General features: G+C 41.3%; 154 protein-coding genes, 7 tRNA genes and 3 pseudogenes (1 of these 164 only partly in view). 64 read left to right on the forward strand and 100 right to left on the reverse strand.

Annotation, left to right across the window (positions count from 1 at the left end; genetic code table 11):
• The 4 genes from F909_RS14495 to dxs form a co-directional block, all read right to left on the reverse strand.
• Nucleotides 1-91: the 5' end (the start) of an ABC transporter ATP-binding protein gene (locus F909_RS14495; RefSeq protein ID WP_005147185.1), read on the reverse strand. The gene continues 728 nt to the left of window position 1, outside the view; the window shows 91 of its 819 coding nt (coding positions 1-91); its start codon is at nt 89-91; the stop codon falls past the left edge of the window.
• 416 nt (nt 92-507) lie between these two features.
• A complete protein-coding gene (locus tag F909_RS14490) occupies nt 508-2,430 on the reverse strand; it encodes a DEAD/DEAH box helicase (RefSeq protein WP_005147186.1) in 1,923 nt (640 codons plus the stop codon).
• A gap of 849 nt (nt 2,431-3,279) precedes the next feature.
• Nucleotides 3,280-4,110: an inositol monophosphatase family protein gene (locus F909_RS14480; protein WP_005147188.1), complete on the reverse strand. Its 831-nt coding sequence runs from the start codon at nt 4,108-4,110 to the stop codon at nt 3,280-3,282.
• Between the two features lie 133 nt (nt 4,111-4,243).
• A complete protein-coding gene (gene dxs, locus F909_RS14475; RefSeq protein ID WP_005147189.1) occupies nt 4,244-6,151 on the reverse strand; it encodes a 1-deoxy-D-xylulose-5-phosphate synthase in 1,908 nt (635 codons plus the stop codon).
• Nucleotides 6,152-6,457: 306 nt separating this feature from the next.
• Here dxs and ribA point away from each other — a divergent pair, with 306 nt between their 5' ends.
• The gene (gene ribA, locus F909_RS14470; protein ID WP_005147191.1) at nt 6,458-7,060 is read left to right on the forward strand and encodes a GTP cyclohydrolase II; all 603 of its coding nucleotides are present in this window, start codon (nt 6,458-6,460) and stop codon (nt 7,058-7,060) included.
• Between the two features lie 130 nt (nt 7,061-7,190).
• Nucleotides 7,191-8,132, forward strand: a complete 942-nt coding sequence (hemF, locus tag F909_RS14465) for an oxygen-dependent coproporphyrinogen oxidase (protein ID WP_005147193.1) — start codon at nt 7,191-7,193, stop codon at nt 8,130-8,132.
• A 53-nt stretch (nt 8,133-8,185) separates the two neighbouring features.
• Here the strand turns inward: hemF and F909_RS14460 are convergent, their stop codons facing one another.
• Entirely contained in the window at nt 8,186-8,767 is a 582-nt protein-coding gene (locus F909_RS14460; RefSeq protein WP_005147196.1) for a histidine phosphatase family protein, read from the reverse strand.
• Between the two features lie 151 nt (nt 8,768-8,918).
• On the opposite strand from F909_RS14460, the gene aroE reads away from it, so the two are divergent.
• Nucleotides 8,919-9,707 carry a shikimate dehydrogenase gene (gene aroE, locus F909_RS14455; protein ID WP_005147199.1) on the forward strand — a complete coding sequence of 263 codons (789 nt, stop codon included), beginning with the start codon at nt 8,919-8,921 and terminating at the stop codon, nt 9,705-9,707.
• A gap of 63 nt (nt 9,708-9,770) precedes the next feature.
• Here the strand turns inward: aroE and F909_RS14450 are convergent, their stop codons facing one another.
• Nucleotides 9,771-12,086 carry a hypothetical protein gene (locus F909_RS14450; RefSeq protein ID WP_005147202.1) on the reverse strand — a complete coding sequence of 772 codons (2,316 nt, stop codon included), beginning with the start codon at nt 12,084-12,086 and terminating at the stop codon, nt 9,771-9,773.
• A 239-nt stretch (nt 12,087-12,325) separates the two neighbouring features.
• Here F909_RS14450 and F909_RS14445 point away from each other — a divergent pair, with 239 nt between their 5' ends.
• The gene (locus F909_RS14445; protein WP_005147204.1) at nt 12,326-14,149 is read left to right on the forward strand and encodes an acyl-CoA dehydrogenase C-terminal domain-containing protein; all 1,824 of its coding nucleotides are present in this window, start codon (nt 12,326-12,328) and stop codon (nt 14,147-14,149) included.
• Between the two features lie 53 nt (nt 14,150-14,202).
• Here the strand turns inward: F909_RS14445 and F909_RS14440 are convergent, their stop codons facing one another.
• Nucleotides 14,203-14,877: a hypothetical protein gene (locus F909_RS14440; RefSeq protein WP_005147205.1), complete on the reverse strand. Its 675-nt coding sequence runs from the start codon at nt 14,875-14,877 to the stop codon at nt 14,203-14,205.
• A 344-nt stretch (nt 14,878-15,221) separates the two neighbouring features.
• Here F909_RS14440 and F909_RS14435 point away from each other — a divergent pair, with 344 nt between their 5' ends.
• The gene (locus F909_RS14435) at nt 15,222-15,491 is read left to right on the forward strand and encodes a PspC domain-containing protein (RefSeq protein ID WP_005147207.1); all 270 of its coding nucleotides are present in this window, start codon (nt 15,222-15,224) and stop codon (nt 15,489-15,491) included.
• A gap of 67 nt (nt 15,492-15,558) precedes the next feature.
• Here F909_RS14435 and F909_RS14430 read toward each other — a convergent pair whose 3' ends face one another.
• The 4 genes from F909_RS14430 to F909_RS14415 all read right to left on the reverse strand — a co-directional run bounded on the left by F909_RS14430 (nt 15,559) and on the right by F909_RS14415 (nt 19,381).
• Nucleotides 15,559-16,665 carry an HPP family protein gene (locus F909_RS14430; RefSeq protein WP_005147209.1) on the reverse strand — a complete coding sequence of 369 codons (1,107 nt, stop codon included), beginning with the start codon at nt 16,663-16,665 and terminating at the stop codon, nt 15,559-15,561.
• A 111-nt stretch (nt 16,666-16,776) separates the two neighbouring features.
• Complete coding sequence (locus F909_RS14425; protein WP_005147211.1) at nt 16,777-17,193, reverse strand: lysozyme inhibitor LprI family protein; 417 nt, start codon at nt 17,191-17,193, stop codon at nt 16,777-16,779.
• 128 nt (nt 17,194-17,321) lie between these two features.
• Nucleotides 17,322-18,116: a TIGR03915 family putative DNA repair protein gene (locus tag F909_RS14420; protein WP_005147215.1), complete on the reverse strand. Its 795-nt coding sequence runs from the start codon at nt 18,114-18,116 to the stop codon at nt 17,322-17,324.
• 2 nt (nt 18,117-18,118) lie between these two features.
• Nucleotides 18,119-19,381, reverse strand: a complete 1,263-nt coding sequence (locus F909_RS14415; protein WP_005147223.1) for a putative DNA modification/repair radical SAM protein — start codon at nt 19,379-19,381, stop codon at nt 18,119-18,121.
• Nucleotides 19,382-19,674: 293 nt separating this feature from the next.
• Between F909_RS14415 and glyQ the strand changes: the two genes are divergently transcribed.
• The 4 genes from glyQ to F909_RS14395 all read left to right on the forward strand — a co-directional run bounded on the left by glyQ (nt 19,675) and on the right by F909_RS14395 (nt 23,967).
• Entirely contained in the window at nt 19,675-20,664 is a 990-nt protein-coding gene (gene glyQ, locus F909_RS14410) for a glycine--tRNA ligase subunit alpha (protein ID WP_004775941.1), read from the forward strand.
• Nucleotides 20,664-22,733: a glycine--tRNA ligase subunit beta gene (gene glyS / locus F909_RS14405; RefSeq protein ID WP_005147225.1), complete on the forward strand. Its 2,070-nt coding sequence runs from the start codon at nt 20,664-20,666 to the stop codon at nt 22,731-22,733. The genes glyQ and glyS overlap by 1 nt, the downstream gene beginning before the upstream one ends.
• Nucleotides 22,734-22,908: 175 nt before the next feature.
• Nucleotides 22,909-23,334, forward strand: coding sequence for a hypothetical protein (locus F909_RS14400; RefSeq protein WP_005147226.1), 426 nt, complete (start codon nt 22,909-22,911; stop codon nt 23,332-23,334).
• Nucleotides 23,335-23,556: 222 nt separating this feature from the next.
• Nucleotides 23,557-23,967, forward strand: coding sequence for a hypothetical protein (locus F909_RS14395; protein ID WP_005147227.1), 411 nt, complete (start codon nt 23,557-23,559; stop codon nt 23,965-23,967).
• Nucleotides 23,968-24,059: 92 nt separating this feature from the next.
• Here F909_RS14395 and F909_RS14390 read toward each other — a convergent pair whose 3' ends face one another.
• Both F909_RS14390 and F909_RS14385 read right to left on the reverse strand, forming a co-directional pair.
• Nucleotides 24,060-25,415 carry a S8 family serine peptidase gene (locus F909_RS14390; protein WP_005147228.1) on the reverse strand — a complete coding sequence of 452 codons (1,356 nt, stop codon included), beginning with the start codon at nt 25,413-25,415 and terminating at the stop codon, nt 24,060-24,062.
• A gap of 76 nt (nt 25,416-25,491) precedes the next feature.
• Nucleotides 25,492-25,803 (reverse strand): hypothetical protein, encoded by a 312-nt coding sequence (locus F909_RS14385; RefSeq protein WP_005147229.1) that lies wholly within the window; start codon nt 25,801-25,803, stop codon nt 25,492-25,494.
• A 617-nt stretch (nt 25,804-26,420) separates the two neighbouring features.
• Here F909_RS14385 and F909_RS14380 point away from each other — a divergent pair.
• Entirely contained in the window at nt 26,421-27,035 is a 615-nt protein-coding gene (locus F909_RS14380; protein WP_005147230.1) for a hypothetical protein, read from the forward strand.
• 306 nt (nt 27,036-27,341) lie between these two features.
• Here F909_RS14380 and F909_RS14375 read toward each other — a convergent pair whose 3' ends face one another.
• From F909_RS14375 to F909_RS14365, 3 genes are all read right to left on the reverse strand, one after another.
• Nucleotides 27,342-28,694: a S8 family serine peptidase gene (locus F909_RS14375; RefSeq protein ID WP_005147231.1), complete on the reverse strand. Its 1,353-nt coding sequence runs from the start codon at nt 28,692-28,694 to the stop codon at nt 27,342-27,344.
• A gap of 90 nt (nt 28,695-28,784) precedes the next feature.
• Complete coding sequence (locus tag F909_RS14370) at nt 28,785-29,081, reverse strand: hypothetical protein (protein ID WP_005147232.1); 297 nt, start codon at nt 29,079-29,081, stop codon at nt 28,785-28,787.
• 574 nt (nt 29,082-29,655) lie between these two features.
• The gene (locus F909_RS14365) at nt 29,656-30,927 is read right to left on the reverse strand and encodes a hypothetical protein (protein WP_005147233.1); all 1,272 of its coding nucleotides are present in this window, start codon (nt 30,925-30,927) and stop codon (nt 29,656-29,658) included.
• A 121-nt stretch (nt 30,928-31,048) separates the two neighbouring features.
• Here F909_RS14365 and F909_RS14360 point away from each other — a divergent pair, with 121 nt between their 5' ends.
• Together F909_RS14360 and F909_RS14355 are read left to right on the forward strand one after the other, a co-directional pair.
• Nucleotides 31,049-31,828: a class I SAM-dependent methyltransferase gene (locus F909_RS14360; RefSeq protein ID WP_005147234.1), complete on the forward strand. Its 780-nt coding sequence runs from the start codon at nt 31,049-31,051 to the stop codon at nt 31,826-31,828.
• Nucleotides 31,829-31,846: 18 nt separating this feature from the next.
• Entirely contained in the window at nt 31,847-32,419 is a 573-nt protein-coding gene (locus F909_RS14355; protein WP_005147235.1) for a hypothetical protein, read from the forward strand.
• A 60-nt stretch (nt 32,420-32,479) separates the two neighbouring features.
• On the opposite strand, the gene F909_RS14350 is transcribed toward F909_RS14355, so the two are convergent.
• A complete protein-coding gene (locus F909_RS14350; protein WP_005147237.1) occupies nt 32,480-33,043 on the reverse strand; it encodes a hypothetical protein in 564 nt (187 codons plus the stop codon).
• 169 nt (nt 33,044-33,212) lie between these two features.
• On the opposite strand from F909_RS14350, the gene F909_RS14345 reads away from it, so the two are divergent.
• Complete coding sequence (locus F909_RS14345) at nt 33,213-33,848, forward strand: class I SAM-dependent methyltransferase (protein WP_005147239.1); 636 nt, start codon at nt 33,213-33,215, stop codon at nt 33,846-33,848.
• Here the strand turns inward: F909_RS14345 and F909_RS14340 are convergent.
• Complete coding sequence (locus F909_RS14340; RefSeq protein ID WP_005147241.1) at nt 33,842-34,312, reverse strand: Holliday junction resolvase-like protein; 471 nt, start codon at nt 34,310-34,312, stop codon at nt 33,842-33,844. The two genes, F909_RS14345 and F909_RS14340, sit on opposite strands and share 7 nt — an antisense overlap.
• Nucleotides 34,313-34,443: 131 nt before the next feature.
• Here F909_RS14340 and F909_RS14335 point away from each other — a divergent pair, with 131 nt between their 5' ends.
• The 4 genes from F909_RS14335 (at nt 34,444) to yccS (ending at nt 39,405) form a co-directional block, all read left to right on the forward strand.
• Nucleotides 34,444-35,088, forward strand: a complete 645-nt coding sequence (locus tag F909_RS14335; RefSeq protein ID WP_005147243.1) for a ParA family protein — start codon at nt 34,444-34,446, stop codon at nt 35,086-35,088.
• A 123-nt stretch (nt 35,089-35,211) separates the two neighbouring features.
• On the forward strand, nt 35,212-36,306 hold the full coding sequence (locus F909_RS14330) for an AI-2E family transporter (RefSeq protein WP_005147245.1): 1,095 nt from the start codon (nt 35,212-35,214) through the stop codon (nt 36,304-36,306).
• Nucleotides 36,307-36,414: 108 nt separating this feature from the next.
• Entirely contained in the window at nt 36,415-36,996 is a 582-nt protein-coding gene (gene sodC, locus F909_RS14325; RefSeq protein ID WP_005147247.1) for a superoxide dismutase family protein, read from the forward strand.
• 258 nt (nt 36,997-37,254) lie between these two features.
• Nucleotides 37,255-39,405: a YccS family putative transporter gene (gene yccS / locus F909_RS14320; protein ID WP_032877772.1), complete on the forward strand. Its 2,151-nt coding sequence runs from the start codon at nt 37,255-37,257 to the stop codon at nt 39,403-39,405.
• Nucleotides 39,406-39,425: 20 nt separating this feature from the next.
• Here the strand turns inward: yccS and F909_RS14315 are convergent, their stop codons facing one another.
• Together F909_RS14315 and F909_RS14310 are read right to left on the reverse strand one after the other, a co-directional pair.
• The gene (locus F909_RS14315) at nt 39,426-40,661 is read right to left on the reverse strand and encodes a chloramphenicol efflux MFS transporter CraA (RefSeq protein WP_416202064.1); all 1,236 of its coding nucleotides are present in this window, start codon (nt 40,659-40,661) and stop codon (nt 39,426-39,428) included.
• 356 nt (nt 40,662-41,017) lie between these two features.
• On the reverse strand, nt 41,018-41,389 hold the full coding sequence (locus F909_RS14310) for a hypothetical protein (RefSeq protein WP_005147254.1): 372 nt from the start codon (nt 41,387-41,389) through the stop codon (nt 41,018-41,020).
• A gap of 181 nt (nt 41,390-41,570) precedes the next feature.
• On the opposite strand from F909_RS14310, the gene F909_RS14305 reads away from it, so the two are divergent.
• From F909_RS14305 to F909_RS14295, 3 genes are all read left to right on the forward strand, one after another.
• A complete protein-coding gene (locus tag F909_RS14305; protein WP_005147260.1) occupies nt 41,571-42,446 on the forward strand; it encodes a DUF4349 domain-containing protein in 876 nt (291 codons plus the stop codon).
• A 112-nt stretch (nt 42,447-42,558) separates the two neighbouring features.
• Nucleotides 42,559-43,146 (forward strand): NAD(P)H-dependent oxidoreductase, encoded by a 588-nt coding sequence (locus F909_RS14300; protein WP_005147262.1) that lies wholly within the window; start codon nt 42,559-42,561, stop codon nt 43,144-43,146.
• Nucleotides 43,147-43,159: 13 nt separating this feature from the next.
• Entirely contained in the window at nt 43,160-43,474 is a 315-nt protein-coding gene (locus F909_RS14295) for a putative quinol monooxygenase (RefSeq protein WP_005147264.1), read from the forward strand.
• 75 nt (nt 43,475-43,549) lie between these two features.
• On the opposite strand, the pseudogene F909_RS0120180 reads toward F909_RS14295, so the two are convergent.
• A pseudogene (locus F909_RS0120180) lies at nt 43,550-44,315 on the reverse strand (DNA polymerase beta superfamily protein).
• Nucleotides 44,316-44,445: 130 nt separating this feature from the next.
• Here F909_RS0120180 and F909_RS14290 point away from each other — a divergent pair.
• Nucleotides 44,446-45,234 carry a hypothetical protein gene (locus F909_RS14290; protein ID WP_005147271.1) on the forward strand — a complete coding sequence of 263 codons (789 nt, stop codon included), beginning with the start codon at nt 44,446-44,448 and terminating at the stop codon, nt 45,232-45,234.
• A gap of 13 nt (nt 45,235-45,247) precedes the next feature.
• Here the strand turns inward: F909_RS14290 and F909_RS14285 are convergent, their stop codons facing one another.
• Together F909_RS14285 and F909_RS14280 are read right to left on the reverse strand one after the other, a co-directional pair.
• Entirely contained in the window at nt 45,248-45,565 is a 318-nt protein-coding gene (locus tag F909_RS14285; protein ID WP_005147273.1) for a hypothetical protein, read from the reverse strand.
• Nucleotides 45,566-45,637: 72 nt separating this feature from the next.
• On the reverse strand, nt 45,638-47,047 hold the full coding sequence (locus F909_RS14280; RefSeq protein ID WP_005147274.1) for an FAD-binding oxidoreductase: 1,410 nt from the start codon (nt 47,045-47,047) through the stop codon (nt 45,638-45,640).
• A 347-nt stretch (nt 47,048-47,394) separates the two neighbouring features.
• Here F909_RS14280 and serA point away from each other — a divergent pair, with 347 nt between their 5' ends.
• The 4 genes from serA (at nt 47,395) to F909_RS14260 (ending at nt 51,005) form a co-directional block, all read left to right on the forward strand.
• Nucleotides 47,395-48,627 (forward strand): phosphoglycerate dehydrogenase, encoded by a 1,233-nt coding sequence (gene serA, locus F909_RS14275; protein ID WP_004803998.1) that lies wholly within the window; start codon nt 47,395-47,397, stop codon nt 48,625-48,627.
• A 103-nt stretch (nt 48,628-48,730) separates the two neighbouring features.
• Nucleotides 48,731-49,612 carry an EamA family transporter gene (locus F909_RS14270; RefSeq protein ID WP_032877702.1) on the forward strand — a complete coding sequence of 294 codons (882 nt, stop codon included), beginning with the start codon at nt 48,731-48,733 and terminating at the stop codon, nt 49,610-49,612.
• A 22-nt stretch (nt 49,613-49,634) separates the two neighbouring features.
• Nucleotides 49,635-50,105 carry a GNAT family N-acetyltransferase gene (locus tag F909_RS14265; protein WP_005147277.1) on the forward strand — a complete coding sequence of 157 codons (471 nt, stop codon included), beginning with the start codon at nt 49,635-49,637 and terminating at the stop codon, nt 50,103-50,105.
• 42 nt (nt 50,106-50,147) lie between these two features.
• On the forward strand, nt 50,148-51,005 hold the full coding sequence (locus F909_RS14260; RefSeq protein WP_005147279.1) for an EamA family transporter: 858 nt from the start codon (nt 50,148-50,150) through the stop codon (nt 51,003-51,005).
• A gap of 17 nt (nt 51,006-51,022) precedes the next feature.
• Here the strand turns inward: F909_RS14260 and F909_RS14255 are convergent, their stop codons facing one another.
• From F909_RS14255 to ispH, 20 genes are all read right to left on the reverse strand, one after another.
• Nucleotides 51,023-51,790, reverse strand: coding sequence for a sulfite exporter TauE/SafE family protein (locus tag F909_RS14255; RefSeq protein WP_005147281.1), 768 nt, complete (start codon nt 51,788-51,790; stop codon nt 51,023-51,025).
• 11 nt (nt 51,791-51,801) lie between these two features.
• Entirely contained in the window at nt 51,802-52,695 is an 894-nt protein-coding gene (gene truB, locus F909_RS14250; protein WP_005147282.1) for a tRNA pseudouridine(55) synthase TruB, read from the reverse strand.
• 137 nt (nt 52,696-52,832) lie between these two features.
• Nucleotides 52,833-53,204, reverse strand: coding sequence for a 50S ribosomal protein L19 (gene rplS, locus F909_RS14245; protein ID WP_004803988.1), 372 nt, complete (start codon nt 53,202-53,204; stop codon nt 52,833-52,835).
• Nucleotides 53,205-53,398: 194 nt separating this feature from the next.
• The gene (trmD, locus tag F909_RS14240; RefSeq protein WP_005147283.1) at nt 53,399-54,139 is read right to left on the reverse strand and encodes a tRNA (guanosine(37)-N1)-methyltransferase TrmD; all 741 of its coding nucleotides are present in this window, start codon (nt 54,137-54,139) and stop codon (nt 53,399-53,401) included.
• A 45-nt stretch (nt 54,140-54,184) separates the two neighbouring features.
• On the reverse strand, nt 54,185-54,733 hold the full coding sequence (rimM, locus tag F909_RS14235) for a ribosome maturation factor RimM (RefSeq protein ID WP_004803983.1): 549 nt from the start codon (nt 54,731-54,733) through the stop codon (nt 54,185-54,187).
• 16 nt (nt 54,734-54,749) lie between these two features.
• Entirely contained in the window at nt 54,750-55,007 is a 258-nt protein-coding gene (gene rpsP, locus F909_RS14230) for a 30S ribosomal protein S16 (protein WP_004660208.1), read from the reverse strand.
• 163 nt (nt 55,008-55,170) lie between these two features.
• Nucleotides 55,171-55,605, reverse strand: a complete 435-nt coding sequence (locus tag F909_RS14225; protein WP_241286228.1) for a type IV pilin protein — start codon at nt 55,603-55,605, stop codon at nt 55,171-55,173.
• Nucleotides 55,606-55,735: 130 nt separating this feature from the next.
• Nucleotides 55,736-60,241, reverse strand: a complete 4,506-nt coding sequence (locus F909_RS14220) for a pilus assembly protein (protein WP_005147285.1) — start codon at nt 60,239-60,241, stop codon at nt 55,736-55,738.
• 12 nt (nt 60,242-60,253) lie between these two features.
• Nucleotides 60,254-61,006: a pilus assembly PilX family protein gene (locus F909_RS14215; RefSeq protein ID WP_005147286.1), complete on the reverse strand. Its 753-nt coding sequence runs from the start codon at nt 61,004-61,006 to the stop codon at nt 60,254-60,256.
• Complete coding sequence (locus F909_RS14210; protein ID WP_005147287.1) at nt 61,003-62,028, reverse strand: PilW family protein; 1,026 nt, start codon at nt 62,026-62,028, stop codon at nt 61,003-61,005. Before F909_RS14210 ends, F909_RS14215 begins: the two co-directional genes overlap by 4 nt.
• 1 nt (nt 62,029) lies before the next feature.
• The gene (pilV, locus tag F909_RS14205) at nt 62,030-62,518 is read right to left on the reverse strand and encodes a type IV pilus modification protein PilV (RefSeq protein ID WP_005147290.1); all 489 of its coding nucleotides are present in this window, start codon (nt 62,516-62,518) and stop codon (nt 62,030-62,032) included.
• Nucleotides 62,515-63,105: a GspH/FimT family pseudopilin gene (locus tag F909_RS14200; RefSeq protein ID WP_005147292.1), complete on the reverse strand. Its 591-nt coding sequence runs from the start codon at nt 63,103-63,105 to the stop codon at nt 62,515-62,517. The genes pilV (F909_RS14205) and F909_RS14200 overlap by 4 nt, the downstream gene beginning before the upstream one ends.
• 374 nt (nt 63,106-63,479) lie before the next feature.
• Nucleotides 63,480-63,941 (reverse strand): type IV pilin protein, encoded by a 462-nt coding sequence (locus F909_RS14195; RefSeq protein WP_032877704.1) that lies wholly within the window; start codon nt 63,939-63,941, stop codon nt 63,480-63,482.
• Nucleotides 63,935-64,441: a type IV pilin protein gene (locus F909_RS14190; protein ID WP_005147296.1), complete on the reverse strand. Its 507-nt coding sequence runs from the start codon at nt 64,439-64,441 to the stop codon at nt 63,935-63,937. Before F909_RS14190 ends, F909_RS14195 begins: the two co-directional genes overlap by 7 nt.
• 9 nt (nt 64,442-64,450) lie before the next feature.
• The gene (locus tag F909_RS14185) at nt 64,451-68,368 is read right to left on the reverse strand and encodes a pilus assembly protein (protein WP_081401908.1); all 3,918 of its coding nucleotides are present in this window, start codon (nt 68,366-68,368) and stop codon (nt 64,451-64,453) included.
• 20 nt (nt 68,369-68,388) lie between these two features.
• On the reverse strand, nt 68,389-69,174 hold the full coding sequence (locus tag F909_RS14180) for a pilus assembly PilX family protein (RefSeq protein WP_005147298.1): 786 nt from the start codon (nt 69,172-69,174) through the stop codon (nt 68,389-68,391).
• Nucleotides 69,171-70,229, reverse strand: a complete 1,059-nt coding sequence (locus tag F909_RS14175) for a PilW family protein (protein WP_005147299.1) — start codon at nt 70,227-70,229, stop codon at nt 69,171-69,173. The genes F909_RS14180 and F909_RS14175 overlap by 4 nt, the downstream gene beginning before the upstream one ends.
• On the reverse strand, nt 70,230-70,733 hold the full coding sequence (gene pilV / locus F909_RS14170; RefSeq protein WP_005147300.1) for a type IV pilus modification protein PilV: 504 nt from the start codon (nt 70,731-70,733) through the stop codon (nt 70,230-70,232).
• A complete protein-coding gene (locus tag F909_RS14165) occupies nt 70,733-71,221 on the reverse strand; it encodes a pilus assembly FimT family protein (RefSeq protein ID WP_005147301.1) in 489 nt (162 codons plus the stop codon). The genes pilV (F909_RS14170) and F909_RS14165 overlap by 1 nt, the downstream gene beginning before the upstream one ends.
• A 140-nt stretch (nt 71,222-71,361) precedes the next feature.
• Complete coding sequence (ispH, locus tag F909_RS14160; protein ID WP_005147304.1) at nt 71,362-72,312, reverse strand: 4-hydroxy-3-methylbut-2-enyl diphosphate reductase; 951 nt, start codon at nt 72,310-72,312, stop codon at nt 71,362-71,364.
• Nucleotides 72,313-72,415: 103 nt separating this feature from the next.
• On the opposite strand from ispH, the gene gmk reads away from it, so the two are divergent.
• The 6 genes from gmk to bfr all read left to right on the forward strand — a co-directional run bounded on the left by gmk (nt 72,416) and on the right by bfr (nt 77,527).
• A complete protein-coding gene (gene gmk / locus F909_RS14155; RefSeq protein ID WP_005147306.1) occupies nt 72,416-73,039 on the forward strand; it encodes a guanylate kinase in 624 nt (207 codons plus the stop codon).
• Between the two features lie 69 nt (nt 73,040-73,108).
• Nucleotides 73,109-73,387 carry a DNA-directed RNA polymerase subunit omega gene (rpoZ, locus tag F909_RS14150; RefSeq protein ID WP_004657467.1) on the forward strand — a complete coding sequence of 93 codons (279 nt, stop codon included), beginning with the start codon at nt 73,109-73,111 and terminating at the stop codon, nt 73,385-73,387.
• A gap of 299 nt (nt 73,388-73,686) precedes the next feature.
• Entirely contained in the window at nt 73,687-75,804 is a 2,118-nt protein-coding gene (locus F909_RS14145; protein ID WP_005147308.1) for a RelA/SpoT family protein, read from the forward strand.
• Between the two features lie 165 nt (nt 75,805-75,969).
• Nucleotides 75,970-76,350 carry a RidA family protein gene (locus F909_RS14140; protein ID WP_005147310.1) on the forward strand — a complete coding sequence of 127 codons (381 nt, stop codon included), beginning with the start codon at nt 75,970-75,972 and terminating at the stop codon, nt 76,348-76,350.
• A gap of 219 nt (nt 76,351-76,569) precedes the next feature.
• Nucleotides 76,570-76,764: a bacterioferritin-associated ferredoxin gene (locus tag F909_RS14135; protein WP_004776027.1), complete on the forward strand. Its 195-nt coding sequence runs from the start codon at nt 76,570-76,572 to the stop codon at nt 76,762-76,764.
• A gap of 298 nt (nt 76,765-77,062) precedes the next feature.
• Nucleotides 77,063-77,527 carry a heteropolymeric bacterioferritin subunit Bfr gene (gene bfr, locus F909_RS14130; protein WP_005147312.1) on the forward strand — a complete coding sequence of 155 codons (465 nt, stop codon included), beginning with the start codon at nt 77,063-77,065 and terminating at the stop codon, nt 77,525-77,527.
• A gap of 62 nt (nt 77,528-77,589) precedes the next feature.
• Here the strand turns inward: bfr and F909_RS14125 are convergent, their stop codons facing one another.
• From F909_RS14125 to F909_RS14040, 18 genes are all read right to left on the reverse strand, one after another.
• On the reverse strand, nt 77,590-79,230 hold the full coding sequence (locus tag F909_RS14125) for a PglL family O-oligosaccharyltransferase (protein ID WP_005147314.1): 1,641 nt from the start codon (nt 79,228-79,230) through the stop codon (nt 77,590-77,592).
• A gap of 82 nt (nt 79,231-79,312) precedes the next feature.
• Nucleotides 79,313-80,050, reverse strand: a complete 738-nt coding sequence (tfpZ, locus tag F909_RS14120) for a TfpX/TfpZ family type IV pilin accessory protein (protein ID WP_005147315.1) — start codon at nt 80,048-80,050, stop codon at nt 79,313-79,315.
• A gap of 44 nt (nt 80,051-80,094) precedes the next feature.
• On the reverse strand, nt 80,095-80,625 hold the full coding sequence (locus F909_RS14115) for a pilin (RefSeq protein WP_005147316.1): 531 nt from the start codon (nt 80,623-80,625) through the stop codon (nt 80,095-80,097).
• 197 nt (nt 80,626-80,822) lie between these two features.
• Nucleotides 80,823-81,353, reverse strand: a complete 531-nt coding sequence (locus F909_RS14110; RefSeq protein ID WP_171067277.1) for a pilin — start codon at nt 81,351-81,353, stop codon at nt 80,823-80,825.
• 429 nt (nt 81,354-81,782) lie between these two features.
• On the reverse strand, nt 81,783-82,343 hold the full coding sequence (locus F909_RS14105; protein WP_005147318.1) for a TPM domain-containing protein: 561 nt from the start codon (nt 82,341-82,343) through the stop codon (nt 81,783-81,785).
• Nucleotides 82,337-83,407: a TPM domain-containing protein gene (locus F909_RS14100; protein ID WP_005147320.1), complete on the reverse strand. Its 1,071-nt coding sequence runs from the start codon at nt 83,405-83,407 to the stop codon at nt 82,337-82,339. Before F909_RS14100 ends, F909_RS14105 begins: the two co-directional genes overlap by 7 nt.
• 36 nt (nt 83,408-83,443) lie before the next feature.
• Nucleotides 83,444-84,034, reverse strand: coding sequence for a LemA family protein (locus F909_RS14095; RefSeq protein ID WP_005147322.1), 591 nt, complete (start codon nt 84,032-84,034; stop codon nt 83,444-83,446).
• A gap of 173 nt (nt 84,035-84,207) precedes the next feature.
• Nucleotides 84,208-85,098 carry a metal-dependent hydrolase gene (locus tag F909_RS14090; RefSeq protein WP_005147324.1) on the reverse strand — a complete coding sequence of 297 codons (891 nt, stop codon included), beginning with the start codon at nt 85,096-85,098 and terminating at the stop codon, nt 84,208-84,210.
• 227 nt (nt 85,099-85,325) lie between these two features.
• Nucleotides 85,326-86,747, reverse strand: a complete 1,422-nt coding sequence (locus tag F909_RS14085; protein ID WP_005147326.1) for a glutamate synthase subunit beta — start codon at nt 86,745-86,747, stop codon at nt 85,326-85,328.
• A 71-nt stretch (nt 86,748-86,818) separates the two neighbouring features.
• Nucleotides 86,819-91,297 carry a glutamate synthase large subunit gene (gltB, locus tag F909_RS14080; protein ID WP_171067269.1) on the reverse strand — a complete coding sequence of 1,493 codons (4,479 nt, stop codon included), beginning with the start codon at nt 91,295-91,297 and terminating at the stop codon, nt 86,819-86,821.
• A gap of 462 nt (nt 91,298-91,759) precedes the next feature.
• Complete coding sequence (locus F909_RS14075; RefSeq protein ID WP_005147330.1) at nt 91,760-92,623, reverse strand: hypothetical protein; 864 nt, start codon at nt 92,621-92,623, stop codon at nt 91,760-91,762.
• 19 nt (nt 92,624-92,642) lie between these two features.
• Nucleotides 92,643-93,725 carry a 3-dehydroquinate synthase gene (aroB, locus tag F909_RS14070; RefSeq protein ID WP_005147332.1) on the reverse strand — a complete coding sequence of 361 codons (1,083 nt, stop codon included), beginning with the start codon at nt 93,723-93,725 and terminating at the stop codon, nt 92,643-92,645.
• A gap of 24 nt (nt 93,726-93,749) precedes the next feature.
• A complete protein-coding gene (gene aroK / locus F909_RS21510) occupies nt 93,750-94,307 on the reverse strand; it encodes a shikimate kinase AroK (RefSeq protein WP_005147334.1) in 558 nt (185 codons plus the stop codon).
• A gap of 19 nt (nt 94,308-94,326) precedes the next feature.
• The gene (pilQ, locus tag F909_RS14060; protein WP_171067279.1) at nt 94,327-96,462 is read right to left on the reverse strand and encodes a type IV pilus secretin PilQ; all 2,136 of its coding nucleotides are present in this window, start codon (nt 96,460-96,462) and stop codon (nt 94,327-94,329) included.
• 61 nt (nt 96,463-96,523) lie between these two features.
• The gene (locus F909_RS14055) at nt 96,524-97,051 is read right to left on the reverse strand and encodes a pilus assembly protein PilP (protein ID WP_005147339.1); all 528 of its coding nucleotides are present in this window, start codon (nt 97,049-97,051) and stop codon (nt 96,524-96,526) included.
• A gap of 2 nt (nt 97,052-97,053) precedes the next feature.
• Complete coding sequence (locus tag F909_RS14050; RefSeq protein WP_005147342.1) at nt 97,054-97,788, reverse strand: type IV pilus inner membrane component PilO; 735 nt, start codon at nt 97,786-97,788, stop codon at nt 97,054-97,056.
• Nucleotides 97,785-98,441: a PilN domain-containing protein gene (locus F909_RS14045; RefSeq protein WP_005147344.1), complete on the reverse strand. Its 657-nt coding sequence runs from the start codon at nt 98,439-98,441 to the stop codon at nt 97,785-97,787. The genes F909_RS14050 and F909_RS14045 overlap by 4 nt, the downstream gene beginning before the upstream one ends.
• Nucleotides 98,441-99,499: a pilus assembly protein PilM gene (locus F909_RS14040; protein ID WP_005147345.1), complete on the reverse strand. Its 1,059-nt coding sequence runs from the start codon at nt 99,497-99,499 to the stop codon at nt 98,441-98,443. The genes F909_RS14045 and F909_RS14040 overlap by 1 nt, the downstream gene beginning before the upstream one ends.
• 162 nt (nt 99,500-99,661) lie before the next feature.
• Here F909_RS14040 and ponA point away from each other — a divergent pair, with 162 nt between their 5' ends.
• Complete coding sequence (gene ponA / locus F909_RS14035; RefSeq protein ID WP_032877709.1) at nt 99,662-102,262, forward strand: penicillin-binding protein PBP1a; 2,601 nt, start codon at nt 99,662-99,664, stop codon at nt 102,260-102,262.
• A 15-nt stretch (nt 102,263-102,277) separates the two neighbouring features.
• Here ponA and F909_RS14030 read toward each other — a convergent pair whose 3' ends face one another.
• The 8 genes from F909_RS14030 to F909_RS13995 form a co-directional block, all read right to left on the reverse strand.
• Nucleotides 102,278-103,096 carry a putative RNA methyltransferase gene (locus F909_RS14030; protein ID WP_005147347.1) on the reverse strand — a complete coding sequence of 273 codons (819 nt, stop codon included), beginning with the start codon at nt 103,094-103,096 and terminating at the stop codon, nt 102,278-102,280.
• Nucleotides 103,097-103,155: 59 nt separating this feature from the next.
• Nucleotides 103,156-104,274 carry a phospho-N-acetylmuramoyl-pentapeptide-transferase gene (gene mraY / locus F909_RS14025; RefSeq protein ID WP_005147352.1) on the reverse strand — a complete coding sequence of 373 codons (1,119 nt, stop codon included), beginning with the start codon at nt 104,272-104,274 and terminating at the stop codon, nt 103,156-103,158.
• Nucleotides 104,275-105,672 (reverse strand): UDP-N-acetylmuramoyl-tripeptide--D-alanyl-D-alanine ligase, encoded by a 1,398-nt coding sequence (locus F909_RS14020; protein ID WP_005147360.1) that lies wholly within the window; start codon nt 105,670-105,672, stop codon nt 104,275-104,277.
• 22 nt (nt 105,673-105,694) lie between these two features.
• Nucleotides 105,695-107,194, reverse strand: coding sequence for a UDP-N-acetylmuramoyl-L-alanyl-D-glutamate--2,6-diaminopimelate ligase (locus F909_RS14015; RefSeq protein ID WP_005147361.1), 1,500 nt, complete (start codon nt 107,192-107,194; stop codon nt 105,695-105,697).
• Between the two features lie 7 nt (nt 107,195-107,201).
• Entirely contained in the window at nt 107,202-109,031 is a 1,830-nt protein-coding gene (gene ftsI, locus F909_RS14010; RefSeq protein WP_005147362.1) for a penicillin-binding protein PBP3, read from the reverse strand.
• A 10-nt stretch (nt 109,032-109,041) separates the two neighbouring features.
• On the reverse strand, nt 109,042-109,380 hold the full coding sequence (locus tag F909_RS14005) for a cell division protein FtsL (protein ID WP_005147367.1): 339 nt from the start codon (nt 109,378-109,380) through the stop codon (nt 109,042-109,044).
• Nucleotides 109,381-109,382: 2 nt separating this feature from the next.
• A complete protein-coding gene (rsmH, locus tag F909_RS14000) occupies nt 109,383-110,303 on the reverse strand; it encodes a 16S rRNA (cytosine(1402)-N(4))-methyltransferase RsmH (RefSeq protein ID WP_005147368.1) in 921 nt (306 codons plus the stop codon).
• Nucleotides 110,304-110,500: 197 nt separating this feature from the next.
• Complete coding sequence (locus tag F909_RS13995) at nt 110,501-111,496, reverse strand: sulfate ABC transporter substrate-binding protein (RefSeq protein WP_005147370.1); 996 nt, start codon at nt 111,494-111,496, stop codon at nt 110,501-110,503.
• Nucleotides 111,497-111,906: 410 nt separating this feature from the next.
• Between F909_RS13995 and F909_RS13990 the strand changes: the two genes are divergently transcribed.
• From F909_RS13990 to F909_RS13960, 7 genes are all read left to right on the forward strand, one after another.
• Nucleotides 111,907-112,212, forward strand: coding sequence for a hypothetical protein (locus tag F909_RS13990; RefSeq protein ID WP_005147371.1), 306 nt, complete (start codon nt 111,907-111,909; stop codon nt 112,210-112,212).
• A gap of 108 nt (nt 112,213-112,320) precedes the next feature.
• A complete protein-coding gene (gene gltX, locus F909_RS13985) occupies nt 112,321-113,829 on the forward strand; it encodes a glutamate--tRNA ligase (protein WP_005147380.1) in 1,509 nt (502 codons plus the stop codon).
• Nucleotides 113,830-113,888: 59 nt separating this feature from the next.
• Nucleotides 113,889-113,964 (forward strand) — tRNA-Ala (locus F909_RS13980).
• Between the two features lie 24 nt (nt 113,965-113,988).
• A tRNA-Glu gene (locus F909_RS13975) sits at nt 113,989-114,064 on the forward strand.
• 112 nt (nt 114,065-114,176) lie between these two features.
• The gene (locus F909_RS13970; RefSeq protein ID WP_005147382.1) at nt 114,177-115,583 is read left to right on the forward strand and encodes an amino acid permease; all 1,407 of its coding nucleotides are present in this window, start codon (nt 114,177-114,179) and stop codon (nt 115,581-115,583) included.
• 213 nt (nt 115,584-115,796) lie between these two features.
• A tRNA-Glu gene (locus tag F909_RS13965) sits at nt 115,797-115,872 on the forward strand.
• A gap of 105 nt (nt 115,873-115,977) precedes the next feature.
• A tRNA-Glu gene (locus tag F909_RS13960) sits at nt 115,978-116,053 on the forward strand.
• A gap of 43 nt (nt 116,054-116,096) precedes the next feature.
• Here F909_RS13960 and F909_RS13955 read toward each other — a convergent pair.
• Together F909_RS13955 and F909_RS13950 are read right to left on the reverse strand one after the other, a co-directional pair.
• Entirely contained in the window at nt 116,097-117,032 is a 936-nt protein-coding gene (locus F909_RS13955; protein ID WP_005147387.1) for a hypothetical protein, read from the reverse strand.
• 140 nt (nt 117,033-117,172) lie between these two features.
• Entirely contained in the window at nt 117,173-118,822 is a 1,650-nt protein-coding gene (locus F909_RS13950) for a hypothetical protein (RefSeq protein ID WP_005147391.1), read from the reverse strand.
• 230 nt (nt 118,823-119,052) lie between these two features.
• On the opposite strand from F909_RS13950, the gene F909_RS13945 reads away from it, so the two are divergent.
• Nucleotides 119,053-119,391, forward strand: coding sequence for a hypothetical protein (locus tag F909_RS13945; protein ID WP_005147394.1), 339 nt, complete (start codon nt 119,053-119,055; stop codon nt 119,389-119,391).
• Between the two features lie 33 nt (nt 119,392-119,424).
• Here F909_RS13945 and F909_RS13940 read toward each other — a convergent pair whose 3' ends face one another.
• The 5 genes from F909_RS13940 to F909_RS13920 form a co-directional block, all read right to left on the reverse strand.
• Complete coding sequence (locus tag F909_RS13940; protein ID WP_005147397.1) at nt 119,425-120,369, reverse strand: cation diffusion facilitator family transporter; 945 nt, start codon at nt 120,367-120,369, stop codon at nt 119,425-119,427.
• Nucleotides 120,370-120,502: 133 nt separating this feature from the next.
• Nucleotides 120,503-123,670, reverse strand: coding sequence for an efflux RND transporter permease subunit (locus tag F909_RS13935; RefSeq protein WP_005147398.1), 3,168 nt, complete (start codon nt 123,668-123,670; stop codon nt 120,503-120,505).
• Entirely contained in the window at nt 123,660-124,895 is a 1,236-nt protein-coding gene (locus F909_RS13930; RefSeq protein ID WP_005147399.1) for an efflux RND transporter periplasmic adaptor subunit, read from the reverse strand. Before F909_RS13930 ends, F909_RS13935 begins: the two co-directional genes overlap by 11 nt.
• Nucleotides 124,895-126,316: a TolC family protein gene (locus tag F909_RS13925; protein WP_005147401.1), complete on the reverse strand. Its 1,422-nt coding sequence runs from the start codon at nt 126,314-126,316 to the stop codon at nt 124,895-124,897. Before F909_RS13925 ends, F909_RS13930 begins: the two co-directional genes overlap by 1 nt.
• Nucleotides 126,317-126,369: 53 nt before the next feature.
• On the reverse strand, nt 126,370-126,768 hold the full coding sequence (locus F909_RS13920; RefSeq protein ID WP_212749610.1) for a cation efflux protein, CzcI-like: 399 nt from the start codon (nt 126,766-126,768) through the stop codon (nt 126,370-126,372).
• Nucleotides 126,769-126,921: 153 nt separating this feature from the next.
• On the opposite strand from F909_RS13920, the gene F909_RS13915 reads away from it, so the two are divergent.
• Nucleotides 126,922-127,614: a YidX family protein gene (locus F909_RS13915; RefSeq protein ID WP_005147403.1), complete on the forward strand. Its 693-nt coding sequence runs from the start codon at nt 126,922-126,924 to the stop codon at nt 127,612-127,614.
• Between the two features lie 105 nt (nt 127,615-127,719).
• On the opposite strand, the gene ettA is transcribed toward F909_RS13915, so the two are convergent.
• Nucleotides 127,720-129,381, reverse strand: a complete 1,662-nt coding sequence (ettA, locus tag F909_RS13910; RefSeq protein ID WP_004803860.1) for an energy-dependent translational throttle protein EttA — start codon at nt 129,379-129,381, stop codon at nt 127,720-127,722.
• Between the two features lie 298 nt (nt 129,382-129,679).
• On the opposite strand from ettA, the gene F909_RS13905 reads away from it, so the two are divergent.
• Nucleotides 129,680-130,957, forward strand: a complete 1,278-nt coding sequence (locus F909_RS13905; RefSeq protein WP_005147404.1) for an O-acetylhomoserine aminocarboxypropyltransferase/cysteine synthase family protein — start codon at nt 129,680-129,682, stop codon at nt 130,955-130,957.
• A 249-nt stretch (nt 130,958-131,206) separates the two neighbouring features.
• The gene (locus F909_RS13900; RefSeq protein WP_004803857.1) at nt 131,207-132,094 is read left to right on the forward strand and encodes an SDR family NAD(P)-dependent oxidoreductase; all 888 of its coding nucleotides are present in this window, start codon (nt 131,207-131,209) and stop codon (nt 132,092-132,094) included.
• A 64-nt stretch (nt 132,095-132,158) separates the two neighbouring features.
• Here the strand turns inward: F909_RS13900 and F909_RS13895 are convergent, their stop codons facing one another.
• Nucleotides 132,159-133,256, reverse strand: a complete 1,098-nt coding sequence (locus F909_RS13895) for an SDR family oxidoreductase (protein WP_005147406.1) — start codon at nt 133,254-133,256, stop codon at nt 132,159-132,161.
• Between the two features lie 104 nt (nt 133,257-133,360).
• On the opposite strand from F909_RS13895, the gene F909_RS13890 reads away from it, so the two are divergent.
• Both F909_RS13890 and F909_RS13885 read left to right on the forward strand, forming a co-directional pair.
• On the forward strand, nt 133,361-133,738 hold the full coding sequence (locus F909_RS13890) for a MerR family transcriptional regulator (RefSeq protein WP_005147409.1): 378 nt from the start codon (nt 133,361-133,363) through the stop codon (nt 133,736-133,738).
• Between the two features lie 212 nt (nt 133,739-133,950).
• Complete coding sequence (locus F909_RS13885) at nt 133,951-135,243, forward strand: MFS transporter (protein ID WP_005147414.1); 1,293 nt, start codon at nt 133,951-133,953, stop codon at nt 135,241-135,243.
• 51 nt (nt 135,244-135,294) lie between these two features.
• Here the strand turns inward: F909_RS13885 and F909_RS13880 are convergent, their stop codons facing one another.
• Nucleotides 135,295-136,071, reverse strand: a complete 777-nt coding sequence (locus F909_RS13880) for an HD domain-containing protein (protein ID WP_005147416.1) — start codon at nt 136,069-136,071, stop codon at nt 135,295-135,297.
• Between the two features lie 352 nt (nt 136,072-136,423).
• Between F909_RS13880 and F909_RS13875 the strand changes: the two genes are divergently transcribed.
• Nucleotides 136,424-137,731 (forward strand): CitMHS family transporter, encoded by a 1,308-nt coding sequence (locus tag F909_RS13875; protein WP_005147419.1) that lies wholly within the window; start codon nt 136,424-136,426, stop codon nt 137,729-137,731.
• 228 nt (nt 137,732-137,959) lie between these two features.
• On the opposite strand, the gene F909_RS13870 is transcribed toward F909_RS13875, so the two are convergent.
• The 4 genes from F909_RS13870 to F909_RS13855 all read right to left on the reverse strand — a co-directional run bounded on the left by F909_RS13870 (nt 137,960) and on the right by F909_RS13855 (nt 142,515).
• Complete coding sequence (locus F909_RS13870; protein ID WP_005147421.1) at nt 137,960-138,277, reverse strand: AzlD domain-containing protein; 318 nt, start codon at nt 138,275-138,277, stop codon at nt 137,960-137,962.
• Complete coding sequence (locus F909_RS13865) at nt 138,274-138,987, reverse strand: AzlC family ABC transporter permease (RefSeq protein ID WP_032877776.1); 714 nt, start codon at nt 138,985-138,987, stop codon at nt 138,274-138,276. Before F909_RS13865 ends, F909_RS13870 begins: the two co-directional genes overlap by 4 nt.
• Nucleotides 138,988-139,064: 77 nt before the next feature.
• A complete protein-coding gene (locus F909_RS13860) occupies nt 139,065-139,895 on the reverse strand; it encodes an AraC family transcriptional regulator (protein ID WP_005147424.1) in 831 nt (276 codons plus the stop codon).
• A gap of 265 nt (nt 139,896-140,160) precedes the next feature.
• On the reverse strand, nt 140,161-142,515 hold the full coding sequence (locus tag F909_RS13855; RefSeq protein WP_005147425.1) for a Tex family protein: 2,355 nt from the start codon (nt 142,513-142,515) through the stop codon (nt 140,161-140,163).
• A 339-nt stretch (nt 142,516-142,854) separates the two neighbouring features.
• Here F909_RS13855 and ompR point away from each other — a divergent pair, with 339 nt between their 5' ends.
• The 3 genes from ompR to F909_RS13840 all read left to right on the forward strand — a co-directional run bounded on the left by ompR (nt 142,855) and on the right by F909_RS13840 (nt 146,901).
• Nucleotides 142,855-143,619 carry an osmolarity response regulator transcription factor OmpR gene (gene ompR, locus F909_RS13850; protein WP_004657337.1) on the forward strand — a complete coding sequence of 255 codons (765 nt, stop codon included), beginning with the start codon at nt 142,855-142,857 and terminating at the stop codon, nt 143,617-143,619.
• Nucleotides 143,620-143,636: 17 nt separating this feature from the next.
• Nucleotides 143,637-145,091: an ATP-binding protein gene (locus F909_RS13845; RefSeq protein ID WP_005147426.1), complete on the forward strand. Its 1,455-nt coding sequence runs from the start codon at nt 143,637-143,639 to the stop codon at nt 145,089-145,091.
• A gap of 295 nt (nt 145,092-145,386) precedes the next feature.
• Nucleotides 145,387-146,901 carry an acetyl-CoA hydrolase/transferase family protein gene (locus F909_RS13840; protein ID WP_005147428.1) on the forward strand — a complete coding sequence of 505 codons (1,515 nt, stop codon included), beginning with the start codon at nt 145,387-145,389 and terminating at the stop codon, nt 146,899-146,901.
• Between the two features lie 53 nt (nt 146,902-146,954).
• Here the strand turns inward: F909_RS13840 and F909_RS13835 are convergent, their stop codons facing one another.
• From F909_RS13835 to F909_RS13820, 4 genes are all read right to left on the reverse strand, one after another.
• Complete coding sequence (locus F909_RS13835; protein WP_005147432.1) at nt 146,955-147,692, reverse strand: class I SAM-dependent methyltransferase; 738 nt, start codon at nt 147,690-147,692, stop codon at nt 146,955-146,957.
• 96 nt (nt 147,693-147,788) lie between these two features.
• A tRNA-Phe gene (locus F909_RS13830) sits at nt 147,789-147,864 on the reverse strand.
• Nucleotides 147,865-148,004: 140 nt separating this feature from the next.
• Nucleotides 148,005-148,080, reverse strand: a tRNA-Phe gene (locus tag F909_RS13825).
• 100 nt (nt 148,081-148,180) lie between these two features.
• Nucleotides 148,181-148,558 carry a GNAT family N-acetyltransferase gene (locus tag F909_RS13820; protein ID WP_005147436.1) on the reverse strand — a complete coding sequence of 126 codons (378 nt, stop codon included), beginning with the start codon at nt 148,556-148,558 and terminating at the stop codon, nt 148,181-148,183.
• 104 nt (nt 148,559-148,662) lie between these two features.
• Here F909_RS13820 and hisB point away from each other — a divergent pair, with 104 nt between their 5' ends.
• From hisB to F909_RS20755, 6 genes and pseudogenes are all read left to right on the forward strand, one after another.
• Nucleotides 148,663-149,256: an imidazoleglycerol-phosphate dehydratase HisB gene (hisB, locus tag F909_RS13815; protein ID WP_004803817.1), complete on the forward strand. Its 594-nt coding sequence runs from the start codon at nt 148,663-148,665 to the stop codon at nt 149,254-149,256.
• On the forward strand, nt 149,256-149,873 hold the full coding sequence (hisH, locus tag F909_RS13810; protein ID WP_005147438.1) for an imidazole glycerol phosphate synthase subunit HisH: 618 nt from the start codon (nt 149,256-149,258) through the stop codon (nt 149,871-149,873). Before hisB ends, hisH begins: the two co-directional genes overlap by 1 nt.
• Before the next feature lie 156 nt (nt 149,874-150,029).
• Complete coding sequence (locus tag F909_RS13805; RefSeq protein WP_005147442.1) at nt 150,030-150,575, forward strand: DUF805 domain-containing protein; 546 nt, start codon at nt 150,030-150,032, stop codon at nt 150,573-150,575.
• An 87-nt stretch (nt 150,576-150,662) separates the two neighbouring features.
• Nucleotides 150,663-151,331: a 3'-5' exonuclease gene (locus F909_RS13800; RefSeq protein WP_005147444.1), complete on the forward strand. Its 669-nt coding sequence runs from the start codon at nt 150,663-150,665 to the stop codon at nt 151,329-151,331.
• Nucleotides 151,332-151,415: 84 nt separating this feature from the next.
• A complete protein-coding gene (hisA, locus tag F909_RS13795; RefSeq protein ID WP_004803807.1) occupies nt 151,416-152,147 on the forward strand; it encodes a 1-(5-phosphoribosyl)-5-[(5-phosphoribosylamino)methylideneamino]imidazole-4-carboxamide isomerase in 732 nt (243 codons plus the stop codon).
• A 52-nt stretch (nt 152,148-152,199) separates the two neighbouring features.
• A pseudogene (locus F909_RS20755) lies at nt 152,200-152,391 on the forward strand (sodium-independent anion transporter); the annotation flags it as partial.
• Between the two features lie 64 nt (nt 152,392-152,455).
• Here F909_RS20755 and F909_RS13790 read toward each other — a convergent pair.
• Nucleotides 152,456-153,007: a helix-turn-helix domain-containing protein gene (locus F909_RS13790; protein WP_005147448.1), complete on the reverse strand. Its 552-nt coding sequence runs from the start codon at nt 153,005-153,007 to the stop codon at nt 152,456-152,458.
• Between the two features lie 90 nt (nt 153,008-153,097).
• On the opposite strand from F909_RS13790, the gene F909_RS13785 reads away from it, so the two are divergent.
• Entirely contained in the window at nt 153,098-154,012 is a 915-nt protein-coding gene (locus F909_RS13785) for a DMT family transporter (protein WP_005147449.1), read from the forward strand.
• A 58-nt stretch (nt 154,013-154,070) separates the two neighbouring features.
• On the opposite strand, the gene F909_RS13780 is transcribed toward F909_RS13785, so the two are convergent.
• Together F909_RS13780 and F909_RS13775 are read right to left on the reverse strand one after the other, a co-directional pair.
• On the reverse strand, nt 154,071-155,330 hold the full coding sequence (locus F909_RS13780) for an acyl-CoA dehydrogenase family protein (RefSeq protein ID WP_005147451.1): 1,260 nt from the start codon (nt 155,328-155,330) through the stop codon (nt 154,071-154,073).
• Between the two features lie 13 nt (nt 155,331-155,343).
• The gene (locus F909_RS13775; RefSeq protein ID WP_005147452.1) at nt 155,344-156,594 is read right to left on the reverse strand and encodes an SfnB family sulfur acquisition oxidoreductase; all 1,251 of its coding nucleotides are present in this window, start codon (nt 156,592-156,594) and stop codon (nt 155,344-155,346) included.
• Between the two features lie 354 nt (nt 156,595-156,948).
• Between F909_RS13775 and F909_RS13770 the strand changes: the two genes are divergently transcribed.
• Nucleotides 156,949-158,349 (forward strand): LLM class flavin-dependent oxidoreductase, encoded by a 1,401-nt coding sequence (locus F909_RS13770; protein WP_005147453.1) that lies wholly within the window; start codon nt 156,949-156,951, stop codon nt 158,347-158,349.
• A gap of 26 nt (nt 158,350-158,375) precedes the next feature.
• Here the strand turns inward: F909_RS13770 and F909_RS13765 are convergent, their stop codons facing one another.
• From F909_RS13765 to F909_RS13755, 3 genes are read right to left on the reverse strand one after another with little or no spacing between them, the layout of a single operon-like run.
• Nucleotides 158,376-158,771 (reverse strand): DUF4870 family protein, encoded by a 396-nt coding sequence (locus F909_RS13765; RefSeq protein ID WP_005147469.1) that lies wholly within the window; start codon nt 158,769-158,771, stop codon nt 158,376-158,378.
• 32 nt (nt 158,772-158,803) lie between these two features.
• The gene (locus tag F909_RS13760) at nt 158,804-159,421 is read right to left on the reverse strand and encodes a DUF1294 domain-containing protein (RefSeq protein ID WP_005147472.1); all 618 of its coding nucleotides are present in this window, start codon (nt 159,419-159,421) and stop codon (nt 158,804-158,806) included.
• 9 nt (nt 159,422-159,430) lie between these two features.
• Nucleotides 159,431-160,381 carry a homoserine kinase gene (locus F909_RS13755; protein ID WP_005147478.1) on the reverse strand — a complete coding sequence of 317 codons (951 nt, stop codon included), beginning with the start codon at nt 160,379-160,381 and terminating at the stop codon, nt 159,431-159,433.
• A 101-nt stretch (nt 160,382-160,482) separates the two neighbouring features.
• Here F909_RS13755 and hisF point away from each other — a divergent pair, with 101 nt between their 5' ends.
• Nucleotides 160,483-161,241 carry an imidazole glycerol phosphate synthase subunit HisF gene (hisF, locus tag F909_RS13750; RefSeq protein WP_005147481.1) on the forward strand — a complete coding sequence of 253 codons (759 nt, stop codon included), beginning with the start codon at nt 160,483-160,485 and terminating at the stop codon, nt 161,239-161,241.
• Nucleotides 161,242-161,549: 308 nt separating this feature from the next.
• Here the strand turns inward: hisF and F909_RS13745 are convergent, their stop codons facing one another.
• Nucleotides 161,550-162,203 carry a sterol desaturase family protein gene (locus F909_RS13745; protein ID WP_005147482.1) on the reverse strand — a complete coding sequence of 218 codons (654 nt, stop codon included), beginning with the start codon at nt 162,201-162,203 and terminating at the stop codon, nt 161,550-161,552.
• 115 nt (nt 162,204-162,318) lie between these two features.
• Here F909_RS13745 and F909_RS13740 point away from each other — a divergent pair, with 115 nt between their 5' ends.
• Together F909_RS13740 and aqpZ are read left to right on the forward strand one after the other, a co-directional pair.
• Nucleotides 162,319-163,326: an AraC family transcriptional regulator gene (locus F909_RS13740; protein ID WP_005147483.1), complete on the forward strand. Its 1,008-nt coding sequence runs from the start codon at nt 162,319-162,321 to the stop codon at nt 163,324-163,326.
• A 176-nt stretch (nt 163,327-163,502) separates the two neighbouring features.
• Nucleotides 163,503-164,192, forward strand: coding sequence for an aquaporin Z (gene aqpZ / locus F909_RS13735; RefSeq protein ID WP_005147484.1), 690 nt, complete (start codon nt 163,503-163,505; stop codon nt 164,190-164,192).
• Between the two features lie 47 nt (nt 164,193-164,239).
• Here the strand turns inward: aqpZ and F909_RS13730 are convergent, their stop codons facing one another.
• The 3 genes from F909_RS13730 to F909_RS13720 all read right to left on the reverse strand — a co-directional run bounded on the left by F909_RS13730 (nt 164,240) and on the right by F909_RS13720 (nt 167,667).
• Entirely contained in the window at nt 164,240-164,482 is a 243-nt protein-coding gene (locus F909_RS13730; protein ID WP_005147487.1) for a hypothetical protein, read from the reverse strand.
• A 72-nt stretch (nt 164,483-164,554) separates the two neighbouring features.
• Nucleotides 164,555-165,628 carry a DNA/RNA non-specific endonuclease gene (locus F909_RS13725; protein ID WP_005147489.1) on the reverse strand — a complete coding sequence of 358 codons (1,074 nt, stop codon included), beginning with the start codon at nt 165,626-165,628 and terminating at the stop codon, nt 164,555-164,557.
• A 158-nt stretch (nt 165,629-165,786) separates the two neighbouring features.
• Entirely contained in the window at nt 165,787-167,667 is a 1,881-nt protein-coding gene (locus F909_RS13720) for a potassium transporter Kup (RefSeq protein WP_005147492.1), read from the reverse strand.
• A 125-nt stretch (nt 167,668-167,792) separates the two neighbouring features.
• Between F909_RS13720 and F909_RS13715 the strand changes: the two genes are divergently transcribed.
• The 4 genes from F909_RS13715 (at nt 167,793) to F909_RS13700 (ending at nt 171,355) form a co-directional block, all read left to right on the forward strand.
• Nucleotides 167,793-167,882 (forward strand) — tRNA-Ser (locus tag F909_RS13715).
• Nucleotides 167,883-168,065: 183 nt separating this feature from the next.
• The gene (locus F909_RS13710) at nt 168,066-169,256 is read left to right on the forward strand and encodes a tyrosine-type recombinase/integrase (protein ID WP_005147496.1); all 1,191 of its coding nucleotides are present in this window, start codon (nt 168,066-168,068) and stop codon (nt 169,254-169,256) included.
• 179 nt (nt 169,257-169,435) lie between these two features.
• Nucleotides 169,436-170,134 (forward strand): hypothetical protein, encoded by a 699-nt coding sequence (locus F909_RS13705; protein ID WP_005147497.1) that lies wholly within the window; start codon nt 169,436-169,438, stop codon nt 170,132-170,134.
• 21 nt (nt 170,135-170,155) lie between these two features.
• Entirely contained in the window at nt 170,156-171,355 is a 1,200-nt protein-coding gene (locus tag F909_RS13700) for a helix-turn-helix domain-containing protein (RefSeq protein WP_005147498.1), read from the forward strand.
• 221 nt (nt 171,356-171,576) lie between these two features.
• Here the strand turns inward: F909_RS13700 and F909_RS13695 are convergent.
• From F909_RS13695 to F909_RS13680, 3 genes and pseudogenes are all read right to left on the reverse strand, one after another.
• Nucleotides 171,577-172,742 (reverse strand): IS3-like element ISAba22 family transposase gene (locus F909_RS13695; RefSeq protein ID WP_085940844.1). Its coding sequence is split into 2 segments (ribosomal slippage): nt 171,577-172,484 and nt 172,484-172,742, totalling 1,167 coding nucleotides; the frame shifts between segments, so codons are not numbered across the junction.
• 63 nt (nt 172,743-172,805) lie between these two features.
• Nucleotides 172,806-173,639: a hypothetical protein gene (locus tag F909_RS13685; protein ID WP_005147499.1), complete on the reverse strand. Its 834-nt coding sequence runs from the start codon at nt 173,637-173,639 to the stop codon at nt 172,806-172,808.
• Nucleotides 173,640-173,689: 50 nt separating this feature from the next.
• Nucleotides 173,690-174,514, reverse strand: a pseudogene (locus F909_RS13680) (restriction endonuclease subunit R); the annotation flags it as partial.
• Between the last annotated feature and the right edge of the window lie 93 nt (nt 174,515-174,607).

Below are 174,607 nucleotides of genomic sequence, written 5' to 3' on the forward strand. Positions count from 1 at the left end.
TATCGTCATAAATGACGCGTTCTCCTCGATTAAAGCTCAAGTTTTTAACTTCAATTAAGGCTTCTGTATCGAGAGGAGATTTGTTATTCATAATGGCATATTCCTGCACTTTTTATGCACGCATACTATACACTGAAAGATTAAACGCTTGTTTTTATTTTGATAACTGATGTATGAAGATTATTTAATTTATGTAGTTATTCTTTGAAACAACTTGGCTGGTCGTTTGATGAGAATTGACATTAAAAGAATCAGAATGATTGTTATCAAAAAGCGCATAAGCGAAAAATAAGCCATTACATAGCATCAAAATGACAAATAGACACGGTAGCCCTTCACTACACATGAATGACCATATTTGACTCAAAAGACTGTTATTTTGCTTAACGCTATTCATTTCTTATATAAAATTTGAATTAGTACACATTTTTTACATTTTACATGACTAACAGAAAATAAAAAAGCCAGTTTTTCAACTGGCTTCTTCTTTTTATCGGTTTTTAACGATTAAAAATCGTTTTTGCGACGACGGTCACCAAAACCACCTTCACGTTGTGGACGATCACCGAAATCACGTTTTGGACGATCTTCACCACCAAAGGTACGCTTTGGACGATCTTCACCACCAAAGGTACGTTTTGGACGATCTTCACCGCCAAAACTACGCTTTGGACGGTCACCAAAACCACCTTCACGCGGTGCAGCTGGACGATCACCGAAATCACGTTTTGGACGGTCGCCGAAGCTACCTTCACGACGTGGTTTGTAATCTACACGGTTACCACGGTTGTCATCATTCGAGTCAAAACGCGGTTTATCGTTGAAACCACCTTCACGACGTGGGCGATCAGAATTGAACTCGCGACGTGGACGATCTTCACCACCGAAACTACGCTTTGGACGATCTTCAAAACCACCTTCACGACGTGGACGGTCCGAATTGAATTCACGACGTGGGCGATCTTCACCACCGAAACTACGCTTTGGACGGTCTTCAAAACCACCTTCGCGACGCGGACGATCTGAGTTGAACTCACGACGTGGACGATCTTCACCACCAAATGATGGACGTTCGCCACGAGGTTTGTCATCGAAACTACGACGTGGACGGTCATCACCACCTTCACGGCGTTTAAAGTTGCTTTCGCCTTCAAAACGACGACCACCACCGAAACCGCCACGACCGCCATCACGACCGCCACGACCACGACCACCGCCATCACGGCCACGACCACCACCATCACGACCTGAACGAGCAGGAGGTGGAGATGGCTCTAAACCTTCGATTTCAGATACATTTAAACGTGCATCTAAGTAATCTTCTAAAGCACGGATTTTGCCACGCTCACGGTAAGTCGCTAAAGTAACGGCTTGACCTGTACGACCCGCACGACCTGTACGACCGATACGGTGTACATAGTCTTCATTTTTCATCGGTAAACCGAAGTTGATTACGTGTGAAATTGTTGGTACGTCTAAACCACGCGCCGCAACGTCAGTTGCAACTAAGATTTTTGCACGACCTTCACGAATGCTACGTAAACGACGGTTACGAACGGTTTGTGGCATTGCACCGTGCAACGCAACAACTGAGTGACCAGCTTCAGCTAGTTCTTCAGCAAGCATATCTGTATCTTCTTGCGTGCTTGCGAATACAACAGCTTGATCTACTGATTCGTCAGATAACCAATGCGTAAGTAATTTTTTCTTGTGTTCAAAACCGTCTGTCCAATGCAATGTTTGCGTTACATCAGTATTGGTGCTGTGACCAGTTTCGATTGCAATACGTTGTGGATCATTCATCATGCGCTCAGCAAGACGAATAATACGATCCGCAAATGTTGCAGAGAACATTAATGTTTGTTTACGGTTTGCAGCTAATTCACCAATTGCTTCTAGATCTTCAGAGAAACCTAGATCAAGCATACGGTCAGCTTCATCAACAATTAATGATTCAACTTTATCAAGTTTAATTTGACGACGGTTTACAAGGTCAAGTAAACGACCAGGAGTCGCAACGACAACTTGTGCACCTTTAAGCTGTTGAATTTGCTTACCAAAAGGCATACCACCCATGATTGCAGCAATACGAACACCTTTCATGTGACGTACAAATGCAATCGCGTCTTGGCTTACTTGTTGAGCCAATTCACGTGTAGGAGAAATAACTAAAATAGTCGGCTGAGTTACCGCTTTCATACGGTCTTTAAAAGAAACAAATGCTTCTTCGCCTGCTAATGCATTTAACGTTGGAAGTAAAAATGCAGCTGTTTTACCTGAACCAGTTTGGCTCGAAACTAATAAATCTTTCCCTTCTAACGCAGCGGGAATCGCTTGTTCTTGCACAGGAGTTGGAGTGGTAAAACCTAAACCTTCAAGCGCTTGTTGTAAGGTTTCGTGTAAAGAAAATTCGGCAAAAGTTTTGCTCATAGAGAGTTTCACCCTAATGGGTGCTCCATTTTAATAAATACAAAAAAAAATAGACATCGGCAACAAGCGGCAAAGCGACTCAAGCTGAAAAATAGATGAAGTTCAGCGGCGATCCGAATAACGACGATGTGGACTAAACGCACGCTTGATTACTGCTTCAACCTGAAGAATCGCTAAGCGATTTGGGCGCAAGATGTGGTCCTCTCTACGGACAGCGTGCGCTAATATGAATAGAACTGAATGTTCAGGTAATGAACTGGAATTTAAGTGCGTGGGCGGATTATAGCAGAAAGTTTAAGAAAGTCACGTTTTTTTAGAAAATACTGAGCTTAGCGCTCACAAATAAACTATACACTTCCACTAAATGCACAATTATTCTTTTTGGTAACAATAGATTACTCTAACTTCGATATGAAAAATAAGTTGAAAAAGTTTTTAATACCAATCCTATTTTTCGCCTTATGGTTAATCGGCAGTCTCAATATCGTGTTAAGTGGCAATCGAATTGATGATTACCTTATCAGGCATGACCCTGAGTATATTTTTAAATACCCTTTTGAAGGAGTTATATTTAGCTGGCTAATTTTCTCAGTCTACTTTATTACTCAAGCTCTATCTTTCTTGTTAAGCTTTAACCGTAAACACCCTACGCTATATTTTATAGTGTGCTCTGTAATTGTCACTGGGCAATTCTTTATTGCATATTTGACTTCAATGCATGCCCCGCCATATTGGGGTGCTTATTTAATCAATACAATTTTTTTGTTTTTATTTCAGCTTTTCGTTCTTCCCGCTCTACTGCACAAAAAAAAGAGCAGCTAATGCTACTCTTTTTTTAAAATCTAAAAATTATTTTGCAGCATCGCCCCAAGCAGGAACAACTGTTTGCATCAACGGCTTTAACATTTTCATTGAACACGCAATCACTTGACCATTATCAAATGAATCATTGCCACCACGAGCATCAACAACCACACCGCCCGCTTCTTTTACAATCAACTCACCCGCAGCGATATCCCATGGTTTTAAACCAAGTTCAAAGAAGCCATCAAAACGGCCTGCAGCAACATAAGCCAAATCTAAAGCAGCTGAACCACCACGACGGATTTGAGCACCTGATTTGGTCACAGCCAATAATGAAGCGAAATGCTGCTCTGCATAAGAAACAATTTCACCATTACGCTTTGCGCGGAACGGATGACCGACTGCAAGGAATGTGCTTTCCAAGCTTTCTTTTACATTGACACGGATACGGCGTTGGTTCATCACTGCACCACGACCGCGACTTGCAGAAAATAGTTCATCACGCACAGGATCATAGATCACACCGTGCTGAGTTACACCTTTATGCTGTACAGCGATAGAAATACAGAAATGTGGGAAAGCATTGATAAAGTTTTGAGTGCCATCTAAAGGATCAATCACCCAGCACCAATCTGCATCGTGACCTTTACCTTCTTGGAAACCAAACTCTTCGCCATGGAAGCTGTGATTTTTATAGCTTTTGCGGAGGGTATCAATTGTAAGTTGCTCCAAGTAACGATCGACACGCGTTACTGGACCATCAATGCCTTTTTCTTCAACTTGCAAATCGAGTTTATGACGATTCTGATGTGCCTTTAAAAGCTCTTGACCAACTGTTTGAGCCGCACGCGCAGCCATAACCACCATAGGTTCCATTGAACACCCACTACAAATTTGAAGATTTTGACAAAGAATAATGCATAAAAGCGCGTATATTCTAGCAAATATAAGCGCTTTTAGGGGAAAAATGTTGCGAAAAATTATTTTCGCTTTTACATGAGCTTATCGCTTAAAACCAAGCTTGCTCAATTGAAGCTAAAATTCCCTGACTGTCTAAACCACAATCTTGCAACATCTGCTGATGTGTTGCCTGATGAAGGAAGCTATCTGGTAAACCAATGTTCAACATTGGCTTAAGAATCTTCGCATGTGCCAAGAACTCATTCACCGCACTACCCGCACCTGCCATAACCGCATGTTCTTCTACGGTTACAAAGAGTTGAGTTCGAGGCGCCAAATCACGAAGTATTTGTTCGTCAAGTGGTTTCACGAAGCGCATATTCACGACACGCACACCTATCGCGTGTTTGTCCGCCAATTGCTGAGCTGCTTCAATTGATGCTGCAACACGGCTACCAAAAGCAAGAATACTGATCTGTTGTTCGGCATCCACATTAAATTCTGCAACGATTTCAGCTTTACCAATTTCCATCTCTGTCATCTGTTGTTGAATTTCAACACCTGTACCGACACCACGTGGATAACGTACCGCAGTTGGTCCTTTATAAAGATAAGCTGTATGTAGCATTTGACGACATTCGTTTTCGTCTTTCGGTGCCATAATCACCATGTTTGGTACGGTACGCATATACGCATAATCATAAGCACCAGCATGGGTTGGGCCATCTTCACCCACCAAACCAGCTCGATCAATACCAAACGTGACATCCAGATTTTGCAAGGCAACATCATGAATCAATTGATCATAACCACGTTGCAAGAAGGTTGAATAAATCGCAACAACTGGTTTAAGACCTTCACATGCCATACCTGCGGCTAAAGTCACTGCATGCTGTTCTGCAATGGCAACATCAAAGAAACGTTCTGGATATTGCTGTGCGAATTGCACCATCCCAGAACCTTCACACATTGCTGGTGTAATTGCGAGTAAACGATCATCTTGAGCAGCTTCATCACATAACCATTGTCCAAAGACATCTGAATATTTAGGTGGTGCTGTTACAACCAATGTTTTTACTGGTGCGGCTGCCGCTGGTGCAATCTTGGTAATCGCATGATAGGTAATCGGATCTGCTTCCGCAGGCGCAAAACCTTTGCCTTTTTTTGTATAGATATGGACTAAGCGAGGGCCTTTCCGTTTTTTGAGTGCATGGAAAACTTGTGCAAGCTGTTCCACATCATGTCCGTCAAATGGACCAAAATAATCAAAACCAATTGCTTTAAATAAGTTATCAGCTGCGTCAGTCGCTGATTGGTGTAAACGAGAGTTATAGGTCCACTTTGGATGCGGTTGAACATAGGCTTCGCCTTGTTCATTTACATTTACCAGTTGGCCTGTTTCCCAAATTGCCGCTAAGTGTTTTGCAAAACCACCTGTACTGCACGAGATCGACATATCATTATCATTTAAGACCACGATCAAGTCTGCGTCATGGGCAACCGCATCATTCATTGCCTCAAAAGCCATGCCTGCCGTCATTGCACCATCGCCAACGATTGCAACTACATCGCACGGATCTTTTTGATAACGGCGAGCCAACGCCATGCCCAAACCTGCTGAAATCGCAGTTGAAGAGTGACCAACACCAAAGGTATCAAACTCAGACTCATCACGTGCAGGGAAAGCAGCTAAACCATTTTTACTTCGAATCGTAGTAATGCGATCACGCCGACCTGTCAAAACTTTATGTGGATAGGCTTGATGCCCCACATCCCAGACTAAACGGTCATCTGGTGTATTAAAACAATAATGCAATGCGACCGTCAGTTCGACTACACCTAAATTTGCCCCAAAGTGACCGCCACTTTGTCCTGCTGCATACAAAATATATTGACGTAACTCATCTGCAACTTGTACAAGTTGGCTTTGCTCGAGTTGACGTAATTGTTGCGGATGGTCAATCCCATCTAACAATGGCGTAACAGGGCGTTGAGTTGGAATTTCGGTATACAACATAATGTGGCAAAGCCTTTTTAAGCCTGGCAAGTCCGAAGCTGGGTTTTAAATGGGGGCAATCATACAATTAAATATGATCTACCTTCAATCAGCCACACGTGCGAATGATGTAGTGCTGAACATTCTTATGCAAATTATAAAGAATGACCGATAGATTATCCTGAATTATGTCACTGTTTATCAACCATTATTGTGTTCTTTGTATGAAAAAGAAAAAGTTGTGTGAAAAATCAGAAATTCCAGTTCACGCAATCTTCATACATTAGGCTATACTCGAACTGTTTTTATTATCATAGTGAGCTCTCTGTGCCGATTGAATTTATTGCAACATCAAAGCTACCCACCGCTTTTGGTGACTTCAATATTTCCGTGTTTCAAGACCCTGTAACAGGCGAAGAACATGTGGCGCTATCTAAAGGTTTAGAAACGGCTCCAGATAAGCCAGTGCTTGTTCGCATCCATTCTGAATGCTTAACTGGCGATGCTTTCGCTTCACTTAAATGTGATTGCGGACCACAGCTACAAGCCACTCAACGTCTGATTAATGACGCAGGCCAAGGCGTGATTTTATATTTACGTCAGGAAGGACGTGGTATTGGTTTAACCAATAAAATCCGTGCTTATGCCTTGCAAGATCAAGGACATGATACCGTTGATGCGAATCTGTTACTAAACTTGCCTGCTGATGCGCGTCGTTATGATATGTGCAGCATCATGCTCGATCATCTTCAAGTTAAAGAAGTAAAACTAGTCACAAATAACCCACTTAAATTAAAAGCGTTGACCGATCTGGGTATTAATGTGGTTGAACGTGTACCGCTTACGGTAGGTCGGAATCCATTCAATGAACAATATTTAAAGACCAAACGTGAACGTATGGATCATCTATATCAAAAAGATGACTTTTAATTCATTTTTTAAACGGTTAAAAATAAAGCAATTAAAGGGTTTTTATTGTAAAAAATAAAAAACCCTTACTTTTATTATGGGTTTTATGTTTTGATATAACCCATCCCTAGATCACTTTCAGAGGATCATCATGCAGCACCCGACTTCAGCTGATATTCAACGTGTTCGCGAGTTTTTACTCGATCTACAAACACGGATTTGTGCAGGACTAGAGCAACAGGAACGTGCAGGCGGTGGTACCGCTGAGTTTATCATTGATGATTGGCAACGAACCGAAGGTGGTGGCGGTCGTTCTCGTGTTCTGCAAAATGGTGAAGTGATTGAAAAAGGTGGGGTCATGTTCTCCCACATCAATATTAGTAAACTTCCTGCATCTGCTACGGAACGTCATCCACAAATCGCAGGAGCGAAAGCACAAGCGTTGGGCGTATCGTTGGTGATTCACCCGAAAAATCCGAATATCCCAACATCTCATGCCAATGTTCGCTTATTTGTGGCTGAACCTGAAGGCCAAGATCCAGTGTGGTGGTTTGGTGGTGGTTTTGATTTAACCCCATTCTACCCAGATGAACAAGATGTGCTGAATTGGCATCAAAAAGCCTATGATCTGTGTCAGCCTTTTGGTGAACATGTTTATGCAGAACACAAACAATGGTGTGATGATTATTTCTATCTCAAGCATCGTGACGAACAACGTGGTGTCGGTGGTTTATTCTTTGATGATTTGAACCAGTGGGATTTTGAAACCTGCTTTAAATACATGCAAGCAGTGGGTAATGGTTATCTAGAAGCGATCTTGCCTATTTTTGAAAAGCATCGTCAACAACCTTATACCGAAGCGCAGCGTGAGTTCCAGTTGTATCGTCGTGGTCGCTATGTTGAATATAATTTGGTTTATGACCGTGGTACGTTGTTTGGCTTACAAACTGGTGGGCGTATTGAATCGATCTTGGTGAGCCTACCCAATCTAGCGGGTTGGTCATATCGTCCTGAATGGGATGCGGACTCGGCTGAAAAACGTCTCACCGATTATTATTTAAAGCCACGAGATTGGTTAGGCTTGCAGAAGTAAATCATATTACTCATCCCTAGCTCAGATGTTAGGGGTGAGGTCTTTTAAAAATGTTAAAATAAAAATATTGCGGTATTTTGAATTGGCCGATGAATTAAATCTAACCTAAAATTTTGCATGAGCTCTCGGCTCAAAGGTTGTGGTTCATGCTTTAACGTGAGCAATAATTGTAAAAATTGACCGTGTGTAAATATCACTAAATTCTTCTCTACATAAACTTCAGCCAATTGTTTTATTTTTTCATGGAACAGTTGTACGCGAAGATAAAAATCAGTAAAAGATTCTGCATCATCCGAATCACGATATTCATAGTCCATCCGTTCCCAATAAGCGTTGACCCAGTGCCTGCGGTCATCCAGATTGGTGTTAGCGCATTTCCTTTCCGAGAGATAACTAAACTCATGCAAGTTGTTATCGACTTCTGCTGTGATCTGATATTTATATAAAATCGGCTGTGCGGTTTGATAGGTTCTTTGATATTTAGAAATAATCACATGATCAATAGGTGGTAACGCTTCACAAAGTTGTTTTGCCTGTTGCTTACCCTGCTCGCTCAGCGCAATTGCAGCATGCGATCTAGTTCGCCCATTCACATTCGCTTCACTTTGTGCATGTCGAATTAAAAAAACACTCATAATGAGGCTAATTTTTAGATAATAGTTCGGAAATATCAGATCATGTTCTGATGATCAAATCACGACATTACTATGTCATAGATGTAAATCAATATTGCAGCATCCCCTTCAACTTTATAAACTTTAAACAACCTCACCATGTTGATCACTCATGACCAAACAATTTGCTGTAATTGGAAATCCGATTGAACAATCCCGCTCACCCGAGCTACACCACGCTTTCGCAGCAAAAACTGGGGTCGATCTCAACTATAAAAAAATCCTTGCACCGTTGGATGGTTTTGAAAGCACCACAAAAGCATTTTTTGCTCAAGATGGTATCGGTATGAATGTTACAGTACCTTTTAAAGAACAAGCTTTCGTACTCTGTGAACAACTGACTGAACGTGCCAAAATTGCCAAAGCAGTGAATACCTTGTGGATGCAAGATGGCAAGCTCTATGGTGACAATACCGATGGTCAGGGCTTGGTTGCAGCGATTCAGGCGTTGGGTTGGAACTTAGAAAATAGCCGCATTCTGATACTAGGTGCGGGTGGTGCAACGCGTGGCGTGATCTACCCATTGGTACAGGCAGGCGCAAAATACATTGTCATTGCCAACCGTACCCTCGCCCGTGCTGAACAACTCGTTGACGATTTAAAAGATGCTGTGCCTCAAACTGAACTTAAAGCCATTGGCCTAGAGCAACTCTCAGGTGAGTTTGATTTTGTGATTAACGCAACTTCTGCAAGTTTAACGGGCGATGCCTTGCAACTGCCTGAAAGCTTAGTATTCCATCATGCTTATGAAATGGCTTATGGCAAGCCGTCCAGCTTTCTGGACCAAGCTAAACAGCGCCAAGTCCCTGTTACTGATGGTTTTGGAATGTTGGTCGGGCAAGCCATTGAAGCTTTCTCGATTTGGAATGGCGTTAAACCAGAACTGAAAGATTTTTTATAATCATTTGAAGAATGAAATACAAAAAAACCTGCAAATGCAGGTTTTTTCTTCAGGTTCAGCTGATTATTTTACGGTTAGCATCTTCTGATACACTTCTTTGAAAATCTCATAATCAATAAATTCATTATGTTGAAGCTTTAATGACTTAATTGACTGCTCAGAAAGCTTATTCTTACGCGCATCCACATAGACTTGCCCCAAGATCGAGGCTGTTTGTTCAAGTAAGACTTTCTCTTCACTTGAAGCACCATTCTCTTGCTCAAATTGGATTTGATATTGCTTAGCAAATAGCTGTTGCGGTTGCTTATATTGTGCTTTCAGCTTGTTCCACGCTTGACGGTCTTTATCGCCACGCATAGCATCAACCACAAGACGATTCACCGCTTGGCCCAATTTATCATCAAACTGATCTTCATTTTCAAGATGATGTTTCTTTTGCAAAGCTTCAATCGTTTGTAGAGCTTTACCTTCAGGATTATAAACCTCATCATCGGCATACCAATATGCATACACACTGGCAATTTCCTGTAACTCTTGACTAGAGTAACGTTGCACGATCTGTGGGGTACTTTCCGTTAATTTCGCAATAAATACAGCTTTATAGGTTGGCTCATAGGCATGCGTTGCATCGAAACGTTGTTCTGCAATCACTTTCAGTTGATCGTCTAAAGATAAACGATAAGGCTCTGCTGAACGCTCTTGAATACCTGCTTGCCCTAGTTTCTCAGAGAAACTGCTTACTGTCTGTTCGAGCATTGAGCCTTTGCTTGCTTCTGCCCACGTTTTTGCACGTTTCAACTGCGCCTGATCGATTGGTGTGGCTTTGCCATAATTCGAGATCAGCATATCCGCTTTGACACTAAAACGGGACTTCAGCTCGGATAAGCCATAATTCAAATCATAATCAAGCTTGACCGCACGCCCTTGTGCATCTAACCCCACATCCATAATAAATGGATTACGCTTATCGACTGGTGGCAAGGCCTGATCAATATCGGCTTGGTGTTTGATCCATAGTGCTTTAAAAGCTTGATCGTCAATAAACTGATTCTGATCGTAGGCAATAAACTCTTTTTCTACTGTTTGTAGCTTTTCAAAATAAGACAGGAAGCCTGCTTCTGCGGGCTTGGTACCAAATACATCAATGCCATAAATACTTTGACAGTACTGTACATCACCATACGTGGTTTTAGAGGTCTGTTGCAATGCAGTACACTGTGTTTCAGTTAATCCACCGTCTTCATCGGCAGTTGCAACATCTTCACTATCTGCTGTTGAATCTTCCGCAGCTTGTCGTGCTTCTTCAGCAGCATCCTCTGTGGCATCTACAGCCGAAACGTCATCTTCGTCATCATTCGCCACACCAAAATGTTGATTGACAAGGCGGTACAGCTGTTGACTGACCACACTGGCATCATCTGCCGAGTCTTTTGCATCTAATAATGAAGCTTTTGATTTGGACTTAGTTTCACTTGCAGCCTCCACTTCATTGGCAATCAGCTTTTCTAAGTTCTGCTCTTTAATATTCAGCACACTTTGCACGAAGTATTTTTCATTGACCTTGCTGTATAAATTTGCCTGCAAAATCAGCTCTTCAATTGAAGTTTTTAAACGAATTTTCTCCACCACACCTGCTGCTTGATCTGCAGAAGAAACTGACAAAGCCTGAATATTATTTTGATCGGCAAGGCGATAGTAAATCGCACTTGATGCTTTGACATATTCAGCAAATTTTTTGTAATCCACTTGCTTGAATAGATCCTGATATTTTGAAAAATCTAGATAGGCAAGATTGCTTTGATTTTCTTTATTCACCAAATACGGCATCAAGGCAAAGTAGTTGATATAAAACTTATAATTATTCAGATCAAGCACCATCGGCACTTTGGCTTGCACCAATAAAGTCGGCTTTTCATAGCGTGCAGTCAAATTAAACGAACCCATTTTCTGGCGATAATGCACAGAGCCATCATATTCAAACTGCATGTCATTGAGGACATTGGCCATGATTTGGGTAAATTTATCGACTTTAGATTGACCGTAGGTTTTTTGTTCTTGTGCAAGCGCAACATAGAGCGCTTGTTTTTGCTTACTATTTAAATTGACCTTCTGGTCGCGCAAATATTGATCGACCTTTTGCTTCAGTGCAGCATCTAAAGGTGCGTTGTCGATCTTGGCATTTGCTTTATTTTGATTCGTCTCAACATGAATATTAAATTTTCCGCGATAATCATAGCTCGGATATTCATACATCGCATTGAGACTATTGATGGCCTTCTGTTCTAAATTGTTCGAAGCCGAATTGGTTTTAATGACATGTTGAGAACATGCAGAAAGACTAAGACCCATTAAGCATAAAGTTAAATATTTTAGACGCATAGCTTTACCAAACACCTTTATATCATTATATTTTCAAGTATAAAATTGAGTACTTTTCACATTTAACATCAGTTTTGATGCCAATAGAAAAGTGATTTTTTTACAAACATCTCTTCAAGTAAATTCGCTTTTCTGACATTCTTTTCCCTAGTGATTATCAATGTATTTTTATCACTATTGTGAATAATCAAAGTATCGAAACAGATAATCCAAAATGATTCAAATACAGGATTAAGATTATGCCAGCTTATAAAGCCCCGCTCCGTGATATTCGTTTCTTAATGAACGAAATGTTAGATTATCCAGCACATTACCAAACTTTGACAAGTGGTCAAAATGCGGATGCTGAAACAGTGGATATGATTCTTGAAGGTGCGGCAGATTATTGCGAAAACGTACTTTCTCCACTCAATCAATCAGGTGATGAAGAAGGTTGTACTTTCAACAACGGTGAAGTGACAACACCAAAAGGCTTTAAAGAAGCTTATGACCAATTCGTAATGGGTGGTTGGCAAGGTCTTTCTTATCCAGAAGAGTTTGGTGGTCAAGGCTTACCAATGTCTTTAAACCTGATCAAATCTGAAATGATGGGAACGGCAAACTGGTCATTCACCATGTATCCAGGTTTAAGTACTGGCTGTATGAACACGATCATGCAGTTTGGTACAGACGAGCAAAAAAATACTTATATGCCTAAACTGGTTGAAGGTACTTGGTCAGGCACAATGTGCTTAACTGAGCCTCAATGTGGTACAGACTTAGGTCAAGTAAAAACCAAGGCAGAACCTGCTGCTGACGGTACTTATAAAATTTCTGGTACTAAAATCTTCATCTCTGCCGGTGAGCACGATTTAACAGATAACATTATTCACATCGTACTTGCGCGTCTTCCAGATGCACCAGCAGGCACACGTGGTATCTCTTTATTCATCGTACCTAAATTCATCCCGACTGCGGATGGTGGTGTAGGTGAACGTAATACTGTTTCTTGTGGTTCAATCGAACACAAGATGGGGATCAAAGCATCTGCAACTGCAGTACTCAACTTTGACAACGCAACTGGCTATTTGATCGGTGAAGTAAACAAAGGCTTACATGCAATGTTTACTTTCATGAACACAGCACGTATCGGTACTGCAGTTCAGGGTATTGCACATGCTGAACTTTCATTCCAAGGTGCTTTACCTTATGCGAAAGACCGTATGTCAATGCGCGCGCTTTCTGGTAAGAAAGAGCCTGAGCGCGTTGGTGATGCGATTATTCACCATGCCGATGTTCGTCGTTTACTCTTGACTCAAAAAGCGATTGCAGAAGGCGGCCGTTCAATGATCTATCATGCTGCAAAACTTGCAGACAAAATGACAGATGCATTGGTGAGTGGTGATCAGGCAGCTTATGAAGCTTATGATGATAAGCTAGGCTTCTACACCCCTATTCTTAAAGGCTTCCTGACTGAACTCGGCTTAGAAGCAGCGAATAACGGTATGCAAGTTTACGGCGGTCATGGCTATATCCGTGAATGGGGTATGGAACAAATCGCACGTGATGCACGTATCTCTACCTTGTACGAAGGTACAACAGGGATTCAAGCACTTGATTTAATTGGCCGTAAAGTTCTTTTAAGTTCAAAAGGTAAAGTTGTTCGTGACTATACTGCTGAAATCTTGAAATTCTGTGCGACTCACGCGCGTAATAAGTATCTACGTCGCTTTGCATGGGACTTAACCAAGCTTTGCGCACAATGGAACACGCTAACTGTTCGCATCATGCTAGCTGCACGTAAAGACCGTGACATCGTTTCTTCAGCTTCTGCTGATTTCTTGATGTTCTCTGGTTATGTGATGATGGCATATTTCTGGGCACAACAAGCGGTAATCGCATCTGAGAAATTAGAAGCAGGTGACGGAATCGAAACACCTGAATTCTATAAAGCAAAAATCAAAGTTGCAGACTTCTACTTTGACCGTTTATTACCACGTGCTCAAGGTCATGCAGAATCAATGGTGACAACATCTCGTACCTTGACTTCACTTGCACCAGAACACTTCAGTTTCGATTACTAATCGGAACAACAAAAAAGAGCGCTAAATGCGCTCTTTTTTATGCCGAGATGATTTTATTCAACCTTCTTAAATACATAAGCTTGTTCAGGAAATGGATACTCTTTAAAAAACTTACGGTTATGGCCGTTATCGCCATTCCAAATTTTATCCAGATTCATCACTAAATCTTTATTTCTATTAATTTTATAATACAAATTCACATCCGCAGCATCGCAACGAATCATGATTTCATTGCTTTCTTGATGGACATGCCATTGGACTTGTTTACAGGTCTGCTCAATCTTTGCTGTATTACGTGTCGGATCTGAACCTAAACGGCTAAAACTGGTATTGGTCCAATAGACTGAACCATCGCCTAATAAATTGAGGATATATTCCGATTCTTTTTCGTTATTCACACAACCAGCAAATGCATCCGTACATGGAATACGCGCATGATAACGCCCGACATAGAGCATATCGGCTTTAGATGGTGGGCTTAACTTAAGTTGATGTATTGCAGGATGCGGTAACGTTGCTTGCCCTGCCACTTGAGTCAATGACACGCCTTGCGCATCAGATGCAAGCTGTTCTTCTTGCTCATCTGCAAGCACTTCACTCGCTTCACGACTCGGTTGCGTCTGGGGTTGTTGCTTTACTGGTTCTGGATGATGGCTATCACAAGCACTCAAACCTAAACTCAATAGAACTCCTACACTGACATACTGTAAGAATAACCTGAACTGCATATTTATAAATCTCTAACATCAATATCGTTATCGCGTGGTTTGCACTGACCGATCCCAGACTTGAAAAAATATAGGGATCATTTCAATGTCCGTCTATTCCCCAAATGGGTAATAGCCAACGCGACCGGATTGAAATAGCAAATTGACAAAGCAGTATGCTTTAATTCGGTGCATTTTAGGCGATCGTGTTGGTTTTTCCATCAATGATTTACACAACTTAACTAATCTCTCATCTGTTTAAACTTTAAAAAAATCAGTTCGCCCCTATTTCTTAATTAACAGCAAATTAAACTGAAAGAATTTATTTTTTACTGCTGTTTCATCAATTTAAGGAGACAAACTCGATGGCCAACTCTGGTTTATATCGCTCAAACCAACAAAGCATGATCGCTGGTGTAATGGGCGGTATTGCGGAACGATTTGGTTGGAACGCAAACTTATTACGTCTGATCTTTTTCGTGATCTCGATCATGAGTGCTGCCTTTCCGGGTATTTTGGTCTATTTGATTTTGTGGTTGGTTATTCCAAAACAGCAACAAGCCCGTGTTGATCACGTGCAGGGTTATAGCCAACCTGTAAAAACGATTTATGAAGACCAAAGCATAAAACGTTAATTCACTGTTACCTTTTTGGTCGCTACGGTTGAAATTACCCCCTAATCCAACCGTAGCTTTTTTTTATCTAAATGTAGACCTGGCGATTCAACTGTTGTTGCAAAGCTGCAATCATATCGGCACGACTGATTATCCCAATCAAACGATGTTCCTCAACCACAGGAATATAGTTAAATGATTTCTCGACAAAGTAAGGCACCAAATCTTGAATCGGTTGTAAGGGACTCACTGTCACAACTTTATGGCTCATAATTTGACTAACATAGTGCTGCCATGAATTCCGTGGATCTGTTGCACCCTTAAACCATTCCACCACTTCATAGAGTGCCAATGTCCCCACCAAATGATCTTCCGCATTTACCACTGGCAGACTCATTAAATTCACGGCTTTAAACTTATCCAAAGCCTGATGAATGTCATCTTGCTGATGCAATTTAATCACATCACGGCTCATAATATCCTGACAGACCAATGAGTTAATCAAGCGCTCGTTTGCATGCGATTGAGCTTCTAAAATGATTTTTTCTAAATCGTACTGGCTAATATCCAATAGCTCAGTGTGATGCTCTAAAGCATATTCAATATCTTTCGGCTGAATCGAGACTTTCTGGGTCGGTGTAAGATCTTTCGAACGCTCATTCACATGGGCAGTAATCGGATAATGACGCCCAATCAAGCGATTAAAAAAGACTGCAAACAACAGCAATAAGACCGAGTTGAGTAAAACTGGGTACAAAATGAAATGAAAACCTAAACGATGTACCGCTTCACCGCCTAATACCGCAGTAATCGCCACAGCTCCACTTGGAGGATGCAAAGAGTCTGTCGTCATCATCACAAAAATTGCCACCCCAACAGCAACACTAAAAGCACTGGTAAGATCGGGCAGATATTGCGTACAGGCGACACCAATAAAACCTGCCAAAGTATTGCCAACAATGACATTCCAAGGTTGTGCCAACGGACTGTTTGGTACTGCAAATAGCAACACAGAAGATGCACCCATCGGGGCGATATACCATGCATTCATGCCACCTAAGACATACCAGCTAATCAATGATGAGATCACCAATCCGCACAAGGCACCGACACCTGAGAGCATCCTCTCTTTTAAGGGCAAGACCTTATAATTTGGTTTGAGAAAATTTAGCCAGTCTGATTGGGTCAAGCTCACAATGTACCTTGCTGGATTCGCGTGGTTCTACTCGATGCAGAAGTATACGCTGACTTAGACTTAAGGTATATTTAAATTACATTTTTAAGTCATGATGAAAGCTGCTCAAGATTAATTTAAGTATTCTCTCAACTGCTCCAATCGCTCTGCATATTTTTGCATCGGACAAAATTCATACATTGGTGAACCAATATAAGCACCTGCATTGCGGCACTCTTGATCCACAAAATTTTTCCAGAGTTGTTGTGATTTCATGATGTCGTTATAACGTTCAGGCTGCTTGTATTGCTGACTCTGTTTTTTAATTTGATCCAATAACTGTACAATCTGCTTGGTATACAATGCCTTGGTCTTGTTGCTACAGCTCTCAACGACTGCATTATTGATGTTCCCCAATTTTAACTCTTTGATGGTTTCATCCACACAGGTGTTATAAGGATCAGTCGGCTTATCTTGCGCCACAGCCAATATATTCATACTCAAACAAGCCATTGCAACTATGCAGACCTTGGAACTTAATTTAATCATTGAACAGCTCTTTTGTTTTTTGATATTTTTAAAACCGTTTCGGGCTTCTATGCTGGGTTCATCCAAGCTTCATTCTAAAATCAATTCCGATCACAATGGAATCTGTTTGCAGCAATATAACAGCAGCCTTAAACATATTTTTCATTCAGGTAACGCCAATAACGTTTCGGCAGATATTGCACATGCAATTTGATATTTTGTCGCTCTTTGATATTGATACTATTAAAATAATCTTTCCAAAGTTGGTCGTATAAAACTTCCTGTTCATCCAGCTGCAACTGGAAACACTGGCTGCTGCCATTTTGGAGATTACGATCAATCTGATTGGCATCCATCCCCACCTCATGGACATCGTGCAGATCATAATAGAGTCCATATTTGCGTTGCTCATCATAAATCAGCCAACGCTGATCCTGATAACGACGCCTAAAATGCGGCTGAATCAAAGGTAATACATTAAAATCGGGACGAACTAAACTCAAAAACAGCCCATCTGTGGTTTTCTTAAAACGCACAAAAGCTTCCATCCGATGCTTCTCACGCCCAACTTTTTTAGTCCATTGAGAAATGGCGAGTACACTCGGATGTAAATAGTCTTTTTCGACTGAAAACTGCTGCTGAAACACATAAATACAGTAATTGAATAGATGCTGATAGGCTTCAAGCGACTCAGATAACGAAGCAAAATAAAATTGTCTTAACGCAGATTTAGATAGTTTTTGCTGTAGAGCCGACCAAACCCGTTGTGCATGTTCCTCATGATTGGGAATCTCCACCACAGTCGAAAACAATCCATGCTGGGCACCTTCAGTTAAACACAGTTGAACCCGAAACTCTTTAAACTGAAAGGCACGAAATACACAATTGAGCAAACCCACCATCGAACCATCAAAATAATAATAGGCAACACCACCACTCAACATGATTAAAATCCCAAACTCAATTGAGGTGAAAGCTGTTTGACGTATTTGGATGATCCTTGGGTTAAAATTTGCTGACGAATAAAGCTGGAAGAAAGTTCTTTCTGGAAGCGTGGACTGTCTTCACAGCGAACAAAAAACTTTGCCCGTGAATACGCCACACCGAGCTGTTTTAATAAATCGACATGAATTTTGCCAAAACGACGTGCCTGTACAATTTTCTTGGCTGATTTCACTCCAATGCCGGGCACGCGTAAAATCATGTGGTAATCGGCACGATTTAAATCCACGGGAAAATGCTCTGGATGACGCAATGCCCAGCTCAGTTTTGGGTCAACGTCTAAATCCAGATGTGGGAAACGTTCATTGACAATTTCATTGACCTGAAAACCATAGAAACGCATCAACCAGTCACTTTGATACAGTCGATTTTCGCGTAATAACGGCGGTGCAGACCCAACCGCAGGTAAATAATTATTTTCAGTATTAATCGGGACATAACCTGAAAAATAGACCCGCTTTAATTTGAATTCTTTGTAGTGGCGATCTGCCATAAACAACACATCTTGATCGGTTTCCTGATGGGCACCGACCACCATTTGTGTGGTTTGCCCTGCTGGGACATATTTCGGTACGTGCTTGATAATCTGACGTTCATCTTTCAACTGAATCAGTCGATCTCGAACCAATCCTAAATCTTTTTGCACTTCTTGATGTGACTTTTCAGGTGCAAAGGCTTTTAATCCCACTTCGGTAGGCATTTCTAAATTAATACTCATCCGATCAGCATACAAACCTGCTTCATGAATCAGCTCAGGTGAAGCACCCGGAATGGTTTTGAGATGAATATAGCCATTAAAGTTTTCTTCTAAGCGTAGTTTTTTCACCACTTGAAGCATGCGCTCCATAGTGTAATCTGCGGATTTAAAAATACCTGAACTAAGAAACAGCCCTTCAATATAGTTACGTCGATAGAAATTGATGGTCAGGTCAACCACTTCCTGTACTGTAAATGCAGCCCGTTTCACATCATTGGAACGACGTGACACACAATAGGCGCAATCAAAAATACAGACATTACTGAACAGGATTTTCAGCAGAGAAACACAGCGTCCATCTTCGGTATAGCTATGGCAAATCCCTGCCCGACTCGCGTCGCCTAGACCTTTATCTTTATTTTTACGGTCACTGCCACTGGAGGAACAGGACACATCATATTTGGCAGCGTCCGCTAAAATTTGCAGCTTTTCACGAATGCGATCAGACATTTCAAACGACCTGAAGAAAACATAGAATATCGTTTTAAAATTAGCATTTCAAAGTTGTGAAATTAAGAGGATGAGCGATGTAATACGTCATGAGGTGACGTGTGGATTTTCACTTTAAATCCACATGACTCATTTCAACGTCATTTAATCGATCTATAAATATAATTAAGAAGAATCGATCTATTCTTTATTTCTGATCAGAACTTGCGAGCGAACTGTTAGAAGCCTTTGCCACCCACCACCAAAATCCTTATACTTAACCACAATTTTTGTTTGATTCCAGTGGATGCACCATGAGTCGTGCTATATCGCATATTGACACATTTCAGGGCTTGATTCTTGCCCTACAAAACTATTGGGCGGAGCAAGGCTGCGTCGTATTACAACCATATGATATGGAAATGGGCGCAGGAACATTCCACACTGCAACCTTCTTACGTGCATTGGGGCCAGAAACCTGGAACGCGGCTTATGTTCAACCATCACGTCGTCCGAAAGACGGTCGTTATGGCGAAAACCCGAACCGTTTACAACACTACTATCAGTTCCAAGTGGTACTTAAGCCAAACCCAGATAATATCCAGCAGCTTTATCTCGATTCATTAAAAGCAATCGGCATTGATACGCTGACACATGACATTCGTTTCGTGGAAGATAACTGGGAATCTCCAACACTTGGTGCTTGGGGCTTAGGTTGGGAAGTCTGGTTAAATGGTATGGAAGTGACTCAGTTCACTTACTTCCAGCAAGTTGGTGGTATTGAATGTTACCCAGTCACAGGTGAGATCACTTACGGCTTAGAGCGTCTTGCCATGTACCTTCAAGGTGTAGACTCAGTTTACGATCTGGTTTGGACTAAAGGTCAATTCGGTACAGTTACGTATGGTGATGTATTCCATCAAAACGAAGTTGAGCAATCAACCTATAACTTCGAATATGCACCAGTCGATAAAATGTTTGAATTATTCGACTTCTATGAAGCCGAAGCATCTCGTTTAATCGAAGCTGAATTACCACTTCCTGCATATGAACAGGTTATCAAAGCATCACATTGCTTTAACTTGCTCGATGCACGCGGTGCGATTTCTGTGACTGAACGTCAACGTTATATTTTACGTGTCCGTACTTTAGCGCGTTCAATTGCACAAAGTTATGTGGCTGCCCGTGCCAAACTTGGTTTCCCGATGGCAGAACCACATTTGCGTGATGAAGTATTGGCTCAGCTTAAAGCACAAGTTGAGGCAGAAGCAGCCCAAGCTGAAAAAGCGAAGGAGAATAAATAATGACTAAGCATACAGTTTTATTCGAACTTGGCTGTGAAGAACTTCCACCAAAAAGCTTAAAAACTTTGCGTGACGCACTTAAAGCAGAAACTGAAAAAGGCTTAAAAGATGCAGGCTTAAACTTCGCTTCTATCGAAGCCTATGCTGCTCCACGTCGTTTAGCATTGAAAATTGTTGATATCGATGCTGCTCAAGCAGACACACAAAAACGTTTTGATGGCCCTGCTGTACAAGCGGCTTATGATGCTGAAGGTAATGCAACTAAAGCACTTGAAGGCTTTATGCGCGGTCAAGGCATTACGGTTGACCAACTTTCAACTTTCCAAGCAGGTAAAGTTGAGAAAGTGTGCTTCCTGAAAGATGTCAAAGGTCAAAGCCTTGATGTTTTATTGCCGCAAATTTTACAGACAGCATTGGATAACTTACCTATCGCAAAACGTATGCGTTCAGCGGCAAGCCGTACTGAATTCGTACGTCCAGTAAAATGGGTGGTATTGCTGAAAGATGATCAAGTGGTTGAAGCAACCATTCAAGATCATAAAGCAGGGAATGTGACTTATGGTCATCGTTTCCATGCGCCTGAAGCCGTGACTTTGGCTCATGCTAATGACTACTTGGCGACTTTAGAACAAGCCTATGTGGTTGCAAACTTTGAAAAGCGTCAAGCGACGATTCAAGCACAAGTGAAAAAGCTAGCTGATGAAGTGAATGCCACTGCGATTGTGCCAGCAGATTTGCTTGATGAAGTGACTAGCTTGGTTGAATGGCCTGTAGCTTTACGTGCAACTTTCGAAGAGCGTTATTTGGCTGTTCCACAAGAAGCCTTGATTACCACCATGCAAGATAACCAGAAGTATTTCTGCTTAATCAACGCCGAAGGTAAATTGCAGCCTTACTTCATTACCATTTCAAATATTGAGTCGAAAGATCCGATTCAAATTATTGAAGGAAATGAGAAAGTTGTACGCCCTCGTTTGTCTGATGCGGAATTCTTCTTCTTACAAGACCAAAAGCAACCGCTTGCGTCTCGTAAAGAAAAATTAGCCAACATGGTGTTCCAAGCACAATTGGGCACACTTTGGGATAAATCAGAACGTATTGCGAAATTGGCTGTGGCATTATCTCCAATTACGGGTGCCAATGTTGCTGATGCTGAGAAAGCTGCGTTACTTGCGAAATGTGACTTAACTTCTGAACTGGTGGGTGAATTCCCAGAACTTCAAGGGATTGCAGGCACGTACTATGCACGCCTTGAAGGTGAGAATAATGAAGTTGCCGAAGCTTTAGGTGAGCAGTATTTACCGAAATTTGCGGGTGATGTATTGCCGCAAACCAAAACTGGCACAACCATTGCCCTTGCGGATCGTTTAGATACTTTGGTCGGTATTTTCGGTATCGGTCAAGCACCAACAGGTTCGAAAGATCCATTTGCATTACGTCGTTCTGCAATCGGTATCTTACGTTTAATCATCGAAAATGAACTTGATGTGACCATTGAAGAACTCGTTAACTTTGCCTTGCAAGGTTATGGCGATGTTGTTAAGGATCATGACAAGACACGTACGGATGCAGTGGCTTTCCTTGAAGGCCGTTACCGTGCCAAATACGAAGATCAGGGCGTAGCGGTTGATGTGATTCAGGCGGTTCAAGCGCTTGCACCAAAATCTCCACTTGATTTTGATAAGCGTGTGACTGCGGTCAATCATTTCCGTACTTTGCCAGAAGCGGCTGCATTGGCTGCGGCAAATAAACGTGTTGCCAATATTCTTGCCAAAGAAGCGACACCAGAAGGTGCTGTGGTTGAAGCGAATCTGGTTGAAGCTGCTGAAAAAGCACTTTATGCAGAGTTGTCTGCGCTCACACCTGTGGTTCAGCCATTGCTTGCTGCGCGCAACTATACCGAAGCATTGTCTAAGCTGGCTGCACTTCGTGCGCCAATTGATGCCTTCTTTGAAGGCGTGATGGTGATGGCTGATGATGCAGAGTTAAAAGCCAACCGTTTACGCTTACTCGCTCAGTTGCGTGATTTGTTCACGGCAATTGCCGATGTGAGTGTATTGCAGGGTTAAGCAATAAACGACAATTTAATAAAGGGATCTATCAAGATCCCTTTATTATTTCTGAATAGAAATTCATTCTTTATACATAACTGTATCAATTTCATATCATCGACACTCTTTTCTTCTACCGAGCGATAAGATATAAAATCTCGATTGCGAAGCTATCGCTGAAAGGACAGAAAAGATGATGAATAAAGTACAAATATTATGTGTTACGACTGCACTAGTGGCATCGTCTTCTCTATGGGCAGCAGATACAGCCAACAATGCGACAACCAATGCACCCAATGCTGTCCCTGAAAAAGCCATGCCCTATGGTGATAACCCAAGCTTAGGTCGTGTCTTGTTGTATAAAACAGGCAAAGGCATGCAAAATCTCGGTGATTCAATCCAAGGCGCATCAGAGAACACATCACAAAAGATGAGTGAAAAATGGAAGAGCACCAAAGAATACACTGCTGAACAGTCTGAAATTGTGCAAGAGCAAACCAAGAAAGCAACACAGTATACCGCGAAGAAATGGCAAGACACCAAAGATGCTGTGGTTGGAACCAATGAAGGTAATGTCCCAATCGAACGAGCTGGACTCAGCCAACCTTCAAATAACTAAATCCAGAACCTCTACGTTGTAGAGGTTTTTTTATGCTGCGTCATTCAGCAAAACAGTGCTTTACCTTGCCCCAATGATAGACCATTTGCTCGCATCGCTTCTGTTATAGTGATTTGAAAAATAGGCTTTAAATTTACAGTGTATGCTCAAAACATTCCTTGAACTTCACGGGTCTTGCCGACACACTAAATCGCATAAATTCATCGGACTGGAATTTTGCACATGACGCAACGCACTTTCAAAATAATTCTTCTTTCCTGCATCAGTGCAATCAGTTTTACTGCTTGCTCAGCACTTTCTACACAGAACAATGGCGCACAAACATTACAGCAAGTGAAAAATATTGGTGCCACACCATCCACTGAAGGTAATCTTGCAAAACTGATCAAACAGGAAAATCACTGCAACATCGAATTTACTGGATATTTTGATGGTGGTCAGGCGATTGAACATTGGATCTTTAACCAAAATGGTTTAATTTCAGCAAGCTCGACCACCCAGCACTATAAAGATAAAACGCTTGCTCAACCAACAACCGCAACCGCTTTTGATGTGCAAGATGCGACGGTTCAAGCCAATTTTCACAAACTACAAAGTAACTTTAGTACGGATAAGCTAGCACAATGTCATTAAGTCGATAAAAAACTCGTTGCATCTATCTCTAGCTGCAACGAGTCATGGCTTTTAAACTATTTTTGGATCGATCTTTACACTATAAAATAATCTTAATTCGAACTGAGTCCGCTGGTTGCAGACAGTAAATCAATACGTGGGAACACCAGACCTGTACGCGTATCAGTAATCGGCTTACCTGTCACTCTCAAACGATTTACGGTTTGATCGATGGTCTCTGATGGTGTCACGCCATTGGCACGCAACAATGCGATTGCTCCTGCCACATGCGGTGCTGCTTGTGAAGTCCCACCTTGAGTTTCACCACCTGCTGTAATCATGGCACCAGGTGCAAGTAAAGTGACGAGCGAACCACCATTACTGAAACATGTCACTTTATCGGCAGCTGTAGTTGGATCAGAACATTTCAACGGATTGCCCCAAGATACACCACCAATATTACTATCATACACCGCGCCTACTCGTACCGCACCTTTCACACATGCAGGCGAAGAAATCCCATCCGCGAAGGCATCATTACCCGAAGCCACTACAGGTACAACACCTGCTGCACGCGCATTGGCAAAAGCAGTACTATAACTACTGTTGCTACATTCAGATGTGTATTTCACTCCAGATACACCCAAGCTTAAATTAATCGCTTTAATGTTATAGGTTTGCGCATTATTTACGGCCCAGTTAATGCCTGCCAAAATATCACTGTCGTAGGCAGTACTTGCCCATTGCCCTTGTGATCGGACTTTTCTAAATGCATCAATCCCAATAATTTTGGTTTTAGATGCAACTTTGGCAACAATCCCAGAAACATTACTGCCATGGCCATCATCATCCAAGCTATTGTCATCTGGGGCGCTATCAAAGGCATAAACCACGCGACAGGTCGACGCTGGGGTATTAACCGCAGTACAGCTAAAGTCAGCATGTTTATAATTCACTCCAGTATCAATCACCACTACACTCGTCCCCTCACCTGTAAAGCCATTTGTGACTGCTTGAGGTTGATTAATTAAAGGTAGACTTTCCATTGTGGTGGCAACATTCTTACGGTTTGGATAAACACCCTTTACAGTCGGATCATTTAAAACCTGCGCTAAGGTTTCACGATTGTGAATACGATATAAGCCCAGAGGCAAACCATTAAACTCACGCAAGGTTTGAAAACCTGCTGCTTTGGCAAATTTATTTTTGAACTGACTTTTACCATCTGCAATCAGGCTACGCTTTTCCCGCCCAAAAGCAGTGCTGGTTGCACTGGTATCGTACTCAATCAATAAATCATTGGAATCATTGTCGACTAAGGCATCCACATTAATTTTGCCATTCGACACTTTATTTAATGCTGCGGTGCTGAGTCGTTGTTTAAGTTGGACAGCATCAAGTGCTGCGGCAGAGGTTGTGGTGGTATAAAAAGCACATAAGCTTATAAGTAATAAGGTTTTATTGTTCACTATTGATCTCCATCGTTCTTGGATAAAGAACGGTTCTTAATATCTGTTTTTCTTGGATAAAAGAAACCCAGACGATTTAAAGTTTTTTAATTTCATTGGCTGGATCATTTTCAGGATCAATCGGTTGTATCGAAGGATCACTTTTCGTGTCATAAAATTGGGTATCTTTTTGAGTTGTTTCCAATTTTTTCAACATATGTGATGTGGTATGTTCGGTCGTGTTTACCTCCTGTTTGATTAAAACGGTTGGAATCTTCCCTGAATGATCAGGGCTGATCTGATAAATTGCGGTATCATCCGTTGAACTGGTCGGTTCGGTAGGTTCAAAGTAGAAAACCACCAAGCCCAGTACAATCAATACAATTAAAAATGCTGCAATCTGCTTCATTCATATTCTCCAGCGCTTTATTTACTGGCCATTACTTGGTTTTCAATTCTTTTTCTATAAATAATGCGAATAAAATTTAATATTCACTTTATATTTCACATTTATTTTTAAATAAAATACGATATAAATCGTGGGTTTATCTAAAAGATATCATGGCATCATGGTGTTTAATTCTGTGCTTCCTGTAGCGGAATTTGTAGTTACAGGAAACGCCCTGAAAAGCATGAAATTAATAAAAAACTGCAATCACAATTTCACATAGTTATACCAAGCAATAAAAATGCCATTATTTTGATCTTTTTTGAATCGGTTAAAAGCTATTTATTTATTCATAATTTTCATATTCACTCTGTTAAAACATAACCAGATCATGAGCAATTTTCAGCTTAAAACCTGACTAAAGCTGATAATTTACATATACCTATATAATAAAAAAGAGATCATTTTCACGTTCCAATACATGTAATCGACCTCCACAATTCCCTTCTAAAGTGTTTTTAAGCTGTAATCAGGTTGTAACGTTTTGATGAAATCCATAGATTTCTACTTTTTGCTCGCTATGATGCAATTGCGTTGATGAAGTACCCCAATACGGTACATCGCTTAAGGAAATCGCAATGAAAAAAATGATCAAAACAGCTATCGTGACAACAAGTATCCTCGCTTCTGCTTCAGTTTTTGCACAGAACGTTGGGGCAAATGCCAGCGGCTCAGCTCAAGTCAATGTACAACCGAGCGGCCTGATAAAAGGCGTAACGGGTGCAGTGAAAGGCACAGCGCAAGGTGTGGGTCAAGTGGCTCAAGGTGTGGGTCATACTGCACATAATGTCGGTCATGCTGCGGTCAACACAGGTGTTGCAGCCACTCATCAAACAGTAACTACCGCAACGAATGTAGGTTCACACGTTGTTAGTAAAACAGGTGAAGTCGTAAAAAATACCAAAGACTATGCTGTAGACAAGGCAGTTGATGGTAAGGAATTCGCTGCGGATACCAGCGCAAATGTAAAACAGCGTATAGCAGATAAACAAGCAACTTCAAAATCTAAATCATTGAATTTAGAAGCACAAACCAATGCCAAAGCACAATTGAATGGCAAAACAACTGCAGTTAATGCAAAAACAGGTTTGAATGCTGATAAAAAGAACCTGCAAACAGGTGCGAATGTCGGTGTTAAAGTGTTAGGTGTGAATGCAAACGTTAATACCAATGCAAAAATTGGTGCGAATTAATCCTCTTTAAAATAAAAAAAGCCCTTTGAAAATTCAAAGGGCTTTTTTATTGTGATTGCAAGATGCAGCAGTGTTGTCGTTGGGTATTCAAGAATCTTGATAAAGCCTCATTATACGTAGCTATAAGGCTTCCAATACAATGATCATATACCTTCAAGCCAATTTTCAGAAACTACAGAGTAAATTCAGTCTGAATAATTTAGCCCAGTGTGATTAAGCCTATAAAAACTCGTTGTATCTATCTCGAATTACAACGAGCCATGGCTTTAAACTATGTTGGATCGACCTTTAAACTATAAAATAAGCTTAATTCGCATTTAGACCGCTGGTTGCCGCGAGTAAATCGATACGTGGGAACACTAAACCAGTTCGTGTATCTGTAATTGGCTTACCTGTCACTCTCAAACGATTTATGGTTTGATCGATTGTCTCTGATGGTGTCACACCATTGGCACGTAATACGGCAATTGCACCCGCCACATGCGGTGTCGCTTGAGACGTTCCGCCCATAGTATAACCACCAGCAGTAATCATTGCGCCTGGTGCCAACAACGTAACCAACGAACCACCATTACTAAAGCATGTGATTTTATCGGCTGCTGTGGTTGGATCAGAACATTTCACAGGATTCCCCCATGTCCATCCTCCAACATTGCTATCATATACTGCACCAACACGTACCGCACCTTTCACACATGCAGGCGAAGTAACTCCATCTGCAAATGCATCATTCCCTGTGGCAACTACAGGTACAACACCTGCTGCACGCGCATTGGCAAAAGCCGTGCTATAACTGCTATTTTGACACTCAGATATGTACTTGACGCCATATACGGAAAGACTCAGGTTAACTGCTTTAATGTTATAGGCTCTAGCATTGTTTACAGTCCAATTCAATCCAGCCAAAATATCACTATCATAGGCAGTTACTCCCGCTTGCCCATTAACAGATACATTTCGAAATACGTCAATCCCAATAATTTTGGTTTTAGATGCAACTTTAGCAATCACTCCTGCAACATTACTACCATGACCATTATCATCTCGGCTATTATCATTCGGCGCAACATCAAACGAAAGAACGACTCGGCAAGTTGATTCAGGTCTATTTATTGCAGTACAACCAAAATCAGCATATGTATAGTCTACACCCGTATCAATCACCACCACACTCGTCCCCTCACCCGTAAAGCCATTTGTGACCGCTTGAGGTTGATTAATTAAAGGTAGACTTTCCATTGTGGTGGGAACATTCTTACGGTTTGGATAAACCCCCTTTACAGTCGGATCATTTAAAACCTGCGCTAAGGTTTCACGATTGTGAATACGATATAAGCCCAGAGGCAAACCATTAAACTCACGCAAGGTTTGAAAACCTGCTGCTTTGGCAAATTTATTTTTGAACTGACTTTTACCATCTGCAATCAGGCTACGCTTTTCCCGCCCCAAAGCAGTGCTGGTTGCACTGCTATCGTATTCAATCAGTAAATCATTGGAATCATTGTCGACCAAGGCATCCACATTGATTTTGCCATTCGACACTTTATTTAATGCTGCGGTGCTGAGTCGTTGTTTAAGTTGGACAGCATCAAGTGCTGCTGAGGTTGTAGTGGTATAAAAAGCACATAAGCTTATAAGTAATAAGGTTTTATTGTTCACTATTGATCTCCATCATTCTTGGGTAAAGAACTGTTTTATTACTTGTTCTTTCTTGGATAAAACAATCTAGATGATTTAAGGTTTTTGGATTTAATTGGCTGGATCATTTTCAGGATCGATTGGTTGTATCGAAGGATCGCTCTTCGTATCATAAAATTGAGGATCTTCTTGTGTGCTCTTAAATTCGTTCAACTTATGCGAATTTGTCTGTTCTGTTGTTACAGTCTCCTCTTTATGTGACGTGATTGGAAAGATGTCTGAATGCTTAGAATTAATCTGAGCGTTTCCTGCATCATCTTTTACAGGTGTCTGCTGTGATGGCTTCAGATAGAAAACCACTAAACCTAGTGCAATCAGTACAATTAAAAATGCTGCGACTTGTTTCATTCATATTCTCCCTTTCTCTATTTATTGATCACAGCGTGGTTCACATTTCTTTTTCTATAAAGCCATGTGAATAAGTTTTAATATTCACTTTATATTTCACATATATTTTTAATAAAGTACGATTTCCATCCCATACTTAAACAATGCAGTACTGTTTTTTATTTGCCTAAATAATTGAAAAAGCAATGAATACTTGCAAGATATACTTCAAAAAGTCACCATGAAAACGCAATCATTTTTTATAACAATACCAAACAGTACCGTAGAATGAGTTTAATCTTTTTCCAATCAACTTAACACTGTTAAGATATTCTAATTTTTTATGTTTATAAAACTAAATTATAACTTGATCGAAATGATTCAATTAACTTAAATAAAACAAAAGCTTAAGTTTTTATTTTAAAATTGATCATCCCAAGACTACATTCACACAAAGCGTATGTATAATTTCGCTCAGTCGTCGTGAATGCAAACGTCAATACCAATACCAAAATTGGTGCGAATTAACGTTCTATAAAATATAAAAAAAGCCCTTTGAACACTCAAAGGGCTTTTTTTAGTGTGATTGCAAGATTCAGCAGAGTTGTAGCTTGGTCTGCTCGTCTGCGTTGTTCTCAATAAATTGGGTAAAACCAGATGCATCACAGCTTAAAGTCAGTTGCTTATAGCTCAGACTATAAAAATCGGCATAGTGTTTAAACACCAGTGGGGATTGATCAAGTGCAAAGGGATCCCCATCTTTGACCAATTTATGAATCCCACGATCATTCATGCTGAGAAAATAATATTCGTCATTCAATGTTAGTTTGACCAACGCATTTGCCGTGAGATTTAAGGGCAATAAATACGCTTGGTTTGCTGCAATGATTTCCGCCGTATAACTTTCCAGTTTCAAGCTGGCTAAATTAAATACCACAAAGTGATTTTGTGCTGTCACCACATTGGCTGGCAATGCTGCTGCATGTTGAACAAAGTGCAGATGTACCCCAAGCTTATGTAAATTTTGCTCCGTACCCTGCTTTAAATTAAACAGTTGCTGTACCAGTTTCTGTTTGAGAACAGCATCAAAATAACGCTCATCTAAGGCGATCTCGTTCTGTTCCAGAATTTTGAGCAAAGCCTGATTATGCCGAGGTAATAAAGCATCCAACACATGGCGATAATAGAACTTGCTTTGCTTTTTAACCTCTCGAACCCGCTTATAGAAATAAGTGATTTCAAATGGCTCAACCACAAAATCATTCAACAGCTGGGAACTTGCTAAAACAGACAGTGCTTCATGACCCGTAAATGGCAAATGAATGACGTGCATTTTAGGCAATAAAGGCTGGATCTTTAAGAAATGCTCTTTATCTTCCGCATAGTACGGATCATAGACAATGATGTACTCACGCGATGAATCGACTTCATCTGCCTGAATCTGCATGTCTTGATGGATAGATGCATCAAAAAATTCAGCATAACGGCGATCCTGTACCACATCAGGATCAATTGAATACTGAGGTACAAAAGCCACAATTTTCTGCATATTCAATAAATTTGAATATTTGATCGCAGCGTAGCCCCCCATAGAGCCACCATAGCCAACAATCCCTTTGAATTGTTCTAAAATTGGCTGAATCTGCTGCTGCATCAAGATCATGCTGCTTTTAGGAAACCATGATTTCTGTTTCGGCATTATACCGATCACATTGTATTGATATTTTATTAACGATTTTTCAGCATTGATTGACATGCCTTTAGCGCGACTAATCAAATCGCCAAACGAAATCACTAAAGTGTCACTTGAACCTTTTAAAAAAATAACGCGAATATGCTCATCTTCAAATATTATTTGCTTATCCATGCTCACACTGAAAAGTTGATCCTAGGCCTGTAGCAAAAAGTCACCAAATGGTGGCTTTGCCAAACCATAATTGCGGAGTATCTTATTTTATAGAGATAAGACAGATTAAAAAGCGCAAAAAATGACACAATCCTTACATCCTACTGCACAGAAAGGCTTTAGTTTAGGGGCTGAACTCTACCAACAGGTTCGCCCTAGTTACCCGCAAGAAATAGCGGTTTGGCTGCAAGATCGACTCCAAATAGGTGAAAGTTCCACTGTTATTGACCTCGGTGCAGGGACTGGCAAATTCTTACCTTACCTGATTCAAACACAGGCAAAAGTGATCGCAGTCGAGCCTGTTACTGAAATGTTGCAACAACTACAGCAGACTTATCCCTCTGTTGAATGTTTACAAGCATCCAGCACACAACTTCCCTTAAAAGATGCATCAATTGATGCCATTCTCTGTGCTCAATCGTTCCACTGGTTTTCCAATATCGAAACGCTCAGTGAAATGCATCGCGTACTCAAGCCATCAGGTCATTTAGGGCTGATCTGGAATCAACGGGATACCAATATCGATTGGGTTAAAGCACTAGCCGATGAAATTGCACCTTTAGAAGGAGATACACCGCGTTATCATAGTGAACAATGGAAACAGGTGTTTGAGGAGCAAAGCTTATTTAAATTGGAAGGATTACAAACCTTTCAGCAAGCTCATCAAGGCAGCGTCGAACAAGTGGTGAGTAAACGCTTGCTGTCCACCAGTTTTATCGCCGCGATGCCATCAGCAGAGCAACAACAGTTAAAAGCAAAGTTTGAAAAAATTGTATTTGATTTTACGGGCTTAACTGCGCAAGATCAGATTAGCTTCCCCTATACCACTTTTGCCTACCATTTCCAGAAAATATCAAATTAATCTTGAACGAGTTGAGCTATGCCTAATCTTAAAATCACATTTGCCATTACCTGTGTACTCAGTTCAGCGCTGATGCTCAGTGCATGTAATAAAGACAAAGAACCTTCTGCCAATAAAGAGCAGCAAAGTAGTTCTTCTAGCAATGACGCGATTGGCCAGCTCAATCAAACACCAATCAAGCAGTTCCCTGCCACAGCTGATGATGGTCATGATATTGCGATTTTAGAAGATTATGACAAGCGCTTTACCGACATGAGCGATAGTATGGAAATTGAATTGGCCAAAATGAAAGAAGCCAATACGTTAACGCCTGAATTTGAACAGCAACGTCAAAAGGATAATGTGAAATCTGCACTTGCCATGCTCAAAGATTTGGAGTTAAAAACGGAACAAGGGCGTTATATTCAGGGCTTGCTCTACGATTATTGGGAACAGCAAGCCAAAGTTTTAGATCAAGGAAATGCATCGACTCAGACGCAAACGGATGCCAATAAACAAGTGAATCATCTGAGTGAATATTTGCATGCACAAAGCCAGTTACATCACTGGAAAAGTGCACAAGCACCTGAAACCAAAATGCAGGCTGAATAATTCACAGCTATAAAAAAAGAGGGTTTCTTACCCTCTTTTGTATTTAGATACGGTATTCCATTAAATATTCTGTTTCTCAATCCACTGAATCGAACTCACACGAAATAATTCACAGGCACCATCGCCAACACCACCTGGGGTCAGCGAAGATTTCCAAACCAGATCCTTGTCACGAATCTCAACCAGTTCACCTTTTAACTGCACCAAATCTCCACGCTTCACCTGCTTGATTTGCTTTGCAATTTCAGGATTGGCAGGAATAATGTGCATGTTGGACACCATTTTAATCGCTTGATCTGGTGGCACAGGTAATTTGGTCATTTTCCAATTCAGATAACGGTCATACTGGCGAACATCAATCGTCCGTGCAATCTCAGGTTCAGCAAAAAGACCTAAACTGACAGCATAGTCAATCGGAGAAAACTTAGCTTGTTCATCATCATGGTAGACTTTTGATCCGAGAATACGGAAGTTGCCATCAAAAGGCTTAAGGACTGAAATCGATTGATACTTCACAACTGGCGATAAACCATTGGCAATATTATATTCATCTCCACTAGCCGATGCATGTGTTTGCCCAATTGCAGCCACCATGCATAAACTCATCCATAGACGTTTCTTCATGGCTCAATCATCCTCAAAAATAATGAAAAACTTAGAAATACCTTTCTCTTCATAGTATGCTTAGATGGTGAAAAAAAGTGCTTTATTTGGTAACAATCCAGCTCACTTTAGTCATATTTTTGTGGTGCCCTGCCATACCGTCCTTCTCTGAATCAATAAATGGAATTCTATGATTTACCAATTTTACCAACGTCATATCTTTCCTCATTTACTCAATCAGGTCATGCAAACTGCCAGCTTGATGGATCGACGTCGTGAATTACTGCTGCCGATTGAAGGTGAAGTTCTCGAAATCGGTTTTGGTACAGGGCTAAATATTCCGTTTTATGGCAATGTGGATTCAGTGTACGCCTTAGAGCCCAATTCAGATATTTATCAACTGGCGGTTGATCGTGTGCAACATGCTCCCTTTTACGTGAAACACGTACAATCGAGTGCAGAAAAACTCCCCTTTGCGGATGCCTCTCTAGATCACATTGTTTCAACATGGACCTTATGCAGTATTGCGCACTTAGACCAAGCACTGGCTGAAATACATCGGGTACTGAAGCCAACTGGAACCTTCCATCTGGTCGAGCATGTCAGACATCCAAACTCGACAAAAATACAATCATTGCAAACGCTGCTGACCCCGATTCAAAAACGCATTGCCGATGGTTGTCATCTGAACCGAGATATTGAACGCCAGCTCTTACAAGCCAAATTTAAATTCATCGAAAAAGAATATTTTGATGCAGAAGGTATTCCGATGCTTGCACAGACCATGCTGTTGGCACGTGTGCAAAAATTAGATATTGCTCATTGAGCATCAAAATCAATTCGTAAAGTTTCAAAACGGATACGCCCTTCTGTTACCGCTTGAGCAATGGCCTGCTGTCCTTTACTTAAACGTGCGCCACCACTTTTAATATCGAGCAAAATCACTTCAATATCTTCGGCTGTGCCATCACCATCGCGAAAGTCGGTATAACCATCAAAAATAACGTAGTCGACAGGATCACCCAGAAACTTAGCATCGCTAGGTAAATAACGAAACTCTGGCAGAATCGGTGCAAACTGCTCTGCCATTTTTCCTTTTAATACTGCACGGCTGGTATTGACACTACGTTTCTGCGCATCAAGCAAAGCCTGCTTATGTTCTAACTCTAGTTCAGCGATATATTTTTCATACTCTGCCTGAATCCGACCATTACGTGTGCTGGATAAAATAATCGTGGTGATGACGACACCAATACAGCCACCAATCAGCATTGCAAGCCAAACCGACATATCAACCTTCCTTTTCTTTGCTGCCGCTATTTAACTGCAACATTAAACTTTTGTCATGTGTAACACACTCGACGCAAAAAGATGCTAAGGTATGAATGAATATGAGTGCATAGTTAAATAAATCTAATTTCATGAAGACAATATTAATCGCAAATCAAAAAGGTGGCTGTGGCAAGACCATGACAGCTATCACACTCGCTGCCGCATTATCACAAAAAGGCTATAAGGTCGCGCTGGCAGATGCTGACAACCAAAAATCGTCTTTGCAATGGTTAAAGCAACGTCCTGAAACAGTCACAGGTATTCAAAGTCTGGATTGGCGACATGAAAAATCAATCGGTGAAGCGCCAAAGAATTTAGATTATTTAATTATCGATGCGCCTGGTGCACTTTCAGGTGAACATGCAGAGCAACTGATCAGTGAAGCACATGCGATTGTGACTCCATTACAGCCCTCTTTCTTTGATATCGACAGTACTCGTCGCTTCTTAAAACATTTACAAGACATTAAGCGTATTCGTAAAGGCAAAGTGCAAATCCTACTAATTGCTAATCGAGTCAAACCAAACAGTGCCAGCTCTAAAGATATTCAGGACTTCTTTGGTAAGATTGAACAAGATCCTGTGGCATGGATTTCCGAACGTAGTGCCTACGGTACATTGGCAATGCAAGGGCTCAGTGTTTTTGATAAAACCCAGAAAAACTTTGTTAGTATCCAAAGCCAATGGCAGCCGGTATTAAATCAATTGGTCGATGATCCAAGCGAGTGGTTCTAAGGCTTTGCAAAGAAACGTAATCTTTTGATATCAAATCTTAAAACTGGGAAATGAAAATTTCCCTCGCCTACTTTTTCAGTTAAGATGGTTTTATTCAATTTCTAGCACTTGAGAAATACTATCGTGCAACAATACGCTCCCATATTACAACGCGTTTTGCTGTTTGGGCTGTTCTTTGTCCTGCTCTTTTTGGGATTTAGTATTCTCAAATACTTTATTGTCCCTGTTCTTTGGGCCGCAATTATTGCCTATATGACTTGGCCCTTATATCTATGGGTACAGCGTCGTTTCTTTGGTGAAAATAGACCTACACTCAATGCCACACTGATGATTAGCTTGGTCATTATCGTGATTGGTGTGCCATTTATCTGTGCAATCTTCATGTTACAACTTGAAGGTCGTAATTTATATTTTAATTTACAGCGACAACTGTTTTCAGGTCATGTTCAAGTTCCTGAATTTATCAAAAATCTACCAATTATTGGCAAAGACATCAGTCGTACTGTCAATGAACTAAGTAGTGATCCCAACAGTATTACCAAAAATATTGCCGAATGGATTCAAAGCCATCTGAGTTATGGTCGTTTTGTGTTAAGTGAGATTAGCCGTAACTTGGTCAAACTCACATTTGCACTGATGACTTTGTTCTTCTTCTACCGTGACGGGCAAATGATCTTGGCACAAGTCAGCCGTGCCTTGGAAATGGTGATTGGTCCACGCGTGCATCATTATCTGGATACCATCTCTGAAACAACACGTGCTGTAGTTTATGGGGTCGGTTTAACCGCGGTTGCACAAGCCCTATTAGCGGGCCTCAGCTATTTTGTTGCAGGCGTACCAAATCCAATGCTGTTGACCATGGTCACCTTTATCTTGGCGCTGATCCCTTTTGGAACACCTGTTTCATATCTTGGGGTAGGCTTGTGGTTATTTGCTCAAGGTCAGACCATGGAAGCCATTGGTGTTGTCGTTTGGGGTGTACTCATCGTGAGCAGCTCAGATAATGTCATTCGACCACTGGTGATTTCAGGCGCGACCCAAATTCCATTCATTTTGATTATGTTTGGGGTATTAGGGGGTATCGCCAGCTTTGGTTTGGTTGGCCTGTTTATTGGTCCAGTGATTTTAGCTATCTTATTGGCGATCTGGCGTGAATGGCTGCATGAAAATGTCGATGAGCCTGTTGCGGCTCTGGAAGCTCCTCCCGAGAGTAAATAGGTTTATTTTGTTTAATTTTTTGTCATGAATTAATTAATGTTGCTTGCGAGATATCACTTACTTTGTTTGAATCATCAAATAAAGATAATTTATAAGGATATCTTCGCAATGACTTTGATGCTTCAAAAAATGTCTCTGTTGGGCTGTTTAAGTTTAAGTATTGCAGCCTGCTCATCAGTTACTTTAGATAACAATGCTGCAAAAATTCAAACGCAGGCCACTACGGCTGCTCAAAAACAGCTAATCCAAGTGTATCAAGTTGATGCCAAAGGCATTGGTGCTTCAATTGGAACTGTTGCTTTTCAACAAACACCAAAAGGTTTATTAATCACTCCTGCACTTTGGAAACTTTCTCCAGGTGAACATGGCTTCCATATCCATGAAAATCCATCCTGTGAAGCTGCTTTAAAAGATGGAAAAATGGGGGCAGCACTGGCGGCAGGTAGCCATTTAAATCCCGAGAAGGTTGCCCATCATGGTACACCAGAAACTGGACATTTAGGTGACCTTCCCGTGTTGGTGGTCAATGATAAAGGTTTTGCGACCACCCCTGTAATTGCACCACGTTTAAAGCTAGCTGATATTCAAAATCGTGCCATCATGATTCACGTGGGTGGTGACAACTATTCAGATACACCAAAACCTTTAGGTGGTGGTGGTGATCGTATCGCTTGCGGTGTAATTAAGTAATTTGAATACTGTGGGTATCTCTCAAGTTATCCACAGTTGCTCTGCGTTTAGTCATTTTCCATATGTTCTTTAATCACGTCATAACAAAATACAATTGAGCATGAATTTTGCATCTTATCTCTTATTTGAAAAATCAAGTATTTGAAAGATCATGCAAATATTTATGCTAAAAAACAGTGCCGCTTGTTGGCTAACAATGCTTTCCTTTGGGAAATTTATTTGTATGATGAACCCAGAACATTTCAAAGAATAAGAATTGTGAAAAATTTATCCCTCCTGTTCAATCGCTTTCGCTCCAACTCGATTGTTCTTTATTGCCTGCAAATCCTGATTGTGCTTTGTGGTACAACATTCGGTTTACATCAACTGGGTCTCGGGCAGTTAATCGTGCCTGTGACTTTAGGCGCAATTGCTGCGGCACTGACTGATTTTGATGATCGTCTCAGTATCCGTTTACGTAATCTGATTTATGTCTGCGTGCTATTTTTTACGGTCAGTACTATTTTAGAGTTTCTCGCCCCCTATAAATTTTGGTTCATTGTCTATCTCAGCCTTTCCAGTGCGGCATTGGTTCTTTTGGGCGCATTGGGGCAACGTTATGCAAGCATTTCCTTTGGGACGATTTTACTTTCGATCTATACCATGTTCGGTCTAGGCGAATATCCAGATTGGTATCAGCAACCGAGTTATTTTGTATTGGGAGCCTTGTGGTATGGGCTGACTTCGATCTTATTTTTTGTTATTCGACCAACCTTGCCTTTACAAGAAAAGATCTCAACTATTTTTCAGGATATTGCTGAATTACTACAAGCCAAATCACGTTTATTCGACCCAGATAATATTGATAATGTCGAAACACTTCTATTCGAACTTTCTCAAAAAAATAGCCAAGTGGTCAGTAGTCTGAATCAAGCCAAAAACTCCTTACTGACTCGCTTAAAAGCTTCTCGCATTAACAACACCAGTATTTATTGGCTGAACTTGTATTATTTTGCCCAAGACATGCATGAGCAAGTCTCATCTAGTTATCTGCATTATGAAAAAATTCATCAAAATTTTAGTCGCAGTGATTTAATTTTCCGTATTCAAAAAAATATGCAGCTACAAGCCGTGGCATGTCATGATTTAAGCCGAGCGATCTTACATCATCAGGTCTATCAGCCCCGTGAATCTGCGAGTAAAGCACTAGAGAATCTAGAGTCTTCGATGCATGACTGGGTGCAACAACATCCCAATAATCTTGAAGTTAAAAATCTGGAATTGATATTCAATAATTTAAAAAGTGTACATGAGCAATTTGCTCAACTACAACTCAACCAAAATATAGAACAGCTTTCACCGCAGCAACATCAAGACCACCTCAATTTGCTGGATGATGATATTCAGGGCATACAGGATCTGATTTTAAAAATTAAACAACAGCTCAGCCCTCAGTCTGCATTGTTTCGTCATGCTGTTCGTTTGGCGGTGATTTTTGCCATTGGATATGCCATTTCCTTGTTGCCCTTTGCCCAAAATGGCTATTGGATTTTACTCACCAGTTTATTTGTCTGTCAGATTACCTACTTTGCTACCAAGAGCCGTCTCAAACTCAGAACGATCGGCACTCTGCTCGGTGTGTTGTTAGGGATTCCAATTCTGTATTTTGTCCCGAGTATCGAGGGGCAACTGGTATTGACTGTGATTTGCGGGGTCTCGTTTTTCTATTTAAGACAAAAAAAATATGCACTTGCCACGGTCATGGCCACCTTAATGGTGTTATTGATTTTTAATTTAAAAGGTGCAGGCTTTAGTATTATTCTACCGCGAATTATTGACACTTTTATTGGCTGTGCGATTGCATGGTTGGCGGTCAATTTCATTTGGCCAGATTGGAATTTTCGTAACATTTCCAACAATATCAAGAAAAGTAATCAAGCCATGCTCGAGTATCTGCGCGTGGTGGTACAGCAATATCATCAAGGACGCAAACTTGATCTGGAGTATCGAACAACACGGCGTGCAGCACATAATGCACAAATCGAGCTCTCCAATATGATTTCCAGTCTGAGTACTGAACCTCAACCGAATCAAGAACTGATCCAATATGCCTTTCGTTATCTGGTTTATAGTCATAGCCAATTGAGCTATGTCTCAGGTTTGGGACATCAACGTGAAAAAATCGAAGATGACAAACTCCTCGCACTGCTGGATAAAATTGAACAACTACTCAAACAAAGTCTGGTCGAACAAGCACCTATTCAACAAAATCATCTGGAACATTTACTGACAGAAATTGAGGTATTCAATCGGCAAGAACAGGTTTCTAAACAGCATCCACTGTTGTTAAAACAAATGAGTCTACTGCTAGAAACTTTGACTGAATTGGTTTCGTTAAAAAATAAACTGCTCAGCTTAGACATTAAGTGAGCAGTCAATCGAGCCAAAAATTAATTCAACCCATCTTGCTGACGTGCCAGCATATGTTGTTTCAAGGCATGACGTGGCGAACTAAACCAAAATACAATCAAGACCAGACTGGCTAAAGCAAAAGCCCAAATATGGAAATGTGTATATAGCACACGAACCAATTCAATCACGACAAAATAACTCACCATCATCAACATCGATACGGCTGCTGCCACTGTTCCCTTGGAAACTTCTGAAGACATCAATGCAAAACGGTACATCACCGAGAAACTAATCCCCTCGCCCAAACTGATTAAAGTCATACCAATCAATAAACAAGGTACTAGATAAGCCTGCCAGATCACACCTAGCATCAAGAACAATGTCCCTAGCAACATAATCGGTAAACCAAACAAGATAGTTTTACCTAAAGGGAAACGATCAATGATTTTGATCAAGATGATATTGCCGGCAATGAGGCCAAAGAACACAGGAAACTGTGCCAAGCCATATTGCACACTGCTAAGCTTCAACTCATCCACCAGAATGATCGGCGATAAAGCAATCCATAGCATCAATGGCATACCCACCATAGGTAAGGCAATGCTTAAGCCCAAGAAACAACGGTTGCTCAATACCTTTTTAAAATCATCAAAAATATGACTAAAAGGTTGTTTTGGTTGTTTGCGGCTTTCTTGGGTAGCGGGCATAAATTTCTTTAAGCCAAACCAACTGATAAAAGACACCACAGCGATCGCGACAAAGCCCCAATGCCAAGAAACATAATCAATCAGGAAAGCACCAAGTACAGGACCCAACAACGGTGCAAGCAAAGAAATATTTGCCATCAATGCCATAACCTTAATGGCGTCACGTTCTTCAAAGGTTTCCTGAATGGCCGCATAACCAACCGCAGAAATGACACTGAGACCCATACCTTGCAGAAAACGCAAAGTCAGGAACTGTTCAATATTATGCGTCAGTAAAATCAGCAAACAGCAAAGCGTGAAAAATGCCACACCTGCCAAGAGCACTTTCTTACGCCCTACACGATCCGAAAGCGGTCCAAGTAGCCATGCGACACTGGCACCACCCAACAAATAAAATGACATTGACGACGGTGCCCACGTTGCACTGACCGCAAATTGTTCTGTAATCGACAGCATCGCTGGCTGAATCAAGTCATTACCAATATAAACTGAAAATTCGAATAGCACCAAAGCTAAAGGAAACATGAGCGTTATACGGTTTAACGTCATGTTCTGATTATTCGTCATCATGTTTTGTTCACAAAAATAACCAACTGGCGTGCCTCCCATTTTCAACGATAGAAAATAGGATCATCACCACAAGATTTTATGGTTTAAGATTTAAATTTTGATGTCATGCTGTGAGAAGGCATGTGATAAACGTGAAAACACCGTATTCACAAGGTGTATGAAGAAAAACGATTTATTACGTGAGCTTGGTAAATGTTTTACCTTTTGGCAAAAATTGCCACGCGCAACTTTAGCACTTTTTCAAAATGACCGCAATTTAAACAGGCTAAAAGGCAAAGATTGAGATGTGTATAAGCAAAAAGTTATCCACAATTTTGCTTATGTTTTCTCCAACCCTGCAATTGAATTGTCGATTATGGGCATAACTCAAATTGGAAACTTTGCGTATTATCACCTCTGGCACATTGGTAACTTTGTTTCTTGTTGACCACTTTCCAAACATCCTGATCACGTTTTAGTTGATATTCTGTGCGGACAGCAATGACTGAATCATCTAATTGCGCTTGCTCAACAGTCACCTGCGCATCAGTTGGATTTTCGGCACGATTAAATTGCTGATCTATTTTTAAATTGTTTTCTTCATGAAACAGATCGGGCTGATCCGATAAAATCGCGTGCATCACCGTACTCTTTTGCACTGCTGCCTGCTGCTGAGATTGTGTAATCGGCTGATTACACGCACTGAGTAATAATACGCAACTTAAGATCATTGCAACTTTATACATGTGTACCCTTCCCATCCATTTTAATCATTTATGCTACTATGCAAAACTAAGCTAGCACGCAACAAAATGTATGTGGCTTATCGTAAATTTGTTGTGCAGATCACCACGCTGTCAAACACAGCAGATGCTTAAAAAAATTGATTTTATAACACCAATACTCTTACTTTTTGGACATGCAGATATGTCAGATTTAGCAAAAAAATTAACGATTATTCTAATCCTCACTGGCACTGCCTTAGGCTGCTCGAAAAAAGAAGAAGGCCCTGCCAGTGATGCAGCGGTCGCGACCGAAAGTGCGGCAATGGACAGCACTGCTGTTCAAGAAAATGCCGTTCAAAATCCAGAACAACTGGTCAGCAATCAACAAAGTGCTTTAGAGCAAAACCGTCAATTGGTCAAAAGTGCACAACTGCAATTTGAAGTAAAAGATGTGTTAAAAACCACCTCCACGCTGGAACAACAGTTATTGCAATACAATGGTTATATCGAAGAAAAACAGATTAATTATCAAGTCAGTGACCGATCTGAACGTAACCGCATTGATGGCAGTGTCGATATTTATGAAAAGATCACACCTACCGTCCAGCTCACAGTACGTATCCCCAATGCGCAGGTAACTACGTTCTTAAATAATTTATTGCCTCTCATGCTGAACTTTAATACCCAGACCTATGAAGCCAAACGTTATGAATTAAAACTGCTCGAAGAAAAACTGAATACCGCCAATCAAAGTAACAGCGGATCAAATGCCGTTAACAATCACCTACAGCAACTGACCAATTTAGAAGTCAAAGATCGGTTGGCTTATAGCACCATTCGACTTGAGTTCTTCCAGCAGCCACAAGTCCGTAAAACCCATGATATCAACATCCATCGAATTGCGACATTGGACAGTGATCCACTACTCAGTCGAGTTTGGGAGGCCATTAAAATTGGACTATATGGCTTTAGAGAAACTCTCATTTGGCTCGTGATGCTATGGCCGCTGTATGTAGCGATTGTGATTTTATGGGGGCTTCGCCGTTGGTACAAAACTAAAAAGTCAAAAGCCGAATAACTCAATTATTGACTTTTTATCAATAGTATTTTGCTGATTTATGCATTTTTACTCATGAATAGATTTCCTAAAATACGTGCATATTTTTAGAGATTTATTCCTGAGTCCTCCCATGAGCAATATTTTAATTATTAATGGTGCCAAACAGTTTGAACACTCAAATGGCGAATTAAATGACACCCTGACCGAGTTTTCTCAAGCACATCTATCGACTGTAGGTCATCAGGTACAAGTGACGCGTACCGACAGTGACTATGACATTCAAGCCGAGATTGCTAAATATCTATGGGCAGATGTGGTGATCTATCAAATGCCAGGTTGGTGGATGGGTGCTCCATGGACCATGAAAAAGTATATCGATGATATCTTCACTATTGGTCATGGTTCACTTTATGCCAGCGACGGTCGTAGCCGTTCAGATGCATCTAAAAAGTATGGTTCGGGTGGTTTAATCCAAGGTAAAAAATACATGTTGTCTTTGACCTGGAATGCACCAATGGAAGCCTTTACCGATCCTGAGCAGTTCTTCCACGGCGTTGGTGTGGATGGTGTTTATTTACCTTTCCATAAAGCCAATCAATTCTTGGGTATGGACTCACTACCAACATTTATTGTGAATGATGTCATCAAGGCGCCGAATGTGCCAAGTTACCTTGAAGCCTACAAAGCACATTTAGATCAATTATTTGCAGCACATTAAGTGAGAAAATAATATGTTAACCATTATTGCTGAAATTTATACGCATGCAGGTGCGGAACATCGCCAAGCCGTTTTAGATGCCTTTGAAAAAATTATTCCAACCGTGCTTGCCGAAGAAGGCTGTCATGGCTATGAACCATTGATTGATCATCTTCCTGCGATAGAAATGCAAGCATCTGATGCCAGTAGCATTATCATGCTAGAGAAATGGCAAAGTACCGCTCATTTAGCAGCGCATATGCAAACTGCACATATGCAGCAGCACTTTGAAGCCACTAAAGAGCATGTTGCGGATGTAAAAATCCGCATTCTAAACAGCGGGATTTAACAGATAAAACCATTAACCTAAGTTCGACATATTGAATATTTAAGTCGAACTCAGGTAATGAGTAAACGAATCATATTATTGATAATAATGCTGTTTTAAATGACGGCTATAGTCTGTTAAATACGTTTCCAAACTGGCACGACGATCTGCCTTCTGCATAGACTTTTCCGCCAACTGCTCGATCTTATGTTCCAATAAATTAAGAATCGTGGCTTGTTCTGCTTCAGGCAGTTGTACCTTTTCTTTCTGCTGCTTTTTAATTTCCAGATAATCCTCTGCCCAATGCCGTAATGGATCAATCGCATTCACTTGCGCAAACAGATCGGTAATCAGTAATTCAGGCATCTGTTCTTGGGTTGCCAACTCAGCCGACATCAAACCACGAATCGAATAAAAGACTTTCTTATAGGTAAAGTTATCTGCGGTTTGCATCACTTTCATCCCACCTTTTGCCAGTGATAAATAGTGGTGATACAAGGCGCTATAGTCGATTCGCTCTAGCAATCCATCACGAAAACCCTGCCATTCAGGAAAGGCATTAAAATACACAATATGTGCTCTGACCCATTCCAAAACAGTGGGGTTACTTTTTGCCAATAGCCCAAACATTTTATCCAAGTCATAAGAAACAAAGTCAAAGTCTCCGTCCATGATCTCAATCAGATCACGATATTTTTTTATAATCAAAATATTGGTCTTTACTCGGTAAATGAAAGCCACGCACATCATAGTCACTGTCAGGACTGGCCATGCCCCATAAGCGACTGCCACTTTCAATATAAAATAATGGAATGTCTTGACGTTGTTGAAACAGTTTTTCGATTTCTTGATGGATGTTCATTGCTATAACTTCATTATTTAAAAATTTATACTTGCGAGAGACAATAATCTTTTTTACTGTACGCATTGATTTCGTAAAGATTATCAATTGATAAAACAATCTCCATTCAATATAACAAATAGGATCATGCATGCAACTGACTTATGCGGGACAGGTTTTTTTGGTGGTCGTTGCGATCTTGTGTGTCTGGTCATTTGTACTCACGAAATTTTGGCTGAAACGTTTAGCCAAAAATCGTGACAGCAGTAAGTTCGAATTTGCTTATTTATTTGTTGTGGTGTTTAGCATTAGTTCGTTATTTTTCCCTTTTACTTATTGGATCTCGCAAGCTGTATATGGTTTAGTAACCAAGCCGAGCTATGATGCAACCATCGTGAGCTATACTTCTGAGTGGGTCGACACTGAACGTACAGACTCTAATGGGCGTAAATATAAAACCCAAACACTCATGCACACCGCTCAAGTTCAATTCAAAGATGATCAGAACAGAACATTGCTCTTGGATAATTCAGTCCGTTCAGGTGATGTGCCTGTCGTCGGAGATCATATTCAAGTGGTTTATGAAGCAGGTGATCGTTCTGCACAAGAGAAGAGTTGGCGTACAGGGTTATTGTTTGCCGCTACTCTGTTTATGCTATTTATCATGGGCTATATCTTGGTCATGATTATTGCCTATGCTTTGAATCGAAACATGGAACCTTATAAAGACTTTGCCAATGTATTAATTTTTAGAATCACCCTCCCCCTTGGCACCATGGCGATGTTTGGGATGCTGTCTTATTCCGTTTTTGCTTATTTCTTTTTGGGCAATCCACAGAATCTACCTATCTGGGCTGTTGCGATTTGCAGCTTTTTTTCGCTCTGTCTTTTACCGTTGATTTATCATATTTTGACAGGTTGGAAAGCGTATAGAAGGTAATGTGATTCCTCCGTTATTCTCCGATTTCCGTTAGATAAGCGGTTCCTACACTTTTACCTTGAAAATCCAATATCGGATAATTTTTCATCAACACAATTTGATCTAAAAATTGTCCAAATACAATTTCACAGACCAAAAACTCATCCAAGATTTTCTTTTCTTCATCTTTCAAATATAGGCGCATCATATGGGTTGAATTTTCTATTTTCATAAACAAAATCATACTGATATACAAATCATTATTCTTGTTATGAAAATCGACGTAGTCAGCAGCAATGTCTTTACGATGTAAGCAAATATATCCCTGACAAATAGTTTGTTTTTCTATCATTTATTATTTCCCAATAAAAAAAGCGCATCTTTCGATACGCTTTTAGCAGAATTTCTTTTATATAATCAAGCATTAAAGATCAAATAATTTACCTGGATTCATAATCCCTTTCGGATCGAATGCCAACTTCAATGCTTTCATATATTCAATTTCTTCAGGCGAACGTGAATACTCTAAATATGGCTTCTTGGTCATGCCCACACCGTGCTCGGCAGAGATTGAACCATCATATTTTTTCACGGTATCAAATACATATTTATTCACTACCTGACACTTCGCAAAGAACTCATCTTTGGTCAAGTTTTCAGGTTTTAAAATATTTAAGTGCAAGTTACCATCGCCGATATGACCAAACCAGCAGATTTCAAAGTCAGGATAGTTATCTTGAACAATTGTATCAATCTCACGAATAAATGCAGGTACGTGGGTAATTAATACTGAAATGTCATTTTTGTATGGAATAAACGGCGCGATTGATTCCGAAATATCTTCGCGTAAACGCCATAAGCTTTCGACCTGTTCAAGGCTTTGGCTCATTACACCATCAATCACCCAACCTTGTTCCATACAATGCTCAAAAATCTGCATTGCCTTGTCCATGATTGGTTCATACGGTGCTTCAAATTCCAATAATACATAGAATGGACATTGCGTTTCAAATGGACGCTGTACATGACCGCGATCTAACACTTTCTGCATTGCCAATTCACCAAAGAATTCAAACGCAGTCAGATCAATTGCATTTTGGAAAGCATGTAATACAGGCATGACTGCTTCAAAGTCAGGCGCACCCAATACCATGACTTGTAAGTTTTGTGGCTGACGCTCAAGCTTGATCTCAGCTTCTGTCACTAGGCCCAGTGTACCTTCACCACCAATAAACAAGTGTTGCAACGAATAACCCGTGGCATTCTTAATCATACCTTTGTTTAAACGCAGCACATCACCTTTACCTGTCACCACCGTCAGACCAAGCACCCAGTTACGGGTCATACCGTATTTGATCACTTTAATGCCACCGGCATTGGTACCGATGTTACCGCCAATCTGGCTTGAGCCTGCTGAAGCAAAATCTACTGGATAATACATGCCTTGTTCTTCAGCATAATTCTGCAACTGCTCAGTCACTACACCCGCTTGCACACGGACCATACGGTCAGCAGGGAAAAACTCAAGAATCTGGTTCATCTTGTCAAAGCTAATCACGATCTCGCCATTGGTTGCGACAGCACCCGCTGAAAGACCTGTACGACCGCCTGATGGGGTAATCGCGACATTAAACTGGTTGGCAAGTTTGACAATGGCCTGAACTTGTTCAGTGCTTGAAGGGAAAACGATGACTGATGGGTTCGGATCAAAATGTTTCGTGTGATCTCGTCCCCAATTTTCTAAACTGTCGGCATCGGTTTTAATTCGGTTTTCACCCACAATTGCCGTTAATTGGGTCAATAACTCAGGTGTTAAAGCGACTGAAGCATTCATCGTTTACAGGCCTAGCAAGAAGTAAAGATAGAGCATTTGAATAACAACACAATATTTTTCAATATCTTAAAATGCTGTATTCAACATATAGAAACTCAGCAGAACAGCGCAAACCTGATGTTTTCAGATTTGACTATCAGATATCTGCATTTTACATAGAAGCAGGCATGGGATAAAGCTTAGGATAAAGATACTGTAATAACAAAATGTGTATAACCAATAAAATTCAGTTCGAACTGAAAAATTATCAATAATTCTGCTGCGGTAATTTTAAACGAAATATTTATATCTCAAAGCTCTATGCTATAGTACTGCAACTAAATTTTGGCCTTTGTAGCGGAGCCGTAATGAGCCAACATCTATCACTACCTAAAGACAAAATCCGTTTCCTTCTGTTAGAAGGTGTGCATCAAAATGCCATCGATACCTTAAATGCAGCGGGTTATACCAACATCGACTACCACAAAACTGCGCTTGAAGGCGACGCTTTGAAAGAAGCGGTTAAAGACGCGCACTTCATCGGTATTCGTTCTCGTACACAATTGACTGAAGAAATCTTTGAAGCTGCGAACAAACTCATCGCAGTAGGTTGCTTCTGTATTGGTACCAACCAAGTCGATTTAAAAGCGGCAATGTCTCGTGGTATCCCAGTTTTCAATGCACCGTATTCAAATACACGTTCGGTCGCAGAATTGGTTCTTGCTGAAACAATTCTTTTGCTTCGTCGTGTACCTGAAAAATCGAAAGATACCCATGCGGGCGGTTGGAATAAAGCTGCGGTGGGTTCATTTGAAACTCGTGGTAAGACTTTGGGTATCGTCGGTTACGGCTCGATTGGTTCACAACTTTCTGTATTGGCAGAAAGCTTAGGTATGAAAGTCATCTATTTTGATGCTGTAACTAAATTGCCATTAGGTAATGCACGTCAAGTTGGCTCTTTAGATGAACTTTTAGCAACTGCGGATGTCGTGACTCTACACGTTCCAGATGTTCCATCTACGCGTAACTTCTTCAAGAAAGAACAATTCGCGAAAATGAAAAAAGGCTCAATCTTCCTGAACGCAGCACGTGGTACATGTGTGGTCATCGAAGATTTAGCAGATGCGATCAAATCAGGTCACATCGCTGGTGCAGCGGTTGACGTATTCCCGAAAGAACCAAAAGCCAATGGTGAAGAGTTCCTATCTCCACTTCGTGGTTTAGACAACGTGATCTTAACACCGCACGTTGGTGGTTCTACCATGGAAGCGCAAGCAAACATCGGTTTAGAAGTGGCTGAAAAATTCGTTGCTTACTCAGATAAAGGTATGACGCTTTCTGCGGTGAACTTCCCAGAAATCGCATTACCACTTTCTGATGGTCAACACCGTTTACTTCACATCCACAAAAACGTTCCGGGTGTGTTATCGAAGATCAACACATTGTTCGCTGAACAAGGCATCAACATCTCTGGTCAGTCATTAATGACCAAAGGTGATATCGGCTACTTGGTGATGGATGTTGACGCATCTGCATCTCAAGAAGCGCTTGATACCTTGAACCATGTTGAAGGCACCATCCGCGTTCGCGTATTGTTCTAAGTAATATTTAGAATAATGTCGAAAAAGCCACAGTTGATGCTGTGGCTTTTTTATGGGCGTTTGACTTATTATGTGAATATTATACCAACTGTTAAATAATAAAATGTCGACCCCAATGCTGAAAACACCACTTCATGCTTTATTGCTGTTAATGATTGCCATGTTGTGCGTGCAAGGCAGTGGTTCTTTAGCCAAAATTTTGTTTCAAAGCTTTCCTGTATTGACCGTCTCTGCTATGCGCCTGTTCTTTGGTGCGATTATTTTGGCGCTGATTTTTAAGATATGGACCATCAACTTCAAAGTGGTACGTTGGAAGGCCATTCTGACTTATGGCGTCGCCCTTGCTGGGATGAATGCCCTATTTTATTTATCTCTTGAACGCTTACCACTCGGCCTAGCGGTTGCCTTTGAATTTATCGGCCCCTTAAGTGTCGCCTTGTATCATGCTCGGCAAAGATATGATTTTATTTGGGTTGGTTGCGCCATCTTAGGCTTAGTGTTGCTCTTCCCTTTGCAGCAAGCCCAACAAGGACTAGATTTGGTCGGAGTATTGTTTGCAGTCAGTGCAGGTGCATGTTGGGCGCTGTATATCATTGCTGGACAAAAGCCTTCTGGTATTTCAGGTAATCATACCGTCTGTTTAGGGATGTCGATTGGTATGCTCTGTTTACTACCTTTTGCACTCTTTTCAGGGGCAATCGACCGGGTGTTTGAACTGCCTAATTTGTACTATTTTATCGGGCTTGCGATACTCGCCAGTGCCTTACCGTTTACCTTAGAAATGATCGCATTGCGTAGTTTAACCCCGCTTAGCTTCGGTACTTTGATGAGCTTGGAACCCGCAGTTGCTGCACTATCAGGTTTTATTTTCTTAGGCGAGACTCTACTGTGGAATCAATGGTTAGCACTAGGCACCATTATTCTAGCTTCAATTGGTTGTACCTTTACCACCCAACAAGCTCGACAACAAAAAGAAGCTGGATAATCAGGGTATTCGGTAATTGCATATGAAAGAATATTTAGCGCTCACTTTGATAACTTTAGAAGGCCTATCTGAACAAGCAGGCAAGCCGATTGACCATGCCTCCTATTTAGCCTCATTAATTAACGCTTCAAATCAAGGTTATCTATTTGAGTATCGAAAAAAGCAGCAATTATTAGGCTATTTCACTGTTGAGTACATAGAACAGCGGAAATGGTTTGTTCCGATCTTAGTGATTCACCCTAAGCACCGAAGCAAAGAAGTTTTTACTGCACTGCTTGAACAGCTCATTCAATTTATTGAAGCTCGACAGGCCCTCACCTTAGTCAGTCATGCATTAAAAAATAATGTTTTATCGGTCAATTTTCATAACCGTTTAGGTTTTAAAATCATCCGAGAAAATCAAGCCGCTTTTGAATTCCAACTCGATATCAATGAAGCGACCAAACAGATATGTCGCTCTTTTTATGCACCCAGAATTCATCCTCATGGCTAAATATCTTATTCCTACCTCTCCATACATGAAGTGGCTATAAACATGAAAAATATCCAGTTGGTCGCTGTGCTGTACATGGTTCTTTCCATGGTGGCTTATCAAATCAGTGCTTCATTTGCCAAGCAATTGATTGCCATACTCGACCCACTGACCGTCACAATTTTAAGGTTATGCTTCGCTACGATTATCGTTGCGATCATGTTCCGCTCATGGAAAATCATTTCCAAATTAAAAGAACTGAAATGGCGAGATTTACTGTGTTACAGCGCAGCCTTGGGCTGTATGAACATCTTGTTTTACACCTCATTAGGCAAACTGCCGCAAGGCATTGCCGTTGGATTAGAGTTTATTGGTCCGCTCGGTTTAGCCTTACTCTCAATTAAACAACGCAGTGATTATATTTGGGTTGTGTTTGCGATTTTAGGGATTGCACTCATGGTTCCTTGGCATGATGCCAATGCCCAAAACTTTTCTTATCTCGGTGCGGCCTGTGCACTCGGTGCTGGTTTCTTCTGGGCGCTGTATATTTATTTTGGACATCGTGTCGTACAACAAAATATTGGTATGCATGCACTGACCATTGCGATTGGTTTAGCCGCGATTACGCTACTCCCCTTCGGCCTTTGGAATAATGCACCAGTTTTGATGGATACCCAATATTGGGGTAAAGCCCTGGTCATTGCGATTTTAGCAACAGCCATCCCTTATGCCTTGGATTTAATGGCACTGAAACGTCTCAGTAAACTGAGTTATGGAACCTTATCCAGCCTAGCACCAGCACTTGCAGCACTCGCAGGTTTAGTATTGTTACATGAGCAAATTAGCTTGATTCAATGGGTCGCTTTGGCATGTATCATGGTGGCTTCGATTGGTGTCACACTTCGTGGAGAAAAAGCCTAATTTTCTCCACCCAATAATTATGCTGTAACAATTTGATAGCCTAATCGGCAGATCAAAATACTCACCAAAATCAGGAATAAAATACGGATAAAGCCACTGCCGTATTTTAAGGCCAAACGTACACCCAATAATGAACCCGCAATATTGGCAACAGCCATCATCAAACCCAATGCAAACAGCACATGTCCTGTCGGAATAAAGAAACTCAATGCCGCCAGATTAGTCATGAAATTGCCAATCTTTGACAATGCCGAAGCATGTAAAAAATCGACCTGTAAAAAGCGAATAAAGAAGAAAATAAAGAAACTGCCCGTGCCTGGGCCAAAAATACCATCATAGAAACCAATCGCTAAGCTACCAATTGCAGCCAGTACGAGTAACTTAGGCGTGATTTGTTGATCGACGTGCACTTGCCCAAATTGCTTCTTCATAAAAGTATAAATCGCAATCACAATCAACATGACCAAGACAATCGGTCTCAAGATATGAGTCGGCACTAATGATACGCAGGCCGCTCCAATAAAAGAGCTGATAAAGGCAAACAGTGCAATCACACCGAGTAATGACCATTGCAATTTGACACGGCGCACAAATGAAAAAGCCGCAGAACCCGTTCCGCAAATGGAGGCCAGTTTATTGGTTCCAAATAAGGTGGCAGGTGCAGTTTGTGGTAAGGCCCCCATCAATGCAGGAATCTGAATCAAACCGCCACCACCTACGGCAGCATCAATCGTTCCTGCACAAAAAGCAAAGAACACCAAGGTTAGAATCAGTTCCCATTCCATTGACGATACTCTTATAAATTTAACAAGCGTTTTGGTACTAGACGTTTTTTATCCGTGATTTCCGCCAAACCTAGACAACGTTCACCATCAAAAACCAACACTTCAGCAGCAGCCTCATGATCGATATTGCTTTCCTGACCGTTACCAAAATACTTTTCACGACCTTCAGGCAATTGCACACGAGGAAAATGTTCAACTGGTGAATAGACTGACAGTAATAATGCATCCCGCTCTTCCAAAGACAAGCTTTCGAGATATTCAATGGTATAACCTGGATTAATCTCAAAGTGACCTGTTTGAGTACGGTGCAATTTGGTCAGATGCCCACCACAACCTAAAGCATCGCCAATATCTTCGCCTAATACACGAATATAAGTGCCTTTCGAGCAAGTCACATCCAATGTCAGACTATCTTCAGTAAAATCAACCAATGTTAAGTCATAGATGGTGACTGGGCGTGCTTCGCGCTCAATTTCGATCCCTTTACGTGCCAACTCATAGAGTGGGCGACCATCACGCTTCAAAGCAGAATACATTGGCGGCACTTGCTGAATATCACCACGGAATTGTGCCAGAACCTGTTCAATATGCTCTACGGTTAAAGCAGGTACTTCTCTCTGCTGGAGAACTTCACCTTCAACATCACCTGTCGCTGTGGTTTGCCCTAACTTGACTGTGGTTTGATAACGCTTAGTTGAATCCAATAAATAATGCGAAAACTTAGTCGCCTCACCCAAACAGATCGGCAATAAACCAGTCGCCAATGGATCTAATGCTCCCGTATGGCCTGCTTTTTGCGCATTAAAAAGTCGACGCACTTTTTGCAATGCAGAATTAGAACTTAAACCTAAAGGCTTATTTAATAGGAAAACACCGCTTAAATGGCGATAAGAACTTTTTTTCATAAAAGAAAAGTCAAAGCATAAAGACCTATTTTAGCAAAACTCGGCCTAGGATTTAAAAAAGGATTGGCTTTTAGCCGTAAACAGACATAAAAAAATGCGCCGAAGGCGCATTTTTCTGCTTTACAACAAAGTTAAAATTAACCTTGTTTACGAGCTGGTAACTTTTCACGAATACGTGCAGCTTTACCAGACAACTCGCGTAGGTAGTAAAGTTTAGCACGACGAACGTCACCACGACGTTTCACTTCGATTTTAGCAACGATTGGAGAGTGAGTTTGGAAAACACGCTCAACACCAACACCGCTAGAGATTTTACGAACTGTGAAAGCAGAGTTTAAACCACGATTTTTCTTCGCGATTACAACACCTTCAAATGCTTGAAGACGTTCACGTTCACCCTCTTTTACTTTAACTTGAACGATAACTGTATCGCCCGGTGCAAAAGCAGGAATGTCTGATTTTAACTGTGCATTTTCAACAGCTTGAACTAAAGGATGTTTACCACTCATGTGGAATCTCCAATATGTGCGGGAGAGAAGAGGTCTCTGACACCGCTGGGAATAGAGGCTAAAGCGCATATCTCCCGTTTAACTTTCCCTTTAAGGCAAAATTGCCTTAAAGAGCCTATTTTTAACTTAAACCAAGTTTAAGTAAAACTCGAAGCAAAGCTTCTCGTTGGGTACAAAGACAAACTGATACCAGTTTAACCTTTCGAATTTTTTAGCCATTTAATTTGCTGTTTGGTCAACTCTACTTTTTCCACCAATTCTGGTCGACGGTCTAGAGTGCGTTGATAACGCTGCAAAAAACGCCATTTCTCAATATTGGCATGGTGTCCTGATTTAAGTACCTCAGGCACATCCAACCCTTCGAAACAGTCAGGCTTTGTATATTGTGGGCAATCCAATAAACCATCCACAAAAGAATCTTGTATCGCAGATTGCTCGTCAGACATGACATTTGGCAATCGACGAATAATACTGTCAAGCAACACCATCGCTGGTAGTTCACCACCCGATAATACGTAATCCCCAATTGACCATTCTTGATCAACATAATGCTGGATTAAACGCTCATCGACCCCTTCATAACGCCCACACAATACAATCAAACCATCATAATCAACGAATTGTTGTACTGCCTGTTCATTTAAGGTTTTGCCTTGCGGTGACATATACACCACTGGCGCATGAACACAGCCTGCTTGCATTGCAAGTTGTTTAGCATGAGTAATTGCTTGCGCCAAAGGCTCAGCCATCATTACCATACCAGGACCACCACCGAACGGACGTTCATCCACTCGTTTATAGTTGCCCTCAGCAAAATCTCGTGGGTTAATGCAAGTCACTTGCACGATGTCACGCTTTGCTGCACGCCCGCTAATCCCGTGCGCTGTAATCGCTTCAAACATTTCAGGAAACAATGTGATGACTGCAAAAAACACCGCAGACTCCTTTATTTTCCTGCTGCGCCACTTTCCCCGAAAGGATTAGTAGTCTACGCCCCAATTGACGTAAATACGACCAGCTTCAAGATCAACGCGTTGTACCACATCTTTATGCCAAGGAATCATTCGCTCTTCAGCATCAATGCTATCAGGCGTCGCTTTTACGACCATGACATCATTGGCACCTGTTTCAAATAGTTCGTAGATTTGACCGAGATTGACTTCTTGTTCTTCATCATCAAGACCTAACACCGTTAAACCTTTAAGATCAGACCAGTAGTACTCGTCTACATCAGCTTTTGGAAGCTGAGATTTAGCAATCCAGATATTCGCGCCAACCAGATTTTCTGCACCAGTACGATCATTCACGTCCTTTAATGCAACAACCAAGCCTTTGCCATGTGGTTTCCAACGTTTTACATCAATAGTTTGCCAACCTGCCTTGGTTTCAATGTACCAAGGAAGGTAGTCAAACATATTGCTCATAGGTTCTGTATTAGAGTAAACCCAGAGCCACCCATTCAATCCATAAGCTGAACGTAACTGTCCAATCTGAATACGATCTTCTGGCACATTCTGTGTCGATGTCATGGGCTACCTACTACAATTATGCAGTAGTTGCAGCTTTTTTAGCTTGAGCAGCTAAAGAAGCAACGCGATCTGAAGGTTGAGCACCTTGAGCAACCCAATGAGCAAAACGGTCAGCATCTAAACGAACTTTTTCCGCTTTACCTTGTGCAGTTGGGTTAAAGAAACCAATACGCTCGATGAAACGACCATCACGTGCATTGCGACTATCAGTTACAATGATTTGATAGAATGGACGTTTTTTTGCACCACCGCGCGCTAAACGAATAACAACCATGAGAACAACCTTATAATTTTTACGGATTATCCCTGCGCCGACCATCGACAGCACTTCAAACCCCTTTCATAGAGGGCGATATTCTACGTTATATTTGCCTTGAAAGAAAGATTAAATTTAGGGTTATCCACAGCCTTGAATTTAATTTATAAAATCTATTGAGTTACCAGTCTTCTGCATCATTCCCACAACTTGAAGCCGTGATGTTTGCAGGTGTTTTGGTCTTACATTTAAGGCCTGCACTGGTCAAAAGTAATGAGTAATTTCGTGGGCTTTGGCTCACTGCTTTTAAAAACCATGTTTGAGTATTGACCGTTAATGTTAAGGTGAATTTTTGGTTACCGCTCGTTGCTGTCAAAGGTAGAAGCAAGGTGGTGTTGGTTGCGCTAGCTACCGAGTAATATGGTCCCTGATTCGTAGATATGCCTTTCAGTACAAAACCATCGTAACTAAAATTGCGTGCTCGATGTTTTTCTAAAAGCTCTGCGACTTTAAGCATTTCTTGTTGTGCTGTAGATAAATCTGCACGGCGGATATAAGTGTCATAACTAGGGATGGCAATCGCAGCAATAATCGCCACGATTGCAACCGTAATCATCAATTCGATTAGCGTAAAGCCTGAATTACGACGACAGTTTTCCTGCTCAGTTGATCCGAAATTCCACTTAAGGGGGCGAGAGTGCAAAGCCCCCCCTTCATCGGGATCACTACACAGATATAGCTTGTTTTTATTCATTACGTTCATACCAAGTCAGTGGCACCAATTGGCGACGCATCGTATTGATTGGTAATTTACTATTGCCAATTGTATCTTTTGCATTTGGATTGAGTAACTGACGAGTCAAACCATTTTTGTCACCTTGTCCAATTCCAGCACCCACCATCGAGTCAACAATCCCATGCCCAGCACCAAAGCTCATAGTCACGTCTTTAGTATCCTTCTCACAGACACCAAATGGCAAGCAGAACCGTTGCACTGTGGTTGCACCATTCGCCTGAATCTTACAACCATTGCCCACAGTCGTATTCGGGTTATAGACACTGGCATATAGACTCTTATTCATCACCACCATCTCACTCAGAACTTTACTCCCCGTTTGATTGGTGAGACTGACTTCATTACCTTGTGCATCAAGTTCTTTTCCAACCACTGTATTGGCTTGAGCATACCAACCATTTGGAATCAAGGCTTTAACCTGTACCAGATTTTTTCCTTTCAAATCGCTCGCGGTCAGCATTGCTTTAAGATCGCTTGGTAAGATTTTAGGTGTGCTATTCCCTGTAGCGGTGAAGTTTCTGCGTACAACATCCTGATCAAACAGGTTGTAAATTGTACTGCTTGAGCTTTTATCACTAAATGGAAGACTACGATTTCCCGATGCAATACTAACCACTGCAAGCGGTTGCTCATAACCATAAACACTAAAGTTTGGTGCTTCATAGAAGCGACTTGTACTATCTTTAAACAGCACAGTATAAGCTCCACAGCTACCAGCTTTTGTACCGAAGTCTTTGCTTAGATCAATCCGCCATACTTGGCCACCAAGGTCACCAAAATATAGATGGTCTGCCATACCGTCCCCATCACGATCTACCGCATTGATACGACTTACAACACTGAATAGATCTTTCGCTTTCAATCCATAACTTGTGCTATCAGGATTACATGAGGTACTTTGACTATCCCCTCCAGCATACCAGAGCAAATCCCCATTATCGGCATCAAACATATATACCATACGACCTTTGGTCGCATCCGTAATTGTAGGTACTGCTTTTTCATATTCCATGTCGTAGCCACCACCCACCAACATCACACGTTTTGCAGCACCTTTATACATAATGGTGGTGATCGTCGGTTTAGACCAACTTTGTCCCATGGATGCCAATGCAGTATTAATAGTGGTTTTATAGCTTCCGTTCGATTGTAGACTGATAATACGGCTGTTATCAGGATCAATGTGAAATTTGAGTTTTGGTTGGCTGATATCACTTAAATCCAACGCATAGTAACTACGTCCACCCATACGTAAACCGCCATAGGCCACTTGCTTACCTTTCGCGAGAACTTTACCGTCTTTTTTAATTTCGCCGACCGTTGCAACCACTCCACTACTGGTACTACCACTACTCATCGCTTTCATACCATAAACATATTCACTATAGATTGTCCAAGCACCATCGATACCATAGGCCATATTTGCTTTCACACCAGACGGCTTATCCAAGAACGCTTTGCTCTGTTGCGAATTTTCTAGCATCTCATTCGGCACAAAAGCAAAAGTTTCCTCGCCAGTTTTAGCATCAACCACATGTAATAAACCTTGTGTTGTACCAAACAACATATAATCTTTGCGCTCTTTAATACTGTTATCCGTATTAAAAGTCGCTTCCTGAGTCAACTTAATCGGAGTCGAGTGTAGGTTCATTCCTACCTGCCAGTTGGTACGATTTGCTTCAGTCAAATCAGCTGTTGTTGCCGCATTCCCTACGTTATAGCCCAATAAATTCATCAGTAAATAGCCTTTAGCATCTGTCTGAACAGTCGCCCCAGAGCCACATTTCACATCTAGATATTTATTATCAATCGTTTTTAGACCTCCCACTTCTGTAAATTGATAAGCTGTCGTATTTGCAATTTGTTGGCAATCACGGTTTATCAATACCTTACGCTCGGTAATAATCGGTTTGGTTGGATCTGAGTTATTCGTTTTATTCTTTAAATTTTTAAGTTTGGCGAGCACACCGCCTTTATTCCAATCTTGCACATCATAAGTTGTTGACGCAGCATCCCATGCATCTTTGAGTTTATTCACCGAATTATCGCTTTCCACATAATATTTTTTAAAGTTACCAATCCAACTGGCTTTCTCAGTCGGTTCAAACATGCTTTTATAGACTTCATTCGTCATACGATAAGGTGTCAGTGGATCCTCAGGAAGCGTTTGCAAACCAATTGGGTCTCCATCTGTCACACCTAAGTCATCATGAAAATCCTTAATACTTTGCGCAATATTCTGGCTATTCGCAGCGTTATACCAACCACCACCACCGATTACTCCCCACCGTGCCATATTTTTAATATCTTCTGGATTTCTTGGTAATAAACGATCTAACAGACTGGTAATCCCAGTGGTTAAGCCACTGCCAATCAAACTATTCGGCAATAAACCATCTAAAAGTGCACCCGTGGCGCCTAATAAATCTCGTACTGCTTTCGGCACAATACCTGTCAACAGTTGATCCTGAGCCACATTGGTACTTGAGATTTGAGTTAGGCCTTTGGTATCCGTGCTATTTTCTTGCCCAGCAATATACGCTGGCAGTTGTAAAAATGAGCGATCCAAACCGATCACCGCAGTTTTAATTGGGTTGGCTTTTAATGCTCGGATGTCACGTGCATAGGCACCAATACACTGCCACGTGGCAAAATCAGTATTATCATTTGAGTTTTTATTATTTCCTAAAGTCGTGGCTTTTAGATCTGTTGAGTTACATCTAAATCCCCAACTATCATTCAAACGTCCATCTTTATATTGCACACTTAGAGCTTGGCTATTATCCAATGAACGAGCCATCAAGCGTTCCATCGCAACTTTAGTCGCATCAGACTGACTGCCTTGAGGTTGCAATAAAGAGTCCGTCAACGTCGGTGCAATGGTCGGTACACCACCTGCGATCACCATCAAACCATTCGCATCACATTGAGGGGCGGTAGATGGTGGTTGGTAGAAATTACCGTTACTTTTAATCAATGGATTGATTGTACTGTTATTTTTTTGACTGTCTTTAAAACCGCTATATTTGGCATCAACATCAGCACGATATTCATAAAAGATTTCTTGCCTACCGACCTGTAAAATACCGAGCAAGTTCAATAAATTACCATCGACTTTTTTATAACCAGAGGTATTTACACCCAACAAACCTGCATATTTCCAATCAGCACAGGTCATGCCATCGGCTTTCCAAGCATTACATTCATAATCTGTCCATATCAGTGATATTCCCCCAAGCCCCAATAAAGCATTACGTTTAGCATATTGTCTTGCACCTGTTCCCTTGGTGGTATTCCCCAACAAGTAGGCACCTGTTTCCGCATAGGTACTCGCCATTGGATTATTACCACCAAGCCCTAACATGGTAAGCACATCATTTAAGGCATTATTGGTATTTTCCAGATTCAATAATTCACTAACCGCATCAAGTGGGTTACTTAAAATTTTCCCTAGTGTGGCAACCACATCATTCAGTAAACCACTGACTAGCTTTGGTACAATCAAGAGTAAACTTTGTAAATTAAACTCACCTTTTGAATCCATATTTGCACTAGCAATATAGTCAATCATATGTTGCCGATGTGTCTGGGTTTTCCCATTATAAAGATAAGTGTCACTGAGTAGTTTGGGTTCAAATACAATCGCGCCAGCGCGGTCATTCAACGTTTGGTTATAAGGTGAAATCGATAAGCCAACCATAGTACTATCAGGAATTTGATCAATATTAGGCAGACCTGCCTCACCCTTTTTACCTTTCAAAACATCAGTGAGTGCCATTCGGACACGTGAGTTCTTGTCATAGCAACGATAAATTCCTACCGTAGAAGAATTAGTAATTGATTTAAGTAAGCTAATATCAATCAGCGGATCACAAGTTTCACGGATATATTGTTCAGCAGATAAACCCGTTTTCACTCCCAATAAGCCATTGAGTAAATTATCTAATAACTTAACCGTTGCATCCGTAGTCACTACTGTACAAGATTGACGAGGGAATGGATAAGCCGTACTTGGTTGCTCTGTTTTAATCTCAGCAATTGAGTCGAGAATCCCTTGTCCTTGACCATTGCCAAGCAAACCTTTCAAAATCGCTTTATTAACGAGATCGGTCGCCTCTTTAGTCACATCGATCAGATCGGTCTTACCAGCAACCTTAATGCCCAAATTCAAGCCATTTTTACCCAATACATCGGTAACGCCCTGATCTATACACAGTGGATAATCTTTCACTAAGTCCAAAAGACCAGCGCCACCCATGCTACGAGATTGATCAACCATCAACATTAAACGCTTTTTATTCCCCGCTGCTGGCTGATAAATTTCGATATCGCTTGCAGATGTAACCGAAGAAAGGATTAAAAAACTAGACAATACCGTACAGCTAAACAATAAACCTTTGATTTTGCTTTTTGATTGAGGCTCATTTCGGGTAATTTTTCTTATCTTATTATTCATGGCATTTCTCCCTTATGAACTCGAAGGTTCAAAGTCAGACAAGAAACGATATTCTGCGACTTGTATGTTATATATTGGTTTTTCTGAATTTTGTTTTAGGCAAGTTGCAACGTCATTCGCACCGTTATTGTCGATACTTTTGGTTAAACAGCCTTTTTTAATATCATCATCTACTTTAAATAAGGCATCAGAAGTGAGTAAACCCTGCATGACCGATACAACATAAACCCGTAAGCGAATATTATTTTCGGTTTTAGCGCCGAACACTTCTGTACCACGAGAAAGATCAGCAAAAGGTGCTGTGGCCGAGATTTCTCTTTTGATATAAACCTGAGTAACCACTTGTTTACGGCCACTAGAACGAGAAGCGGTATCATTCTCGGCATTATTTGGATCAACTTTACAGGCACCACTATTGGTTGCCATAGGTTCAAACGTTGCGCTATTTAAACGATAACCTGCTTTACCAAGCGCAAATGGGTCTGTGCCTGAGAAACAGAACACCAATTCCGCATTTTTGTTATTTTCATTTTTAAAGTACCCGACAATCCCATTGGCAGAAGCAAGATTTTGCTGAGTATTTGGATCTTGAAAATACATCAATGCTGTATCCGCATTTTGTGCCAATAATGTCTGCATTTGATGGTTACTCACCAATTTAAGTGAGCTAATACTTTGACGAATCGCCAGTGTGCCGACGATCGTAATCATCAGCACAATCATCAGCACAACAACCAGTGTAGAACCGCGTTGAGCATGCATCATGTCCCAGCCCCCCCATTTGTACAGGTTGTGGTTTTACTACTATCACAACCTTCTGAAACCCAGCCCATTGCATTTCTTAAAGAAATCGTTTGATCAACAGCCTGCCGTAAATAATTATCTTGGGAAGCAGGTGTAAGATTGACTTTGCTACCAAGAACCTGAAATGGCTCTTTATTTCTTTGTTTAATCACAGACTGATTGCCCGTCTTATCATCCGAACGAACCAACACACCGATTTGAATCGCATGAACATAAGGACGAAAGGCCTGCACGACCCCATCAATATTTTTTTTCGTTGCCGTCAATGCCATATAATTTTTAACATCGGTATAAGCCAACGTACTATTTGCACTATTTAAATCACCATCCATGTAACCTAAACGGATCTGAAAAAAATCTACATTGGGTAAAATGACCTGGCTTGCTCCCCAAGCCAATTTCAAACGATCAGTTGGTGTCTTGGTATCAAGCGTCGCTTGTGTATATTGTGCAGCTTGACAGCGTAAAGATTGCCGCGTATCTGTTGATGTCGAACCGACATAATAACGCTGTATGACAAAAGTCCCATTCGCAACATCTGCACCGGAACAATCAAGACCACCTTGGGGTGCCTGATAACGAATGAGCAATTGATCATTGGTTAAACCCGTGACATTGGCATTACCAAAACTAGTGACTTGGTTATTCGCAAAACAAGCTGCACAATTAAGGTCTATTTTTTCACCGACATTATTCGAGCTGAGTAAAATACCCGCATAAGCTGTTTGGTCATTAATCGCTGGAACGGGAGAGCTTAGGTTTGCTTTGCGAATATCATCAACAATGAAGTTCAATCCCAAACTGGCATTGTCTTGAATATGCGCCATTGCTTTTTGCAGCTTATAACTGGTAATACCCGTAATAAAAAGCTGAATCGCAGCAGCAACTATCAATAAACCCAAAGTGAGCGAAATCATTAATTCAATCAAGGTAAAGCCCGACTGAGCCTTCACATGTTTTAGATCTAAGAGGCCTGTTTTCATTTCAGTATGCCTCCAAGAACAAACAATGTGATCCTGAAACATAAGCACCATCTTTAATACATGCTGCAATTCCTTGATCACCTGCTAAATTGGTCTGATCCCAAGCGACATAAATACATTGCCGATTATTTCCTGTTGGACATTGATCGACTGCAAGATTCATCCCATTATTTTTTGCTTCTAGTGCTGCATTCTGTAAATCTTGTAAAGCAATTTTTTCAGGTTTGTCAGCTGCCATTGAAACATCAGTTTTAGGAACCTCAACCGCTTTCACCTTATATTTTCCAGCGCGAGTTGCTTGTGGATTTGCCCGCATCCGCTCAGCAAGGTCACGTGCAATGGTCGTTGCCAAAACCTGTTTATTCGCCTCAAAACTCGCATCGATTGCTCGCAACTGTAAAGCGGCAAATCCCAACACGCTGATTGCCAATAAAACCAAAGCAACCAATATTTCTACGAGCCCAACACCCTGTTGTTTTTTTATATTCATGGGCAAGCTCCCTCTTTTATAATTGTGTCTCCAATCACTCCAACTCGAACACAATAAAAAAGATTTTGGCGTTGCAAGATAAAATCTTTTTGTGCCGCAAGGCTGCCATTTCTTCTAAAATTGAGATTGGTTGATGAAGCATTGGTGCTTGTTACCCCATTTTCTAATCGTGCAATAAAAATTCGCTGTGTTTCTTCTTTTGGAATGGCTACGGCTGCTGCACAATCGGCGTCAGATAGAGATGCCAAGCAAAGACCTGTAGTTTGACGCAATAAAACAGCTTGGCTTCTCGCTTCAGAAATTTTCATGACAAGTTCACGTGCAGAGGACTCTAGCTTTTGACGGCTGTACATCGTTGCAAATGAAGGCGCTGCCATTAAGGCAATGATTGCCACAACTGCAATCGTTACAATAAGCTCAACCAACGTAAATCCTGAGCTAGGAAACCGCCGAGTATTACTCACGCCTACCCTAAGACAAGTAGCTATGCTTCGAGTATAAAGATAAGCAAAGCAACGCTTTTTCCTAAGAAGTAAAACTTCGCAAGAATAAGGAGCGCTTGGCTCTGAAAAGTGTGCTTGTTGCATATAGTCCTCCATATGCACAAATCTTTTTGTTTTAACGAGCATCTCAATTATTTTAATAAATTTTGATTCTACAAATTATTTTCACTTTACCTTTTCAGGTCTCTCATTCTTAAGTCTGTAAAATCAAATCGTTATATCAATGAAATGAACGCTATTTTCGTGATTGTTTTCATGTTTAATACCAATTTCCGTCTAAAATACACTTAAATCCACCTTTAAGAGATAAAAGGTAGGTAACAGCAGACAAATGATAAATAAGTCACATTCATTAATTATTATTGTTAAATATGTTAAATAATACATATGGATAAGCATAAAAAAAGCAAACATTCAGAATGTTTGCTTTTTAAAGTGTTCATAATGGTGTTAAAGCGTTAGCGACCATCCCAGTTTGAAGTTGCAGAAGGGATACAAGCTGTACCACTATTTTTATCGCTTCCTTTGGTCCAGCAACGCTCTCCTCTAAAATTTAAAACAATATGCCCATCACCTGTTTGTGCTCCTGCTGGGGTCGCTGTTAACGTCCAAGTTCCTGCTGTGACATTTGACAATGCCAAATTATATAAAGTATCTGTCCCAGATTGAGGAAACTTACCACTATGTCCCACATTAATAAGTGCTATAGGCGTACCATCTGTTTTTAGAAAAGTAAAATTAGCGATTTTATAATGCTGCAATCGCCCCGCGAGTTCGATCATGTCCGCCTGCGCATCTATTCGCTTCGTTCTACGAACGTACTCTTGGTATGATGGATATGCAATTGAAGCAAGAATTCCAATAATGACCACAACAATCATGAGTTCAATAATTGTAAAACCCTGTATTTTTCTTACCATTCTTCACGCCCCACGCCACACGTCGCGTTCCCTATATTTGTAGCTGTAATATTGGCTTTAGTCTTATTTTTACAACGCAAACCTGAACTCGTCATAAGAAAACTATAGTTTTTCGTATCCATCGGATCAGCAGCTTTCCATATTGCCAACATCATCCAACTTTGCCCTACAGCATTTGCAGCTGTTAAAGGAATATTAGCACCAGAGCCATCACTAATCTGAATTGTATACTGTATCGCTGAGCCTGTAACACCTGCGGGCAACACAATAGGGCTAGGTACCGTTTGAAAACCTAAATAATTAAAATTACGTGTTTTACTTCGTTCCAACTCAGTAGCGGTAAGTTGCATGACTTGCTGTGCCTGAGCTGCAATCGCTCTATAGGCATACGCTTGATAACTTGCTATCGCTATCGCTGTCGCAATTGCAACAAGTACAACAACCACCATTAACTCAATCAAGGTAAAACCTCGAGAAGAAATGAAACTTTTATTCAACATGATTCATTCCTACCTTGAACGTTCATACCAGCGTTGTGGTACTAAGCAAATTTTACTACTTCCCGCAGAAATAATGCCACCGATACTGGTTGCCCCACGATTTCCTGTAGACAGACAATAATTTTTATTGTTGGTTCCATCTCCTGATGAAGGTGGTGGATTCGGAGTATCAGTACATTTTTGTGTTGTTGGATCGCATTTTTGTTCATCGTCGACAATGGCTGTATATTGAATGCCCGCACCTAATGAACAGCCATCTCCTGTACTACAAGGGATAGGAGGGTCACCAATTGTCTTATTACATTGTCCGTAAGGCATACAGAACTGATTTAAAAAGCTTTCTCCTTTTACACCAGCACCACAATCACCTGATAGGCCTGGTTTACTGCTATCAAATGTTGATACAAATAAACGATTATTTAATGCAATTGGCGTAGCAAAAATCTTCGCACTCTGTAACTTATTGGATTGGAATCGATAGAACCATCCCTTTTGGCTATAAGGGGCAACCAAGGTTGTATTATCATTTCGATTAGTTGCTTTCACTTCTCCAAGACTGCCATTTGCTAAGTCAGTAGGTGTTACTGTGGTGGTTACATAGCTATAACTAGAGCTATATAAATTCCGAGCGGCTACATCTTTATCATATATATTATAAACCGAATCATAATCATAGCCTGAAGTGCCCACGGTATAATCTTTTAAAGGAACACTACGATTACCGCTACCAATTGAAATTACCGCAAAAGTATTTCCAGCATAATCATAAACTGAAAATGCTGGCATTTCATAAAAACGCGGACTTGTGCCGATAGAGCCAGAAGCTTTATGTAAATTCAACAATAGTCTTGGTGCTTTTGCAAAAGTTGCAGTTGATGTTGCACTATTATCTAAATCGATACGGAATAATTGTCCACCTAAGTCACCAAAATATAAATGATCAGTTAAACCATCGCCATCTCGATCTTCAGCACGAATCTGGCTCACCACACTATATTTAAGGTCATCTGCTTTAAGACCGATTACCCCTGTGGTTGTATTGGTCGCATTGGCACTTGACCACCAAAGCAAATCACCGTTGTCAGCATCAAACATATAAACACCACCACCTTTTTTGTTGGTTTGCTCATATGTATCACTTTCATATCCACCACTATTTGCTTTACCATCGGTGCCACCAGCATCGTAACCACCACCAACAAACATCACCCGTTTACGCGAGCTTCCCCATTTAACCCATGCAATGGTTGGTTTTGACCAACTCTCGCCCATATACTGCAATTCACTAAATGATTTGCTACCGCCATTGCTAAAGACACTTTGATCATCAGGAGAAATTTGAAATAACAGTTTCGGACTGTCTATATTTTGAAGATCCAAAGCATAGTAACTACGCCCCCCCATACGTAAACCACCATATGCAATTTGTTTGCCCTTCTGTGAATTACGTCCAGTACCTACCGTTAAATTTCCAGAACTATCTGCCACATACTCTGTATATGTTACCCACGCACCATCTATCCCATAATAGAGGTTCGACATCCCCATCGTCGTCGTATCATATTTCTGGAAAGCCTTAGGCTGCCTATCGATCATTTCATTTGGTACAAATGCAAATTTTTCTTGCCCTGTTTTAGCATCGACGATATGCAATAAGCCCTGAGTCGTACCAAATAACACATAATCTTCTCGGTTAGATGAGCTTAAAGTGCCATTACTATAATTTATTGTCCCTTTATTGGTGATTAATAAGGGTGATGAATGCATAACAGCACCAATTTGACGAAGCTCTGGTGACGCGCTTAATGATGCTGTTGTAATCGCATTTGGATTCGTTGGATCAACCCCATAGCCCAAAAGTAGCATTAAATAACCACGGTTAGGATCATTCTGATATGTCGTATCAGTTAAGTCTGCGCTGGTTACGCGACGCAACGTTGAGCTACTTCCAAAAACTGTAGAAGTCCCTGTTCCAGTGCCTAAGCGATTGGTCAATAATTTTCTGTTTTCTGTTGTAGCACCCGTATCCATTTTTAATTTGAGCTGCGACCATGCACCACCCTTTAACGCAAACAGGTTACTCCCCAAAGTACCCTCATCTGCAGCTTTAATCGCAGCATCAGTACTCACAGCCGTTGACCATAGATCGTAATTATTCACGATACGACCGTTACTATCTAATATTTTATTTCCACTTTTATCCTTAAGAACACCAGCAACCACATTATACTTCTTCAAATTACCGGCCCACAGCTGATAGGATTTATCAGGGGTAGGCTGGAATTGAGGGAAATATGCTTCTTTCTGCAAAACAGATGGATTCAAACTATCTTTTGGAACGGTAGGTGAGCCTGTCGTTACAGCTGGAATTGTAGTTCCTAGATTACCCAAAAAAGCATTTACACTATCAACAATATCTTGGGAACTATTTCCTCTATACCAGCCACCTTCGCCAATAATTCCCCAATATGCTGCATTTTTCTGATCTGTATCGATCGTACCTAGTGCATCTATATTCTGCTGCTGGGTTTTATTTTTATCATAAGAAGGCATATCGGAAAAAAGATTACCAAAGCCAACCACAGCCGTTTTAAATTTCAAATTCGCTGGATTTTTTGCTGGATCCAGAAGATTCTGAACGAACTGATGCATACACCCCCAACCAGAATCTGTATCGGTACAACTGAATGTTGAACTCTTTGATGCCAATGATGCTTGCATCATCGCTTGAGCATTACCATTACTATTCGGTGCACCATCCGTTAATACATAAATCCCCTGTCCACTACATTTTTTCACATCATCTGTCTGTTGCAATGAGCTTGGCATTTGATACAACGTTTTAGCTGAATTTTTTGCATCGTCATACGAGTATGCAAAACCACTTGCCGTCGAGTTTGCGATATTATTTTTATAAAAATAGTAATAGCCTGATGACGTTGTATATGTGTCATATGCTGGTAGGCCATTGGTATAACTTGAGGAATAAGAGTCACAGCCACCCGTCACTGTTGGAGCAGTACAACTATAAAATCTATAAGGATTCGTATAAGTCGTGGGTGCTCGCCCGATAATTCCTCTCTCTGTTCCACCCGTTGTGGTTCCAAACAAGTAAGCTGAAGCTTCAGCGTAGGCATTTGCAGTAGGCGTACCGCCTCGTGCACCGAGTTTAGCAACCTCATTTAAAAGGATCTGCCGTTGGGTTACACCATTCACAACTGTACTCAGTTTTCTAGCAGGAATTCGCACTTGACCAGTTAAGTTATCAGCTGTTAAGGGCTGACCACTTGAATCAAAACTTGTAGGCCGTGAAAAGGTACTTAAGCCAATCACTTTGTCATCACCCAATCTGACAATACCTTTTGAGGTATTGCCATACAGGAGATCAAACATACCATCTTTCAAACGTGTAATACGATCATAATAAGGACGTGTCATACCTACATAATAATAGGTATAAGTTCCAGATCCATCGGTATAGCTAGGTAAGTCACTTGGTACTGTTGTAGATGCTCCCCCCCATGTACACGCAGAACTGGTCTCAGCCTCATTGGTACATTTTTGATAATAAGTCCGTCTACTTTGTACGTAGCTTCTATATTTATAGGTCTTGGTCTCAATAGCATTACAATAATATCTTTGATAGATCGGCGAGCCGTTTGTAGATGCAACAGAGCCCGAACTATCAATTGTTATATTTGATGGAACATCACATGCATCTCTATTTCCCGAAAGTTGTGGCGCCCCCATACTCCCTGAAATATCGAGCATGAACATGAGAGTAATTTCACCGGACTTGGCTTCTTGGTAGATATCAATGTCACTGGCTTGGGCAACACTATTTGCGATTATAGTTGTACAAAATGCAGTCATGCTTACGGTAAGCAACTGTTGACGATATGATGCAAAAGTATTTTTCATATTCATTTTCATCGCATTTACCCCAATTATGAAAAGTTTTGAGTAATCGTGTATTCACTGATCTGTGTAGTGAATGGAACATTTAAACTGGTTAAGCATTCCGTCACCGTTTTTAGTGGATTATCTTTATCTGGTGTTGTACTAGGTATAGTAGGTACAGTGGTGTCACTCGGAATTGAGAGTTCACTCATATGTTTTTGTAAACAGTTATCGAGATCTGCTGTGCTAACACTAGTTACTGTTGGCATGAGAGATACTGCAAAAATCCTGACTCTTTTTGCTTCTTCAATTTGCCCTTGTTTTGTGTCTGTGCCGCGTTGGCGGTCATAAAAAGGATCTTGATTCTGATTTGTTGAAAACTTCACAGCAACCTGTGTCATAACCGCTCTTCGTCCACTGGTAAACCAGTTCCCAGACGCGGCAGACGTACTGCAATAGCCATCTGTTCCTAGCATATTATTCGTTGGTTGGGTCTTTGCCGACTCCCATTGCATTAAACTGGCGCGGCTAATATCAAAAAACTTAGTTTGATCCCCTCTAAAACAGAAAACTAGTTCCTTGTTCTTATCATTAGGACCACTAATATAGCCGAACATTCCACTAACACTGAGGCTTTGAATTAAATTATCGCGATTTTCAACATTAAAAAATACTGCATCAGAGTTTTGCATGACCAATTGTGAAACCTGACTATTTGTCGCAATACTTAAACCTACCAGACTTTGCCGAATCGCGACTGTACCAATAACTGTAATCGCCACTAAAAAAATTAATACCACAATCAAAGTGGCACCCGATTGATGATGTCTCATGCGCCACGCTCCCCAATAACATTACGTAATGCAATCGTTTGTGATACAACTTGTCTTATATATTTGGGACTGCCTGCTTTAGGCTTCTTCACAATCACAGACTGATCCAACAGTGTAAAACTTTGATCTTCTTTAATGCTGTTTTCGGCACCTACAGACTGAGAAGAACGTGCCAGCATCCCTATTTGTAATGCGACAACCCTCGGTCTTGGTGTTACCAAAGTCATATAATCTTCAATTGAAATATAACGGCGGCTTGCAGCTGGTGCTTGAACCTTATCGTCCTGGATATTAAGTAATACTCTAAAATGATCCACCCGTTTCATAACAATTTCACCCGCATCCCCATATCCCGTAATGCTCATTGCAGGTGGAGTTGTTGCTGGTGGTACTGCTTTCACGGGATCAACAGGGTAATGGCCAGCATCACAAGCCAAAGCTAGACTCTGATTGGGTTCCTGAGTATCTTTATTATTATCAGCCCGTAAAAAATAGCGTTGTATAATTACTTGGCGGCCAAAATCTCCACCTTTGGCAGGCTGTGTCACAGGAAAGCTTAAAGCATTCCCCTCACAGTCATACCCGCCATTCCAAATCGTCCCTGTACTATCCAGCGTATATTGTGGTACAAACTGAATCACCAACTGATCACTTAATGCATCAGACCCAGCAATTTGAACATTGGATGGCCCAAAATTACTGCGAGATAGAAAATTAACAGCAACATTACTTCCTGTAACTTGTTGAAAAATATTACTAAGCAAAGTACCCGATGCATCTTTAGCTGCATTTGCAGAGGAGGTAAATACAATCCCACCATAAGCAGTTTGATCATTGATAGTGGCTATTGGGTTATTTAAGTTTGCCAAACGAATATCTTGTGATAAATAATTCAAACCAAAATTAGCATTATCTTGTATATCTGATACACCTTGCTGCATCGACAAACTCTTCTGCCCCGCTAAAAACAAAAGTACTGCCGCTGCGGAAATAATCAGCCCCAAGCTAAGCGACAACATCAATTCAATTAATGTGAAACCCTTTTGCTTTATCATTTAATAGGTCTCCATAATCACACAGGTCGACGTTGGGTTATAGACATTCCCATTGGTACAATCCCCAGTGCCTGTTCCATTTGTAGCACTAGATTCACCCCATGCCACATAAATACACTGGCGATTATTGGTATTTTGACAAGCCATAATATTCATAGTCATCCCAAAAGAGGCTGCTCTAGTCGTTACTTGGGCAATATCAAAATCTGCCAACTCTGCATCTGTACAAACAATTGATCCAATACATTTTTTGGTTGATGTTCTCTGGTTTACGGCATTCGACAGCTCGGATTGATAAGTATTAAAGGAGTTGCGATTCACTCTAATTCGTTCAGCCAAGTCTCGGGCTAACGTAATCGCTTGCACACGTGAAGTACTCTCGGCACTTGCCTCCAAGGAGCGATATTGGAGTGCAACGAAACCCAGCACACCAATTGCAAGTACTAACAAAGCAACTAAAATTTCAACAAGACCCACCCCGCGTTGATGATTTAAGGTATTCATTAACATGTTCCTTCAACAGTCTGTTGAATCGTTCCCATTCTTGAAATACTCACAATTTTTGATTTTTTATCGCTTCCTGTGGCGGTATTACAAATTTCAATATTCGTATCATTAGTGGTAGGTATACATTTTGGTGGTGTCGCTCCATCTAAAGTGCATAGCCCACCTGTCAAATTAAAATATATGGAAGCTGATAAATTTGTTTTTAAGACTGATTTACCATTAGGCATCCAGTTGAGCTGGTTATCAGTATTTGCTCTTGATGGTTGAGTCGAATTAGGTTGCAATAGAACCTCTACCTGTCTGCGTTCAACAACAGCTTTTGATCGCGCTTGGTTCAGTGTAAGAATGAGCTCTTGAGTACTTTTTCTAAAATTTTGAGCAACCATCATGTCCTGAAATAATGGCATACTCATAGTTGTAATAATCGCTAGTACCGCAATCGTCACCATCAACTCAATTAAGGTAAATCCCCGAGTTTTCCCCATTTCCCCAGCGCCCAATTATTAAAATTCACCACTCTATATTAAATTTTATTTTTACAGAACCAATACAAAGCAGATAAGCACCAAAAAAAAACGGATGGAGTGTCAGCCATCCGTTTCCAGTTCACATTTTTCTAATAAAATTAGGCTTGTATCACCTGTATACGCAACTCTTTTGGTAGACTAAAAGTGATATTTTCCTCTCTTCCTTCTAGCTCTTTGGGTGGTGTTGCACCCCAATCTTGTAAACGTTGAATCACTTGTTTAATTAAAATTTCAGGTGCAGATGCGCCAGCAGTGACACCAATTTTACTGTCTGCTTTGAACCAGCCTTTTTCAAGCTGATCCGCATTATCGACAAGGTAAGCAGACTTGCCCATACGTTCAGCTAATTCACGTAAACGATTTGAATTTGATGAATTTGGAGAACCGACCACCAACACCACATCACATTGCTCTGCTAGATCACGTACCGCATCTTGACGGTTTTGTGTTGCATAGCAAATATCATCTTTACGCGGACCTTGGATCATTGGAAATTTGCTTCTCAAAGCATCAATCACTTTAGCTGTATCATCAATAGACAACGTGGTTTGGGTAACAAAAGCCACTTTATCAGGATGATTCACCATTAAGGCTTCAACATCTTCTTCATCTTCAACGAGATAAATCTCACCACCACGAGACTTATCATATTGCCCCATGGTGCCTTCAACTTCTGGGTGACCTTCATGTCCAATTAGAATGGCTTCAGTCCCTTCACGAGCATATTTGGTCACTTCGATATGAACTTTAGTTACTAATGGACAAGTTGCATCAAATACTTTTAAACCGCGACGATCCGCTTCTTGTTGTACTGCCTTTGATACGCCATGTGCACTAAAAATCACAATGGAATCATCAGGCACTTGATCCAGCTCATCAACAAAAACAGCACCACGCTGACGTAAGTCGTCCACTACAAATTTGTTATGCACCACTTCATGACGTACATAAATAGGGGGGTTAAAACATTCCAGTGCCCGATTGACGATTGCTATAGCACGGTCAACACCAGCACAAAAGCCTCGTGGATTGGCCAACACGATTTCCATAACATCCTCTCTCATCAACTGAATTTTTACACCAAACTATTTCGTTTAATGGCACGCTACACTACAATAGCCAAGATATTTTATCATATTCAGGAAAAATATCATGTCGGGTCTCTTGTTTGTCGTTTCTGCAGCCTCAGGAACAGGCAAAACATCTTTGGTCAAAGCCCTACTCGATCGAGTCAGCAACCTCCATGTTTCTGTCTCACATACTACACGCGGTCAGCGTCCTGGTGAACTCGACGGTGTTCACTATCATTTTACAAATAAAGATACCTTTTTAGCACAAGTTAAAGAAGGTGGTTTCATCGAATACGCAGAAGTATTCGGAAACTATTACGGTACTTCACAAGCCAAAGTAAAAGAACAACTGCAACAAGGTCATGATGTTTTACTTGAAATTGACTGGCAAGGTGCTGAACAGGTACGTCGACTTTTTCCTGAATCGAAACAAATTTTTATCTTGCCACCAACACAATATGATTTAAGACAGCGTCTTTCCAATCGTGGTACTGATTCAGTCGATGTGATTGAACATCGCTTGAGTTGTGCAGTTGAAGATATGCGCCATTTCGCGAGTTTTGACTACGTTATTATTAATGATGATTTCAATAAAGCTGTACATGATTTGGAAGCGATCATCACTGCAAACCGTTTGGTCACCTTGCAACAAAGCAATCGTCATCAACAATTAATTGAAAACTTAATTACCCTTAATCGCGAATAACTTGAGTCTTGTATAAAAGCCTTTTATAATACTCAGTCTTTCAAATGTAATGTTCAAACGAGACAACTTATGGCACGTGTAACCGTTGAAGATTGTTTAGACCACGTAGATAACCGTTTTGAGTTGGTACTGGTAGCGAGTAAACGTGCACGTCAATTAGCACGTCAAGGTATGGAACCAACTGTAGAATGGGATAATGATAAACCAACAGTTGTTGCATTACGCGAAATTGCGGTTGGTCATGTGACTAAAGAAATTTTAAAACAGCGCGATCAAGACTATCAAACATCAAACCTTGATATGGTACTGTCTACAAATTCGTTAAACTTAGAAGGTTTCACTTTCTAAATCGAATTTGCTCTGTGTAAAAGCCCATTGTGAAGACTCTGGGCTTTTTTCTTTCTTGCAAAATTCGATACATATTGATAAAAGCAATATCCTTCATTGAAAAAATTTACGAGTTTTTATAATGAACAAATTGACAAGTTTAGCAATATGCTTTTCATTAGAGGCTAGGGACAATGTTTGTATTTCAACTTAGTTCTTCGGAGCTTTGATCGCTCCTGATGTATTCGGTATAACGCAATACAGGATTGAAATTTCAACCGCCCCGATCATTATTGAATTCATGTTATAAAAGGTGTTATATGCCAGGCGAAGAGGTCAGCCAAGCCAAGCAACAGCTCAGAGCAATTATTGAAGCCTATCTCAAAGATAGCGACGTTCAACGTGTGCTTGCTGCCTGCGATTTTGCTGATTTAGCGCATAGCGGTATTACGCGTAAAAGTGGTGAACCCTATGTACTACACCCCATTGCAGTGAGTTGCATTTTGGCGCACATGCGTCTTGATGCCGATACACTGATGGCAGCCTTATTACATGATGTGATTGAAGATACTGAATTTACCAAAGATGAAATTGGGCAAAAATATGGTTTGGTTGTCGCTGAACTTGTAGATGGTGTCACCAAACTCAGCCATTCCAGTGATAAAGAATATAACAAAGCCGCCTCGTTCCGAAAAATTTTACAAGCGACTCTACAAGACCCACGTGTCATTATTATTAAACTGGCTGACCGTTATCATAATATGACGACGTTGGGCGCACTTCGTCCTGATAAACGAGCGCGCATTGCGCAGGAAACACTGGATGTTTTTGTTCCGATGGCACGTCTCGTCGGGATGAACGAGATGGCAGATAACCTTGAACATCTATGCTATCAAAATCTTGATTTAGATATGTTTAATGATGTGCAAACCGCATTATTAGAAACCAAGCCAAAACGTTGTGAATATCAGGCAATTTGGGAACAAAAACTCTCTGACTTATTAAAAACACATGAACTAAAAGGCCGTATTAAAAAGAAAAATAACAATATCGAATTACTCCGCCATTTTGTTAAAAATGAAATTGATTTAAATGAACTCAGTCATAGTCATGCCTTTGAAATTATTTTACAAAGCATCGCCGATTGTGACCGTTTAGTTGAAGCACTCAAAGATAATTTCCAAGTTTTACAATATAGAGATCATATTCGCCGTCCACTACCTGGTGGTAACCAATCGCTCATGATCAAACTGAAAGGTGAAAAAACAACACTATCTTTGACCATTCAGACCGAGTTGATGCGTAAAGCAGCGCGCTTTGGTGTTGTACTTGGGGAAAATGCACCCCAAGCTTGTCGTTCAGCAATTCAAGCCTCTATGCAAAACTTGAATACCCTGATTGATAGTGGTTGTGCCAAAACCACATTTAGCGATTTGCTCGATTATTTACACCAAGAAAAAATCTGGGTGTATACGCCACATGGTCAATTGCATGAATTACCGCAGGGCGCAACGGTTGTTGATTTTGCTTATTCTGCCAGCCTATTTTTAGGCAACCATGCCGTGGGTGCAAAAGTTGATGGTGAAATTCGTCCATTGTCGACGCCGCTACATAGCGGGCAAGTAGTAGAAATTATTACCGATGTGCTTGCTACCCCAAATCCAGATTGGCTTAGCTTCATCAATACCCAAAAAGCACGCCGCGCACTACAAAATATACTCCGTGAACAGGACATTGAAGAACAACGCTTGGTTGGGCAACAGGCATTAAATCGTGCATTAAAACTGTTCCAACGCTCTATCAATGATCTTTCACCGACTGATTGGATTAACGTGCTCGAGTGGCGACACTTAAGTAATAAGGATACCTTGTTCGAACAAATTGCTGTGGGAGATCTACTGCCACAACTGGTCGCAAATCATCTATTTGCTCAGGATTACCATTCACAGCACCAAGAAGTATCTGATCGTTTAATTATTGGTACAGAAGGCGTTGATGTAAAATATGCACATTGTTGTAACCCTGTACTTGGCGATCCAATTCAGGGACATCTGTCACGACGTGGCTTAATCGTCCATCGCTCACGGTGTCGCAACTTATTGCATGAACAGCACCTACATCCAGAAAATATCATGCCTCTACATTGGCAATCTGAAGAAATTGATGATGTTCGCTTCAGTGCTTATCTTTGTATTCATATGGCCATGAATGATGAACAAATTTCTGATTTGATTTATCAATGTCGTAAAGCCAAAATTGGGGTGGAAATGGTTCACTCGCAAGACCAAAAAACCTATGTCAATATTGTGGTGAGTAACCGCAATCAAATCGCACAGATTATTCGCGACTTAAGAATGCATTTTGGTTTTCCACGGATTGAGCGCTTAAATATGCCAATCGTTCAACCTGAAGTTGCAAAATTAGCGACGGCTAACTAGAGCTCATAGTACCCGTGCAGTGAAAAGTGACCGCATTTTATAGATATAAAAATCCTAACAATCAATTGATGCAATAGCGACTATCCAGTATTCAGGACTTTCGTGCCTACACTTTTGTGTTAAAGTCACATGGTTTAAGATAGAAAAACCACCTAGGAGAGCTAAATGTCACGCCAAGTTATTCATACTGAACACGCCCCTGCTGCTATCGGAACATATTCTCAAGCAATTCTTGTTGGCAATACGCTCTATCTTTCAGGCCAGATCGGTTTAGATCCGTATAGTATGGAACTTGTAGAAGGTATTGAAGCTCAAATCCGCCGCGTATTTGATAACCTTAAAGCAGTTTGTACTGCCGCTGGTGGTAGTTTGGCTGACATTGCAAAACTCAACATCTTCCTGACCGATCTGTCTCATTTTCAGTTGGTGAATCAAATCATGGGCGAATACTTTGCCCAACCTTATCCTGCACGTGCCGCGCTTGGAGTTGCAAGCTTGCCTAAAAATGCACTAGTCGAGATGGATGGGATTGTCATCATTCCATAAATTTTAAATATAATTCAAAAACTTAACCTAAAATATATTTCTAGACTATAAACCACCCTTGCGCAGAAATCCGAGCAGCACTCGGATTTCCGCTCATGTGGTATTTTTTTATTCAAATTCTCAATAAGAATATATTCATTATTAGAATGAAATTCATTGACAAACGATAACAATTATCAATAATATCAATTATCGCATTTATATTTATGGCTCACTCCCATGTATGTTTGTTTATGTCGTGGAATTACAGATCAGGATATCAAAGACGCTGTTGCAAATGGCGCTGAAAGCTATCGTGAAATCCGCGACCTACTCGACCTAGGTACATGCTGTGGTCGTTGTGCTCCCGAAGCTCGTGCAATTATCAGTGATGAACTGGCCGAAATTGCTGCACGCATCTCTATCGCTGCTTAATTTATCTCCAAATAATATCACTCAATTTTTACTCGTTTTTACGACTCCACCGCTTTCTGTAGAACTTTAAAAGTTCCTCACTCAAGCGGTTTTTTTATAAAAATCATAACAATATTAGGATGTTTTTGATTGTGATTTTCATTTGCCGTTCTATAAACTACTCGCCAGATGATTTTTTGTTGACTAAAATAATAAAAATTGCCTGAGTCAGGGTCTGTTGAGATTTCACAGAAGCTTGCGACTAAGGGCATTCTTTAGATGCTACTTGGCATCACTTAGTGTTTTTGGAGTAAGCGCAATGAAAGGCAATCGTGAAGTTATTAACCAGCTCAATCAGGTGCTTTACCACCATTTAACCGCAATTAATCAATATTTTCTGCACTCACGCATGTTTAATGATTGGGGAATTGAGCAACTCGGTTCAGCCGAATATAAAGAATCTATTCGTCAAATGAAACATGCAGATAAAATCATCGGACGCATTTTGTTTTTAGAAGGCTTACCGAACTTACAGCATCTAGGTAAGTTGTATATTGGTCAACATACCGAAGAAGTGCTCAACTGCGATATTCGTAAAGTTAAAGAGAATATTGAGGCAATCAAGCAAACGGTTGAACTTGCAGAAGCAGAGCAAGATTATGTGACGCGTGACTTGGTTCAAGAGATCCTAGAGAAAGAAGAAGAGTACTGGGATTGGCTCGATACCCAGCTTGATCTGGTCGAAAATGTAGGCATTGAAAACTATATTCAAAGCCAAATCTAACTTAGACATTCCGATTTAGATTAAACCTCAAAAATAAAAGCCCTTAATCGGGCTTTTATTTTTTACTTAGTTTTATTATTCAGCTCGACAATCTCAGCCAGACTCAGCTTCTGTTTATATAACTGATTTAATACCACCAATTGCTGCTCAGCATCCTTAACTTTTTGATTGTATACCAACAATTGAGCATACTTTTTCAGGTTATAAGGTGTCGCCTTATTCTTTACCATTTCTCCAAGTTGCTTCAAATCTGTGTCTGACATCATTGTTTTCGGGTTTAAGACAATCCAATCCAGACGCTGCTGAAACTGTGTAAGCAGCAGAATTTTTGAGCTGCCTAATATCTCAGTTGTAGGTTGCTGCTTTTTAAAGACCAAACGGCTGTTTTCCTGAAAAAGCTTATAGTCACGCCACATCAACAGCAAGACCACAATCACAACCAACCAAATACAGCGAATCACATTTTTATGTACAACGATCCCTTTCAATGCAGGTGTTTGCGCTTGAATCAATCCCAATAGAAAACCCATTGGAAGTAAGAAATAGGCATAACGTTGCGGGAATTCCAACATGGCATGAATCAGGATTGCAACCACCATTAGAATTGCAATAATTGAGATAGTATCTTTGGCATTTTTATTCAGCCAGAAAAGCCATAAACTCATATACCCAATAATGAGAAGTCCAGGAGGTACCCCGTTCCAGACCAAAATATCGAGTAGAACATTGTGCGCACTGTTAAACCAAACTTGCACCGTATTAAAATCAATACTTTCAAAAACAGCAATACTGGTTTGGTTCCAACCATATCCGAACCAAGGTCTTTCAGCGATCGCATGTAAAATTTGTATCCACATCCCGATTCGTTCATGCCCTGATCCGGCACGTTGCACAATAGACGCTGTCTGAGTTACCCCCGTATCAATACTTGAACTTAAGAGCTGCGTAAGCACAGGCAATAAATAAGTCGCAATGACAAAGTACAGTCCTACCCAGAGCAGTAATCTTGGGAAATTAAATCGAGGTGAGTTTTTGTATTGTTTAAAAATCCAGTAAAAGAACAGGAAAATACAGACCAGCCAAGATGTTCTCGATTGAGTCAGGGTGATTGCAAACAAAGTGACCAAACTGGTAGGAATTAACAACCATAAAGTAAGTCTTCTTTTTTCATATAAATATAAAGCCCCCATTAAGCCCATAATTAAAAAGCTGGCAAGATTGTTCGGCTGACCAAAATTGGCATACGGCCGATTCCCTCTCAATTTCATCACCGCATCAAGGTAAGCTTCCAGATTCAGCCACTGGATCATCGCCATGATTGCACTAATAAACGAGATACTGAGTAACAAATAGCTCAGGCCCAGCATGATTCTTTCGCGTTGCTCAGCTTGTAGGCTTAGGTTGTATCCCGCAATAATCATTAACCAGAATACAAAAAGATAAGAGAAGCTGAGGAATGCGGTGCTAAAATCCGTAATCAGACCAAAAGCCCATTGGCATAGAGGGATAAGAGTAATCCCTAGCATTAAAATTTGAGGTCGTGGGATTTTTACGCTTTTATTAAAGAGCAGACCACCCACAGCTAAGGCTGCGCCAAAGCTTGCCAATTCACTGGAAAAAGTCACCCAAGGATAGGTATGAAATGGGGAAAGCCAGGCAAATCCGATCAAAATACCAGCAAGGAAAAAGCATAAGAATTGCATACTTCGTACATGAAAAAAAGGCTTAGTGAATTATATCGCTAAGCCTTCATACACAAACTAAATATAAGATAAAAACTACAATTTACTTCCAGGGACGTAGGTCTACAATTTTAACCACTTCGCCTTTTTCCTTATTAATGAGTACCGTCATATCCACTGCATTAGCCTTTAAAGGAACAAAGGCTGTTGCTTGTGGGTATTTAGACAAGATATTTTGCACCAAAGCTTTATCATTAAATTGATTTAATACATCCAAACTTTGTACACGCTTCTGAATTTGTTGTTTTACTTTAGCTAAAGCAATATAGCGCTCTGGACGCTGTGATATTGTAAGTCCACCCAATATCTCATCAAACATATCCTGATTTTTTTGTTTTCGGTCTACTGCAAACTGTATCGCTGCATACTCTGGTTTCAGCCAAGAAGGTTGTTGGAATTCTTTGGTAGCTTGCTGAATATTTTTAGTATAAACCTCATTGTTTTTGATTAAATCAAAACGGTCCACGCTGTAGACGATCCATGCTGGGCGCCCCTGAGCAATATGATATAGCCCATAACAAAGCGCAGAAATCTGAATTAAAATAATGACCGTTAAATCAAATTTTAGGCTTTTCTTGCCTTCTTTATAAACCAACCAAGTCAACGCAGGCCCAAGAATTAGGTCAATGCCCAACATCATCAAAAAAATATGTGTAACGCCTGTGGCTTTATTCAGTGGTGCTGGATACCAACATAGGAACACCACCAAAACAGCCACTAAAGCAACCCCAAACGAAATCATCAAATGAGCTGTAACAAATTTTGTTTTTGCAGATTTCATATCAATCTTGACTCAAAAATTCCTTTTAAAAATATATTATAAACTTATCTACAGGTTGAAGGCACATATTTAGGTTGTATCGTTCCAAGCATAGCCCCAAACATCCCCATTGCTTTCGCTGTTTCTTGGGTTTTTGAAGAACATGCCCAATCTACTGTCCCACTATCACCATTTGTTAATGCCACCTGTAAAGGTACAATTGTTTTATCATCGAGATGAATATAGGGGCTTAAAATCAATTTACTCTCAGTAGCTGCAACCCCTACCATTGTGCTTTTAAAGGTCGTAGTAATTTCTCCACTTTGTGAATTGATTAGTACACTTTCAACATATTTACTGGTTGCACCTTTATTATTTGCCTGTTTATTCCAAGATATTGCAACTACCTGTAAATCTAATGGAGAGATCACCGCCTCTGCTGCCATAGCAGCTTTTGCGCTATCTGCAAGACTCAGGCCCTCTAAAACACGAGCGCGAATGCTATAGTCCTGATAAGCAGGTAAGGCAATCGCCGCTAACACTCCAATAATTGCAACCACTATCATTAGCTCAATCAATGTAAATCCCTTTTCCATCCCAGTTCCCCCTATTTTTAATATTTATAATCAAACAAGAACCATGCCAAAAAAATTTTTAATATAAAACAATAACTTAATAAAATAAAGATATTTAATTAAATAAAAAATGTCAGTTATTAACTTTTTTTAACAAATTTAGAAAATATATAAAAATAAAAAAGCAGCTCGAGAGCTGCTTTTGATTTATATAAATATTAACGGCATTGAGATGGTGCATACTTAGCTAATAATGTAGCAGCAGTAAGTGAAGCATCAAGTTTTTGAGCTTTTGCAGTTTCGAAAGTAGTTGAAGCACAACCCCAATCTACAGAACCTGTTTGACCATTAGCTAAAGCTGCTTTTAAAGAAGGTGGTGGAGTAGCACCAGTTTGAACATATGGTTGTAATAATATAGTATTTTGACCAGTTTTAAGACCAACATTAGCAATATTATATGTTACGGTAATTTGACCTTCAGTATCATCTGCAACAAGTACTGAATCTACATATTTAGATACAGCACCTTTACCACCAGCTTGCGCATTCCAAGTAGTCACTGCTACTTTCAAATCTGTAGGTGAAGCAACACCACCAATTTGTTTCTGCAAATCACCAGCAATTGTTAAACCTTCAGTAATACGGGTACGAATCGTATAATCTTGGTATGCAGGAAGTGCAATCGCCGCCAAAATACCAATGATCGCCACAACGATCATCAATTCGATAAGAGTAAAACCCTTTTGCATTGATTTCATAACATTTCTCCAATGGATATTTTTTTATAAGCTTTTTTCAGCTATTTAGTAATTAGCATGTTTTATGCCAGTCCTTAGCTTAGCTAATTTTAACTTAAAAAAACAGAGACTTAAAAGAAATTCACACTGTACAAAAGAAGATCAAATCAGACATTTTCAGAAAAAAAATGACAAATAACGTCATCTTTACTGCTTAATTATTCATTTTTTTAGCTAACGAATTTGACTACTTTCTACTTGTATGTAAATTGAGCGACTCAATTCACAGAAAATTTATTTTTATTTATTTGATTTTTTTTTACCACTTATCGGAAGATAAAAGCTACTTCTAATAACAACCGTATATACAGAACATTCTGCACATTAATAGATTTTATAAAAAACAACAAGCAATATTTGTAACCCTCAATCAAAGCAAGCTCAATTTAAAATAATCGGCTCATTCGGTAATTCATTTTGGTCATCACGCTCAGTTTTTACATAGTACTGATCTAACACTTGCCCAATTTCTCTTACCCCATTATTCACAGCGTGTAGATACTGCTTTTGGGCCAATTGCAGCACGATGTGCTGACAAATCTCATTCCATGTTTCAGTAGGTGTGGCATTTTTTAAACCACGATCAATCACAATCTCAACTTTCCGCTCGCATAGATTGAGATAGAGCAGTACACCACTATTCAATTCTGTATCCCAAACACCTATTTCAGCAAACAGTTGCTGCGCACGTAAGCGCGTATTTTGATGGTAGGCTTGAGAACAGGGAATATGCCCTTCGATCACCACCTGAATCTCACCGACATGACCCTTTTCAGCCTGCTGTACCGCTTTGGCAATCTCGGTACGATCTTGCTTACTAAAATAACGGTGTGCTGATGAAACATAGAGAAAGTGTTTAAACCAGCGCTTTAAACTCGGTTGAACATGCTCATCCAGTTTAGGCTGAGTAATGATCTGTGTTGTATCTGTCTTGGTTACCATGAGCCTGATGCTCCTCCCCCGCCAAAGCTACCGCCGCCGCCACTATAACCACCGCCACTGCCGCCGCCAAAACCACCACCGCCGCCTCCGCGGCCACCACCAGACAAGAACATCTGGAAAATCAGCTGTGCGAGTGACGTAATCAATAAAAAGAAGATTCCAACTCCAAGCAGCAAGCTCATCACTAGACCAGCACCATTAACCAAGCCTGCAACTATAGCAGCTACTGCGGCAGTCGAAGCACTTAAACGATTACCGACAATAAATGAACCGACGACACCTGCAACCAAGATAAACAATGCCATGGTCAATGTATTATCTTTGGCTTGTTGTGCCTGCAAGGCTTGCTCATGGCGGTCTTTAAGTTCTTGAGCCGCCTGCTGTGCAATCTCAGGGTCTAAATTCACAATACGGGTGATTTCATCTAAACCTGCTGAAATCCCTTGTGCATATTGCCCCTGTTTAAAATAAGGGGTGATCTGATTTCGAATAATCCGACTCAAGACTAAATCGGGCATCACCCCTTCCAAGCCATAACCCGTCAGGATCTGAATATTGCGATCATTCACCGCAATCGCAATCAACAAACCATTATCACGCTTTGCTGAACCCAGCTGCCATTTTTCGCCTGTTCTCAATGCAAAATCAAAAATCGCTTCTTGACCTGTTGTTGGCACGATAATCACACCCACTTGTGCTTTACCTTGTTGGTAAAGACTGAGAATTTTCTGATTCAGTTGCTGAGTTTCAGCATCACTCAGAATTTTGGCTTGATCGATAATCGGTTGGTTTAAGGTCGGTAAACCTCGAATCGATTCACCCTCTGCCATATCATTGGCCACTTGTGGCAATGCAGGTGTTTCAGTATTTGGCGTAGCTGTTGCAGTCGTTGTTTTATTCTTTTGCTGTTCTTGAATGATTTTTCCCGCAACGATCAAATCACTTTGATCTGTTGCTGTCGCTACTTCAGCCCAAACCGTATGTTGGAACAGCAGTGTTGCAAAAACGATGGTTAAAACAGGCAAGATTCTCTGCTTTAAGCTTTGCTTAAACACATTCAACATACGGTCACTCCTCACAATTCAAAACAATTTCAAATATTAATTAAATGAAACTGTTGGAGCTTGCTGTGCAGACTGTTCCGCCTTAAAGTTTTCTTTGGTTTTCATACCAATGACTTTAGCAGTCAAGGCTTGAGGGAATTGACGCACATAGCCGTTGTAATCTTGAACCGTAGTAATATAACGATTACGGGCAACCGCGATACGGTTTTCTGTTCCTTCAAGTTGCGCTTGAAGATCACGGAATTGTTCATTGGCTTTCAAGTCTGGATAATTTTCCGAAACAGCGATTAAACGTGATAATGCACCCGTCAGCTGACTTTGTGCCTGTTGATACTTCTCGAAAAGTGCTGGATCTTCTAACACCTCTTTATCAACTTTTAGACCTGCCACATTTGAACGTGCCTGAGTAACTTCGACCAAAACTTGCTCTTCGTGTTTCGCATAGCCTTTCACCACATTGACCAAATTCGGTACAAGATCGGCACGACGTTGATATTGGTTTTGAACTTCAGACCAAGACGCATTGACTGCTTCGTCTTTCACTTGCAACGTGTTATAACCACAACCCGTGAACAATAAGCTGCTTGCCAATACGGTTGCCAATGCTGTTTGTTTGATGATTTTCATAAAAACGTACCCTCAGGTTTTTCTTTATATTTTTGCGATAATTCATTGTAATGAGATTTTTTGTCAGCTGTGTAACATTTATTAAAGTTGATATATCTGTATTTAAATAAAAAAGGCATTACTCAAGAATCTTGAAGTAATGCCATGCTAAGCAAATTTTATTAAGGTGATTATTAGCTATAAATTTTAGATGCTGTCTCTTCTTGAAAGCTCGCCATTCCATATTCATCCGCCATACGTGCTTTCCAGTAATTCACCAATTGCGTGTAATCATGTTTGGCAGGATGAAAATCGGCCTGATAATAAGATAAATATTCAGGAATTAATTGCAGTAGCATTTTACCCAGCAAATAGCCACCAAACAGGTTGCCTCCGAGTTTCGGGATACTTTTCCATTTATCTTGCCAAATCAAACGTGAGGTTGCATACAAGGTTAAGCTGGCAAAACCCGTGGTCACACTACGCATCAGTAAACGACGAATACGATCATCCCCATAAACGGCTTGATACACATCAAATGCCACCGAACGATGTTCAATTTCCTCAATCGCATGCCACACCCACAGTTTCATCGCATCATCATCTAAAGTGCTCAGGATTTCTGGGTGTTTTAAAATATAACCGCCTAACATTGCAGTAAAATGCTCAAAGGCACAGGTCAAAGCTAGCTGTAATTTCGGATGAATATTTCGAAGCGCATCATCTCGCTTTGCTAACCATGCTTGAAAGCGATCTAAGTTATAGTCTTCTCGTCGCCATGCATCATTAAATTCAGTATGTGCTTTGGAATGCATCGCCTCTTGCCCAATAAAGGCTGCGATCTGTGCTTGTAATTGTGGATCTTGCACTTTATCGCGGACATTACGCACACTATTTACAAAATACTGTTCTCCTATCGGAAATGTTGAAGACAGTGCCGTCAGTAAATGAGACATCACTGGAGAATTGGCAAAATAATGACGTTTAATTCTGTTCGGATTAAACTGTAATCGACGTACCGTGATCCCGAGTGCTTTCGGACGATTTAAATACGTTTTTTCCACACTCGCATTTGCAAGAGTCATGTTGATTACCTGCATTCATTCCTAGACTGAGTTCGAGTATTACGCTAGGGAACAGGCAGGGACAGGGCAAAAAAGCTTATAAAATTTGCCAAAACTACCAAAATGACAATTGGTCAACACACTAAGAGGCTGAACATCAATAGAGCTGATGCAACAGATTTAATTTCTATAAAAAAATGCCCAAGCACTTGGCTTAGGCATTTAAAACTTAAATACTAAAAGAGAGCTTACACGCCAAGGTAGTCCAAAATACCTTCAGCTGCTTGGCGTCCTTCCCAGATTGCAGTCACAACCAAGTCAGAACCACGTACCATATCACCACCCGCAAAGATTTTTGGATTAGAAGTCTGGAACTTGAACTCTTGTTGTTCAGCTGCTACCACACGACCTGAACCATCCAATCCTATATTCGCAGTGCTAAACCAATCTGCTGGACTTGGACGGAAACCGAATGCAAGTAACACCGCATCTGCTGGTAACACTTCCTCAGAACCTGGAATTGGTTCAGGGCTACGACGACCACGACTGTCAGGTGCACCCATTTGTGTGGTGACAACCTTAACACCAGTCACTTTCCCATTTTCACCAACAATTTCAATTGGTTGACGATTAAACAGGAATTTCACACCCTCTTCATAGGCATTCTTCACTTCACGTGCAGAACCTGGCATGTTGCTTTCATCACGGCGATACGCACACGTCACATCATGCGCACCTTGGCGTAATGAAGTACGGTTACAGTCCATCGCGGTATCACCACCACCTAGAACAATAACTTTTTTACCGTCTAGATTGATGTATTCGCTTGGATCTTTTTCCCAGCCTTGGCAACGATTCACATTGGCGATCAGGAAATCTAATGCATCATGAACACCATTGAGATCTTCACCAGGGAAACCACCCTTCATATAGGTGTAAGTTCCCATCCCCATAAATACGGCATCATATTCAGTCAGAAGCTGCTCAATCGTTACGTCAACACCAATTTCGGTATTTAAACGAAACTCAATGCCCATTCCTGTGAAGATTTCGCGACGACGCTTCATCACATCTTTTTCCATTTTAAATTCTGGAATACCAAATGTAAGAAGACCACCGATTTCAGGACGTTTATCAAACACCACTGGTTTTACGCCACCACGCGCAAGAATATCCGCACAACCTAAGCCTGCTGGACCTGCACCAATGATTGCAACTTTTTTATCAGTCCATTTAACGCCAGACATATCTGGGCGCCAGCCTAATGCGAAAGCCGTATCGTTAATATATTTTTCAGCATTACCAATGGTCACTGCACCAAAACCATCGTTTAAGGTACAAGCGCCTTCACACAAACGGTCTTGTGGACAAACACGACCACATACTTCTGGCAAGGTGTTGGTTTGGTGGCAAAGTTCAGCTGCTTGGAAAATTTGGCCTTCTGCAATCAGCTTTAACCAGTTAGGAATGTAGTTATGTACAGGACATTTCCACTCACAATACGGGTTACCACACCCTAAACAACGGTGGGTCTGATTCGCAGCCACTTCCGCAGTAAAAGGTTTATAAATTTCCACAAACTCTGCCTTGCGGACAGTAATATCTTTTTTCTCTGGATCTTGGCGTGCTACATCCAGAAATTGAAAGTCATTATTCAGGCGCTCTGCCATGTCTCTCTCCGTGGGTAGGCGCAGCGATATCATTCATCTCTGCACCTGCCTATGTCTATGCAGTCGTGGAATTATTGTGGATCAGCTTGGGTTGTTTTCAAAAGCGTTTGCAAATTAGCAGCTTTTGGTTTTACCAGCCAGAACTTACGACTATAGAAGTCGAACTCATTACGGATCTTGTAGGCCCAAGCACTACCCGTCTCTTGGATATGCTCGTCAAGAATACGCAGTAGATTTTCTTTGTGGTCTTCCATCGCTTCTGTAGAGATACGATTAAGATCAATAAGTTCGTGGTTATAGTAGTCAACAAAGTCATTATCAAGGTCAAGTACATAAGCAAAACCACCTGTCATGCCTGCACCGAAGTTATGACCAACTTTGCCAAGTACTGTCACCACACCACCTGTCATATATTCACAACAGTGGTCGCCCGCACCTTCAATCACGGCAAATGCGCCAGAGTTACGAACTGCAAAACGCTCGCCCGCAGTTCCCGCAGCAAAGACTTTACCGCCAGTCGCACCATATAAACAGGTGTTACCAATAATCGCAGTATTTTGCGTTTGGAATGGTGATCCTTTTGGTGGGAAAATCGAAACTCGACCACCCGCCATACCTTTACCCACGTAATCGTTTGCATCACCTTCAAGTTTGATATGCAAACCACCCGCGTTCCAAACACCAAGTGACTGACCTGCTGTACCAACAAGGTTCATCACCACTGGGCTGTTTTCCATACCCAAATTGCCATAACGACGTGCAATTTCACCTGAGATACGCGCACCAATCGAACGGTCACAGTTACCCACGGTAAAGTTGAATGAACCACCTGCACCTGCTTCAATTGCTGGTAACATCTCTGCCACCATTTTCTCCGCCAACACACCCTTATCGAACGGTGCATTGCCTTGAACTTGGCAATATTGCGCCTTACCTTCAGCAGCAGGATGCGAAGTTAATAGTGCACTGAGATCAAGATGCGCGTGCTTGTCTGTTTCACCCGGTAAAACTTCAAGTAAATCAACACGACCAATCAAGTCTTTTAATGATGCAACACCAAGTGCAGCTAACCATTCACGCGTTTCTTCAGCAATAAACTTGAAGAAGTTGATCAGCATTTCTGGCTCGCCAATATAATGCTCTTGACGTAAATGGTCTTGTTGCGTTGCAACACCCGTTGCACAGTTATTTAAGTGACAAATACGTAGGTATTTACAGCCGAGTGCAATCATTGGCGTCGAACCAAAGCCAAAGCTTTCAGCACCTAGAATTGCCGCTTTCACCACGTCTAAACCTGTTTTCAAACCACCATCGGTTTGAACACGAACTTTACCACGCAAATCGTTCACACGAAGCGCCTGATGTGCTTCACTTAAACCGAGTTCCCATGGTGAACCCGCATGGTGAATCGATGAAAGTGGTGATGCTGCTGTACCACCGTCATAACCAGAAATGGTAATGAAGTCGGCATAGGCTTTTGCAACACCTGCCGCAATCGTTCCAACGCCTGGCTCAGACACTAATTTTACCGATACCATCGCTTGAGGGTTGACTTGTTTTAAGTCAAAGATCAATTGCGATAAATCTTCAATCGAATAAATATCGTGATGCGGTGGTGGAGAGATTAGTGTGACACCTGGCACTGAGTAACGTAAACGTGCAATTAAGCCATTCACTTTACCACCTGGTAACTGACCACCCTCACCTGGTTTTGCACCCTGTGCAACTTTAATCTGTAGCACTTCAGCAGAGGTTAAATATGCAGGAGTTACACCAAAACGACCTGATGCAATCTGTTTGATTTTCGAGTTACGGATTGTGCCATAACGCGCAGGATCTTCACCACCCTCACCTGAGTTTGAGCGACCACCAATGGTATTCATGGCAATCGCAATGGCTTCATGCGCTTCTGGTGACAATGCACCTAAAGACATGCCCGCAGAGTCAAACCGAGGAAGAATATCTTCAATCGTTTCAACTTGATCCAATGCAATCGAATTTGTTGTTTTTAACTTAAACAAGTCACGGATCGTTGCGACAGGACGGTTGTTGACCAGTTCTGCATATTCTTTAAAGTCAATGTATTGACCAGAACGCACCGCTTTATGCAAAGCGTTAATCACGTCTGGGTTGAACGCGTGATACTCTTTACCAAATACGAATTTAAGCAAACCACCTTGATCAATCGGCTTACGATGCTGCCAAGCAGTCGTTGCCAGTTTTTTCTGATCTTTCTCTAAATCTGCAAATGTTGCACCTTGAATACGGCTTGGTACGCCAAGGAAACATTTATCGACCACTTCAGATGACAGACCCACCGCTTCGAATAATTGACCACCACGGTAAGAAGCAACTGTTGAGATACCCATTTTAGACAAGACTTTGAGCAAGCCTTTTTCCATGCCTTTACGGAAGTTTGCTTGTGCCTGAATTGGATCACCCAATAACTCGCCTTTTGCAACCAGATCATTGATCACATCATAAGCAAGATATGGATAAACTGCCGTTGCACCAAAGCCAAGCAATACTGCAAATTGATGTGGATCACGTGCAAAACCAGTTTCAACTAAAATGTTCGCATCGGTACGCAAACCCGTTTTAATCAAATGATGGTGTACCGCACCTGTTGCCAATGCTGCATTTGCAGGTAAGAAACCTTCACGGAAATTTTTATCCGTTAATACGATTAAGGTTTTACCATCACGTACGGCCTGTGCTGATTCTTCACAGATACGTGCGATTGCGGCTTGCAATCCTTCAGCTTCGACATAGTTCAGATCAATATCAACAACGCCATAACCTTCACGCTCTTTTTCAACATCGCGAAGCTGCTGCATTTTTGAATTCGACAATACAGGGCTTGAAATGATGATACGGTCTGCATGCTCTGGACCTTGCTCGAACACATTCTGTTCACGGCCTAAACAGGTTTCCAATGACATCACGATCGATTCACGTAATGGATCGATTGGCGGGTTGGTCACTTGTGCAAATTGCTGACGGAAATAATCAGAAACATGGCGTACTTGACGAGACAATACTGCCATTGGCGTATCGTCACCCATTGAACCCACTGCTTCTTGACCGCTTTCTGCGATTGGACGTAACAATTGGTCGCGCTCTTCAAATGTCACCATAAACATTTTTTGCGCTGCTTTTAATGCATCGCCAGTTAAGCCTTGATCGACCAATTGCTCTTCAAGTTGTGGATTGGCTTGTAAACGAATCGCATGATCACGTAACCATTCACGATATGGACGCATATTTTTAAGGTGATTGCTAACGTCTTTAGTTTCAAGCACTTTACCTGTTAAGGTATCAATCACCAAGATTTGACCAGGACCAACGCGGCCTTTAGATACCACATCTTCTGGTTCATATCCCCATACACCAATCTCAGATGCAAGGGTAATGTAGTCATTTTTAGTGATGACCCAACGCGCTGGACGTAAACCATTACGGTCTAACATACAAATTGCATGACGACCATCTTGAATCACCAGACCTGCAGGACCATCCCAAGCTTCCATATGCTTCGAGTTGAACTCATAGAATGCACGTAAATCAGCATCTAAAGTCTCAACGTTCTGCCATGCTGGTGGAACCAACATACGTAAGGCACGGAATAAGTCCATACCACCGCCAACAAGGATCTCAAGCATGTTATCCAAACTTGATGAATCCGAACCAGTACGGTTCACAATTGGATTTAACTCGGTTAAACCTGGTAGTAATGGGTTTTCAAATTTTGGTGTACGCGCCAAAGCCCAGTTACGGTTCGCAGTAATGGTATTGATTTCACCATTATGCGCAAGGTAACGGAATGGCTGCGCCAATGGCCAACGTGGCAATGTATTGGTTGAGAAACGCTGATGGAACACCACGATATGTGATTTTAAGCGTTCATCCGCCAAGTCGGTATAGAAGTCAGCAATTGCCGCTGGCATCATCAACCCTTTATAGGTGATAACAGTCGTTGCCAACGTCGTCACATAAAAAAGTGGATCATTTTGTAATAATTGTTCTGCACGACGGCGAGCCAAGAAGAGTTTACGGTTAAACTCAACCTCGGTTAAACCCATTGGGCAATTGACAAGAATTTGTTCAAATGCAGGCAATGATTGCAGTGCAATTTCACCTAAAGCATCATTATTGGTTGGAACGACACGCCATGCTGCAACAGTCAAACCTGCAGCTTCGATTTCTTTATTTAGAATATTTTTTGCATTTTGAGCTAAAGCAGGGTCAATATTTAGAAATACCGTACCAGCAGCAAAAATCTCGGTCAGATTCGTACCTAACTTTTGAGCTTCATCACGGAAAAATTGTTTTGGCATCGCCAATAACAATCCGCACCCATCTCCCGTTTTACCATCCGCGGCAATACCACCACGGTGCGTCATGCAACTTAAACTGTGAATCGCAGTTTCGACCAGATGATGGCTTGATTCACCCTTCATATGGGCAATCAGACCAAAACCACAGTTATCCTTAAACTCATCAGGCTGATATAGACCTTGAGCGGGAGCTACAGTATTAGGCGATGGCATGTGCATAGCGTACCCTTCTTTCAACATGGCTCTTTCGAGCAACAAACAATCAATTCACTTTCTGCGATATTGCCGATCAACTCATATAAAGTTCAATGCTTCGCAAAAACATTTTTCATGGCGAATTTGCAATATACGTCTTTCCTTAACAAGAATCAGCGCATTTCACCATATAAAGTGTTTTCAGTTATTACACCTTCACCAATGTTTGTAAAGCACGAAAACTTTCCATTTCACCCAATTAATGAATCATTTAGTACAAAAAAGGGCAATGAGCAGATAAATTAGCACCACAAAAAAGCAAAAAACATGCCATAAAGATAAAAATTTACTAAATCATTAAAAAAGTTAAAATAACATGGAATTATTATAAGAAGAAGGCACATTTTTGCGCATAAAAATGCACCAAAAAACATCATGCTGCTATAAAAAGAATCACATTTGCACAATAATAGTGCATTTCTAGTTGAATGGATCGCTCACTTCTCGTTTCGAAGCATCTGAATTTTCTTTTATTTTTTCAACATTTGTTGGCGGTTTTGGTGCAGATTGGCTCTGCTTTACATTCACAACATTACCTTGCGCATCACGCTGTGTGACGGTGGTCTTCACCGTTGATGGTTCCGCAGCACGTATAGCAGTTGGACTCTGAGATGTACTACTTCCCATAAGCAAACTTTCATCCACTCTAGGCAGTGCTGCTGGTCTTAACTGTACTGCATAAAGCTGATTGGTTGCCGATTTCATTTCATCAGACCCCAAATCATTGACCAATGCCGCATAGCTTGACAATTGAGTTGCCTTCGGCTGAACAGATTTTGGAAGAGCTAAATTTAATTGTGCAAATTGACGCGTCGCTTCTTCTGCACTTGAAAACACACCATAAGCCAGAACATATTGCTCAACTTGATCTTCGCCACTCAAGCGAAAATAAACAAATTTCTTGCGATCTGCACGATTCAACAGAAAGTTTTTTACAATCGCTTCATCTGAACTACGAAAAATTTCCATGGTCCATTGACGTTGATTTTCGCTGATAAACTTTGTGCCGCGAAATTCAGGTGCATGCTCATTGGACACCACAACACGCGTGGTTAAGTCTAATGGCTTCACTTCATCCGAGAGTGCGCCAAGATGAGCAGTTGCGGCAACTTTTTCAGGCTGGATTTGTACTTGAGTTTCAGTTTGCGATGGCTGCTGTTCTTCTACCAATGCTTTACTATCGGTCACACCCCAAAATATCAATGCAGCAATTAAACAAGCCACAGCAAAGACGAGCCAGCTATATTGTTGAATGTTTTGCCAAATTGATCGTGATACAGCCATGCTTTTCCCAAATGATTAATTATGCAGATTGATTTGCAAGAATAGATTGTTTCATCAGCTCAATATCAAAATCTTTAGTAATCACCGCTTGTCCTAATTTTTTCAATAAAACCAAGCGTAATTGACCATTTAAGACTTTTTTGTCATGCGACATATAAGCCAAGAATTCATCTAATGGAATTTGGGGACATGATATCGGTAATTGAGCACGTTGAATGATATTTTTTGTACGTTGCAGGTCGTCCGCAGAGATCCAACCTAAACGATGCGACAAATCGGCAGCCATGACCATACCCGTGGCCACCGCCTCACCATGTAGCCATGTACCGTAGCCCAAATATGATTCAATCGCATGACCAAAAGTATGTCCAAGGTTGAGTAATGCACGTTCACCTTGTTCTTTCTCATCATTGGCGACAATTCGTGCTTTATGTGCGCATGAACGATAAACCGCTTCTGCTAACAAGTTTGCATCGCGCGCAACCAAAGCATCGATGTTGTGCTCCAACCAGGCTAAGAAATCAATATCACCCAATAGTGCATATTTAATGACTTCAGACAAACCTGCGGAAAGCTCACGGTCAGGCAGCGTCTCAAGTTGTGCCATATCAGCAAGTACCACCTGTGGCTGCTGGAAAGCCCCCAACATATTCTTTCCTAAAGGGTGATTAATCCCTGTCTTCCCACCCACACTTGAATCTACTTGGGATAACAGTGTGGTTGGTACCTGTACAAAATAGACACCTCGCTGGAAACAAGCAGATGCAAAGCCTGCCATATCACCAATTACACCGCCACCCAACGCTAATACCGTACAATCACGGTTAAAACCCGCTTCCAATAAAGCATCAAAAATTAAATTCAGATGCTCAATATCTTTATACTTTTCGCCATCTGGCAAAATGCATTGTGAAACTTGCTTATCCAACTGAGTTAAGGCATTCACATAATGTTCCAGATACAAGGGTGCAACAGTGCTATTGGACACCAACATCACCTGTCGGCCATGTAAATACGGTTCGAGCAATGCTTTGGGATCTAAATGACTACCAATAAAGATGGGATAACGACGATCACCTAACTCAACATGTAACGTTTGCATAAACTTAAACCAACCAGAAACGACTTAAACTTGTTTAGATAAAATAACGTTCAAAATACGTTGTGCTAAATCCCGCGCCGCACCTTGATTTGTTTCAATTATATAGTGTGCAACCTCACGATATAAAGGATCTCGCATCGCCAATAAATCTCGTAATTTTTGTTCTGGATTTTCGACTTGTAATAATGGGCGATTTTTATCACGATAGGTTCGCTGTAATTGTAGCTCTACAGGTGTATAAAGATAAATAACGATACCACGATGTTTTAAGAATTCACGATTTTGGGGTTGAGTCACCACACCACCGCCCGTCGCCAATACCAAGAGTGAGCGAGACGTTAAGTCATTCAATACATTGGTTTCACGCAACCGAAATCCGACTTCCCCTTCTTTTTCAAAAATCCATGGAATTGTCGCACCTGTTTTACGCTCGATTTCATGGTCACTATCAATAAAATCTCGACCTAACAATTCTGCTAAATGCCGACCAACTGTTGTTTTCCCTGCCCCCATTGGCCCTACCAAATAGATATTTGGTAGGGTTTCAAACGCTTTGCTTGGCAACGCGCCACCTATATTCATTGCAATTATTGAAAATATATTAATGATTTCTCGTCAAAGTGTCATTAACAATTCTCGGCGTAATAAAAATAAGCAGTTCACGTTTATTGTCTGTTTTCAGATCTCGACGGAATAAGCGACCAACATAAGGTAGGTCACCCAAGAACGGCACTTTTACTTGAGAACTAATATTTTCTTGTTCAAAAATCCCACCGAGAACCACTGTTTCACCATTATCCACCAAGACATTGGTGTCAATTTGGTTCTTATTAATGGTCAACTGACCCGTTGGTGTCGGTGTACTTTGTGAGTCTTTGGTAATGTTCAACTTCATCATTACCTTACCATCAGGCGTAATACTTGGGGTAACATCCAAACTTAAAGTTGCATCAATAAATTCTGTTTTGGGTACCGCATTTGCACCACCACCTGAAGATGATGTGTATGGAATTTTCTTACCTGATTCAATTTTTGCCGGTTGCTTATCTGCGGTCATCACTTTTGGCGTTGAGATTACTTCACCATAACCATCTGCTTGTACAGCAGACAACTCTAGGTCCAACATAAAATCAGAGAGGCTAATTAAACCAAAGGCGATACGACTTGCACCAGGTGTCACGGCACCTAAATCCACATTCAGATTATCTGGACGTTCAATCTCATATTTCCAGCCACCCGTATCACCATCCTTAGTCGGTTTTCTCAAATCCCATAATGTCTGATCACTCCCTCCAACCAGAAGATCATTATTATTGGTAATTCCTTGAGATAAAATCCCCCATTTCACCCCCATCTCTCGGGTAAAATCAGTACTGGCACTGACGATACGTGCTTCAATCATGACTTGCTTGACAGACACATCAAGCAAATCCACCATTTTACGGATTTGGTCAATTTTTTGTGAAGTATCATTGATAATCAGGGTATTGGTTCGTGGATCTGTTGATACCGTACCTCTTGGACTTAATAGACCTCCAGCCAACGTATCATTACCAATAGAACCTGAGCTACCACTATTATTGCTATTTGCATTTTTACCTTGTGTAATTAACTTCTCAATATCAGTAGCTTTTGCATAGCTTAGTTGGATATATTCTGTTTGCAGTGGTGCTAATTTCACACTCTGTGCAATTGCTTTAGCTTCTTCTTCTTCAGCCTTAATCAGCTCAGAAACAGGCGCTATCCAAATCACGCTACCATTACGGCGTTTATCGAGATTCTTGGTTTTTAACACAATATCTAAAGCCTGATCCCATGGTACATCTTTAAGACGCAAAGTAATATTACCTTGCACCGTATCTGCTGCCACCATGTTGATCCCAGTGAAGTCGGCAAGTAACTGTAATACGCGACGGACTTCAATATCCTGAAAATCTAAAGAAATTTTATTCCCCGTATAGGTTTGTGCCTTGGCTTTTGCTGCGGATTTCTCCTCTGGACGCTTTAAGCTAATGGTTAATTTATTCTCTGCCTGATATGCCATATATTCATAGCTACCTGCCGATTGAATAGTAATCACACCATTGCCTTTATCGTTATAAGCATCAACGCTTGCAACGGGTGTCGCAAAGTCATTGGTATTTAAGCGGCGTGCTAAATGCATAGGAATTTTATTCCCCATTGTACGCACCACAATTTTACTACCTTGTTGTTGTACATCGACTGGCGTGTTATTGCCCAATAAATCGATTACAACCAATCCTTCACCTTGATTTCCACGCTGGAAACCAATATTGGAAACACCTTGTTGTACCTGACGTGTAGCTACGGATGGACTGTTCATCGCCGTTGGTTTTGCTGAGTTAATTTTCAGTACAAAAGTATTACCTTCAACACGCGTGGTAAATGCACCCGCATCTTTTAAATTTACGATGACTCGAGAGCGCTGATCATCTGATGCAACTTCAACTGAACTGGCTTCTGCTGTCGATACAGGAATCGAGTTTTTCGTCAAACTCTGCTGGGCTTTATCAAAGTCCAGAATCAAACGAGAAGGCTGCTCAAGTTGATATGCCTGCGGTTGTGGTGGCAAGCCATTAAACATGACACGAATTTCCGTGCCCTGATCTGCCAAGCTCATTGGCACAATATTGGTCATACTCACTTGCGCTGATGCAACTTGCATCACTGCGATCGCGATTGCACCCATAGAAAACTGACGGAATGCATGATTCATGGTCTTCGCTTCCCCAAATAAAGAATCTTTAAACTGTTTTTTCATTGTTATTCCCTTAATCTTACGGCGCTGGTCCAATTAAAACGAGTGTACGAGGTCTTTCGACATAGCCTTCACGACCATCAGGAACAATCTCCACCAAATCTATTTGGGTTGGACTAATTTTAATAATACGTCCTTGGTTCATCCCCAAATAACTACCGACTTGCACACGTTCAATTTGACCATCTGGTGTTTGAATAAGAGCAATGGTATTGCTGGTTTTACCCCGCATACTACCCTTCATATTCAACGATTCCAGCGCATAACTTTCTAAAGGCTGTGGCTGGCGATTAAAATTCGGATAAACACGTTTACCCGCCATAATTTTTAACTCAGCAGCTAAAGAACTTGGCATAAACGGGCTTTTCAGCTGATGTGCTGAATAGTTAAACAACGGCACAGGAGTGAAGATCGGCGCAGGTTCAATCGGCAAAGGTGGCTGATTACGAATGTCTGCCATTTTCTGATTCACGGCATCAATCCGGGAATCACATCCCACCAGAGTTAACCCAATCAATACACTCAGTAATAATTTATAGTTATTCACTACTATTTTCCTCCTTGCGCAGGTGGAGTAGTTGCTGCTTGAGCTGTTGATGCACTTGCAACATTATTTGTTTGATCATCCGCACCGACATAACGATAAGTCTTTGCTTTTACCGTATAATTCACTACAGGGATGTCAGATTTTTTCTGCGTATCTTCTTTTGCTTCAACCGTAAAGTCATGCAAAGTCACGATACGAGGTAAAGCCGCGATACCTGTTACAAACGCACCAAAAGCATGGTAGTCGCCTGTAGCATCAATACTAATTGGCTGCTCAATAAAGAATTCTTGTTTAACTTCACTCTCAAGTCGGATATTTTTAAACTTCAGGCCAGAGTTCACACCTGTTAAGTTAATGTCCTCAACCAGACTTGGAATTTCTGTTTCTTTTGGCAATTGCTCTAATTGTTGATTAAAGTTCGCTTCCATTTCTTGAAGCTGTGCCTGATATTGTTGCAAATTACGTAATTTTGAGTCTTTTTCTTTAAACTCATTGAGTAAACTTTGTTCTTTGGCTTGCTCATTTGCAATAGATTCAAGTTGAGACTTGATCACCACAAAATACCCCAATGCAGCAACAGCCAAGAAGACGAAAATCCAGCAAGTAATTTTAACCGAGAGCGGCCAACTACCATAGTTATTCATATCCAGCGTATTAAATTGCTGGAAGAATTGCTCGACGGACATCTTCTTTTTCTTCGCAGCGACGGTGTCTTGATTCAATTCATCTTGGTTCATTTCGCCACTCCCGCTGCTGCTACCCCTGATGCGGCCTGTTCTGATGTTGGTGCAGCTTCTGCCGTTGTACCAATCTCACCTAAATCGACAGTAACAACAAAGCTGCCATAATTTTCCTCAACACGAGGAACCAGCGAGCTTGCTGTTTTATCTTTATTTTTGTTTTCGTCTACCGCCAAGAATGAATTCATAAAGGCATTACGATACCAAGGCGAAGCCTCTAAGTTACGTAGTAGCTCAGCCACAGTGTTCGGGCTTTCAGCCTTCCCTTCAATCGTGAACTTATCACCTGTCCGGCTAAACTTGGTTAAATACATGGTTGGCGGCGTCACTCGTACCAATTCATCCACCAAACGGACCGTAACTGGACGTTGCCCTTGTAAGCCTTGAATCAGCTTCATCCGTTCGATGATGGCATTGCGGCGTTCTTGCAAACCATCTAGTGCTTTTAATTGCGTATCTAAATTTTGATTGGTACTGACGATCAGTTGATTGGCTTGCTCTTGATCATTCAATTTATGATCAAAATACATCCACCCCGAGAAAACCGATGCAACCCCTAATGCAGCAACCCCAACACAAAATGCAATAAACTGTTTCTTTCTTTGTTCTCTTAGCTCATCACGCCAAGGGAGTAAGTTAATCTTTGCCATTAATCAAAACTCCTCAATGCCAAACCACATGCAACCATTAAAGAGGAAGCATCATTTTCAATTTTTTTAATATCAATTTGCGGAGAAAAACCCATTTGTAAAAATGGATTGGCAATGGTGACGCGATAACCTAATTTTTGTTGTAATAACTTGGCAAGGCCTGGAATATTGGCATTCCCGCCAGCCAACAGAATATGGTCAATTTCGTTAAACTGAGAAGATGAAAAGAAGAACTGGAGTGAACGTGCAGCCTGTTGGACCACTGCATCCAAAAAGGGTTCAAGGACTTCCGTATCATAATCATCAGGCAAGCTTCTTTCTTTTTTAGCGCGTCCAGCTTCCTCAAAAGACAAGCCATAACGACTTTGTACATCTTGGGTCAGTTGGCGTCCACCAAACACTTGCTCACGTGTGTAGATAATCTTGCCTTTTTGCATTACAGATAAAGTGGTCATGGTATGACCAATATCTAAAATGCCAACTGTATTTGCCCCCATTGGCAGAGTGTCTGCAAATACTTGGAATGCGCGCTCCATTGCATAGCTTTCAACTTCTGCAATTTTTGCGGTCAAGCCCGCAAGTTCCAGCACTTCTACACGTGTATCAACATTCTCAGTACGCGTAGCGACCAAAAGTACATTCACCCGATTTGGATTAGCTAAACGATCAGGCAAAACTTCAAAATCAAGACTTACTTCATCTAATGGGAACGGAATGTATTGCTCAGCATCCATACGAATTTGAACTTCACGTTCGTCATCCGTCATGTCGGCATCCATTTCTATGATCTTGTTAATGACCATAGAAGTAGGCACCGCAATAGCAACATTGGTGGTGTGAGGATTTGCAAGGTTAATGACTCTCTCAAGCGCATCACCCACCGCCTCTGGATTCAGTATGCTTTTTTCAACCACACTGCTTTCAGGCAATGGCATCACTGCATAACTTTCAACCCAATATCTACCGTTCTTTACAGAGAGCTCCAATAATTTAACAGTTGTCGAACTAATATCGACACCTACTAACCCCTTATTTGGTTTACGATATAACCTGAGCACAGTACTTTCCTATTTATTTTTTTATCCCCAAAAATACAACACACTAATTTGTTTTGGTCTTTAATTGCTACGGATACAATAACTCATCTAACAATCCGCATTTCTAAAGGATATACTGACCACAATTAGTTTGCCATTCGCTCTTATTAAAACTTACTTATTATGAAAAAGCTATCCAGTTCTGGTATTGTTCGGCCATTTTTTTTGATCGTTATTATTATCTTAGTCTCACTTCCAATGGGATTTTATGGCATGTATCTCTATCTCGCACCTTCGCTGCCAGATATGAGCTCACTCAAAAAAGCGCCTTTACAAAAACCATTGCAAGTCTACACGACAGATAATCAGCTGATTGCGGAATATGGCGGAAAATTATCGATTCCTGTTAAGTATGAACAGATCCCCCCAACTTTTATTCATGGCTTTTTAGCAGCCGAAGATTCGTCTTTTTTTGAGCATAATGGCATTAGCTTCAAAGGACTCGGGCGAGCACTAACTGAATCTGTAACTGGTTCTGATGTCCAAACTGGGGGCTCAACCATTACCATGCAGGTCGCAAAAAACTATTATTTAAGTCCAGACCGAACGCTTAGACGCAAACTAACCGAGGTTTTTCTGGCACGTAAAATCGAACAAAACTTAACAAAACAAGAAATTCTGACCGCTTATGTTAATAAAATTTTCCTCGGTAAAAATGCCTATGGTATTGCAGCCGCTGTACGGGTCTATTACAACAAGAACCTGAATGAACTAACCACTGCGCAAATGGCAATGATTGCAGGCCTACCTAAAGCACCATCAAAATACAATCCAGTGGTCAATCCTGAGCGCGCCCTTGAGCGTCGTAACTGGATTTTAGGACGTATGTTACAACTGGGTTATCTCAACCAAAACCAATATCAACAAGCGGTCGCAGAACCGATCAATTTAAATATGATGGATCGCTCAGTGAGCAATGTGTTTCCCTATGTAGGAGAAATGGTTCGATCAGAGTTAGTCGAACATTTTGGCGAGCAAGCGGTTGACTCGGGATACAAGGTCTACACTACGATTGATAGCAACCGCCAACGTTATGCAGAGCAAGCGATTCAAGATGGTTTGGAAGCCTATGACCGTCGTCATGGTTGGCGTGGTCCTGAAGCACATGACAAACCACTTAAGCAGTTCATCGCTTATGCAAATACTTATCCAGCACAAGTCATCAAGGTCAACAATAATTCTTTTCATGCATTGATGCAGGATGGCTCAACAGTTACCGTCAACTGGTCTGGCATGTCATGGGTTCGTCCGTATCGTAACGCCAATAGTGTCGGTGGTGCGCCATCGAATGCATCACAAATTGTTAAAGTCAAAGATATTATTCGTCTACGCCCGAATGAGGGCAAAACGGTCTGGTCTTTGGTTCAAGTACCCAAGGTTCAAGGACAGCTCATTGCGATCAATCCAAATGATGGTGCAATTGAAGCGGTAGTGGGTGGATATAACTTTTATCAATCTAAATTTAACCGTGCTGTACAAGGCTGGAGACAACCGGGTTCAACCATTAAACCATTCGTTTATGCCTTGGCTTTAGAGCGTGGCATGACCCCGTATAGCATGGTCAATGATAGTCCAATCACCATTGGTAAATGGTCTCCAAGAAACTCTGATGGCCGTTACCTAGGCATGATCCCTTTACGTCGTGCCCTCTATTTATCCCGAAACACAGTTTCAGTACGTTTATTACAGAATGTTGGAATTGAACGTACACGCCAATTATTTATGGACTTTGGTTTACAAGAAGACCAGATTCCACGTAACTACACCATTGCGCTCGGTACACCACAGGTACTGCCTGTACAAATGGCAACAGGTTATGCCACTTTTGCCAATGGTGGATATCGCGTCCAACCGCACTTCATTAAACGTATTGAGGATGCTTCAGGCAAAGTTATTTATGAAGCAAAACCTGACTATGCATGTATCCCATGTATTAGCAATCCAAATGCAGGTACAGAGCAGCAAACTGCTGAAACAGGCAAAGATAAATCTAAAGACCAAGTAACCGAAGTGACCAATCAGACTTTAGATGATGCAATTGCTGCCTCTGAAGCACCAATATTGACTGCTGATGCCACCCAAACAGCAAAAACCAACAGTGACTATCGTCAAGCGCAACGCATTTTAAAATCAAGCTCTGCTTACGATATGGCAAACATCCTCCGCGATGTAATCCAACACGGTACTGGTCGAGCTGCACTTAAAATTGGGCGTGATGATTTAGGCGGCAAAACAGGAACAACTAATGATGCAAAAGATGCTTGGTTCGCAGGTTTCAATGGTAAGTTGGTTGCAATCGCATGGGTGGGCTTTGACCAACCGCGTACACTAGGTCGTCGTGAATATGGTGGCGTTGCTGCCCTTCCGATCTGGACCAACTTTATGGGCAAATCTTTAAAAGATACGCCATCTGCTTGGGTGCGTTTGGATAAAGAAGCGAAAGATCCAATCTCTCGTGATAAGTTACAGATCCAGCAAAGCGAAGATAAAAAAGAATATCGCGCCTCTCCACCATTGGCGCGTCCACTTTATCGTCCTGCACCAGTTGCACCTGTTCGCTCAACACAAAATGATTTTTCAGACTTACCTGGAACAACCCCAGTGACTGATGAACAACCGATTGTTCCAGCGAAAAAGCAGCCACCTGCAATGGGTTCAACTTCACAGAACCCACCGCCAAAAGAAAGGGATGGGATTGAGCACTTGATCAATCAAATCCAGTAAATAAAAAAGAAGCCATCACATTGATGGCTTCTTTCTTTTTTGGAACAGATAAATCTGAAAGGCAGCAGTCACTGCAAATTGCTGCGCTTGCTCAAGTACTTTGCGTCGTTCAGGATTCGCCTTATAAGCATAAGGCGTCATCGCAATTAAATTCTTTAAAGCCTGTTGATCTAACTGCATGGGTGCTTCAACAATTTGTGCCTGCTTCAACTCAAACTGAGCATCTAACTGCTCTACAAATTTTTGAGGTTCATGCAAATTCACTTGCTCAAATAACGCTTCGCGCAAATCATAAAGATGTCTTGGTGCGGGCGTTACGACAAGTAAAAAACCTTCATCATCCAATACTCTGATTATTTCTTCTTGTGGAATCGGGCTAAACAAGCTGGTACAAATGTCAATCGAATGATCTTGCACGGGTAAGGTTGCACCCGTTCCCACCACCCATATCACATCTGCATTTAACTTTGCTGCGCGCTGAACTGCCGTTTTGGCGATATCAACACCAATACACTGTTGGGTATACGCTTGCATGGCACTGGTGTAATAGCCCTCACCACAACCAATATCTAAAACTGCTTGGGGTTTAAGTTGCTGTAGTAGCTCAACCACAGCTTGCTGCAAAGGCTGATAAAAACCTGCTTGCAAAAACTCACGGCGTGCCTGTACGGACTCAGGAGTATCTCCAGGTGACTTGCTATGTTTATGCTGCACCACATGTAAATTGACATAGCCTTGTTTAGCTACATCATAATGATGCCCTTTTTCACATCGCCAAGAATTTTCAACCAAATTCAAGGATTGGCGACAAACAGGACACATCAAAAAACTCATCTATTTTCTCCAAACATAAAAAAAGCTGGTCTTCACCAGCTTCTTTCTTGAATCATGGTTTAACGTAATTTTAGCGTCATTAAGCCAAGTACAACCAAGAAAATGGTAATAATCCAAAAACGGATAACGACTTGGGTTTCTTTCCAGCCTTGCTTTTCATAATGATGATGCAAAGGTGCCATCAAGAAAACACGCTTATTACGCATCCGCAATGAACCAATCTGCAAGAACACAGAGACCGCTTCCATCACGAATACCCCACCCATAATGGCAAATACGATTTCCTGACGCACCATCACCGCAATGGTACCGAGCATCGCACCAAGAGCCAATGCGCCGACATCACCCATAAATACTTGAGCTGGATGGGCATTGTACCAAAGGAAGGCCAAACCAGCACCGATCATAGCCGAACAGATCACCACCAATTCAGAGGTATATTTTACATAAGGAATATGTAAATAATTGGCAAAACGAATATCACCCGATAAATAAGCAAATACACCTAAGCCTGCCGCGACCATAACAATTGGCATAATTGCCAAACCGTCTAAGCCATCGGTCAGATTAACCGCATTCGATGCACCATTAATCACCAAGTAAGTGAATGCAATAAAGGCTAAACCCAATGGCACAGCTGAAAGCGGAATGGAAAGATTCTTGAAGAACGGGATCAGCAAATCCAACATATCTGCCGTATGCTCGACACTGTCTTGTTGTTTCGCAATCACATATAAGGCAATACCTGCACCCAAAGACGCTACTGAAGTCCAGAAAAACTTCTTACGTGCTGGTAAACCGGCATTGTCTTTGTAACGGACTTTAATCCAGTCATCGGCCCAACCGACAGCACCAAATACCACCATCACACCCATTACAATCCAAACATATGGATTGGATAAATCTGCCCACAGTAACGTACTAATCCCGATGGAGAGTAAAATGAGAATCCCACCCATGGTTGGGGTTCCCATTTTTTTGGCATGGTTTTCAGGCGCAAAAGAACTTACTGCCTGACCATATTTTAATGCTTGTAATTTACGAATCATGACTGGACCTAAAACCAGTCCGATCGTCAAGGCCGTCAGTAAGCTCAACAAAGAGCGCAATGTTAAATAACGAACAACCTGAAACGAACTGTTATAGTCCGCCAGTTGCTCAAATAACCATAACAACATTTAAATTTTCTCCATCAAGTCAGCCATCAACGTTTCCATATGGGTATAACGAGACCCTTTGAATAGGAAACTCATTGACTGGGGTTGATGTGTTTGGACTAAATTAATTAAAAACGGTAATGCTTCTGCCTGTGTTGCAAATGCATGTAGCTTTTCTGAATGGGATGAACCTTGTTTCGCTGCAGCAGCAAATTCACCGACGACAACCAAATGTTCCAAAGGCAACAACGATAAATCTCTTCCGAGATCATGATGCTCTTGCCAGCTACTGTCACCTAGCTCCCCAATATCACCCATCACCATGACTTTTAAGCCCTGCTGCTGCAAAAGCACCTGTGCTGCTGCGCGCATTGAGGTTGGGTTCGCATTATAGGTATCATCAATAAACAAATGGTGTTGCTGTTGAATAAAGTTCAGACGACCTTTGGCACCTTGTGCTTGCTCTAAACCTAGTACAATGTCATCCAGTGCAATGCCAATCGCCAAGGCAAATGCGGTCGCTGCTGCTGCATTTTGTACATTATGCGCACCTGCAAATGGTAAATTTACTCCACGACTCCCTTGTAGGGTGTGTAAGTTAAATTGTGCCGATTGAGGATGCAATTGCACATCTGTCGCAAAAATATCACCGCCTTCACCAAAGCTTAGAATCGAATGGGCCTGAGCATTTTCACGAATACTTGCTGCAAAATCATCTTGTGCAGGAACGACGGCAGTACCTTGAGGCAGAATATGCGCATAGATTTCTGATTTAGCACGACAAATGCCTTCGCGCCCACCAAACTCACCTAAGTGTGCTGTACCAATATTCAAAATCCCTGCCACATGCGGCTGCACCAAATTCGAGGTGTAATCAATTTCACCTTGATGGCTGGCGCCTAACTCCATCACGGCATATTGATGCTCAGGACGCAGCTCAAGTAACATCATCGGAACACCAAGATCATTATTTAGGTTGCCACGCGTGATCAGTGTTGGTGCCAAACGAGATAGAATACTGCCCAGCATTTCTTTAGTGGTGGTTTTACCACTACTTCCCGTTAAGGCAATGACTTTCAACTGTGGGTTTTGTTGACGGCGGTAAGCACCTAACTGCCCCAAAGCCAAACGAGTGTCCTTGACGATCAGCTGTGCAATATCGGCATCGACAGGATGATCAACAATCGCAATTTGGCACCCTTGTGCTGCTACTTGTGCCACAAAGTTATGTGCATCAAACCGTTCACCCTTTAATGCAAGGAAAGCATCACCTGCTTCTGCATGACGTGAATCCGTTAAAATACGTTTAATTTCACCTTGTGGAATATTTTGTTGAAACCACTCGCCTTGGGTCGCTTGTTGTAATTGTTCTGCGGTCCAAGGTTGTAATGGAACAGTACTGGTCGTTGAAGTATGCATACGCTTTATTTACCTTTTAACCTTATTGCGCAGGATAGGCTGAATCGATGGGATGGGGCTGTGCATCAATCGCAGACTGCACCTCAACCACATCATCAAACCAATGACGAACGCCATCAATTTCCTGATAGTTTTCATGTCCTTTGCCTGCAATCACCACAATATCACCTGCTTGGGCTTGCGCCACCACACATTTAATCGCTTCACGACGATCATGAATTTCATACATGTCATGGTCTGCGAAGTTGATGCTTTGCTTCATATCTGCAAAAATCTGTTCAGGATTTTCAGTTCGTGGATTATCCGAAGTAAGCACAACGGGATTGGCATGATCAAGTGCAGCTTGAGTCATCAGCGGACGTTTACCACGATCACGGTCTCCGCCGCAACCAAATACAGCCCATAACCGACCCGTGACATGACGTTTCAATGTGGTCAGTACTTGGATCAAGGCATCAGGTGTATGCGCATAATCAACGACAAATAGACGCTCAGCATCTTGAATGACTTGCATACGTCCAGGTGCACCTTTGAGTTGCGGTACGAACTGAATCAAATCAGCCAAGGCAAAGCCCGCATACTCTGCTGCGATCAAACTTGCCAATAAATTCTCAACATTAAACTGCCCAAGTAATGGACTTTGCACTACATAGTGACCTGTCGGAGCGATTAATGTAAAACTTGCCCCACTCAAGCGATATTGCAAATCTGCAATATGGTAATCCGCTGTCGTCTGAGTTAAAGAATAAGTCAGAATTTTAGGTTGTGCTGGATTAGCCTTCGCAGCATCTAACATTAGATGTGCATGTGCATCATCCAAGTTAATCACTACGGCTTTTAAGGTAGTGAATTTGAATAATAAAGCTTTGGCTTCAGCATAAGCCTCCAAAGTACCGTGATAATCCAGATGGTCACGACTTAAATTACTGTACACCGCAATTTCAAGCTCACAGCCGTTCAAGCGCCCTTGCTCCAAACCATGTGAACTGGCTTCCAGTGCAACAAAACTCGCACCTTGTTTTGCATAGCCATGTAACGCATGCTGTAGTTGCAGTGCATCCAAAGTGGTATGCGTGGATGGTGTTAAGTTTGGCAGAATACCGTTGCCTGTCGTGCCCATCACTGCACAACCTTTACCTTGGGAACTGATCAGTTCCGCAATCAGGCGTGAAATCGTGGTTTTGCCATTGGTTCCTGTCACCGCAATACCACGTAAAGGCTGAACAGGGTCGATTGCTTGTAAATATTGCTTCTGCCATTCGCCCATCTGATAACGGACATCAGCACAAACCCATTCGTTTGCGAGACCTAATGGTGCCTCACTGATTACGGCCAATGCACCTGCATCCAAAGCATTTTGCGCAAACTGGCGTGTTTTTTCAGGTTGACTATAGCTATTCAAAGCAATAAAAATTTGACCAGCAGCAACTTTACGGCTATCTAAACTGAAACCTTTAAATGGCTGTGTATACCAAGCCGCATCTATGCTGATCGGGTGTATCTGTTGGAAACGAATCGACATAATTTACCTACGGATTGGACTTTATAGAAGTATCAAGTGGCTTATCTAAAGGCACATTCAAAAGCCGTAAAGATTCTTGCATGATGCGTGCAAATACTGGCGCTGCAACCAAACCACCGTAATAACGGCCTTGCGGGTTTTCAACCACGACGATCATGGCTAAACGCGGATCGCTGATTGGTGCAACACCTGCAAATAAAGCACGATATTCATTGTTTGAGTACCCTTTACGGTCTGCACGTAATTTATGTGCTGTCCCTGTCTTCCCTCCCACACGATAGCCAGGAATTACCGCTTGCTTAGCCGTACCACCAGGCATGGTCACTTGCTCAAGCATAGTGAGTACTTGATCGGCAATTTTAGGACTCAACACCTGTGTGCCTTCTGGGGCCTTATCTAGTTTTCGCAAACTCAATGGCATTTGTACGCCATGATTTGCCAACATGGCGTACCCTTGTGCCACCTGCAAAATGGTTGCATTCAAACCATAACCATAGGCCATGGTTCCCAATTGCGACGGATTAAGCTTATCACCCGAATAAAGCAAACCAGAACTTTCGCCCGGAAATTTCACCGCTGAACGATGACCGAAACCAGCACGTCTAAAGAATGAAGGAACCGTATCTTTTGGTAAAGACAAGGCGATTTTAGCCGAGCCTACGTTTGAGGATTTAATAATCACCCCAGAAACGGTTAAAGCACCATAGTTATGTGTATCACGAATGGTATGCCAACCTAAACGCATTGATCCTGGTGAGGTATTTACAATGGTATTCGGTGTGTATTTACCACTTTCCAAGGCAGCAGCCACGGTAAATGGCTTCATGGTCGAACCTGGCTCAAACATATCAATCGCGCCACGGTTACGCATCGCATCTTTATTACTGAGACCATTTTTATCATTCGGGTTATAAGATGGCCAACTGGTCATCGCCAAAATTTCACCCGTTTTAACATCGACTGCAATCGCCGTTGCTGAACGTGCATTATTGGCGACACCCGCAGCGGTCAATTCACGATACATAATATATTGCAAACGTGAATCGATGCTCAGTGTGACATTTTCACCTGATTCAACTTCTTTAATCACTTCTGAAACTTTCAGACGATTACCCTTTTTATCGCGGATAATTTTCTGTTCACCATCCATACCTGACAACTGTTTATTCAGTTGCATTTCCAAACCTTCAATCCCTACCCCTTCACTATTGGTCAAACCAATAATCTGTGCATTCGGCTGCGGTTGTGGGTAGTAGCGTTTATAACTTTTCTCTGCATAAACGCCTTGGAAATTACGCTTGGTAATCAAGTCAGCTTGCTGTGGTGGAATTTCTTTTTGCAAAACCAAGTAACGTGAACGTGGACGTGCCTGCATTTGTTTCTTTAAATCAGCACGATCTACACCAACGGCATCTGCCAGTTCATCTAGGTTCAAGTTTTTATCGGGCAATTGACGTTTTAATTTACGATTATTCGGGTCTTTTTTGAGTTCAGCTGTAATCTCATCAAATTGCTGTTTGGTTTCCCAATAATCTCTTGGGTCCATCACGATTTTCATGATCGGAGTACTAATCGCCAAAGGTACACCATGGCGATCACTAATCACGCCACGCATCGCCTCTAAACGCTCAGTCCTTAAAATATTGGCATTGGCCTTATTTTGCAAAAAGTCTTTATTGACCACTTGCACATAGAACGCACGTGCAATCAACACCACAAAACAAAGCAGCACCGTTCCCCAAAGCAGATAAAATCGCCACATATCCAAAGCAAGGGTCGGTCTTTCAGAAATAGACTGCTGTTTTTTTCGTATTGGTTTACTTCGCTTATCTGCCATACAGCATGCCTTATTTATCTTGCTTTGAAGTCATAGGTAAAGAAATCACGACCGTCTGCGTTGCTGGCGGTGAGAACATACGGAGTTGTGTGACTGCGCGAGAACCAATCTGTGCGGTTGCACCAAAGGTTTGCTGTTCAATCAATAAACGCCCCCATTCAGCGTTTAAATCATCTCTTTCACGCATATATGCACTCAAGTCACGATAATCATGACGGTATTCAAAGACTTGGAATACCACCATCATCGCACTTGTAAACACCAATGCAACGAGTACAGCATACACAACAACCTTTTTCAGTCCTTTTCTGCTGCTTGTTTTAACGTCGTCATCATTCTTGTTGTTCATTCTCAGCCTTTTTGCTCTAAACGCTCAGCCACACGTAGCCATGCACTACGCGAACGAGGATTTGCTTTTACTTCTGCTTCACTCGCACGAATACGAGAAACTTTCTTTAAACGTCGAGTATCGACCCGTGCTTGAGGCATGCCCCAACCTGAATCTTCGGCCAAACTCGATTCTTTTTGAATAAACTGCTTGATTAAACGATCTTCCAAAGAATGAAAGCTAATCACTGCCAGCTGCGCAGTTGGTTTTAATAATGTGACAGCTTGCGGTAAAAATGTCTCGATATCATCGAGTTCTTTGTTAATGGCAATACGAATCGCTTGGAAAGTACGCGTTGCAGGATGCTTATGCTTCTCCCACTTTGGATGTGCGGTTTTAACCACTTCTGCCAGTTGGGCTGTCGTTGTCATTTCACCTGCCAATTTAATGGCTTTGGCAATACGACGGCTATAACGTTCTTCGCCATATTGGTAAATAATGTTTGCGAGTTTTTCTTCTTCAATCTGAAGCAACCACTCTGCTGCGGTTAAGCCTTGCGAATTGTCCATTCGCATATCCAATGGCCCGTTTTGCATAAAGCTGAAACCACGTTCAGCTTGGTCCAATTGCGGCGATGACACGCCTAAGTCAGCCATAATGCCATCGACTTCAGTCAGACCAATGTGGGCGAGTTCAGATTGAATATCAGCAAAACTGGCATGAATAATTTTAAAACGTGGATCTTCTTTTTCTAATTGTGCTGCAACTTCAAGGGCTTGTGGATCTTTATCGAAAGCGTAAACGCGCGCGTTTTGGTCGAGTTTTGAAAGTAATAGCTTGGTATGACCACCACGACCAAAGGTCGCATCGACAAAAATACCAGTATCGCGACCTGCCAATACGCCATCAACGGTTTCATGAAGTAAGACAGAAATATGCGACATAAGAAATGAATCAACAGCTGAAAATGTAACTGCACATTATCACCTTGTTTTATGTCAGCACCAAACGACTTTTTGTAGAGAATTCTTAACTTTTCATAGATAAAACCGTTTTCTTATCATTTTTCAGCCAACAAAAAAGCAAATACAGCGCGTATTTGCTTTTCTACTTTTTGTACCAATTTGAATGAGAACTAAATTTATGGTTTTTCCGCATAAATCTGGTCAAAAATCGCACCATTCACAAAATGTGTTTTTTGCGCTTTTGCCCAACCACCAAATACGTCATTAATCTTGAACAGCTTAATCTTTGGAAATTGCTGAGCATATTTGGCAGCAACTTGCGGGTTACGTGGACGGAAATAATATTTCGCAGCCAGTTCTTGCCCTAAAGGTGAATAAAGGAAATTTAAGTAACCACGCGCTAACTGACGGTTGCCATTTTTATCGACGGTTTTATCAACAATTGCCACAGAAGGTTCAGCCAAAATCGAAATCGATGGATACACAATTTCAAATTTGTCTTTCCCTAGGCCTTGAGTTGCCAATAACGCCTCATTTTCCCAAGACAACAACACGTCACCAATACCACGCTCAGCAAAAGTGGTGAGTGAACCACGTGCACCAGAGTCTAAGACTTTGACATTTTGATAAAGCTTTTTCACCAATTCACGTGCCTTAACATCATTACCACCAGGCTGTTTCAATGCATAACCCCAAGCCGATAAATAAATCCAGCGTGGTGCACCACCCGTTTTTGGGTTTGGTGTAATGATTTCAACACCCGTTTTTGTCAAATCATTCCAGTCACGAATATTTTTTGGATTGCCTTTACGCACTAAGAACACTACGGTTGAGGTGTAAGGTGCAGAGTTATCTTTAAATTGTTTTTGCCAGTCTTTACGGATTAAACCTGCATTGGCAATTTCATCAATATCATTGGCCAATGCGAGCGTTACAACGTCTGCCTGCAAGCCATCAATGACTGAACGTGCCTGTTTACCCGAGCCGCCATGTGACTGTTTAAAGTCAACATCCTGTCCTGTTCTTTTTTTCCAGTACTGACCAAATGCTTGATTGTATTCTTGATAAAACTCACGTGTTGGATCATAAGACACGTTTAAAAAAGTAGTTGCCGCTTGTGCTACACTATTTAAGCCCAACGCCAACAATGCTGCTGCGATGACAGTTTTCATTTATTGTTTACTCATTTCGCCCCGTTTGTCACCACTATATTTCTTTAAAAATAATTTACAATCATATAGTTATACCAATAAATTTATTGCTATTCTATTTTTAAGATATAGCCCTAGCCCGTATTTCCTGTATTTAAACGATACTCAGCCTGCTATTTCCATGGAAAAATGAGAAAAATTATCATTCTCCACTTTTTCTACACATTTGCTTGCTAAATTCCAGTTGTACACAAAGTAGCCACACTGCTATAAATATACACTAGGATGTGTCAAATTTTTATATTTTTGTAAAAAGTGTGACATATATCAACTTTTTTATTAAAATTTATGTTTAAATCGTATTATTAAAGCAATACTATAGTTGTTTGGTTAGTCTTGTAGACTCAAAATCATATAAGGGGATGTGAGCAATGCGAGCATTAAATTTGAAAAAAACGCTAAGCTTAAGCTTATTTTTAGTATGTTCTATTCAATTTGGACATGCGGCAGCAATTAAAGAAAGCAATAACATAAGAACAATTGATAAATCTTCTTCAAGCTTAATTGTTAAAGCACTGGATCAACAAAAACGTAATACATCGATGTTGCCGTCAACAGATGATGAGTTAAAAATGTTGAATACGATTCGTACAACACCAACTCAGACCTTCTTTGCCAGCCAACATGAGCGTTTTTCTCGTTTCGTTCAAATCATATTCCAACCGCACACTTCTTAATATTTTTTAAATATGTGCCCCTTCACATGTTTAAATCAAGCCTAGTCATGCCGTGACTAGGCTTTTTCGTTATAATGGTCTCAATTTTAATTTAAGCCCCGATCATTTATGAAAGTCCGTACCCGTATTGCGCCTTCTCCTACAGGTTTCCCCCATGTAGGTACTGCTTATATTGCGTTATTTAATTTATGTTTTGCCAAACAACATGGCGGTGAATTTATTTTACGTATTGAAGATACGGATCAACTTCGTTCAACACCAGAATCTGAAAAAATGATTTTAGATTCTTTGCGCTGGTTAGGGCTGAATTGGTCTGAAGGCCCAGATGTTGGTGGTCCACATGCACCATATCGCCAATCAGAGCGAATGGGCATTTATAAGCAATACGCACTTGAATTAATTGAAAAAGGTCATGCATTCTACTGTTTTGCAACCGCAGAAGAGCTTGACCAAATGCGCGCTGAACAGCAAGCACGTGGCGAAACACCAAAATATGATGGTCGTGGCTTAAAACTATCTCCAGAAGAAGTACAACGTCGTCTTGCTGCGGGTGAACCTCACGTTATTCGTATGAAAGTACCGGAAGAAGGCATTTGTAAAATTAATGACTTACTCCGTGGTGAAGTTGAGATCCCATGGGTGCAAGTCGACATGCAAGTGCTGTTAAAAACAGATGGTTTGCCAACTTACCACCTTGCAAACGTAGTAGATGACCACTTAATGGAAATCACTCATGTATTACGTGGTGAAGAGTGGTTGCCATCTGCACCGAAGCATCAATTGCTGTATCAATATTTCGGTTGGGACATGCCAACTCTGTGCCATATGCCATTGTTGCGTAACCCAGACAAGTCAAAATTATCTAAACGTAAAAATCCGACGTCAATCAACTATTATCGCGACATCGGTGTATTACCAGAGGCATTATTGAATTATTTAGGCCGTATGGGTTGGTCAATGCCTGATGAGCGTGAAGTATTTACCCTGCAAGACATGATTGAAAACTTTGATGTACAACGTGTTTCTCTTGGCGGTCCGATCTTTGATGTTGAGAAACTGAACTGGCTCAATGGTCAATGGATCAAAGCATTAACACCCGGGCAACTGTTAGACCGTTTATTGGCATGGAAAAGTGATCGTCAAACGCTTGAGGAGATTGCTGCAGCGATTCAACCACGTATCAACTTACTCTCTGAAGCAGTGAATTGGGCTGGTTTCTATTTCAATCACATGCCACAAATCAGCAAAGCGCAATTTGAAAGCAAAAAACTGACAGAAGAACAAGTTCGTCAGAGCCTACAGTTTGCAATTTGGCGCTTAGAAAGTCAGTTCAGCTGGAATAATGACACGGTGAGTCAAACCTTGATGGACTTGGCCAATCAGATGGAAGTTAAACTTCGTGATTTCATGCCAGCTTTCTTTATTGCGATTGCAGGTTCAACCAGCTCTACGCCAGTGATGCAATCCATGGTGACATTGGGTCCAGATTTGACCTTTGCACGCTTGCGTCATGCTTTAGAGATTGTGGGCGCACCGAGCAAGAAAGAACTGAAAGTTTGGGAAAAGCTAAATGAATCACTAAAACTGCCGAAAAATGATGCAAATAGTGAGACTTAATTCAGTTTAATGATTGACGTGTGAGCGCATTCCCCCTAATATTGCGCTCACACAATCTGGGGGTCATAGCTCAGTTGGTAGAGCGCTACAATGGCATTGTAGAGGTCAGCAGTTCGATCCTGCTTGGCTCCACCAAACCTTATTTGTGTTGCCTCATCTGTCCCTATCGTCTAGAGGCCTAGGACATCGCCCTTTCACGGCGGTAACCGGGGTTCGAATCCCCGTAGGGACGCCAAATTTTGTTTATCTAATAATTATATTTTTCTCACAATCTTGCCTGAATCAGATTGCACATTTTCGAATTTTCCATAAAATAGCCGCTTCTCTATGCTTGGACAAATTGTCGTATGCAATCTTCCAACTCGAATACGCATTCAGAATCAAAAACTTTAAAACGTGCAATGAGCACTCGCCATTTAGTTATGCTTTCTTTAGGCGGTGCAATCGGTACAGGTTTATTTTTAGGTTCTGGTGAAGTTATCGCTCAAACTGGCCCTGTGGGTGCAATTATTGCCTATGTGTTAGGTGGTTTGATTGCCTATATGGTCATGCTCTGTTTAGGTGAACTTGCAGTACATATGCCTGTTGCTGGATCTTTTGGTGCATACGCTCAAAAATATATTGGTCCAGGCACGGGTTACATGATTTCTTGGGTCTATTGGCTCACATGGACTGCCACCTTAGGGACAGAATTTACCGCTGCCGCCTTGCTGATGCAGGAATGGTTCCCACATATTTCCATGTGGATCTGGACCATTATTTTTGCAGTTACCATTTTAGGGCTCAATCTTAGTTCAACACGCATGTTTGCTGAATCTGAGTTTTGGTTAGCCTTGGTTAAAGTAGTGACCGTGATTGCCTTCATTATTTTGGGCTTGTTGGCTATTTTTGGCCTGATTCCCTTCCAAGGTTATGAATCAGCACCACTGTTCCATAACTTGACTGCACATGGTTGGTTCCCGCAAGGTTTAATTCCAATCTTTACCACCATGCTGATTGTTAACTTCGCCTTCTCGGGTACAGAGCTGATTGGTGTGGCGGCAGGTGAAACCAAAGACCCCGCTGAAAATGTGCCTAAGGCGATTAATGCCGCCATCTGGCGTTTATTAATTTTCTTTGTCGGTACGATCATTGTGATTAGTGCACTGCTTCCTTTCCAAGCCGCAGGTTTGGGTACTGAAGGTGTCAGTAGCAGCCCGTTCGTTACGGTGTTTAATTATATTGGTATTCCTTATGCCGATGACATTATCCGTTTCGTGATTATTACGGCTTTGTTGTCTGCAGCAAACTCGGGTCTGTATGCTGCATCACGTATGATGTGGTCTCTCTCAGATCAGCGTCAGCTACCAAGTGTTTTCTCAAGACTATCTAAGAGTGGAACGCCGATTATTGCGCTTGTCGTGACCATGTTTGGTGCAATCCCAGGACTTTTATCAGAACACTTTGCGCCTGAAACAATTTTCAAGAATTTATTGGGTATCGCTGCATTCACTATGGTCATTGTGTGGATGAGCATCTGTTTAAGTCAGTTTAACTTTAGACGCCAGTGGTATAAAGCAGGCCATTCTGCAAAAGATTTGAAATTTGCTGCGCCACTTTATCCAATTGTCCCAATTCTCGGTTTCATCTTCTGTTTCATTACCGGTTTAAGTATGGCAGCAGATCCTGAGATGCAGGCTGGCTTTATTGGCTGTTTACTGTTTATTGCAGCCTGTTATTTAAGTCATTACGTGTTTTATCGTGATCGTAAATAATCAAATCCCATAAAAAATGCAGCTTAAGCTGCATTTTTTATGTCTGTAGATGTACTATTTATGTGGTGTTTTTTTCGCTTAACTACTTATTTTTGATTATTTATTCTGCGATATGTTTTATTTTTAGACACTTATTCACTTTTTTTAAGTTTTATTCAGAAAAGTGTTTGACACCCTATCTAATTCACCCTAATATACGCCCACCTCTGAAACGTCCCTATCGTCTAGAGGCCTAGGACATCGCCCTTTCACGGCGGTAACCGGGGTTCGAATCCCCGTAGGGACGCCACTAAATTCGAGGAAAAGCAAAGATTAACATTTTTGCCGAGAATTTAGGCCTAGCGGCACATGATATATTTAATATCTTCGCCATAGGTAAATCTCCTCACGATAAGTCCCTATCGTCTAGAGGCCTAGGACATCGCCCTTTCACGGCGGTAACCGGGGTTCGAATCCCCGTAGGGACGCCAAATTCTAAAAAAGCCACTGCATTGACAGTGGCTTTTTTATTGCCTATTCACTTCCAATTCCGACCTGAACTTCTAAACGGCCTGATTGTACTCGTAAACCTCGAATCTCAAATTGGTCCACCAGTTGTTGTACCAAATCACGACTTTCTTGCAGAATATTCAAACCTGGTAAAATACTAAAATCAGTCAGACTTAAAAGTTTATCAACCATCCAAGAACGATTATTAATGAAATCAATAAAACCCGCTTCTTCCAAATCAATATACCAAAGGCGGTGTCCTTCCTTTTGAATGCCTGGCACATCGCGAATCAGATGATTAATCAGGAAGGGAATCGGTAAGGAGTTAATCACCTCAAAACTGACATTACCCACCCGACGTGCGGCCCAGTTTGTTAAAGTACCGCCATGACGGATCTGTAAATCAAGATGCTCATCAACTTGACGCAAACGCAAATATTTTTCCTGCCCGATACGGCATTCCAGCACATTGAATTCGAGCGAAAGACGATACAGAAAACGACGGTAATGCCCATCTAACTCGATGTGGAAACGATCATTACCGCATTCAATTTTAATATCATCAATTTCAGAACGATCCATGCGTTTTCGGATCTGATTATTGAGCAGCATTTCAGGTAAATATAAGGTGAGACTGCTTTTCCCTAACGATGCTCTCGCCATCGTCAAAGCGACTTGACGTGCTGCCTCACTGGTTTCTGAAACCATGTCACGAACGGTATTGCGCACCCCTTCAACGCCACGCTTGGTATGATGTGTCACATGATCTAGAGCATCGAGTGCCGCATCTGCCACACCCGCAATATTACGTGACGTATCGCTGGCAAACTCAACCGCATCTTGTGCATGTTGCAATGTTTTATTGATCAGCCGACGTGATAATGATGGTTTTTCATCAGATGAAGATTCATCTGCTGGCATAATATCGAACATCGCCTTTTTATCATCTTGTCGATTCAAGATGTTCTCCCTCTTCCCTTTCTTGCTGACTCATTTCATATGAGTGTCGATCTGCTTTCTGAACTTATTAGACGTTTTTCTGTAGATTAGCATGTCCCACACGGCAATTTGCGTATTTTTGTTGTGCAGTGCCAAATTATTTAGGTCTTCAAATCGCCTCTTTCATTCCGAAATTCTAGCTCCTCATCCGTCGCGACAAACTGTTGTTTATTCTCTGCGTGTACCGTTTGAATCTGACTCAGACGAAGCACTTTATAATGCTCCAAGGCAGACTCAAGTAGTTGTACTTTTTCTTGCCCAATACCAAAATTTGATAATTCACGTAGTGCAACCCAAGCTACTTGTATCCGATCAGATTCATTGCATTGTTCTAGCTTGGTCTGCATCCACACTGATAAATCTCGAGCACGGTTGCGCATTTCAAACTGCAAAGCGAATAATCGACTACTGAGCGCGACTTCATCCCACAGCTTAAACAAGTGATCGACTTGTTTGAATTGCTGCAGCTGTCGTTGTAAATAAGGATTTAAAAGCGCTTGGTAGAACCATTTCGCAAAGACCGTCATTTCATAAACCACGATGTCACGCTGTGCATATAAAGCAGCTCGCTCTGGATGTTGTTTATTCAAACGTACATCCCCCAAATAAGCCATAAGACCTTGCTCTAAAATGATCTGAATTTGCCCCAACTGTAGATCGGCTATTTGTGTCGATTTCGTCTGAACAAGTAAATTGGTCAACTCAACTTTTTTCACAGGTTGCAACAAGACTTGCAAAGCATCTGTATCGTGTTGCATTGCTCGCCAGAACTGCCCAAGCAAATATGCTGTATCACGTTGTTGAGAGCTAGCTTCAATCTGTAGCAGATGTTGTAGCGCCTTTTGTAAGTCTTCTGACTGCGCTAAACATTCAATAATGCTAGTTTCACTTAACAGTTGTGGTGCACTTGCAATCATGGCTTGACTAAAAGGGATATGCGATTGCTTGCCGCCCAGCATCCCATTGATAGATTTCCCTAATGAGTTTAATCCCCTTCCGACATCTGCCAAAATATTGGTTTCAATCGCTCGTGTTTTTAAGATGGATTCAGGCAATAACTGACTCGCAGCACGCTGTAATGTCTGATTATAATTTTTCTGATCAATGGGCTTTTGATAGTGAATTAACAGATTCATAGCATATTCAGCATCACTCACATGCAGTTTATATTTAGACTCATTTCGATTTAATAAACACTCAATATAGGCATAAAACGCAATTTCATTACGCTGAGTAGATTGCTGGGCTGCCCATTCATATAACTCAATGGCTTGAGTATATTCTGTCGCGCCCGCATAGGCGTTAGCCAAAGCAACTGCATGCTGCGCACTCGGATAGTGCTGTTGGAAATAGCTGAGTAACTCAATTTTTGGTTGTTGATCTAGACAATGATCAAGTTGACGTAGATAGCCGTTGATTTGCTGCTGTGTGGGCTGTGTAACGATGAAATTGAGCCGATACATTAGACATTGTTCATACCAAGCATATTTACGCGCATGAACTTCATAAGCAGTGAGCAGTTCATCTTCAATCAGTTGAATCAATTCTGTGGAATAAAGAATATCTTCATCATTCTCATGTTTAAATTTCCACTGCTTGGGTAAAGAAACTTTAAATAACCGCAATAGGAAATGCGCACTCAGATCAGGACTTTCCATGCTCACCAGCATCAACTTATCTTGAGTTGAAAGATGCTCTTTTCCTTTCTGTATGCGTGACAAACGCAATTTTAGAATCTTGGTGGGTAGCATGCGGTTCCTTTCGCACTATTGAGCCAGTTCATCTCGCAACTTAGCAGACTGAACACCCTTTTGCGAATAGCTTTAGACGAGCTGTAGCCTGACCTTCTACGCGATCATATACGCAGGTCTCAATATCTGTACAATAGAAATAATAAGTAAATTTATGTATTTGAAACGCTCAGGATTTTTGCTTTTACATAAATTTCGCTAAAATAGACAAAACAGAATAGGAATCCTTTATGCAATATCGTTGCCCAAAATGTCAAAGTGTGAAAATTATGCCTGCGAGTCAGGGTGCCAATAGTCCGCGCCCAAATGTACCAAAAAGTTTAGTGCTTCTTGTTCCAGCTATTTTCATTTTATTGATCTTGGTCTTGATTAGTGTTGCGATGTGGATTTTTGGCAATGGCGCTGGTCAAGGTCTACAAATCGCGACTGTGGTGGTCTTTGCCATCTGTGTCATTGCAGGCGTTTTATTCTGGCGTGATCTGCCTGATTTTAAAATTTCAATGCAATCCTTTATGCAGGCACAAAAGCATTGGAAATGCCGTGACTGCAATAACGAATGGCAGAATTAAGATTGCATTAAAAGCCTTACACCTCACATCAGCTTAATGCTGATGTGAAGGATCATGTGCTACTTCTTCATTCTGTTGATGGGTATGCTGACAATTCATTTCTGCATCATCTTCAATTTGCAACGTCACCTCACCAATCTCATGTTCATGCGCCAACATATCAATTGCTGCACGATGTAGCTGATTACGATCTACATTCGGTGCAAAGAGATGTACCGTGAGATGAATATTCTTTGATGTGATCGCCCATACCTTCAATTGGTGGATGCTCTCAACACCGTCCAATGCCAGCAAATCATTACGTAGTTTCTCAATATCGACTTCTTCTGGTACGCCTTCCAACAAAATATTGATACTTTGTCTGAGCAGAATCCATGTTCTTGGTAAGACCCAGAAACCAATAGCAACCGCAAGAATGGTGTCCACCCAGTACCAATTGGTGAAATAAATCACAATCGCACCAATGATCACACCGACCGAACCCAATGCATCGCTCAATACTTCGAGATAAGCACCCTTCATATTCAGGCTTTCCGCTGCACTCGACATTAAAATCTTCATCGAAATCAAATTGATGATCAGACCTAATGAAGCCACGATCAGCATGCCAACACTTTGAATCTCAGGAGGCTGAGTAAAACGCTGGTAGGCTTCGTAAAGAATATAGATTGCCACAAAGAATAGCATCGACGCGTTAAATAATGCCGCCAGAATTTCAAAACGTTGATAGCCAAAAGTACGCTTATTATCCGCTGGCCTTTTAGCAATTTTAATTGCAGCTAGAGCTATCGCCAAAGCAGCAGCATCGGTAAACATATGCGCAGCATCGGACAATAAGGCTAAACTTTGTGTAATTAAACCCGCGACCACCTCAACGATTAAGAATGTTGAAGTTAATACCAACGCAATCGTAAGTTTTTTTGCATTGCCTTCAGTAACGACTGCATGACTATGGTCATGCCCTTGATGTCCACTCATGTTGGACTCCTTATCATTATCAAAAATAAGACCTATCTGTTTCAGGTCTTATCGTCAGCCAAAGCTGGGATAGCTTTGGCTAATTCAGATTCTTCTTAATAAAATGCTTAATTAAGAAGATAGCATAAACGGATTAAGTTGCGGTTTCCTGAATTTTTCGCTCTTTAGCTTCATTCATCCAACGATAAACCACAGGCAAGATCAACAAGGTCAGTAAGGTAGATGAAATAATCCCACCAATCACCACAGTTGCCAACGGGCGCTGTACTTCGGCACCTGTGCCTGTGGCAATCGCCATCGGGATAAAGCCGAGCGATGCGACAAAAGCCGTCATTAGAACAGGGCGTAGACGTAATACCGCGCCATGCCATGTGGCGTAATGAACATCGTATTGTTCTCTTAGCTCTTTAATAAAACTGAGCATCACCAAACCGTTCAGTACCGCGACACCAGATAAGGCAATAAAACCTACGCCCGCAGACATCGACAATGGAATATCCCGAAGCCATAGCGCAACTAAACCACCTGACAATGCGAATGGAACACCACTAAATACCAATAAGCTCTCTTTAAAATTATTAAAGACAGCCATTAACAGAACAAAGATCATCAGCAATGCCAATGGCACCACAATTTGCATTCTGGCTTTAGCAGAGGCAAGATTTTCAAACTGACCGCCATAACCAAGCCAATAACCGCTTGGTAATTTTTGCTGTGCAAGTTTCTGTTGCATCTCACCCACGAATGAGCCTAAATCACGATCTCGAACGTTGGTGGTCACCACAACACGGCGCTTACCATTTTCACGGCTAAGTTGTGCCAGACCTAAGATATTTTCAACCTTGGCCACATCTTGCAGTTTGATCAGACCACCATTCGGTAGCTGAATCGGCAACATCGCCAATTGCTGCGGGGTCCGCATGACATCATCGAGACGCACCACAAAATCGAAGCGACGGTCACCCTGTAAAATCTGCCCAACACTTTGTCCACCGATACTCGCTGCGACTAAATCTTGAATGGATTTCACTGATAAACCATATTGCGCCGCGAGAGCATGATCAATATCAACATTAAGTAAAGGTAAGCCATCCGTTTGCTCGACCTTCACTTCACTTGAGCCAGTGATGGTTCGTAACGTTTGGGCAACTTTTTCTGCTTCTTGGTTCAAGACCTGCATATCATCACCAAAAATTTTCACCCCGATATCGCTACGCACACCTGAAATCAGTTCGTTGAAACGTAATTCAATCGGCTGAGAAAACTCACTGTTATTGCCCGGAATTTTCTCAACATAGGCCAACATTTTGGTCCGCAACTCATCGATTGTTTCTGACTTGTCGGGCCACTGATCTCTCGGCTTTAACAGAACAATTGCATCAGAAATATTGGGTGGCATCACATCGGTTGCCACTTCTGCCGTTCCTGTACGTGCAAAAATTGCCTTGATTTCAGGAAACTCTGCAAGTAACTGCTTCTCAACACTTTCCTGAATTTTGAGCGATTCCTCAATCCCTGTACTTGGTGCACGCATCAATTGTAAAGCAAAGTCACCTTCGCTCAGTTGGGGCGCAAACTCACTTCCAACTCGAGAGCCAATCGCAGCCGTGAGGATCAAAATGGTCACTGCACCAGCCACTACCACATAGCGAAAGGCATAAGCTTTATCTAGCAAAGCTTCATAATTGCGTTTTAGTGCAGCCATCCAGCGACTTTCTTTTTCTTTTACCTCACCCGTGACAAATAAAGCTACCGCAGCAGGAACGAAAGTCACCGATAAAATAATTGCTCCGATTAATGCCAATACCACCGTCATGGCCATTGGATGGAACATCTTCGCTTCCACACCTGCCAATGCGAAAATTGGCAAATACACCACCATAATGATGATTTGTCCAAAAATCAGCGGACGTCTTGCCTGCTTTGCTGCCAAGAATACTTCAGTAAAGCGTTCAGAACGCGTCAATAATCGCCCTTTATGGTGCTGGGCTTCTGCTAACCGTCGAATACAGTTTTCAACGATCACCACAGCGCCATCGACGATAATCCCAAAATCCAGTGCACCCAAACTCATCAAGTTAGCACTAATTTTTTGCTCAGCCATACCTGCCAGCGTAAACAGCATCGACAAGGGAATAATACATGCGGTAATCAGTGCCGCACGGAAGTTACCTAGGAACACAAACAGAATCACAATCACCAGGATTGCGCCTTCAATTAAGTTCTTGGCAACGGTCTTAATGGCTTTATCGACCAAATTACTGCGGTTATACACTGTTTCGATCACCACCCCTTCAGGCAATGAACGTTTGATTTCCTGCATTTTGCTATCTAATGCTTGGGCGATAGATTTACTGTTCTCACCCATCATCATCATGGCGATCCCGAGTACAGTTTCTTCACCATTATAGGTCGCGCCACCTGTTCTTAGGTCATGCCCAATTGAAACCGTTGCGACATCAGCAACACGAATGGGTAAACCATTTTTGGTACTGACTGTGACATTTTCAATGTCCTGTACCGTCTTCAACATGCCCGGAATACGAACTGTGAGTTGTTGACCATTTTCTTCAATAAAGCCCGCACCGCGGTTTTCATTGTTTTCAGTCAACACCGTTTGCAGGTCAGTTAAAGGAATTTGCAATTGTTGCAAACGTTTTAAATCTGGGGAAACCACATAGGTCTTGTTGTAACCACCAATGGTATTAATTTCAGCAACACCAGGCACACGTTGTAATTGAGGACGAATAATCCAGTCCTGAATTTCACGCAGGTCCATGGCTTGATAAGGCGTACCATCTGCTTTTTTGGCATTCGGTTCTGCCTTGACCACCCACTGATAAATCTCACCTAAACCCGTTGAAATCGGTGACATTTGTGGATCAATGTCATCAGGCAAGGCACTTTTGGCCTCTTGCAAACGTTGATTGATCAGCTGACGTGCCCAATAAATATCGGTGCCATCTTTAAAAATCACCGTGACTTGGGATAAACCATAACGGGAAATCGAACGAGTCTGCTCCAGGTTTGGAATACCAGACATGGCATTTTCAATCGGATAAGTAATCCGTTGCTCAACCTCTGGTGCAGTAAATCCACCTGCCTGACTGTTAATTTGTACTTGAACATTGGTAATATCGGGAACAGCATCAATTGAAAGCTTTTGATAGCTATAAATCCCGACACCAATCCATGCCACAACAAACAGCATGACCCAAATCGCATTGCGAATGGAAAATTGAATAATACGGTCAAAGAGGCCTTCCGCAGGTGGAAGCCCCAAATTATCTTTAGTGTCCATGCTCAGCCTCTCCTTTCTCAATCTCAGATTTCAAAAGGAAACTGCCCTGACTAACATATTGCTGTTTTTCAGTCAGGCCGGATTGAATTTCGACCCACAGTCCATCACTCGAGTAATTACCGAGCTGTACTGGCGTTGGGGTGAAATGCAATTTATCTTTTTCTTGCTTGGCCACAAAAACAGTTGCTTTGCCCTCGATCTGCTGAATCGCGCCTTTGGCAACACGCAGGACTGACTTTTTATCCGCACCATTCAATAACACATTGACCATCAAATTTGGTCGCAGTTCTTTGGCAGGGGTCAGTACTTTGGCACGAACTTGCAAACGACCCGTTTGTGTATCTGCCGCTGTAGTTAAGGTCTGAATCTGTGCTTTAAAAGTATTACTGGTTTGCAGGGATTTGAACTCGATCTGCTGATTTGGTTGTACATTGATGTTATTGACGCTTGGTAAAATAAACTCAATCCAAAGCTGATCCAATTGATCAATCACAAACAATTGCTTATCTGGAGTAATCTGCTCACCCACTACAATATCTTTCAGGCTGACGACACCACTTAATGGTGCGGTCAACACATAACGTCCCTGACTTCCACTGGATGCACCTAAAGCAGATAAACGACTACGGGCTGCTTGTACCTGAATCTGTGCCTGACGATAGGCATTATAGGCACGTTGATAATCCTGACGCGCTGAAACGCCTTGTTCCCAAAGTTGCTTTTCACGCTGATAATCTTGCTGAGCAAGCGTTAAAGCCTCTTGAGCAATACTTAAATTGGCTTGCTGATCCACCAGATCTGGAATAAACAAAGTGGCTAAAACCTGTCCTTTCTTCACTTGTTCGCCGAGTGCAGCATTGACACTTTCTACGCGTCCAGCAAAAGTTGCTGAAACATGCGCTTGCTGATCAGTATTGGTTACCAGTTTCGCAGGATAGGCATATTGCTGCCCCACTTCACCTACACCGACCTGAGCCAATTTAACGCCATATTCCGTCATTTGTTTTGGTGTTAGGTTTAAGCTGCCTTCCTCAGTTTCATCAGCATGTCCAGCCTCACCTTCAGTATGACCTTCTTCGCCTTCGGCATGACTATCACCTGCTACAGCCGCGTCACCACTGGCTTTGTTCTTGCCAGTAAAAAATAGTAAAGCGCTGAGGATTAAGCCAACAACGACAACCAGAATGACCCAAAACCACTGCTTTTTAGATTTATTTATCGACATTATTCTGCTCCTACAACAGCGGGAAGGTTATTGGTATCTTTCCAAAGGGTCTGATTGATTTGATTTAACGCATCACTTGAACTGACGACACCAGATTCAATACCCAATGCCAAGCTCTCTGCCTCAATCTGTTTTTGCCATGCACTTTTAAGCAACTGTACTTTGTTTAAACGTTGATCCTGCAATTGCATAGTGGCTTGCTGCACATCGGTAATTGCATATTTACCCACTTTAAAACCCAACAGCATCTTTTCCTGTACGGTTTCAGACAATGGAATTTGTCGCTGATTGACCAGATCAAACTGTTGCTTTAGACCTGACAACTCTGCAGTTAACGTCTGAATCGCATTTAAGTTTTGTTGCTTATAAAACTGTTGCTGCTTGACCAGCAAATCTTGTTTAGCATTGGCGATACGCAATGAATATTGCTGACGATTGAAAATATTTAGCGGAATATCAATGCCCACTCTGAACTTGTTATCAGTGGAATTCGTTTCCGCACTTTTACTTTGTACCATCCCTAAATTAAGAGTTGGATTCGGTCGGTTGGATACTTTCAAATAATCAATATTGGCTTTTTGTCGCACAATATCGAGTTGGATTGCCCGCTCAAATAGATTGTTCTGCAAATAGCTCTGCAAATCTTTTTGTTGCGGCCAGACATTACTTGCTCGGGCAGAGAATCGATAGTCAGTACTGCCCCATAAGTTTGCCAATTGGCGCTTTGCTGTGGCCAAAGCCAGTTCGGTTTGTTGAAATAAACGCTGATTTTCAATATGTGCCATCAAGGTACGGTCTAAATCAACCTGCGCAATGCTCCCAGCTTGCAGTCTTAAACGCGTTGCATCTAAAGTTGCCTGACTGTTTTTTAACTGTGCCTGAACAACATCATGCTCTAGCTCTAACACCACGACCTGCGACCAAAGATATTTGACGGCCAATTCGAGTTGAGCATCGTATAATTCTTGATTAAGACTCACTTGGGACGCTTGCACATCAGCGAGTTTCACCGCTGCACGACGTTCACCAAAAACGTCTAGCTTTTGTGAAAGGCCAAACTCTAATTCCTTGTCTTTATCTGATCTGAAATCCGTTTGTTGAATCGAAATACTCGGGTTTGCCCATAAACGTGCTTGTTTAACATTGGCCTCGGCAATGCCTTGCTGAGTTTGCCAAACACCCATACTTGCCTGATGCTGTTTCACATCTTGCAGAATTTGTTCAAAATTCAGATTTTTCTGAACAGCCTGAGTCGAGGAATGATTCACATCAATTAAAGACTCTGCTGTAGCAGACTGACTAAAAATCACAGCCGTTAACGCAATCGCTAAGACTGACCATTTTAATGCCAATGAAGGCGCACCATGTTCTACTGCATTTTTATTCAATGCATAGGCACGCTGATTTAAATTTAAAGACATATAAAGCCCCGCAAATAATAAGGTTGCGGTGGGCTATTTTTCGGCTACCCCACCTATAGCGGGGTCAATACAGGGGGTGGGTTTAGTTCTGATAAATGCGGGGACTGGTAAGAATTAGACCAGTAATATTTAGGTTCAGCTTCATGAGCCCGTAAAATGGGTTCATTCAACTGTTGCTGTGCTTCGGTCACGACCACATGGAAACAAGAAGGCAAATGATCATGATGATCCTGCAAACTTAATGGCATCGGTAAATCAGAAGCGTATTGATCAACCACTTTTGAATGTTTCTCAGAAACTTGTGCATTTTCAGGGACGTGATGCCCAAAATGATTCAAAGCACTGTATTCACCCGACTTTTCATGCGCACAATAAGCCGCTGCCACATTCCAGAAACTTTGGAACATGAACAAACTCAGCAAGACGGTCACAAAAATCGTTGAGCGTTGCAACAGCACACCCTTACAGTAAATTGCACAAAGGCACTATAGCAGGCTATGCCAATGTAATAAAATTACAAAACTTTTTTGTACAAACTTCCTTCTGATTTAAAACAGTTTTTTATTCTAAAGAGAAACAACTTTACCATTTCTTGAGTCATTCCTATGTATAAAACCTTATCATTTTTACTATTCACTGCCTGTTTCGGCCTAAGTGGTTGCGCAACCACCCTATTAGATAAAGCTTTTCCGAATGAAACCACACAAACTCAATCAGTTACCTTAAAGCAAGATCAAATTATTGCTTTAGGTCAAGCTATTCAAAATCAAACCGAACAGGGCCTAGTCTTTATCGGGCAGGATTTTAATTATTTAATGACGGATGGTAGTGCCGAACTGTTAAAACTCCTCAATACGATTCCAACAGAGCAACGCACTTTGACCAGCCCTTCACCGCTAGTGCTGACCATGGAAGATCCCAATCATTTCCGCGGGGTGTTACAAATTCGCTATAACACCCGAATGGTAGATCTTAATCAAAAGCAAAAAGTCTTATTAAAATCCTTAGGTTTTCGCCAAAACTTTGATTTGATCCAAAATCAGCAAACTGCACCCTATCCTTATATCAATGTATTTTTCAAAGGACAGCTTTATCAAGGATTAGATCACAAAAAAATTCAGCAGAAACTACCACAACCTTATCCAATCCTCCTCCAGCAACAGATAACGACCACCACCAAGCATCCAGTTAAACGTGCGACCCACATGGTGCTTTATCCTTTAGCTATGGCCTTCGATGTCATCACTGTTACTCCACTTTTGATATGGTCTGATATGCGGGGTGATTTTAATAAATAAATACCAAATTCAGCAGATTCTATTGATATCGCAGATTCTGTTAAATCAACTTTTCATAAGCATAAAAAAAACCAGCTCGAAAGCTGGTTTTTTTATTGACAGGAATTAACCCGTAATCTTTTTATATTTAGAACGTTTTGCTACAGCTGCATCACCTAAACGTGACTGACGGTAAGCTTCATATTCTGCATAGTTACCTTCGTAGAACTCAGGTTGTTCATTTTCAAATGACAAAATATGAGTCGCAATACGGTCAAGGAACCAACGGTCATGTGATACCACCATAACGGTACCTGGGAATACAAGAATTGCATCCTCAAGAGCACGTAAAGTTTCGATATCCAAGTCATTTGATGGTTCATCCAGTAAGATGACGTTTGCACCTAACTGTAAGATTTTTGCAAGTTGTAAACGGTTACGTTCACCACCAGACAATTCGCCTACACGTTTTTGCTGATCTTGGCCTTTGAAGTTAAAGCGACCGATATAAGCACGTGATGCAATTTCGTATTCACCGATTCTTAAGATATCTAAACCGCCAGAAACTTCTTCCCAAACAGTTTTATTGTTATCCAATGTATCTCGGATCTGACCTACATAAGCCACTTTAACTGACTCACCTAGCGTTACAGTTCCCGTATCTGGTTGCTGTTCGCCCGTCATCATACGGAACAGTGTCGTTTTACCTGCACCGTTCGGACCGACAATACCAACAATCGCAGTTGGCGGTATTGTGAAAGTTAAGTCTTTATACAACAGTCGGCCATCAAATGATTTGCTGATGCCTTCAACTTCTACAACTTTATTTCCTAGGCGCGGGCCAGGTGGAATATAAATTTCAGAAGTTTCGTTACGCTGCTGGAACTCACGTGAGTTAAGTTCTTCAAAACGTTCCATACGCGCTTTGTTTTTCTTTTGCTGACCTTTGGCATTTGAACGAACCCATTCAAGTTCTTTTTTCAATGCCTTGGCAAAAGATTCTTCTTGCTTGTTTTCTTGCTCTAAACGCGCATTCTTTTGTTCTAACCAAGAAGAATAGTTACCTTGGTAAGGAATACCCATGCCACGGTCAAGTTCAAGAATCCACTCAGCTACGTTATCTAAGAAATAACGGTCATGCGTAATCGCAACGATGGTGCCTGGGAAGTCTTTCAAGAAACGCTCTAACCAAGATACTGATTCAGCATCTAAATGGTTCGTCGGTTCATCAAGAAGTAACATATCTGGCTTAGAAAGCAATAAACGGCAGAGTGCAACACGACGGCGCTCACCACCTGAAAGTAGTGATACATCTGCATCCCAAGCTGGAAGATTCAATGCATCAGCAGCAATTTCAAGCTGGTTATTCAGGTTATGCGCATCCCAAGCATGAATGATTGATTCTAATTTTTCCTGCTCTTTTGCAAGCGCATCAAAATCTGCATCAGGCTCAGCATATTCAGCAAAAACTTGATCAAGACGAGCTAAAGCATCAAGTGCTTCACGTACACCATCTTCAACGTTACCACGAACGTCTTTGGTTGGATCTAATGGCGGTTCTTGTTCTAAGTAGCCGATTTTGATTCCTGGTTGTGCACGAGCTTCACCTGAGAAATCTTTATCTACGCCAGCCATAATACGGAGTAAGGTTGACTTACCAGCACCGTTCAAACCAAGCACACCAATTTTTGCGCCTGGGAAAAATGATAAAGAGATGTCTTTCAAGATTTCGCGCTTAGGCGGAACCATTTTCGACACTCGATTCATCGTATAAATATATTGGGCCACGCAGGACTCCTCAAGAAAAACGAATACATCGCAAAATAGCGAATAAAATAATCGGCGTATTATACGCTGAAAACCCAATTGACTTGAAGTTAAGATGACATTTGTTTGTCTGGATCAAAGAATTTTCTTTTGCAAGACATTACAGGGTTGAATTATTTACTCATTCTCAAAAATGATTACGCCCATTCAAGACTCGCTATATCACTAAAATCACTATCAAGCGCAAAAATTATGCACCATTTTGGATAAAATATACGCTAGACTCGATCGATATTTAACACACGTAGATGATGTAATCATGACCTATAAAGATGAAACCTTAGCTATTCATGCGGGATATTCACCAGAAGCAACCACCAAAGCAGTGGCCGTACCAATCTATCAAACCACTTCTTATGCCTTTGATAATACGCAACATGGTGCAGATTTGTTTGATCTCAAAGTTCAAGGGAATATCTATACCCGAATTATGAATCCAACCACTGCCGTACTTGAGCAGCGTATTACAGCATTGGAAGGCGGTATTGGGGCACTGGCTTTAGCCTCAGGAATGGCAGCCATTACTTATTCTATTCAAACCATTGCCGAAGCAGGTGACAATATTGCGTCAGTGTCTACCTTGTATGGCGGGACTTATAATTTATTTGCTCACACGCTGCCAAAGCAAGGCATCGAAGTACGTTTCTTTGATTATCAGAATCCTGAAGCGTTACGCCAAATTATTGATGATAAAACCAAGCTGGTGTTTGTTGAGTCGATTGGCAACCCTCTGGGCAATATTATCGACCTTGAAGCGATTGCCAAGATTGCACATGAATACGGTGTACCTGTGATTGTGGATAATACGGTGGCTACACCTGCCCTATTGAAGCCATTTGAATTTGGTGCGGATATTGTGGTGCACTCTCTGACCAAATATATCGGTGGGCATGGCAACAGTATTGGTGGCGTGATTGTTGATAGTGGCAAATTTCCTTGGGGCAAATATCCTGAACGCTTTAAAGCTTTAAATACACCTGACCCAAGCTATCACGGTGTGAATTATGTCGAAGTATTAGGTGAAGCCGCTTTTATTGCACGTGCGCGCGTAGTGCCATTACGTAACACCGGTGCTGCAATTAGCCCATTGAGCGTATTTTTGATCCTGCAAGGTCTCGAAACTTTGAATCTGCGGATGGAACGTCATACTGAAAATGCCATCAAGGTTGCCGAATATTTAAAACAACATGCAAAAGTGAAGTGGGTGAATTATGCAGGTCTAAAAGACCATCCACAGCATCATTTGGCACAAAAGTATGTGAAAGGTAAACCTTCTGCCATCCTTTCCTTTGGTGTTCAGGATGGTTTGGCAGGTGGTACCCGCTTTATTGATGCATTACAGCTGTTTACGCGTTTGGTGAATATCGGGGATGCCAAAAGTTTGGCTTGTCATCCAGCCACGACAACGCACCGCCAGCTCAATGCGGAAGAGCTTAAATCAGCAGGCGTCAGTGAGGACTTAGTCCGTTTATCTATTGGGATTGAACACGTTGATGATCTGATTGCCGACCTCGAACAGGCCCTTGCACAAGTTTAATTTTAATCAAATCAATAAGCCCCGATTCAGGGGCTTATTTTTTGTGCAGAAACTAAAAAATATAATTTCTTTTTCAACTATTACAATATCTTGTTTTAGAGCTTTTACTCTAAAAAATACATTATTTTTCAAAGATTTACACTAGACAAACAAAAAATATCGGTTAATATTACATCAAAATAAAGTGCAGTGCTTAATCGTAATAAGAAGGCATTGCAAACAACAGCGTGATTAATGTAGGTAACTTACATGAATGCAAAACTCAAAAAACTTTTTCAGCAAAAAGTCGACGGTAAAACAATCATTGTCACAGGTGCATCAAGTGGTATTGGTTTAACGGTTTCAAAATACCTTGCGCAAGCAGGTGCACATGTCCTCTTACTTGCCCGTACTAAGGAGAAGTTAGATGAGGTCAAAGCAGAGATCGAGGCTGAAGGTGGAAAAGCGACAGTATTTCCATGTGATCTCAATGATATGGAATCGATTGACGCAGTTTCAAAAGAAATCCTAGCGGCAGTAGATCACATTGATATTCTTGTGAACAACGCAGGACGCTCTATCCGTCGTGCGGTACATGAATCCGTTGATCGTTTCCATGACTTCGAACGTACCATGCAGTTAAATTACTTTGGTGCAGTACGTTTAGTCCTGAATGTTTTACCGCACATGATGCAGCGTAAAGACGGTCAAATTATTAACATCAGCTCGATTGGTGTTCTTGCCAACGCAACTCGTTTTTCTGCTTACGTTGCCTCTAAAGCTGCATTGGATGCATTTAGTCGTTGTTTATCTGCGGAAGTTCACTCACACAAAATTGCGATTACCTCTATTTATATGCCTTTGGTGCGTACTCCAATGATCGCACCAACCAAGATTTATAAATATGTACCAACGCTTTCACCAGAAGAAGCAGCCGATTTAATTGCCTATGCAATTGTGAAACGTCCGAAAAAGATCGCAACCAATTTAGGTCGACTTGCATCGATTACCTATGCAATTGCACCAGACATTAACAACATTTTAATGTCGATTGGTTTCAACTTATTCCCAAGTTCTACCGCGTCTGTCGGTGAGCAAGAGAAGTTGAATTTAATTCAACGTGCCTATGCGCGTTTGTTCCCTGGTGAACACTGGTAATCCATTTTGAACATTCAAAAACAGCCGATCTTTTGATTGGCTGTTTTTTTATTAGAAATAAGTTCTAGCTGGTTTGGTTGATCCAGTCGGTGGTTTTACGGATCGCTGCTTCTAAATTTCTCGTCGAAATCTGCCAACGTTGTTGAAACAGTGTCAATCGTTCTCGATCCAACTGTTCTGTTCTTAGAAAACTCAGCATTTCCGTGGACATTTCTAATTTTTTTGCCAACCATTGCCACTTTAAAATAAATCTCAACAACCCAATCGGCACATGTCTGGTTGGTGCATTTACCTGTAATTGTTCTGCAATCATTTGAGTGAGTTTGTGCAAAGCCAGATTGTTTTCACTCACAGCCAACATCGCTTGATTCGACAAAGCCATATCCACAGAAGCACTGACCATTATCCGACATAGGTCATCGACACGTACTAAAGGAAGATAATGTTGAGCCGTTGCAGGAATTGCACTCATTTTCCCTCGCTTGAGCAAATCAATCATTTGCGCGATCGGCTGATTTATAGGTATTTCACCAGACACATCATCGCCAACAACAGTTGCAGGGTGAATAACAGTCCAGTCCACAGATAACTGTTGTGCCTGTTGTATCCATGCAAAATGTGCTTCGATCTTGGACGCTTCATAAGCCCCCAAATATTGATAGACAGATTGCCACTCGGTACGATCAGGTTGTTCAAGGCAGATCCCTGCTTGCTGTAAATGGCTCGTGATCGTCAACATATAACCCGAAACATGTACCGCACGCTTTAAAGCACAATGTTGATGAACACAATTCAATAAATTCAGTGCTCCCTCCACATTTACAGCCCGTGCTTGTTGGCTACTCAAGTTCCATGCAAATAGTGCACTACTATTATATAAGGTATTCACGGTGCTTAATTGTTCCCAATCTTGTTCACTGATGGCAAGCTTGGGCTGTGTCACATCACCCTGAATAAAAGTCAGTTGATCCAGTGCGACTTGGTGTTGGCTAAGCCAATCTGTCAGTATGGCTTTTTGCACATCCTTTTGACGCAGTACTGCAAAAACCTGATGTCCCTGCCGCAACAATTCAGCAATCAGATAGCGCCCAATAAATCCCGTCGCACCTGCGACCATCGCCACTTGCCTGTCTTGCTGTGATGTTAAATGTTGAATTTCCATCTCGAGTACCCTTTTTGTTGAATGTAGGCACAGGCTAAAGGATGGAGTACACTCAATGGTCAAGTGATTTTTTAGCACTTTCAAGAATAATAAGGAGGATCACCATGTTAATTGGACAGTTGGCCAAACAGACTGATTTAAGTCGGGATACCATTCGTTTCTATGAAAAAATGCAGCTGATTCAATCCATCACCTGTAATAATGGCTATAAAGATTATTCAGAACAAACACTGCAACAATTACAACTGATTCGTACAGCGAAAAATTTGGGATTCTCGCTGAATGAGATTAAACAGATTTTAGCGATGACAGCAGAGGATGAAATTCCGGCCACACAAGTACAAAGCATTTTTCAAGACAAGTTAGCTTTGATTGATGAGAAGATTGCCCAACTTCATCAAATCAAAATCATGTTAAGTAGATTTACTCAGGGTGAAGCTTGTCCTTTACGAAAAGATTGTCCTATTCCAGACCTAAATTAACTGCTTTTCAATTCATTAAAATATCAGCATTGACCATTCTGACATTTCTGATCTCTCTCAAAGGGTTAGCTAAAACACATCTGATTCTCCCCATATAAAAATCCATTCATAAAAAGCATACAAAATAGTGCCATTTTCATCCTTTTTTAGCGGTATATAACATTCTGTAAAGATTCAGTTACAGAATCTTGCTTGGTTAAAAAGGATCAGATATGAGTCAGACATATAGCAAGGAAGAAAGAAGAAGTCGCATCAAAGGTATTGTCGGTGCGGCATCAGGGAATTTAGTTGAATGGTTCGATTTCTATATTTATGCCGTTTTTGCTGCCTATTTTACCCACGCATTGACCGCTCCAGATATGGAACCAACCACCAAAGCCATTTATGTTTGGGGGGTGTTTGGGGCCAGCTTTTTTATGCGCCCAATCGGTAGTTGGCTATTCGGACGGATTGCTGACCGTCAGGGTCGTAAGCAGTCCATGGTCATTTCGATCTGCTTAATGGCACTCAGCTCATTTTTATTTGCAGCCTTACCCACTTATGATCAAGTCGGCATGTGGGCACCCTTTTTACTGCTCATGGTTCGGTTACTGCAAGGCCTATCCGTCGGTGGTGAGTACGGTGCTGTTGCGACCTATATGAGTGAACTGGGTTTAAAAGGTCAGCGAGGCTTCTTTGCATCATTCCAGTACGTTACCCTTTCGGGTGGTCAATTACTTGCCAGTTTACTCGGGGTGATCTTGCTTGGTTTTATGACGGAACAGCAACTCAATGATGGCGGTTGGCGTATTCCTTTCGTGATTGGTGGTATTGCAGCATTATTGTCGTTACTGGCACGTAGTCGTTTAGAAGAAACCTTGTCCCATGAAGATGCTGACCGTGAAGAATCAGGTAGTTTAGTTGCCCTGCTTAAGCAGCATTGGAAAACCTTTTTATTGGTTGTCGGTTATACCTCAGCAGGTTCACTGACCTTCTATGTGGTCACTGTTTACTCTAAAACCTACCTCACCAATATTGGTATGGATGGCAAAACGGTTGGCTTTATCATGACCACAGCGCTATTTGTATTTATGTTGGCACAACCGTTGTTTGGTATGTTGTCAGATCGTATTGGTCGTCGTGCTTCCATGTTGGCATTCAGTTTACTCAGCGCGATCTTTATTTATCCCGTCATGGTGACAGGCATGCGCAGTTTTGCTGATTCCCCTGTCATTATCACACTCCTACTGATTTTCTTGATGATGTTGCTGAGTTTCTATACCTCAATCAGTGGCCTAGTCAAAGCTGAAATGTTCCCGCCACATGTCCGTGCTTTGGGTGTCGGCTTTTCTTATGCTGTCGGTAATGCCTTATTTGGCGGTTCTGCACCATCGGTGGCGTTATTATTTAAAGATGCAGGCATTGAGAATACCTTCTTTGTCTATGTGATTATCATGCTGATTATCTGTTTCTTATGTAGTTTGGCTTTACCGAAAAAGCCTGAATATCTGGAACATGATCATTAACTATATTCTGTCGTGAACAAGAACCACTTTTGTAAAAGCAAAGGTGGTTTTTTATTTGGAGGTTGATTCCACATAAGGATTCAGATTCACCAGATGCTTAAATCCACTCTGCACCACCATCGCAGTACGGGATCGAGGACGTTGCATTGCTTCTTGTTGAGTAAATTCAATCATCATTCGATTAAAATCAAGCCGAGGATATTTTTGTTGTAATTGCTGTCGAAACTGTTTTGAAAACTCAAAACCACGACTGCCAATCACATCACAACTGGCCGCCTGTTGCAGCAAATGTGCTTCAACACCCTCTTTCAATGCGACATGAGGATTCATATGCATACTGATCACATCAAAAAGTTGATCGGCTCGTGCTGGTTGCCAACCCTGTTCGAGTGACCAATCTCTTGCGGCATAAGCCCCCTGTCCTGCAAAACAATGACAATGTTGTTCATGCTGATAATGCGGTGCAGTCATTCCCAAATCATGCAACAAACACGATATTGCCAAGAGCTCATCATCACGCTGAAGATCTTGCATCTTGGCAAAAGCAACGGCGTAACACCATGTCCGAAAACAATGATTTTGCAAGGCATCCGAACTACAAGACTGCATTTGCTCTAACGCCTGCCGTACGTCTGAACTATCAGGCAAGCTAAGATTATCCAGACTCAAGTCGTGCTGAACAATCGATCTGCTACGATTCGCCAAACTGTACATTTTTATACTCTGTTTTAGCACAGGCAACAGGCTATGACTCAACAGTGCCATACGATCTTTTAAGGATAAATCACCCGAAGTTTGTCTCATCCAAGCTTGTCGACCAATTTGCATTTTCGTCCCCTTAAAAAATTAGAGTAATTACTCTAATTTGATTTTTACTTGAACGAAACACGAATGTCAAAAGGATTGCGATTGGATTTTGGGGTTTTACCCCTCGCTTTCATACTTGATAAAAATCATTTTTTCACACACTTATCACGTAATTTAAAAATTAGCTTGAGTCATATTTTTATATAAAATTAAACATTTTGTTCATTTAATCCACTTTTTGCGTAGTTTTTATTCTTATTTTTAAGAATTAGTTAAGTTTTTATGCATAATGGACGGCGCTTCGTTTTTTAATTTTTGGTGTATTTTTAACACTTTTCCAATGACAAGAGGTTACAACTTAAGGGAGTAAATAATGCTGACGCTGATCGGTATTCTAATTATTGTGACAATTGTCGTGCTGCTGATGTCTGGGAAAACCAGTCCAATTGTAGCGATGTCGATTGTTCCTCTTATTGGCGCCCTCATTGCTGGTTTTTCGATTAGCGAGATTTCTGGCTTCTTTGAAGCTGGTCTAGCCAAAGTGACCAAAGTAGCGACGATGTTTTTATTCGCTATTTTATTTTTCAGTATATTAAAAGAATTACATGTCTTTGACCCAATGATTAAACGCATGGTTCAAATGACGCGCGGCAATGTTGTGATTGTTGCGGTCATGACCACTGTGATCGCTGCAATTGTTCATCTGGATGGCTCCGGTGCTGCAACCTTTCTAATTATTATTCCTGCCTTATTACCACTCTACCGTAAACTCGGAATGAGTCCCTATCTGATGCTATTGCTGATGGCAGGTAGTATGGGTGTGATGAATATGGTGCCCTGGGGTGGACCTTTGGGACGTGCTTCTGCTGCGACAGGTTTAGATGCTGCCACACTTTGGCATAGCCTGATTCCCGTTCAAGTGATTGGTGTTGCAGGGATGATGGTATTTGCCGTATTCATGGGATTACGTGAGAAAAAACGAATTCTCGCAGCTCAGTCTTTCGGTACTACCCCATTTGAACAAGACTGTATGGCCAAAGACCTTGCCGAAGATATCCAAGAAGATGCTCAACCCAAAAACCTGTGGTTCAACTTGGGACTGATCGTTACTGCCATTATTTGTTTGGCATTTGGTCTATTCTCTGCGCCTTATGTGTTTATGATCGCCCTTGCACTGGTATTGATCATCAATTTCCCACAACCGAAAACACAGATTGAAGTGATTGGTCGTCATGCACCACAAGCATTAAGTATGGTTGCGATCATTTTTGCTGCGGGCGCATTTCTTGGCATTCTCTCTGAATCTGGGATGTTGCAATCGATTGCCTTGGATTTAATCAAAATTCTACCAAGCACATGGATCGGCAGTTTACATATTCTGGTCGGGATCTTAGGTGTACCGATGGACATCTTTACCAGTACCGATGCCTATTACTTTGCGCTGTTACCGATTGTGCAGGAAGTTACTGCAACGGCCGGTGTCAATGCTGACTCGGTGGTATATGCCATGGCAATTGGCAATAATGCAGGAACTTTTGTGAGTCCATTCTCACCTGCAACTTGGCTTGCCGTCGGATTGACAGGCACCGATATGGGACGCCATTTACGATATTCTTTCGGTTGGATCTGGTTATTCAGCTTCTTCACCTTAGGTGCTGGCTTCTTACTGGGTCTTTATTAATCCTTACCAAAATAAAAAAGCATACTTAGGTATGCTTTTTTATTTTGGGGATTTGAAATCTTCGCTTAGCTACAGAAAATCACGCTTATATTTTAAAATCTGATTTTTAAGAGTTCGTCTAACCAATCTATAAAATCTTGAAGCGCTCTTTTCAAAGCCAAACAGGAATTTGGCGGTGTTGATATCGTGATTAATAGGGTTGTGATGGTTTATCCATCCCAAGCCCATTTAATTTAACCCATAGACCAAGGCATAAAAACAAGCCAGACTCAGGATAATGGTCAGCAAGGTATGTTTAACCTTGTAGGCAATCACAACGGTTATGATCGTGGCAAGGAAATATGGATTGAATAAAGTCGAACGGAATGCACCGTGCTCGTCCATAAAGACAATCGGTGTTGCAATTGCAGTCAGCAAACACGGTGCAGAATATTGCAATGACTGCTGAAACCATTTCGGCAATCGCAACGGAATATTCGGTTCCAGCAGAATATATCGATTCATAAACACCACTAAAGCCAAAGTAATTAGAAGAAACCAAGTCATGCCGCACGCTCCTGAAGATTCTGTAAGCAGGTCGCTGTCAACATGCCGATCACACCGGCCAAAATAGCTGCACTCTTAATCCCTAAGCTCAAGAAAACCAAGGTTAACAGCACGGATACCAACACACCGACTAAAGTATTTATGTTTTTAATAAACGGAATAACGATGGCGATAAAGGTCGCAACAATCGAAAAGTCCAAATGATATTGATCTAAATTTGGCACTGAAGCTGCTAATAATACGCCACATAGACTAAACAGCACCCAGCACAGATAAAAACAGCTACCTGCTCCAAGCAAATAATAAATATAGTGCTGTTGTTTTTTAATGCTTACAGCAAACAATTCATCAGTCAGCAAAAAACCCAGCATCAATCGATACTTCAGCGGTTGCTTGGAAATGTCCTCACGTAAATACAGTGCATATAAATAATGCTGCGTAGTAATCAGAAATACCGAAATGATGATGGTGAATACAGGCGTTCCAGCCATCACCAAACCTAAGGTCATCAATTGCGCTGCACCAGCAAAAACCAAAGCTGACATGCCAATCGCTTGTAGGGTCGTCAGTCCCGCCTGTATTGCCATGGAACCCGCAAGCAGCCCCCAAGGTAGAACTGCAAAACATAGCGGCAGTATTTTAATCACACCGTTTAAAAATGCCCGAGATGCGGTCATTGGCGTGTTATCCGTTATGGTCTCACTCAACATCAAAATCACAATTGCTCATAAAAGACATCATCACTATGCCAAAAATTGATAAGTGAGAATTGTATAAAATTGCTGTTTTATTTGAGGTAAGTGATATAACCGCCAGGTGTAATACCAAATGTCTGACGGAAATGCCGACTAAAATGACTTTGATCCGAGAATCCACATTGTTGTGAAACCTCAGATAAGTTAAGTCCTTGTCTTAAGAGTTTTTGAGATTTTTGCAAGCGTGCCTGCACCAACCATGCGTGGGGTGATAGTCCCACATGTTTTTTAAATTGACGTAAAAAATGCCACTGACTCAGATTAGCCATCTCAGCAAGTGCAGCCAATGAGAACTCCTGCTCTGGCATGCTTGCCATCAACTCTTTAATATTTAAAATTCGCTGCTTGGCATTACTCAAGTCCGTTGTTTGTGGCTTGACCTGACTGTATTTAGAAACCAACCATGCAATAGTGGATAAGAATAAGGTTTGTTTTAATAACGTATTGTTAGGCTGTTCCAATAAATCGAACAGTAATCGAAATTGTTGGGCTAAGCCTTCATCATGCAAAACGGCATCTCTAAACCACGGTGCTGTCCCATGTACAGTGGTGAGATCGCGTGTTAGTTCATGAAAGATTTCAGGGGTCGGATAAATTGCACGATAGCGCCATCCAGTTTCTACCGCAGAAGAGCCTGTATGAACCTCATCGGCATTGACCAGAATAATATCACCTTGTGGTGCAACATGATTGCCACCTGTACGATAAAAGCGTTGCGCTCCCTCTTCGATCACGCCAATGCAAAATCCTTCATGAACATGTCGTGAAAACTCCTGCTGATAGTAACTTGCTTTCAACATTTCCAAACCACCCAGCTCTTCTAGGTGTAAGTAATCGACTTGTTCACGAGGTCTACGTGACATCACGACCTCCTCTGAATTCTTTGCATCGTGTCAGGTTAACGCGATTTAGATAGATTTATAGAACAAAATTGCTGTTTGTTGATTTTATCTGAATTCGTGGATATTTCTTAATTTATAAAGCATGGATTAATTAATGTGATAAATGTACTACCAAATGGTATGCCAACGATCTGGTAAGACTCCAATAAATACTTCCACAATCAGAACTAGAAAATCACACACTCAAAATAAAAGCCTCCGAAGAGGCTTTCATTTATTGGATTAATTACTTAGAACCCTTAATCCCAGCTTGCAATAACAAAGCACCTAAACCACCAATTTTTTGCTCTTGTGGTTTTTCAGTTTTTGGCTTGTTATTCTGCGGACGCTTAAAGTCACCTTCTTTACGCGGTGGACGTTGACCTTGTGGCTTACGCTCTGAACGTTCTGCACGATCTTGTGGCGCACGTTGTGGACGCGCTGCTTTTGCAGGTGCAGAACCTTCCGCACGCATACTCAAGTTGACACGATTACGCTCTACATCAACCTGCATCACACGCACTTGCACAATTTGACCTGGTTTCACCACTTTATGCGGATCAGAGACAAACTCATTTGCAAGTTCAGAAATATGCACTAAACCATCTTGATGTACACCAACATCAACGAAAGCACCAAAGTTAGTCACATTGGTCACTACACCTTCAAGCTGCATACCTTCAGTGAGTTGAGCAACTTCAGTGATGTCTTCGCGGAACTTCGCTGTACGGAACTCTGGACGTGGATCACGGCCTGGTTTTTCCAATTCAGCTAAAACGTCTTGGATGGTTGGTAAACCGAATTTGTCATCCACAAATTCATCTGCTTTCACTTGGCGAATGATTTCAGTATTACCAATAATGTCTTTTACCGTCGTCGCTTTGGCAGCAACAATTCGTTCTACCAAACCATAACTTTCAGGGTGAACTGCCGACGCATCTAATGGTTCAGAACCATCTTGTACACGCAAGAAGCCTGCCGACTGCTCAAAAGTACGCTCGCCTAAACGTGGCACTTTTTTCAAAGATTGACGGTTATCAAAACGACCATTTTCTTTGCGGTATTCAACAATTTGCTGTGCGATTGCTTTATTTAAACCTGCAATATAAGCCAGAATCGCTGGAGAAGCTGTATTTACATCCACGCCTACAGCATTCACACAGTCTTCAACCACTGCATCCAATGTTTTTGCCAAACCTGCTTGGTTCACATCATGCTGATATTGACCTACACCAATCGATTTAGGATCAATTTTAACGAGTTCAGCCAACGGATCTTGTAAACGACGTGCAATTGAAACCGCACCACGAATTGAAACATCCAATTCAGGCAACTCTTGTGAAGCCAATTCACTTGCAGAGTAAACCGATGCACCCGCTTCACTGACAGTAATACGTGTAAGTTGCAGATCAGTATTGGCAGCCATCATTTCTGCAACAACAGCTTCGGTTTCACGACTTGCTGTTCCGTTACCAATTGCAATAAGTTCCACGTGGAACTCTCGACATAAGCGTGCAAGTTCTGTAATAGAACCTTCTTTATCTTCTTTCGGTGCGAACGGATAAATAGTGCTGTGCGCAAGAACATCACCGGCATTGCTCACTACGGCAAGCTTCACGCCTGTACGGATACCAGGGTCAACACCTAAAGTTGTACGACCACCAGCAGGCGCAGAAAGCAATAAATGACGCAAGTTCTCAGCAAATACATCCATTGCTTCAGCTTCAGCAGCCAAACGTTTATCCGTTAATAATGAATGTTCGATTTGCGGACGAATCTTGCCTAACCAGAATAGCTTTGCCGTTTGCTTTAAATAATCTTGACGCGTTTGTGGTTGAATTTGTTCAAGATTGTATTCAGTTTCAATACGAGCCAATGGTGCATCATCTTCACCATCAACTTTCAAACCCAATACATTTTCTTGACGACCACGTAACATTGCCAATAAACGATGCGACGGCACTTTGTTCAGGTTTTCAGAAAATTCAAAATAATCACGGAATTTCTTGCCAACTTCTTTCTTCTCTTCAGAAGCCACTGTACTTTTCAGTGTCGCAGTTTTAGCAAAAGTTTGTTTTAATTCTGTGGTTAAGGCAATATTTTGCGCCCAGTCATCAATCAAGATATGCTGAATTGCATCTAGTTGGCTTTCAACATCTGGATAGTCTTCGTGACTAAAACCAGCCAATGCTTCAGTTGGATCAACTTGTTCTGCAATAATTTTTTCTGCAATGATGCCTAAGCCAGCTTCTCTCGCTTTAAATGATTTGCTGGTCCGTTTTGGACGGTATGGAGCATAAATTTCTTCTAATGCGTTTTTAGTCTCAGCTGCATTTACACGCGCCAATAAATCATCGCTTAATTTATCTTGTTCTTGTAAAGATTGGATCACCTTCTCACGACGCTCAAATAAATCACGTAAATATGTTAAACGTGTATCGAGTTGACGTAATTGCGTATCGTCTAAGCCTTGCGTGACTTCTTTACGGTAACGTGCAATAAAAGGAACGCTAGCACCTTCATCAATTAAACGAATAGCAGCTTCTACTTGGTTTGGACGTACGGCAAGTTCATTTGCCAACTGCTGAACTAAGTCAGTCATCGTGATTGATTCCACAAGGGTTAAGTCTAAAAGCACTGATTATAAAGTTCATGGCTATAAAATCCACCATTGTTTTTTTGAATATTGTGCAAGTAGATTATGCAAATCGCCGAATGTTTCTAAAATACCAAGATTTTTTCGCCTAAATATTGAAAAATAGATTGATTGTCATAATTTTGCCTGTATATATTTGGTATCTATCTCTTGATTTTATTGGCAATATTTGTTGCTTTATAACATAGCCAAAACTGTGCAATGAATCGTATACTCAAAGGTCTATTGATATTTCACAATCGCATTGCATAAAGACGATGACAATAAACGATAAAGGAGCACATCATGAGTTTAGTTGTACCTGCCGAATCGACGGAAACTGTACACCATGAGACAGACCGGGTCGAACGCATCTTAGTGGTCGATGACGATGTGCGCTTGCGTACGCTGTTACAACGCTTTTTAGAAGACAAAGGCTTTGTCGTAAAAACTGCCCATGATGCAACTCAAATGGACCGTTTACTACAACGTGAATTGTTCTCGCTGATCGTGCTCGATTTTATGCTTCCTGTAGAAGATGGTTTAAGTATCTGTCGTCGTTTACGCCAGTCAAATATCGATACCCCAATTATTATGCTGACAGCGCGTGGGAGTGATTCTGATCGTATCGCGGGCCTTGAAGCAGGTGCAGACGACTACTTACCAAAACCATTCAACCCAAATGAATTGCTGGCACGTATTCGTGCGGTATTACGTCGTCAAGTGCGTGAAGTACCTGGAGCACCAAGCCAACAAGTTGAAGTGGTGAGTTTTGGTCCTTGGTCACTTGACCTTTCTACTCGTACCTTAACCCGTGAAGGTCAAGTCGTTACCTTAACCACAGGTGAGTTTGCGGTATTGAAAGCATTGGTTCAGCATCCTCGCGAACCACTGACACGCGATAAATTGATGAATTTGGCACGTGGCCGTGAATGGGGTGCGATGGAGCGCTCGATTGATGTCCAAGTCTCTCGTCTACGTCGTTTAATTGAAGATAACCCTGCTCGTGCACGCTATATCCAAACGGTATGGGGTGTGGGCTACGTTTTTGTTCCAGATGGCGCTGAATAAGCTTAGGAAATAGAACGTTGAAACTTGAACCAATTGATCCACAAGAATTTACTGAGTTCTCGGCTTATTCTGAAAGGCCACGAACCCAATGGGAACGTTTTTTAGATAAAATTAAACCACGTTCCGCAGCCATGCGTACGACCATCTTGGTCTTGTTCATGGTATTTTTCAGCCTGTTTATGTCCTTGTGGTTCTTTTGGCGCACCCTCTATCTTCCCGAGTTACAGCAACACGCCCGTTATCTCGCGATTGAATTAGAATTGGTCAATAACCCAGATATCCGTATTCTGCATCGCGATAGTGAAGTCGATGTCGACACATGGTTAAAAAACCGTATTGGCATTGAATACGTGACCGATCCGAAAGAGTTCCCCAGAGTTGAAGACAAATTCTTGGCGGAACTGTTTACCAATCAGATCGAATCTAAACTGGCGAAAGAGCTCGGTGTAGAAAATGTCACAGTTTATTTTAAATTTAAACCGATCCCCCGTATTTGGATTCAAACACCAGAGATGAATGGAAACTGGGTGAGAGAGCCACTCAAAACCTATACCAACTATAGCGTAGAGTTGATTGCTGCGTGGTTATTTGGGGTTCCAATCGTATCTTCCATCATTATTTTAATTTTAGTTCGACAAATGAACCGACCTTTGCGTCGTTTACAAAATACGGCCAATAATTATAGTAAAACAGGCAAAGCACCCTATCTGGATACCAATCATGGTCCACTTGAAATCCGTCAGGTGAACCAAGCTTTTAACCATATGGTATATACCCTTGAGCAGACCGAACGTGATCGCCAAATCATGTTGGCAGGTATTTCCCATGATTTACGCACGCCACTGACACGTATCCGCCTCACCGCCGAAATGCTGCCCGACGAGTTTTTCCGTGAAGGTCTAATTTATGATGTAGATGACATGGATGCGATCCTGAATCAATTCATTTCCTATATGCGTGATGGTTCGGATGAAGAGTTAACAGACACTAACCTCAATACGTTATTGCAAGAAGTAGTAGTGCAATTCAAACCACTGGATATCCGTTTTCAGGCGCAGGAACTGCCGATCATCCCTGCCCGTAGCCTGTCATTAAAGCGACTCATTGCCAATTTGGTTAATAACGCTAAGCGTTATGGTGCAGAGCCGATTGAACTCTCTGCAAGCCATGTCGATGATCATATTTTGATTACAGTTGCCGATCATGGTGAAGGTATTCCACCTGATCAAGTGGAAGAGTTAATGCAACCCTTTGTTCGTGGCAATTCCGCACGAACCATTCAAGGCAGTGGTTTGGGCTTGGCAATCGTGAAACGTATTGTCGATATTCACCAAGGACAAATCAGCATCCGTAATCGTGAACAAGGTGGCTTGGAAGTGGTGATTTCCCTTCCAATCAATATCGTGCCAGAGGAAGAATCTCAAAATAACGCAATCGACAAAATCAAGCAAACCTTGACAGGGCGCTTTTAAAAAATACACTTAAGTGCCTAACACCCCAATCTCTTCGACTAAAGTCTTCAATCAAAATACCACCTGATTGAAGATTTTTATTCGTTGAATAGCACCTCATAAGCATGGACCAAAATCCAAGCCTGCATTTGTTTTCTACATAAATTCAATCAAATATCACACAGAAAATAGCCTCTTACATCGCAACTGAATAAAGCGTATTCACCTGTATTAGACCTTAGCCTTATTTCAATCCACTTTTCATGTTTTAGCGATAGAATCCATAACCAATGAAAAGCAATATTGAGAATGGATGATGTCTTTAAGTCGTATTCGCCTTGCGTCGCTGCACGACAAGGTAATGAGTGCAGAGCAGGCAGCTCAGTTTATTAAAAATGATATGACGGTGGGTATGAGCGGTTTTACCCGTGCTGGTGAAGCGAAAGCTGTACCACAAGCACTGGTTGAACAAGCGAAAAAGAATCCGTTAAAAATCACATTAATTACGGGTGCAAGTCTCGGCAATGACTTAGACAAACAATTGACTGAAGCAGGTGTTCTTGCCCGCCGCATGCCATTCCAGGTCGACAATACCTTACGTCGCGCGATTAATAACGGCGAAGTGATGTTTATCGATCAGCATTTGTCTGAAACGGTCGAGCAGATGCGTAACCAGCAATTGAAACGTCCTGATGTTGCAGTGATTGAAGCAGTGGCGATTACCGAAGATGGCCATATTGTTCCAACCACCTCTGTCGGTAACTCAGCGAGCTTCGCCATTTTTGCAGAAAAAGTAATTGTTGAAATCAATACCTCTCTTAGTGAAAACTTCGAAGGTCTACACGATATTTATATCCCGACTTATCGCCCTACTCGTACGCCATTGCCTTTAACTCAAGTGGATGACCGCATTGGTTCGACTGCGATTCCAATCGATCCGGCAAAAATCGTGGGTATCGTATTCAATGACACAGCAGATTCACCATCAACTGTGACCCCACCTGATGCTGAAACTCAAGGCATCGCGAACCACCTGATTAAATTCTTTGAAAAAGAAGTCGAAGAAGGTCGTTTAGCGAAGAATCTAGGGCCTTTGCAAGCAGGTATTGGTTCAATTGCCAATGCTGTTTTAACAGGACTTAAAGATTCGAATTTTGAAGATTTGGTGATGTATTCGGAAGTACTTCAAGACTGTACTTTTGAATTAATTGATGCAGGTAAAATGAAGTTCGCTTCAGGCAGCTCAATCACCTTATCGGCACAATGTGGCGAACGTGTTTTTGGTAACCTTGAAAAATACAAAGACAAGCTGGTCTTACGTCCACAAGAAATCTCAAACCACCCTGAAATTGTGCGTCGCCTAGGCATTATCGGGATTAATACTGCACTTGAGTTCGATATTTACGGTAACGTGAACTCAACGCATGTCTGCGGTACCAAAATGATGAATGGTATCGGCGGTTCAGGTGACTTTGCCCGTAATGCTCACCTTGCGATCTTCGTAACCAAATCCATTGCCAAAGGTGGCGATATTTCATCGATCGTGCCGATGGTCAGCCATGTCGACCATAATGAACATGACGTTGATATTCTGGTTACCGAAGTGGGTCTAGCTGATTTACGCGGCTTGGCACCACGTGAACGTGCGCGTGTCATTATCGACAACTGCGTACATCCACTTTATCAAGGTGCGCTCAATGATTACTTTGATCGTGCTTGCGAACGCGGTGGCCATACCCCGCACATTCTTCGTGAAGCCTTGTCTTGGCATGCCAATTTTGAAGAAACAGGCCATATGTTAGCGCCTGTAGATATTGCTAAATCAGCTTAATATCTCTCTGGTTCTTCATCAAAAAGCATGCTTCGGCATGCTTTTTTATTTTCCTATCCTGAAACAGCTAAGCGCCCGACTCTAAGTAAAATTGGAAAGCGAATCCCAATCGGCTGCTGGATCTGTAAAAGATCTTGTAAGCTCGCCAAAGGGCTGACATGCAGCTGATCTTGGTAATGCTTTACCGCAGACCAAGTATTGAGATAACCCCAGAGCTGAAGCCCTGTCCATGTCAACTCAATCTGGAACTGCGGCATTGCGATTTCCTCAAAGGGAAATGGAATGGTTTGATAATGCTCATCGATATAACGTCGCTCTGCATCCCAGAAGCCATTTAAAGTCTCAAAATAGAGGCGTTCTACTCGATTATTTAAATCCTGATCATCAAGCTGTAATAGACCATAGCCGATGACTGCAAAAAGACCATCTGGCTTTAATGTCCGTTTCACTTCTGCATAAAATTTTTCAAAATCAAACCAGTGAATCGCCTGGGCAACAGTAATTAAATCAAAAGACTGATCTGCAAATGATGTCTGCTCTGCGGCTTGTTGCACATACTGCACATTAGGCAATGCGGGTGCTTGATCTAACTGATTTTGACTTAGGTCTGTGGCCATTACAATTTGAAAATGAGGAGCTAGCAACTGGGTCAGTTGCCCTGAACCAGCCCCACAATCCCACGCACTCTCAAAGCCATTGAGCTGCTTTATTAAGCAGTTTACTAATAATTGTGGATAAGTTGGCCGCGCCTGTTGATAAAGTTCACTTTGCTCAGAAAATAAGTCTTTCATAGCGGTCTATTCTTAAAATTTTTGACTCAGTTTTAATATAGCAAAATATTTTAAATATAAAAAAACCCCAAACTTTCGTTTGAGGTTTTTTGAATATGGTGGCGAGACCCAGGATCGAACTGGGGACACACGGATTTTCAATCCGTTGCTCTACCTACTGAGCTATCACGCCGATGGGGTGTATTAAGCCGTATCTCAGCTGAATAGTCAATAATTATCATGGGCTTTTGATTTAAATGCACATTTTTCATGCAATCAAATTTCGGGTAAAAAAAATCCCTGATGGGATCAGGGATTGAAAATACAAATTTATGGTGGCGAGACCCAGGATCGAACTGGGGACACACGGATTTTCAATCCGTTGCTCTACCTACTGAGCTATCACGCCAAAGTGGGCGTATTAAACAATGTTTGTCTCAGCCCGTCAAGCAAATTTGTGGATTTTTCTCTTAAGCGCTTAATTTTGCTCCAAAGTAGCAACCCAAGCCTTAGATTTTGCCGATATGCGATAAACAGCGATGGATTGCCCCACAACCTGGCTCAAATTGTTTAACCCCCTGTTCTTCCTCCATACGGCAAACTTCTTCAACCAAACGTTCTGCAACCCCACGGCCACGATTGGCTGGATGTACCACAATATATTCCAAAACACGGCTTTCACCTTGTCCTGTCGCCCAAATTGCACCTATAATTTTGGTGTTAAATTCAGCAGTATAAACTGTGGTATATTGCTGGAGATTTTGTTCAAGTTGTTCCATTGCATCTTGCCCATCGCCAAACTCTGGGCTGGTATCGTAAAGTCGCTCTAGCTGAGTACGAATTCCTAGATTATCCAGAGAACTGTAAGCATGTACGGTAATAGGCATTGATTAACCCTCCTGAGCAAACTATGATGCTGTCACTTTTTCGTCACAGCGAAACTATTGGTTTTTAATTCAATCATTTTTGACGTTTTTTGAGGAACGTGTCCATGACGCAACGTATCAGTGAAGTGGTAAGAAATACCAACGAAACAAAAATTCGAGTTCGTCTCAATCTCGATGGTACTGGTCAAGGCACACTCAACACTGGAGTTCCATTTTTAGACCATATGATTGATCAAATCAAGCGTCATGGTCTATTTGATATCGACATTCATTGCGATGGCGATCTGGAAATTGATGACCATCACACTGTCGAAGACTGTGGAATCACCTTGGGGCAAGCGTTTGCGCAAGCTTTAGGCGATAAAAAAGGCTTACGTCGTTATGGGCATTTTTATGCACCATTAGATGAAGCACTATCTCGTGTTGTGGTTGATTTGTCTGGTCGTCCAGGTTTGTTTATGGATATTCCATATACGCGTGCCCGCATCGGAACCTTTGATGTCGATTTATTTTCAGAATTTTTCCAAGGTTTTGTCAATCATGCGCTGATGACATTGCATATCGATAACCTGAAAGGCAAAAATAGTCACCACCAGATTGAAAGTGTGTTTAAAGCTTTAGCACGTGCATTACGTATGGCATGTGAAATTGATCCACGCGCAGAAAACACCATTGCTTCGACTAAAGGTAGTTTGTAATGACCCGTATTGCTTTACTTGATTACGGCATGGGCAATCTACACTCTGCGGCAAAAGCCTTAGAGCATGTCGGTGCAACAGTTGATGTCACTAATGATCCTAAACTGATTGCCAAAGCGGATAAAATTGTTTTCCCGGGTGTCGGTGCTATGCGTGACTGCATGCAAGGCATGCGTGAGGCAGGAATTGATGACGTGGTGCATCAAGCCGCATTCAACAAACCTGTTTTAGCGATCTGTGTAGGTATGCAAGCTCTGCTACAACGTTCGGAAGAAAATGGTGGTGTAGATGCATTAGGTATTTTTGAGGGTGTGGGGAAACACTTTCCTGAAATTCCTAATTTAAAAGTGCCACACATGGGTTGGAACCAAGTGCATCAACTTGATCCAAGTCACCCCATGTGGAATAACATTGAGCAAGATGCACGTTTCTACTTTGTACATAGCTATTATGTGGAACCTAAAGACACCTCAATCATTGCAGCAACCTGTGATTACGGCGTGAATTTCTGCACCGCAATTCACAAAGACAATTTGTTTGCGACCCAATTCCATCCTGAAAAAAGTCATACCGCTGGTTTGCAGTTGTTAAAGAACTTTGTGGAATGGAAGATTTAAGCTTCGCTCATACAGATCAAGTCCTTTGTTATGACTTGATCTGTTATTCATAAAATAATTTAAGCATTAATTTTTAAAAAATTTCTTTAATATTCTAGTGCATAATACATTTTTTAAGTTTTAAAACCCCATAAAAACACTTAGATAGGAATAACAATGAATTTATCAACTCAAAGCGTGGATCATCCACTCAGCCCTAAAGGCCGTTTTGGTCGGCTTTCCTATGCAGCTTGGACATTTTTAAGTTCAATCATCGCAGTGATTCTCATTTTTGTCTTGGCATTTGGCGCTGTGCTCGTGACTGGTGGCAATCTCGAACAAGGGCAAGATTATCCAATCTTCGCAATTGTCCTATTTATCATTCTCTATATCGTGTTCATCTATTTTTCTTTTGTATTTACTATTCGTCGTCTACATGACCGAAATCAAACAGGCTGGTTGTCATTATTAGCCATTGTCCCCTTTGTAAATTTTATTTTCATTATTTATCTGCTCTGTGCCAAGGGAACAGCAGGCGAGAATAAGTTTGGTGGTGAACGTGAAACATCAGGCTGGGAAAAAGTCTTGGGCTGGATTTATATTGTGATTATTCCACTTGCCGTCATTTTTGCCTTAGTAGGCAGCGCAGTTCCTGCATATCAGGAATATGTGCAAAGAAATCAGCAAGCTCAGATTGAGCAACAGATAAATCAAGCTAAATAATACGTTATTATTACTAAGCCGAGTTCCGACTTGGCTTTTTTATTTCAATAAAACCCTTTAAGCTCAATCAAACGCTTTGAGCTTTTAATGCAGATGGATACGCCTCCACACACCCCTCCTTTAAGCAAAGAACAAATCCGTGCATTGCCTGCATTTCTCAATCTAGCTACAGATCGTATCTTGGTGATCCAAACGCTTGAACAGTGCAAGGCAATTCAAGCTGAGCTCTCTTCTATTCAGGTCTTTGGTTTTGATACTGAATCCAAGCCAACTTTCAAAGTTGGAGAGAAATCGACAGGTCCTCACCTAATCCAGCTCGCAACGCCAAACAAGGCTTATTTATTTCAAGTCCGTGCTGAAATATTAGATTTTCTCAAACCGATTCTCGAAAATGAGCTACAACTCAAGGTTGGTTTTGGACTAAAAAATGACACCCATATCTTCCGCGGTAAAAACATTCACCCCAATGCAATGATTGATTTATCCAAGAGCTTTTCAAGTTTTGGTTATCGTAGCCAAGTCGGCATCCAAACGGCAATCGCACTCCTGTTCCAACGTTATTTTGCCAAAAGTAAAAAAGTCAGTACCTCAAACTGGTCTGTTAAAGATCTCAGCCCGCAACAAATCAATTATGCCGCCGCAGATGCCTATGCAGCATTACTCTGTTTCGAGCAACTGTATCAGCAACAATTGCTGACATCACAATTACTGCAACAAATCAGGAGAATACTGGAAGGTTCAGCAGACAAAGCTTAGTGATTGATCAATACTTTGCTAATATAGGGCCTGTTGAACAAGCCTTAATAATTTAAACCCTATGATGACGCAAGGAGCGAAAGCATGCTAATCATCCCAGCAATTGACCTGAAAGATGGTAAATGTGTCCGTTTAAAACAAGGACGTATGGAAGACGATACCGTTTTCTCTGAAGATCCTGTAGCAACTGCACAACATTGGGTGGATGAAGGCGCACGTCGTTTACATTTAGTCGATTTAAATGGTGCTTTCGCAGGTACGCCAATTCATAAACCAGTCGTTGAAGCAATTGCCCGTGCACAACCTGAACTTCCGATTCAAATTGGTGGTGGTATCCGTTCACTCGAAACCATCGAACACTATTTGGAAGCTGGCGTTTCTTTCGTGATTATTGGTACCAAAGCCGTGAAAGAGCCTGAGTTTGTTGAAGAAGCATGTAAACGCTTCGCAGGTCATATCATTGTCGGTATTGATGCAATCAATGGCATGGTGGCAACCGATGGTTGGGCCAATGTGACTGATGTAAAAGCGACTGACCTTGCTAAACGTTTTGCGGATGCAGGCGTATCAAGTATTGTCTATACTGACATTGCCCGTGATGGCATGATGCAAGGTGTGAATGTTGAGCAGACCGTGAACTTGGCCAACTATTCAGGTCTTCCTGTAATTGCTTCTGGTGGTGTCACCAATTTGGATGATGTGCGCAATTTAAAAGATAAAAAGGGAATTCTAGGTGCGATTACAGGTCGTGCAATCTATGAAGGGACCTTAAGTCTTCGTGAAGCGCAATTATTGTTAGACCAGCAATCTCTCTAATCATTTTATGCTCTAGTTATTGTAACAATCGCTAGAGCTTTATGAGCTTGGCCTGACAGGTGTATTGTTGTCGGCGTTATTCCTTACCAATAAATGAGAACTAGACATTCGTGTTGAGCGCTATTTTGAAGATTCTGCACGGGTATGATCTCAACGCAAAGGGGTACAAATCAGCGTTCGAGGTCTGAATGAAGCCAGCTCGATCATGATTGATAAATATGGCACTCATCAAAGCTCAAGCTAAGTTTGCAAACATAGCCATAAATCCTACAGGTGCTTAAGCAATCAACATTAAGTTTTTTTTACACTTAATAAATCACGTTCCGCATAAAGCGAACGGTGCTATTTCCTTGATTAAGATAGCGATAATTAATAGAACTCTCAAATAAAATCGACTCTCCTGCCTGAATCACTCGATTTTCATATTCAAACGAAATCGTCAACTCTCCATCCAGCACGTAAATCAACTCTTGCCAACCCTTTTGATCTGGCTCAGCCTGATACACCTCTCCCACAGCCAATGACCATGTCCATAATTCAACTTGTGTTTGGGTTGGCACTGCAGCCAAAAGCGTGGCATGGCTTTCAGCCTGTTGCCCCTGCCAAGCCAAGGTATTGACGATAGCAGATTCACTCAAGTCTGCTGGGCTGACCAGCTTTTTAAAATCGACAGCTAATGCAATTGCAATCGCATCAAGCTTGGCCAAACTAATATTGACTTGACCTGTTTCCAAAGCAGCAATCGTACGGCGACTGACGCTTGCCCGATCTGCCAAATCTTGCTGACTGAGCTGACGTTCTGTACGAAAGAGACGAATATTCTGTCCCACATATTGCAATACCGTCTCTGAATGACTCATTCATTCCTACAGTGAAAATAAAAAATATGCGCAATATATTGCACAAAGCTAACAAGCAATGCAATATGTGCAGTATATTGCACTTTATTTATGAGGGTGGCTGTATTGACCGCTTTGTCTCAATCTCCTAAAGCAGCACAATTCGCGCTTATTTTTATTACCATGATTTGGGGCGGCACGTTTCTAGCAGTGCAATATGCCCTGAATTTTAGTAGCCCGATGTTTTTTGTCGGCTGTCGTTTTGCTGTCGCAGCTTTGGTGATCTTTTTAATCTCGCTTAAATCTATGCGTGGCTTGACCCTAAAAGAGGGCTTGGCAGGTACAGCGATCGGGATTCTGATTGCTATTGGCTATGGCACTCAAACCATTGGCCTACAAAGCATTCTCAGTAGCGAATCCGCCTTTCTAACTGCACTATATGTACCCTTAGTACCTATTTTAATGTGGATAATCTTCCAAAAGATGCCTTCTATGATGACTTGGGTCGGTACAGCACTGGCCTTTACGGGTTTAATCTTGTTAACGGGCAATGGCTTTTCCAGTATTAACTTTAGTTATGGGCAAGTACTCACCCTCATCTGTGCCTTTGTGATTGCGCTCGAAATTATCCTGATTGGTTATTTTGCGGGGAAAGTGAATCTAAGACGGGTCACGGTAATTCAACTGGCAGTCGCTTCATTCTTATCTTTTTCCAGTATGCCTTTGGTTGGTGAACATAGTATTCCTAACTTCTCATGGGGATTGCTGATGATTGCAGTGGCACTAGGCTTAGCCAGCGCATTAATTCAATTTGTGATGAACTGGGCTCAACGCATGGTGGACCCAACGCGTGCTGCGATTATTTATGCGGGTGAACCAGTTTGGGCGGGTGTAATCGGCCGTATTGCGGGAGAACGTTTACCATTATTGGCATTGTTTGGAGGATTATTGGTGGTGCTTGGCGTTTTGGTGAGCGAATTAAAATTTAAATTTTTTGCGAAGCAACAACTGCCAGAAAATAAATAGATATAGGGAAGCGCACAACAGTTTTGTTTAATAAAATCTATTGTGCGCTGAAATCACGCTAAGCTGGAATTTCTTTTTGATTCGCAGCAACAGGACTATTCCCAATCTGCCACACATATGGCAAAGGCGTTTGATTGACTTCCCAATCTCCAATCACTTTCTGTTTATAGACCAACGGATTGTGTGATGCGACCACACGAGCATTGCGCCAAAAACGGTCCAACTGCTTGTCGGTGGTACTGGCCGATGCACCCAAGGCATTAAACAGCTCGCTACTCAAATTCAATACCAACTCCGCAATCACCACCTGCCCCTGCGCGGATACCAACTCAGCACGGTCATTGGCCTCTAACTCGGCTTGTTCATCATTCTGAAAATGTTGTAAATAAGCAGTATCTAAAGCTTCTGCTGTACTCAGTGCGATACTTTGAGCCGCATAAGCCTGTGCAGAAGCTTTGCCAATCACTTGCAGGATTTGTGCATCTTCACGTACCAGACTGGCATTACCATGACTATAGATACGAGTCCGCTGACGCACTTCCTGCTTAAAGGTCTCCACTGCACTTTGTGCAATACCCGCTAAAGTCGCTAGATGCACCACCTGATAAAATGCAGTTTGATATTTAAATCGGTTTTCAAAGACTAAAATGTGATCTCGACTAATCTCAACATTGTTTATGGTCAAACTCCCGCTGCCCGTAGTTTTTTGCCCAAACCCATCCCAATCATCCACAATATCAATACCTTCTGCTTGAGTAGATACCGCAGCAATCACATGCTGATTGGTGGTCTCATCCAAAGCGAAGAGATCAATCCAGTCTGCGAAAATCGTGCCTGTGGAGTAATATTTCTGACCATTCACACGTAATTTTCCATCTTGTGCTGCCGTCACTCGGGTCACGACATCCCCGATTTCGACTTGACCAATTTCAGTCCATGCATTACCAACAATTTCCCCACGTACAAATCGTTCAAACCATAAGGTCTGAGGTTCAGTTTTGTGTGCATTTAAACGATCTTCGACAAAGGCAAAATGACCGCGTAATGCCTGCACCACATTGGAATCGGCTTGAGCAAGTTCAATCAACAACTGAAATAATTGCTTTTGCGAAACACCATCACCACCAAAAGCGGCAGGGACACGTACGGCACCAAAACCAGCCTGCTTTAGCCATTGAATGGGCTCATAAGGTAAAATTCTATGCTTTTCACGGGTTAACGCACCCTCTGCAATACGCACAAAGATCGGACGAAACTTAGCCACCACCTGCTCATAATGTGCACCCAAGGAAAGATTTTGATTGCTTTGAATGGTCATAATACGCTCCTGCTTAGCTCCACGCATGACGTGGGAGTGCCACACCATTCAAATAATAATTACCAACAAGATTGTATTTCCAGCGTACAGGATCATGCAGCGTATGTGTCCGAGCATTCCGCCAGTGTCGATCCAGATTCAACTCGGATAAGGTTGAACGGGTGCCAGACAGCTCAAATAATTTATTGGCAGCCAGTAATGCAATTTCAGTGGTCAGTACCTTAGATTCAGCAGTAATCAACGTTGCTTCGGCTACGGTGTCCTCAGTGGGATTTGCTAAAGCACGATCAATCGCCTCGCCCGCCAAAGCTAGAACCGCCTCCGCAGCATGCAGTTTAATTTTCAGCTCACCGATATTACTAATCGTATAGGGATCGTCAGAGGCTTGTTCCACACCTGAATCAATCCAGGGACGTGCATATTCACGGACATAGCGAATGGTTTCCTCAATTGCCCCACGTGCTATACCTGCATCGACAGCTGACTGAATAATTTGCGAAATTGCACCTGCTGCTGTTGGACGTTCAAAAGCCTGATGAATCGGGACCACATATTTTAAATCGACTCGAACATGATCAAGCTGCACGCTGCCACTGGCCGTTGTACGCTGACCAAAACTGCTCCAGTCATTTACAATAGTCAATCCAGGCGTATGTTGTGGCACCAGTGCAGCAAATACTTTTGCATCATCACTGACCGCAACTACAGGAATCCAATGTGCCAATAAAGCCCCCGTGGCAAAGAATTTCTGACCGCTAATCACCGCGTAATCATCTTTGAATTCAATTTTGGTGGTCAAATCCGCAACTGTTTTTGAGTTCTTTTCAGAAAATGCATTGCCTAAGCGCTTGCCTGCCAATACTTGTGCAAAAAAGAATTGCTGTTGTTCCAATGAAGCGTCCAAACGGATATGTTCTAAAAAGGCCCAATGATTTTGTGCAATTTGCCCCAGAGATGAATCTGCACTGGAAATGATCGTCACGACCTCAGCCAGGGTTTTATAACTTACCCCTGCACCACCAAACTGTTTCGGGATATTAATCCCCCAAAGACCTGAGGCAGAATATTGCTGAATTTCTTGCAATGGCAGTTTCCGCTCATGGTCACGCTTAGCAGCCTCTTTGGCAAAACTAGCTGCTAAGCTATGTGCCACAGCGAGAGCTTCCTGATCTGAAACAATCACATGTGCTGGCGTATTATTTAAGTAAAAATCTTGGGGTATACTCTGTGCATCTTCCAGTTTAATTTCTATTTTCGAAGTCATTATAAATACTCATTTCTTAGTTTTAAAACAAACTAGCACTATTTTCATTGCATATTTATAAGTTAATTTTAGAAACAAATCTTTTTATTTAAAATGAAGTCGACCCACCACCTGTTTTTAAAAACATTCATTTAAAATCAAGTAAAAACTACGTTTACAACATTAACGTCTAATTCAGCACATGCATTCCAAGAAAACAAAATAACGTTTTGAATTTAATCAAAAAAGAATAATAAAAACCGAAGTCAGACATACTCTTGAATATATTCATGATAAACATTGATTTTTTTATGATTAATAAATTAGATATTTTTTCATTAATATTTATAAAAATCTTTCATTTAGTAAAGAGTCATGACCAAGAAAATTAGATTTAATGCCTTTGAGATGAATTGTATTGCGCATCAATCCCCTGGATTGTGGCGGCATCCGCTTGATCGTTCTACCGAATATAAAGACCTCGAATATTGGACTGATTTGGCAAAAATTTTAGAGCGTGGCAAGTTTGATGGCGTTTTTATTGCAGATGTTTTAGGGATTTATGATGTTTATCATCAATCCGCAGAACATGCCCTTACTGGCGCAGTCCAAGTTCCCGTCAACGATCCTTTGCAAATCGTGCCTGCCATGGCAGCTGTCACCAAACACTTAGGCTTTGGACTTACCACCTCCATTTCTTTTGAACATCCCTATCCCTTTGCACGACGGATGAGTACCTTGGACCATTTAACCAAAGGCCGGATTGGTTGGAATATTGTGACTTCATACTTGGAGAGTGGTTCAAAAAATTTGGGACTCAAAACACAAGTCAACCATGATCAACGCTATGATATTGCTGATGAGTATCTCGAGGTTCTCTACAAACTTTGGGAAGGTTCCTGGGAGCAGGATGCGGTTTTGCGTGATAAAGAACGAGGGATTTTTGCAGATCATCGCAAAGTTCATCCCATCAACCATCAAGGTCAATATTTCAGTGTTCCTGGCATCCACATTTGTGAGCCCTCCCCACAACGCACCCCTGTGCTTTATCAAGCAGGTGCATCCAATCGTGGACAGTTATTTGCCAGCCAAAATGCAGAATGTGTATTTATTTCAGCACCGACCAAAGCAGCTGTGAAAAAACTGGTGCAAGGTATTCGTTCTAAACTGATTGAGCAAGGCAAAGACCCATATTCAATTTTGATCTATACCATGCTATCGATCGTGGTCGATGAAAGCGATGCAAAAGCTCAGGAAAAATTCAAAGACTATCAAAACTACGCCAGTTATCACGGCGGCTTAACGTTGGCATCAGGTTGGTCAGGTGTCGACTTCTCGCAATTCCATGCAGAAGACAAAGTTGAATATATTCATACCGATGCGATTCAATCGATGCTCGACTCTTATGTAAAAGCCGATCCGAATCGTATTTGGACCATTGAAGAGATTGCTAAATTTATTAGTATTGGCGGCAATGGTCCAATCTTGGTGGGCTCAGCTGCGACTGTAGCCGATCAGCTACAAGCATGGACAGAAGAAACCGATATTGATGGCTTTAACTTGGCCTATATCTTGGCACATCAGACTTTTGAGGATGTGGTGGAATATTTGGTACCAGAACTTCAGCAACGTGGGGTATATCAAACTGACTATACTGAAGGAACCTTACGCGAAAAACTGTTTGGACAAGGCCCTCTTCTGACAGAACAGCATCGCGGTGCACACTATCGCTATCATTCAACGACAAAGGCCGTCAATAATCCAGAACTCGCTTAGTGTTACCAAGCGAGTTCTGAACAATCTTAGTCTTGATACATCGGTTTATTGTCATTTAGGGCAATCAGACCACGAATAGCACGATAGACAATCCAGATCCATGCACCAAAGATCACGGCAAACGCAAAAGTGGTTGCAGACACGGCCACACCTGCAAAGGCCGTGCCGTTATCGCCAGTAAAGAACAGGAACGAGAACGGTATAAAAGCAATAATATTCCAAGCCAGATACCACCAAAAGGTGCGAATTTGCCAAGTAAAGTGACTTTCAAAAATCGAACCTTGCACATCACTGCGTTTTACATAGTTGACGATTAAAGCAATGATTGCCAACAGACCACCAGTAAAAATCGCAATGATATAAAGCACATAAAGAACCAAAGTCAAAGTACGGTTTGGATCTTGATCAACGGAATAATTCATTTTTATTTATCTCCCAAAACAAAGCTCCACGATCAATAGAACACATTGAGTGGAGAAATTAACCAACATATCAACAATATATGGAAGACTATGGTACAGAAATAAATCTTACGAAACGGTTGTTTTTGTGTTTTATGTCTCAGTTTTTGCTGAGCAAGCCAACCAGCACACCATCCACCAAGTGAATCTACGATATGCAAGGTCTGTTCTGGAATACGTCGATTACCTAATTGTGCCGCTTCTTTGTCTTGCGCATAGAGCCAATAACTCAACACATTCATCAAGCTGACAAATAACAAGGTATACGGCGGTAACACTTTGCTAAAGCTTGCGATCACCATAAAGACAATATAAATGACAATCACAATTTGCATGGCTGACCAAGGTTTAGAAGCCGTCGTTTTCTCTACTTTAGCTTTATGTTCAAAGACTTGAGAGGCTTTTAAATAGACCACTTGCTGGGCGCGATAACGACCGCGCTCATCCAGAATCACCACATATTCCAGCGCACAACCCACCAATGGTCGTGGGCCTGTGCGAGCAAAGTCTTTAATGTGAATAAAGACACGATCTTTTTGTGTGTCATTGGGCTGGATAAATCCATAGCCTTTATCATCGAACCATTCAACTAAACGACCTTGATCTCGCATGACTCTTTCCTAAGCTGTGATTCGTTGTAAACGGTCTTGCAACATCATGCGCATTTCCAGAGGATCTTTTTGCAAAATGTCATCGCCTGTACGACCTTGCTCGGCATTTTTCTGTGCCACCTGTAAACGCATACTCCAGAAACGGCAAGCTGCCATGGCCAAGAAAATATTCAAGCAAGCCAATTCATCTGCGGTCAGCGTACGAATACGTTGATACGCTGCGAGGAACGCATCTGCTTTCGCTTGATCTAAATACGCTTGTGGATAGGCGGTACAAAAGTCATTGATACTAATCGCGATATCAAACAACCATTCATCTTGATTTAATTCGTAAAAATCAAGAATGCCTTGCAGTTGATCACCTTCAAACAGCGTATTGTCTCTAAATAAATCTGAATGAATAAAACCTGTAGGGCGATCTGGGTGCTGTTGCGTGATCTGTGCAAACTGCTGAAAAACCTGTGCCAGTAAAGCCTGATCTTCAGCATTCATTTGTGGTTTAAGCTGATCGGCAACCTCTGACCAATATTCATGGTTCCGATTAAAATCACGTTCTAAAGGAAAACCTTGCAAGGCCAAATGCAATTTTGCCTGTGCTTGGGCAATTGCCTGGATTTGTACAATCGTTGCATCTTCTGGATGCTCACCCATCAAGCGTGGCGCAATTTGTGCAGGTTTATCGGCAATACTATGAATTGCCTGACCACTATGCTTTAACGGTACTGCCACAGGCACATCTGCCTCACCTAAACAGTCCAGTACAGGCACCAGTTCACCTGCCCCTTCAGCATCTAACTCTTCAAAAACTGTTAAAACATATTGTTTCTGTGATTGATCCACCAAAAAATAATTGGTGTTTTGAATACCGCCTTGGATTGGAATCAGGTCAATCACCGCTAAACCATAGGGCTCAGCAAAGGCTTGAACTTCTTCTAAACTCAACGGGGTATAAACCGACATGGAAAACCTGCAAAAAATAGCTGTGAAGTTTGATAGAATACCTGTTCCCTCCATGAAGGTGTAGCACCCCTTTCTTTATTGGCGATTTTTTGGAAAATTTTATGCTCGCAAAACGTATTATCCCTTGCTTAGATGTTGATAATGGTCGAGTCGTCAAAGGCGTTCAATTCCTTGATATTCGTGACGCAGGTGACCCTGTCGAAGTTGCCCGTCGTTATAACGAACAAGGTGCCGATGAAATTACCTTTTTAGATATTACTGCTACCCATCATGGACGCGACACCACTTACCGTACCGTAGAACGCATGGCAGAAAGCGTTTTTGTACCCTTAACTGTGGGTGGTGGTGTCCGTAAAGTTGAAGATATCCGTTTACTACTCAATGCAGGTGCTGATAAAGTCAGTATCAACTCGGCTGCTGTATTTACCCCTGAGTTTGTTCAGGAAGCCTCGCAACGCTTTGGTGCACAATGTATCGTCGTTGCGATCGATGCGAAAAAAACGGCCGAGAATAAGTGGGAAATTTTCACTCATGGCGGTCGTAAACCCACAGGGATTGATGCAATTGAGTGGGCGGTGAAAATGGCGGACTTCGGTGCTGGTGAATTGCTAATTACCAGTATGGATGCTGACGGAACCAAAGCAGGTTATGACATTGCCTTGATGCGCCAGATCAATGATCGCGTCAACATTCCAACCATCGCATCAGGTGGCGTCGGCAATTTACAACATTTGGCTGACGGAATTTTGAAAGGTGGTGCAGATGCTGTACTTGCCGCATCTATTTTCCACTTTGGTCAACATACCATTCCTGAAGCAAAACAATATCTTGCAGCACAAGGTATTGAAATGCGTCTTTAATTAGATGAGCAATAAAAAACCTCTCAAGTGAGAGGTTTTTTATTTAAAAATGGCGAGATACAGATAAAAAAAATACCTTGCTGAGCAAGGTATGGAAACTGCGTTATACAACGCTAGAGGGTAAGCACAATATCATTATTTTGAACAAATTCTGAGCATCCAAAATGCTTGAGCTAAATTAGCGAGAAAATGAGTAAAGATATTGACATTAAAAACCAATTTTATTGACAATTCACGACATAGGTCTATTTTTATCGTCATGATTTGTCAATAAAAAACATGCTGTCCTCTGTTATTGGCGTTTAAATTCAAGCCACCGATTCTTGTGCTTGTTTTTGCTGTTGCTCAAGCACGGCCGTCTCGACCAATTTTGGTTTTTGCTCTACCCATTTTGCAGGAAACACCGACTCAATCGCTTGCGTCAACGCTTTAGACAAAGCCACAGGTAAAGGAAGACCCAATGGATTGGCCTCTTTTAAATCCGCAGAAGACACCACGCGGGTACCCATCACATAATCAAACCATGGACGCGTCACACACCAGTTGGCATCTTGGTTTGAATTCATATGATGATCATAATGCCAAGGAATGGTTCGTTTTGCCCAATCTGGTTCTAAGTGTGCACGACGATGTACATAATAATAGTTGCCTGCACTATACAGTGCTGCCAAAGACATGCCTTTTGAAATTGGATAAAACGCCACACTGGCAACGCCTGCCACCACAGCCAATGACATGATTTCATTACGTGTCCGCCAATGCTCCACACCTTCAACATAGCAATCATCTGAAAATTGTTGCTTACGCACCTCACGGTGGTGTGCCCAATGGGACTCCATGCTTTTGGGCACAGGGCTATAACGTGGCTGCCCAGGGCGATGTACCCCATGCAAAATGTATTTATGTGCAAACCATTCAAATGCATTTGCAACAGCCAAGCCTGCGATAAAACCCTTAATCATGGTTTTCTCCAAATGTTTCCTTATTTTTATTAAAGATATAAATTTTTGTAGGCGAAGTATTGACGATACGATATATTTATATTGACAAAACACGACAAAACAAGAGGTGGACAGGATGTCACAACTCAAGAACTATACTGGCTCTGTTTTTGGGGGATTGGGGCATTTATTAAAGGCTTATTGCGAAGCAGAAAATATTGCTATTCCGGAACAATTACAACAAGTTCAAAACCTCGAACGGTTTGATTATGTGATTTGGCGTGACCTACTGGAAGACCTCAATCGTCTGCATCCCAAAGCAGGTTTGGGCTTGCAAATTGCAGCCTACGTACAGCCCAAGCATCTTGGCATTATTGCTTATCTGGCTTTGTCTTGCGAAAATCTAGGCGAGGCTTTGGCGCGCTATCATGACTTTCATCGACTGATTTATGATGGCAGTCCCTTGGTGGTGGAGTTAAATCATCCCTATGGTTCCATTCGCTGGGAAGCACCTGAACCGCATCCGACTCAACTGACCGATGAAATTGCGATTGCGCTGATGGTGCAGTTTCTTAAACTGTTTATGTCGGGTGACAGCATTCATTTACATGAAGTACATTTTGTGAATCCTGCACCTAAAAACATCAGTATTTATGAGCAGTATTTCCATTGTAAAGTCCGTTTTGAACAGCCTAAAACCCAACTCCTGATCCCCGTCAGTGAAGCCTTTAAACCGCTGCGAACTGGCGATCACACCTTACAGCAATTGCTATTACAGCAAGCCCAAGCCTTGCTGGATAAATTGCCCAATTCAACCCAACTGGATCAACGCCTGCAACATGCCATCTTGACCGGACTACAAAAAAACCAATATCAAATCGATTTTATTGCAGAAAAACTAGGGCTTTCTGTGCGTCAACTACAACGCCATTTACAACAGCAAAACACCACATTTCAGGAACGGGTGCAGCAAGTTCGCTTTATGTTGGCAACAGAATATTTAAAAGATCCACATCTCAGTTTGCAAGAAATTGCCCTGCTGCTTTGTTATTCTGAACAAAGCGCTTTTCAGCGGGCTTTTAAGATCTGGACAGGCCAAACCCCACAACAGTGGCGGAACAACAACATAACTTACAATTCTTAATAAAAATACTGAGGAACTAACGGTTTCACAACTGACCCGTTTCATTGCTCGTTTTATATAAGAGCCTATATACCTATGTGAATTAGTTCACAATTTTTTCACGCAGGTTAAACATATCCATAATAAATTTTTGGATGCTTGCTTTTTTATTTTTTATAACTGATGTGGTGATAACAATGAACAAATATTTAGCAGAATTTCTGGGAACCTTTTGGCTCGTTTTTGGTGGTTGTGGTAGTGCTGTACTTGCAGCTGCATTTCCAGAACTTGGGATTGGTTTTTTAGGTGTTGCATTAGCGTTTGGTTTAACTGTTTTAACAGGTGCTTACGCTTTCGGTCATATTTCGGGTGGTCACTTTAACCCTGCCGTCAGTGTAGGTTTATGGGTGGGTGGACGTTTTGATTCTAAAGATTTAGTCCCTTATATCGTGTCTCAAGTGATTGGTGGTACTTTAGCAGCATTCGTGCTGTACATCATCGTACAAGGTCAAGCTGGTTTTGCGGGTACGGGCGGTTTCGCAACCAATGGCTATGGTGAGCTTTCTCCAAACCATTTCTCTGTCGCATCTGCATTCTTAATTGAAGTGGTGCTAACTGCCTTCTTCTTGATCGTGATCATGGGTGCAACAGATCGTCGTGCGCCTGCTGGTTTCGCACCGATTGCAATTGGTTTAGCTTTAACATTAATCCATTTGATCAGTATTCCAGTGACGAACACGTCGGTGAACCCTGCGCGTAGTACTGCAGTCGCATTCTTTGCTGAAACAGCAGCACTCAGCCAACTCTGGTTGTTCTGGGTAGCACCAATTATCGGTGCCATCATTGGTGCGGTAATCTACAAATTGGTCGGCAGCGAGAAAAATTAAAACTGGCTTCCCATCAAAAAAACAGCCTTCAAAGGCTGTTTTTTTATTTATAGAAATGGATTTTCGATATCCTGCTCAAGTTTTCGTTCAATCTGCTCAGGTAAATTCTCTTTCTCCAATGCAGCGACCACATCATTGATGAAGCTTTGCAATGCCTTTGCTGTTTTCAACCCCGCCTGATCTTTGGTAATCTGCAAATTGCCATATAAACTCACACAATCGACCTGATTTTCCAACGTCAGATCATAAATTGCTGACGACTCATCACCCTGTTCAAACGGTTTAAACATCTTTTCCCTCTCATTGTTCTTGTCTCTCTCACAACATGAGCCAAGCAGCATAACTTTGCAAGATGTTCTACATTATCTCAACATTTGTAAGAAATACTGTAGCAATGCATTCACCAGTTGATTGATCAAAGCCTGTTTAGTCTCTTCATCAATTTGTGGGAACTTGCTTTCTGCAGCCTCAGTTTGCTGTGAGGTAAATTCACGCTGCTGCGCTTGAATCGCATCAGTTTTAGCATCTTCAGCACATTGACTCTGACCATCCCAATGCGAATAACTAATATCTTTATTCGACTTCACTTGCTGCGCAGACAGTGGCAATTGATATACATTGCGCTTCTGTTGCTCCGTCAATTGTGGGAATAAATTAACGCCAAGTTTCTCTTCCAAATAGCAGACGCTGACCACTTTGACCTGCTGAGAATTATTATTCGGCGCATAGTAGGCTCCAATAATCCCCTGCTTCGGTAAATACACCGCTTTATAGACCGCAGTCGGGACAATCACCCCTTTGCCTATGGTTTTCAGTCTTTTGCCTTCAAATACTGGACCTGTCAGGACATAGGCATCTTTATGCTGTTTGGTCACAATAGAACGCACGGCTTCTTCTAATTTACGCCAAACTTCCTGATTATTTTTAGGTGCTTGTGGCACCATATTGGCTAAAGAAAAGCTGTCGTACTGTGCCGCAGTATTATTCATGTCGCCATTGGGTGCCATATGCCCACGGTCATAGCCCGAACCACGATAGTCAGATAACAAAGCCCGATGTGCAAGTTTGACTCGTGTTTCTTCATGGAAATTATCTTCACGTTTAATTTTGATGCTTAAACGTTCTGGCGTCAGGTATTCTGCTGTCCATAAAGGGGTTTTAGATACACCCGAATACATCACATTAAAGTCATTAAAACACAAGGCATAACTGTCTTTTTTTAGGCTGTCTTTGCTCAACAATGGTGGAACATCACGATAAAACTGTTTTAAACAGCCAGCATTACTCGATTGAAATGGCATCAACTTCGAAATTTTTTCACTGCCAAATGCGATCGCAAAACTTCCCGTCGCGACCAAAGCCAACAGCATTTTTCCAATATTCTGGCTCAAAAAAGCAAATGGTGTTTTACTCTTTCGAGTTGGTCTCTTTGCCATAACTACATCAAAATCAATACGAACGCGCAGCTTAACAACTCAAAAGCCCACTGTATATTGCGTTTCAGCCCAGAGCGACACTTTATGTCGCAAATCTGTACACTTGATCTACAGACAATAAAAAAGGCACCCGAAAGTGCCTTTTTATCTGTTTTTATTTAAATTTCAATCTGACTACCCAGCTCCACCACACGGTTGGTTGGAATCTGATAAAAGTCACTGACAGGACTGGTGTTGCGCTGCATCGAGATGAATAACTTTTCACGCCATGGCGACATGCCATCCCCCACGGTATGCACGATACGATCACGTGAAATGAAGAAACTCATTTGCATCATATCGAATTCGAAGTCCAACTGCTGATACGCCTGTTTTAATGCCTCTGGAATATTTGGCTGATCTTTAAAACCATAGTAAATAAAGATGCGATAAAAATGCTCATCCAGTTTTTCAACTTTTAGACGATCTTCATTCGCCACATACGGAATATCTTGGGTATAGACCGTGACCATGACGTTGCGTTCATGCAAAACCTTATTGTGCTTAATATTATGCAGCATTGCATGTGGCACAATATTCGGTGTCCCGGTTAAGAAAATCGCTTCGCCGGGTACAAAATGGGTTTCCTTGCTCATACCAATACTTTTGATAAACAATTCAATTGGCAAAGCATTGGTTTCCATACGGGTATACACAATTTCGCGACCACGTTTCCACGTCATTAAAATGGTATACACCACCACACCAATCAAGATCGGCACCCAACCACCTGACAAGATTTTTAATGAAGTTGAACCCACAAAAATTAAGTCAATAATCAGGAATGGCACTGCAAATAATGCCACTTTCCATAATGGCCAACGCCATACACCATAGGCCAAAGTCGAGATCAGAATCGTACCGCACAGCATGGTCATGGTCACCGCTACACCATAAGCACTAGCCAACTCGGCACTGCTTTCAAATAGTAAAATCAAAATCACCACCGAGATAAACAGCACCCAGTTAATGAACGGCAAATAAATCTGACCTTGTTCCACATCCGAAGTGTGGTGCACGGTTAAACGCGGCAAATAGCGTAATTGAATGGCTTGGTTTGCCATCGAAAATACGCCAGTGATAACTGCTTGAGAAGCGATTACTGCTGCGGCGGTTGCCAAGCCAATCATCGGGAATAAAGCCCAATCTGGCACCAATAAATAGAACGGGTTTTCAATAGCTTTGGCATCACGTAACAGCAATGCCCCTTGACCTGCATAGTTTAAAAGTAAACAAGGCAGTACCACCAAGAACCACGCCAATTTAATCGGCACGCGCCCAAAATGTCCCATGTCCGCATACAACGCCTCACCACCTGTCATGGTCAGAATCACTGCGCCCATGGTGATAAAGGCAACTGTAGGCTGATCAAAAACAAAATGGAACGCCCAATACGGATTGACCATCATCAATACATACGGCGTCTGGATAATGCTCCACAGTCCAATCAGACCAATAGATGCAAACCATAACAGTGTGATCGGGCCAAAGAATTTCCCCATGGTGGCGGTACCATGTCGTTGCACCATAAATAATGCGGTGAGGATACCCAAAGCAATCGGAACTAGCCAACGATCTAAAGCAGGTGTCACTAGACTCAAACCTTCAATCGCAGACAATACTGAAATTGCTGGGGTAATGATCCCGTCACCAAAGAACAGTGATGCGCCGATAAAGCCCAATGCAATCAGAAAGATTTTATTTTTATTGCTAAAAACAGAGGAACGTAGGTTGAGTGCGAGCAGTGACATGATCCCGCCTTCGCCATTGTTGTCCGCACGCATGATCATTGAGACGTACTTAAAACTAATCGTTAGGTTCATACACCAGAAGATCAGCGAAAGGATACCTAAAATCGAACCTTCACTGATATCAACATGTCCTGTGACAAAGCATTGCCGTATTGCATAGAGTGGGCTTGTTCCAATGTCTCCAAATACCACCCCTAATGCTGCCAGCGTCATCGCGGGCAATGCGGCTTTTTTTGCAGTACTTTGCATATGATGTTGTCTTCAAAATTGAACGTTATATGGCGCAATATTATCATTAGCCAAAAAGTTTTTCTGCAAATCTGTTCGACTACAACTTGGCAGCGTGCAATTTTTTGGGTACTATCGCACACCTTGGTGAGGTGTCCGAGTGGCTGAAGGAGCACGCCTGGAAAGTGTGTATACGTTTGCGCGTATCGAGGGTTCGAATCCCTCTCTCACCGCCAAGATTACTTTCTATGATATCTCATAGAGTCCTAAGAGCTTAAATCCAAAGGGTTTAAGCTTTTTTTATTGCCTTATGTTTTCCAATTGACCCTATTGAATCCTGAATTAGCTGGGGGTATAACTGGGGGTATAATAAATTACCCCTATTTTTATACCCCCAATTTTCTACGGAAACTGCTGCAATGCTTACAGATGCTCAGGTCAGAAAGATCAAACCATTAGACAAGAAAACCAAATATTCTGATGAAAAAGGCATGTATCTGGAAGTCACGCCATCAGGTGGTATGCACTGGCGTATGAAATTTCGCTTCAATGGCAAAGAAAATATTTTTAGTATCGGTTCATATCCTGACACCACACTTGCCCAAGCAAGAAGAATTCGTGATGAAGCACGCTTAAACTTAAAAGATGGAATTAATCCAAACGAAGCGAAGAAACAAAAAAAATTGCAGGTCGATGAAAATACACTTTTCAGGGCACTGGCGATGGAATGGATGCAAGACCGTAAAGCAGTGATTAAAGAAGCGACCTATTTACGCGATTTATCGGTATTTGAAAAAGACCTTTTCCCAGCCCTAGGTAATATGCCAATTGATCAAATCAAAGGTAAAGACGTATTAGCTTGCGCCAAGAAAATTGAAGAGCGTGGTGCACTGGAAATGGCTAAACGCTCAATCCCTTTAACTAGCCGTATTTTCCGATTTGCGATTCGTAAAGGCATAATTGAGAACGATCCTACCCCACACCTAGGAGAAGCGCTTAAACCCCGCAAAGTCAAGAATATGGCACGCCTGGACATTTCCGAATTTCCTGCCTTTGTTGAACGTATGGATCGCTATCATGGCAATCTCGTGATTAGATCAGCATTACAACTGATGACGCTAACTTTTGTCAGAACAGCAGAACTTAGAATGATGGAGTGGAACGAGATTGATTATGAGAATCATTTATGGCGTATTCCTGCACATAAAATGAAAATGGCTATGCCACATATCGTTCCTTTATCAAAGCAAGCTTTAGAGATACTAGAAAGGATTCAACCGATTACAGGTATAAAACAGTACGTTTTCTATAATTACAGTACAGCTAAACCAATCAGTAGTAATGCCCTTTTATGCGCGATTCGTACAATGGGCTATAACGGCAAAATGACAGGGCATGGATTTCGTGGCCTTGCATCTACAACCTTGCATGAACAAGGCTATATGCACGATGCCATTGAAATCCAACTTGCACATCGGGTTGGTAATGCTGTATCTCAGGCTTATAACCATGCTCAGCATTTAGATTACCGAGTTAAGATGATGCAGGAATGGTCTGATTTTATTGATGGGTTGAGGAAAAAAATTGCAACTTTTCCAAAGCATGAGTAATTAAAGGGAAAAAATTATCGAAGGAGTAGTAAGTCCACTAAAACTCCAAAATAAAACATTCATATTAAACAGAAAGATACTTTTGTAACAAAATTTTAAAGAATAGTAGATCAACTAGTATACGAAGAAAATTAATGGTATTTTCCAATTTGATAAGATTTAATAAATTGAGGTAAAATATGATCCAATCCCCCTCTAGTACGCAAAAGCGTAATAGAAACCTTTTAATACAGTACTTTGCAAAGGAAATTAATACTGATTTTGCTATTGATCTGGAAATGCTATTGCTTTCAAAGCAAACACTCATTAATCAAGTTACCAATGCAATTCCGCGTAAAGAGTTTAGCTCAAGATTAAATGGTTATTGTCTGCATTTTTTAGGCACAAGTGCTTTAGAAGAAGCATGCCAAAAGTACAATTTAACGTATCAAATTGAATCGACTAATGGTAGAAAAGGGGGGGAATATGGGCTAGCTATTTCAGAAAACTTTGTTTTAGCATTCTCTAATAATCTTCGATCGGCTAAAGATAGAAGCATTTATCAGACTAAATATGCTGAAACAAATGGAATGCTAGGTTTGTCTCAAGCAGAGTTTGACTTTGGTGACTGCATTGCTCACGTTAAAACTGATGAAGATCAGTTCTATGTTGTGGTTGGGTTTAAAAGAAATAGCCTTAACTCAACCTATGATTTAGTTTTTACCGTACCTGATGATAACGGTAATAAAATTTTTGATTTTTATATCAAAGATTTAGTGGATGCAGTAAATATACCATTTGATGATAGTACAGAAGCTGATGTGGCTGAACGTACAAGCTTAGATCAGAAAGATCCATCAGTTAAATTGAAGTTAAAACGTAGAATATCTGATCTTTGATTCTATATCAGGAGTACTTAAATGCGTGGTGTCATGCAATTTGATGGTGGACGCCTTATCCAAGCTTTAGATGCTCGAGGTATGACTAAGACCTCATTATGTAATTTAATTGATTATAGTAGCGGAACCGTTTCTAAGTGGGCAAATGGACAGCAATATCCTGAATCTATTGCTGTTCAAAAAATTAGTAAGGCTCTACAAGTTCCTGAAAATTGGTTTTTAAAGCCATCTTTAGATTTCGGTTCAGAGGTTAGCTTCTTTAGATCAAATGCCTCCACAACTCAGATGTATAGAAAGAAAGCTATTAGCCATCTTCAAATGACATATGAGTGTAATCTAGAGCTAGAAAATTGGATTGACTATCCAGCAGTATTTTTTCCTCGTATTCTGAGCCGAGAAGAAGGTTTATCTTTAGATTTAGCAGAGATTGAAAATATTGCTAATTTTTATAGAGATCAATGGAATTTGGGCCGTGGACCTATAAAAAATTTAATTAGAGTATTAGAAAATGTTGGAACAATAATTGTTAAAGAACAATTAGGCTCTACTAGTATGGATGGTGTATCTAAATGGTTTTTTGATAGACCATATATTCTGATTGCAAGTGATAAGGCTAGTGCTTGCCGTAATCGTTTTGATCTAGCCCATGAATTAGCACACTTAATTTTACATAAAAACTTAACGCCTGAAGATTATGAATTAGGTTACAAGCGTATAGAAGATGAAGCACATTATTTTGCTGCATGTTTTTTATGCCCTTCTGAAAGTGTAAGTTTCGACCTTTATAGATCAACATTAGACTCTTTAGTCCTCGTAAAACAGAAATGGAAGGTGTCTATAGGAGCTTTAATCATGAGAGGTAAAGCATTAGATATTATTTCTGAAGAGTATGCTGAAAGATTATGGCGTAATTATAGCTATCGGAAATGGAGACAAAGAGAACCTTTAGATGACTCTATTGAACAAGAAAAACCATCTTTATTAAGTAAGAGTATTAAGCTACTTATAGATGAAAAAGTCTTTACCAAACAAATACTAAAGAATGATTTATCCTTGTATGATCATGACATTGAATTATTGTGTGGATTACCTAAAGGTTATATGTCTGAAACATTTGGAACTTTAGTACAATTAAAAGATCATATTAGGAGTGATACTAAAAAAATTGAGTACCTTGATAGCGATAACAAGATTATTAAAATGAATAGAACTAAATTATAAAGATTTATGATTTATAGACATCATTTCAGTATAGTTGGTGTCTATGAATCATACAGTTAGAGTTAAATCAGAATCCACTTTATCTAGAGTATACCTGTACCAGTTTGATGCTTGAGCAAAGCAGCTAATTGAGAACCTGACTTCAATTTTTCCATATACGGGCAACCTTGGTCATTAGGTGATATACGCTGAATTATCAGGAGACTTTCCCTTGGGAGATTCTAGGCAGCCAACTTATAAAAGTCTTCGGCCATTTGATTTGGTGTCTTAAAACCCAAACCCTTTTGAATTCTTCGATGATTATAAAATAACTCAATGTATTTTATAATATCTGCTTTGGCTTCTTCTCTAGTTTGATAGTTGTAATGATGAACTAACTCATTTTTCAATATTCCCCAAAAGCTTTCAATCGGTGCATTATCGTAACAGTCTCCGCGCTTGCTCATTGAACCTTGAAAACCATATTGCTCAAGTATATTTCGATATTCATGGCTGCAATATTGACTTCCTCTGTCTGAATGCACAATCAGTTCTTTGGTTGGTTTTTGATTGTGAATAGCCATATTTAGCGCATTACAAACAAGCTGTGTTGTCATGCGCTCATTTAAGCTATAGCCAACCACTTGCTTCGTGTAAAGGTCTTTTACCGCTGCTAAATACAGCCATCCTTCAACAGTCCATATGTACGTAATATCACTTGACCATGCTTGATTTGGTCTAGTCATTGAGAATTGTTGCTCCAGCAGGTTTTCATAGATCGCTCGATTATGGTCACTATTCGTAGTCCTTTTAAAACGCTTGTGTCGCTTACAATACAGGTGGTTCAGCGCTTTTATCTGACGTACAGCGTACATACTCATTTTTATACCCTGAGCTTGTAAGTATTTGGTTAATCGAATATAACCATAGCTCTGCCTTGTCTCCTCATGGGCTATTTTCACCAATATCGTCTGTTGATTTCGTTGAATCGTTCTTTTGCTCACGCCTCTCTTGAGCCAATCATAAAAACATGAAACTGAAACATGAAGTAATCGAGCCATTAAGGTAATTGGAAAAGAATATCTTTTTTGTTTCATATAGGCGTACCTTACTGACTTTCTTTGGCAAAGTACGCTGCTGCCTTTTTTAAAAATTCACGTTCCATTTCAGCTATTTTGAGCTGTTGTTTGAGTTTTTTATTTTCTTCGAGTAGAGCGTTTAGATCAGGTGAATACTGTTTTGTACCTGCTAAAGTTCCAGCCTTTGCTTTGGTATTCCAATTTGAAAGAGTTTGCATTGAAATGCTAAGTTGTCTAGCTGTTTCCGAGACATTGCCTTGATTGGCTTCAATTAATTTGATGGCTTCAGCTTTAAATTCTGTGGTGTAAGTCTTGTGTTTCTTGCTCATGGTAAACTCCTGATGAGTGTGTTTAGTTTACCAAGTTAAAACCTCCTGTTTTTTCAGCACACATCAAGGTGCCCAATGTGGACATCTTAGATAATATTGATCTAACAACCCAACACCATTCTTTTTCTTTTGTAAAATCATCGGCTCAGCATGCATTGGACAACACACAATGTTCACACCTTGCTTTTTATTCCTTAGATCAGATTGTAAATCATCCATACGCTCTATAATACTTTCAGAAGTACTATGATCGTGAAGAATAATATTAAAATCTTGGGCAGAAAGGCTAAACTCAGGTGCAGATGTATCTGTCATTAATGCCAAATCTTGTTGAGATAAATTTTCACGATACTCACACAAACGAATCTGCTGATTATTAAAATACCAACCTGTACATCCCCAATAGAAATCTTGTGGATTTACATGAACTAAATTACGTGCCCACTGCAATTTCATAGGTCTTTGACATTTAGGACATGACTTGGCCATTGTATCGGCAAAAGCATTCCACTGAAGAACATGTGTTGTTTCTAAACCAATTTCAACTTTGTGGATATTCTCTTCATTTTGTTGGAATTTATCAGCAGCAATGATTTGACTATCATTTTTAATCCTTTGTTTAAGAAAATTTCTTTCCTCATCAAGTTCATATAACCTTTTAAGTTGTTGTTCAGTAATACGTCCATTTTCATTTAGCTTTCGACGTAAAAATTGAATTTCTTGATTAAGCTCATGTATTTGTTCTTGTTTTTTATCCCTCTCATCATAGACAGTCTTTGAGATAATTTCTTTCGCAGCAAAATATGTCTTCACTGTAGAAACAACTTCAGAAACGACACCCACAGCTACACTGAATAAAGATCCAATGCCAGAAAACAACATATCAAAAAAGCCCATAACTACTCCATGTATGGAAGTCTATGACTCAGCCATAGACTTCCTTATAATTATTTAACTAGGCTCATCAAACTGCTAAAACTATCAACTACTGCATATTTAACTGCATCACCTAACAGATGGTTTTCTTCGTTTAACGTAGTAAAGAATTTCTTAGCACTCTCAATTTTACGCTTTTCTTTATCACGTAAATCAGCATCATCCATCGAACCTTTTGTTTCTGCAACGAAATAAACTTGACGAACCTTATCTTTATCAAAAGCAATTGCCCAGTCAGGGTTATAGTTACCAAACGGAGTAGGAATTTGAAAACGATCTGGCAATTTAGCGTAAACAATCACTTCATCAGCTCCATCCAATTCTTCTACAAACTTGCGTTCATTATCAGAATCAGTGACCACATAGTCCCAAATATGACGATCTGCTTTAAATGACTTTAATGGAATATTTTCATTACTTACGAAAATATCATTTTCAGGATAACCATCTTTCATTGGATTATATTTTAAACCCTGAATAACCATTGAGGCTTGTTGCTCATTGATAATTCTACTCATTTCACGAATAAACGCTTCAGGGTTTAATTTAAATTGAGCAAAAACAGAGGCATTAATCCCTTTGAGAATCTGTGCTACAGTCTTTCGGGTCAAGTTGGTATCTTCCGCAATATTACCCACCAAGTCATATTGCACCTGAGAATGAATCGATAAAGTACTATTTTCAGTTTTAGAGGTCATTTTTCCAAAAGCTTCTTTAGACTTCAATTCATCAAAACTTACTTCATCTTTCATGGATGATTCTGCAAGTTTATAACTGAGTGTTTCAACGAACTTATTGCCACGCTCAACTGCTGTAAGCTCAACACAACTAATACTGATATACGCTGAATTATCAGGAGACTTTCCCTTGGGAGATTCTAGGCAGCCAACTTATAAAAGTCTTCGGCCATTTGATTTGGTGTCTTAAAA

The sequence above is a fragment of the Acinetobacter sp. ANC 3929 genome (assembly GCF_000369405.1).
Lineage (GTDB): Bacteria > Pseudomonadota > Gammaproteobacteria > Pseudomonadales > Moraxellaceae > Acinetobacter.

Excerpts from the sequence above, each read along its gene's own strand:
- F909_RS14490 (WP_005147186.1), bottom strand. The coding sequence starts at position 2,430 with ATGAGCAAAACTTTTGCCGAATTTTCTTTACACGAAACCTTACAACAA.
- F909_RS14480 (WP_005147188.1), bottom strand. The coding sequence starts at position 4,110 with ATGGAACCTATGGTGGTTATGGCTGCGCGTGCGGCTCAAACAGTTGGT.
- dxs (WP_005147189.1), bottom strand. The coding sequence starts at position 6,151 with ATGTTGTATACCGAAATTCCAACTCAACGCCCTGTTACGCCATTGTTA.
- hemF (WP_005147193.1), top strand. The coding sequence starts at position 7,191 with ATGCAGCACCCGACTTCAGCTGATATTCAACGTGTTCGCGAGTTTTTA.
- F909_RS14460 (WP_005147196.1), bottom strand. The coding sequence starts at position 8,767 with ATGAGTGTTTTTTTAATTCGACATGCACAAAGTGAAGCGAATGTGAAT.
- aroE (WP_005147199.1), top strand. The coding sequence starts at position 8,919 with ATGACCAAACAATTTGCTGTAATTGGAAATCCGATTGAACAATCCCGC.
- F909_RS14450 (WP_005147202.1), bottom strand. The coding sequence starts at position 12,086 with ATGCGTCTAAAATATTTAACTTTATGCTTAATGGGTCTTAGTCTTTCT.
- F909_RS14445 (WP_005147204.1), top strand. The coding sequence starts at position 12,326 with ATGCCAGCTTATAAAGCCCCGCTCCGTGATATTCGTTTCTTAATGAAC.
- F909_RS14440 (WP_005147205.1), bottom strand. The coding sequence starts at position 14,877 with ATGCAGTTCAGGTTATTCTTACAGTATGTCAGTGTAGGAGTTCTATTG.
- F909_RS14435 (WP_005147207.1), top strand. The coding sequence starts at position 15,222 with ATGGCCAACTCTGGTTTATATCGCTCAAACCAACAAAGCATGATCGCT.
- F909_RS14425 (WP_005147211.1), bottom strand. The coding sequence starts at position 17,193 with ATGATTAAATTAAGTTCCAAGGTCTGCATAGTTGCAATGGCTTGTTTG.
- F909_RS14420 (WP_005147215.1), bottom strand. The coding sequence starts at position 18,116 with ATGTTGAGTGGTGGTGTTGCCTATTATTATTTTGATGGTTCGATGGTG.
- F909_RS14415 (WP_005147223.1), bottom strand. The coding sequence starts at position 19,381 with ATGTCTGATCGCATTCGTGAAAAGCTGCAAATTTTAGCGGACGCTGCC.
- glyQ (WP_004775941.1), top strand. The coding sequence starts at position 19,675 with ATGAGTCGTGCTATATCGCATATTGACACATTTCAGGGCTTGATTCTT.
- glyS (WP_005147225.1), top strand. The coding sequence starts at position 20,664 with ATGACTAAGCATACAGTTTTATTCGAACTTGGCTGTGAAGAACTTCCA.
- F909_RS14400 (WP_005147226.1), top strand. The coding sequence starts at position 22,909 with ATGATGAATAAAGTACAAATATTATGTGTTACGACTGCACTAGTGGCA.
- F909_RS14395 (WP_005147227.1), top strand. The coding sequence starts at position 23,557 with ATGACGCAACGCACTTTCAAAATAATTCTTCTTTCCTGCATCAGTGCA.
- F909_RS14385 (WP_005147229.1), bottom strand. The coding sequence starts at position 25,803 with ATGAAGCAGATTGCAGCATTTTTAATTGTATTGATTGTACTGGGCTTG.
- F909_RS14380 (WP_005147230.1), top strand. The coding sequence starts at position 26,421 with ATGAAAAAAATGATCAAAACAGCTATCGTGACAACAAGTATCCTCGCT.
- F909_RS14370 (WP_005147232.1), bottom strand. The coding sequence starts at position 29,081 with ATGAAACAAGTCGCAGCATTTTTAATTGTACTGATTGCACTAGGTTTA.
- F909_RS14365 (WP_005147233.1), bottom strand. The coding sequence starts at position 30,927 with ATGGATAAGCAAATAATATTTGAAGATGAGCATATTCGCGTTATTTTT.
- F909_RS14360 (WP_005147234.1), top strand. The coding sequence starts at position 31,049 with ATGACACAATCCTTACATCCTACTGCACAGAAAGGCTTTAGTTTAGGG.
- F909_RS14355 (WP_005147235.1), top strand. The coding sequence starts at position 31,847 with ATGCCTAATCTTAAAATCACATTTGCCATTACCTGTGTACTCAGTTCA.
- F909_RS14350 (WP_005147237.1), bottom strand. The coding sequence starts at position 33,043 with ATGAAGAAACGTCTATGGATGAGTTTATGCATGGTGGCTGCAATTGGG.
- F909_RS14345 (WP_005147239.1), top strand. The coding sequence starts at position 33,213 with ATGATTTACCAATTTTACCAACGTCATATCTTTCCTCATTTACTCAAT.
- F909_RS14340 (WP_005147241.1), bottom strand. The coding sequence starts at position 34,312 with ATGTCGGTTTGGCTTGCAATGCTGATTGGTGGCTGTATTGGTGTCGTC.
- F909_RS14335 (WP_005147243.1), top strand. The coding sequence starts at position 34,444 with ATGAAGACAATATTAATCGCAAATCAAAAAGGTGGCTGTGGCAAGACC.
- sodC (WP_005147247.1), top strand. The coding sequence starts at position 36,415 with ATGACTTTGATGCTTCAAAAAATGTCTCTGTTGGGCTGTTTAAGTTTA.
- F909_RS14315 (WP_416202064.1), bottom strand. The coding sequence starts at position 40,661 with ATGACGAATAATCAGAACATGACGTTAAACCGTATAACGCTCATGTTT.
- F909_RS14310 (WP_005147254.1), bottom strand. The coding sequence starts at position 41,389 with ATGTATAAAGTTGCAATGATCTTAAGTTGCGTATTATTACTCAGTGCG.
- F909_RS14305 (WP_005147260.1), top strand. The coding sequence starts at position 41,571 with ATGTCAGATTTAGCAAAAAAATTAACGATTATTCTAATCCTCACTGGC.
- F909_RS14300 (WP_005147262.1), top strand. The coding sequence starts at position 42,559 with ATGAGCAATATTTTAATTATTAATGGTGCCAAACAGTTTGAACACTCA.
- F909_RS14295 (WP_005147264.1), top strand. The coding sequence starts at position 43,160 with ATGTTAACCATTATTGCTGAAATTTATACGCATGCAGGTGCGGAACAT.
- F909_RS14290 (WP_005147271.1), top strand. The coding sequence starts at position 44,446 with ATGCAACTGACTTATGCGGGACAGGTTTTTTTGGTGGTCGTTGCGATC.
- F909_RS14285 (WP_005147273.1), bottom strand. The coding sequence starts at position 45,565 with ATGATAGAAAAACAAACTATTTGTCAGGGATATATTTGCTTACATCGT.
- F909_RS14280 (WP_005147274.1), bottom strand. The coding sequence starts at position 47,047 with ATGAATGCTTCAGTCGCTTTAACACCTGAGTTATTGACCCAATTAACG.
- serA (WP_004803998.1), top strand. The coding sequence starts at position 47,395 with ATGAGCCAACATCTATCACTACCTAAAGACAAAATCCGTTTCCTTCTG.
- F909_RS14270 (WP_032877702.1), top strand. The coding sequence starts at position 48,731 with ATGTCGACCCCAATGCTGAAAACACCACTTCATGCTTTATTGCTGTTA.
- F909_RS14265 (WP_005147277.1), top strand. The coding sequence starts at position 49,635 with ATGAAAGAATATTTAGCGCTCACTTTGATAACTTTAGAAGGCCTATCT.
- F909_RS14260 (WP_005147279.1), top strand. The coding sequence starts at position 50,148 with ATGAAAAATATCCAGTTGGTCGCTGTGCTGTACATGGTTCTTTCCATG.
- F909_RS14255 (WP_005147281.1), bottom strand. The coding sequence starts at position 51,790 with ATGGAATGGGAACTGATTCTAACCTTGGTGTTCTTTGCTTTTTGTGCA.
- truB (WP_005147282.1), bottom strand. The coding sequence starts at position 52,695 with ATGAAAAAAAGTTCTTATCGCCATTTAAGCGGTGTTTTCCTATTAAAT.
- rplS (WP_004803988.1), bottom strand. The coding sequence starts at position 53,204 with ATGAGTGGTAAACATCCTTTAGTTCAAGCTGTTGAAAATGCACAGTTA.
- rimM (WP_004803983.1), bottom strand. The coding sequence starts at position 54,733 with ATGACATCGACACAGAATGTGCCAGAAGATCGTATTCAGATTGGACAG.
- rpsP (WP_004660208.1), bottom strand. The coding sequence starts at position 55,007 with ATGGTTGTTATTCGTTTAGCGCGCGGTGGTGCAAAAAAACGTCCATTC.
- F909_RS14225 (WP_241286228.1), bottom strand. The coding sequence starts at position 55,605 with ATGATTACGGTTGCAATCGTGGCGATTATTGCTGCGATTGCCATCCCT.
- F909_RS14220 (WP_005147285.1), bottom strand. The coding sequence starts at position 60,241 with ATGAATAATAAGATAAGAAAAATTACCCGAAATGAGCCTCAATCAAAA.
- F909_RS14215 (WP_005147286.1), bottom strand. The coding sequence starts at position 61,006 with ATGATGCATGCTCAACGCGGTTCTACACTGGTTGTTGTGCTGATGATT.
- F909_RS14210 (WP_005147287.1), bottom strand. The coding sequence starts at position 62,028 with ATGAAAACAGGCCTCTTAGATCTAAAACATGTGAAGGCTCAGTCGGGC.
- pilV (WP_005147290.1), bottom strand. The coding sequence starts at position 62,518 with ATGAATATAAAAAAACAACAGGGTGTTGGGCTCGTAGAAATATTGGTT.
- F909_RS14200 (WP_005147292.1), bottom strand. The coding sequence starts at position 63,105 with ATGCAACAAGCACACTTTTCAGAGCCAAGCGCTCCTTATTCTTGCGAA.
- F909_RS14195 (WP_032877704.1), bottom strand. The coding sequence starts at position 63,941 with ATGGTAAGAAAAATACAGGGTTTTACAATTATTGAACTCATGATTGTT.
- F909_RS14190 (WP_005147296.1), bottom strand. The coding sequence starts at position 64,441 with ATGTTGAATAAAAGTTTCATTTCTTCTCGAGGTTTTACCTTGATTGAG.
- F909_RS14185 (WP_081401908.1), bottom strand. The coding sequence starts at position 68,368 with ATGAATATGAAAAATACTTTTGCATCATATCGTCAACAGTTGCTTACC.
- F909_RS14180 (WP_005147298.1), bottom strand. The coding sequence starts at position 69,174 with ATGAGACATCATCAATCGGGTGCCACTTTGATTGTGGTATTAATTTTT.
- F909_RS14175 (WP_005147299.1), bottom strand. The coding sequence starts at position 70,229 with ATGATAAAGCAAAAGGGTTTCACATTAATTGAATTGATGTTGTCGCTT.
- pilV (WP_005147300.1), bottom strand. The coding sequence starts at position 70,733 with ATGAATACCTTAAATCATCAACGCGGGGTGGGTCTTGTTGAAATTTTA.
- F909_RS14165 (WP_005147301.1), bottom strand. The coding sequence starts at position 71,221 with ATGGGGAAAACTCGGGGATTTACCTTAATTGAGTTGATGGTGACGATT.
- ispH (WP_005147304.1), bottom strand. The coding sequence starts at position 72,312 with ATGGAAATCGTGTTGGCCAATCCACGAGGCTTTTGTGCTGGTGTTGAC.
- gmk (WP_005147306.1), top strand. The coding sequence starts at position 72,416 with ATGTCGGGTCTCTTGTTTGTCGTTTCTGCAGCCTCAGGAACAGGCAAA.
- rpoZ (WP_004657467.1), top strand. The coding sequence starts at position 73,109 with ATGGCACGTGTAACCGTTGAAGATTGTTTAGACCACGTAGATAACCGT.
- F909_RS14145 (WP_005147308.1), top strand. The coding sequence starts at position 73,687 with ATGCCAGGCGAAGAGGTCAGCCAAGCCAAGCAACAGCTCAGAGCAATT.
- F909_RS14140 (WP_005147310.1), top strand. The coding sequence starts at position 75,970 with ATGTCACGCCAAGTTATTCATACTGAACACGCCCCTGCTGCTATCGGA.
- F909_RS14135 (WP_004776027.1), top strand. The coding sequence starts at position 76,570 with ATGTATGTTTGTTTATGTCGTGGAATTACAGATCAGGATATCAAAGAC.
- bfr (WP_005147312.1), top strand. The coding sequence starts at position 77,063 with ATGAAAGGCAATCGTGAAGTTATTAACCAGCTCAATCAGGTGCTTTAC.
- F909_RS14125 (WP_005147314.1), bottom strand. The coding sequence starts at position 79,230 with ATGCAATTCTTATGCTTTTTCCTTGCTGGTATTTTGATCGGATTTGCC.
- tfpZ (WP_005147315.1), bottom strand. The coding sequence starts at position 80,050 with ATGAAATCTGCAAAAACAAAATTTGTTACAGCTCATTTGATGATTTCG.
- F909_RS14115 (WP_005147316.1), bottom strand. The coding sequence starts at position 80,625 with ATGGAAAAGGGATTTACATTGATTGAGCTAATGATAGTGGTTGCAATT.
- F909_RS14110 (WP_171067277.1), bottom strand. The coding sequence starts at position 81,353 with ATGCAAAAGGGTTTTACTCTTATCGAATTGATGATCGTTGTGGCGATC.
- F909_RS14105 (WP_005147318.1), bottom strand. The coding sequence starts at position 82,343 with ATGGTAACCAAGACAGATACAACACAGATCATTACTCAGCCTAAACTG.
- F909_RS14100 (WP_005147320.1), bottom strand. The coding sequence starts at position 83,407 with ATGTTGAATGTGTTTAAGCAAAGCTTAAAGCAGAGAATCTTGCCTGTT.
- F909_RS14095 (WP_005147322.1), bottom strand. The coding sequence starts at position 84,034 with ATGAAAATCATCAAACAAACAGCATTGGCAACCGTATTGGCAAGCAGC.
- F909_RS14090 (WP_005147324.1), bottom strand. The coding sequence starts at position 85,098 with ATGACTCTTGCAAATGCGAGTGTGGAAAAAACGTATTTAAATCGTCCG.
- F909_RS14085 (WP_005147326.1), bottom strand. The coding sequence starts at position 86,747 with ATGGCAGAGCGCCTGAATAATGACTTTCAATTTCTGGATGTAGCACGC.
- gltB (WP_171067269.1), bottom strand. The coding sequence starts at position 91,297 with ATGCCATCGCCTAATACTGTAGCTCCCGCTCAAGGTCTATATCAGCCT.
- F909_RS14075 (WP_005147330.1), bottom strand. The coding sequence starts at position 92,623 with ATGGCTGTATCACGATCAATTTGGCAAAACATTCAACAATATAGCTGG.
- aroB (WP_005147332.1), bottom strand. The coding sequence starts at position 93,725 with ATGCAAACGTTACATGTTGAGTTAGGTGATCGTCGTTATCCCATCTTT.
- aroK (WP_005147334.1), bottom strand. The coding sequence starts at position 94,307 with ATGAATATAGGTGGCGCGTTGCCAAGCAAAGCGTTTGAAACCCTACCA.
- pilQ (WP_171067279.1), bottom strand. The coding sequence starts at position 96,462 with ATGAATCATGCATTCCGTCAGTTTTCTATGGGTGCAATCGCGATCGCA.
- F909_RS14050 (WP_005147342.1), bottom strand. The coding sequence starts at position 97,788 with ATGAACCAAGATGAATTGAATCAAGACACCGTCGCTGCGAAGAAAAAG.
- F909_RS14045 (WP_005147344.1), bottom strand. The coding sequence starts at position 98,441 with ATGGCAAAGATTAACTTACTCCCTTGGCGTGATGAGCTAAGAGAACAA.
- ponA (WP_032877709.1), top strand. The coding sequence starts at position 99,662 with ATGAAAAAGCTATCCAGTTCTGGTATTGTTCGGCCATTTTTTTTGATC.
- F909_RS14030 (WP_005147347.1), bottom strand. The coding sequence starts at position 103,096 with ATGAGTTTTTTGATGTGTCCTGTTTGTCGCCAATCCTTGAATTTGGTT.
- mraY (WP_005147352.1), bottom strand. The coding sequence starts at position 104,274 with ATGTTGTTATGGTTATTTGAGCAACTGGCGGACTATAACAGTTCGTTT.
- F909_RS14020 (WP_005147360.1), bottom strand. The coding sequence starts at position 105,672 with ATGCATACTTCAACGACCAGTACTGTTCCATTACAACCTTGGACCGCA.
- F909_RS14015 (WP_005147361.1), bottom strand. The coding sequence starts at position 107,194 with ATGTCGATTCGTTTCCAACAGATACACCCGATCAGCATAGATGCGGCT.
- ftsI (WP_005147362.1), bottom strand. The coding sequence starts at position 109,031 with ATGGCAGATAAGCGAAGTAAACCAATACGAAAAAAACAGCAGTCTATT.
- F909_RS14005 (WP_005147367.1), bottom strand. The coding sequence starts at position 109,380 with ATGAACAACAAGAATGATGACGACGTTAAAACAAGCAGCAGAAAAGGA.
- rsmH (WP_005147368.1), bottom strand. The coding sequence starts at position 110,303 with ATGTCGCATATTTCTGTCTTACTTCATGAAACCGTTGATGGCGTATTG.
- F909_RS13995 (WP_005147370.1), bottom strand. The coding sequence starts at position 111,496 with ATGAAAACTGTCATCGCAGCAGCATTGTTGGCGTTGGGCTTAAATAGT.
- F909_RS13990 (WP_005147371.1), top strand. The coding sequence starts at position 111,907 with ATGCGAGCATTAAATTTGAAAAAAACGCTAAGCTTAAGCTTATTTTTA.
- gltX (WP_005147380.1), top strand. The coding sequence starts at position 112,321 with ATGAAAGTCCGTACCCGTATTGCGCCTTCTCCTACAGGTTTCCCCCAT.
- F909_RS13970 (WP_005147382.1), top strand. The coding sequence starts at position 114,177 with ATGCAATCTTCCAACTCGAATACGCATTCAGAATCAAAAACTTTAAAA.
- F909_RS13950 (WP_005147391.1), bottom strand. The coding sequence starts at position 118,822 with ATGCTACCCACCAAGATTCTAAAATTGCGTTTGTCACGCATACAGAAA.
- F909_RS13945 (WP_005147394.1), top strand. The coding sequence starts at position 119,053 with ATGCAATATCGTTGCCCAAAATGTCAAAGTGTGAAAATTATGCCTGCG.
- F909_RS13940 (WP_005147397.1), bottom strand. The coding sequence starts at position 120,369 with ATGAGTGGACATCAAGGGCATGACCATAGTCATGCAGTCGTTACTGAA.
- F909_RS13935 (WP_005147398.1), bottom strand. The coding sequence starts at position 123,670 with ATGGACACTAAAGATAATTTGGGGCTTCCACCTGCGGAAGGCCTCTTT.
- F909_RS13930 (WP_005147399.1), bottom strand. The coding sequence starts at position 124,895 with ATGTCGATAAATAAATCTAAAAAGCAGTGGTTTTGGGTCATTCTGGTT.
- F909_RS13925 (WP_005147401.1), bottom strand. The coding sequence starts at position 126,316 with ATGTCTTTAAATTTAAATCAGCGTGCCTATGCATTGAATAAAAATGCA.
- F909_RS13915 (WP_005147403.1), top strand. The coding sequence starts at position 126,922 with ATGTATAAAACCTTATCATTTTTACTATTCACTGCCTGTTTCGGCCTA.
- F909_RS13905 (WP_005147404.1), top strand. The coding sequence starts at position 129,680 with ATGACCTATAAAGATGAAACCTTAGCTATTCATGCGGGATATTCACCA.
- F909_RS13900 (WP_004803857.1), top strand. The coding sequence starts at position 131,207 with ATGAATGCAAAACTCAAAAAACTTTTTCAGCAAAAAGTCGACGGTAAA.
- F909_RS13895 (WP_005147406.1), bottom strand. The coding sequence starts at position 133,256 with ATGGAAATTCAACATTTAACATCACAGCAAGACAGGCAAGTGGCGATG.
- F909_RS13890 (WP_005147409.1), top strand. The coding sequence starts at position 133,361 with ATGTTAATTGGACAGTTGGCCAAACAGACTGATTTAAGTCGGGATACC.
- F909_RS13885 (WP_005147414.1), top strand. The coding sequence starts at position 133,951 with ATGAGTCAGACATATAGCAAGGAAGAAAGAAGAAGTCGCATCAAAGGT.
- F909_RS13880 (WP_005147416.1), bottom strand. The coding sequence starts at position 136,071 with ATGCAAATTGGTCGACAAGCTTGGATGAGACAAACTTCGGGTGATTTA.
- F909_RS13875 (WP_005147419.1), top strand. The coding sequence starts at position 136,424 with ATGCTGACGCTGATCGGTATTCTAATTATTGTGACAATTGTCGTGCTG.
- F909_RS13870 (WP_005147421.1), bottom strand. The coding sequence starts at position 138,277 with ATGACTTGGTTTCTTCTAATTACTTTGGCTTTAGTGGTGTTTATGAAT.
- F909_RS13865 (WP_032877776.1), bottom strand. The coding sequence starts at position 138,987 with ATGTTGAGTGAGACCATAACGGATAACACGCCAATGACCGCATCTCGG.
- F909_RS13860 (WP_005147424.1), bottom strand. The coding sequence starts at position 139,895 with ATGTCACGTAGACCTCGTGAACAAGTCGATTACTTACACCTAGAAGAG.
- F909_RS13855 (WP_005147425.1), bottom strand. The coding sequence starts at position 142,515 with ATGACTGACTTAGTTCAGCAGTTGGCAAATGAACTTGCCGTACGTCCA.
- ompR (WP_004657337.1), top strand. The coding sequence starts at position 142,855 with ATGAGTTTAGTTGTACCTGCCGAATCGACGGAAACTGTACACCATGAG.
- F909_RS13840 (WP_005147428.1), top strand. The coding sequence starts at position 145,387 with ATGTCTTTAAGTCGTATTCGCCTTGCGTCGCTGCACGACAAGGTAATG.
- F909_RS13835 (WP_005147432.1), bottom strand. The coding sequence starts at position 147,692 with ATGAAAGACTTATTTTCTGAGCAAAGTGAACTTTATCAACAGGCGCGG.
- F909_RS13820 (WP_005147436.1), bottom strand. The coding sequence starts at position 148,558 with ATGCCTATTACCGTACATGCTTACAGTTCTCTGGATAATCTAGGAATT.
- hisB (WP_004803817.1), top strand. The coding sequence starts at position 148,663 with ATGACGCAACGTATCAGTGAAGTGGTAAGAAATACCAACGAAACAAAA.
- hisH (WP_005147438.1), top strand. The coding sequence starts at position 149,256 with ATGACCCGTATTGCTTTACTTGATTACGGCATGGGCAATCTACACTCT.
- F909_RS13805 (WP_005147442.1), top strand. The coding sequence starts at position 150,030 with ATGAATTTATCAACTCAAAGCGTGGATCATCCACTCAGCCCTAAAGGC.
- F909_RS13800 (WP_005147444.1), top strand. The coding sequence starts at position 150,663 with ATGCAGATGGATACGCCTCCACACACCCCTCCTTTAAGCAAAGAACAA.
- hisA (WP_004803807.1), top strand. The coding sequence starts at position 151,416 with ATGCTAATCATCCCAGCAATTGACCTGAAAGATGGTAAATGTGTCCGT.
- F909_RS13790 (WP_005147448.1), bottom strand. The coding sequence starts at position 153,007 with ATGAGTCATTCAGAGACGGTATTGCAATATGTGGGACAGAATATTCGT.
- F909_RS13785 (WP_005147449.1), top strand. The coding sequence starts at position 153,098 with ATGAGGGTGGCTGTATTGACCGCTTTGTCTCAATCTCCTAAAGCAGCA.
- F909_RS13780 (WP_005147451.1), bottom strand. The coding sequence starts at position 155,330 with ATGACCATTCAAAGCAATCAAAATCTTTCCTTGGGTGCACATTATGAG.
- F909_RS13775 (WP_005147452.1), bottom strand. The coding sequence starts at position 156,594 with ATGACTTCGAAAATAGAAATTAAACTGGAAGATGCACAGAGTATACCC.
- F909_RS13770 (WP_005147453.1), top strand. The coding sequence starts at position 156,949 with ATGACCAAGAAAATTAGATTTAATGCCTTTGAGATGAATTGTATTGCG.
- F909_RS13765 (WP_005147469.1), bottom strand. The coding sequence starts at position 158,771 with ATGAATTATTCCGTTGATCAAGATCCAAACCGTACTTTGACTTTGGTT.
- F909_RS13760 (WP_005147472.1), bottom strand. The coding sequence starts at position 159,421 with ATGCGAGATCAAGGTCGTTTAGTTGAATGGTTCGATGATAAAGGCTAT.
- F909_RS13755 (WP_005147478.1), bottom strand. The coding sequence starts at position 160,381 with ATGTCGGTTTATACCCCGTTGAGTTTAGAAGAAGTTCAAGCCTTTGCT.
- hisF (WP_005147481.1), top strand. The coding sequence starts at position 160,483 with ATGCTCGCAAAACGTATTATCCCTTGCTTAGATGTTGATAATGGTCGA.
- F909_RS13745 (WP_005147482.1), bottom strand. The coding sequence starts at position 162,203 with ATGATTAAGGGTTTTATCGCAGGCTTGGCTGTTGCAAATGCATTTGAA.
- F909_RS13740 (WP_005147483.1), top strand. The coding sequence starts at position 162,319 with ATGTCACAACTCAAGAACTATACTGGCTCTGTTTTTGGGGGATTGGGG.
- aqpZ (WP_005147484.1), top strand. The coding sequence starts at position 163,503 with ATGAACAAATATTTAGCAGAATTTCTGGGAACCTTTTGGCTCGTTTTT.
- F909_RS13730 (WP_005147487.1), bottom strand. The coding sequence starts at position 164,482 with ATGTTTAAACCGTTTGAACAGGGTGATGAGTCGTCAGCAATTTATGAT.
- F909_RS13725 (WP_005147489.1), bottom strand. The coding sequence starts at position 165,628 with ATGGCAAAGAGACCAACTCGAAAGAGTAAAACACCATTTGCTTTTTTG.
- F909_RS13720 (WP_005147492.1), bottom strand. The coding sequence starts at position 167,667 with ATGCAAAGTACTGCAAAAAAAGCCGCATTGCCCGCGATGACGCTGGCA.
- F909_RS13710 (WP_005147496.1), top strand. The coding sequence starts at position 168,066 with ATGCTTACAGATGCTCAGGTCAGAAAGATCAAACCATTAGACAAGAAA.
- F909_RS13705 (WP_005147497.1), top strand. The coding sequence starts at position 169,436 with ATGATCCAATCCCCCTCTAGTACGCAAAAGCGTAATAGAAACCTTTTA.
- F909_RS13700 (WP_005147498.1), top strand. The coding sequence starts at position 170,156 with ATGCGTGGTGTCATGCAATTTGATGGTGGACGCCTTATCCAAGCTTTA.
- F909_RS13685 (WP_005147499.1), bottom strand. The coding sequence starts at position 173,639 with ATGGGCTTTTTTGATATGTTGTTTTCTGGCATTGGATCTTTATTCAGT.